Raw genomic sequence first — 230,686 nt, 5'->3', positions numbered from 1 at the left:
AAGCTATGGCAGGTGCCTTTAAAATTACAGGTAAATTAATTTATAAAATCTTTATGATACCGGTGTCAAAAGCTAAAAATTGCGTTATCATCTGCATCTAAAATTATAAAAACAGCACCTTTTTTGCATTTTTAGTTATACTATCGGCGTTTTATTTTAGTGTGAATAAGCAATTTTTATCGTTTTTATTTTATAAAAAGCATTTTTAAATCAATTGGTTGAAAAATTTAGAGGGTATTCTCATGTCTAACCGAACGCAACTAGCAAGTTGGCAAGCACTCGAACAAAGTGCAGCTAAGATGAAACAAACACATCTGAAAACGTTATTTGCACAAGATGACACGCGTTTTTCTCAGTTTTCTACTCAAGTACCTGGCGTATTATTCGACTATTCTAAGCAACTTATTGATAACGATGTTTTTGCTAACTTAATGTCGCTTGCTAAAGATTGCGATATTGCATCGTGGCGCGATAAAATGTTCAGTGGTGAAAAAATTAATATCACTGAAAATCGCTCAGTACTGCATACGGCACTTCGCAATCGTGCTCATACACCACTCATTGTTGATGGTGAAAACGTGACACAAGCAGTAGATAACGAATTAGCTAAAATTAAAGTGTTTGTTGAAAAAGTTCGTAGCGGAAAATGGCTAGGCTATACCGGCAAAGCGGTAAAAGATGTTGTAAGTATTGGTGTTGGTGGCTCTAACCTTGGTCCGCAAATGGCAACCGAGGCATTAAAAGCACTGGCAGATGATACATTGAATGTTCATTACGTATCTAATGCTGACGGTGTACAAATTTCGTCTGTTTTAAAAGCCATTGATCCTGAAACAACATTATTTGTTATTTCGTCAAAAACATTTACTACGTCAGAAACCATGACAAACGCTAAAACAGCCGTTGATTGGTTTTTACAAACAGCAAAAGATGAAAGTACAATTGCAAAGCATTTTGTTGCAGTAAGTACAAATTTAGAAAAAACGGCAGCCTTTGGTATCAGCGACGAAAACGTATTCACTATGTGGGATTGGGTTGGCGGTCGCTTTTCACTTTGGAGTGCGATAGGCTTACCCATTGCTTTATATTTAGGCTACGATGCCTTTGAAGCAATTTTAGAAGGTGCGTTTGAAATAGATGAACATTTTAAGTCTGCGCCGTTTGAGCAAAATATACCATTAATTATGGCATTGCTTAGTGTATGGAATACCAGCTTTTTGGGCTACACAGCGCAAGCTATATTACCGTACGACCAAGCTCTGCATATGTTACCAGCTTATTTACAGCAAGGCGAAATGGAAAGTAATGGTAAGCACGTTAACTTTGCGGGCGAAACGGTACCTTACACCACGGTTCCAATTATTTGGGGCATGACGGGTATTAATGGTCAGCATGCCTTTTATCAGTGCTTACACCAAGGTAATGTAATTGTACCTGCAGATTTTATTGCATCAGTTAAACCACAAGTGAATGTTGATAAACATCACGATATTTTATTATCGAACTTCTTTGCACAAACAGAAGCGATGATGAGTGGTGTAGATGCAGCGCAAGTTACAGCTGATTTAACCGCTAAGGGTAAATCGCAAGCAGAGATTGATGAGTTATTAAATCATAAAATTCATCAAGGCAATCGTCCTACAACATCTATGTTATTAGATACTGTAGATGCTAAAACAGTGGGTCGTTTAATTGCACTGTATGAACATAAGATATTCTGCCAAGGCATTATTTTAGAAATATGCTCGTTTGATCAATGGGGTGTAGAGCTAGGTAAAGGGTTAGCATCTAAAATTGAAAGTGAACTCACTGATGAAAGCGTAAAACACGCCCATGATAGTTCGACAAACGGCTTAATGGCGTACTACAAGCAAAACCGTACGCAGTAAAAAATTCGCTTACGTAAGTAAGTAAACCGAGTACCTTTGAACGGGTAGCGCTGGAGTGCTTAGGGTCTGTATTTTTGTGAGAGGAGATACAGGGCCCCTAAGGCTCATTTAATAAGCGCAAATGATAAAATAAATAATAATAAATCATCAATACAGAACAATTCAGCAGGCTTTTATTTAAATACAGTTATAAAAGCCATCTAATCTAGCAATAAATAGGCATATCCGCGCATTTATAAAATGTACTGGGTATCACAACGTAGAGAGTAACTATGCTTAATCCTTTTGATATTATAATTTTTGGGGGCGGTGGTGATCTTGCGTTACGCAAATTACTACCTGCAATGTACAGAGCATATCAAGAAGGTAATTTACCTGAAGGCTCACGTATCCTACCAACAGTGCGCGAAGAATCTAAACGTGCTGAATACGTAGAAACAGCGCATAAAGCATTACAAGAATTTTTAAGCAAAGGTGAGTTTAACGCTAAAGATTGGAAAGCGTTTTCTACTTTTTTAGTGCCAGTAGTAAGTAATGTTACAGAAGCGGATGATAATTGGGATGTGCTAAAAGGCATTCTAGATGAGCACGAAAGCACTAAATCGCGTGTGTTTTATTTATCTCTTCCGCCAGCTGTATACGGCACTTGCTGTGAAATACTTTCTACGAAAGGTTTAATTACCCCTACATCACGTGTTGTTGTTGAAAAACCAATTGGCTATTGCGGTGATTCTGCTGAAGCAATTAACGGAAAAATTGCAGAGTTTTTTAATGAAGAGCAAATTTTCCGAATTGATCATTACTTAGGTAAAGAAACAGTACAAAACTTAATGGCGCTGCGTTTTTCAAACTCATTGTTTGAAAATATGTGGGATGCTAAGTCTATTGATAACATCCAAATTAGCTTATCAGAAACGGTTGGCCTTGAAAGCCGCGCTGGTTTTTATGATAAAGCCGGTGCACTTCGTGACATGGTTCAAAACCACTTGTTACAGCTACTGTGTTTAGTTGCAATGGAAGCGCCCAATAAACTTAACGCCAGCAGTATCCGAAATGAAAAGCTAAAGGTATTAGAAGCACTTCGCCCACTGAATGGTAGCGATGTTGATGAAAATATTGTGCGCGGTCAATATGTGCCTGGTGACTTAAATGGTAAAATTGTACCCGGTTATCTTGAAGAACTAAAAGAAGGCTCTAGCAAAACAGAAACCTTTGTTGCGATTCGTGCACACATTGATAACTGGCGTTGGGCTGGTGTTCCGTTTTATCTTCGTACAGGTAAACGTATGGCTAAGCGCTGTGCAGAAATTGTGGTTGAATACAAAAAAGTATCTCATAATATTTACGAAGATAACGTAGGTAATATTGAGCCAAATCGCCTTGTTATTCGCTTGCAGCCAGAGGAAACAATTCAATTAACGCTTATGTCTAAGCGCCTCGATAATTTGGAAATGCAACTTGAACCAGTAACGATGAATATTGAGCTTTCACAAGCTTACAGTAACGGTTTTCACTCAGATGCATACAAGCGTTTAATGCTTGATGCGGCTGCCGATAACCCATCGTTATTTATTCATCGTGATGAAGTACGTCAAGCGTGGAAATGGATTGATCCAATTATTGACAGATGGCAAGAAAAAGGCAAACCGGCACTTTACCGTGCTGGTAGCTGGGGACCTGATGATGCTGATGAATTATTGGCAGAGAAGAGCCATGTATGGTTTAACACAGGCGATAAGGTATAAGCATGGCAACATTAGTTGAGAAATTTTTTGATAATAAAGATGCGTTGACGAAAGAGCTTTCTGCAACGCTTGAGCAATCATTACGTGATGGCATTAAAAACGATGGCCGTGCTGTATTAATGGTGTCGGGCGGCTCGTCTCCTGCGCCAGCTTATAAGCATTTATCAACACTTGATTTAGATTGGCAACATGTTGATGTTGCAATGGTTGATGAGCGTTGGGTAGACCCAAGCCATGAAAAAAGTAATGAAGCATTTATTAAAAGTACTTTATTACAAAATCATGGTAGTGCTGCCAACTTTATTACTATGAAGAACGCTGCAGCAACGGCCCAACAGGGCACACAAGAGTGTGAAACGGCTTATAGCGAACTAAAAATACCATATGATGTGACTATTTTAGGCATGGGCCCAGATGGCCATACAGCGTCGTTATTCCCAAATGCAAACGGTTTAGAGCATGGTTTAACAACCACACAATCAGTGTGTGCTATTAACGCGATTGAAAGTGAAGTAACCGGTAGTATTACTGAGAGAATGACACTAACTTTAAATGCCATTGCGCAATCTAAAGTAGTTAAGCTTTTAATTAGCGGTGAAGAAAAACTCGCTGTTTATAAGCAAGCAAAAGCGGGGGGCGATGTTAATGATATGCCACTTCGCGCTGTACTTAACCACCCAAGCATAAATATTGAAGTGTATTGGGCGCCTTAAATTAAAGTACCAATGTGATTTTTAAAGGCAGCTTATATAAGCTGCCTTTTTTATTTGCTCAAATTTAAGTCTAAACACTATAAATAAACGCACTCTGACTGTTAATCAATGTGAATGAGCATCCGTAACTTGTATTAAAAACAATCATTAAGTGTATTGTTTTTAATCTGATTTTATGTGTTTTGGTTGTGTGTTTTTTAGCAACGCTTGGATTTAGTTAAATTTTATTTTTTGATGACGACTGTCATAAAAGTTTCCCTTCCTTTTTGGTTTCAAAAGCATTAGCCTTAAGGTATTAAAAATGAAACACATAAACTAAAAATAAACGGAGCAGTAACATGGCGGAGCAACAAGTACAGCCTTTACACAACGAAAAACATGCCAACATTAAAATTAAAAATGGCATCAACGTAGAATTCATGAAAACTCAACATTTAGTGCCAGTAGTTGCACATGAGTTTGCACGTGTAGCAAACGAGTTTCCAATGTCATTCGTTAAAAATAACGAAAATGACACTTACCAAGCTGTCGCTATGTTTGGTCTTGAGCCAGGCGAAAACCTTTTTGTAGAAGATGGTAAATGGACAGCAGCATTTGCACCAATGGCATCTACTCGTTACCCACTGGGTCTAGTTAAGCACCCAGAGCAAGATCAATTCGGCATTGTAATTGATGAAGCAAGTGCGCTTGTTGGTGAAGATGAAGGCAACGCATTATTCGAAAATGGCGAAGAGACTGATTACCTAAAACGTCGTAAAGAAGCGCTTGTATCTTTTATTGAGTTTTCTCAAGTAACTGAAGCGTTCACTAAATTCCTTGCTGATAAAGAGCTACTAATTGCGCAAACGCTTACAGTAGACATTAAAGGCGAGAAAAAAGACATAAACGGTATTTACCTTATCGATGAGAAAAAGCTAAACGAGCTAAGCGATGCTGATTTCCTAGAGCTTCGTAAACGTGGTTACTTAGCACCAATTTATTCTTTCTTAACGTCTACTCATCAAGTAGCACGTTTAGCGCGTTTAAAAGCTCAACAAGCTTAATTATACCAATTGCATTAAATTAGTGTTCTATTATAGCGATAAGAAAATAGCTCAATAACAAGGCTAAAATTATGATACATAGTTGTTCTATATAAATAATTTTCAACGTAGTTAGTGAGCTATTTAATACGCTAGAATAATCATGTTTTTAATAAAATTGGTATTACAAACACGTTAAATTTTGAAAAAGCGCCTTAAGGCGCTTTTTTTATGTCATTAAACTCACTTTGGTTGAAATTAAGCCCGCAACCATTCACATTGGTTTATAACTTCCCCATAAAAGAATTCATTATGAAAACACCATTATTAGCATTTTTTGCGAGCAGCTTTTTTGCTTTAAGTAATAGCGTAGTAGCTGCAGAGACTCCTTTTGCCATTGCGATTCATGGTGGGGCAGGGACAATAGAAAAATCACGATTTACACCCGCTCAAGAAAAAGAGTATCGGGCAAAATTAACGCAAGCAGTAGAGACAGGTTATAAAGTATTACATCAAGGCGGCGAAAGCTTAGATGCAGTGACTGCAGCAATTGCCGTATTAGAGCAATCCCCTTATTTTAATGCAGGGCGTGGAGCGGTATACACTTACGATGGCGGACATGAGCTTGATGCATCAATAATGGATGGTCGAAACCGTGAAGCAGGCGCAGTTGCGGGTGTAAAGCATATTGAGAGCCCAATTAATTTAGCGCGTTTGGTAATGGATAACTCTGTACACGTAATGCTCAGTGGGCAAGGCGCTGAGGAGTTTGCTAAAGAGCAAGGTGTTGAACTTATCGAAAATAACTTGTTTGATACCGAATCTCGTTACAAAGCACTTTTAAAAGCAAAACAAAAATTAGATAAAGCTAAAGCAACCAGTAAAGAGTACCAAGCCGCGCACAAAGCATTACCTAACTCTTACAAAATGGGCACGGTTGGCGCAGTGGCGCTTGATAAAAATGGTAATTTAGCAGCAGGTACATCAACCGGTGGTATGACGGCAAAACGTTATGGCCGCGTGGGGGATGCGCCGGTAATTGGGGCCGGAACATTTGCTGAAAATGAATCGTGCGCAGTATCGGCAACAGGGCATGGTGAATATTTTATTCGCTATAACGTAGCGAGCGATATATGTGCGCGCGTTAAGTACCAAGGTAAAACCATAGCCGAAGCAGGGGATGAAGTTATAAACGGTGTGCTTAAGCCCATTGGTGGCACTGGCGGCGTCATTATTATTGATACTAAGGGTAATATTAGCTTGCCATTTAATACCTCTGGCATGTATCGAGCTAGTAAATCGAATACGCAAGCGACCTACGTGGGCATTTTTAACGACGAATAAGCCAACGTCATTTAATTTATTCAATGTAGTTAGCGCTGAAAATAACTGCTTAAAATAAATTTATTATTCACCGTTTAGTTCAATAACAGCGTTTATATAACAAACAACCCCGCGTTATGCATTTTGTAGGATTAACCCCAGCCGTTTAATTTGATACAATTACGGCTCTTTAACTAATTTTATAAGGTATGCGGGTGGTAAACCTAGGTCAGTTGTTTGGCGAGCTAAAAACGTGCTTAAAAAAGATCAATTCATTTTCAAAAAACGCTTACATGGCGTAAAAAAATAACCGATGAAAACAAGCATGCCAACGCGCTTGAAAAAATAGCGGCTGATATAACCCGTAGCCAAGAATTACGCGATAAGCGCTTAGCTGGCCTCCCTAAAGTGACTTACCCTGAGCAATTGCCAGTAAGTCAAAAAAAGGAATTAATTAAAGACGCCATTGTAAATAACCAAGTGGTTATTATTGCCGGTGAGACGGGCTCAGGTAAAACAACTCAAATACCTAAAATGTGTTTAGAGCTTGGTCGTGGTGTTGATGGTTTAATAGGGCATACGCAACCACGCCGATTAGCAGCGCGTACCGTAGCTAATCGTATTGCTGAAGAAATGAAGTGTGAACTTGGTCAGCAAGTTGGCTTTAAAATACGTTTTAGCGATCAGGTTTCTAATAATACGTATGTAAAACTGATGACTGACGGTATTTTACTGGCAGAAATTCAGCAAGACCGCTTTTTAAATCAATACGACACTATTATTATTGATGAAGCGCATGAGCGTAGTTTAAACATCGACTTTATTCTAGGCTACTTAAAAAACCTACTTCCAAAACGCCCTGATTTAAAAATAATAATTACTTCAGCGACTATTGATCCTGAGCGTTTTTCAAAGCATTTTGATGATGCGCCTATTATAGAAGTATTGGGTCGTACTTTCCCAGTTGATGTGCGCTACAACCCTATTACTGATATTAATAAAGATGATATGGAAGCGGAGGGCGATCAGCTACAAGGTATTTTTGATGCCGTTGATGAGCTGTGCGCTGAAGGTCCAGGCGATATTCTTATATTTTTAAATGGTGAGCGTGAAATACGCGATACCGCTGATGCACTTAGCAAGCGTAATTTAAAACACACCGATGTATTGCCACTTTATTCGCGTTTATCTAACGCAGAGCAAAACCGTATATTTGCGCCGCATTCTCGTCGCCATATTATTTTATCGACTAACGTAGCCGAAACATCGCTCACTGTGCCGGGTATTCGTTATGTAATAGACCCAGGTACTGCGCGTATAAGTCGCTATAGTTATCGTACAAAAGTACAGCGCTTACCAATAGAGCCTATATCACAAGCAAGCGCTAATCAGCGTATGGGTCGTTGTGGACGTATTGAAGCGGGTATTTGTATTAGGTTGTACTCTGAGGATGATTTTTTATCACGTCCAGAGTTTACCGACCCTGAAATACTGCGTACTAATCTTGCTTCAGTTATTTTGCAAATGTTGGCACTCGGGCTTGGTGATATGGCGCAATTTCCGTTTGTGCAAGCGCCAGATAGCCGTAATATAAGTGATGGTTTATCGTTATTAGAAGAACTACAAGCAGTAAAACCAGACAAACGTGATAACAAAACAAGTTTAACCGCTTCAGGTAGAGAGCTCAGCCGATTACCCGTTGACCCACGTTTAGCAAAAATGGTGCTAACAGCCCATAAACTTGGCGCATTGCGTGAAGTGATTATTATTGTAGCGGCGCTTTCTATTCAAGACCCACGTGAACGCCCACAGGAAAAACGTGCTGCGGCCAATGAAAAGCACGGTCGTTTTGACGACCCAGATTCAGATTTTATTGCTTTTTTAAACTTATGGAATTACCTAGAAGAGCAGCAAAGCGAGCTGACTAACGGCCAATTTAGAAAGCTGTGTCAAAAAGACTTTTTGGCCTATATGCGTCTGCGTGAATGGCAAGATATTGTTTATCAAATAAGTACTGTGTGTAACGAAATGGGCATGAAAGCAACCAGCCAAGCGGCTGATGGCGAGCTTGTGCACAAGGCGTTATTAAGCGGGATGCTAAGCCACATTGGCTTTAAAGATGAAAAACAAATATACAAAGGCGCACGTAATAGTCAGTTTCATATTTTTCCGGGTTCAGGTTTATTTAAAAAGAGCCCTAAATGGATCATGTCAGCAGAGCTGGTAGAAACCAGTAAATTATATGCCCGCACAAATGCAAAAATAGACATTAACTGGGTAGAGCCATTAGCACAACACCTAGTAAAACGTAGTTACACAGAACCTCATTGGGAGAAAAAGCCAGGTGCGGTAATTGCGTTTGAGCAGCAAACTTTGTACGGCCTACTCGTTGTAAACAAACGCCGCTGTGTTTATAGCAACATTGATCCTAAAGTGAGTCGAGAGCTTTTTGTACGCACTGCATTAGTTGAGCAAGAACTGGGCTTAAACGAGCGCTTTTTAGCATTTAACAGTGAGCTAATAGAAGATATTCAAGTTCTGGAAAATAAGTCACGTCGTCGTGATATTTTAGTTGATGAGCAAACGTTATTTGAATTTTACGATAAAAAAATACCCAAAGAAATTAATAACCGCGCTGCATTTTTAAAATGGTATAAAACACAAAAACAACAAAATAAGCATTACTTACACATGACTCGTGAAGAGTTAATGCAGCATGGTGCAAGTAATATAACCGAGTTTGACTACCCTGATACATGGCAGCAAGACAATATTATATTACCGCTTGCTTATCATTTTGATCCAGGCCAAGCAGTTGATGGCGTTGCGGTACAAATACCGGTCGCGCTGTTGAATCAAGTACAAGAAAGTGGTTTTGACTGGCACATACCAGCATTTAGGCATGAGCTAATAAGTGGACTTATAAAGTCATTGCCTAAATCGCTTCGTCGTAATTTTGTGCCAGCACCAAACTATGCTGATGCAGTGCTGGCAGCTATTGAGCCAATGCAAGGGAGCTTAATTGATGCATTAACGACGCGTTTATTGAGAATGACAGGTGTAAAAGTTGAACCAGAGGCATGGGATTTAACCGCGCTTGCACCGCATTTAAGATTGCAGTTTGAAGTACGTGATGAACACGATAAGTTACTTGCTCGTGGACTTGATTTAGCCAAACTTAAAGCAGAGCTGCAAGGTGAAGTAACCGAAACACTCTCTAAAGTAGCCGATAAAGGCATTGAAAAATCAGACCTAACACAATGGGATTTTGGTGAGCTGCCATCTTCATATGTTAAAAAACAAGGCCAATATGAGATAAAAGCATACCCTGCGCTGGTGGATAAAAAATCAGCTGCTGCTGTGGAGCTTTTTGATAGTGAAGCAAAAGCACAGCAAGCACATCAACAAGGTTTACGCCGTTTAGTCTTATTAAATGTGCCTTCACCTATTAAGTATTTACAACAAAATTTACCAAATAAAGCAAAGCTGGGTTTGTACTTTAACCCGTTTGGAAAAATAGCCGATTTAATCGATGACTGTATAGCCGCAGGCGTTGATAGCTTATTAGTAAAACACGGCGATATACGCGATGAAAAAGCATTTGAAACAGTAAAAGAGCAAATACGTGGTGAGCTCGGTGATGCTGTCGTATCGATTGCAACACAAGTTGAGCAAGTATTAAGTATTGCTCACGCGCTGCATAAAAAAATGAAAGGACGCGTTGATTTAACCATGATAACGGCGCACGGAGATATAAAATCACAGCTTGAGTCACTTATATTTAAAGGTTTTGTGAGCGCGCATGGCGCAGATAAAATAACGGATTTAATCCGTTACCTAAAAGCTATTCAAAAACGCTTAGAAAAATTACCAGTTGATCCAAACAGAGATAGGTTATGCGTACTTGAACTTGATAAAGTGGCAATTGAATATAAGAAATTAACTAATAAAACACCTAAAGGGTTGCCAATTCCGCAAGAAGTAACCGATATTTTTTGGATGCAGCAAGAACTAAGAGTCTCTTTGTTTGCCCAAACATTAGGAACTCCTTACCCTATTTCATCAAAACGCATTTTAAATGCAATAAAAGAAATAGAATAAAACTTGCATTTTCCATTAAGCTTAGTACCTTAATGGGAGGACTTATTTTTGCTTTGAGAAGGAAACGGCATACCCATGTCCTCATTGATCGAACCTAAAACACGACGGCTGCTAGTCGTCGACGACGAGTATTTTAATTATGAAATTCTTAAAGCAGCACTCACTGCTAAATTTGATGTGAGCTATGCTGATTCAGGTAAAAGTTGTTTAGCATCAGCGGTTGCTAATCCACCTGATATAATTTTACTTGATGTGTGCATGCCAGGACTTGATGGTTACGATACATGTCGTATGCTAAAACATACCCCGGAGACAAAAAATATACCTATTGTTATGGTATCTGGCCTTGAGTCGGAGTTGGAGAAAAAAGCCGGATTTGACGCAGGATGCGACGCTTATGTAGTAAAACCATTTTCAATGAGTGTATTGTTAGAGCAAATTAATACAATAGTGTAGAGGGATTTATGTTCACAGATGACAAACGAAACTTTAGACGTATGCAGGTAAATGCGACTGCAAATTTAACAACAGTGGAGCCAGTAGCTGGCTTGAATTATACGGCAGAGTGTGTTGATTTGAGCGCGACAGGGTTATCATTGCATTTGGATGATTTACTTGAGCCAGATACTATTTTAACAGTTGATATAGCGTCTACTCACCCTAGCATTGCACCGTTAAAAGCAACGGCTAAGGTAATACGTGCCAGCAAAGAAGATGATGGCACAATAACAGCAGGCCTTGAAATCATTCAGTTTAACTAATTAAATTGAATGATTAGATATTAAAAAACCTTACAAATTAAGCCTTTTAAGTAAAAGCCTTCAGGGTAGCTACCCGCAATTGGGTGATCGGCTGCTTGATTTAATCGTTCCATTATAAGTAGATCTTTGCCCGCATCAAGAGCCGCATCAGCAACAACTTTTTGAAATAGGTTTTGCTCCATTAAGCCAGAGCAAGAGAATGTCAGTAATGTTCCACCTGGTTTTAGTATTTGCATGGCAATCATGTTGATGTCTTTATAACCACGACACGCGCCCGTTAGCTGCGCTTTATTATCAGCAAACTTTGGTGGATCCATTACGATGGTATCAAACTGTCTGCCTTCGTCGCGGTATTGACGCAGTAACTTAAAGACATCTTGCTTCACAAAATCAACTTTATTTAAGTCTAAGTTATTATGCTCAACATTACGTTTAGCAGTATCTAACGCTGGTTGCGATACATCAACGTTAGTGACATGCTCACACCCGCCACGCAAAGCGTACAACGAAAATGTACCTGTGTAACTAAAACAGTTAAGTACCGTTTTGTCTTTTGAAAAACGCTCAAGTGCAGCACGGCTATCGCGTTGATCTAAGTAAAATCCGGTTTTATGACCTTCAATTATATCGACTTCAATTTTTAAGCCGTTTTCTTCAATAAGTACAGGTTGTGTTGGCTCATTACCCCAAAGAACACCTTTAATTGGCTCCAAACCTTCTTTTGTACGTACTTCTACGTCTGAGCGCTCGTATATGCTAGAACCTGGAAAAATAGCCATTAACGCGCCAACAATCTCGCCTTTATGACGCTCGGCACCCGCACTTAGTAACTGACAAACTAGTACATTATCAAATTTATCGATTGTAACGCCTGGTAAGTAATCAGACTCAGCTGCACATAATCTAAAGCCTGTTAATCCGCCTTCTTCTATTACTTGGCTCCGTGCTTCTAATGAGCGACGTAAACGGCGTTCAAAAAAGTTTTGATCGATGATTTCTTTTTCGTCAAAGCTCCAAACACGTGCACGAATTTGCGAATGAGGGCTATAAGCAGCAGTTGCTAAAAACTTACCTTCGCTATCGTGAATCGTTACTGTGTCGCCTAATCCAGGTTTACCTTTAATTTTTTTGATGGCTTTTGAAAATAACCAAGGGTGTTTTCTTTTTAATGATTTATCGCGACCAGCTTGTAGGTAAACGGCAGATGACATAAGGCTTCTCAGTAGTAATAAATAAGCGCTGTATTTTAGTCAAGCAGCGGGCAACATACAATGAATGTTTTGCAAGAGGGCTATAAAGCACGGTAAAGTACTAATAATTCACTTATTAATTAGCTTTTGGAACCTGAAAGTGCCTGACGCCGTTTTAAGCCCCGATTTACAAATACTTAATTCACAATGCAGAGAATTTATAACCTCTTTAGTGCATGCCGATGTGGCTCACGATATTACGCATATAGAGCGAGTGGTGCTCGTTGCAATAAAACTATGTAATGCAGAGCAGGCTAATATGTCAGTTGTATTACCTGCAGCGTGGATGCATGACTGTGTGGCGGTGGCTAAAAACCACCCTGATCGTGCAAAAGCCTCTACTATGGCAGCAGATAAGGCACTGGAATTTTTAAAATCGATTGATTATGACGAGTCACTTTTTGATGATATTCATCATGCTATTGCGGCTCATAGCTTTAGCGCAAATATAGAAATTAAAACAGTTGAGGCGCAAATAGTACAAGATGCTGACAGAATGGATGCACTAGGTGCGATTGGAGTGAGTCGATGTATGAAAGTTGGCGGCTCAATTTCTCGGTTATTGTATAACCCAGAAGACCCTTTTGTATTGAACGAGAAGCTGATGATAAAAAATATACACTTGATCATTTTTTTATAAAACTATTACATATTGCTCAAAGCATGAATACCCCATCAGCTAAAGCAGAAGCGAATAGGCGTACAGTTTACATGCATGAGTTTTTAGAGCAATTAAAGTCAGAAATTGGTGAGTAACGTGGATAATAAAAATATGCCTAAATTGTCAGGTATTGATCATTGCCATTTGAATGTTGAAAATTTATCGAATGCAGTTAAATGGTATGAGCGCGTTTTAGGTTTTAGTATAGTACCCGAACTTGCTTTTTGGAATGAGGACGAACGAGGACCTTTAACGCTCGAGGATGCTAGTTCAACGACTCGTTTAGCACTTTTTGAAGGTGAGGGGCGCAGTAAAGGAATTGCATTTTTGGCAACAGGGGAGCAATTTATACAGTGGCTTAGTCATCTTGAAAGTTTAAATATAAAAGCGGTTCTTGCTGATCATGGTGTAACGTTTTCAATGTATTTTAAAGATGACAGTGGTAATAGCCATGAGATCACATCTCATGATTACTCGTATATAAAACTTTACTATCCATCGGTTAACTTAGGTTCGCATTCATCTAAAAAAGCTAATGTAGTTAATCCTATAATTCCCATTATATGAATTTATGTGTAAGTTTTTATCATACTGCTATCACTTTGAATAATATCTAATTGGGGTTTATTCGCTGCTTTTTTGTTTCAAGTGAAACTGTATTTTTTAGCAATTATTTGTGCTTGTACAGTTAACATAAGTGCCAGACATGCGCTGTTTTTAGGATTCAACCTAAAGGTAATTTACGTTTTGTCGCTGCACAAATATAGGTGAAAATCGTGATCAGGACGCAGAAGCTTTGCTAGGTTTTTACTTTTTTTCACATGGATGTAAGTCAGTAAGGTAACGCATGAAAAGTTACCGACCCCACTAGGTGACACACCTCACGCAGCGATTAAATCGCTCTTAGATAAAATGAACTTTAATATTGTAAGGTCAGCAAGGCTTGGTCTTCTATTATCGTTTGAAGCAGTTAGATATAAAGTTTTCACTTAGTTATAGACCTGTTTTTTATTATTAATTAGATCCCATACTTAAGCCTATTGGTATAAAATATTAGAAATTTCGTGTTGGTTAAATGTGGTAGAACTGTTGTTTGAGTATCAATTAAAGCGAAGTGCCCGACGTAAGACTGTTGCTATTAAAGTGCACCAACGGTCAATAACCGTTTATGCGCCTCATTATGTTCCTAAAAAACAGTTGGATTTATGGTTGGTTGAGAAACGAGATTGGGTAAATAGCCAACTTGATAAACAGATTAATATTGCAGACTCAAAGCAATATCCACTCGAAACACATAAAATTCTAATTTTCTCAAATCTTATAGACATAACGTTTGAACACGCTTTGCATTCTCAAGTTATAGAGCATGAGAATACATTAAGCGTATTGTGTTCTTCTCGAGTGAGCCATAAAAAATTGAAGTATAAAACATTACTTGAGGCGTATTTAACTGAAAAATTAGGATTATATATTGATATGCGTCTTGCCCACTTTTGTAAACTAATGGAGGAACCTTTACCGAATGATTTACGAATACGTATCTATAAACGTAAATGGGGGAGTTGTAATAGTAAACGTGAGCTTACGTTTAACTTACTCTTGATTGGAGCCAAAAAATCAATTATAGACTACGTCATAGTCCACGAGTTGGCGCATTTACGTCACTTAGACCACAGTCGTGTATTTTGGCAACGTGTAGCTAAGTTTTATCCGGATCATAAGATAGCATCAGATTGGTTAAAGAATAATGGACAAAGTTTACAGTGGGAATTTTAAAAAATTATTGAAGTTTAAAATATAAGGTATTTTAGAAGAAAAGTGGTGGAGGGAGCTGGATTCGAACCAGCGAAGGCTGAGCCGTCAGATTTACAGTCTGATCCCTTTGGCCGCTCGGGAACCCCTCCACACTAATTTTGTTACACTTGGCCCCACTTAACTTAGCGGTAAGAAAAGTGGTGGAGGGAGCTGGATTCGAACCAGCGAAGGCTGAGCCGTCAGATTTACAGTCTGATCCCTTTGGCCGCTCGGGAACCCCTCCAGTGCAACGGCGCTGATAATAGCAAAACTTATATTTAAGTAAAGAAAAAAGCTAAAGAAAAATGAAATAAAGCCGATAAATATCTATTACCTACAATAATCGGCTAAAGTCTATGCAAATCGACGATTTGTTAATCACAGAGAGTCAACTAAGTACACGGTTGAATAAAAGTGTACACGAACAACGTCGAGGAGAGTTTTCTCTTTTATTGGCAATGTTATCCCACGATGCGCTTGATTTTAGTCAGTTCCATTTTCCAAAAACAGATATTGAAAACCCTATTGTTGAAGAAGAGACACTTCGTAAGCAATTTGGTTCGGGTCCGAAGCAGCCTTTAGCACCTGATGAATTTAATATGTTGATTGGGCAACACAACGCCGCTTTATTATCAAATGTGGGAGAGCATGCAGGTATGAGCGATATTAAGTTACGACACTGCTTAAACCCTGAACCACTTTCAATAAGAAATGATTTAGCTCATATTCCACTCAATGTGCTTGATAATTGTGAGCTAGCTGTGCGCAGACGTATTAAGAACAAAGAGACTCAGCTATCGCATCCGCAAATGGACGTAGCTTCATTCTATGATGGTCTTAATGATGAATCATTACATCAACCGCTTCACTTAGCTACAGCATAATATTGACCTACAAAATAATTTATCTATCTACGATTTCAAATCAGCTTATGTCAGGCCCAGTAAAACAAGCTTTAAATGGTCATTTTTATAATAATGATGGCTAAAAAGAGAGGCTTTGTAGCTATTTATAATGTTAATTGCCTAAAAATTGATTTAGTTTAAAAAAACCATCCAAAAATTTAATGCAATTGCTATAATGATGTCAAATGGTATGACATGAAATGCCGTTATCATTAAACCAAGGTAATTAGGAACGTAATGAAGAAAACATTCACGCTGAATCACGAGAAAATCAAATACCCTCGTATGGTCGATGCTGCAAAGCACGAAGTGAAAAAATATTTGAAAAGAGAACGTAATAAAACGCTACCTGAAGATGCTGATTACTGGGCATTTGACTGTAAGTTTGGTAATACAGCTGAAGATGCTCAAGTAGTGCACGTTGCAGAGATTAGCAATCATATCAGCGACATCGAAAAGCAAGATTTAAAGTCTTTCTACGTAGAGATTTTAGCAAAGCCGGCACAGCGTCAACAAGCTGATTTAGATGACGACGAGTAACTCTTAAATTTTAAGTACTCGTAAAGTAGAGATGGACCCAAGTGGTCCATTTTTGTTATGTGGGTTTTAATATCAATCTGAATAATACTAACCAACCAATCCGCAATCATGCTTAATCAGTTTGAGGGATTAAATCTGACGCTAACGGGGTTAAAAATTTCTGATATAGGACAATTAAATAACGATTTTTTGTCTTGTTATCGACACGACTCTGTTATCTAAAAATAGATCACTTAATTAAAAGAGTTGGTATAAGTATTTGAACAATATAAATTATCTCATAACCCTATAATACCAACCTGCATAAATCTTTGATCAATTTAACGAATTAAATTGCACTATAACGTCGTTAAAAATTTTTTATTTAGAACAACTAGATACAAAAACTTTTGCCTAGTTCTAGCGTAATTTTCTTAACGTTAAATAGACCCCATACATAAGCAGATTGGTATAAAAATTTTATTTAGAGACGCTGAGTTTTTTGGAAATAAATAACTTTTCGTGCGTATGCGCCACATTAAGTTAAATAATATGTACAAAACTAGAGTACATATTATTTAACTAATTAGTGTGTTTCAAAATACCTGATGCCTGGGTAAGTTGAGGTTTATAGGCTGTGGCACTTTTTATACTTTTTAGCACTGCCACATGGGCAATCATCGTTCCTGCCAATTTTTATATCTGCAACAGGTAATATAACGCCGTCAGAATATTTCCACTGATTTTTTTCTTTAATGAATTTTGATTGTTCGTGCAATTCACAGTATAAATTATCATAAAAGTAGTGCGCTTTAAATTCTACAAAACCCTGACTATCATCGTGGCCTGAATCTATAATTGTCAGTTTTATAAAGCGGCAACCATCTGCAAATTCTTTAATTTCTTTAACGGGGTTTTCGGGCTGTTTATCTGTTGTATATGTTTGATAAATATACTTAGCATTTTTGAGTGCATAAGCACTATAACGAGAGCGCATAAGTAGCTCTGGTGTTTGAGGATGCTGTATTGCCAAATGAAAAGGTTCGCAGCAGTCAACATAATTTTGTTGGCTGCCACAAAGACATAATGTTTTATTCAGTGAGGTCATAATTTTGGTGTAAAGCTAAAATGTTAGTTTAACAAGATTATTGAGCTAGTAATATCTCTGTGGTTTGTTTGTTTTTCGTGAAGCAATATAACTTTGTATTTGTTTTACTCATATCCAGAGATAAGCTAGTTAATAGCTGGTTATTAACTATATCAGTCCAAGTAATTACAGCTGCAAAATTACCGTTGTGTAAAGCCGAATTTAATACGTACTCTAGATTCACTAAGTGTTTTTGTCTAATAACGAGTAATTTACTCGTATCGATAGAGCACGAATCAAGTAGCGCTTTACTAGGGACGTGATCGGGTGCGATTAATAATGTCCAAGCATTTAAGCTATTGTATTGATGTAATACTTTTAATAGCTCAAATGTTGCCGAAATTTCATCTTCAATTTCAATTAAATTAACACAATCGCTTTTATTGTCTTGTTGGTAGCTTTTAACTGTTCGTACGGTAATTGGTTGTAACATATCGCTTCACTCACTGGGTTTTTATACAGTATTCACATACAGTAGTTTATACAGTGTTTGTGTGCAAGTGTTTTTTGCTATTTTTTTGTACGATAATTTAAGATTTAGACTTTTTTTAAATTGTCATTTTTTTAAGTTATTAATATTTAATGATTTAAATTTACCTTTATGTTGTTGTTTCCAACTGTGCATTATTGTGTTGAATACTGTATACACCTGTTGAAGGTTGATATGGCAGCTTTAAATAATGATTTCATGTGTAAATTACAGCATAGTTTCGTATGTGTAATTTACTCTTCGTTAGCGTTATTTGGTATTAGGTGAGAAAACTGCAATTGGTGAATTTGTTCATATAAACTTGCAGCGTAGCATTGGGCATCTTTAAAGCGTTTAGTTTCAATGTGTTTACGCAAGTCAGTTAATGCAGTAGTTGCTGGCTCGTGACCTTGACTACTTGATAAGCTTAGCCATGCAACTGCATGAAATACACTTTGCGGAACACCTTGGCCTTTTACAAAAAATAGTCCTAAGTAAAATTGTGCTCGAAGTTCTCCAGACATCGCAGCTAAACGCATCCACTTCGCAGCAAGTGCATTTTGATTGTTTTTTAAATAATACAGTGCTTTGTTCAGTGTATTTTGCTGACTATTTTCGTTAGTTGGCGTTGAGTTAGTGTCGCTAGGTTGCGTGACAAAGGACAGTATATTGTCTAACTGCTGCTCTAAATCTTGGCCTGTCGGTGTTGTTTTTATCATGCTCACTCATTCGTTATGTAACTAAGTCAATAGTTTAGTATATCGCAAGGTAAAATGTCCTGTAAAAGATGATTTTTATGTTAAAATATTGCCACTTTTTACAACCATAAGTCTATTATGCTCGAAGCTTTATTTAAAATTAGTGAGAATGGCTCATCAGTCCGCCGTGAATGCATTGCGGGTATTACTACATTTATCACAATGGTTTACATTGTATTTGTTAACCCTGCCATGTTAGCAGAGGCTGGAATGGATCAGGGAGCTGCTTTTGTAGCAACTTGTATTGCAGCTGCTATTGGTTGTTTTATTATGGGATTGTGGGCTAATTATCCTTTAGCATTAGCGCCTGGAATGGGGTTAAATGCATTTTTTACATATGGTGTTGTATTAGGGATGGGTTACACATGGCAGGCGGCATTAGGTGCTGTTTTTATGTCTGGGTGTATATTTTTACTTCTAAGCCTGTTTAAAGTTCGTGAGTGGATTATTAATGCCATTCCTTTGGTTTTAAAGCGGGCCATTGCAACGGGTATTGGCGCATTTTTAGCTTTAATTGCTCTTAAAAATGCGGGCATCATCGTTGCCAGCCCTGCAACGTTAGTACAATTAGGTGATATAACTTCAGCTGGCCCATTATTAGCTATTTTCAGCTTTTTTATTATTGCTGCGCTTTTATATCGTAACTTTAAAAGTGGTGTATTAATTAGTATTTTATTAGTGACCTGTATCGCACTGGCTTTAGGGCTTGTTGAATACCATGGAATTGTTGCTACGCCTCCTTCTATTTTACCTACTTTTATGCAGCTTGATTTTGGTGCTGCACTTGAATTATCTATGTTGAGCGTTATTTTCGCATTTTTGTTTGTGGATTTATTTGATACCTCGGGTACTTTAGTTGCAGTTACTCAAAAAGCAGGGCTTGCTGATGAAAAAGGAAATATGCCTCGGTTAGGAAGAGCGCTAAGTGCTGACAGTACAGCAACAATTGCAGGCGCTATGTTGGGCACTTCTACTACAACATCTTATATAGAGTCTGTTGCAGGTGTATCTGTAGGTGGGCGTACTGGTTTAACAGCAGTTGTGGTAGGTATTTGCTTTTTACTTATGATGTTTTTTGCACCACTTGCGCAAATGGTACCAGCTTACGCAACCGCTGGAGCCATTTTATATGTTGCAGTTTTAATGCTACAAAATCTGAAGTTTGTTAATTGGGATGATATGACCGATGCCATTCCCGTTACAGTCGTTTTACTGATGACGCCATTAACGTTTTCAATTGCTCATGGTATAGCACTTGGTTTTATATCTTATACTGTAGTAAAAGTGTTGTGTGGTAAGCAAGACGAAGTCACAATTAGCGTATGGATTTTAACGGCACTGTTTATTATTAAATTTGCATTTTTGTCTTAAATTGATACAGCTAGATAAAAAAGGCCATACAAATTTGTATGGCCTTTTTTAGTTATTTTTAACATTCAATAATATTAACAGCCAATCCACCGCGAGCGGTTTCTTTGTATTTGGTTTTCATATCGTTGCCGGTTTCAAGCATGGTTTTAATCACTTTATCAAGTGATACCTTTTGCTCGCCACTGCCACGAATAGCTAAACGTGAGGCATTAATTGCTTTAATCGCGCCCATTGCATTACGTTCAATACACGGTACTTGTACTAAGCCACCAACAGGGTCGCACGTGAGGCCTAAATTATGTTCCATACCAATTTCTGCTGCGTTTTCTACTTGCACAACATTGCCACCAACAATTTCTGTTAATGCGCCTGCTGCCATAGAGCACGCAACGCCAACTTCACCTTGGCAACCTACTTCAGCACCCGATATAGAGGCATTCTTTTTATATAAAATACCAATAGCAGCAGCCGTTAATAAATAACGTGTGGCTATATCGCGGTCTACTTCTTTCACAAATGTGTGATAGTACATAAGTACAGCTGGTAAAATCCCCGCAGCACCATTAGTTGGTGCGGTAACTACACGGCCACCTGCCGCATTTTCTTCGTTTACGGCAAGGGCAAATAAATCAACCCAGTCCATTGCACGAAGTGGGTCGTTACTGACCTCTATATTTAGTTTTAAGTATAGGCTTGGCGCACGGCGCTTTACTTTTAAGCCGCCAGGTAGGATACCTTCGGTACGCATACCACGGTCAATACAGGCCATCATTACTTTCCAGATATGAAACAGCGTGTCTTTTATTTCATCTTCAGTGCGCAGTGTTTTTTCGTTCTTCATCATCAAGCTTGAAACACTAAGCCCTGACTCTTTACACATCTCTAGTAGCTCTTTTGCGCTACTGAAAGGGAAAGGAGCTGGGTTTTCTTCTCTAATATCGAGGGCTGCTTGTTTTTCGTTTTCAAACTCTTCGTCAGTAACAATAAAGCCACCGCCAATAGAGTAATATACTTTGCTGTAAACTTTTTCGCCGTTGTTTGAGGCGATAATTTCCATTGCATTAGAGTGCTTAGGCAGCGTTTTGCGACGATGAAAAACAATAGCGCCTTGTTTTGGAAACTTAGCTTTGTGTGTTTTGTTTAAATAAATAACCTGATCTTGTTCGATGGTCGCTAAAATGTCGTCGACTAAATCGGCATCTATAGTTTCAGGGTCATAACCGGCTAAACCAAGAATTACGGCTTTACCCGAACCATGGCCAACACCTGTTTGACCCAAAGAGCCATAAAGCTCTACTTTAATATCGGTAACATTTGCTAATAATTGTTGTTCTTGTAGGTCATTAACAAATAAGCGTGATGCGCGCATTGGGCCAACGGTGTGTGATGACGAAGGGCCAATACCAATGCTAAACATATCAAATGCACTGATCATAATGTGTGTCTCTACTTTGTTTTATCAGCACGAAGCTGCTCTTTGAACGGTCGAGCATGATAACGTGGAATTGTGATTGTGTAACTATTAATAACGAAGATTTAAACTGGTAAGGCGAGTTGTTTTGTAAAGTTTTTTATAATGTTTGCAGTCGCACCCCAAAGTAAACCATGTGGCGTTTTAAAACCTTGCAAAATAACCGTTTTCCCAAATCGTTGAAAAGGTAAGGGTTGCCAATTAGCTTCGTTATTTAACTCAGTGACAGAGAGTAAAAAGCTCGCTTGTACTTCATTATAGTCATTTTCCCATTTGGTGTCTTTTTTGAGTAAACCCACATAGGGGCTAATACTAAAACCCGTTAATGTTGAATACTCAGGTAAGTGACCTAATACATTAACGTTATTTTGGGCAATATTTAGCTCTTCTTTTAGTTCGCGAAGGGCTGTGGTGCGAAGGGTAATGTCGCTTACTTCAAACTTACCCCCGGGCAAACAAATCTCCCCAGGGTGATGGTGTAAATAAGTAGGGCGTTTACACAGTAAAATGTGTGCATGGTTATCTATATCAATAATGGGCAGCATAACAGCGCTAGCGCGCTTTTTACGCGTGTCTTTTAACTGGTTTGGCGCAGCTGTAGGGCTTAACAAAAACCGCGCCATAATGTGTTCACTATTCAAAGCGACCTACTGTTTTAATAAAGGAAGGATTTTATTTACTTTATCGTAAGTTTCTTGATATTCCAATTCGACTTTAGAATCAGCGACTATTCCGCCACCTGCCCAGCAGTAAATTTGCGTTTTATGGCACACCAAGGTGCGAATAGTGATATTGGTGTCCATGTTTCCACACGCACTTAAATAACCAATCGAACCACAATAAATGCTGCGGCGATGTGGTTCTAGCTCTTCAATTATTTCCATCGCTCTAATTTTGGGCGCACCGGTAATTGAGCCCCCGGGAAAGCCGCTTTTAGCTGATCGACGGCTGTTTTACCTTCATCAAGTTCAGAGGTTACCGTGCTTACTAAATGATGCACTGCCGGAAAGCTTTCAATAGCAAAAAGAGAAGGGACGTGAACGCTGCCAGGTTTTGCCACTTTGCCTAAGTCGTTACGCAGTAAATCAACAATCATGACATTTTCAGCGCGATCTTTATCTGATGCTGCGAGTATTTGGGCTTGGCGTTGATCTTCCAGCGCATCCGCTTTTCGCGGCAGTGTGCCTTTAATAGGTTTGGTTTCTACAACGTTATTATTTACTGATATAAAGCGCTCAGGGGAAATTGATAAAATTGCCCCTTGAGGGTGATTTATAAAGCTCGAAAATGGCGCTTTATTTGCCTCACGCAGTTTAATATAAGCTGCCCAAGGGGAGCCTTCAAACTGAGCGTTAAAGCGCTGTGCTAAATTAATTTGGTAACAATCGCCACTTTTTAGATACTCCTCAATTTGGGCAAACTTTGCAGCGTACTCCGTTTCGCTCATATTTGATTGCCAGTCGCTGTTTAGGGCAAAGGACTGCGTATTAACTTGGGAGTTAGCGTGCGTATTTAAATATTGCTCATAAAGCGCTAATCGATCGGTGTTTGGCTGCGATATATAAAACCAGCTTTGTTGCTGTTTGTCGTAAATAAGGGCATCTAAGTAAAGGCCAATAGCCATTTGGGGAAGATTAATGTCTTCAATAGCATGAGTGGGGATGTTTTCAATTGTACGCCCTAAGTCGTAGCCAAAGTAGCCAAGCCAGCCGCCATTAAAGGGTAAATCGTAATCGGCTTTTGTTTTAGCAAGATGCGAAAGCTCATTATTCATAATTTCAAAGCAGTTATCACTACTTTCTATATTATTTAAAAAGCTTTTATTATTTTTTACTTCAAGGGTACTTTGCGGCTCAATAGCAACAATATCAAAACGGCTGTTTATATGATTACTATTTGCAGAATCTAATAGAATTGCGTAAGGCAAATGTGAAAAATGCGCAAAAACGTCAATGCAGTTTTGTGTTATGCCTAATTTAATACAATTTTTTTTATTGTTTAGCATTTACTGCCCCTTTAAGAACTGGCTCGAAACGGGCTGGGAGGGTATCATAAGTCAAATTTTTTGGCAGCACTAAGCTGCAAAAAACAGTGCAAACCACCGTCACCGGTTTGATTTAGATTACGCGACAACGCGTAACGGTAACTTAAGGAACCACTATGAGTACAATTTGTCAGCAAGACTTTATTGATAGCATTGAAGATGCATTGCAATATATTTCGTTCTATCACCCACTTGATTTTGTTCAAGCACTCGAAAAAGCGTACAACAAAGAACAAAGTAAAGCGGCTAAAGACGCCATTGCACAAATTTTAATTAACTCACGCATGTCGGCTGAAGGCAAGCGTCCACTTTGCCAAGACACCGGTATTATTACCTGTTTTGTTAAAGTAGGTATGGATGTTAAGTGGGATAAAACAGATTTAACCGTTCAACAAATGGTTGATGAAGGTACTCGTCGTGCATATTTAAATCCAGATAACCCTTTACGTGCATCTATTGTTGCAGACCCTGCTGGTACGCGTAAAAATACTAAAGATAATACGCCTTCGGTTGTGCATATTGATTTAGTAGCGGGTGGAAAAGTAGAAGTAATGGTTGCGGCAAAAGGCGGCGGCTCTGAAAACAAAAGTAAAATGGTTATGTTAAACCCGTCAGATGATGTTGCTGCATGGGTAGAAAAAACACTACCAACAATGGGTGCTGGTTGGTGTCCGCCAGGCATGCTAGGTATAGGTATTGGTGGTACGGCTGAAAAAGCAGCAGTAATGGCTAAAGAGTCGTTAATGGATCCGGTTGATATCCATGAACTAATGGAACGCGGCGCAGAGACAACTGAAGAAAAACTGCGTTTAGAAATTTTTGATCGTGCTAATAAATTAGGTATTGGCGCACAAGGCTTAGGCGGTTTAACAACGGTTGTTGATGTTAAAATTAAAACAGCACCAACGCATGCAGCTTCAAAACCTGTAGTAATGATCCCAAATTGTGCGGCAACTCGCCATGTACATTTTACGCTTGACGGTTCTGGCCCTGCTAATTTAAAAGCACCTAAACTAGAAGATTGGCCACAAGTAACATTTGAAGTAGGCGAAGGCACACGTCGTGTTGATTTAAATACACTGACTAAAAAAGATGTTCAAGAATGGAAAATGGGTGAAACCGTTTTACTTTCGGGTACTATTTTAACAGGTCGTGATGCAGCGCATAAACGTTTGCAAGATATGATCAATTCAGGTGAAGGTTTACCTGAGGGCGTAGACTTTGATAATAAATTTATTTATTACGTAGGCCCTGTGGATGCGGTACGCGATGAAGCAGTAGGTCCTGCTGGCCCTACAACAGCCACTCGCATGGATAAATTTACCGATATGATGCTAGAAAAAACAGGCATTGTAGGCATGATTGGCAAAGCTGAACGTGGCCCTGCAACGGTTGAGTCTATTAAAGAGCATAAATCTGTTTATTTGATGGCTGTAGGCGGCGCAGCTTACTTAGTATCTAAAGCGATTAAAAAAGCGCGTGTTGTAGCTTTTGAAGATTTAGGTATGGAAGCTATTTACGAATTTGAAGTAGAAGATATGCCAGTGACTGTTGCAGTAGACAGTGAAGGCGCCAATGCGCATACACAAGGCCCTGCTATCTGGAAAGCTAAAATTGAAGAGCTTGATAGCAAGCTAAAATAACGTACGTTTTGTATTTTTAAAAAGCGAGCCTAGTGCTCGCTTTTTTGTTTTTTAAATAGAGTTATTAGCAAGTTTACAGCTCTGACCAGTTTGCGAAAAAGCTTACTTTTTACTGGAAACCTATAGGCAGCGGTACGTAGCGGCCAGGTAGCACTTGTATATTAAACTTTACATGCAACAATTGTATTACGTTCACGTAAACGTAAGTCGGTGTGGTTCTTATATTTATAGTATTTAAAACTTAAAAATGACGGTTTTGTAAATTTTTTATCTATATAAAAGTTTTAATTAGGTTATTTAATTTAAGCTTAATGTTTTCATTGGTTTTATCATCTGTGAGTATAGCGAACACGTATATGAAGTGATAAAGTCTCGGCAATTTCCAGCGCGCATACCCTCTCACGGGTTAACTATTTCGGAGTATTTTAAGTGGCTGTGTTTAATCGAGTTGAATTTGATAACCATGAACAAGTGGTTTTTTGTTCTGATGAAGAGTCGGGTTTAAAAGCAATTATTGCTGTACATAATACCAACCTAGGTCCTGCAGTTGGCGGATGTAGAATGTGGGATTATGCAAACGACGAAGATGCTGTTTATGACGTGCTACGTTTATCAAAGGGCATGACTTATAAAAATGCAGTTGCGCGCTTACCCTTTGGTGGCGGTAAATCTGTAATTATAGGTAATGCGAAAAAAATTAAATCTGAGCAATTATTCCGTGCATTTGGCCGCCAGTTAGAGCGATTAAATGGCAGCTATTACTCAGCAGAAGATGTAAACATCACATGTGCTGATGTAGCTATCATGAATAAAGAAACTAATTACGTACTGGGTCTTGAAGGTAAAAGCGGTAACCCATCGCCATTTACAGCATACGGTACGTTTTTAGGAATTAAAGCAGCGCTACAGCATCAACGCGGTCATCAAAATTTTGCAGGTGTGAAAGTGGCTGTTCAAGGTTTAGGTGCTGTTGCTTATGGTTTATGTAAACATTTACATGATGCGGGCGCTGAGTTGTTTGTAACTGATATTAACCAAGCTGCCATTGACCGTGTAGTAAGTGATTTTGGTGCAACTGCGGTTGGCATTGATGACATTTACGACTTAGATGTTGATGTTTATGCACCTTGTGCATTAGGTGCAACCGTTAACGATTTAACGATACCGCGTTTAAAAGCGACTATTATTGCAGGCTGTGCTAACAATCAGCTGGCAGAATCTCGCCACGGTGAAGTTATTCGTGAAAAAGGCATTTTATATGCACCAGATTACGTAATTAACGCCGGTGGTATTATTAATGTTTATTATGAAACAGCGCCAGATGGTTACAGTGCAGCAGCGTCTAATAAACATGTTGAAGGTATTTTTAATACGTTAACTGAAATTTTTGCTCGCAGCGAAAAAGAGCAAAAATCAACGCATTTAATTGCTGACGAATTAGCCCAAGAGATCATTAAAAACGGTCTATAAATTTAAGCTAAAATGCAATAAAGGTGTGCAATTGCACACCTTTTGTTTATCTGTAAGTTAAGGGGTGTTGATCTTTGCGGATTTAACCTTGAAAGATCAACAGACCCTAATGCAATTATTACTGAACAGCGGTACACTTTATTTTTAATTTTGTGCGGCAAATTATGACTCCCTCAACTTCTCTCATGCAGCCCATCGATTTAGATAATTGGCCTAGAAAGCAACACTTTGAATTATTTAAACACTTTTCTCAGCCTTATTTTAATGTGTGTGTGCGTTTAGATGCTCAAGCGCTGTATGACTATTGCAAAACCAATCAATTTTCTTTTTTTCAAGCATATGTATATTGCACCTTAAAAGCGTGCCATGAGTACGATTCAATAATGCTACGTATAATAGATAATCAACCATGGTTACTTAATAGTGTTCGCGCAAGTGTGATTGAGTTGTCTGAAAACGATACGTTTGTTTTTAGTTATTTTAACAGCACAAGCGATTTTAAAGAGTTTGCAAATCATGCAAGTGACGTAAGCAAAAAAGCGAAATTACAGCCGTTATTTTCTGATGCATTTGCTCAAACAGAAGGGCAGGCAGATTTAATTCATATATCTGTTTTGCCGTGGCTGAATTTTAGTGCGTTTTCGCATGCATTTAGTGAAGGGCAGAGTTTAGGCATTCCTAAATTTGTATTTGGTCAGTTTGATAAACATACCGGTACAATGCCTTTAGCTATCGATGTACACCACTCATTAATGGATGGTTTGCACGTAGCGAAATTTATAAACACATTGCAGGGTACATTTGACTCCTTTTGCAAAGGTTAACTTTAAACACGTCATTTAACGGCAGTGCAAAGCAGTAAACAATTTATAAGTAATCTATAAGTAATCTATAAGTAATGCGATGTGAATTACTTTATATTCAAATACATAACCTTATATGCTTGAAAAGCACGTGCGCTGGACATATTTATATACCATATCTTAGCTCAGGAAATCCCCATGATAAATGGACTGTTAATTGTTGTTTTAATTCTTTTTGTGGTGATTTTCTGGCGCTGGCCATCAATTCAAAACCGATTATGGCGCAGTAAATATAAAGACTTTGCTTTAAATTCACAGCAAAAAGATATTTTACTGCGTTGTATGCCCATCTATAAAAAAATGACCGACGCTGACAGAGAAAAATTAGAGCGACATATTACGTGGTTTTTAAACGAAAAACGCTTTGTTGGTTGTGATGGTTTAAAATTGACACCCGCAATGAAGTTAATTGTAGCCGCTGATGCGTGTGTATTAGTACTTAATAAACCGTGGCCGTTATATAAAAATGTAAAAGAAATTTTATTATACCCAAGTGCTTATTACGCCCCGCAATCAACACGCGATAGTGCAGGGCTTGTGAGTTACCATAATGCAGTAAGGCTTGGTGAGTCTTGGCCTGGCGGCACACTAGTACTCAGTTGGCATGACGTGCTTGAAGGTAACCGCTTGCCAAGTGATGGACATAATTTAGTTTTTCATGAATTTGCGCATCAACTCGATCAAGAAACAGGAAAAACAACAGGCACGCCACTTTTAAAAAGCTCAGCAGATTACAAAGAGTGGGGCCGAGTATTTAGCCGCGCGTTTACGCAGTTGAAAAGTCATGTTGCTTATAGCATGCCACACGTTATTCACAGCTATGGTGCAACTAATGAAGCCGAATTTTTTGCTGTTATCACCGAAACCTTCCTCGAAAAACCCGCAGAGCTGCGCCGATACGATCCTGAAATTTATAGTATGCTCGTTAATTACTATCAATTTGACCCTATAGTTTGGCATTAAACTTATATAAACCGCGCTTTATCATATAACACTGGCAAGTTGTGCTTGTTTTTGTTGCAATTGTGTAAAATAGTTTTACAGCAACAAAAACAAGCGAGAAACGCATGAAAAAAATGCTTCATACAGTATTGGCATTGTCGGTGTCATTAGCGATAGGGCAAGTGAATGCCGCCGAAAAAGACGAACAAAAATGGCAAGTAGATTCACCTAAGGGGCAATTTGTTGACGCTGCAATTAGCGTTGAGCAAGGCACATGGATGAATGTAGATATTAGCCCTGATGGTAAAACCGTGGTGTTTGACTTACTTGGCGATATTTACACTATGCCAATGAGTGGTGGTACAGCTACAAAGCTCACCTCTGATATTGCATGGCAAATGCAACCACGCTTTAGTCCTAACGGCAAAAGTATTGCGTTTACCTCCGACCAAGGTGGTGGCGATAACATTTGGATAATGGACTTAAATGGCGAAAATCAACACGCTGTTACCGATGAAACCTTTAGATTACTAAATAGCCCTGCATGGAGTCCTGATGGCGACTACTTAGTTGCGCGTAAACACTTTACAGCTAGCCGCTCATTAGGTGCCGGTGAAGTGTGGTTGTATCATAAAGCGGGTGGCAAGGGTGTGCAGCTTACAAAACGCGAGAACGATCAAAAAGATTTAGGTGAGCCAATGTTTTCACCTGATGGTCGTTATGTATACTTCTCGCATGATGCAACACCCGGTAAAACCTTTCATTATTCAAAGGATTCTGTAGCGGGCATTTATAAAATTAAGCGCTACGACCGTGAAACGGGTGAAATTGAAACCATAATCGATACGATGGGCGGTGCCATTAGGCCTACACCGTCACCTGATGGTAAAAAACTGGCGTATATAAAGCGTGATGATTTTCAAACTAGTCTTTATTTATATGACTTAACCAGCGGTGAGCACACTAAGCTTTACGATAAGCTTGAGCGAGATATGCAAGAAACCTGGGCTATTCATGGTGTATACCCAACCATTGCATGGACACCCGATAATGAAGAACTGGTATTTTGGGCTGGTGGCACAATTCACAAGCTAGATGTTGCAGACAAATCTGTTAAAACCATACCTTTTAAAGTGCAAACAAGTAAAAAAATTCAAAAAGCGGTGCGCTTTACACAAAACTTAGATACTGATGAGTTTGATGTAAAAATGCTGCGTAATGTGCAAGTAAGCCCAGATGGCGAAACTGCAATTTTTGAAGCGCTTGGGCATATTTATAAACGTGATTTAGAGTCAGGTAAAATTAAGCGTTTAACAAAGCAAACTGATCATTACGAATTATTTCCACAGTACTCTCGCGATGGTAAAAAAATAGTTTACACCACATGGGATGATAACAAACAAGGGTCTGTAAGAGTTGTGTCTGCGCGTAGTGGTCGTGGCGATATAATTACTAAAGAGCCCGGGAAATATGTAGAGCCTACGTTTAGCCCAGATGGAAAGACGGTTGTTTATCGAAAAGCTACTGGCGGCAGTATTTTAAACCCTAAATGGTCACTTAATCCGGGGGTTTATAGCGTAAGCGCTAAAGGCGGTAAAAGTGAGCTTATTTCAAAAATTGGTTATCAGCCACAATTTGGAGATGCAAGCGATCGCGTTTTTATAATGAGTCCTTGGCCAAAACCAACGTTAAGTGTAGTAGAGCTTGAAAGTAAAAAAGTTAGCAAACTATACGAGTCAGAGCATGCGACAGAATTTAGAGTATCACCAGATGGCAAATATTTAGCGTTTGCAGAGCGATTTAAAGTATTTGTAACCCCGTTTGTACAAAGTGGTAAAACAATTAATATTGGGCCTAAAGACAGTCAATTTCCAATAGAGCAGTTATCGGTACGTGCTGGTGAAAACATTAGCTGGAGTGCTAAGAGCAACAAACTTTATTGGACATTAGGGCCTGAGCTTTATCATGCAAGCCTTGAGGGGATGTTTGCCATTAACAAAGCCGAAGATGCCGACTTTAAAGTGAAAAGTGGCGATAATATTGGTTTCAGTAAAAAAATGGCAGAGCCTAAAGGCATGATTGCGCTCACTGGTGCAAAAATTATAACGATGGACGGCGAAAAGGTTATTGAAAATGGTGTAATTATCACTGATGGCAAGCATATTAAAGCAATTGGTACAGCCAGTGAGATAAGCATCCCTAAAGGTGCTGAGGTTATTGATGTAACAGGCAAAACAATTATGCCTGGTATTGTTGATGCTCATGCACATGGCTCGCAAGCAAGTGACGAAATTATACCTGAGCAAAACTGGAAAAATTTTGCAGGTTTAGCGCTGGGTGTAACTACAATTCACGATCCATCAAACGATACCTCTGAAATATTTACCGCAAGCGAAATGCAAAAGGCAGGCATGATTGTTGGCCCGCGTATTTTCTCAACGGGTACTATTTTATATGGCGCAAATATGCCAGGTTATACGTCGCATATTGACTCGTTAGACGATGCAAAGTTTCATTTAGAGCGCCTTAAAAAAGTAGGGGCGTTTAGTGTTAAATCGTATAACCAGCCTCGCCGTGAGCAGCGCCAACAAGTTATTGAAGCAGGCCGGATGCTTGAAATGATGGTAGTACCTGAAGGCGGCTCATTATTACAACATAACTTAAGTATGATTGTAGATGGACACACAGGTATTGAGCATTCAATCCCTGTAGAGCACATATACGACGATATAAAGCAGTTATGGTCGCAAAGTGATGTTGGCTATACACCAACACTTGTAGTGGCTTATGGTGGCATTTGGGGTGAAAATTACTGGTACGATAAAACTGATGTGTGGAATCATCCACGTTTAAGTAAATTTGTGCCTAAAAATCAATTATTACCACGCTCTATGCGCCGCATTAAAGCGCCCGATCATCACTATAATCACTTTAATAACGCACGCGTTGCTGCTGAGCTGCAAGACCTAGGTGTATTAGTTAACTTAGGTGCTCACGGTCAGCGTGAAGGCTTAGGTGCACACTGGGAGATGTGGATGTTTGCACAAGGCGGAATGACACCGCTTGAGGCAATACGTGCATCGACACTCGATCCGGCTAAGTATTTAGGGCTTGATAAAAACGTAGGCTCGCTTGAAGTGGGTAAACTGGCTGATTTAATGGTTATAGATGGTGATCCGCTTAAAAATATTCGAGATTCGGATAAAGTAGATTACACCATGATCAATGGTCGACTATTCAATGCAGAGACAATGAATGAAGTGGGTAAAAAAGAACGCGAACTACTTTATTTTGAAAAACTGTAATTTATTTTGATCTTTTGGAAGCGGCTATTAGCCGCTTTTTTTAGCTTTGTGTTATGTGTTTTAGCAAAGTAATACTTGGCATAACGAGAGATTGGTTATGCATTACACGTGCTTGGCATATTAATCCCTCTTTGAGAGTAAGTAAGGTATGTGCAATTTCTAGCGCTTTAACTTTATTATTTTTGAGTTCGGGTGTAGCAAGTAATGCAGTTAAAATGATGTCTAATATGGTTTGTTTATGTTGCATACATTGCTTTGCTATAGGGTGTTGAGCATTAGGATACTCTGCTGCAGCATTTATAAAAAAACAGCCATTGAAATGCCCAAGCTTTGGTACTTGGTTGGCAAACCATAGTTTTAACCCAGTAAATAACGAAATAGCGACTTCAATAGCTAGTGGTTTATTACAGATCTCTTCAAACCAGCTATTAAACTGTGTATCTCTTTTGGCTAAGCACGCGCAAATTAACTCATCTTTACTGGCAAAATGATTATAAAGTGTTTTTTTTGCCACGTTAGATTCTGCTAGAATTTCATTAATGCCAACAGCATGTAAGCCTTTGGTGTAAAACAAAGTAAGTGCCGTATTTACAATATGTTCTTGTTTAGTCATTTAGTCTCCTCAAAAACAAAGGTTGACACAAGTAGACTGAATTGTCTACCCTACGTGTGTAGACAAGTCGGTCTACTTTTAATGTAAGAGATTAAAATGAATTTAAGTGATATCAAATTAGCCTGTGTTGCCGGTGTTTTTTCAGCGCTTGTGCTTGGATTTCTAGCGTGGTTGAACAACATGGGTGATTATGGGATATGGTTAATGGCACCCTTTGGTGCAACAGCAGTACTTGTATTTGGTATTCCAAATAGCCCATTAGCACAGCCAAAAAATGTGATTTTTGGTCATCTTTTAACTGCATTTGTGGGTATCGTTTTTGTAACTTATGTTGGCGATGGCAGTGCATCAATTGCATTGGCTGTTGGCATTGCAATTACACTAATGATGCTTACTAAAACAGTACATCCGGCGGCAGGTGCTAATCCTATTCTGATTATTGCATCAGGGCAGAGTTGGGACTTTTTGATTATGCCTGTATTAGCCGGGACGATGTTTATTGTTATTTGTGGCTTTGCTGCAAAATGGTTACTGGCTTTCTCGGTAAATAGCAGGCATAAAAAAACCGCTTAACGCGGTTTCTTTTAAAAATCATAAATGTTGATTAAACAACACCGCGCGGTAAGCGACAATCATGATCTTTACGAGCTAAAATTACAATCCAAAGCTCTTCCGCTGTGTAGCCTTCTTCATTTTCGGTAACAACAGTGAATGGGGCTTTTTTCTGTGCTTTTACAGGCGCAGCCGCTTTGGTTTTAGTTTTTTTAGCAGGCGCTTTGGGTGTCGTTTTACCAGAGCTTAATTCTTCAGTTAGCTCTACTAAATCAGCTAGGCGTAAGTTTTTACCGCCATCGATGCTGTACCAGCCAGGTTTAGTTGTGATTTCAGGTTTTTTACCATTGGCAGCTTCGTACGCTGATTCAAAGGCAGATAACACTTCTGTTTTGTCTAGTTTGCTCATCAGAGACCCTATACGTTGTGAACACAGATAAAGAAGACGTATTTATACCTATTTTGAATCAGTTTTTCAATTTTTTGCGATTTTCCTTTCATTTTTACGCCATAAACGCCAAAATTTGCACAAAATTCAGTGCTTAGTAAGGTAAGTTATATGCAACGTCGAGAATTTAACCAACTATTAAACGACATTTTGAAACCTCATACAATTAAAGATTTTTGCCCAAATGGTTTGCAAGTTGAAGGTAAAAATGAAATTAAAAAAATTGTGACGGGTGTAACCGCGAGTCAAGCATTAATAGATGCTGCTATTGAGCAACAAGCAGATGCTATTTTGGTTCACCATGGTTTTTTTGGAAGGGGGAATCCCAACCTATAACGGGAATGAAAAAGCGTCGTATAGGCGCGCTACTAGCTAATGATATTAATTTATTTGGCTATCACTTACCACTCGATATTCATCCGGCAATAGGCAATAACGCGCAACTGGCAAAGTTATTAGATATTGAAATAGTGGCTGGGCTTGAGCCAGTTACAAATAGCGTAGCAATGAAAGGACGTTTAAAAACGCCTCTAAATGGTGAAGATTTTGCAAATAAAATAGCAAAAGTACTTAATCGGGCCCCACTCACAAGCTTAGTACGCTCAGCTAAAATTGAAACTATTGCACTGTGCACCGGTGGAGGGCAAGGGTATATTGATTTAGCTGCAGAGCAAGGTATTGACGCGTATTTAACCGGTGAGGCATCAGAGCAAACAATTCATAGCTCTCGTGAGCAAAATATTGATTTTTTTGCAGCAGGGCATCATGCAACAGAGCGCTATGGTGTAAAAGCTTTGGGTGAGTTATTAGCGCAAGAGCATGGTTTTGATGTGATATTTATAGATATAGATAACCCAGTTTAACTAGGCTATCTATTAGCTAACCTGAACTTTGGTTGAAATAGATTTTATTGTCCAGAGTTCAGGTTAGGATTATATAAGTTACAGCGCCTCTGGATCTATCCAGCGGCGCAAACTTATCCATGTATTTCCTACTACTTCGTGACTATATTGCGTAACCACAAGTAAGGCTTGAGCATTTGGAATAAACAGCTTGCTCCACGGCAGCGCTGCAAAATTATGGTAATCAGTGGCTGCGGTTATGACTTTAATGCCTTGAGCATTAAATAAGTCTTTGGCACGGGGCATGTGCAGTACAGATGTTACTAGTGCAACTTTAAAGTCGACTAATTTTGATGCGAGTAACTTAGCTTCTTCACCGGTATCCATTGCTTTTGGGTTTTGGAATATACGGCTTTTATTAATTCCTAAACTCACCGCTGTTTGATACATAAGCCCGCTATTAGTGGTATTTTGATAGCCCCCGCCTGAAACTATAAGCTCTGCATTAGGGTAGTACTTGGCAAGTTTTACACCTTCGACTAAGCGCGTTAGCGCACAATTACCTAATTGATTATTTGAACTTAAAGCCGAATTTGGGTTTATGTCGCAACCTAGCACGACTATTTTGTCTATTTTAGGGTGCTTTAGGGCATTAAATGCAAGCGACGCAGGTTCATTATTTTGGATAATTAAATTGGCGATAAAGGGTGTACTCAATGCAAGTAATACAATTAAGCTTAAAGTAGATAAGAAGAGAGCTGATTTACGGCCTTTAAATGCGAGTAGGAGCATTAGACACGCAAATAAACCAAATAGAGGTAGTGGCATAAGTAAACCACCAATCATTTTTTTAATAATAAACATAATAAGCAACATAAAAACAAGAGTATTGCTTTATGTTACTCATTAGATTGCGATTTATCGACCGTTATTTAGCTTACAGGTATTTAAAAAATGGCGATAAACAGGGTTATCTTTCATATCTTTTTTCATTGCTAAGTACATCGGTCGAGTAAGCCCAAGCGCACCTAGCGGGATGGACTTTATTAAACCTTGGCTTTCATAAGGGGTAACTAGCCAATCAGGTAATGCAGCAACACCCATACCAGCACTCACTAATTGAAAAATAAGGAGTCCTTGATCAACTGTTTTTAAGGTGCCATCGAAACGTGCATTTTGAATAAAGTATTTAAAAATATCTTGGCGTTCGCGCGGGATAGGGTATGAAATAATGGTTTCGTTTTTCAAATCAAGTGCTGTTACATATGCTTTTTTAGCAAGTTCATGATCAGGCGCCACAATAAGCTTCAGTTTAAAATCAAACAAGTGCGCGTATTCTAATGTGTCGGGTTCACGTATATCAGACGTCAAAACTAAGTCGAGTTCATCGTTTAGTAGGTCAGGAATAGCGTCATAACTAAAACCACGCTCGTAATCAATTTTTATATCAGGCCAAAAGTTATTAAATTCTTTGATCGTAGGCAATAACCAATGAAAACATGCATGGCATTCCACACTTAAACGCAGTTGAGAAATAGGCTGGTTTAAGCTTTCTTTTAAACGGCATTTAGTCGCTTCCATTTTTGGTAATATTTCGTGAGCTAACTCAAGTAATAACATTCCTTGGGGCGTAAAGCGGACTGGCTGAGTTTTACGTTCGAATAATTGGCAATCTAATTTATTCTCTAAATCTTTGATTTGATGAGATAAAGCAGACTGTGTTAAAAATAATTCTCGTGCTGTATTAACCAAAGATCCTGTTTCTTTTAGGGTTGCTATGGTTTTTAAATGTTTAATACCAATCATCTTTAAAAATTCTCATGGAAAAAGTGAGTTTAGCTCAGATTAATTACATACTACGCCTATATAAAAAACGTTTCAACGTCTAGATGGCTAAAGCTTTGCTGTTTATTGTCATAAATTTATTAAAAATTTAAATTTCTAATGATAGAAGTCATTTAATACTGACTTTACAAGTTTTATATGAGTTTGCTTCATGTTGAATCAGAGGAAGGAAAAATAATATATATTTTAACTGGACGTGATTTTTAGCGTCGAAAATAACTGCTCGAGATAGATTTATTATCCATAGTTCAGGTTATCTAAGGATGATTTAATCATGGCGTGAAGTGTGTAGTGGGCTCGATAACTACTTCTGCGTTACTTTAGAGGCTTACATCCATGTAAGAATAAGTAAAACCGATTAACAAAGAGTAAAATCGGCTATATTATAGGGGGTTATTTATTAATAATATGGCTTCGTTTGCGCTGACAGGTTTTGATTTTAAAAACCCTTGCCCAAAATCGCATTGCGTCGATTGTAATATAGTTAGTTGTTCTACAGTTTCTATCCCTTCAGCTACGACAGCAAATTTTAATGATTGCGCCAGAGATAAAATAGCCTCAACCAACGGGTTAGTTGAATCTTGAAGGTGGTCAATAAAACTCTTATCAATTTTTAAAACATGAATCGGAAGTTGATGTAAATAGCCTAATGCAGAGTATCCGGTGCCAAAATCATCTAAACAGAGCTTAACTTTTAGAGGGGATAGGCCTTCTATAATTTGCGTTGCTAGATCTAAATTCTCTATTAAACCTGATTCTGTAATTTCTAGGCATAAAGAACCCAAAGGCAATTGATATTTGTTGTAAATAGCATGAATTTGCGCAACAAAATCAAGACTAGCAAAATGCCGAGATGATACATTAACTGTAATTTTTAAGAATCGATGACCTTGCTGGTGCCAGTCTGAAATTTGTTGGGCAGCTAAATCGAGCAAGTGCAAATCAAGGTTTATAATCTGCCCAGTGGTTTCAGCAATAGGAATAAAGTCATTCGGTGAAACAAAGCCTTTTTTAGGGTGATGCCAACGAACTAAGGCTTCAAAACCAATGACTTCACTTTCAGCGATGGTAAAAATTGGTTGAAAATAGAGTTCAAATTCGTTGTGCTCAATACCGTGTTGCAAATCGTTTTCGATATCAGCATGAGTCTTAAGCTTTTTACGCATGGTATTATTAAAAAACTTAACTTGCCCACGACCTGTCGATTTAGCCTCGTACATAGCGGCGTCAGCTTGTTGAAGTAATATATAAGCTTTATCATTTATATTATCACTATATGCAATACCGATACTGGTTGAAGCTTGTAATAAATGACCATCAACATCGATTGGTTTTGAAAGTACAGTTTGAATCCGTTTAAGCGCTTCGTTGACTTGGTTTCGATGCGTAATATTTTCCATGAAAATAGCAAACTCATCGCCACCTAAACGGGCAAAGGTATCGGTATTACGAACGGTGGCTTTAATTAAGTCACATATTCGAATTAAGAAGTGGTCACCAACTTCATGGCCTAGAGAATCATTAATACTCTTAAATCGGTCAAAATCTAAATATAACAACGCATGGCTGGTGCCTTTTTTGGCACGTGTTAGCCTTAATATAGCGTGCTTCGCACGTTCTATTAATAGTGAACGATTAGCTAGCCCAGTCAATTCATCGTGTAAAGCACGGTGTTCAAGCTCCTGGCGAGCAAGTTGCCTATCTATTGCCATGCTAATTTGACGGCTCACATACGTTAATAATGAGCTGTCATGCTCACTGTAATGTAAAGACTTATCATAACTTTGAACAACAATAACACCACTGATACGTTCATTTGCTTTAAATGGTACGCCCAACCAAGACTCGGATTGTCGGCCTATCATTTTGAAGTGGCCATCTGCTATTTGTTGTTTGTAATCTTTTTTTGTAAAAAGTAATGGCTGATCTTTTTGTAGTAAATAATATGAGGCAGTGTCTTTAAGTTGCTCTTTTGAAAATTTTTGATGGGTGCTTGTTTGAATACCCTCTTCAACAATGTAGACAATGTCGAGTATATCTACTTGTTTATCGTAAAGTGCAATAAAAAAATTATCTGCACGTAACAAGCTATTAATTATACCGTGAAGAGATTCAAAAAAAGTATCTAGGTCACTGGCTTTATAAGTTAAGTTAGCTATTTGTAAAAGACTATTTTCAAGTTTTTGCGCATTATTTAATTGCTCAACAGTTTGTTGTAAATTGTTGACAGTATTAACTTGGTTTATTTTGGCACTAAGTAAATGTGCGACAGTGGTGAGTATTTCAAGATGGGCATTAGTAAAATAGTTCTTAATGGGATGTTCACAATCAATTACCCCTAAAATTTGCTCTTTATATATAAGAGGAACACATAATTCTGACTGAGCAGGGCGTTCATCTGCTATATAGCGGCTATCAGTACTTACATCACCAAGCATCACTGCTTCACCGGTGCGTGCAACAAAGCCCGAAATTCCTTCACTAAACTGTATTACCTTTCGTTGCGCTCTATATTTGTAGCGTTGATGGGGATCCCCATAGATGCAACTTGGTTTAATATAGAAGCTGAGTCATCGGCAAGGTAGATAACACAATCAACAAAGCCAAGTCTATTAACGACTTGAGTTGTTACGTATTCTAGTAACTCATCTAGAGTATCAAGCTGTAATAAACTAGATGAAAACTGATTAATGATACTAAGCTGTTCAGTTTTTATTTCCAGAGCTTCATTGGTATCGACTTTGTTCGACATAGGCAGCTAATTTTATTCTTTATATTTATAAACACAGCGACTAAGTTAACGTAAACTTTATCTTTCTACAAAATAAAACGATGAATGCTTTTTATGAGCTGTAAAGTTTTATTTAATAGTGGAGCTGAGTCCATTATTTTTAATAAGGTCTTTACTCGAAAACCTCCTATGCCTATGATCGGATAAATTCAGCCGTGGAATAAAAAAATGATTAGTAAAACTAAAGATGCAATCACAACACTCACTATAACTCGACCAGATGACTGGCATGTTCACTTACGTGATGGCGATCAGCTAAAAGATACCGTTCGCGATATTAGTCGTTATATGGGTCGTGCGATTATTATGCCTAACTTGGTTCCTCCGGCAACATGTACTGATACAGCACTTGAATACCGTGCACGTATTATGGCGGCAGGTCCTCAAGGTGATTTTAAGCCATTAATGGTTTTGTATCTTACTGATAAAACAACACCTGAAGAAATTAAAAAAGCTAAAGAAACAGGTAAAATAGTTGCGGCTAAACTTTACCCTGCAGGCGCTACAACAAATTCTGACTCCGGTGTGACTTCCGTTAAAAATATTTACTCAGTACTAAAAGCAATGCAAGAAGTGGGGATGCTTTTATTGGTTCACGGTGAAGTTACTGATTCGTCGATAGATATTTTTGATCGAGAAAAGGTATTTTTAGATACAATTTTAGGTGATGTTGTTAGCGATTTCCCTGAACTTAAAATTGTACTAGAGCATATTACAACGAAAGATGCGGTAGAGTTCGTAGTAAATGCACCGGATAATGTAGCGGCTACTATTACAGCTCATCATTTACTTTATAATCGTAATCATATGTTAGCAGGGGGATACGTCCCCATTATTACTGTTTACCAATATTAAAACGTAATACACACCAACAAGCATTAATGGCTGCAGCAATAAGTGGCAATAAAAAATTCTTTTAGGAACTGATTCGGCTCCGCATTATAAAGACAAAAAAGAAGCTGCTTGCGGTTGTGCTGGGGCATACACAGCTCACGCTGCGATTGAATTATACGCCGAGGCATTTGAAGAAGCTGGTGCACTGGATAAATTAGAAGGTTTTGCTAGTCACTTTGGTCCTGATTTTTATGGTGTTATGCGTAATCAAGATACAATAACACTACAAAGAAATCCTTGGAGAGTTCCCGCTAGCTATTCGCTAGGTGATTCGCAAGTTGTTCCCATTAAAGCCGAAGACATGATTGAATGGGAAGTGAGTTAATCATTCAGTAAATCAGCTTAAATTTTATAAATTATTATGTGATTTTTACTTGCGCTGATCATTGTACAAATTTTGTTTTGATCAAATATTTCGCATTTAAAATACGCGACTGATTCTAAAAAGAGTAACCGAATAGTATTTTTTTGTATTAAAATTAGCCGTTTAGACATTATTTAATAAAAAAATATATTTTTAATAAATAATGTCTAATTAATAGAGCGAAATAAAAAATAATGTGTTAATCTTAACTTGCTTTGAGTTTTTGCGTATTGAATTTACGGATATTGTGCTGCGTTTAAGGTTACCGGTTAGGTTATTACTTCTTCCTGTACTATACCTCCATTTTGTGGGCATTGACTCGGGGAGGATATTGCCATAATAATATGGCTGAATTTTAATTATTGACTTACAGGAAAATTTAGTATGTCGGTTACTGGTAAAGTAAAGTTTTTCAACGAAGCTAAAGGCTTTGGTTTCATTGAACAAGAAAATGGTCCTGACGTGTTTGTACATTTCAGCGCAATCACTGGTTCTGGTTTTCGCACTCTTAGCGAAGGTCAAGCAGTGACATTCAGCATCAAGCAAGGTCAAAAAGGCCCTGAAGCTGAGAACGTAGAAGCAGCATAATTTATTATGTGAACCTTCGTTCAACGTGGTGAAACAGTTATCTGTTTCACCATAATTCCTTTGTTAATACTATTAAATCTTCCTCACTATCTCCTATAAAGCTATCAATTATTACACTGCATACTTAAATTAATTAATTTTAAAGCGCTGATATTTGTTAAATGCATCTTTATTGTTCAAGTAGCAATATTCTTTGAGCATTTGGTTGATCAAGTCGTCAAGCGAAATACCACGTGTATTAAATAACAGGATTATCTTTTTGCTATTAAAGTTTATTATTTTTCTGAGTTAAATTTTATTCTTAGAGATTTTTTTGCGACACGATTTTTTATCTAGTGCTCTCGTTAGCGGCTAAAGCCTTACATTCCTTATAGTCATATCGATCTACATAAGCACTTTATCAATTCAACGAATAAAATAACCATTTAACCTATTTGAAGTTTATTCTTTTTGTCGACACGATTTTCTTATATCAAAATAGATCACTTAATTAAGCGAATTGCTATTATGCAATTTTCTTGGCGTTAAATTGACCCCATTTCTAAGCAGACTTTTATCATAAATCGAACAAGTAAAGCTTCATGTCCTACTTTCAGCCCTTATCTATTTATACAACAAAGAGTCAATTACCTCTAGCAAGACCCTTTGAATAGAATGTATTTGGCATTTATGCATTGTTATCGCCTTTATGAGCACAACGGCACTACAGTAAGCATTGCTGTGTGTGATTGGGCTACGATATTAAAATTAAAAAATTAAACTTCAACAGCTTTTAGTTATTATAAGACTACCTTAAAGCATAGTAGCGAGCTATGTAACGAGGTGAAATGATATAGTTTTCACAGAGCCTACCATAAAAATTGTAATTGAATTAAATAGATCATATTCAAGATAGGTGACTAACGTTGATTGTAGTAACAACTTCAAGCTGCTCAGATTGGAGTATAGTATTTCATTGAAAGCTTGTTCCTAAAATTAGCCATCCCTGATACATGCCCAGCAAAAGATAAATTCAAATATTTGGACAACTTCTGAGAGTAATAAATTAATAACTAATTGCACACTGTGCATCATTTGGTTTGTAACCAACCACTTTACTCTCCATTAATATTGGGTAATGGAAATATTAATATGCGATATTCGAAGTGAATATTAATTCAATATAAAGGCATTTTGTGATGTTTTCTTGTGCGATAAACGGTTTGTTTTTTCAGATGAAGCGTTTAAAACCAGTTAAAAAGGCATAAAGTTGGCCAAAAAAAACTTATATGAGAAATAAGTATATTTTTTTTGTTTTTTTTCAGGGCGAATTCATTTTCAATTGAATGTTGCATTTTTGTTGTTTTTATAAGGGCGACACCCAATAAACATACCCCTTAAAAGGCTTTGATAGAAATATTAAGAATAAGACTGGTTACAATATTGTTAACATTTGGTATGCAGTCCTTTAGTGTAAGCTTTGAACCGGCTATTTATTTACTGAGATAAGCAAACATCAAGTTGACAGCGCTTATTGCATTTAGCATTATTGGAAGGTTGATATCTATTAAAAGATATCAGGGTTGTCTTCCTTATGGGTTGATAATTAAATTATAAAAGTAACATTACTTAATTGGTTGGGAACTATGTCTGTTAAAATCAGAAAGAGTCTTGTAGCAACTGCGTTGGTTGGCGCATTTGCATTTGCAAGCAGCAATGTGATTGCAGATCCTTTGAATGACGTGCAAAAAGCAGGTCAACAAATTCAAAAGGCTGCTGTTAAGTCTCAAACTAAAATTGACAATGTATATGGTCAAACTCAAGAGCTAATCGCTGAGTACCGTAGCATCGTTGATGAGACTGAACTTATGAAAGTGTATAACGATCATGTATCACGCTTGGTTGATAGCCAAAATGCGTCTATTGAATCGTTTGATCGTCAAATCGCTACTATTGATAACACTAAACAAAACGTTGTGCCTTTGATGTATCGCATGATCGATACGCTTGAGCAATTCATCAAAGCGGACGTTCCATTTAATCTTGAAACGCGTTTAGGACGTGTTGAAAGACTACGTGAAATCATGGTTTCTGCGTCTGTAACGACGTCTGAAAAATTCCGTCAAGTACTTGAAGCTTACACTATTGAAACAGCATACAGTTCACTTGTATCTGCTTCACAAGGTACATTAGAAGTTGATGGTAAGAGCATTAACGTTGATATCGGTCAATTAGGTCGTATCACGTACGTTGCTCAATCTTTTGACTTGAAACATGCTTGGGTGTGGGATAACAACACTAAACAGTGGAAAGAATTAGGTGAAGAATACCTAAAACCTGTTAAAGAAGTTATTCGTATGGCGCGTAAGCAAGCGACATTAGAACTTGTTAAACTACCTATCTTTGGCGCGGAGTAATCAATAATGAAGAAACTATTTAAAGGTTTTGCTGTTGCAGCAGTACTAACTGTTTCTGCAGGTACCGCGCTTAATGCACATGCAAATACTGGAGCTCTAGATAAAATCCTTGAGCAAGTAAAGCAAGAGCGTATCTCTGAAGGTAAAATTAATAAGCAACGTGAGCAAGAGTTCTTATCTGAACGTGCTGACAAGCAATCATTACTTAACAAAGCTAAAAGCCAACTTGCTTCTGAAAAAGCACGTGGCGTTAGTTTAGCTAAGCAATATGCACAAAATGAAAATACTTTAGCAGAGAAAGAGCAAGCTCTTCAAAGCGCACAAGGTACTTTAGGTGAAATGTTTGGTGTTGTACGTCGTGCAGCTCAAGACGCTATCGGCTCGATCGAAGCATCACTTGTTAGTGCTGAAAAGCCAGGTCGTGCTGAAATATTACGTTCATTAGCTGCTGCTAAAGAACTTCCAACTGTTCGTGAATTAGAAGAACTTTGGATTTCACTACAAACAGAAATGACTGAATCAGCTAAAGTTTCAACATTCGAAACTGAAGTTGCTGGCCTTGATGGTAACCCGTCAATGAAGAAAGTAACGCGTATCGGTAACTTTAACTTAGTTACAGACGATGGTTACTTAATTTATTCACCAGAGACTAAGTCTATCCAGCCTCTAGGTAAGCAACCAGATGGTTACATTTTAGACGGTATCACAGCGCTTGAAAATACATCTCCAGATAACTACGCTGGTGTTTATATTGACCCGACTCGTGGTGCTATCTTACGTATCAATACTCAAAAAGCGACCCTTATGGAATACTTCCATCAAGGTGGCGTAGTTGGTTATATCATCACAGCCTTACTAGGCCTAGGTATGCTAATTACTCTAATTCGCTTTGTTGACCTTACGCTTACTACTAGTAAGATTAAGAGCCAACTTAAAAATGTTGCTACACCGAATACAAATAACCCACTGGGTCGTATTCTTAAAGTGTACCATGACAACAAGAACCAAGATGTTGAAAACCTTGAGCTTAAACTTGATGAAGCGATTCTACGTGAAACGCCACGCATCGAAGCTGGTATCAATATAATCAAGATTCTTGCTGCAATAGCACCATTACTAGGTCTACTAGGTACTGTAATCGGTATGATCTTAACGTTCCAAACAATCACATTGTTCGGTACGGGTGATCCGAAGATCATGGCAGGTAACATCTCTCTAGCACTTGTAACTACAGCGCTAGGTCTAATTGCTGCATTACCACTAATTCTACTTCATGCTCTAGTAGCTGGTCGTAGTAAGTCGGTATTACACATCCTTGATGAGCAAAGCGCGGGTATCGTTGCTACTCACGCGGAGAAGGAGAAAGCCTAATGCTAGTCCTGATGGAGATATGGGAATCTATCAGGGATTTTGTTGGCACAGGCGGCCAGGTTTTATACGTGGTCGCGATAGCACTCTTTCTGATGTGGGTTTTAATGATTGAGCGCTATTGGTTCTTACTTGCAGAGTTTCCTCGCACAGCGAAAGAAATTGTAGCAAAGTGGGATGCCCGCCAAGACACTACGTCTTGGTACGCACACAGAATCCGTGAAGCATGGATTTCTGAAGCGTCTGAAAAATTAGATCAGCGTATGTTGTTGATTAAGACATTAGTAGCTGTTTGTCCTTTAATAGGCTTACTTGGTACTGTTACTGGTATGATCTCGGTTTTCGAAACCATGGCCAACCAGGGTACAGGTAACGCAAGATTAATGGCATCAGGTATTTCAATGGCAACAATCCCGACAATGGCTGGAATGGTTGCGGCACTATCTGGAGTATTTTTTAGCTCACGTCTTGAGACAAAAGCTAAAATGGTGAAAGCCAAACTTATTGATAGTATGCCTCATCACTAGAGAGAGAATTAAATATGGCACGTAAACAACGTTTTCGTGAAGAAGAAGAAGCAGCGGTTGATATGACGCCAATGCTTGACATCGTATTTATCATGCTTATTTTCTTTATCGTAACTACATCGTTCGTTAAAGAGGCTGGTATCGAGGTCAATAAACCAAAAGCTGCCCAAGCTACTAAGCAAAAAAATGCTAACATTTTTATTGCTATCCGTAGTAACGGCGAAATCTGGATTGATAAACAGCAGGTTGATGTTGAACGTATTTCAGCAAAAATCGAAAGTTTATTAGCAGAACAACCTACTGAAGTTGTGATTTTGCAAGCTGATAAAGAAGCAAAACATGGCGTAGTGGTTAAAGTTATGGACCAGATTAAAGCGACGGGTGATAACCTGAGAATTTCAATAGCTGGAGATCAGTAATGATTCGTTTTCTGTTTTCACTGATTGCAGGTGGGGCAGTTACTTTCGGCTTGTTCTACTTCATGGCTTTCCTCATCTCTGGTGGGGCTGACCGTAATACGGAACAAAAAGAGCAGATCATAGTCGAAATAATGACGAATCCGCCTGAATCTAAGGTGCAGGAGAGGAAGCGTGTACCGCCTCCGCCTCCTCCGCCGCCAAAGCAGCCGCCTAAACCGCAGCCGCCACAGCCGGAAAATAACAGTCCAACACCTGGTGCTATGTCATTTAATATGGGAAGCATTGATGTTGGTAGTTCGGCAGGTGGACTAAGTGGTCCTGGTGCATTTGGACGTGATGGTGATGCGACACCTATCGTTCGTATAGAACCAAAATATCCAACGCAAGCAGCACGTGATGGTAAAGAAGGTTGGGTTCAACTTTCGTTCACAATTGATGAGTTAGGTGGAGTAACTGACGTTGAAGTAATTGACGCCGATCCAAAACGTATCTTTGACCGTGAAGCTAAGCGCGCATTGCGTAAGTGGAAGTACCGTCCTAAGATCATTGACGGGAAACCTCAAATACAACCGGGTTTACAAGTTCAATTAGACTTTAAACTTAACCAAGGCAATTAAGGAGGCGAGTAATGAGAAATTTTTCTAAAGTAACTGCTCTTGCGATTCTTATGTCTGTGTCAGGTGCTACATTAACAGCATCTGTTTTAGCGGCGCCAGACTACGCAAAGATTGAAGAGCGTAAGAAAGCAAAAACTAAAATCATGGGCGAGCGTACTGGTAAAAAGGTAATTAAAGCGTTTGATTTGTACGGTGAAGAAAAAGTTGAAGAAGCAATTGTTCTGCTAAAAGATATTGATCCATCTAATGACTTTGATAAGGCGACTGTAAATCGTTACTTAGGTAGCATGTACGCGCAGGTAGAAAAGTATGATGAAGCGATTAAATATACTAAGCAGGCGGTTGCGCCAGATGTTTTAAACTTTGCTGATCAGGAACAATCCCTTAAGTTATTAGGCGATTTACTTATTGGTACTCAAAAGTATCAAGAAGCTAAAAAAGCATATTTAGCATGGATTGATTTTACGGGCGATGAAGATCCGAAAGTTTACACACGTATTGCGCAAGCTAACTACGAGTTGAAACAATTTCGTGATGTTTTCGGTCCAGCAGACAAAGCAATTTCGCTTCAAAAGGAGCCGAACAAAGCTCCTTACCAATTAAAGTTAGGCTCTTACTTCGAGCTTAAAGACTATAATAATATGGTCAAAGTTGGTGAAGAAATTGTTCGTGTTTGGCCTGATGATAAAAAAGCTTGGGTTAGTTTAGGTAAATATTACCTACAAACTGAAAACTACAAAAAAGGTCTTTCGACCATGGAAGTAGCATTCAACCAAGGTTTTTTTGAAGCTGAAGTCGATTACAAAGTATTGTCTAACTTCTATTCTTTAAATGAAATTCCTTTTAAAGCGGCTGTTACGCTTGAGAAGGCTATTAAAGAAAAGAATGTTAAACGTACTAAGCAAAACGTTAGCGCGATTGCGAGTAATTACCATCGTTCTAAAGATCTCGTTAAAGCTGCTAAGTATTATGAAGAAGCTGCTAAATTTGATGAAGACGCTGAGCTTTACCGCAAAGCAGGTTCATTACTTTTACAGTCTGAAAAATTTAGTGCTGCTGTTGTTCGTTTGAACAAAGCATTAGAGCTAGGCTCTGATAAAAAGGGCACTATTTACTCAGATTTAGCTGAAGCATATTATTACCAAGGCAAGTACAAGCAAGCTCATGCTGCTATTACTAAAGCCATGGATGACCCACGCACTCGCAAGTTTGCAAAGGGTTGGGCTACATACATTAAAGATAAAGCCGCTCGCAACGGTGTTAAAATTTAATTTTTATTAGCTAAAGCAACTTTTAAAAAGCCCCTCTGGGGCTTTTTTTATTGGAATTACTATGTATAAAAAGCTCTCTTTTTCATTACTACTGTGCCTATTTTTAGCCGCATGTTCAAAGCAGCCTCAACCTTATGAGTCATTTGAAGATGCACAAGTCGGTTTAAAAACTTTAAACATGGCGCTTGTACTATCAGGCGCTAATAAAACAGATAATATTACTAAAGGGCAATTGGTCTTTTCTGATGCATATTTAGCTAAACGCCATACTATTTATCAGAACTTAATGGGCATGGAGCTTAATCTCAATCAAATAGCACAAGTAAATTACTTGGTTATTGCCGAGCGTTTTCCTGAGCGCTATTTTAATTGGCCGGCTCAAGTAGATGTATTAAAGAACATGCTTGCTTTTGAAGGCACAAAAAACACACCGGATAATGTTATTACCTGGCTTAAGTTAACCCAAGAAACGTTAGACAGTGCTAAACAAAGCAATTTAAAACTGAATAAAGTTGAACTTGCATTGTTACAAAGTTATGTATTGAGTGCGATAGGCACTAACGACGTTCAACCAGCGCTTAAAAGCCATATAAGGGCTTTTAGCGATTATTTAGCTAGTTACAGGCCCAGGGGGAGTGTTGGTCTAAGAGGCCTGCCAAATGGAACCCAGTGGTATCAGAGCAAACTTAATTACTTTAGTGGCGAAGTACATTCACCATTAGAATGGGTTACTCTTTTAAATGAAAAAATAAAAGTATTAGATCGTGTTGCATTCGACAGTAAACAGCCAACTTCTCACCAGAAATCGTTTTTAGTTCAGTATTTATCTGATGAAAAATTAATAGAAGGCTTGGATTGGCAGGCTAACTATCAAGACTTACCTGCAATGGCGAGCAATATGGACATGTCTGATAAAGATAAAACATTGATGCTTGCGATGATGGAATCAGATATAGGTATTCACTATCATGCGTGGACTTTGCCTCAAGCAAAGGTGAACCTTGTAAAGCGCCTAAAAATGAGTCCAGAAGAGGCTCAGTATTTAGTTGAAGATATAATTCTCTACCCTGGGCAATCATTTAGTTTTATAAAGCAAATGATGTAATGATGTGAAAGTGCGCTTATGGTGCGCACTTTATACATCGTTGAGTTGCAGGGTCTTGCTCAAGTAACTTTGCTGATATTTTTTCTTCGCAGTCACAACAGTAACCATATTGGCCAATCTCTATTTGGCTAACGGCAGCTTCTAATTTAGTCATGCGACTAATTAAAATAGCATACTCCGGACCTAACTTTTCTGCCGCACAGTCTAACCATTCATTGTTGGCTTTATTATCTAAAATTTGTATTAAATGGTGATGTGCAGGGTAGGCTGATTTAGAAAGCATAGTTAATATATTTAATTTAACTTGCGCTATTTCATCGTTCAGTCTTTGTTGATGATGCATTATCAGTACAACCTTATTAAATTGGCTTTACGTTATACTGATATTATCTATAGGCTTTAAGTTAGCTGTTATGATTTGAATCAAGTTGCGGTGCTTTGGCGTATTTATTTAATACGCTTGCCACATCTTCTTTACTTTTTAAACGTCTGATTTCATCAAATAAATCGATAGCTTGTGGGTATTGGCGTTTTAGGTAACCAAGCCATTGTTTAGTACGTGACGCAAAATATTTTTCATCCTTTGCAGGGTCTTGATGGATAGCAGAGTGGATTAAGTGATAAATAATATGCTCCCACTCAAGTCCATCGTATTGTTCATTATTTACATGAGCTTTAATTTTTTTGCTAAATCAGGGTGCGAAAGGGCGCCACGACCAAGCATTAAATCAGTACATCCACTTCGTTTTTGGCAAAGCATTGCGTCTTCTACTTGCCAAATTTCACCATTGGCAACAACGGCAATATTTTTATCTTTTGTTATTGGTGGAATTTTTTCCCAATAAGCAGGCGGATTATAGCCATCACGTTTGGTGCGAGCATGTATTGCAATGCTATTTGCTCCAGCACTGACAACCGCATCTACAATTTCTTGGCTGTTACTATTATCATCAAATCCTAAGCGGATTTTTGCACTAACTTCATGCTGATCATCTACAGCGTCTCGGACTGCTTTAATAATCGTATACATGTGGTCAGGATCTTTAAGCAGCACAGCCCCGCCTCGACTACGGTTAACCGTTTTTGCTGGACAGCCAAAATTAAGATCAACACCGTGAGAACCTAATGCTATAGCTCTAATCGCATTTTCTGCTAAAGGGTTCGCTTCTTGTCCGAGTAGTTGGATACGCACAGGCGTTCCTGCTCGCGTAAAACCATTATTATGTAATTCAGGGCAATAGCGGTGAAAAACTTTATCGGGTAAACATGTTTCAACCACTCTTACAAACTCGGTAACGCATAAATCGAACCCACCGATGTCGGTGAGTAATTGACGCATTTTAAAATCGACAACACCTTCCATAGGCGCTAAAACAAGTTTCATAAGGTGATTATTTCTGAGAAAAACAGGACGCATAGTTTACCTGTAAATCTTACATTGATAAATCTGTAATTACCGACCATATTTAATGAAGTAAGTGCAAAAGCAAATATTATGAAAATAATTGAAAGTTTTTATTTTTGTGCGGGTCTACTTAAGCATACAAGCAATTTAAAAATACATTTATATTGCTGAGATTTACAATCCTTGATTAAAGAGAGTCATAAAATGAATACAGTTAGAAAAAATACAATCGCGTTAACTTTAGGTGCAGTAGTTGTTGGCTCTGCAAGTTTTGTATCTGCTGATGTACAAGCTAACCCATTTGAGTTTCAACAGTTAGTGACAGGTTATCAACTAGATGCTGCTGAAGGTAAATGTGGTGAAGGTAAATGTGGCGGCGATGCCAAAGGTAAAAAAGAAGGCAAGTGCGGCGAAGGCAAATGTGGCGGCGATGCTAAAGGCAAAAAAGAAGGCAAGTGCGGCGAAGGCAAATGTGGCGGCGATGCCAAAGGTAAAAAAGAAGGCAAGTGCGGCGAAGGTAAATGTGGCGGCGATGCAAAAGGTAAAAAAGAAGGCAAGTGCGGCGAAGGTAAATGTGGCGGCGACGCAAAAGGTAAAAAAGAAGGTAAGTGCGGCGAAGGTAAATGTGGTGGCCGTTAATATCTTATTTTAAATAAGGTATGCTAAAAGGGCCTTAAGGCCCTTTTTTGTTAAGTTAGAGGTAGTTATGACACAAACTAAAAGTATAGATTTCGGAATGGTTGGTCTTGGCCTCCGACGAGAAATGCTTAATGAACTGCTTGAACACGTACCTAATCAAGTAGATTTTTTAGAAGTTGCACCAGAGAATTGGCTAAAATTAGGTGGGCGCTTTAAGAAACAGTTTAAAACATTAACAGATGCAAATAATTTTGTGTGCCATGGATTGTCACTTTCTATCGGCTCGCCCGAGCCACTGGATGTTGAATTTGTTAAATCTTTAAAAGTTTTTTTAAAGAGCACAATATAAAATTTTTAGTGAGCACTTAAGTTACTGCTCTGGCGCGGGCCATATGTATGACTTAATGCCAATTCCGTTTACTCAAGATGCGATAGCACACGTTGTACCACGTATTAAGCAAGTTCAAGATATACTTGAGCAACAAATTGCGATAGAAAATGTTTCTTATTATGGTGCTCCTGGGCAGCAATTATCAGAGCTTGAATTTACGAATACTATTTTAGAGCAAGCTGACTGTAAGCTTTTACTCGATGTGAATAACATTTACGTTAATTCGATAAATCATGGCTATAACGCGCAAGCATTTTTAACAGGGTTACCTTCTGAGCGTATTGCTTATGGACACGTTGCAGGGCACTACAATGAGGCTGATGACTTAATAGTTGATACACATGGCGCAGATGTCATTGATCCTGTGTGGAAGCTACTTGATAAGGCGTACGAAGTACATGGTGTGTTTCCAACTTTGCTTGAGCGTGACTTTAATATCCCTACTATGAATGTGTTAACCAAAGAGTTGGATATAATTCATGGGCTGCAAGCTAAATACCTTAATTCAAGTGTTTCAAAACAACGAGCTTAATATAAGCCTTTATAAACATTAAAAGAGTGCCTAGTGATGAGCTTTATTGAAATACAAAACGAATTTATGGCGCATATTCGCGAGCCTAAAAAAATAAACGGCCCAGCGGTATTGAAGATAGACGTATGGCCATTTATCGCGATCTATTTTTTAATAATATTGAAGGTTTTGTATCATCAGGTTTTCCGGTGTTAAAAACCTTATACACAGACAAACAATGGCATTCCCTCGTACGTCAGTTCTTTAGCGAATATGATTGTCATTCGCCGTACTTTTTAGATATAGCAGGGGAGTTTATTAATTACTTATCAAGTGATTATAAAATGAAAAAACACGACCCCGTGTTTATGCTAGAGCTTGCTCATTACGAATGGGTAGAGCTAGATGTATCGATTGCACATGAAGATGAGCAAGCGCAAAAATTACAAACAACAGCACTCACTAGTTCTGCTTTGTATTTATCTAACGCTGCAAGAAATTTAAGTTATCAATTTCCGGTTCAAAATATCAGCACAGAGTTTATACCTAAAGAGCCATCAACTCAGCCTAATTACTTTGTTGTATATAGAGACGAAAATGATGATGTGCAGTTTTTAGCAACAAATGCGATGACAGCTTTGCTATTGTCAATCATAGAGGTAAGTGAAGGTGCGACATTTGACAACGTTTGCCAACAGGTATTAGCTCACGCTCCACAATTTAATGCAGAGCAAATTGCTCAAGGTGCGTTGGTTACCCTTAATGCAATGGTTGAACGCGGTGTCATTGTGACAAAAAATCAAGATTAAGGTCTTTATTGATAATTTTACATCGTCTATTATGACAGCCTTATTTGCCGTGCTTAATAAAAGGTTGTACCAATGTCAGATGATAAAGACTTTAAAGATCCGTTCAACGCTACTTACTTTCTTGCATTTTTAGCTATATTTGCAGGAATTGGTTGTTTAAATGCAATTTTAGGTTGGATCACTAGCTTAACCTAAAATGCATAGCGTTTATTAAGGCTGTTGTTTACTTCAGCCTTGAACCTCTTTATTTTTAATTACCCCGCTTAAACTATAATAACGTCAAACTCGCATTTAAAGGTCAGTTAAGGTTATAATCACCTGCTTTGTAATATAAATAATTGAGCAGTTAAAATTATGACTCAAGTAACACCAGCAATTATCAAAAACAGCATCACTACAATTGCTGATTATCCAAAAGCGGGCATTATGTTTCGCGATGTAACTACTTTAATGGCAAATCCAGAAGCCTTTAAAGCCACAATTGACGCTTTTATCGCTGAATATAAAGATCAAGGTTTTACTAAAATAATTGGCACAGAATCGCGTGGCTTTATTTTTGGTGCGCCGTTATCTTACGCGTTAGGCATTCCCTTTATTCCAGTACGTAAACCAGGTAAGTTGCCGCGCGAAGTTATTCGTCAAGATTACTTGCTAGAATACGGTGAAGATACATTAGAGCTGCATGTAGATGCAATTGTACCTGGCGATAAAGTATTGTTAGTGGATGATTTATTAGCTACTGGCGGTACAATTGAAGCCACTGCTAAATTAGTTCATAAACTAGGTGGCGAAGCTACAGATGCAGCATTTGTTGTGTCATTACCAGAACTAGGTGGCGAGCAGCGCATCAAGAAAATGGGTATTAAAATCCTAAAATTGGTTGAATTCGAAGGCGAGTAATCGATGAGTTATCAGGTTCTAGCGAGAAAATGGCGTCCTCAAACCTTTCATGAATTGGTTGGGCAGTCTCATGTTAAGCAAGCGCTTGTAAATGCGCTTACACAAAATAGACTGCATCACGCTTATTTATTCACTGGAACCCGCGGTGTGGGTAAAACGACCATTGCGCGTATTTTTGCTAAAAGCTTAAATTGCGACGAAGGTATATCTGCAAATCCGTGTGGTCAATGTAGCAGCTGTTTAGATATAGAAGCAGGACGCTATATTGACTTACTCGAAATAGATGCGGCTTCTCGAACTAAAGTAGAGGACACCCGCGAAATACTCGATAACGTTCAATATGCGCCAACGCGTGGACGTTATAAAGTATATCTAATCGATGAAGTTCACATGCTCTCAAAGCACAGTTTTAATGCACTTTTAAAAACGCTTGAAGAACCACCAGAGCATGTGAAATTTTTATTAGCGACGACCGATCCACAAAAGTTACCAGTTACTATTTTATCTCGTTGTTTACAATTTAACTTAAATGCCTTGTCGCAAAGTGAAATTAAAGCACAGCTTGAGCACGTACTTACTCAAGAACAGCTCAGCTATGACAATGATGCACTTAGTATTATTGCAAAAGCCGCTGACGGCAGTATGCGTGACTCACTGAGCTTAACCGATCAAGCTATAGCACAAACAAATGGTGATATTAATAATCAAGCAGTACAAACAATGCTTGGTTTGATGGATACACATTATAGCCAAAGCCTATTAGCTGCACTACTTGCCCAAGATGGCACAGCTTTAATGAGCGAAATAGCACACGTTGCGAGCAGAAACCCAAACTATATTGCCTTACTTGATGATTTAATTGCGTTAACACATTTAACTCAACTGACTCAATTAGTACCACAGGCAGCAGGGCTTGATGAAACGAACGCTGATTACATAACGCACGTTGCACAGCATACGAGTCCGCAACAAATACAAATTTATTACCAGTTACTTTTAAACGGTAAAAAAGATTTACAATGGGCACCAGAGCCTCGATTAGGTTTTGAAATGCTTATGCTAAGATTATTAGCATTTAAGCCTACAGATGCCCAACAAGTTGTACACACAGCCAACGAAGAGCCCGTCCAAAATAAACAAGGCCGAACAAATGTACTGCGAGATATATTAAATAAAAACAAAACATCGCAAGACACCGTAGCTAGCCAAAGCAGTGCTCCAGTAAATAATACTAAGCCAGTTAGCAATACAGAACAGCCTAGAGCCGTTGAGATAGAGCCTTTACCTAATGCTGCCGCTCAGACATCAAATAATGACGTCGTGCAAAGTAATAATGAGCCAGCCCAAGTTGCAGTAGTTCAACCAGTTCAACAAAGTGAAAACGCTTCAAAGCAACAGGCTTCAGCTAATGAGCCACCGCAAACCAATGTTGTTTCGGATGCTCAAACACAGCGTCAAAGTGAAGATGAAGCTTACATGCAACACAGTGATGTAGAGCAAACATTGGCCGCGCAGTTTGATGATGTGATGAGTAGCGCTGTTGATCAGGGGTTTAATCCACAAAAAGATATAAGTGCTAATCAGCAAAATCATTTGCCGGAACACTCAACAAGTATTGAAAAAAATAGTTTTGACCCGCAATCAGACTTGCAAAACCAGCAACAACACGATGAAAATGCTTCGATAGTTGAACGCGAGGCAAAAGCGCAATCGGCTATTGCGCGAATATTGCGTGATCGTAATATATCAGGCTCAGGAAAGCTTTCTGGGACAAACTTAAATACGGCAAAGGCTAGTTCATCAAACGTATCTAACAGTACTGTTACTAGCCGTACTCATAATGTCGGTGCAGTGCCAAAAAATGAAAATACAGTGGCTCAGTCAGCTGAGCGGCCAAATAGCGCTGTATCACAAAACCATAAGTCAGTACCTACACAGTCAGACAACCCGCCTTGGGCTACTGATACAGTAGGTGAAAGTGAAAAAAGCCACCGCTCCCAGTAACGGGGAGCCAAACACCGGCTAATAATCAAGGTTTTGACAAACCTGAAAAAATTGATTTTAAAGCAAAGCACCAAACAATTACTGAAAATCTAGCGCCAGAGCTGCTTGAGCAAATAAACCCTCAAAAAGTACCTGAAGCAGCGCCCGAGGAAATTAGCATTCCCGTGCCTGATGATTTTCAAAGTCCAATTAGTGAAATTAGGTTTGCACACCAACAAGATGAGTGGGCTTATTTAATTAAACGTATGGGACTGGGCGGTCGTATGCGCCAATTTGCGTTGCATTCAATATTTACCAAGCAAGGCAACAGTTTACATATAGATGTTGATGAATCTCAAAAGCATTTAGATACACCGATGCTTCGCCAAAGGTTAGATGCCGCATTGTCGAGTATTTATGAGCATAACGTGTCGTTAAGTATTAATTTTGCTAAGGGAGTTATTGATTCCCCTTATCTTATTCAGCAAAAAATTGATGCAGGTCGTCATCAACAAGCAATCGATGTGATCACATCGGATGAAAACATAGTACAATTTCAGCAAGTATTTAGCGCCGAAATTGACGAAAACAGTATTCAGGCATTGTAATTACTTACAATCGCCCTTATGTTCATGTTAATTAATGTATTAAAAGAAAGAGAGAAAGTTATGTTTAAAGGTGGAATGGGCAACATGATGAAGCAAGCGCAGCAAATGCAAGATCGCATGCAAAAAGCCCAAGACGAAATCGCAACTCTTGAAGTTGTTGGTGAAGCCGGTGCAGGTTTAGTTAAAGTAACTATGCTTGGTAACCACAATGTACGTCGTGTTCAGCTTGATGAGAGCTTGATGGAAGACGACAAAGACATGATTGAAGACTTACTTGCAGCAGCATGTAACGATGCTGTACGCCGTGTTGCAGAAGAAACACAAGAGCGAATGGGTAAAGTAACTGGCGGTATGCAATTACCACCAGGTATGAAAATGCCGTTTTAAGTAAATAATGCAACTTTCAGATAGTTTAAATCAGCTTATAGAAGCACTGCGCTGTCAACCGGGCATTGGTCCAAAGTCAGCGCAACGTATTGCTTTTCACCTGCTTGAGCGCGACCGAAAGGAGGCACTCAGCTTGGCAATGCATTGACTAAAGCAATGACCGCCATAGGGCATTGTCAGTCTTGTCGCACCTTTTGCGAACAAACGCAATGTGATATTTGTTTAAGTACAAAGCGCCAAGACAGCGGCATATTATGTGTTGTTGAATCGCCTACTGATGTGCTTGCTATTGAGCAAACTGGTCAGTACTTAGGGCTATATTTTGTCTTAATGGGTCATTTATCGCCAATTGACGGTATCGGCCCTAAAGAAATTGGCTTAGACGTTTTAGAGCAAAAACTTGCTCAAGGCGGTATTAATGAGGTTATTTTAGCGACTAACCCTACCGTTGAAGGTGAAACTACTGCTCATTATATTGCGCAGCTTTGTCATAAATATAAAGTAGATGCCTCGCGTATTGCTCACGGTATTCCTGTGGGAGGCGAGCTTGATTTGGTTGATGGTAGAACGCTGATGCATGCCTTTAGTGGCAGACGCGCTGTTACTCAAGACTAACTTAAAGTCACTATTTGAAAACATATTGTAAAAGCCTACATGATTAACTTATGTAGGCTTTTTTTTAAGGTAAGCTTAGAAGCAGTCTAATACCAATCCGCAATAATACTTAATCATTTTGCGGGCTAAACGTGTCGCTACCTGCATTAAAAGATTCTCAGTTAGACAACTAAATAGCGAATTTTTGCCTAGCTATCAACACGTTTTTCCGCCCTAAAAATAGATCATTTAATTAAACGAATTGGTATAATATATTTTTGGGCTATGTCTCTAATTAGTAAGGAATACAATGAAAGATAACCAACCCTATCAAGGTGCATTACTGGGTAGTAAGCGTTTTTTACCGCTTTTTATTACGCAGTTTTTCTCAGCAATAAACGATAACGTGTATAAGCAATCGGTGCTTATTTTATTGATATTTCAGGCTGCAACGCTTGCAGATGGCGCACTTTATTCTAATATTGCTGCGGGATTATTTATTCTACCTTTCTTTTTATTTTCAGGGATGGCGGGGCAGCTTGCTGAAAAAACAGAAAAGTCTAAGCTCATTAGAATCGTAAAGTTGTGTGAAATTCCTATTATGATTGTAGGTGCTGTCTCAATTTTAACGCAGTACGTTTGGCTGATGTTAGCCACCGTATTTTTAATGGGTGTGCAAAGTACGTTTTTTGGGCCATTAAAATACTCTATTTTACCTCAGCACGTTGCACCTAGCGAATTAACAAAAGCGAATGCCTTGGTTGAATCGGGCACGTTTGTAGCAATACTGATCGGTACAATTTTTGGCACTTACTACATTACTCAATCGCTAGGTCCTACGGCTATAAGTATTGCGGTATTAGTGCTGGCTGTTATGGGTTATGTAAGCAGTCGTTTTATACCCGTTAGTGAGGCGAACGAGCCAAACTTAAAATTTACCTATAATATATTTTCATCCACAAAAAACGTATTTACAGCACTTAATTCGCAAACAGAGTCGGTTGGTAAGTCAGTGCTTGGGATCAGTTGGTTTTGGTTAATTGGCGCCATCGTTTTAACGTCCCTACCAAATTATGTAAAACATGTAATGGGCGGCGATGAATTGGTGGTAACCAGTGCACTGGTTGTATTTTCATTGAGTATTGCTATTGGTTCATTACTGTGTGAAAAGTTATCTCGCTCTCGTATTGAGCTAGGCATTGTGCCCTTTGGCGCTATTTTAATTACCTTGTTTTTATATTTACTGAGCCAAGAGCCCGCTATCAGTACCTATACACCTCAACATACTGAATTATTAACGCTCGCACAGGTATTAAAAACAGGCGATATGATGTGGCATTTCATATGGATGGCAGGCATAGGCATTGGCGCCGGTTTTTACACTGTACCGCTATATGCGCTTATTCAACAACGGACTGAAGAAGCGAGTCGATCACGAGTTATAGCGGCTAACAATGTATTAAATGCCTTGTTTATGGTCGGTAGTGCTGTTTTAAGTATTGTCACGTTGTCTGTTTTTCAGTGGAGTATTTCAGAGCTATTATTGTTACTTGCGGGGCTAAATTTACTTATTTCTGTTTATATTTATACCAAAGTACCTGAATTCTTTTTACGCTTTGTTATTTATATTTTGGCCATTTGTATGTACCGCGTAAGAACAAAAGGCGAAGCTAACATTCCTAATGAAGGTGCCGCTGTTATTGTGTGCAACCACGTTAGTTTTGTTGATTGGATGTTTATTTTGGCAGCGTCACCAAGGCCTATTCGGTTTATGGTATTTGCGCCTATTTATTATTCGCCAGCTCTACATTGGTTATTTAAAATGGCTAAAGCTATTCCCATTGATAGTGAAAAAACGAACCCAGAGGCGTTTAAAAAAGCGTTTGATGAAGTGGCTGCTGCGCTTGAAAAAGGCGAGCTTGTTGGTATTTTCCCCGAAGGGAAGCTGACTAGTGACGGCTCTATCGATATTTTTCGCCGTGGAATAGAGCGTATTATTGCACGCTCTCCTGTGCCCGTTGTTCCTGTGCATTTAGGGGGCTTGTGGGGAAGTATGTTTAGCCGAAAAGCTAAGTGGCAATTACCGCGATTAAAATGGTCTTTGGTGTCGGTTGCAGTGGGTGGCCCGATTGCAGCTGACAAAGTAGTAGCAGACGATTTACGTGAGCATGTTTTAGTTTTGAAAGCGCTTCACTCTAAAGGTGTTGATTAATTTAATGATTAACTTAATGGCTAACTCAATATCGCATACACCTTCAGAACCACACATTATAGTTGATGACTTTGTAGCGCCTAAGTGCGACGAGTTTATTGAAATATTATATCAAGATGATGATATTTTATTGATTAATAAGCCCAGTGGACTATTGAGTTTGTCGGGTAAAAACCCACTTAATTGGGACTCAGTACATTATCGTTTGGTACATGGGCAGGAAGGGTTAACAGCCGCATTTACAGAGGCTAAGTTACCGCATCGGTTAGATTTGGGTACATCGGGCATTATGATTGTTGGATTAAACGCGATTGCGTCAAAGCATCTTAATAAACAGTTTCAGGCACGTACTATTCAAAAGTGTTATGTAGCGATGCTTGAAGGGTGCTTGGCTGTTAGTGAGGGGAAATTACTGCACCAATAGCAAAAGATAGGCTGCTTTTTCCGCGAGTTAAAATTTGCCAATCGACTGGCAAAACCGCAGTCAGTGAATATAAAGTACTGGAACGGCTAAAACAACCATACAGAACCTTAGTGCAATTTACGCCCGTTACTGGGCGTACTCATCAGTTACGAATACACAGCCAGTTTATAGGCCACCCTATTTTAGGTTGCGATTTATATAAAAGTGCGCAAAGTGAAAATATGGCTGGGCGCTTACAATTACATGCAAGCGATTTATATTTTGAGCACCCCGTCAGCGGCGAGAAAATTCATATTAATTGCCCGCACTCGTTTTAAATAAATTTATGGTTCTTTGTTTTCGTTTCACCTTTTTTAAATTTTTCCCTTGAAGTTCTAACACCTCACCCCATATTAAGTGGATAACGCAGACACTTTGCAAATTGGAGATATATAAATGACTGCAGCTCAAAAAGAAACATTAGGCTTTCAAACAGAAGTAAAACAATTATTAAACTTAATGATTCATTCTCTTTATTCTAATAAAGAAATATTTTTACGTGAACTTGTGTCAAACGCATCAGATGCGGCAGACAAGTTACGCTTTTTAGCACTATCTCAAGGCGATCTATACCAGGGTGATGCTGATTTACGTGTGCGTATTAGCGCAGATAAAGAAGCAAATACAATTACCATTTCAGATAATGGTATTGGTATGACGCGCGATGAAATCATTAGCTCATTAGGGACTATTGCTAAATCAGGCACTGCTGAGTTTTTCAAAAACTTAACAGGGGATCAAAGTAAAGATTCACAATTAATTGGTCAATTTGGTGTTGGTTTTTACTCAGCATTTATTGTTGCCGATTTAGTAACTGTTCGTACACGTAAAGCGGGTGAAACAACAGCTTACGAGTGGGAATCTCAAGGTGAAGGCGAATACACACTTCAAGAAATTGAAAAAGAAGGCCGTGGTACCGATATTATTTTACATCTTCGTGATGAAGAAAAAGAATTTGCTGACGATTACCGTCTACGTGGCATTGTTACTAAATACTCAGACCATATTTCAACGCCGGTACAAATGTTTAAAGCAGAAGTACCAGAGTCTGAAGGCGAAGACGGCGAAAAAATTCCAGCAGTACCAGGTGAGTGGGAAAGCATTAACCGTGCAACTGCATTGTGGACACGCGATAAATCAGAACTTTCTGATGATGAATACAAAGAGTTTTACAAGCATGTAAGCCATGATTGGGAAGAGCCACTTAGCTGGGCACATAATAAGGTTGAAGGTAAGACTGAATACACTAGCCTTTTATATATTCCTAAAAAAGCACCTTTCGACTTATGGAACCGTGAACGTCAAAGTGGTTTAAAACTTTACGTACAACGTGTTTTTGTAATGGATGATGCTGAGCAATTCATGCCAAGCTACCTTCGCTTTGTGAAAGGTTTACTAGATTCAAACGATTTACCACTGAACGTATCTCGTGAAATTCTACAAGACAACAAAGTAACGCAAGCTATTCGTAAAGGGTGTACATCGCGAATTATTAAAATGCTTGAGCGTATGGCTAAAAACAAAGCTGACGATTACCAAGTATTTTGGAACGAGTTTGGTCAAGTAATGAAGGAAGGCCCTGCTGAAGATGCGGCAAATAAAGAAGCCGTATGTAAGCTACTTCGTTTTTCTTCGACACACACTGATTCAGAAACACAAGATGTGTCGCTTGAGCAATACGTTGAGCGCATGAACGAAGGGCAAGACAAAATTTACTACGTAGTGGCTGATACATTTACTTCTGCGAAAAATTCTCCTCATTTAGAAATTTTCCGCAAAAAAGGCATTGAAGTATTGTTACTAAGTGACCGTGTTGACGAGTGGATGATGAGCCACTTAACTGAATTTGCTGATAAGCAACTACAGTCAATCACACGTGGTGATTTAGATTTAGGTAAGCTTGACGACGAAGAAACTAAAAAAGCACAAGAAGAGTCTGAAAAAGAAATGGCAGGCCTTGTTGAGCGTATTAAAACAGCACTTGGTGATGACGTTAAAGAAGTGCGCTTTACGCACCGTCTAACAGATTCTCCAGCATGTGTTGTAAGTGATGACAACGATATGAGCTCACAAATGCAAAAGCTAATGGAGTCTGTGGGCCAAGCAGCACCAGAAGCAAAACCTGTGTTTGAGCTAAACCCAGAGCATCAACTTGTTAAGCACTTAAATGACGAACAAGATGAAGATAAGTTTGCACAGTGGTCACATGTTTTACTAGACCAAGCATTACTTGCAGAGCGCGGTACACTTAAAGATCCAACAGGGTTTGTTACTCGCTTAAATAAACTAATGCTTGAACTAAGCAAATAGCTATTTACTCAGTCGATAAAGTATAAATTATGTACTTTAAATAAAAGGGAACGTGTGTTCCCTTTTTTAATGCGCTGTAAATACATCAACAACTCATCAATTAGTATAAGTTGCTTGAGTATCGGCGGCGCTTGTGGAAGAATTCAGGCTTTAAAATAAATATCCATACTAGGGGACAATAATATGCGCATTATTCTTTTGGGCGCGCCGGGTGCAGGTAAAGGTACTCAAGCTCAGTTTTTAATGGACAAATACGGTATTCCACAAATCTCTACTGGCGATATGTTACGTGCAGCAATTAAAGAAGGTACGCCATTAGGCCTAGAAGCAAAAAAAGTAATGGATGCTGGTCAACTAATTTCTGACGATATTATTATTGGTTTAGTAAAAGAGCGTATTACTAAAGCGGATTGTGAGAAAGGCTTTTTACTTGATGGCTTCCCGCGCACAATTCCTCAAGCCGATGCAATGAAAGAAAATGGCGTAGTGGTTGATCACGTTATTGAATTTGACGTGGCTGACGAAGTGATTGTTGAGCGTATGGGCGGACGTCGTGTTCATCCTGGTTCTGGTCGTGTTTACCATGTTGTTTATAATCCACCAAAAGTGGAAGGTAAAGATAACGAAACTGGGGATGACTTAATTGTTCGCGCAGACGATACTGAAGAAACAGTACGTAAACGTTTAGGTATTTACCACGAGCAAACTATGCCATTAGTTGATTACTACCAAGCAGAAGCGGCGGCTGGTAACACTCAATACCACAAACTAGATGGTACACAAGCTGTTGAAGCTGTAAGTTCACAACTTGGTGAGCTTTTAGGTTAAATTTAAAAGCCTATTAAAAAACCGCCAATTGGCGGTTTTTTGTTTTAAGTCTAGAATACTTAATCAATTTGAGAGATTAAATATGACGTTAACAGCGTTAAAAATTCTGATATACGACGGCATGGATGCCGAAAGTAGAGCAATGCAGGAGCAATTAGTGATAACAACTCAATAACGAATTTTTTGCCTTGTCATGGATACGATTTTCTTATCTAAAAATAGATCACTTAATTAAGCGAATGGGTATATTAACTTTACAGCGTTTTAAGCTTCTCAATTACGCTGTTGTATTCTGGTTCAGTTGAAAGGCTACTAACGAGTTGTTTATAAATAATGCTGTGGTTTTCGTCTAATATTATTACTGAGCGAGTTAGTAACCCCATATCTTTAATAATTAACCCATATTTTTGGCCAAAATCGCGCCAAACAGAATCAGATAATGTAGTTATTTTGTCTATGTTCTCAGCTTTGCAAAATCTTTTTGAGCGAATGGCAAATCGGCACTAATAGTAAGCATGACAACTGCAGGAAATTGCGTCGCAACTTTTTCGTTAAAGTGTTTTGTTTGTAGACTACAAATACCTGTGTCTAAACTTGGTACTACACTAATTAAAATAGCTCGGCCCTTATAATTATCCAGTGTGACAGGTGTAAAGTTTCCATCGACAACTTTAAAATTAGGTGCGTTATCACCAACTGATACACCTTTACCGAGTAAAGTAACCGTCTTACCCTGTGCAGAGACTTTACCTATATCGAGAGTGTTTTCTGGGATATCAGAAGCGAAAGCCATAGAACAAAAAATACTTAAGGCAAAAGTTAATGAGCGGAGCATAGGAGTTTCCTTTTTAAATTAACGCAATAGGCGTCAGTGTATTATACTGCGTTGGAGTAACCAAGGTATTATCTGTGTCTCTATAAAATTGGTAATGATTCAGTCATATAAAAAAACTGTAAATAGGCTATACTTTGGTTAACATGCAGTTACAAAAATATCTTCTATAATAAAAATGCGTGTATCACTTTTGGTATGTATAACTGGTTAAAAATAGAGAGATAGTATGTCAACATCTGTATTAATATGTGATGATTCAAAATTAGCGAGGCGTCAATTAGCCCGTTCTCTACCTGATGATTGGGATATTAAAGTTGAATTTGCGATAGATGGTGTTGATTGCATCAAACAAATAAAGTCAACTGAACCTGAAATCCTTTTCCTTGATTTAAACATGCCAGAAATGGATGGCTATGAAGTTTTAATGGCCATGAAAGAGCTTGGGCTCAATATACTTACAGTTGTAGTTTCAGGTGACATACAGCCTAATGCTCATCAAAGAGTGCTTGAACTGGGGGCTATCGATTTCATCCAAAAGCCATGTTCCCCTCAAAAATTAGCCGATATTATTGAACACCATGGCATTAAAGATAAAGCCATGCGTGAACGTCTTTCTCATTCTCTAGGTGAGCAAGTAGACCCAGATGTGCGAGATATATACCAAGAGCTAACTAATGTTGCTATGGGTCAAGCCGGTGATTTACTTGCGCGATTACTTAATGTGTTTGTTGAGCTGCCAATCCCAAATGTGAATATCTTAGAGGTTAGTGAACTCGATATGGCGCTACGCTCTATTGATAATAATGCAACCACTTCTGGAGTTTGTCAGGGATTTATTGGAGGAGGTGTATCTGGAGAAGCATTATTATTACTTAATGACTCTAGCTTTAAAGAGATAGCCTCACTGATGAATTACGATGGTGAGCTTAACGACAAAGTGGAACTTGAGTTACTTATGGATATAAGTAATATTTTAATCGGGGCTATTTTGACTGGTCTTTCAAAACAACTCGATATGTCGTTTAGCCAAGGTCATCCTATCGTACTTGGCCAGCACAGAGATGTATCTGAATTAGTGAAAGCGAATAAGTCGCGCTGGCAGCGTACGCTTGCTATAGAAATTAGCTATGGTATTGAAAATCACGATATTAACTGTGACCTTATGCTGTTATTTACTGAAGATTCACTTAAAACTTTGAAATACAAAGTTGCTTACCTATTAGAAGACTAAGTTATGGCTGCTGATTTAGATATGAATGAAATCCATTGGTTAATGGATATGTTTAACACCGTTGATGTAGGTTTAGTTGTACTCGACAGGGAGTATAAGGTGTGTGTGTGGAATGGTTTTATGGAAAACCATTCGGGGTTATTACCAAGTGCTGTAAAAAATAAAGATTTATTTGATTTATTTCCTGCTATAGATGAAAAGTGGTTTAGAAGTAAATCAGAGCCAGTATTTGTACTAAAAAATCGTTCGTTTACCATTTGGGAACAACAACCCTATATATTTCGCTTTAAAAACTATCGCCCAATTACTGGCAAAGCTGAGTATATGTATCAAAATGCGACATTTATACCGCTTACTAATATACGAGCAGAAGTTAGCCATATTTGTATCATTCTTTATGATGTAACTGATATTGCAGTTAACAAAAAAGAGTTAGAAGAGCTAAATAAAAGACTTGAGCAAGTAAGTCAAACCGATGCCTTAACGACGTTATACAATCGTGGTTATTGGGAAAGTATGCTTAAGCAAGAGTATTTACGAACAAAACGTAATGCAGGGTGTAGCTCTCTGTTAATGTTTGATATTGATCACTTTAAAAAGGTGAATGATAAGCATGGTCATAGTTGTGGTGATGAGGCGTTACGCCATATTGCAAAGTTATTACGTACCACATTACGTGAAACAGATATTGCTGGACGTTACGGTGGTGAAGAGTTTGTATTAACTCTACTTGATACCGATAAGCAAGGGGCTGAAATATTTGCTGAGCGCTTAAGGGTGTTGATTGAATCAAGCCCTGCCTTTTATAAAAATGTTGAAATCAAGATGACAATAAGTATCGGAGTTGCGTGCTTTAGTAATGAATTTAAAGATCATGAACGTTGGATTGAAGCCGCTGACAGGGCTCTTTACTTTTCTAAAAATAATGGACGCAATAAAGTCACTGTTTTTGATGATATAAAAAATGACGCTTAAGCATCATTTTTATTAATCACTCTTTATACCAATGCGCAATAATATTTAATTAATTTGAGTGATTAAATCTGACGTTAACTGCGTTAAAAACTTCTGATATACGACTGCATGGATGCAGAAGGTAGAGCAATGTAAGAGTAATTAGCGATAACAACTAAATAACGAATTCTTGCCTTGTTATTGATACGATTTTATTACCTCAAAATAAAGCACTTAATTAAGAAAATTGGTATTAAATTGAGTGGGGGTAAAATAAGTAAATCGGTTTTAAGTAAGCGCATTATTTTTTCTGCTGTGTTGCCAATAAGCTTTCCCTTAATACCCACGTTGCCTACTGAGCCAATAATCACTAACTCAGCATCAAGTTTTGCTGCCAAGCTTGGTATGACTTGCTCCGCTAAGCCCGCTTTAATGTGTAATTTATCACGCAAGTTGTATTCATTAATCAGATCACGTTGCAGTGCCGGTAATTTTTCGAATGCATTGAGTACTTGTTCATCTGAAAATACAATGCCTAAGTCTCTCAAAATAGGTGAGACGTGCACGGTATAACATGCATAAAATTCGCAGCCCTCTGAGTTAGCATAATCTAGGCCACAGTTAATAATAGCTTTATTTAACTGATGCTTAGATGCCTTTTCGCTGCCTAAATCAAGAGCAGCTAACACATTACAGTTATTTCTCCATTTATTATCTGCGGCCAAATAAAGTGGTATTGGTGAAAATCGAATAAGCTGCCAATCAAGTTCGCTAAATTGAGTTTGAGCATCAATATGCCTAGTTTTTATTGCCATATCATAATTAGTTGCGTTTATTTCGTTATTTAACCATTGCTCTGGTGATTCATGCCAAACCGTTTGAAATGTATACTCACAATCAGTTAGCTCTTTTTTTAATAGAGGTTCTAATGTTGCTCTGAGTAATGAAAGTTGTTTGTCTTGAATCGCAAGTACTTGCTCTGGTGATAATGAAAATAATATATTACCAGTGTCTTCATAGCTAAACGCAACAATATCAATATGTTTACTGTCTTGTAGTGCTTTTTGTTTTGCGTGTATTAATGCTGTTTTTGCACAATTTACTGAGTCGATCAGTACGAGAAGCTTTTTCTTATCCATTATATTCACTCTGTTGTATGACGAGTGTCATCTGTTGGACATTGACCAATAGTTGAAATCTCACCAGAATTAGACTCTTCTTCCAGTTTTACCTTAAAGCCCCATAGCCTGTAAAGGTGTTTTAGCACTTCTTCATGTGAGTTTGCCAATGGAATGCAATTATGAGGTACATAGCGAAGTGTAAGTGCTCTATCACCTCTAATATCAACATCATATACTTGAATGTTAGGTTCATGATTACTTAAATTATATTGCGCGGAGAGTACTTCTCTAACTGTTTTATAGCCGTTATCATCGTGTATCGCACCAATTTCTAAATGTGGATTGTTTTTATGATCGACAATAGTAAACAATTTAAAATCACGAATTAACTTAGGCGATAAAAACTGGCTAATAAAGCTTTCATCTTTAAAATTTTCCATGGCAAAGTGCAATGTATCTAGCCAATTACTGCCTGCATACTCAGGAAACCATTTTTTATCTTCTTCAGTTGGATGTTCACATATTCTGCGAATATCAACCATCATGTTAAAGCCTAAAGCATATGGATTAATGCCTGAATAATACTTACTGTTATAAGGTGGCTGATAAACTACGTTGGTATGACTTTGTAAAAACTCTAACATGAATGAGTCGGTGAGCTTCCCTTCATCATATAAGTGATTAAGGATGGTGTAGTGCCAAAATGTTGCCCAACCTTCGTTCATTACTTGAGTTTGTTTTTGCGGGTAAAAGTATTGCGATATTTTACGGACAATACGTATCACTTCACGCTGCCAAGAGTCGAGTAATGGGGCATTTTTTTCAATAAAATACAAAATATTTTCTTGAGGCTCAGTAGGAAAATGGCGTTCTTTCTTTTTAGTTTCGTGTTGCTGTTCGGGAATCGTACGCCACAATTCGTTTACTTGTGATTGTAAGTATTCTTCACGTTCTTGTTGGCGTTTTTGCTCTTCAAAGAGTGATATTTGCTGTGGACGTTTATAGCGATCGACCCCGTAGTTCATTAACGCATGACAAGAGTCGAGTAAGCTCTCTACCTGAGTAATACCATATTTTTCTTCACAGCGGCTTATGTAGTTTTTAGCAAATACTAAGTAATCAATAATTGAGCCAGCATCGGTCCAGGTTTTAAATAAGTAATTACCTTTAAAAAATGAGTTATGTCCGTAACATGCATGCGCCATTACAAGCGCTTGCATAGGTAGGGTATTTTCTTCCATTAAGTACGCAATACAAGGGTCTGAATTTATCACTATTTCGTAAGCGAGGCCCATTTGCCCGCGCTTATAATTTTGCTCTGTTTGGATAAACTTCTTACCGTAAGACCAATGACTGTAGCCAATAGGCATGCCAACGCTTGAATAAGCATCCATCATTTGCTCAGCCGTTATCACTTCAATTTGATTAGGGTAGGTGTCTAATCTGTAATGAGCAGCAACGCGAGCAATTTCATCTTGGTACTCATCTAATAAATCAAAGGTCCAATCTGGGCCATCACTCAATCGTTTATCATTCATAATGCTACCTCGCTTTTGGCTATGCAGAGTTTTGCTGTTGACGACCTTTTTTAAATAGCTCCCTAAAAATTGGGTAAATATCTTCAACGCTTTGAATATGCTGTATGGCGAAATTATTATGGCTGTGTGTTATAGATTCATATTCGCGCCATAGGCTTTGATGAGCACGAGTGGTTATTTCAATATAAGCAAAATAACGTACTGCGCTTAAGAGCTTATTACGCAAAATTTCACCGCATTGGGGCGTGTCGTCCGCCCAGTTATCGCCATCAGAGGCTTGTGCGGCGTATACATTCCACTCATCTGCGTGATAACGTTCTTTTATTATTTCATTCATTAATTTAAGAGCACTCGAAACAATAGTGCCGCCAGTTTCTTGGGAATAAAAAAACTCTTGTTCATCTACTTCTTTAGCTTGTGTGTGGTGACGTATATAAACAACTTCTATGTCTTTATAACTGCGCGTTAAAAACTGATAAAGTAAAATATAAAAACGCTTAGCCATGTCTTTTGTTGGCTGATCCATTGAGCCTGACACATCCATAATACAAAACATCACCGCTTTACTGGTGGGGTGAGGGCGCTTTTCGTAATTACGAAAACGTAAATCGTAGTTATCAATAAACGGGACCGATTTAATTTGTACTTTTAATGCTGCAATTTCTTTTTGTAATAAAGCAATCGCCGCATTATCGCTATGTTGCTCATCAAGCAACGCATCAAGTTGTTTTTCAAGCTCGACTAGTCGGCGTTTTTTACCTGCACTCATTGCCACACGGCGCGCAAGCGAGCCTTGAAGTGAGCGGACAATGTCAATATTACTTGGCATGCCGTCGCTACAAAATCCTGCGCGGTGGGTTTTCATTTGCACTAACTTATCAAGTTGGTTTTCTTGTAAGTTAGGAAGTTCTAAATCTTCAAACAGTAAATCAAGGTATTCATCTTTTGATATTGAAAATACAAACTCATCTTGTCCCTCGCCCGAATCGCTGGCGTCACCTTCACCGGCACCACCGCCTTGTCCGCCTTTAGGGCGCTCAATTTTATCACCTGTAGAAAACTGATCGTTACCAGGGTGAATTTGTTCTCTATTCCCGCCTTGCCCTTGATGAAATGTAGGTTCACTGATATCGCGTTGTGGAATAGAAATACTCTCACCAGAGCTTGAATCGGTAACGCTGCGTTTGTTAATCGCATCCGATACAGCTTCTTTAATTTGTTTTTTATAGCGCCTAATAAAGCGCTGGCGATTAAGCGTACTTTTATTTTTTCCGTTTAAACGCCTATCTATAAAATGCGCCATAATGACCTCCTATATACTACGACTATGAAGGTTATTGCGATTTTCTAACCCGTAAATACCACTCAGAAAGCAAGCGGACTTGTTTTTGTGTATAGCCTTTTTCGACCATACGGTTCACAAAGTCTTCGTGCTTTTGCTGATCCTCTGCAGACGTTTTGGTATTAAACGAAATAACGGGGAGTAAATCTTCGGTATTAGAGAACATTTTTTTCTCAATTACCGTGCGTAGTTTTTCGTAGCTTGTCCATAGTGGATTTTTACCGTTGTTATGCGCACGGGCACGCAGTACAAAGTTCACTATTTCATTACGAAAATCTTTAGGGTTAGAAATACCCGCTGGTTTCTCTATTTTTTCAAGCTCGGCATTGAGCGCGGCTCGGTCAAATAGTTGTCCCGTATCTGGGTCGCGATACTCTTGGTCTTGTATCCAAAAGTCAGCATAAATAACATAGCGGTCAAAAATGTTTTGTCCGTATTCTGAATACGATTCTAAATAGGCGGTTTGCAGTTCTTTACCTATAAAATCTACATATTGAGGAATTAAATAGCCTTTCAAAAAGCTTAAATAACGCTCTTCTATTTCACTTGAAAATTGCTCGCGCTCTATCTGTTGCTCAAGCACATAGAATAAATGCACCGGGTTTGCTGCAACCTCAGTGGTATCAAAGTTAAATACACGAGATAAAATTTTAAACGCAAAGCGAGTAGATAGCCCCGTCATGCCTTCATCAACACCTGCGTAATCACGATACTCTTGATACGATTTAGCTTTAGGGTCTGTGTCTTTAAGGGTTTCGCCATCGTATACCCGCATCTTTGAATAAATACTGGAATTTTCTGGCTCTTTTAAACGTGATAATGTTGTAAATTGCGCTAATGTTTTAAGTGTCCCAGGCGCACATGGCGCATTGTATAGCTCGCTGTGCTCAAGTAATTTGTCGTAAATTTTAACTTCTTCAGTTACACGTAAACAGTAAGGCACTTTAACAATATAAACACGGTCTAAAAATGCTTCATTGTTTTTATTGTTTTTAAAAGTTTGCCACTCAGATTCATTAGAATGTGCGAGGATCATGCCATTAAATGGAAGAGCACTAATACCTTCTGTGCCGTTATAGTTACCTTCTTGGGTGGCGGTAAGTAAAGGATGCAGCACTTTAATCGGTGCTTTAAACATTTCTACAAACTCCATCAGCCCTTGGTTAGCTAAACATAAAGAGCCAGAGTAGGCGTATGCATCAGGATCGTTTTGGGCAAAGTGCTCAAGCTGGCGAATATCGACTTTACCTACTAGCGCTGAAATATCTTGGTTGTTTTCATCCCCAGGCTCAGTTTTGGCAATGCCTATTTGGTTTAAAATAGAAGGGTAGCGTTTGACCACTTTAAACTGGCTAATATCACCATTGAACTCTTTTAAGCGTTTGCCAGCCCAAGGCGACATAATGGTTTTTAAGTAGCGCGGTTTAATACCATATTCTTTGCTGAGTACGTCTGCATCTTCGATAGGATCAAACAAGGACAGAGGATGGTCGTTTACAGGAGAACCTTTAATTGAATAAATAGGCATTTGTTGCATTAAATACTTTAGTTTTTCTGCAATGGATGATTTACCCCCACCTACAGGCCCGAGTAAATAGAGTACTTGTTTGCATTCTTCAAGCCCTTGGGCTGCGTGTTTTAAATAAGAGACTATTTGCTCAATGGCGTCTTCCATACCATAAAAGTCAGCAAAGGCAGGGTAGCGCGCAACCACTCTATTAGAAAATAACCGGCTTAGTCTTGCATCGGTTGCGGTGTCTACCATGTTTGGTTCGCCAATTGCCATAAGTAGACGTTCTGGTGCGCTGGCATAGGCAGACTTATCTGTTTTACAAATTTCAAGAAATTCAGCGATACTGTATTCTTCTTCCTGTGCCGCTTCGTATCGTGCTTGGTAATGCTCAAAAATCGTCATAATAACCTCCGAAACCCGCTGTAAAAAGGTGCTTACCTTTTAAAGTCTAGTCACGAATTGGTATTTTTGTGCAATAAAATTAAAAATTTAAGTGAAAAAAGATCATGTTGAACTAATGAACACAACAACACGTATAAACGAAAAAGTAAAAGAATAACATACAAAAAAAGACGCCTAAGCGTCTTTTTAAAATTAGCGTTTAAAGGCTAATTAAGCGAAGTTAGCGTTCGCGAATTCCCAGTTAACAAGCGACCAAAAACCTTTAAGGTAATCTGGACGAACGTTACGGTAATCAATGTAGTAAGCGTGTTCCCATAAATCCACAGTAAGGATTGCAGTAACGCCATCATCAGTTAATGGTGTAGCAGCGTTAGATGTATTAACGATGTCTAGTGAACCATCAGCAAGCTTAACTAACCACGTCCAGCTTGAACCAAAGTTATTTACTGCTTTATCGTTTAATGCCGCTTTAAACGCATCAAAAGAACCCCATTTAGCGTTGATTGCATCAGCAACTGCGCCAGTAGGCTCGCCGCCGCCGTTTGGAGATAAGCTGTTCCAGTAAAAAGTATGGTTCCAGATTTGTGCTGCGTTGTTAAATACGCCGCCTTCTGATGAACATACGATCTCTTCTAGAGATTTGTTTTCAAACTCAGTACCAGGGATTAAACCATTAAGCTTAACCACGTATGTGTTGTGGTGTTTGCCATGGTGAAACTCTAGCGTTTCTTTTGAAATATGTGGCTCAAGTGCGTCGATTTCATATGGTAGTGACGGTAGTTCAAATGCCATTTTTTTATCTCCATCTTCTTTGGTTGATAGTCCACTTGGTAATACGTAATGCCTGTTGAAACAGACCAGTTACCTATACCAAGCGGTAATATAGTGTTACTATAATTGTTGAGTATTTTACTCAAGTTTAAGCAAACAGCAATGCTATTGCGAAAGACTATTTCAATTGCGGCTTTATTTGCCCATTTTAAGTTATATATTTGTGGTCACGATGAGTTATTTTCAAGACCAAAATATATTTAGCTATCGTTACTTTGAGGTTGTAGATGGAAACCATTGATAAAATTAAACAGCAAATTTCAGAAAACCCAATAATCCTTTTTATGAAAGGGTCACCAAAATTACCAAATTGTGGTTTTTCTTCACAAGCATCGCAAGCGTTAATGTCATGTGGTGAACCATTTGCATACGTTGATATTTTACTTAATCCAGACATTCGTGCTGAGCTTCCAGCATATGCTAATTGGCCAACATTCCCACAACTTTGGGTAGATGGCGAATTAGTTGGTGGTTGTGACATTATTATCGAAATGTTCCAACGCGGTGAATTACAGCCGTTAATTACAGAAACTGCTGCTAAATACAAAGAAGCTGACGCAGAGTAATTTATTACTCAACCTGAACTCAGGTTATTAAGCTCTTTAAACACAAAGCTACTTTAAAAGTGGCTTTGTTGTTTTTAATTTGTGTGAATTTATAAATAAGGAAGGCTCACTTGCACGTTTAAGCCGCCCTCTATTTTGTTATGTAAGCTTATATGCCCTTGATGTGCTTCTGCGATTTCTCTGCATAAAGCTAGCCCTAAACCACTCCCCGTACTTTTTGTAGAATAGAAGGGCACTAAAGCATTTGCCATTACTTGCTCGCTCATTCCTTTGCCGCAGTCGCTTACATTTATAACACATGCTTGGGGTACAAACTCGACCTGAATATGTATTTCATTGGCGTTGGAGCCTGACTCGTGTGAATTTTTTAATAAGTTTATCAGCAGCTGCTCGAGTTGTGTTTGATCAGCTTGTAATTCATTGTGTGAATTTTTTATTTCGTAGCTAAATTGCCAGTGGTTTTTAAATTATTGAGTGTGTTTTGCCAGTTAACCCGCGTTTTTTGTGGCTGAGGTAGCTTAGCAAACTTGCCATAGCCTTGTACAAATTCAGTTAAATGACTAATTCGCTCATCAATAGTTGCAAATACACGGGCAAGGCGAGGCTCATCAACTTTATTTGCGAGCAATTGTGCGCTGTGTAGCATGGATGACATAGGGCCGAGTGAATTATTTAATTCGTGGCTAATAATGCGTATTACTTTTTTCCACACTGCAACTTCTTGGCGACTAAGTTCACGGGTTAACTGTTTAAATATATATAAATGATGCTTTTGATTATTAAGTAAAAACTCCCCAGTGGCTAAATGCCAAGTTTGTGAGTCTTGATTCTCTATTTCTATATTAAAGAGGCCATCAATACCGTGCTCTATAGCTGCTACTAATTGCAGAGGCGAATTTTCGAGTAACTTGCTTAGTTGCATACCTTCAAGGCGAGATGCGCTATTAAATAAGCTACGGCTAATTAAATTACTAAATACCACCGTATTATTATCATTGACCAGCAGTAGCGCTTGCGGCGAGCTTTGCAATACTTTATCAAGCATTAACTCGCGCTGGTAAATCCATTGTTTTTCTTGGCGAAGCTGTTTTGCGGTTTGATTATAAAGTTGGCATAGCTTTCCAAGTTCATCATTACTTTTATACGCAAGCAAACTGGAGAGCTCACCATCTTTAAAATTAAGTAATCCGGTTTCGAGCGATTGCATGCCAAGCTTTATTGGCTTGGTGATGGCTCTTGAAAGCAAGGTGCTAAATGTAAGCGTTAGTAATATTAAAAACAGAGTGTAGTACATATCAAAACCACTAAGTGCGGCAATAATAAAAACAGGCAGCGCGCTACAAAGCCCGCAAATTAATACAATCTTTTGGCTTAGGGTAAAGTTGCTAATAATGTTTGGCATTAATAATCAATACCCATTTTTTGTAACCGCCTGTAAAGTGCTTGTCGGCTTAAACCAAATTCACGGGCCACTTTGGCTATAACACCTTGATGAGTGCGCATTGCGTGTTCTATTTCCTGTTTGGTCGGCTCTGCTTTTTGTTGGGAAGAGACCGGTGACGAAAGAGCAAAGTCATCGACTGTAAGCGCACCTGTAGGTTTTAGTACCGCTACACGCTTACAAGCGTTTTCTAGCTCTCGAACGTTACCTGGCCATTTGTAGTGTTGAAGTGCTTGCTCTGTGTTTATAGTCAGCTCTCGGTGAGGTAAAAAGTGGCTAATAAGCGCTAAAACATCATCTTGTCTTTCGCACAGGGCAGGCACATTGAGCTCAATTACGTTAAGGCGATAATATAAGTCTTCCCTAAATCGACCTTGTTCAATTGCTTGTAGTAAGTTTTCGTTAGTGGCCGATATAACGCGCACATTTACTTTTCGTGTTTGTGTTGAGCCTAAACGTTCAAACTCGCCGGTTTGTAGTACGCGTAGTAATTTTATTTGTCCTGAAAGTGGTAAATTACCAATTTCATCTAAAAATAACGTACCGCCATCAGCTGCTTCAAATCGACCAATACGTTGTTTAGTTATCCCCGTATATGCGCCAGCTTCAGCGCCAAAAAGTTCGGCCTCTATAAGTTCTTGCGGTAATGCACCTGCGTTTACCTTAATAAAAGGTTGCGATACAAGTGGGGAGTTTTTTGAATAATATGCGCAATACATTCTTTGCCACTCCCATTAGGGCCTGTAATTAATGCAGATATATCAGATTTAGCCACTTGTAGCGCCATAGTAACCAGTCGTTCCATCGCAGTACTTTTAAATATTAGCCCAGCAAGGTCTGCATTTTTAAATGTACCTTCACGTTCTTGTTGATGGCGATTATGTGTCGCCACTATTTTTTTAGCACTGCCTAGCTCTATTAAGTTACCGATACAAACTAGTAGTTTTGCATCATCCCAGGGTTTTGGTAAGTAATCAGCAGCACCTGCTTTTACAAGCTCAATGGCGGTGGCAAGTTCGGTCCAGGCTGTAATAAGTATAATAGGTAAGTGTGGGTTTATTTCTCGTAGTTCATAAAACAACGCTTTACCTTCTTCGCCAGAGGTCGTGTCACTGGTAAAGTTCATGTCTTGAATTACAAGCTCAATGCGTTGATAGCGAACTATTTGCAGAGCATCAAACGGATTTGTTGCAGTGACTACCGAAAAGTCGTGTATCTCGAGCAACAATGAAAGTGCGTCGAGTACTGCTTGGTTATCATCAACAATGAGTATTTTATGAGTCATAGGTTATTTTTATAATTTTTTGATGGCTACACTGCCTTACTAAGCAGTGTAGCATAGTGATTTAAATATAATTAAATAGTGCGAGTTGCGATACTGGGCGAAATATTGGCAGCGCGTTTAGCTGGCGCTAATACTGCAAGTAAACTCATTAATAATACGGCAATGGCGGTAACGGCTATATAACTTGGCGGTAGTGCGGCTACAGAAAAATACTGCATTAACATTTTCCCAAGTAGTATTGCTGTTACTACACCTAAGGCTAAACCTAGGCTACAAATTAATGCATTTTCTACTAAAAAGTAGCTAACAATAGCTGACTTTCTTGCGCCAAGTGCTCTGCGTGTACCAATTTGCTTAGTACGTTTGCTAATATTAAATAAGGTTAAGCCAAAAATACCGAGAGCGGTTATAAGCACTAAAATAGTGATTAATACTATGAGCATGCGCATCATAAGGCGATCTTGAGCGGTGTACTCATTTTTTAGTTCATCAAGCCCTTTAATGTTATTAATAACGCGCTTACTGTAATTTGCAAGCATGGCATTTTCTATTTCTTTCATTACAGTTGCTCGCTGACCTGGCTCTGTACGAACGGCAACTTGTGTATAACTTTCTGCTTTAATATAAGGAATAAACGCAAAATTATCGGGTTTACTGTCTTTGAGCCACGGGCCTTTCATTTTTCCGATCACGCCAATAACTTTAAGTGGTAGGTCACCAAAATAAACTATTTTCCCTAAACCATCTCCATCAGGATAGAGCTCATCAAGTAGGGCTTTAGTGACTATAGTGACGTTGGTGCGCTTTTGTGTAATTTCGTTTGTAACGAGCACTTCATCTTCGGTAAAGTTTCGCCCTGCAATTAAGTTAACGCCGTAGGTATTAATAGCATGATCGTCTATAAAAATATAAGCGGCCCTGACACTTAGGCCTTCTTGTGGGGCAGGTTTTAAATTAAAGCTCGAAGCGCTGCCACTCCCTGATAGTGGAATACTACTGCTTAATGCGGCATCGACCACGCCTGGCATTTTTCTAAGCATGCTTTCATCAAGCTCAAACTGCTGACTTAAGTTAATATCAGTACCAAAGGTCATTACATTAAACTTAAATATATCTTGTTCAGGGTAGCCCGTTTCTTGGTTTAAATAACTAATTCTATCTTGAATGATAAATGCAGCATTACTGACTATGGCTGTGGTAATTGCAATTTGAATTAGCAGTAATAAAGCGCCCACCTTTGAGCGGCATAAGGCGTTAAATATAGGTTTTATTTCTAACATTGTGACATTCCTTATTGGCTCTTAAGATAAATAGCAGGGTTGGTTTTACACACTAGCCAAGCAGGGTACAAACCAGCCAAAATGCAGGTTGTAATTGCAATCAATGGGGCGCTCAATAGCATGGTTAAATCCATTGTCGCTAAATTTTCATAGTAGTCATAGCTTTGCCCTACGCCCATTAAGCCAAGTTGTGCTAGTACAATTCCTAGCATGCCACCTATAAAGCCAAGCATGGCGACCTCAACTAAGTGCTGTAAAAATATTTGCCTTTTACTCGCACCTAATGCGCGTCTTACACCTACTTCTGGCGCTCTGCGTAAAAACTTGGCTAAAAGTAAACCTAAAATATTGGCTAAGCAGACACCTAAAAACATAAAGCTCAGGCCCACTAAAATTTTATTGTCTTCGGTGACGACGTTATTGTATTGCATCCATTGGTTTACATCGCGAAGTTTATACTCAAGTTCTTTACGATTAAATCGCCCACGTTTTTGTTGTTCCTGCATATAGGCTAATAAGTAATTTTGATAGGCTTGTTTTTGTTCAAGCGTATTTAGCTCTGCCCAAAACTGGATCCATACTTGCTCAGATTGCAGTTTATCTGCAAAGGTTGGTGTGTTTTCGTGCTTCCATCCATTGCTATTGCCCCAACTTACGAGCTCTTTTGCCTTTATTAAGCTAAAGGGCATAAATAACTCTTCTACTTGATTAAATGCACCGTTATTTAAATCATAATATTTAATATTGAGAGGCCAATGGTTAATAACACCAGCTACTTGGTAGCTTGCATCATCTAAGTAAATCAGTTCTCCGACAGAGTTTTTTCCTGCAAATAGTTTATCGTTTATCTCTTGGGTAATAACAACCACAGGTGCAGCTGAGTTTTCTTGCTCTTTGCTCCAAGCCCCACCGTACAAAAATGACAAATCAAACATGCTAAAAAAGTCAGGCGTTGTCATCCGTGCACTGCCAATAAAGGGTTTTATTTTATCTGAATCTAAATAAACTGAAAAGCCGGTACGCATCATAGCCACTTTTTTCTCTGACGTGGGCGCGTTTAATAAGTTCTCAGCATCTTGATAGGTCAGTTGCAGTGGCATGTTATCTTCTGTCCACCACGTACTACCATCGTCCATTGTTTGTAATTGCACACTGTAAAGTTGGCTGCTTTTTTCTGGGATAGGATCGGCCGACATCATATGATAAACACTAAGGCTGGTCATTGTTATGCCTATACCTATCGCAATGGCAAGTACCATTAAAAAGCTAACCAGTGGGGTGCGCTTGAAGCTGCGCCAACTTAAATCTAAATAATGAATAAACATTAGTTAAACCCCCGATGCTGTTTTTATAGTTTGCGCGCCCTGATAAAGCGTAAAGTCGGCAAGCTGCCCATCAACTACTTGAATATTACGCGGAGCACGGCGGGCTAATTCGCTATCATGCGTTACCATTACAATAGTGGCACCGTCGCGATTGATTTGCTCAAGTAACTCCATAACTTGGCGAGCCATTAAGCTGTCAAGGTTACCTGTTGGCTCATCGGCTAGTAAAAAACGAGGTTCACCAGCAAGCGCACGGGCTATTGCCACACGTTGTTGCTGGCCACCAGAGAGTTGTTGAGGTAAGTGTTTAGCGCGAGATGCTAAACCAACTTGTTCAAGGCATTGCTCAATTCGACGTTTTCGCTCATTTGCTTTAATCCCTCTATAGCGAAGAGGAACTTCTATGTTTTCATATAAATTTAAATCAGGGATTAAATTAAAGCCTTGGAATATAAAGCCAATTTTTTGATTACGTAAATCAGCACGTTGGTTGTCGTTTAAGCTGCCAACATTAACACCATCCAACAGGTACTCACCTTCGTTAAAAGGCTCGAGCATACCTGCAATATTTAAAAAGGTTGTTTTTCCTGAGCCGCTAGGACCGGTAACAGCAATAAATTCGCCTTCGTTTACTTGCAGGTTAAAGTCTCGAAGTGCATGGGTTTGTACCATTTCTGTTTGGTATACTTTACTTACATTGTTCATTTGTAACATGGGTGTTCCTAATTATTTTTAGCGTTGGTTGAGAACGTCTGTTTAATTTAATAAAATCGTGTCGGCTTGTTTAAAGTCGCTGTAGCTTGAAATAATAATTTCATCGTTTTCTTTAACACCGCTTAAAAATTCAACCGCGTTAATGCTTGTGGCGCCTATAGTAATAGGTATGCGTTTTGCAATATTGCCTTCTACCTTATAAGCAACAATTCCGCCTTGCTGCATAAATGCACCGCGCTTTACTTGCATTACACCTTCTCGGTTGTCGAGTAAAATACGTGCAGTTAAGCGTTGGTTCTGACGAATGTTGTTAGTAACGCCTTTAAATCGGACGCGTGCTGTTACTTCACGGTTATTAACTTCTGGTGATATGGCGGATAAATTCCCTATCACTGTTTCATTGCCTAACTTAAGCTCTACTTCCATACCGAGTCCTAATTCGTTTGCGTAACTTTCAGGTACTTGGAGCTCTGCTTCGAAATTACTTAAGTCGACGAGTGTCATAAGAGGTTGGCTTTGTGTCACTGCGGCTTTTTGTTGCACAAGTAGGTTACCCACGATCCCAGTAACGGTAGCTTTAATAGATAGGTTGCTTACTTTTCTGATTAAATCATCAACAATAAGTTGCTGGCGGGTTACATCACTTTTAGCTGCTTGTAGTTCAAAGGCGAGCGTGTCTTTTGCAAGTAATACCTCTTGTTGTGCATGCTTATATGTGAGCTTTGCACGTGATAAATCATCAACTGCTTTTTCAAGATCAATTTGGCTAATTAAGTGCTTTTGTATTGATAACTGCGCCCGGCGATTTTCGCGCTCAGCGGCGTTAAGCTCAACTTGTGCCATATCAAGTGTTTTATTTAAAGTGAGTGTTTGGCGTCTTGCTTGCAAATGCTGCCTTTGCTGCTCGCCTTGTAGTCGTTTAAGTACAGACTCCTGTTGCTTTAATTCGTTAGTTAACTCAGGGCTTTGCAGCAGAGCAAGTGTGCCCCCTTGCTTTACTGTATCGCCAGCCTTTACTTTTAAATCTATAAAACCACGTTCTGGGCTGTATATTTTAGGAGCATTAGCAGCAACAATTTTACCACTGGCGGCAATGTCTCGAATGAGCGCTTTAACGTGTACTTTGGCAACCTGTATTTTTGAGCGGCTAATAGAGCTTTTAGCGCTATGACTTGTTAAAAAAATATAAGCAATTGTAGAGACTGCAATGAAAATAACCGCAGTGATGATCGCGTATTTTTTATAGTTTATAGGTGCCTTTACTTGTACGTCTTGTGCGCTGGTATCTTTCATCATTAGGCTCTCCTACACGGCTTTTATATATTTTTCACACAGTAGAAAAAAACTGCGGTGCAAATAGCGACAATAGGAGATATCAAAAATAAACTAAGCATAAACATAATTATTCCACTTAACGAATGTGTATAGCTCTATACGATTAGCATGCCAAAGCGTAACTTACTGTAATTAGATGATTAAATTTTATTTTATGTGTTTTTTATATGTCCGCGGACATAAAAGTGTCCGCAGTGGACGCATTAGTAAATAAAAATTCACTATTAAGAGATTAAAAATGCCACAAATATTAATAACTATACTAATGACCAGTAAAAAGAAGAGAGGTTAAGCCTCAAAATTACGGAAATAGCACAAAACTATCTAAATGTTAACTAACTTTATCGGTGTATGTTGAATATTTATTCACTGAATGAGGGCTTTACGTTTACGTAAGCTGTAGCTTTTTACTTGGTTGTTTTTACAAAATGTTAAACTTGACACCAGTGTCATGAAAAAATAACGCCTAATATACGACTAAATGTTAAAAATAATGATGAAAAAGAAATCTTGCTATGAAGTGAGAAATATTCAAGAATGTGAATATGTATTCAAAATGCTATTGACTCTATTTACGATAGAGGCTAGTTTTGTCCGTCTGTTAGCAAATCGTCGAGCAGTTCATCCACGCTAACAGTGCAGCAAGGGAGGGGTCTATGTTATACGACTCAAAATTAGAAAAAGAAAATTGTGGCTTTGGCTTAATAGCCCAAGTTAATGGTCAAGCTAGTCATAGGCTTATTCGTACTGCTATTACGGGGCTTGATCGCATGCAGCATCGTGGCGGTATATCTGCCGATGGTAAAACAGGCGATGGCTGTGGTTTATTATTACAAAAACCAGATAGCTTTTTTCGTGCTATTGCGGCTGAGAACAATTGGCACTTAGGTAAAAATTATGCCGTAGGTATGATTTTTTTAAATTCAGATCCTGTTTTAGCACAAGCTGCAAAACAAATACTTAGCGAAGAATTAGAAAAAGAAACGCTAAATATTTTAGGTTGGCGCGTAGTGCCAACCGACCCATCAATGTTAGGTCCTATAGCAGTACAACAATTACCTGGGTTTGAACAAATTTTTGTTAGTGCGCCAGAAGGTTGGCGTTCTAAAGATTTAGAGCGACGCTTATATGTAGCGCGTCGTCGTGCTGAAAAGCGTATTGTTGATGATGAAGCTTTTTATATTGCAAGCTTATCTGGATTAGTTACTATCTATAAAGGCCTTATGATGCCTGCAGATTTACCTAACTTTTACCTAGATTTAGCTGATATTCGTATGACCAGTGCGATTTGTGTTTTTCATCAACGCTTTTCTACTAATACTCAGCCGCGTTGGCCTCTTGCTCAACCTTTTCGTTATTTAGCACACAATGGTGAAATTAATACCATTGAAGGTAACCGCCAATGGGCACGTGCGCGTTCTTATAAGTTTGCGTCACCACTTATTCCTGATTTACAAACAGCGGCACCGTTTGTAAACGAAACTGGTTCTGATTCATCCAGCCTAGATAATATGCTTGAGCTATTTTTAGCTGGCGGCATGGATTTATTCCGTGCGATGCGCATGCTTGTGCCACCTGCATGGCAAAAAAACCGTGCAATGGACGATGATCTACGTGCATTTTACGACTTTAACTCTATGCATATGGAACCATGGGATGGTCCGGCAGGTATTGTAATGTCGGATGGTCGTTTTGCGGCGTGTAACCTTGACCGTAATGGACTTCGCCCTGCGCGTTATGTAATTACACAAGATGGCTTTATTACGCTTGCATCAGAGGTGGGTATTTGGGATTACACTGCTGATGAAGTGGTTGAAAAAGGTCGTGTTGGTCCAGGTGAATTATTAGTTATTGATACTAAGCTTGGCAAAATTTGGCATTCGGATGAAATCGATCAAGATTTAAAATCTCGCCATCCATACAAGTCATGGCTTGAAGAAAATGTTAAACGTTTAGTTCCATTTGAAGAACTTACTGAGCAAGATGCCGGTAATCGTTCTTTTGATAATGAAACGCTAGCTAAATATCAAAAAATGTTTGGTTATACCAACGAAGAGCTTGATAGCGTTATTCGTGTAATGGGTGAAAACGGCCAAGAAGCAACAGGCTCAATGGGTGATGACACACCATTTGCTGTGCTCAGTGAAGGGCATCGTTCACTTTATGATTACTTCCGCCAAAAATTTGCGCAAGTAACAAACCCACCTATCGATCCACTGCGTGAAAATCATGTAATGTCACTTGCGACATGTATTGGTAGTGAGCAAAATGTATTTAACGAAACAACAGGCCACGCTAAGCGCCTACAGTTTGATACGCCAATTTTAATGTACGCAGACATGCAGCAATTATTAAATGCTGATGAAGCACATTACAGCTACTGTAAAATTGATATTACGTATACAGTTGAAGAAGGATTGGAAAAAGCAGTATCGCGAATTTGTGATATTGCGCAGAAAAAAGCAGCATCGGGCTGTATTATGCTTGTTCTAACAGACCGCAACTTTGATGAAACGAATTTACCTATTCCAGCAGCTATGGCTGTGGGCGCGGTGCAAAATCGTCTTGTTGATAATAATCTTCGTTGTGAATCGAATATTATTATTGAAACCGGTAGTGTGCGCGATGCACACCAATTTGCAGTTTTATTAGGTTTTGGTGCAACTGCCATTTATCCATACCTTGCGTATGAATCGTTAGTTGCAATGAGCGACAATAAAATTATTGATAAGTCGTATTGCGAAGTAACGCTTGCTTATCGTAAAGCCATTAACAAGGGCTTATATAAAATTATGTCTAAAATGGGCATAAGTACGGTTGCGTCATATCGTTGCTCAATGTTGTTTGAAGCGGTTGGTTTATCTGATGCTATTGTACAAATGTGTTTTAAAGGAGTGGCAAGTCGCATACAGGGTGCCTGTTTTACCGATTTTGATGACGATCAACAGAGCCTACATAAACTTGCTTTAAGTAAACGTAAATTATTAAGCCACGGCGGTTTGTTTAAGTATGTTCATGGTGGCGAATATCATGCTTATAATCCGGATGTAATCCAAACCCTACAAAAAGCAGTTCGTTCTGGTGAATACACCGATTACAGTGAGTATGCAAAACTCGTTAATAATCGTCCGATTGCTACGCTACGTGACATGCTTTCGCTTAAATTGCCTGAAACCGGCATTAGCATTGATGATGTCGAGCCTGCAGAAAATCTTTATAAACGATTTGATTCGGCCGCAATGAGTATTGGTGCTTTATCGCCAGAAGCGCATGAGGCGCTAGCAATTGCGATGAACCGCTTGGGTGGGTGTTCAAACTCGGGTGAAGGCGGCGAAGATAAGCTGCGTTACGGTACCGAGAAAAATTCACGTATTAAGCAAGTCGCTTCAGGTCGATTTGGCGTAACGCCGCATTACTTACGTAGTGCTGATGTTATTCAAATTAAAGTAGCGCAAGGTGCAAAACCAGGTGAAGGCGGGCAATTACCGGGTGAAAAAGTAACCCCATATATTGCTAAACTTCGTTATTCGGTGCCAGGTGTTACGTTAATTTCGCCACCACCACATCACGATATTTACTCAATTGAAGATTTAGCACAGCTAATTTTTGATTTAAAACAAGTAAACCCTAAAGCACTTATTTCTGTAAAACTGGTTTCAGAACCAGGCGTAGGAACCATTGCGACAGGTGTTGCTAAAGCCTATGCCGATTTAATTACTATTTCTGGCTATGATGGCGGTACAGGTGCAAGCCCACTTACTTCAGTTAAATATGCCGGTAGCCCATGGGAGCTAGGCCTTGCTGAAACACAGCAAGCACTTGTTGAAAATGGCCTTCGTCATCGCATTCGCCTGCAAACAGATGGTGGCTTAAAAACAGGTTTAGATATTATTAAAGCAGCAATTCTAGGTGCTGAAAGCTTTGGCTTTGGTACTGGCCCAATGGTTGCCCTTGGTTGTAAATACTTGCGTATTTGCCACTTAAATAACTGTGCGACCGGTGTTGCAACACAAGACGAAACACTTCGCCAAAAGCATTATCACGGCCTACCAGAAATGGCGATGAACTACTTTAAGTTTATAGCGCAAGAAGCCCGTGAAATTATGGCAAGCTTGGGTGTTGTAAACTTAACTGACTTAATTGGTCGTTTAGATTTGCTTGAAGCAATTGAAGGCAAAACAGCAAAACAGAAGAAAATTGATTTATCTTCTGTAGTTGCTCAGCCTAATAACCCAACTGGTGAAACACTTTATTGTAGTGCGCCTAATAGTTCACATTATTTAGGAAAGCTTAATGAGAGCCTACTTGCGAAGGCGCAAGAAGCAATTGACGCTTCTTGCGGTATTTCACTAGTAAGTCGTATTTGTAATACAGACAGATCGGTTGGTGCAATGCTTTCTGGCTATATTGCTGATAAATATGGTAACCAAGGTATGGCTGCGGACCCAGTCGTAATTGAACTACACGGTACTGCGGGTCAATCATTTGGCGTGTGGAATGCAGGTGGCCTTGAAATGACATTGGTTGGCGATGCTAACGATTACGTAGGGAAGGGCATGGCTGGTGGCAAGCTAGTTATTCGTCCACCACTTGGCTCGTCGTTCGAAAGTCATAAAGCTACAATTGCAGGCAACACATGCTTATACGGTGCGACAGGCGGTAAATTGTTTGCAGCTGGATGTGCCGGAGAGCGTTTTGCAGTTCGTAACTCAGGTGTACAAGCCGTTGTTGAAGGCGTAGGTGATAACGGTTGTGAATACATGACTGGCGGCGTTGTATGTGTACTGGGCAACGTAGGCGTTAACTTTGGTGCAGGTATGACAGGTGGTTTCGCTTATATTTTAGATGAGCGAAATGATTTTGAAAAGCGCATTAATCCCGAGCTAGTAGAAGTGGTTACACTTGAAGAATTAACATCGCATCAAGAACATTTACGCGGCTTAATTGCTGAGCATTTAGAGCTTACGGGTTCATGCAGAGCAGAAAGTATTCTAGCTAACTTTGAATTGTACTTACCTATGTTCAAATTAGTAAAACCAATATCAAGCGACGTAAAAAGTTTACTCGGGCATCGCGCTCGCAGTAGTGCCGAACTACGTGTTCAGGCGCAATAAGGGGGCAGTATGAGCGAAAATGTATATCAATTTATAGACGTGCAGCGTGTAGACCCACGCAAAAAACCAATCTCGTCACGTAAAAAATCTTTCGTAGAAATTTACGAGCCCTTTTCAGAAAATCAGGTTAACTCACAAGCTGACCGTTGTTTAGATTGTGGTAACCCATACTGTGAGTGGAAATGCCCTGTACATAACTACATTCCACAATGGTTAAAGTTAATACGCACGGGCCGTATTATAGAGGCGGCTGAGCTTTCTCATCGTACCAATAGTTTACCAGAAGTGTGTGGCCGCGTTTGTCCACAAGACCGCTTGTGTGAGGGCTCGTGTACGCTAGATGAAGAGTTTGGTGCGGTTACAATTGGTAATATTGAAAAGTACATTACTGATGAGGCATTTAAAATGGGCTGGAAGCCTGATATGTCTTATGTAACATGGACCGACAAAAAAGTAGCCATTATTGGTGCTGGCCCTGCAGGTTTAGGATGTGCTGATATTTTAGTACGAAATGGCGTTAAGCCAGTGGTGTTTGATCGTCACCCAGAAATAGGTGGACTACTCACATTTGGTATTCCTTCTTTTAAACTTGAAAAATCAGTAATGCAAAAGCGCCGTGAAATTTTCACTGAAATGGGCGTAGAATTTAAGTTAAATGTTGAGGTAGGTGTTGATATTACACTTGATCAAATTTTAGCTGATTACGACGCTGTGTTTTTAGGGGTTGGTACGTATCAGAGTATGCGTGCAGGTCTTGAAAATGAAGATGCACCGGGTGTTCACGATGCATTACCGTTTTTGATTGGTAACACGAACCGTGTAATGGGCTACGACGAGACAAAACAACCGTGTATTGATATGGCTAATCAAAAAGTAGTTGTACTCGGCGGTGGTGATACAGCCATGGATTGTGTGCGTACGTCTATTCGACAAAATGCTGCAAAAGTAACGTGTGCTTATCGTCGTGATAAAGAAAATATGCCAGGCTCTAAACGTGAAGTTAAAAATGCGAAAGAAGAAGGCGTTATATTTACGTATAACGTTCAGCCTAAAGGCATTGTATTGAACGATAAAGGTAAAGTAACCGGCGTTAAAATGGTTAAAACTAAATTAGGCGAACCTGACGCAAAAGGCAGAAGCCGTGCTGAAGAAGTACCTGGTTCAGAACATGTTATTGAAGCAGACCAAGTTATTATGGCGTTTGGTTTCCAGCCTCACAAAATGGATTGGTTAGAAAAATACGATGTAGAAATAAACAACTGGGGCGGTATTAACGCACCAGAACAAGGTGAGTTTACACATCAAACTACTAACCCTAAAATATTTGCTGGTGGCGACATTGTACGTGGTTCAGATTTAGTGGTAACTGCTATTTTTGAAGGACGTAATGCCGCAGAAGGTATTATGGACTACCTTAAAGTATAACTATTTTTTGGTTACTTTAAATATACGTTAAAGCAAGCTTTCGAGCTTGCTTTTTTTATACGTAATGATGCCTTAGACCAACCTGCATAAATCTTTGAGAAATTTAACGAATTAAATTGCACTGTAACGTCATTAAGGATTTTTTATTTAGAACAACTAGGGTATGTTGATCTTTCAGGATTAAAGTTTGTTCAATCTAGGGGCGATTTAATCGCGGAGCGGGGTTTGTAACCTAGTGGGATTGTTGGTAACTGCTCCTGCGTTAGCCAACTGGCTTATATTCATTTAAGAATAAAAAAATTGAGCAAATCTTCCGCGTCCTGCTAATGCACCTTACCTAAATCTATTTAGGTAACAAAGACTTAATCGTCCTTAGAAAGAATCCAAAGGGCAGCGCATATTTGGCATTTATGCAACGTCATCCAAATTTATGGGGAATAATCACACTACATTTGCCTAAATACCAAACATACGGCTGAAAAATTAATCACGAAAAGTCAACACGCCCTAATTATTTATTCTTTATATAAATAATGTAGGCAATTAGGTCTAATATTAGAGAGTGCTTAACCGTGAAGGTAGGGAGAAAGAATCTAATTCTACTTTTTCCGTATTTTAGTATGGTATTAAGTGTTGATTAATTAACTAAATAAATACAAAATACGCGGCTTATTTACTATTTGCTTACTTTGCGTTCTGGGTTGGCGTCATTTACGAAAAGAAAACTGATAAATTATGCACAAATACTTCGATAAAACAGAAAGAGAATTAATAGTAAGGTTTTTCTCATCAATAGGCTTTATATCCACATTTTTGATGTCGTGTATTGCATTTACTAATAGCGAATATTTTCTTTTTGTGACACTTGTCGGTTCGTCACTTATCTATATTTGGGCATTTAATGTTTACAAAGAGGTAGAAAAGTCTGCAAATGCGATTTTATATAATCTTTATGGATTGATGCTTTACTTAGTTGTTACTGGCGGCGCTGAAGGTACAGGGCCAATTTGGATATTTATTGTATCACCAGTAACATATTCTATTCGAGGATTAAAGCGAGGGACATTTGATATATTCATATTTTTGCTAGCGATAATGTTAGGCTTTTATTGCGCAGACATGTTTAATATTTATGAATATAAACCAGCACAATTTCCTTATAGAATTGTATTTTCGTTTATTATTGTCGCTTTACTCACAGGTTTTTATGAACAATCAAGAGAGAAGTACAGCAATAAAATAATAGCTTTAAGTCAAAGAAATGAACGATTAGCAACAATCGATCCATTAACTGAGCTTCCTAACCGTCGTCATGCAATGAATAAGTTAAGTGAATTCAAAAAGGAACATGCTTACAAAGGCATACCTTTTGTATTGCTACTAGCTGATGTTGATAACTTCAAAAAAATTAATGATAAATATGGACATAACTTTGGCGATGAGGCACTTATTCATTTAGCTAATATTTTTAAGAAAAATATTCCACAAAATGCTGTTGCTTCTCGTTGGGGGGAGAGGAGTTCTTAATAGCAATACCTAATGTTAGTGTTACAGAAGGGGTAAATGTAGCAGATAAAATCCATGATTCACTTAAAAAGGCAGCGGTAAGTTTACGTACTAATACTGTAAACTTAACAATTAGTATTGGTGTTGTTCAAAGTGAAGAAAACAGATCAATTGATCTTGATATTAAACATGCTGATCAGCAACTCTACAAAGCAAAAGAGCAAGGTAAAAATAGAACTTGCTCAGCTTAGTAACCATCTATATTTGCTAATCCATAGAGAAGGAGTCAAGAGAAGGTTTCGTTTTGGCTTTTCTTCGTTTTACACTCATGTAGCAAAAGAAATTACAGGTAATTTGGAGCGCAATAAGTATCGTGTAACTCCCTTTTAAGTATTGTGAGTCTCTGTCAAACTCAACAGCTAAATATAAACCTGCGAATAACAATTGAAACACTAAAACTATATTTAGAAAGCGTAATAAACGTTGTTTAAATTGAGTATGTTTAAATCGACTTAAAAGCATTAAGAGCACACATACTATTATTAAAAGCCAACTAAAACCTATACACATATAAATGACACTATTTTGCATTATATTTATCTCTTAGCAATTTGATACATGTTGATTTGTTATAAATCGGTAGTTAAATAACATTAGGCATGTGCCATTATCAGTTCTTTTGCGTTAGCTTTAGCCGTCTTACTTACGTTGTCTCCAGCTAATAAGCGAGCTATTTCATTAACTCGTCCATCTTTATTTAAAGGCAGCATATGAGTAAATGTTTCACCTTGAGCAATTTCTTTAGCTACAAAGAATTGTTGATGCGCACTGCTAGCGACTTGCGGTAAATGCGTTACACAAATTACTTGAGTTGATTTACCTAACTGACGTAATAGTTTTCCAACTGCCGATGCGGTAGGGCCTGATATACCTACGTCAACTTCATCAAAAATAAGTGTTGGGGTTGTTACTTTTTGTGCAATAATAACTTGAATTGCTAAGCTAATACGCGAAAGCTCCCCCAGATGCTACTTTAGCAAGCGGTTGTAGTGGCTGTCCTGGGTTAGTTGAAACTAAAAATGATACATTGTCGTACCCTAAACTGTTGGGTGCACGCTCAACTTCTTGAGTTAATGCTATTTCAAATACACCATTTTCCATTGACAGGTTAGCCATACTCTCACTGATCAAAGTGTTTAGTGTATTTGCGTACTCTTTACGACTTTTGCTTAACTGATCGCTTGCCTGTTGGTATGTCACTCGCGCATTTTCTATTTCGGATTCTAGTTGTTCTAATCGAGCACTATTAGTACTAATTGACTCCAGTTCCTGTGAAATAGATTGATGAAACTCAACTAGGGCTTGTGGTTTTATATGGTGTTTGCGAGCTAAGTCCATTGCACCACTTAGTCTATTTTCTACTTCAACTAAGCGAGCTGGGTCTAAATCTGCTTGTTCAGTGTAATCACGCACTTCGCGACTCGCTTCTTCAACTTGTACAGCGGCTTCGCTAAGCATAGCAGCTACGCTTACTAAACTTTCGTCATATTGAGCCAGTTCGGTAAATTGCTGAGCACTATGTTGTAACAACGAGCACGCATTTTGTTCATCGCTTTCGTAAAGGTGCTGTAGCTCTCGTTGGCAGGCTTCTAAAATGGTTTGGCTATTACTGAGTTTATAATGCTCAGCCTCTATTTGTTCAAATTCATTTTCTTGCAAAGCAAATTCATCTAGTTCTGCAACTTGATATTCTAAAAGTTGTTTTTGAGCCGCTTGCTGTAATTGTTGCTGCTCTAGGTGCTTAAATTCTTTTTGTAAGTTAGCGAACAGCTTATAGTTTTGGCTCACGCCGTTAACTAAATCATTGTGACCGGCATAGGCATCAAGTAATTGCAATTGATGCTCAGCTTTCAAAAGATGCTGATGGGCATGTTGCCCATGAATAGAAATTAAGTATTGACCAAGTTCTTTTAGCTGTGCGGCGGTTACCGCACTACCATTAATATAACTTTTACTGCGGCCATTTTTACATACCACCCGACGTAATAAGCACTCGTTATCGGCATTTGCTAACATGTGTCGTTCTAAAAAAGCGTTAGCTAGTGGAAGTGCACTTAAATCAAATTGTGCACATACTTCTGCCTTATCCGTGTTAGGGCGAACCGCTGAGGCTTCTGCTCGTTCACCTAAACACAGTGAAAGCGCATCAATGGCTATAGACTTACCTGCACCCGTTTCACCGGTGATGGCGGTCATACCGTTTTGCCATTCGGTACTTAAATTACTTACTATTGCAAAATTTTTAACTTCTAAACCAATTAACATACTGTTTATCCATCCAGTCAATTAACTGTTAATTTATACAGTGTTTTGGTTTTTTGCAAATTAATTTTTTAGTATTTAAGCAACACTTGCCTCTTCGTTAATAGGAGAGTCATTAGTTTCTTGTTGCAAAAATTCAACTTCTTCTTTTTTATCAATGTGTTGATGGATGTCTTCTGTTTGGATAGTAAATATTAACGAAGGTAGTTGAGTGTCATAAAAAGCTTTGTTATATAAAATACCTTGATGAGGTAGCTCAGCTATAAAGTGCTGTAAGTTATCAATTAAACTTTTAGCCGAATTAGTTTGATAAGTTTTATTTAATTCGTTAGATAAAGTGCTGACGAGTAAATCAGTTACATCTTCTAATTTTTGTAAATTGTCATCATTATATGCTTGTACTACAAAAAAATTACTAACAATTGCCTGGACTCTAGGAACGTGTTTCGGGCGTATTACCTTAACATCCAACAATTCATTTAGTTTGCTTTTCAAACGTGTACTAATTTTTGAAACTCGATCATTAAAAATTCTCTTCTTGGTTTCGCTTGCTATACGACGATTATTTTCAACTATTAAATAGCTACCTAGTAGCGTAATTAATAACAAAAGTGAAAAAATACAACATACGTCATTTGCTATAGTTCCTAATAATATTATTTTTTATTTTGCGATATTTTGCTCTAAAGTCTTACACTTGGCAATAAAATTAGTATAAACGACTACCCCAATTTAATTTAGTACGTAAAACGTTGTAGTAAGAATAATTTTTTGGATGAATTAAACGCAGTTTTTTATCTGCTTTCTTAATGACAACCTCATCGCCAGGTAAAACAGCAAGCACAACATGGCTGTCGCAACTTACCTGTAGGCTATCTGTATTTTCTAGGCTTAGCTTCAAGCGTACTTCGTTATCAGCATCAACGACTAATGGTCTGCTCGATAATGTATGTGGGAACATAGGTACTAACGAAATAGCATTAAGCTCTGGTGTCAAAATAGGTCCGCCACCTGAAAGTGAATACGCCGTTGAGCCTGTTGGTGTTGATACAATTAAGCCATCCGAGCGCTGTGAAAATACAAAATCTTTATTAATAAAGGCTTCAAACTCAATCATATGTGCAACTTTATCGGCATGAAGCACGGCTTCATTGACCGCAGAATTAGCGCTTTTTAATTCGTTGTGGCGGTATACCTCTACTTCAAGTAAAAAGCGATTTTCTTCAATAAAATCACCACTTAAAACTTGTTCTAAACTTGGTTCAAAACCTTCAGGGTTTAAATCAGTTAAGAACCCAAGGTTCCCCCTGTTAACACCGATTACTGCTACGTTGAAACGAGCTAAAACACGTGCTGCGCCCAACATGTTACCGTCACCTCCAACGACAATAGCCAAATCAGCCAGCTCCCCTAAGTCGACTAACTTAACTAGTTTATCTGTGGGTACATCAACTAACTGGCCACCAGTGCGTTTTTCTACGATAACCTCAAAACCAAGTGCAAGTAAAAATGTATGCAGACGTTGTAGTGTTGCGGCTGCACCAGGGTGGTTTGGTTTACCAATAAGGCCAATGGTTTTAAAAGGAGAATCCATAATGTGTACACTATAAGTTTGAATGTTTGTAGAGTAACCCAAAAGAGAAGTGTTTGAAAATACAGATCTTAGCTTAAATTGGTATGATTAACTTACCTAGGTAATTAATTTAGTTTTATTAGCTACCAGCATACTATGTGACTTGAAATAACTGTAAATGCCCCGATATATCAGACATGCAACAAGATGTAGATAACATGAAATTAAATCCACGAGATCAGCAAATTTTTTCAGCTGTTATGAACATGTACTGTAATGGTGAGGGGTTACCCGTCCCATCAACAAAAATTGCTAAGCTTAAAGGCATGGCTGTGTGTTCGGCTACGGTACGTAATGCGATGGCTCGCTTAGAAAAAGTGGGCTTATTGTATTCACCTCATACATCTGCAGGCCGTGTGCCTACAAATGAGGGGTTTGATTATTGGTTTGACGAGTTCTTTCCACTCGCTGATATTGCTAATTATTGGCAACCAGAGCAATCACAACTCGTTGAACTTGCTCATGGTTTGAGCCAAAAATATCAGGTGTGTTGTTGTGTGGGTTTGCCACAAGCCAGCTCGCAGCAAGTATTTAGAGTAGAGGTACTTGATTTTGATTCTACCGACTGGCTTATTTTATTAATAGACAGAGCAGGGCAGAGCCATAATATTTGTATTGATAAGCCTCATGATTCGTCAGACTCTGTTCGTTATCAGTTTGCAACGTGGTTAAACACCGTCTTTAGTCAACAAACCTTGATGGAAGGTTTATACCGTATGCAAGCTATGGCTAATACCGCGCCTCGAAATTGTCACGATTCGCTTAATCAATGGACGCGACAACTAAGCCAAAAATTAGGCTCAGATAACAGTATTGTTGTTGGCGAAAATTACCTTTACAAACAAATTGATTGTGAACAAAGCTTAAATATTGGTGTCTCATTTTTAAATTATGTAGAAGATAAGCTCGCTTTTAAAAATGGGTTATCAGTACTTAATAGCGAAAAATTACCTTTTACTGAGTGCGATGAATTGATTGTAATAAGCGTGCCGTACTTTCAAAATCAAGAATACCAAAGCCGCTTTTGTATAATTTGCCCTAAATCAGCGCAAATTGAAGAAATAATCCAAGAATTTAAATTAATTGAGACATCTAACTCTTGAATCTTTTTATTCAATCCCCATAATTACCGCAGTTGAAAAGAATTGGAGCACGTATTTTATGTCTGAGCAGACACAAAACCCTGAGCAAGAAGTAGAATTAAACGAAGAAATTTCTAAAATGCAGGCTGATGTAGAAGCAGCAGTAGAAGCCGCTGAACAACATGCAGAACAAGAGCAAAGCCCTGAAGCAGAAATTGCTATGTTATATGCAGAGCTTGAAGCTGCAAAGCAAACAATTGCGGATCAAAAAGATGGTGTTGTTCGCGCAGCAGCAGACGTAGATAATATTCGTCGTCGTGCAGCACAAGATGTAGAAAAAGCGCATAAATTTGCACTAGAAAAATTTGCTAACGAATTACTACCTGTAATTGATAATCTTGAGCGTGCTATTGAATTTTCTGATAAAGAAAATGAGACTTTAAAGCCGTTGCTTGAAGGTATCGATATGACGGTTAAGAGCTTCAATGACGCTGTTTCTAAATTTGGTGTTGAAATCGTAAACCCACAAGGTGAGATGTTTAATCCAGATTTTCATCAAGCAATGTCAATTCAACCAAGTAACGATGTAACACCTAATACAGTACTTGCTGTTATGCAAAAAGGTTACACATTGAATGGTCGTTTATTACGCCCTGCAATGGTTATGGTTTCTAAAGCTGCTGATGCTTAATTGAATTATTAGTTTTAAAAAATGCCTCATATTGAGGCATTTTTTTTGTCTTTTTTATAGTGAATTAACTGTACGAGCATAGTGAGTAATACAGCGCTAAACATTAAGCTTGAAAATGGCACTGCGCTTTTTGCATGCATAATAGCGAGTAGTGGGCCAACTAATGCGCCACTACCAAAACGAAGAGTGCCAATTACGGCGGTTGCCGTGCCTGTGTTTTTTTCAAACTTCATTAAAATTAGCGAGTCAGCATTACTTGCCGTGACGCCTAAACTCATCATTAATGGCGCAATAGCAGCCACAATATAATAAAGTGATAAATGCAATAAGCTAAATGTTAATAGCGCAAGCCCCGATACAAACCCACATACAAGCCCAATATAGAGCATCTTTCGAGAGCCCAGTCTTGGTACAATTCGCGTATTTAAAAAGTTACCAAACATAAGCGCCATTACATTAAACGCAAATAACACACCAAATAACTGTTCTGACACCTCATATAAATCTAAATATATAAAAGGTACAGAGGTTAAAAAGCAAAAAAATCCAAACGATACAAACATAGAACTGAGTATATCCGCACGTGCATCTTTATTACTCAGTACAGTTTTATAGCTGTCAAAAAACAGAGCGAGGCCTTTTTTATCATTTTTATGAATAGGTATATCTATTAAATACACTTGCACAAACGCCAATATTAAAAAGCTATATCCAGCAAGCACCAAAAATATGGTTGACCAAACAGAAAACCCTAAAATAAACGAACCAACAGAGGGGGCAACCAACGGTGCTACCATCATGATCATCGATACATACGACATTCCTTTAGCTGTGTTTTGCTGATAAATATGGCGAATAATACCCGGTACTACTACCGTTGCTGCAGCTCCCGTAAATGCTTGCACTGCTCGAAGAGTCCAAAAGGCATGGATTTCGGTGGTAAATGCAAGTGCAAGTGAGCTTGCGCCAAATAGGGTTAAGCCAATACGTGCGAGCTTACGGCGGCCAATTTGATCGGCAATCGGGCCAAAAAATAACATCCCCAATGAATAACCCGCTAAGTAAATACTCAACGATATTTGTACATTTGGCATATTAGTGTGTAAATCGTTTGCAATTACCAGCATGGCGGGCAAATACATATCAATAGCCAATGGCGTAATCGCCACAATACTGGCTAATAAAGGCAATAAAATACGGGTATTAAAAGACGAGGCTGAGGCGTCCATGTGTAAACTCAACAATCACTAAAAACAAGGACTCTAGTGTAACAGGGCATTGTATTTGGATAAACTTAGTTCGCCTGCTAAGTTTATCGTCTTATCGCATCTTGTTAATATAACGCTATATAAAGCAAATATTTTAAATTGGTACTGTGTTTGCTATTCTACAAGCAATAAAAAATTAATTGCTTAAGAGAATTACCATGAAAAAACTAGTACTTGCAGTATTAGCGACAGCCGTTTTGGCTGGTTGTAAAACGTCGCCAACAGGACGCACACAAATAGCGCTTTATTCAGACCAACAAATGAGTGAAATGGGTACTGCTAGTTTTGCTGATATGAAAAAAAACCAACCAATTAATAAAGATGCAAAAACAAATGCATATGTAAATTGCATTGCTGAAAAAGTAGTGGCTGTATTACCAAAAGAATACGCTTCGCAAAATTGGGAAGTGGTTGTATTTGAAGATGAATCTGCTAATGCTTTTGCACTACCAGGTGGTTACATTGGCGTTCATACTGGCTTATTAAAAATTGCTACTAATCAAGACCAATTAGCAACAGTACTAGGGCACGAAGTAGGGCACGTAATTGCTGAGCATTCAAATGAGCGTGTTTCACAAAGCTCTATTTTAGATACCGGTATGCAACTTGGTAGTGCAGCACTTGAAATGGGTAACATTCAATACCGTAATGAAATTATGCAGGGTCTAGGTTTGGGCGCACAGTATGGTGTTGTTTTACCATTTAGCCGCTCGCACGAATCAGAAGCTGATGAAATTGGCTTAGATTTAATGGCTGAGGCTGGCTTTAATCCACAAGAATCAGTAACTCTTTGGCAAAATATGAGTGCAGCAGGTAGTGGTAAAACACCTGAGTTTTTATCAACTCACCCTGCGCCAAGCAGTCGTATTAAAGACTTGCAAGCACAAATGAGTAAAGCACTTAGTGAGCAAAGTACTGCTAAAGCACAGGGTAAAAACCCACAATGCACACTGTAGTTAAGCGCTTTACTATTTGAAGTAGTGTACGTTTAGTATTAATGCGTAATTAAAATAAAACCCCTGTAAGTATTTTACCTACAGGGGTTTTATTTTAGTTCTTAAGCGTGGTTATTCAGCAGAAAGTGCTTGTTTAAATATATTTTTAAAGCGTTCGAAATCTTCAATGTGCGGCAGATGCCCTAAGTTATCCAGCTCGAATAATTGTGCGTTAGGGATAAGTGTTGCAGCGTGTTTGCCTAATTTATCATATCGACCAAGCTCGTAATTAACACCCTCTTTTTTCCAGTTACGGCCAGGGCCGGTTCTATCGCGTGTACCAATAATTAATTTAACAGGCACGGCAAAGTCCTTAAATTCAGTAATTACCGGTTGAGTGAAAATCATATCGTATGTTTTAGCGTTAACCCATGCCATTTGTTCTTTATCTGGGCCTTGTATTTGCCCTGTTATGAAGTCAGTTAAGGCTGAATATGTGGCATTCCACTTACCATCGTAGTAATTTTTTTGTTGATATTTTCTTACGCCTTCCGGCGTTTTTGAAAACTCATTTTTATAGAAAAAATTTGTATCTTTGTAATCAACATACTGCAAGTAGTTTTCAAGCCCAATAGGGTTTAATAAAATTAGCTTTTTAGTTGTATTTGGATACATTAATGCAAAACGACTCGCTAGCATTCCACCCATTGAGTGCCCTAATACAATCGACTCTTTTATATCAAGTGAGTCCATTAACGCATGAGTATGATGAGCAAGAGCCGCAAATGAATACTGGTAATTAGTTGGCTTAGACGACTTACCAAAACCAATTTGATCTGGAATTAATACCCCATAACCTAAAGATTGCAGATATTGCGCAGTGGTAGTCCAGTAATCTGCATTAAAGTTTTTGCCATGCATAAGTGTAACTGTTGGCATGTCGGATTTGGTTGGCTTTAAGTAAATATAGGCCATTTTTAATGATTGTTTTTGCGACTCAAGTGCAAAGTAATTTACTTTAAAATCGTATTCGTAATTAGTTAAAAGTGCATCATAAGAAAGGGCCGATGTATCTTGAGAAGTGCCAGCTAAGGCATTGTTTGTTAGTACTAATAAAGTAGAGAAACAAATAACTTTAATCGACGACATTCAGTTACTCCTATTAAAGGCGAGCGCTTGGCTTAAAAGAAGTACAACAATAACTAAGTATTTAAACCTGTTCAATTAAATGTTTTACGTGGACGAAAAGAAGCGAAGCTAAAATAAAGCTTCGCTTATTAATTACTGAGTAAAGAGCTGATTGTTAAAGCTTAAAACGTCCACTCAATATGGATTTGTGGTACCGATTCAGTGACTTCAGTACCTAGTTTATTGTGCCAGTATTGTAATTCCATACCCAACAGGAGTGTGTTTTCTTTCATTTGAAGAGCGTGGCCCATATCCCACACTAAAATAGGCTGTGCGAGTATCCAAGCTTGTACATCGTTACCAAATTCATCTTCACGTTCAGCAATGTATTCAGCGTGGCCTTTAAAGCTAAACTTTTGTGAGCCAATAGAGAAAGGATACTCAAAAGCTACATCAAGCATCCAGCTATTAGTTTCAATAGGTGCACCGCCTTTTGCTACACCTTCACTATCGTCAATGTAAGCTGTGAACAACGTTTGAAAAAAGTTAAAACCAGGTACATCCCAGCTTAATTTAACACCTGGTAGGTATTTCATTACTTTTGCATCACCAGCAACGTTAATACCGCCCGTAAGGCCAACATCTAATAATGCACCAGAGCCAATTTTTTCGCCGCTAATGGCCGATAAGCTTACCGTTGAGTACCATTCACCATAAAAATCAGCATCTTGGTAACCATCATCTATATCGTCTTTACTGTAATCGATAAAGAAGAAGTTATCGCCGTAGTCATAGCCCGATGCATGTTGAACCGAGTAAACGGTAGTATCGGACTCTTGTTTAGAAAATGGATTTTTTTGACTGCCATTATTAATGTGTAGTGCTGTACTGCTCCAATTAGCAGCAAAAGCCGACGATGATAAAGCAAGAGAAGTAAAAGTAATAAAAGGGAGTAATTTTTTAAATTTCATAACTGTTTAATAACTATAATTTTAGTGACACGCGGAAGCAGAGATTATAGCAGAAGAGATTGATTTGTTGATCGCTAATTTAACACATGTTGCAGCTTACTTTATAAGCTGCAACATGTGGAGACGCAATTTATTACGCTTTATTGCGGCGTAAGCAAATGATAGTTATTGCCGTAAATGCTAGGATAAAACAATAATAGGAAGAGGTTGATACTTCCCAAGGGCTTATTTTAAACGTAGCGCCAAGTAACAATGCTTGTGCGCCGTATGGTAAAGAACCCTGCGTTACACAAGCAAAAATATCTAGCAAACTTGCAGAGCGTTTACCGCTTATTTCACCATCATCAGCAAGCTTTTTAGCAATAGGGCCGGCCACAATAATAGATACGGTGTTATTGGCAATACAGACATTACTTGTTAAAACTAACGCAGCGATACCTAATTGATCTGCCACTTTACGGTGCCATTTTGCAATGATTTTAGTAATTGCTTGAATTTTTTGAGCAATGTAATCAAGGCCACCATTAATACGAATAAATTCAGATAAGCCACCAATAAACATTGATAGTAAAAATATTTCCTGCATATCGGTAAAGCCTTTGTAAATGTCTTTTACAAAGCTTGCGCCTTCATAACTTCCTGTAAAGCCCATTAATGCGGCAAAAATAATACCGCTAAACAACACTACAAAGACGTTCAAGCCAGCAACTGCTAGCACTAAAATAAAGGCATACGGAAGCACTAACCAAATATCGTAATCCTTGGTTTCAACAACTTGAGCAGCAGGTGTTAAATAAAACAATAAGCCAATAGTCAGTATTGCAGCAGGCACAGCAATTTTAAGATTCTCTTTAAACTTGTCTTTCATTTCACAGCCCTGCGTGCGCGTAGCTGCAATAGTGGTGTCTGAAATAATAGATAAGTTATCGCCAAACATAGCGCCAGATACAATCGTACCGGCCATTAATGCTGGATCTATACCTGTTTTAATTGATACCGCATAAGCGATAGGGCCAATGGCGCCAATCGTACCCATTGACGTACCCATTGCTGTTGATACAACCGCTGCAATTAAAAATAAACCAGGGAGTAACAACGAAGGTGGAATAAGCGATAAGCCTGCATTTACTACCGCATCTACACCACCGGTTGCACTGGCAACGGCAGAAAAAGCACCCGCAAGTAAGTATATTAAACACATGGTAATAATATTGTTGTGTCCGGCACCTTTAATAAAGGTTTCTACACATTGGTTTACCGTGCCTTTATTTAAAATAAACGCAAGCATGATGGCGGGCAATATAGCAACAGGTGCGGGTAGTTGGTAAAAAGCATAATCAACCCCTTGCGATTGCAAATACAAACCTGAGCCTAAAAATAGCGCTACAAAGGTAAGTAGGGGAAGTAAAGAAAGTATTGCTTTATTTTTGTTAAATGATGGCTGCATCATAATCCTCATAACCAGTAAAATTTATCACAGCCAAAACTCCTCTTTTAGCTGAATTTAGCAGTACAACTTTTTAAAAAAGTTGTTAGCCGCAGCGTCCGCAAGCCAAAGACCAAATCGACGCGAAAGAGAAGTTTAAATGTATAGATGGCTAAAGTAAACTGGTATTGTTATTATTATTAAATTAAAAGGTCACCTGACTATTGCATGACTTTTAGATAATATCTATAAAACAACGCGATTTTCAGCGATTAATATTTATCCAACTGCATAAAAATACCCACCTGCGTATTTTGTAATGCCCGGATATATGGCTAATAAACGGATTCAAATTAAATTAGGTAAAAACCATGACTACAAATCGAATAGGTGTTTTTGGTGCTAACGGTAGAATGGGCTTAGCTCTATTAGAAGCCGCGACAATTAAAGAACAAACACAACTTACAGGTGCATATGTTCGAAGCAGTTCATCGCTATTAGGCATTAATGTAAATCAAGTAAACAGCGCAGCCGACAGCAGTGTTAGCTTTAGCGACGAAAGTACAATAGATGATGTAGATGTTTTAATCGACTTTACGCTTCCCGCTGGTATGAAAAACCATTTAAAAACCGCTGTAGCACAAAAAATTCCTATGGTTATTGGTACAACAGGTTTAACAAATGATGATATGGCGCTATTACACGATGCCGCTAAACATATCCCTATTGTATTTGCGCGAAATTACAGCGTAGGTGTCAATGTATTACTCAACCTTGTGCAAACTGCAGCGACTAAGTTTGGTGACGATTTAGATATCGAAATATTTGAAGCGCACCACCGTCATAAAATAGATGCACCATCGGGTACCGCACTGGCAATAGGTGAGTCAATCGCGCAAGCGAAAGGCTGGGATCACGACGAGGTTGCGGTATATGACCGAAGCCAAGTAGAAACAGCTAAATCTCAAAATGAGATTGGTTATTCTGTCCTAAGAGGGGGCGATATAGTAGGTGAACATACCGCATACTTCGCTACAATGGGCGAAAGGCTTGAATTAACACATAAAGCAAGTTCGAGAATGACGTTCGCTCTAGGTGCTATAAGGGCTGCAAGCTGGTTGAAAAACAAACCTGCTGGACTTTATGATATGCAAGATGTGCTAGATCTTAAGTAGTTTAGTTACTATTTTAACTGTTTGGGTCTAATTTCACCTACAGTGACTTATTTGTAACAATTAACCAAATAATGTTAGACCTAAATAGCAACTTCATGTAATATGCAGCCAATTTGCCAAAAATTACTAAATGCGTGTTTCCAATTATACCCAAGTGGCTAGTAAATCCAGGGTTTCAGTGGGAATGAAAATAGTTTTAGGCAAGAAAAATGATTGAAGGTTGAATGCTTTACATCTGCATCATTTAAGACTGCGTAAAACAATTTAAGCTCACAAAAATCTGGTTTTGACGATCCCTCTGGGTATTGGCGGGGTGTTAAGCAATTGCTTACTCCCGTTTTTTACTGTTAGGAGGTTTAACTTGACTAAATCCGCTCTGTTAGTCCTAGAAGACGGCACAGTGTTTCGCGGTACTGCAATCGGCGCTGACGGCATGTCAGTCGGTGAAGTGGTATTCAATACGTCTATGACTGGTTATCAAGAAATTTTGACTGATCCATCATACGCGGAACAAATCGTAACTTTGACGTACCCACATATCGGTAATACGGGTACCAACAGCGAAGACGAAGAAGCGAATCAAATTTGGGCTAAAGGCCTAGTGATCCGTGATTTGCCACTGCTAGCAAGTAACTTTCGTAACGAGCAATCGTTAGATGATTACTTAAAAGAACGTAATATTTTAGGTATTGCGGACATCGACACCAGAAAGCTAACTCGAATTTTGCGTGATAAAGGCGCACAAAACGGGTGTATTGTTGCCGGTGACGAGCTAGACGAAAATAAAGCGTTACAAGCCGCGCAAGCCTTCCCAGGTTTAAAAGGCATGGATTTAGCAAAAGTTGTCTCAACCAAGGAAAATTTTGAGTGGCGCGAATCAAGCTGGACATTAGGTGAAGGATTTAAAACCCTTGACGCTGCTGATGAAAAGTTTCATGTTGTTGCCTACGACTTCGGTGTAAAACGTAATATCTTACGTATGCTTGTAGACCGTGGTTGTAAACTTACAGTAGTACCAGCGCAAACTTCAGCCGCTGACGTACTTGCTTTAAACCCTGATGGTATCTTCCTATCTAATGGCCCTGGTGACCCTGAGCCATGTACTTACGCTATTGATGCAATTAAAACCTTTTTAGAAACCGACACACCTATTTTTGGTATCTGTTTAGGTCATCAGTTATTAGCCCTTGCCTCAGGTGCTAAAACAGAAAAAATGAAATTTGGCCACCACGGCGCTAACCACCCAGTTAAAGACCTAGACCGCGATGTAGTTATGATCACAGCTCAAAACCATGGTTTTGCAGCTCAAGAATCAAGCCTACCAAGTACGCTTCGTGCCACGCATAAATCGTTATTTGATGGAACGCTTCAAGGTATTCATCGTACAGATAAACCTGCGTTTAGCTTCCAGGGTCACCCTGAAGCAAGTCCAGGTCCACACGATGCAGCACCATTATTTGACCACTTCATCGATTTGATGCAAGCGCGTAAACACTAATTTAACTGGAGTAATAATGCCAAAACGTACCGACATAAAAAGCATTCTTATCTTAGGCGCAGGCCCAATTGTAATTGGTCAAGCTTGTGAATTTGACTACTCTGGTGCTCAAGCGTGTAAAGCACTTAGAGAAGAAGGCTATAGAGTTATATTAGTTAACTCAAACCCTGCAACTATCATGACCGACCCTGAAATGGCTGATGCTACCTACATCGAACCAATTCACTGGGAAGTGGTAGAAAAAATTATTGAAAAAGAAAAGCCTGATGCAGTACTGCCTACAATGGGTGGTCAAACAGCATTAAACTGTGCACTTGATTTAGACAAGCACGGTGTATTGGCTAAGCATGGCGTTGAGCTAATTGGCGCAACGGCTGATGCAATCGACAAAGCAGAAAACCGTGAACGCTTTGACGTAGCAATGAAAAACATTGGTCTTGAATGTCCACGTGCTGAGATTGCTCACACAATGGAAGAAGCAAAAGATACAATGACCCGCATTGGCTTGCCGTGTATCATTCGTCCTTCTTTCACCATGGGTGGCACCGGTGGCGGTGTTGCTTACAACATGGAAGAGTTTGAAGAAATTTGTGAGCGCGGTTTAGACTTATCGCCAACAAACGAATTATTGATTGATGAATCACTGATTGGTTGGAAAGAGTACGAAACAGAAGTTGTACGTGATAAAAACGATAACTGTATTATTGTTTGTACCATTGAAAACTTTGACCCTATGGGTGTTCACACTGGCGATTCAATCACCGTTGCACCAGCGCAAACGTTAACCGACAAAGAATACCAAATTATGCGTAACGCCTCTATGGCGGTATTACGTGAAATTGGTGTAGAAACTGGCGGTTCTAACGTGCAGTTTGGTATTAATCCTGAAGATGGCCGTATGGTTATCATTGAGATGAACCCACGCGTATCACGCTCATCTGCACTTGCATCAAAAGCAACGGGTTTCCCAATTGCTAAAATTGCTGCAAAGCTAGCAGTAGGTTATACGCTTGATGAACTTCAAAACGACATTACTGGCGGTAAAACTCCAGCGTCTTTTGAGCCTTCAATCGATTACGTTGTAACAAAAATTCCTCGCTTTAACTTTGAAAAATTTGCCGGTGCTAACGACCGCTTAACTACGCAAATGAAATCTGTTGGCGAAGTAATGGCGATTGGTCGTAACCAACAAGAATCATTACACAAAGCATTACGTGGTCTTGAAGTGGGCGCAACAGGTTTTAACCCAATAGTTGCACTTGATGACCCTAAAGCGAAAGAAAAAATCATCCGCGAATTACGCGAGCCAGGTGCTGAGCGTATCTGGTACATTGCCGATGCAATGCGCCATGGTATGAGCGTTGATGATGTTTACGAGCTGACTAAAGTTAATCGCTGGTTCTTAGTACAAATAGAAGATATTTTAAAAGACGAAGCAAAAATTGGTGAAGTAGGTATGGCTGGTTTAAATGCCGACTTCTTACGTAAACTTAAACGCAAAGGTTTCGCAGATCCACGTATAGCTGAAATTGCTGGTGTATCTGAAGCTGAAATTCGTAAAAAACGTCACTTATTAAACATCGTGCCAGTATACAAGCGTGTTGATACGTGCGCCGCAGAATTTAGCTCAGACACAGCTTACATGTACTCATCTTACGATGAAGAGTGTGAAGCAAACCCAACAGATAAAGACAAAATCATGGTTATTGGTGGCGGGCCTAACCGTATCGGCCAAGGTATTGAATTTGATTACTGTTGTGTACATGCCTCGCTTGCGCTTCGCGAAGACGGCTATGAAACCATTATGGTTAACTGTAACCCTGAAACAGTATCTACCGATTACGATACATCAGACAGATTATACTTCGAACCAATTACACTTGAAGACGTACTTGAAATTGTACGTGTTGAAAAGCCTAAAGGCGTTATCGTGCAGTACGGTGGTCAAACACCACTTAAATTAGCACGTGAGCTTGAAGCTAATGGTGTGCCAGTAATAGGTACTTCACCAGATGCGATTGACCGTGCAGAGGACCGCGAACGCTTCCAACAACTTGTTGAGCGTTTAAATTTACTTCAGCCAGAAAACGCAACAGTAACTTCAACTGAAGAAGCACTACTTAAATCAGTTGAGATTGGCTTCCCATTAGTTGTACGCCCGTCGTATGTACTAGGCGGTCGTGCAATGGAAATTGTATACGACGAAGATGATTTACGTCGCTACATGACCGAAGCGGTACAAGCATCAAACGAAGCACCTGTATTACTGGACCGTTTCTTAGATAATGCGATTGAAGTTGACGTTGACGCAATTTGCGACGGCGAGCAAGTAATCATCGGCGGTATCATGGAGCACATTGAGCAAGCGGGTGTTCACTCGGGTGACTCAGCCTGTTCATTACCTGCGCATTCTTTATCACAAGAAGTGCAAGACGTAATGCGCAAGCAAGTAACCGACATGGCGCTTGAGCTTGGTGTTGTAGGTTTGATGAATACACAGTTTGCCGTAAAAGATGGCAAAGTGTACTTAATTGAAGTCAACCCGCGTGCCGCACGTACGGTACCGTTTGTATCTAAAGCTACCGGTGTGGCGCTTGCAAAAGTAGCTGCTCGTTGTATGGCGGGTCAGTCTTTAGCAAGCCAAGGTATTACTAAAGAAGTGATCCCTCCTTACTACAGCGTCAAAGAAGTTGTTTTACCATTTGCTAAGTTTCAGGGTGTGGATCCAATCCGTGGTCCTGAGATGCGTTCAACAGGCGAAGTGATGGGTGTTGGTGATACTTTCGCCGAAGCATTCGCAAAAGCACAATTAGGTGCAAGCAACACTTTACCACGCGGTGGTCGCGCGCTATTATCTGTTCGTAATAGCGATAAGCCACGTATTGTTGAATTAGCCAAAATCATGACCGACTTAGGTTTTGAACTTGACGCAACTGGTGGCACGGCACACGCTCTTGAAGAAGCTGGCATTGAAGTACGACGTGTAAACAAAGTATATGAAGGCCGCCCGCATATTCTTGATTATATCAAGAATAAAGAGTACAGCTATATCGTTAATACCACCGAAGGTCGCCAAGCGATCGAAGATTCGAAGGTGTTACGTCGTGGTGCATTGCAAAATAAAACCAACTATACGACAACCTTGAACGCGGCTTTTGCTAACTGTACTGCTAACAAAGCAGATGACCGTAGTAAAGTAACGTCAGTTCAAGAGCTACACCTGCGATTGAACTAAGGAAATGTGCCAAGGCCAACTAGGGCCTTGGTGTTAAGTGAGAAAAGTATGCAATCAATTCCGATGACAGTTCGTGGCGCAGATTTACTGCGCAAAGAGCTTAACGAATTAAAAACAGTTACCCGTCCAAAAATTATCGCCGACATTGCTGTTGCGCGTGAACACGGTGACTTAAAAGAAAACGCTGAGTACCACGCTGCACGTGAGCAACAGGGTTTTTGTGAAGGTCGTATTCAAGAAATTGAAGCTAAACTTTCAAATGTTCAGATAATCGACGTAACTAAAATGCCAAATACGGGCAAAGTTATTTTTGGTACTACCGTAACTATAGTAAATGTAGATACGGATACTGAAGTAAAATACCGTATTGTAGGCGATGATGAAGCAGATATTAAAAACAACTTAATTTCTGTTAATTCACCGATTGCACGTGGCTTAATTGGTAAACAAGTAGACGATGCAGTGTCTATCCAAACGCCAAAAGGTATCGTTGAGTACGAAATCATTGAAGTTGAGTATCTTTAACGCATAACTCACTTTAACGTTTTAAATAAAAACCGATGTATTTACATCGGTTTTTTTATGCCTTAAATAAATCACTATACTGATAAGGGTGTTCATATTGCATAAAGAGTGAGCATGATGATATAGGTACATAATCACTTCATTAAAAGGAACACTCAATGGCTAATATACTTTACCCAGCGCCTTTGAAAGTAGGCTCTAAAATTGCTATTTGCTCGCTTTCATCTGGGCTAAAAGAAAAGTATCACGGACGCTTAGATATTGTTATAAATGGACTAAAACAACGAGGGTATGATGTTGTTGAAGGCGAGTTTTTACGTCAAAACAAACCACGCGAACAGCTTAATGCTAAAGCGCATGCTAAGCAGCTAATGGGTTTTTTATTAGATGATGAAATAGATGCGATTATGCCGCCAATGGGTGGTGAGCTGGCAATGGAAATACTGCCACTACTTGATTTTAACGCCATTAAAGAAGCAAAGCCTAAGTGGTTAGTTGGTTTTTCTGATGTGAGTACTATTGCATGTGCACTCACTGCTAAGTGCCAATGGGCAACCCTTCACAGCGCCAATCTTATGCAGTTACACCCAGATGAAAAAAATCCGTATAGCTTACAAATATTTGAAACTCTGACCTACGAAGCCGGTAGTAAATTTGAGCAAGGTCCTTCTTCTTTATACCAAAAAAATAAGCCTAATTACGCGCAAAACCCGAACGAATTACTCAGCCCGAGTGAGCCTACAAACTGGCAATGTTTAAACTACACAGATAAACGTACCATAGAAATGTCTGGTCGGTTATTTGGTGGGTGTTTAGATACCGTAGGTTTATTGCTTGACTCGCCATTTTTAGCGCTGCATGAGTTTAAGACGCACAGTGCGCCCGAAGGGCTTATTTTATACCTCGAAAACTCAGAACTTACACCAACAACCGTTGCACGATTTTTACTGTCATTAAAATTAGCCGGAATATTTGATGATATCAATGGCTTGGTTTTAGGGCGAAGTGAAATAACACAAGGTCATTACGATGCCTTTGATTATCGCCATGCGTTAGATGTAGCGCTAGGTGGGTGTTTATTTCCTGTAATTTTTGATGCCGATATAGGGCACGTTCAACCTAACTTAAATTTGGTCAATGGTGCTACCTGTACGCTAGTTGCTGATATAAACGAAGGTATAGTAGATCGCGCATCGTTAAATATTCAACTTTCGTAGTTTTTATTGTATTTAGTTTTGAAAAACAAATAAATACAAGCGTATAATATGCCTACACTAAGTGCTAATGCTTACTGTAAATTCTCAGGGCGGGGTGAAATTCCCCACCGGCGGTATGTTTAATGTTTTTTATGACTTAAACGAGCCCGCGAGCGCTTTATTTAACTTATTTTAGGTTAAGTAAAGGTCAAGCAGATCTGGTGAGATGCCAGAGCCGACGGTTACAGTCCGGATGAAAGAGAATATGGCTTATTGTACTAATACCAATTTTATTAAAGACACGATCATTGTATCGCGTTAAGTGAGCTGTTTTTTTGCGCTATAATTAATCACTAATTTAATGCAGTTGGTATAACACTGTGCGCTGCATTTTGCTGCGTGCTTTTTGTTATTCTATTTAAGCTATTTTGGTAGTGTTCGCTTTAAATTTAAGTGATGTATTACTGATCCTTTCACAGTCCTGAATCTATTATTTTTAATTGGAATATAATGATGATTCAGTCTCTACTTACTCAATTCGGCGAAAGCCATACCCGCGTACAAAGCGCAATCACTGCACTACAGCAAGGCCAAGGCGTACTTGTTGTTGATGATGAAAACCGTGAAAATGAAGGCGACTTTGTTTTTTCAGCTGAGCATTTAACGACTTCTCAAATGGCCGAGATGATCCGCGAAGGCAGCGGCATTGTTTGCTTATGCATGGGGGAGGAGCGCATTAAACAGCTCGATTTACCGCAAATGGTAGCTAACAATACGAGTCAAAATAACACCGCTTATACAGTCACTATTGAAGCTAAACATGGCGTTACAACAGGTGTGTCTGCTGCTGATAGAGTAACTACTATAAAAGCAGCGACAGCCGATAATGCAAAACCAAGTGATTTATCGCGCCCAGGGCATGTGTTTGGTTTAAAAGCACAAACGGGTGGCGTATTAGTGCGTCGCGGTCATACCGAAGCATCAGTTGATTTAATGCAACTTGCCGGCTTAAAACCATTTGGCGTAATTTGCGAACTTACTAATCCCGATGGTTCAATGGCGCGCTTACCTGAAGTGAGTGATTATGCTAATAAGCATAATATGACCGTGGTTTCTATTGAAGATCTCGTGCAATACATTCAAGCTGCGCAGCTTAAAGTAGGTTAAATTACTATTTTATCAGCCTTAGATATATTAAAAGCACGCACCTGTTGCGTGTTTTTATGGGCCTAACTTGCTCTTAAAATATAATAATCACTTGTTTTTATTTACGTTATTTAAGAAGCTTAGCGAAGGAATTGCACTTTCTGTAGCCGCTACATACAGTACTCTATAAGGAATTACCCCATTAAAATAGATTATTCTAACTATACACTTGAAGAATTGTTCGATGTAAAAGCTAATATAGATAAAGATAAATACACTGAGAATTTCAATGCATTAATGGCTGAATTTTTAAAAAGAGAAAACGAATTAAAACACTATAATGATGCGATAGAAAAAGAGGCTGAGGCTAAAAAAATATTACGAATGACCAGCTGCTCTAATAAAAGAATAGCGGGTGTGTTTTTATTTGGTTTGTGTATCAGTTTACCCTTATTGTTGTTCGCTGAACTGTCGATTTTAAGCACGATTAATCAATTTTACAGCGTGGTACTTTTACTTATGGTGGGGTTACCTTTATTGCATTCTTTTCGTTATGGCTGGACACTATCTAAATACGGTATAGTGACTGTAACCGACGATGTGTTTTCCTTCACTGTAATGCAATTTTTTTATAGCTGTACTTTTTGTTCAATACTTTTGCTTACCATATTAAGGTGGCCTTAACAGTTACTGCAGCACATTAGTACAGAGTAATATGCTTGGATCCTTTACTGAATATGAGTTGTATTTATAAATGTATAAGCGAAAAAATAGCAGCTGATATAAACCAGCTGCTTGGTTTGAAAAATTATAAAACTTGAATAACTTGCTCTTTAGCTAAACGTGATTTAGGTAATTTGGCATTATAATCTTCTGCGTCATCATGGTAGCCAAGCACTAAAGCTACATCACAAATGTAACCATCTATCTCTTTTTCAAAAACTTCGCCAATCAGCTCGGCATCTACGCCTTCCATTGGAGTTGAATCAATCCCTAAGCGTTCTGCTGTATGCATTGTATTACCAAGCGCTATGTAAGTTTGTGCTTTAGTCCACCTCGAATAATTGTTATTTTTTAAGAAAACTTCCAGACTTTATTTGAGAGGCTAATTAAAGTGTGTGACATTACATGTTAACTGTCAGTGCTAACGTTATAGTATAAGTGAAAGATAGTACGGCTTATTTTGCTTTTGTAAGCGAGTTAATGCCATGCTATATTGACGTTAACTTATATAAAAGGAATTAATAATATGATCGTTAAATTTAATAAACTTTGGTCTAATCATCCATATCCTGACGCACCTTGTGATAAATCTCTGTTTGGAAATCAATGCGCTATTCGCATGGGGGTTGCGCTAGAAAAGTCAGGAATAGATACTTCGTCTTTTGATAGTATGTATCCTCAACGCCGGTGCTACCCTGGTTTAAAGCATAGTCCTAGACATATCTTGGCAGCTCAGGAGCTTGCAAATTGGATTGACTCTCCTCGTAGCACTGCATTTGGTACTAAAAAAGTAATTAAAGGGGGCGCTTTATCCAAGTTGAAAGATAAAAAAGGAATTATATTTATAATGAATGGCTGGGGTAATACTGATCACATTGACTTGTGGGATGGGGAGTACCTAAAGGGTGGTAACACAGATTGGCTGAATTTAGGTGATGAGATCTGGTTTTGGGAAATTTTAGTATGAGAAATAAATTAACATTTAGCTCTATGTTACTTTTATTTTCTTGTTCAAATATAAACGCTGGCATACTTTTAGATGCTGAAATTTGCGAAGTTTCAATGGACAATAATAGTGAAAAACTACAGTTGTCACCTCCATGCTCATTAGTCAAAACTGAAAATGGCAAGAAAAATTTTTTTCAATTTAATGAAAGTAAAATTTATATTATTTCTGGAGCCCCGGCTAAATTAGAGAAATTAAAAAGATGGTCAGTAAAAGAGAGTGATAGATGTTCACTGGAATATCAGGCTGTTATAGTCGTTAGTAATAAATTTTCTCTATCTAAACTGAAAGATAAAGGTTTAGTGTGTCCTGATATTGGTTTAGATGAAAAGTTTTATCAACAATTTGTCCAATATTAATCTATGAAAGAGTAGTACAGTTTTCTCGCTTACTCCATATACCTTACGGATTATAAAAAACCACTTATTATAATAAGTGGTTTAATTGAAAACTGTTATTAATATAGTATTACTTATAAAACCTGAATAACTTGCTCTTTAGCCAAGCGAGATTTAGGTAGCTTAGCATTATAATCTTCAGCGCTATCGTGATAGCCAAGTACTAATGCGACGTCGCATACGTAACCATCAAGTTCTTTTTCAAAGACTTCGCCAATCAGCTCGGCATCTACGCCTTCCATTGGAGTTGAATCAATGCCTAAACGTGCAGCGGCATGCATAGTGTTACCCAGTGCAATGTAAGTTTGTGCTTTAGTCCACTCTTCATTAACGCCTTGCTCATCAGTATTCATATCAACAAACGCATAAGCACCAAAAGCTTGTTCGCGATTTTCTGCTTTAGTACGGCCATTTTTAATATCTGCATCAATAACTTGTGCGTAGTCATCGCGGGTATATTTAGGATTGTGAGCGAATAATATTATATGCGAAGCTGTTTTAATATGTGGCTGGTTAAACGCAAATTTATTAGTAAATGTACTATGCATACGCTCTTTAGCCTCATCTGATTCAATTACGATGAATTTCCAAGGCTGCGAGTTAATAGATGATGGAGATAGGCGCATAGCTTCGTAAATAACGGCTAAATCGTCTTGAGATACACGTTTCGTTGCATCGTAACGTTTTGCTGTGTAACGCTTTTCTAAGTCATTAATAATAGGGTGAGTCATTAGTTTCTCCATTGAATAGGTGTTTTACCAGTATTTACTATGTTGAGTCAGTTTTAGTAAAAACAAACCCTTTTAAAAATTTATTACAAAAATAATATCGTGTTTTTAAATCACTCTACTTATTTAATTCAATTGATATCTACGTAAAGTAAGGCCTATCAATATAGCTAGGTACGGATAGTAGTGGGTTATTACAATATGATAAACAGGTATATGGTTGAATCATTATCAAATATTATTAGGTAATAGTTTCTTTAATAAATATAAATACAGCCATAGCCACCCCGAAATATTGGCTGAAGACACCAATTACATTGGTGCCTTCAATTAATTCAGGCAGCGCGTATTTAGTATTTATGGAATTAAAAATCTTCCAACACTATTTTTCCAATAGAGCGACCTTCTTCAAGTTCTGCGTGTGCAATACGCAGGTTAGCCGCATTTATAACGCCTAAATTTTTACCAATCGTTGTTTGAATATGGCCCTGATCAATTAACTCAGCAACATGATTTAATAACTTGCTTTGCTCAATTAAATCTTTGGCATTAAACATTGAGCGGGCAAACATAAATTCCCAATGTAGCGATAAGCTCTTCATTTTTAATTTACTAACATCTAATGACTCAGGATCGTCAATCATTGCAATTTTACCAAAGGGTGCAAGTACCTCTGTATACGCTTCAAAATAAGTATCAGTACTGTGCAGACTTGCTACATGTGTTACCGAGCCAATGTTTAATGCATCAATTTGAGCGGGTAATGGTTTTGTATGATCAACAACATAATCTGCGCCTAGTTTTTTAACCCATGCTTGTGAGCTTTCACGCGATGCAGTGGCAATCACAGTTGCGCCAGTAATCGCTTTAGCAAGCTGGATAAAAATAGAACCAACGCCGCCTGCGGCACCTGTTACTAAAATAACTTCGTCTGATTTTGTTGTTGAATCAGCTGCTTGTTTTACAATGTTTAAATGCTCAAATAATAATTCGTACGCTGTTATTGCAGTAAGGGGTAATGCAGCAGCTTCAGCATCGTTTAAGCTTTGTGGTTTGAACCCTACAATGCGCTCATCCACTAATTGAAATTCTGCATTACTACCTGGGCGGGTAATATCACCTGCGTAGTAAACAGCATCGCCAGGTTTAAATGCCGTTACAGCATCGCCGGTGGCAACAACTTCACCAACGGCATCCCAACCAATAACTTTTACTTCACCATCAGCAGGGGGCATAGATGCACGCACTTTGTAATCTGCTGGGTTAACTGCAATAGCTTTAACTTTAATTAATAAATCGCGACCTGTTGCAACTGGCTGTGGTAATTCAACATCAATTAACGATTCAGGATTAGAAACAGGAAGAGATTTTTTATAACCAATGGCTTTCATAATAAGTGTCCTAATTTGTTTACATATAAGGTGCAAGCCATGCTTTGGCTAGCTGATGGATATATAGTAGACCTTGCTTTAATATAGATAAACCGCATAATTGTTGAATCATTATCAAATATAAATAGATAATATGAACATAGAAGATTTAAAACTTATTTTAAAAGTAGCTGAGTTTAGAAGTATTACGCTCGCAGCTGCTAAGTTAGATATGCGTACAGCCACAGCAAGCGCTGCTATTAAACGTGTTGAGGCAGCCCTTGGTAGCGAGCTGTTTGTTCGTACAACACGTCATTTAAGGTTGTCGGCTGCTGGGGAGCGCTACATACCACAATGTGAGCAGGCTTTAGCTGTACTTGAGCTTGCAAAGCAAAATCTAAAAGGTGAGCACGACGAAATAGAAGGGGAGTTACGCGTTGCCCTTTCATCTGATTTAGGCCGTAACTTAGTGATCCCATGGATTGATGAACTCATGGACACTTATCCAAAGCTAAGTTTAAGAACGCATATAAGTGATAGTAATATCGACTTTTACCGTGACTCAGTTGATATAGCGCTTCGTTATGGCTCGCCTAATGATGCTAGCGTTTATGGATTCAAAATTTGTAACGTACCGCGCTTGTTATGTGCAACTGACGAATATCTCTTACAAAACGGGGCTCCCATGCATCCCGATGATTTAGCGTCGCATCAAGGTTTGTTTTATCAATTGCAGGATATTATAAATAATACGTGGGAATTCACCGATGGTGAGTCAAAATATAAAGTTAAAATGAATGGCAGGCGCGCCTCAAACGATGGCGATTTAGTAAGGCGCTGGTGCGTTGCGGGTAAAGGCTTGGCTGTAAAATCAGCCCTTGATATAGCCGATGATTTACTCAATGACAGGGTGGTTACTGTAATGCAAGATTATCAACATGTTAATGGTGAACTTTGGCTTATTTGCCCAAGTAGGCAGTCAATAACCCCAGCGGTGCGTTTACTACGTGATGCATGCAGAGCAAAATCCCAAGCTATTTTGCAGCAGTTGGTCAATAAAGGAATTATTGATAAAAGCGTACTGAGCTAATTAGTCTACTTAATAATGCCACCGGCTTAGAGCTGGTGGCATTTATCGTATTCGTTAACTTAGCTTTTTATTAAAAAACTCAACGGTACGTTGCCATGCAAGCTCGGCATTGTCTTTATCATATCGACCTGTAGAGTCGTTATGAAAACCATGATTTGCCCCTTTATACATATGCATAGTGTATTCAACATTATTAGCTTTTAAATCTTGTTCGTACTGTGGCCACGACGCGTTTACACGTTTATCCAGCTCGCCTAATTGAATCATTAACGGTGCTTTAATATTTTTACGTAAACTTTCACTGGCGGGAGTGCCGTAAAAAGGCACGCCAGCGCTGATTAAATTACTATCTACTGCCGCTAAATAATTAACAATGTAGCCACCAAAACAAAAACCGACAGCGCCTAACTTACCGTTACTGTTAGCATGTGATTTTAAAAAGTGCGCTGCGGCAACAAAATCGTTTTGAATTTTAGCGCGATCCATGGTTTTTTGCATAGCGCGTCCTTCATCATCATTACCAGGGTAACCACCCAGAGGAAAAAGCGCATCGGGTGCAAATGCAATAAAGCCTACCTTCGCTAAGCGTCTTGCTACATCCTTTACGTACGGGTTCAAACCACGGTTTTCGTGTATCACGAGTACAACAGGGAGCTTACCTTCTATGTTTTTAGGGGTTGCTAAGTAACCTTTGCCTTTACCGTGCCCGTCTGGCGAATCGAATTCTTCGTACGTTGCTGTTATATCGACGTCATTAAACGACACTTGTTCAGCCAATGCGTAATTAGGTAATAATGCTGATGTAAGTACAGCCATCGAAAAGCCAAGAGCAGCAAGGCCACCGAGTTTCTTCATAAAAGTACGTCGGTCCATTAAACCGTGGGCGTATTCGTCATACCAATCAAAGGCTTCTTGAGGAATGTGATCAGAGGGAGATGTATTCATGGCTGTTCCTTAACTTTATTATGTCTATTTATTATTTAAATACCATAACGTATTAGGGATAAAAAACGAGCAATATTTCTCTCAATTATTAGGATTGTTAATAAATCCTGCTTGTTAAACAATGGGTAGTAGAGACAGTCTTAGCAAATAGGCGAGTATTACCTTTAAGCTAAAAATAAAAAGCTCGGCATAATATGCCGAGCTTTTTTGGTTGGGATGTTACTTAATTTAGCTATTTGTAGGCACTGGTTGGGCATCTACTAGTGGCGGCTTGCCACGCATTTTACGTACTAATCGTTTAGCATCTTCTAGTGCAACATACTGGCACGGTATAAGTATCAGTGTAATTACTGTGGCAAATAACACACCAAAAGCAAGTGATACAGCCATTGGGATAACAATTTTAGCTTGTAAACTCGTTTCAAAAATAATTGGCATTACACCAATAAAGGTAGTGATTGAGGTGAGTAGTATTGCTCTAAAGCGACGAGCACCGGCTTGTACTACTGCATCTTTAATTGCAACACCTTCGGCGCGGGCTTTGTTTACAAAATCAACCATAACGAGGGAGTCATTTACGACCACACCCGCTACAGCAATAATGCCAAACATAGATAAGCTGCTCATAGTCATACCTAAAATCATATGCCCAAACATCGCGCCCACTACACCAAACGGAATAACCGACATTATAATAAGTGGCTGCGAGTAAGAGCGAAGCGGAATGGCTAACAAGGCAAATATAATCATCATTGATATACCAAAATCACGAAGCTGCTCTGAAGCGCTATCCATCTCTTCTTGAATGCGCCCAGCTACATCACTTGTAACGCCAGGGTAGCTCTTAAGTAATGTTGGTAAGTATTCATCACGAATTTCCTCAGCTATCGCAAATGGTTCGGCTTTGTCGGTATTTACCGCAGCCCATACGTTTACAGTGCGTTTAGAGTTTTCTCGGCGAATACGGTTTACACCGTCAACCAGCTTAACTTCGGCTACTTCACTTAGCGGTACTTCAGCGCCAGAAGGTGTAATAATACGCACACTTGCTATGTCACTTATTGAGTTACGTTCGTCTTCTGGATAGCGGATCATGACTTTAATTTCTTCGCCTTCACGCAATATTCGCTGCGCTTCTAAGCCGTAGTAACTAAAGCTAACTTGCGACGCTACATCAGCAAGCGTTAAACCCATGCTGTAAGCGAGTGGTTTTAAATCAAGTTGCACTTCGTCGGTAGCGCTTTGCATTGAATCGTTTACGTCGCCAACGCCTTCCATTGTTTGTAATTTGGCTTTTAATTTACCAGCCACTTCTTTTAGCTCGTCAGCATTTTTGCCTTCAAGTTTAAAGCTAACGTCGCCATCATCTCGACCGCCATTCATTATACTGTCTTGAATGGTCATGGTTTTAATGCCGGGTAGAGCGGGCATTTGCTCACGCCATAATGCACTTAGGGCAAAGGTATCGATAGGGCGTAAATCAGGCTCTACCAAAATGGCCATAATATTTGCTTGCGTTCGCCCGCGCAGACTTACTGATAAATCGCGGATCATCGGTTTACCGTATTGCTCTTGTAGTTGCTGATCGACCTGTAACAACACGCTTTCTATTTTACGTGCGGTTTCAAGCGTTGCTTGCTCAGATGAGGCAAGGTTCATTTCTATATCAATACGCGGAAAGTCGTGCGGTATTTTAGGGTTTGGTACAAACTTAACTAAACCACCTGCAAACATACCTGCGCTTACAATAAGCAAACACATAAAGCCGACAATCACTGTATAGCGATAATGAATACAGCGGCCAACAAAAGGAAGGTAGTAGTTATTCACAAAGCTTTTTAAGCTGCTATCAATCACCATACGTAAGCGGTGTAATAGGTTTTTAGGATTTGGTTTACGTGGGTTCATTGCTGCAATATGTGCAGGCAAAATAAGTTTTGATTCAATGAGTGAAAAAATCAAACATAAAATAATAACGCCACCAATTGCCTTAGAAAAAGCAGCGCCAGGGCCGGTTGCGAGTGTTTGAGGTAAAAATGCCGCAATAGTCGTTAGTACACCAAAGGTTGCTGGCATCGCAACGCGTTTTACACCGCGTACAACGTTATCAAGTGTGTGACCGTATTTTTCTATTTCGGCACTGGCTGACTCGCCCACAACTATGGCGTCATCAACAACAATCCCGAGTACAAGTATAAAGGCGAAAAGAGAGGCTAGGTTAATTGTTACATCTAAAAAGCCAATAGGCATAAACAAAAAGGCGCCCAGAAAAGACACCGGTAAGCCCATCATTACCCAAAATGCTAAGCGTAGCGGTAAAAATAGTGCCAGCACTATCATTACTAACAAGCCACCCCAAATCATGTTATCGACCATCATATCGAGTCGACCTTCAAGGTAGTAAGTTAAATCAACAATAGGAGAGAGCTTAACACCTGCTGGTAAAAGTGGCTCTTTAGTTGCCATGTAACTTTTAAGGACTTTTGCTACATCGGTAATATCTTGATCTTTTGATGCGTTAACTTCAAACGAGAGTGAATTTTTACCATTATATTTTGAATATTGTAGACCTTCTTCAAAGCCATCATTAATAGTTGCAACATCGCCTAAATAAATTTGTGCACCATCAGCAAGGGTAATAAGGGGAGTTTTTCAAACTCAAAGCCACGGTAGGCTTGTTTTTCAACACGCATCGAAATATAACCATTTTCAGAGCGTATTTGCCCCGCCGACATATTGGCCGAAAAGTTTTGTACAGCCCCTGCAATATCTCTAAATGTTAAGCCATATTCGCGCAGTTTATCGGGGCTGACTTCTATACCAATTTCGTATTCTAAGCCGCCGTTAAAATTAACAAGATTCACGTGAGGCAGTGCTTGTAGCTCGTCTTTTATATCGTTACCAAGCTCTTTTAACTGGTAGTTACTCATGTCGCCGTAAAGCGCGAGTATCATTACTTCTTGCTCAAACTTATCGCGGCGAACAACAGGGCGTTCCATCCCTGCAGGAAAGGTGTTTATTGAATCAACTTGTACTTTAATTTCATCAAGTACTTCTTGTGGGTTGTATTGTTCTTCTATTTCAATCCAGGCTTGTGAAAAACCACGGTTAGAGTAAGTAATTAGGCGTTTAATGCCTTCAATGCCTTCGAGGTTTTCCTCAACTTTTATGGTTATGCCTTCTTCAACCTCTTGCGGGGCTGCACCTGGGTAAACTGCTTGTACGCTTATCCAGTTGCTTTCAAACTGTGGGAACATTTGTTTGCGAATAGTCATCGCCATTAAAACACCGCCCACTAATATAAATATCATTAGTAGGTTGGCTGCAACGGGATTTCGGGCAAACCATGCTATTAACCCTGTTTCACGAGTGTTCATGATTATTCCTCTTTCAGCGCAAGTTGAGTTACATCAGTTTTATCAGGCGCGATATCTTCAACTTTTACTGCCATACCTTCAGCTGGGTATTCAAGCGCTGAGGTAACAATTTGCTCGCCATTGTTTAACCCTTGGCTGGCTATAATCATGCCGTTTTGCTCGCGTATAATATTGAGGGTTTTAAACGACAATGTTAAATCGTCATTTAAAATGACAATTTTATTATCTTTAACTAAGTGGTGCGCAACAATAATTGCGTTATCAAGCGGGCGACCTTCAATGGTAGCATTAATGTACGAACCAAAACGAAGAGGGCGTGTTTTGTCGCCATAAGGTGTTGCAAGTTGTGCAACCAAATAGCTCATACGGCTTGTTTGATCAACCACACCTTCGGTGCGAATTACTTTGGCTTGCCACATTGTTTGTTTACCTGCGTATTCTGCGTTAAATGTAACATTTGAGCCTACGCCGCCATTTTTTAAATATTGCAGTTCTTGATCGGCAACCGGTAAACGTACCTCTGCAACTGAGGTTGCGCTTAGTGCGCCAAAACTATTACCTGGGTTTACTACTGACCCCAAGCTAATTGTGCGCTCATTAATAATGGCATCATAAGGGGCTTTAATATAAGTACGTTCAAGATTGCGGCTAGCACGTTTAACACTTGCTTGAGCAGAGCGGTAACGCGCTAGTTTTTCGGCCAGTTGTGGTTTACGTAAATAAAGTTCTGAGGCAATAGCGTCGCTTGAGTCTGACTTAATACGCTCCCACTCAGCTTTCGCTACATGTGCTTGTGCGCGTTCTATTTCAAGTGCTGAGCTTGCTTGTGCTAAACCTGCTTGCGCTTCAATAAAGTCTGCCTCGTAATCATTTGCATCAATTCGTGCTAAAATATCGCCTTGCTTTACAAACGCGCCTTCAACAAATTGATCCGATACCGAAATAACTTGCCCGCTAACTTGTGCTATTAGCTCGGTACGATACTTGGGTTTAACAATGCCGTACGATTTAACATCGAGCGTTATAGAATCTAAAAGTACGCTTTGTGTTGCTACTAAAGGACGTAAATCTTGCTCTGGCTTTTCTTCAGGTGGCTGTTTCATCATCTTAAAGGCTATAGCTAGCGCAATGCCGCCTGCTAAAACAGCGATTGGGAGTATTATTTGTTTTGTAGTAGCCACAAGGCATTCCTTCATAATTGGTGGTGACAGAGCAATAATACGCAATAAAGTGTTTACAAGCTGTTTTAAGATGTAACAAAGCATTACATATGTGTGTTACAACTCGCTATGCGACTAATTAAGTTCCTAAAAAGAAATTAAAGTAAGTGTTTTTTATTCAGAGGAAATTATGAAAACCGAATCTATTAGTTGCAGACTAGGCTGCGGCGCATGTTGTATTGCGCCAAGTATTAGTTCGCCTATTCCAGGTATGCCAAATGGTAAAAAAGCCGGAGAGCGCTGTATTCAGCTGGACGAACGTAATTTATGTAAGTTATTTGGTGATGAAAGTCGGCCTAAAGTGTGTAGCGATTTTAGCGCCACGTTTGATGTGTGCGGGTCAACAAACGCGCAAGCCCTAGCGCTTATTACAGAGCTCGAAGAGCTCACTTAATCCTCATTTTTAATACACATCTATTTACACTTATCTATTAGTGAGTATTTATTTTAAGTAATTAAAGCTGCGCTTTTCACGCGAGCAAGCTCTGCGTCTACCGCCAAAGTGTAGGTTTGTGTCTGTTTTTGCAGACGTAAAGCTTGCTTACGTTACGGGCATTGCCTGTCAATAAGGTTCACAAAGACGGTAAAAGTCGCTGGACTCTAAATAATTAAAAGCTGCGCTTTTCACGCGAGCAAGCTCTGCGTCTACTGCCAAAGTGGAGGTTTGTGTCTGTTTTTGCAGACGTAAAGCTTGCTTACGTAACGGGCATTGCCCGTCAATAAGGTTCACAAAGACGGTAAAAGTCGCTGGAATCTAAGTAATTAAAAGCTGCGCTTTTCACGCGAGCAAGCTCTGCGTCTACTGCCAAAGTGGAGGTTTGTGTCTGTTTTTGCAGACGTAAAGCTTGCTTACGTAACGGGCATTGCCCGTCAATAAGGTTCACAAAGACGGTAAAAGTCGCTGGAATCTAAGTAATTAAAGCTGCGCTTTTCACGCGAGCAAGCTCTGCGTCTACTGCCAAAGTGGAGGTTTGTGTCTGTTTTTGCAGACGTAAAGCTTGCTTACGTAACGGGCATTGCCTGTCAATAAGGTTCACAAAGACGGTAAAAGTCGCTGGACTCTAAATAATTAAAAGCTGCGCTTTTCACGCGAGCAAGCTCTGCGTCTACTGCCAAAGTGGAGGTTTGTGTCTGTTTTTGCAGACGTAAAGCTTGCTTACGTAACGGGCATTGCCCGTCAATAAGGTTCACAAAGACGGTAAAAGTCGCTGGACTCTAAATAATTAAAAGCTGCGCTTTTCACGCGAGCAAGCTCTACGTCTACCGCCAAGGTGTAGGTTTGTGGTTGTTTTGTAGACGTGAAGCTTGCTTACGTTAATGGTTACCAACTATACGTTGCGCTTAACGTATATTGCTCACCGCGCCCAGGTGTACCTGGTATTTCTTCAAACGACTCATCCCATAAGTTATCTGCTGCTAAGGTGATAAATAAATTACTCAACTGTGGCGGCGTTATTTTAAGCGTTAGCTGGGTAAATAACGCGTTGTCATTGCCGTTTCTAAGTGCATTTTTGTGTTGTGTACGCCATTCGTTATCTATTCTAAATTCTAAAATATCAGTTGGGTTGTAAACAGCGCCAAGTGTTAAACGGTGATCAGGAAAGTTTAACGCGTAAAAACTGGCATCAATATCGGCTACGCCGTAGTTTTCTGATTTATGTAAATAGGTGTAGCTTGCTATAAGTTTTGCTGTATCAAAGTGCTTAGTCGCTAAAAATTCAACCCCTGCAGTATCAATATCAACTGGGTTTGCAAAGCGCGCTGAAGTTGAATCAAAGTTAAAGGTCCAATCGGTTAAGTTATTATCTTTGCGATAAAAAATAGCCGAGTTTAACTGCCAGCTTTGTTCTTCAAGTAATAAACCTAGCTCCAAGTTTGAAGTGGTTTCGCGCTTAAGGTTGTAATTACTTCTAAATAATCCACCAGAATCACTGCCGCCAATGGCGGTATAGCCTGCAACTTGGCTTGCTTGTGCATAAGATAAATAAAACGTGCGCTCAAAACCTTCGCTGTTTTGTGTATTTAGCGTTACATCACCAATGAGTGACAGTTCAGAGTCGTCTCTATTTGTATCGTCAAACGCAGCACCTAAACGAAATGTAAGTTGTTTATTATCCTCAAGCACCATTTGGTATTCAGGCAATACGCTTAATTTATAATACTTTCGTGAGGTAAAGTTGTTTTCAAGTGTTGTTGATTCAATCGAGTCATCAATAAATTGTGCTGAGTAATTTATTGCCAGTGCATCGCTTTGTGCATGGCGACCCGAAAGTCCAAGCGATTTAACGTCGCTTTTATGAAAAGCTTCAAATGCACTAGGATTTTCGCGCGAGTAAATATAGTGATCGTCATGGGTACGATAATACGCCGATACTTCAAAGTTACTGTTATCAGCGTAGCTTTGCTTGTGATTAAGCATCCAAAGGCGGGTTTCTAAATCTTCAGTTTCGTTAACGCCAAAAGGGGTGTACAAGTTAGGCCAGCCAAAAAACTTATCTTGCGAGCCATAAAATAAATCGGTTTGGCTGTCCTCGCTTGCTAATTGCACGCGAGCTGAGGCGCGCGAAAAGTCATGGTCACCATTATCAATGGTTCCATCACTTTGCGAGTGAGAATACTCACCTTCAAAGCCCAGAGTATAGTTAGTTAAACTATCAAGTTGTGTGTTTTTAGCAGCATGAATGCTTTGAAGATTAAAGTCATTTGTGCCAGTACCAAGCGATATACTGCCGCCTGTAATAATTGGTTTCCAACCAAATGAAACCGTACCTACAGAGCTATTCATACCGTAAAGTGCGTTATCGGCACCGGTTAAAACATCTGGGCCGCTTAGCATTTGCGGTGCAATGGGGATTTCAGCAAAATAATGACCAGATTGCGGGTCAAGCAGGGTAGCGCTTCCTACTCTAAAACCGGTGTTTTCGAAAATACCGCCGCGTATAGTTACATCAGCCTGCGCCTCAGCCATATTACGCGATTGAAGGTCAACACGAGGGTCATATTCTAAATTAGAAATAGGCGAGTCGAATGTACCTACAGGCAACTTATTTGCAGTGGGTGAGGCCTCAACCGTTATTTTCTCGATTGCCGACTCATCAGATAGCGTATTAGCATTAGCAAATGCAGTAACGCTGCATAATATTGCAGGTATTATAATGTGTGGTGTGCGATTCATGTGTTTCTCATCATTTTTATTTGTAGCTGCGGTTACAATTAATTTCAAAGCTTATATTTGAGCATGATAAAATAACTAAATGTAACAGCAGTCATTTTGTGCGCGATTGTACACTAATTTGCTAATAACTGCATTTGATAACCATTTACGTAATACCGACTTTATTAAAAACATGGTCATTCTATCGTATTAAATAGCGCACTCACTGCGTTAAAAATTATTTATATAGAACAACTATATGTCATAATTTTCGCCTTGTTATTGCGCTATTTTCTTGGCGCTATAATAGAACACTATTTTAATGCAATCGGTATAATTACTTATTAGGTAACATTTATAATGGATACTAAAGAATATAATACTATTTACTTTGCTGGTGGCTGCCTGTGGGGCGTACAAGAGTTTTTAAAGCACTTACCAGGCGTAATAAGTACTGAAGCAGGGCGCGCTAATGGTACAAGCAAAACCACTGACGGCGAATACGATGGTTATGCCGAATGCGTAAAGGTCATTTTTGATTTAAAAGTCGTTAGCCTAAATAAGCTGTATGACTACTTTTTTGAAATTATTGACCCGTATAGCATTAATAAACAAGGGGATGGCGTAGGCCCTAAATACCGCACTGCTATTTACAGCAAAAACCAAAGCCATTTAGATGCAGCAAGCAATTATATAAACAAGCGCAGTGATGCCGATAAAATTGTGGTAGGGGTAGAGCTGTTAACTAACTACGTGCCAAGCGATCCTGAGCATCAAGACCGACTAACTAATCACCCTGATGACTATTGCCATATACCGCTTGAGTTATTGCATAAGTATAAATCGTAAATTTAACGCGGTGTTTTTTGTAGACGTGTAGCTTGTTGACGTAACGAGCGCAGCTCGTAATTTAAGATGGAATATAGCGCTATAAAGTAATTAGAAGCTACCGCTTCTCGCGCAAGCAAGCTTAGCGCCTACAGGTAAAGTTTGACACGGTGTTTTTTTGTAGACGTGCAGCTTGCTGACGTGACGAGCGCAGCTCGTAATTTAAGATGGAATACAGCGCTATAAAAAGTAAGTAATTAGAAGCTATCGCTTCTCGCGCAGGCAAGCTTAGCGTCTACAGGTAAAGTTTGACACGGTGTTTTTTTGTAGACGTGCAGCTTGCTGACGTGACGGGCGCAGCTCGTAATTTAAGATGGAATATAGCGCTATAAATATAAGTAATTAGAAGCTATCGCTTCTCGCGCAAGCAAGCTTAGCGCCTACAGGTAAAATAAAGCTCAGCGTTTACAGGTAAAGATTAATCGGTGTTTTTGTAGACGTGCAGCTTGCTGACGTGACGAGCGTAGCTCGTAATTACTTAAGTCTGTAAGCCCAAAAATACACACCTACAAAAAAGCTCACGTACTGTGAGCTTTTTTTAAAATTTACTTATAGCTAATTTTAATTTACAGCTGTTTTTGCGGCGGGAAGTTACTTAAAATTTCGCTGACTGTTTTATTAATTGATGCTTCACGTTGTTCTGGCGATTGGTTTTTCTTTAATCGACCTTCTTTTGCGCCGCGCCATACTAGCTGGTTAGATTCACGGTCTACAATATCAATAATCAGTGTACCCACTTCGTATTCACGCGCAGTTGTATCGCGTTGAAAACCAGTACCCCAATAACCCCAATGCGGGCGGTAGTTTATATTGAAGTTATCTACTTCAAGTTCTTTGTCTACCGATGCATGATAGTTAACAAGTACATCAGCATTTGCTGCATCAACTAATCTCATACCTAGTGTTTGGCTCAGCTCAGCGTTAACGGCAGTGCGAACACGTTTTTCCATTAGGCCATTAATTTGATAGTTATTTGTGTCTTTAGTTAGGCTGGCGTTTTCTACCCAAGCAAATGTTTTAAAATTACTAAAGTTGGCTGATTTATCGTAATCCCAATCTGGGGTTTGTGTACAGGCTGTAAGAAGTGCTAGCGCTGCAACAATAAGTATATTTTTCATTACGTTTGCTCCAATAAAATGCATTAATTTAAAATAACACATATTGTTTGAATGTGTATTATTTAAACGTCCTAAATATTAGTCTAAACAAGAGGGCTGAACGACTAATTAACCTATGTTAATTAGTCGTTGTTTATTAGCTAATGTTCAACTTCAATCCAATCTTTTTCATCTACCCAGTTTTGTGCACCGTCTTTTACCGAGCGAATAGGCACAATGTAGTCACAACTTATTTGTGGCTTAACTGAGGCAAATATAGGCACAAAACCAAAGCTTAGTGCGGTTTCTATGATTGCTTTTTGATTTTGTGGGTCAATGTCGGCCGCTTCATCTATATAAATAGGTATACGGTATAGGTTTTGTTCCTGGTCACTCAATAAGTAACGAATAAACAACATGCCACACAATAACTTAATCGTAATACGTGTGCCGTTTGAACCCGCCGAATCTATTTTTTCAAAGTGCTCTGTTTCACCTGCGCGGTTAACCACTTCAAATCGAATATCAAATAAATCGGTAAGTGTTAAACCCGCTTTATCTGAGGCGAGTTTAATTAAGTGATCTTTCGCTTCGTTTACCGCATTTTCGCTGTACGGTTCTTGGCTAAGTAAATCAAGCGTGTCACCTTGCTCAAACTGATGCGACGTACTGATAATGGTATCTATACTATCAACCAGCATTTTGCGCGGTATGACGTTAATTTTAAACGCTTGCAGGTTTGAAATTCGGTGCTGGCTTATGCCTTTATTAAAGCTGTTCATTTCACGGCGAAGGCGGTCTAAATCTTCTCGCAAGCCTTTAATAGTTGCGGCCACTTCGGTAAGTGCAACACGCGCTTGGCGTTCAACAGCATCGCGTTCGTTATCAATATTATGAAAGGCGCTTATTAGCTTTTGGTATTTAGTATATTCGTCGTTTTCGTTGTCGAATTTAGTAATACCCGCGTTATATACATGCAAATAGGTGTTACGCACGTTTATGTCAAAATTACGCAGCTCTTGGCAGTCTTTATTAAAATGATGAACAAGATCGCTTAAGTTATCAAAGTCGACCGTAATATCAATCATATACGGGGTTACTTTGCCGCTGTATAAGTCAAGGGTGTGGTCAATTCGCTCGCTTTTAACTTGGCGCAGGCGCTCAGTTTGGCGATTAATTTGCTCTTGTTTCGATTTAATTAACGAGCGGCGATCGGCAATTGAACCACTATTTTTTTGAATATCTTGTAGGTAGTCGTCAACTTGTTCGCGCTCAGCTAATAACTGCTCTTTTAGCATGGCTTGCGCTTCAACCGACTGCTGCATTACCTCAAACTGCTCTAAGCGTTTTAGCGCGCTCTCTGCGCTCATAAGCTCATCGTATAACGCGTCTTTTTCTTTTTGCTTGTCGGCAACGTTTGCAGCAACATCGCGTTGTTGCTTAAACTCTTTAAGTGAATGCTCAAGTGCACTGAGCTGAGCGGTTAATTGCTCTTTGTTTTCGCCGCTTTGCATTTGCACAGGCGAGAGCTTTTTAAGCTTAATGCTCGCACCTGGTAGCGTTAATACGCCGCCTTTAACGTTTTCACTTAATAGCGATAAAAACTCACCAAAGGCGTCTTCGTCATCAATGGTTATATCGCCATTAGTGGTGGTCGCAAACGAGAGAATATCAGGATTTAAAATCCGCGATATTTCCTCTACTTCTTTTAAAGAGAGGTCTTCGCGCATGCGGGTAAACAAATTAAACTCAAGATTTTTAAGTTGCAGCTTTAAGCTCTTAATTTGTTTTTGTGTTTCGCTAATGCGGTAGTCAAGCGTGTGTAGGCTTTGCCCTTGTGCGCTGGTTATAGAGTGCGAAAGCGACTCGTAATCTTGCTTTAACTGAGTCAGGCTGGTTTTAAGCGTGGCTTTATTTACTAGTTCAAACTCGCTTTTAAGCGCATCGTAATCTAAAAACCACTGCTCAATTTGAGTTTGTCTACGCTCTATGTCGCGCGATTGCTGTACGTATAGGCTTTGCTTTTGCTCAAACTCGTGTTTTTCGTGCTCTATATCTTCAAGCGCTATACCCAGCTCATTAAGTTGCGATTCTTGATAGGTATCAAAATCAATCAGTGCTTGGTCAATTTTAGGTGCGTATGCGGCTAATTTACCTTTAAGCACGGTTTGGTTTTCAAGCATTGATTCAAGCGCTGCTATTGGCTCTTGCATTGACTCAAGGGCTTTTAATTCGCGTTTTGAGCGATTTACTTTATCAAACGAGCGACGCCATACTTCATAAAAGTCGACTTTAGAGTTCGACATATGACGTTCAAACACGCGTAACATAAAGCGTTTTACGTCGCTTGCGCCTAATTTGTGTAAGTTAAGAATACGTCTAAATATTTCTTTATAAATAGAGGAGTCTTGCACATTATTAAGCGGGATCATTTTTAAGTTAATGTCGCCGTCAAATGGGGTTGCGCCGCCAGTAAGTAGCGCGTTTAGCTCTTGTGCTTTTAACTCAATAGGGTTGTAGTTAAGCGATTTTAAATGGTTGAACAGCTTGGTAAATTTAATAATAGTTTTACCTTGCGTGTACTGCTCTAAATCAAGCTTTCCTTGATAACAAAAGTACTGATGCGCGTAACCGGCAATTTTACCAAGTCCCGCAACGCCTATTACTACCGAGCCATGAGGCAAGTTAGCTTCTAGTAAAATGTACGACTGATCTGATGAAAAATAAAACTTACGGGTTTCATCTAAATCGTGTCCGTCCCATTCGGTTAAGCGCAAATCGTTAATAAGCGGAAACTGCAGAGCGTTAATAACCGAGCTTTTACCTGTGTTATTGGGCGCGCAAATAGAGCTGCTTTTATCAAGCGGGATCACACATTTTGCATAGCCTGCGGTGTTAAGTAGGGCGAGTTTACTCAGTCCGTATAGATTTTTCATTCCTCGTCCTCTGTAATATAGGTTTCTTCGTTTACTTCCATTAATGCATCTATATAGCGGTGAATTGGCGCTTGTAGCATAAAGCCGCCTTCTACTTCACGGGCTAAACCTAGGCGCACCATGCGCAGGTAAACGTCTTTGCGCAAATCAGATCCCGAAAATATCTCAAGCTGATCAAACAAATGTTTGTTAATTTGCACCAGCGTTTGCATAAGCTCTAAATCGTTTACGTCGTCAAACAATGCGCGCATTGGGTCTTTACCCGTATTGGCGTAGTGCTCAATTAAAATGTAAATAGTGAGCGCGATAGCGCGAGATATTTTGCCCATATTGGGTGTACTTTCGTCGCTACCAAAGTAATAAAAGCCACGACTGTCGTGTTTTAAATCGTTACCCAGGGCGGTAAATAGGGCGGTGTAGTTTTCTATGTGTTGGTCAAGCTCTTGCCACATTACGTTGTCTTGCTCGCAAATGTGATAACCCGCTACTAATTTTTTATTAATGGCTTGTAGATGGGTTAGCTCGTCTAAGTTTATGTGTGTCATGGTTTATTTACCTGCCTTTGGATCTGGCTGAGGCTCTGAATTAAATGGATATAAAGAAAAGTGCTGACCGGCAATTTTTACGCGGGCTTTTTCATCGCTTTGAATTATTTTAATATCGCTGTCGCTGACTAATTTTTGATACAAAAATAGCATTTCGTCGGCATCGAGATCTGGGTAGCTTTCGTCTAAAAATTGCAGCAAGGGCTGTGGCTTTTTGCGTTTTTTATTAAAGCGCTTAGCAAAGCTGGTTTTAACATCGTTGTAGTCAGGAATATTAGGCGTAACAAATGCAGGCACGTTTTGTTGATCTGGCAATTGGTATTCTTCGTGTTCAAATTCAACCAAGCTTGCCATATAAGCCACAATATGGCGTTGCTGACCAAGCGAATATCGCTGTGCGTCGCTCACAAAATGTGGCTGCACCGCACTTAGCATGTTGTCTACGCCATTTTTGCGCACAAGCCCAAGTACTTTGGCTGCTTGGCGAGTAATTAAGTTATTACGGCGTAACTCTTCGCGCAGCGGCATAAGCATGTCGGCACTTTTACGCAAGCTTTCTCTACCTACTAAATGCATTTCGAGTATACGGGTACGTAATTGCTCCAGCATACGTTTGTCGTTGTACGCTTTACCTGAGCGCTCAATGTGCAGTATTTGCTTACTTATTTGCTCTTCAATGAGGGTAAAACACGCATGAAATTCACCACGAATATCAATCATTTCAAGCATGGGCTCTATGTATTCGTCAAACGCTTCTATTACCGCTTTATAACGCTTTTGCAGCGATTGCACCGCATTATTAGATTTAGCTTGTTCAACAATATTTAAAATAGCGTTTTCGTTGTGCGTATAGAGCTTCATTATTTTACGCACCCGATCATCCATAATGCGGCTGTAGCGGCGTAAGTCGTCAAAGTCTTCTATTTCGCCAGCGTTATCTAGGCGGTTGCCTAAACGAGCTAGGTCGTCGACTAATACGCTAATTTCTTGCGCTAAACCTAAATGCTCTTCTTGCAGTAAAAAAGTAGCAAAGTCGGCAATAGCACGATTTATTTCAAGTTGAGAAGATTTAGCCAGCGGAATTAAAATATCTTGGTTTAACAAACGATTTGTTTCTTTATAAATGCGTTCGTTTGACCACGTAGGCTGCTTTTGCTTAATCGCGTTTTGTACGTCTTTTAGGCTAAAGTCAGCCATTTTAAAACGTTTAAATAATAGCGCTAATACACCCCAATGTTCGGTTATGGTGTTTAGCAGCTTTTTAGCTGGGATCATAAGGGGTTACAACATCCTAGTATTTTATTATTGAGTTCTTTTAAAAGACTCATTATTACGTATTTTTAATTAACCTTGTCTGTATATAGTATTCGTTTTTAAGACCATTTAATAATAGTTTTTGCATAGAGGCAGTGCTAAAATTCGCGCCGAAAATAGGCACATGAAATGGAATGTTATTTGTGTGTTCTTTAAAACTATATCAAAGGTTGTTTAACTACCATGGTTTCCTCGATTATTCTAACCCTGATAGCGATTGCATTTTTACTGATCGTTATAGAAGATATAATCCATGTCAATAAAGCTAAAACCACGCTGTTTTTTGGTACGCTTTGCTGGATTCTTCTTTTTATATACCCTTTACACGGGCAAAGCCCCGATACGATTCAACACCTTTTAAACGAAAATATTTTAGAAATTGCTTCGCTATGGCTGTTTTTAATGGCTGCAATGACCTTTGTAGCGTACTTAAATTCAAAGGGGTTTATAGAAAATATTGTGCACCGCGTTATGCCAAAAAGTATTAGCGAAAAAAAGCTCATGTTTTTGGTGGGTGGTTTTGCATTTTTGTTTTCGTCGATTTCAGATAACGTAACAGCGACGCTTATATCGCTCGCGGTTGTTATGTCGTTAAAACTTGAACCTAAAAAACTCATTAAATACGCCACGCTTATTGTGTTTGGGGTTAACTCAGGTGGGGTATCGCTAATAACAGGTGACGTAACCACACTAATGATATTTTTAGATGGCAAAGTAACCATTGCTCATTTATTACTACTTATAGCGCCAGCACTTGCAAGCGTTATGTTGCTAGCCGCGTTACTGTCTATAGGTATGAAAGGGCGTGTTGGGTTTGCTGGTGCAGGTAAAACCCGCATTGAAAAAACCGACATTACCATCGCTGTTATATTTTTATCTACCGTAGTGAGCACACTTACGCTGAGTGTAATTTACAGCGTACCGCCTCTATTAACCTTTTTGTTTGGCTTATCAGTGATGTTTTTAGTGGCGCAATTTTTAATGCGCAAAAAAGACATAAACAAAGACATAATCGATTTTGTTCGCGATATAGAATACGACACATTATTGTTTTTTGTAGGTGTACTGCTGCTTGTTGGCGCACTTAAAGAAATAGGTATGTTGAGTAAATTTACCGACTTATACACGGTAATGGCACCAGAATACGCAAACTACTTAATGGGCATATTATCAGCAGGGGTCGATAACGTACCGCTTACTGCTGCATTATTAAAAGCCGATATAGTAATGAGCCAACAACATTGGTTGTCGTTTACGTATGCAACGGGCGTGGGCGGTTCAATGCTTATTATTGGTTCGGCTGCGGGCATTATTGCCATGAGCAAAGTTAAAGCACTTACCTTTATGAGCTACTTGCGTTTATCGCTGCATTTATTAATTTGTTACACGGTTGGATATGCGGGCTCGTATTACATGGGCAGTTTTATTTAACTCATAAATTATTAAATGCTTGACAGCTAGACGTCTAAACGATAACTTTCAAAGCCCCGCTACTTAGTGGGGTTTTGTTTTATTAGCCACTGGTTAATAAAGCATTCAGAAGAGGTGCGATACTTAGGTACTTAATGTTAGGCGACGAAAGCCGATGATCATTAAGGAGGGAAGTACTCGCCGAGGAAAATAATGGTACGTCGTCATTGTTTTTCGGTTTATGGGGCTGAATCCTCAAAACTGTCACCAATATAGGTGGAGAGCTTCTGGCAGTGGACTTATCTTCAAGCATTCCTTTGCCAAGTTCTTCTTGTTTTATTGCGATTTGGATATCGCGAAAGGAGACTAAATGACTACCCAATCAGCGCCACAAACAGTGCCTAAAACAGAGTTAAGCGCAAAATCAGATTACATCGTTGCCAAATTTGGCGGAACCAGTGTTGCAAACTTTGAAGCGATGAATCGCTGTAGCGAAATTATTGTTGCAGATAAAAGCGTACGTATTGTTGCTGTGAGCGCGAGTGCCGGCGTAACTAACCACTTAGTTGCACTGTGTAAATCAAGTATTACTTCAAGTGAGCGCCAAGAACACATAAACGGCGTGCTTGCTATTCAACAAACTATTTTAGATGAGTTATCGCTAGATGCCGATTTAGCGGTTGGCTTTAACGAAACCCTAAAAGCATTTCAAACATTGGCTCAAGAGTCACTAACAACCGTTCAGCAACACGACGAGCTACTTAGCTTTGGTGAGCGTTTATCGTCGTATTTGTTTGCACAGGTACTTCGTTTACAAGGTTTAAATGCCGATCGTTTTGATGTGCGCAAGGTGCTTAAAACCGACAGCCAATTTGGTAAAGCAACGCCAAATGTTGCAGCCACAGCGCAAGCCGCTAAAGAACATTTAATCCCGTTATTAGACGCTCAAGTAATTGTGACTCAGGGCTTTATTGGCAGTGACGAATATGGTCAAACCACAACGCTAGGACGTGGTGGTTCAGATTACAGCGCTGCATTATTAGCTGAAGCGATTAACGCTAAAAGTGTGCATATTTGGACCGACGTAGTGGGCATTTTTAGCACCGACCCGCGTTTGTGCGCAAAAGCGACGCCTATTGCACGTTTAAGTTTTGACGAAGCCGCTGAAATGGCGACCTTTGGCGCAAAAGTATTACACCCAGCAACTATTTTACCAGCGAGCCGTAGCCACATTAACGTATTTGTAGGCTCTAGCCGCGAGCCTGAGCGTGGCGGTACATGGATTGAGCGCGAAAAATCGCAGCAACCAGGTATACGCGCAGTAACGCAACGTAAAAACCAAATATTGCTTACGCTTAAAAGCCCAGAAATGCTACTAGCAAGCGGCTTTTTAGCACGCGTATTTACACTATTAAGTGAATACAATATATCGGTAGATCTGGTAACCACATCAGAAATCAGCGTAGCTATAACCCTTGATAACGCGCAAAACGCCTCGCGCCCAGAACTCGACCAAGAATGCCTAGATAAGCTTGCAGAGTTTTGCCATGTTTCGGTAGAAAACAACCTAACATTGGTGGCACTTATTGGCTCTGAGATTCAATTACGCCAACACGAAATGAACTTAATGAGTGTACTAAAAGACTTTAACATTCGATTAATTTGCCACGGTGCTAGTAAGCACAACCTGTGCTTTTTAGTAGAGCAAACTGAGTCAGATAACGTAGTACAGTCTATTCATAGCCGTTTATTAGAAAATGATTTTGCTGCGTAAGTAATCGTTATTCAGGAAAATCACCTAGTAAAATTACCTAGTAAAGTTACTTAACAAAATTAATTAACAAAATCATTTAATAAAAAGCATCGCCAGTCGATGCTTTTTTTATGCACCACACTTACATCAAAACAAACATTGCTGTCACTGCTATCAGCTACAGTAATGCTATTACTGCTAGCACTCAGCTTTGCACTATGTAATTCGTCAAACACATTGGGGCTAAGTAACTTTGCAATAGGGCGGCTGGTGGCTTTAGCAAGTGACTCTTTTAATGTCCAAATTCTAAAAAACGTATCTGCTTGGGCTTGGGTATTAGTAGGCACAGTGATAAGTGTAATTTCATCATTATGATAAAAATGCTTAGCGAGCTTTTCAAACGGGCGCTTTAGGCTTACTTTTTCAATATCAAACCCAAACTCACTTTTATCAAAATTTAGCGCTACGCCAACCAAACCATGCGAGTGCGAAATACAGGTATTAATAACATCACCATTTACGCGTATTTGCAGCTTTGAGCTTGCCTCGTCAAATTCGGTACTCATTTTATTAAGGGCTACGTGCGCATGTTGCGGCTGCGTTACTTTAATAAGATGTTTTAACAATAACCGCGTAGCTAAATACTCTTGCTTAGCTGGCGGGCTTTTACGGCGGTTTATAATAGTTAATTCAAATGGGCTTAAGCAGTCGGGCAAATTAAAGTCACTAAGCTCAAGTGTTTTAGCATTAAATAATAAAATGCTGTTACTCGCTAAAGACAAATTTGCCAATTGAGTTGAAGTAATACTCAAGGCGTTTTTAAAATAGTGTTCAGTCATAAAAGCCCTAAAGCAAAAGAAGTCGCTGATATTGTGAGCGGTTAGTGCCACTAATAAAGGCTGGGTACAATTTTATTACTCAGCTGGCATGAAATATGGTTTAATTCACAATAATCAAAATAATAACAGATTTGTAGATGTATGGCACAAGTGCGTGATGGGTTTCAAAGCCGACTTGGTTTTGTTTTAGCCGCTGCTGGCGCAGCAGTGGGTTTAGGTAATATTTGGGGTTTTCCTACGCAAGCGGCCAACCATGGTGGCGGTGCATTTTTACTGGTTTACTTTATTGTTATATTTTTACTTGCGCTTCCTGCGCTGTATACCGAACTTTATTTAGGTCACAAAGCACAAGCTAATCCTGTAAAAGCATTGGGCGATGCATGGCAAAACACTAACCGTAAGGTTGGTGCTGCGGCAGGTTATATAGGCCTTGCGGGCGCAGTTGTTATGCTCAGTTTTTACTCAATAGTAGCTGGGTGGATGCTCTCATACGCTATTGAACCCATAACCACCTTTTTTGGGTTTACAGGCGCAAGCGAGTTTTTACATAGCGACTCAGTGTTGCGTAATTTTGTATTTACGCCGCTTATGCTTATTTTAACTGCCAGTATTATTTTAAAAGGTGTTAAATCGGGAATCGAAACCTGGTCGCGCCGTTTAATGCCACTGCTACTCGTATTGCTTGTTGGTTTGATTGCCTACATTGCAACACTCGATGGCGCAAGCGAAGGCTTTGCTGCGTATTTAATTCCTGATTTTAGCCAAATACTCGACCCTAATTTAATTATTGCCGCAATGGGGCAAGCGTTCTTTTCGCTCTCGTTAGGTGTAGGCTGTATGATGATTTACGGCTCGTACTTACAACCAGATGCTAATTTACCAAAGCTCACCGCAGGTGTTGCTTTACTCGATACCAGTGTCGCGTTTTTAGCGGGCTTACTTATTATTCCTGCTATTTATGTGGCGCAGCACAACGGTGTAGAGGTATTTAGTGGTGGTAAACTGATTGGCGAAGGGCAACTTATTTTTGCTATTTTACCTGAGCTATTTAGCACCATGGGCGAAATTGGCTTATTAGTTGGTTTATTGTTTTTTGTATTAATGTCTATCGCATCGGTTACGTCAACAATATCGACCACCGAAATACCGGTAGCGTTTTTAGTCGAAAATCACAACGTTAGCCGCACCAAAGCAACATGGGCAGTAAGCGCCGTTGTACTTGTGTGTGCAAGCGCAATTATACTAAATTTTGATTGGTTATTTGGCTTAGTTATTATGCTATTTACCCAATACCAATTACCGCTTATGGGCTTGTTTTACTTTATTACGGTAGGTTGGATGTGGCAGCGTGGTAATAAATTACATCAAGCAACAACCGGCGTACATTACTGGTTTGCTCAGTATATTCGTTTTGTTTGCCCAATATTAATGACCTTAGTATTTGCAAACGTTGCCTTTGGTTAAGCTCTATTTAAAGTGAATTTTTAAACAAAAAAGCGAATAGGGCTCACCTTATTCGCTTTTTTTGTACCGGATATTTAGGTAAAGCCTAGGTCTTTATAATACCTCATTAGTTAAAGGTTTACCTTCATTTACTTCAAGCGCGTTAAGTAGGGTTGTGTTTGCTATCTCGGTGAGTGCCTCTTGGGTAAAAAAGCCCTGATGGCCTGTTACTAAAACATTTTTAAAGCTCACTAAGCGCGAGAATATATCGTCTTGGTTTATTTCGTCACTGTGGTTTTTAAAAAATAGCTCCGACTCTTGCTCGTAAACGTCGAGCCCCAAGTAGCCTAATTTTTTAGTTTTAAGTGCGTTTATACACGCTTTGCTGTTAAGCAGTGCACCGCGAGAGGTGTTAATAAGCATTACACCGGTTTTCATTTTACTAAATGCCTCGTCATCTATTAAATGATGAGTTTGCTCCGTTAAAGGGCAATGTAAAGAAATCACATCGCTTTGGCTAAGTAAGGTGTCTATATCGGTAATTGTATAATTGCCAGGTTGTGCGTAGGGGTCGCACACTAATACTTTAGCGCCAAAGCCATTTAAAATGTTGCACAGCGCAAGGCCAATTTTACCGCAACCTACAATACCCACGGTTTTATTGTTCAAGTTAAAACCAAGCAATCCGTTTAAATCAAAATTGTCTTCGCGTACGCGGTTATACGCTTTATGGGTTTTACGGCTAAGCGTTAGCATAAGTGCAATACAATGCTCGGCTACGGCCTCAGGGCTGTAAGCAGGAACACGTAATACTTTAATTTCATGTGCTTTTGCTGCAGGTAAATCAACGTTATTAAATCCTGCACAACGTAGCAAAATAGTATTTATGCCTTGGCTTGCCAGTTGTTCAATAACCGTGGCGTTTACGGTGTCGTTAACAAATACGCATATGGCATCAAACCCGTTTGCTAAAATAGCCGTTTGTTCGCTCAGAGCTTGCTCAAAATACGTTATTTTTATAGCAAGGTGATCGCGTGTACTTTGTTCGAAAAAAGGCAGTTCGTACTTTTGAGTACTAAAAAAAGCAATGTTCATTGTAATAGCTCCGACGCTTAATAAGTATCAATACAATAAACTACTTTATAAAAACGTGCCTAATTAGTTCTCCTGTTACTAATTTAAGCTTTAAGCGAAGTAAATATAGGTGCTTTTGGCGATATTCTTTTATCACTTTTTGCTGTGTTTACCTTTGCTGCTTGCAGTAGGTTGCTTTCTATTACTTGTTTAAGTGTTTCGGGCTTAGTGCGCGGCGCATAGCGAGCAACCTGCTGACCTTGCGAGTTAATTAAAAATTTAGTGAAGTTCCACTTAATAGCACGATTTTGTGAAATACCCCGAGTATGTGATTTCAAATAATTAAACAGCGGGTGAGTTTCTGGCCCATTTACCATTACTTTACCAAATATCTCAAACGACACATTAAACTGGGCTTGGTAAAAGTCTCTAATGGCTAAATTATCAAGTGGCTCATTTTGACCAAACTGATTACACGGAAATGCCAATATTGTAAATCCGCTACTTTTATATTCTTGATATAGCTTTTCAAGCGCACTTAATTGCACCGAAAAATTACATTTACTCGCTGTATTAACAATCAGTATGGTTTTTCCCTGTAGCTTACTAAGAGGAAAGTTTTCGCTGTTGTAAAGTGGTGCATTAAATTGATAAATACTATCCATAGGTTACCTACTTACATTTCCGATTAAGGAAATTTTATAAAGATTTTCATTCGCTTTTTTACCAGTCGATTGACATAATCGAAGCCTAGTTTCTAAGTTATCAGTTAAATAGGTCATTTTTATGTCAATGAAAGTCGCATTTATAGGTTTAGGCGTAATGGGTTACCCAATGGCGGGGCATTTAGCAAAAGCAGGGCACAGCGTATGCGTTTATAACCGCACTCAAGCTAAAGCACAAGCGTGGACTGCAGAACATTCAGGAAGCTTTGCACCAACTCCGCGCGAAGCTGCCAGCAATGCTGACATCGTATTTATGTGTGTTGGTAACGATGACGATTTACGCTCAGTAGTGTATGGCGAAGACGGCGTGTTAGCGGGCATGTTGCCACACACTGTTTTGGTTGATCACACCACAACCTCAGCGGAAGTAGCACGCGAAGTGGCTGCTAAAGCGGCTCTGCAAAATATCGACTTTATAGATGCGCCAGTATCGGGCGGACAAGCTGGCGCCGAAAACGGCGTATTAACGGTTATGGCAGGTGGCAGTGAAGCCGTATTTGCTAAAGTGCAGCCAGTTATGGCGGCGTTCAGCCGTTTTAGCCAATTACTAGGCGGCGTTGGCTCGGGTCAACTTTGTAAAATGGTTAATCAAATTTGTATTGCGGGCGCAGTACAAGGGTTAGCCGAAGGCTTACATTTTGCCAAACAAGCAGGACTCGATGGTGAAAAAGTTATAGAAACCATTTCTAAAGGTGCAGCCGGTTCGTGGCAAATGGAAAACCGCTACAAAACAATGTGGGCGGGTGAATACGAGTTTGGTTTTGCCGTCGATTGGATGCGCAAAGATTTAGGCATTGCACTTGATGAAGCTAAAAACAACGGCGCTACTTTACCAATGACCGCAACGGTCGATCAATATTACGCCGACGTACAAGCACTTGGTGGCGGTAGATACGACACCTCAAGCTTACTAGCACGTATTGAAGCGCTGCATAAAAAGTAACGCTGTATACGCAAAGCTTGCTTGCGTATAAAAACGTAGTTTTTAAAAAGGTAAAGGTATTAAAAGCTACGCTTTTCACGTGAGCAAGCTCGACGTCTACCGCCAAAGTGTAGCTGTGAGTTTTACTTGTAGACGCAAAGCTTGCTTGCGTATAAAAACGGAGTTTTTAAAAAGGTAAAGGTATTAAAAGCTACGCTTTTCACGTGAGCAAGCTCAACGTCTACCGCCAAAGTGCAGCGGTGAGTTTTACTTGTAGACGCGAAGCTTGCTTGCGTATAAAAACACAGTTTTTAAAATGACAAAGATATTAAAAGCTGCGCCTTTCACGTGAGCAAGCTCTACGTCTACACTCAAAGTGTAGATATGCGTCTACACCGAATTACATGCTTTGAGCGTAGTTATATAGCGCCTTTAAAATTGTAAGATTTTTTCGCTGTCGTCATGTTCATGCGCTAGGTTTTCAAGGGTGATCATAAAATCTTGCGCGTTAATCGACGGTTGATCTTCCCCGTGCATTAGCTTGTTTTGGCAATACTGGCGCCATTGATCAAGTTCTTGCTGGTTTAGCGTTTCAGGCCAGTTACGGGCGCGGTATCTAAACAACAACGTATTAAACTTTTTATCTTCAAAGTCTAACTTCAACCCAGCTAATTCATCTGGTTTTGCATCACGAATAATCGCAAACTTAGCTTTATCGGCATGGCTTGTAAAACCATCGTAAAGTAAGTAGTCAACGTTAGTAGTTGCGCTGTAATCGCCTTGTTCGTTAAACACTTCGGTTACTTTATCGCGAAGGTCGGTATTGGCTTTTAAAATAGCTAAGTTAGCTAAGCATTGCTCGCGGTCAATCCCAAGACGGCCGGCGTTTTCAGGCAATAATGTTTTAGCTGGGGCTAAAATAGGGCACTTGTTTAAATGCACTAGTTTTAAGCCAACAGGTAAATCGTCTTCGGCTAAATCTACACGTTTGGTGTATAAACGTTTGCGTAACTCTTCTACGTTTAAATCAATGAGTACTTGCGGGTTTTGGGTTAAATCAAAACAAATAACCGCGTTTTTATTTACCGGATGAAAGCTCATTGGTGCAACCCAGCTTGTACAGCCTTGTGTTGCAGGTATGCGCGACGTGGTATGCACCAGCGGCGTCATGTTAAATACATCAACCAATTCAGCGAGCGCTTTTTTGCCACGCAAACCAAAAAAGAAGTTATATAGCTTTGGCTGTTTTTCTTTTATTAGCTTAGCCAATGCAATAGTGGCGGTTACGTCGCTTAGCGCATCGTGCGCTGCAGCGTGTTCAATACCATTAGCTACCGTTAAATGTTCTAGCTTAAAGCTTGGGCTACCGTCTTCTTTTAACGGCCATTCAATGCCTTCAGGGCGCAGCGCGTAACAAGCGCGTACTAAATCAATAATATCCCAGCGACTATTATTATTTTTGTATTCACGCTCGTATGGGTCGTAAAAGTTACGGTAAAAGCTATAACGGCTTACTTCGTCATCAAACCGAATACTGTTATAACCGGCAACACAGGTGTTTGGCACGCTAAATTCGGCATGAATTTTTGCTATAAACTCAGCTTCAACTAAGCCTTTTTTCATCGCCACTTGTGGCGTAATACCCGTAATTAAACACGCCTCAGGGTGAGGCAAGTAATCCGCTTGCGGCTTACAATATTCAATAAGCGGTTCGCCAATAATATTTAAATCAAGATCGGTACGAACACCCGCAAATTGGCTCGGCTTATCCTTTTGAGGGCTTGCCCCCAAGTCTCGTAGTCGTGCCAATAGATTGTTGCTTGATTTTGCTCTTGATATGCCATGCTGAAAACCCTGAGTAGTTAACTTTAAAGCGCCTAAATACGTGCCAAGTTACTAAAATAATGAATTATTTAGATTATGGCATATGGGCGAGGGAGTTTATAGGTTTGTCTGATAAATGAGGTGTTAGTTAGATATTTTGAATTTTGAGGGCTAGAGCTTACCTATACTTAATTAAGTAATTCAAAAGTGGGCTTTATTGCTGCAAATAAAATTAACTGTTACATTTGTAACTAAATTATATGAAAGGACTCTGTAAAAATGAAACTCAATCAAGTTTTATCAATTGTTAACCAAGTCGAAAAATCTAAATTTATTTCATGTCTCGACCGCCTTTGTTCTGATGCTGCTAAGAATAATAAAAAACTAGCTAAAACAATAGACAATATTGACGGTCAAATTAAAAATGCGTCTGGTAGCGAAATTACCCAATTATTCCATACCGTCAGAGATTTTTTAAATGCTCTGTAAAAGATCAAATATTAATGAGTACAGCACAACTCAACTTGCTAGTTAATATTTTGAGCCGTGACGGGAATGGAGTTGCTCGAATTAGCTGGATTGAATCGCTTTATGAGAAAGAGTGGGCTGAGTTATCAAGGCTCTCAAAAGAGCTTAAAGATTATATCCAACAAAATTCAGCTGAAAGTATTTTAGAAAGAAATCGCGCCTTGAAAATTTATCATGCGTGCATGAAAGAAGCATACTTTAATGATGAAAAGAATAATCGCGATGCTAAAGTAACTGACGATGAGCGCAGCATTCTGAATGTGCTTGCAGATGAGTTGAATTTAACAACAGATGAATGCGCTGCTGTAGAGCATTTAGTCGATGTTATTCCTAAAAATGGAGTGCTGGATGCTTTAAATAGCCTGAGGGATATGGGGTTATTGTTTATAAGTAAAAAACGCCAAGAAGTGTTCATTCCAGATGAAATAGTAACTTTACTTAATGAAATTCAAGGGAAAGATTTAGCCGATAAATATATATTAAGAATCCTCAGAACTCTTACTGACGCTGAGCTTTCAAATGCACTTAAAGCGCATGGTCGTAAAATAAGAGGCGTAAGCCGAACTGATAAGATTCAAACAATTATTCATTCAGGACTTAGCGCAGCTAGATTACTATCAGATGATATCCACAGTCTTGAAGATAATCAAAATCAACGTAAAGAGCGCTTAAAACAGTTAATTCAAGACTTAGAAATTGACACTGAAAAACTTGGCACTACTTTAGATGAGCGTATTAGTTTAATACTATCATCGCTATCAGGTGCAACAGAAAAGGAGTTTGATTCCCTCAGCGCTAGTGGATTTAAGCAGCTTCTAAAAACATTAGAAGAACATTTTCCAACAATGCAAGTAGTGCTTAAAGAAGCATTTGAGCTTGAAGCTAATGAAATAATAGATACTGAAAAATTACGTGCCTTGAGTATCACACCTCATGATATTTTATATTTACTTTCAAATGATGAAGTAAGAGAAGTTCGAGATAGTATGGGGCTATCTAAACGTGGTAATGCGCGTTTTGCTATTTTAGAAAGCTTTGCTAATGCGACCGATAAACTAATTGAAAATTACGACGCATTAGCGCGTCGTGATATCAATACTCTTAGGGAAGTTGGTGCAGATGTAACAGAAGCTGATATTGGTGTTAAGTTTGAAGAAGTCACAAAAGCAATTTTTGAACTACTAGAGCTAAATATCGACGAAGACCTTCGTAAAGATTTAAATACTGCTAAAGATAAAGCAGATATCGTAATTTCACTAAGTGATAACGACATAATTATAGGTGAAGCAAAAACCTGTAAAAATGGAGATTTCGCCAAATATTCAACAACGTCGCGGCAAGTAAAAGCCTATGTAACTCGCGCAGAAAACCAGGGTAAACGAGTTGCACAAGTGTTGATAATCGCGCCCAGCTTTTCAGATGATTTTATTGAGTCCGCCGAAATGGATACTGAAGTAAATATCTCATTGCTAGAAGCGCATGGTCTTAAGTTAATACTTGATGCTTACAAATCTAAACGTAACCCAAGTTTCGCTCCTAAGTTACTTACTAAAGGTGGTTTGCTGAAAGCAGAGTTAATAGCCAAGAATATCTAAGGCAGATACTAAAGGCATGTACTAACTTAAAAAATCAGTTAATTTAATAAAAGAAAGATCTACCTAATACAATGAAATTAAAGTTAAAAATAACATTACTCTACTCACTTTTCATATCTACTAGCGCTTTAGCTGGACTGGCTAAAGTTCAATTAAATGGCTTTGACGTTGAATACGAGCTAGCTGGTAAAGGTAAACATACTATTTTACTTGAGGCGGGCGGCTCTGCTGGTTTAAGTGATTGGGAACCGGTTTTTGAATCCCTAATTCAACACGCTAGAGTTATACGGTATTCTCGTATTGGTAATGGCGGCTCTGCACAAATAAAGAAAAATTATAGCTCTGAGGAATATGCAGCTGAGGCTTTGTTACTTCTTCAAGTACTAAAAATAAAAGAGCCTGTTGTGTATGTTGCGCACTCTTATGGTGCTTATATTGCGCGTGTATTTGCTGCAACATACCCTAATCAGGTTAAAGCGTTGATGTTGATTGAGCCTGGATCAGAACACGATGTAGATATTATGCGCGGGATTGATTTGTCACGCGCTGAAAAAGAAATTGCAGCAATAAAGCTCGACGATATGAAAAATGGAATGTCGAATCAGTATTTAGATTTTTGGGCAAAACGCCCGCTACCAGATTATCCACAAATTGCTGATATACCAGTAACTGTTATAGCCTCAGTTAAAAAATATAAAAGTCCATCGGTATTATTTTTTACCGACAAAGCACGTGAAATGTGGGGCGACTTACATTCAAAGTGGGCTAATGCCTTTCCTCGAGGTGAAATAGTAATAACGAATAAGAGCTATCACTACCCGCAAAATGATGAGCCAGAAATGGTTGTAGCCCAAGTAGTGAAGTTGCTTGAACGCACTCAATAAGTTTAAGTTTCGTTGGTTGTTTTTATAAATATCAATTTTCATAAATTAGTAATTTGGCATTAGACTAAAGTCTATAGGTTAGATTTATTCACTTATTAGGTTTGTTTTAATCGTTTGTCGGTTTTGTGTTAATTCTCTAAAGTTTAGTTGTCGGCAACAAGTACGGCTTAACCAACAGGACTACGACCATGAAACTTACTCTTATCAAAACTATCGCTCTTAGCTCACTACTTACATGTTCAGCTGCTGCAATGGCTGAGCAAAGTGATTACAAATTAATGGTTATTGAAACTGCAACAGCGCCACAGCCACTTGAGCAATCATTTAATAGCTGTGCACTGAATGTTAAGTCAAAAAATTATGCAGAAGCTGAAACAATTTGTACACAAGCAATCGCGCTTTTAAAAGACGCAGATGGCCCTAAATTTAAAGTACGCCAACTTACATCGTTTGCATTAAGCAATCGTGGTGTTGCACGTTTAAAAGCGAACAACGACACTGCTGCACTTGCTGATTTATATGAAGCATCAAAATTATCTAACAGCACAATGGTATCGCACAACTTATCTCGCGCTAAAGAAGATCTTTCATTATAAGATTTATTAATAAAGTGCTTACTAAAGCATGATATAAAATAGCGACAGTACAAAAAAGCCATGTTAGGTTTACTCCTAACATGGCTTTTTTGCGTTTTAACAACACAAGTTTACGGACTTACTAAATAATAACTAATTTAATATTACGGATTAATAAAAATGGAACTTACAAGCAGCTTAACCATATTTGAAATTGGCGCGATATTTTTATCAATTACCGCGTTACTCACCTATGTAAACCATCGCTTTATTGGCTTGCCAACAACCATTGGCGTTATGGTTATTTCGATGCTTTTGTCTATCGGCGCTATATTTTTGGGCTTTTTAGGGTTTGATGATCTTATAGATTACGAAGTGAGCTTGCTCGATCAGTTAGATTTTACTGAAGTTTTGCTCGATGGCATGCTCTCTATGCTGCTGTTTGCTGGGGCGCTGCACGTAAATGTTAGCGATTTAAGGCGCTATAAATTGCCAATAGGCATTTTAGCCTGTGTGGGTACGTTGCTATCAACGGTTATTATTGCTGGCGCGCTTTATTTAGTACTTCCTTTGTTTGGTTTTGATTTAGCGTTTATTTGGTGTTTACTGTTTGGTGCATTAATTTCGCCAACCGATCCTATTGCGGTAATGGGAATTTTACAATCTGCGGGTGCGCCTAAAAGTATTGAAACCGTGATTGCGGGTGAATCGTTATTTAACGATGGTATTGGCGTGGTTATTTTTGTGCTTTTATTGGGTGTTTTATCAAGTGGTGATATTCCTACAACCTATTATGTAGCGCACACGCTGGCGGTTGAAGCGGGTGGCGGTATTGTTTTTGGTTTGGTATTAGGTGGTATTTTATATTACTTACTCAAAAGTATTGATAGTTATCAAGAAGAAGTACTACTTACTTTAGCGGGCGTTATTGGTGGCTATGCACTGGCAAGCCATTGGCATTTGTCGGGCCCACTTGCAATGGTAATGATGGGGTTAATGGTGGGTAATCATGGTCGTAGTATGGCTATGAGCGACAAAACACGCCATTACGTTGATTTATTTTGGGAGCTGATTGACGAAATTTTAAATGCCATTTTATTTGTACTCATAGGGCTTGAAGTCGTCATGATTGCATTTTCGAGTAATTTATTTATTGCTGGTGGCTTAACAATTTTAATCGCCTTACTCGCACGTTTAATCGTTGTGGGTATAATAACCACTACATTTAATAAGCAATTAGAGTTGCCATCTGGCGCATGGAAAGTTTTAACCTGGGGTGGCTTGCGTGGTGGTATTTCTGTTGCATTGGTATTGCAATTACCTGATGGGAACGAGCGCGATATTTTATTAGCTCTCACTTATGCGGTTGTGGTATTTTCTATTTTAATTCAGGGTTTGAGTATTGGTAAAGTAGCCAAAACTATCCGTTAAATATAATTTTTTAAAAGCGTGTGAAATAGCTGTATTTCACACGCTTTTTATTTCCTCTTATAAAAACAAAAAAGGGAAGTGTGTGTTTCAAAACAGTTAATTCATTAATGATGAAAAGTTACTAGAGTCGAAATTATAAATACATGACTTAGTATTGTATGTGATTAAATGTATAAATTTTTTGATTGTTATTCAATTACGCTAAGGCAAGATGCTTAAAATAAAACGGACCAAATAAAAGCATAAATAATTATATACGTTCTAAAATGCAAGATAGCTATTTCAGACACAAGGGTTGGTGCGTAAGCTACTTAAATATATAGAAAAATGCTAACCGTATTAGACTAAGGTCTATAGGTTAATTTTCTTCACTTATTAGGTTTGTTTTAATCGTTTGTCGTTTTTGTGGTAATTCACTAAAGTTCAGTTGTCGGCAACAAGCACGGCTTAACCAACAGGACTACGACCATGAAACTTACACTTATCAAAACTATCGCTCTTAGCTCACTACTTACATGTTCAGCTGCTGCAGTAGCTGATGCAAGTGATTACAAATTAATGGTTATTGAAACTGCGACAGCGCCACAGCCACTTGAGCAATCATTTAACAACTGTGCACTGAATGTTAAGTCAAAAAATTATGCGCAAGCTGAAGCAATTTGTACTAAAGCAATCGCGCTTTTAAAAGACGCAGATGGCCCTAGATTTAAAGTTCGCCAACTTACGTCATTCGCATTAAGCAACCGTGGTGTTGCACGTTTAAAAGCGAATAATGACACTGCTGCACTTGCTGATTTATATGAAGCATCAAAATTATCTAACAGCACAATGGTATCGCACAACTTAACTCGTGCTAAAGAAGAATTATCTCTATAAGGTCTTTTTATAAAGTGCTTATTAAAAGCATGATATAGATAGCGAGAGTAAAAAAGCCCATAATAGGTTAGCGCCTAATATGGGCTTTTTTGTGTTTTTTGGTTTATCGTACGAGATTGAATGATGCCTAAGTTAGAGTGGTTATATAATGAATGTGCTAGATAAATCAGATTATACAGAAGATTGCTGGTTTATAAGATAGGATAAACTATATTCACGAAGGTAGAAAATAATGAGAAGCCCCACAAAACCCGTGATGATTTATGAACAGTGGGTACAATTTTTTGAAACCATATTGGAAAATATTAAAATTACGTAAAGCCTGACTTAAGCTCAGGCTTTACGTGTCAGTAATGACCAGAGAAAACGTTAAAGACAATAATTAAAAATTACCTTCACATAAGATGAGTTGGCCTCCGCGAGAGCATGTTTGCATCATAGGCGGGTAAACTGTAGTTGATGTTTCTGTTACATTGCCATCGTTATCAGTTACTTTTAATTTAACTTCAGAGGCTGATGTAATATCAACATGACTTTTGGTTGTACTTTGGCCATTTACCCATTTCTCTACTTTTTGAACCTCGCCATCTCTATCGCTAAATGTAAATTGAGCAACTATAACCCCTGCAGCATAGTATGTGGTATCTGTTCTGCTATCGTAACTTTCTTCTACATAATGTCGGTTGATACTTGCTTTTGGAGTATATTGACAGGATTCATTTGATATTGTTTCGTATGCAGAATTAGGCAAGTTACTACTACAACGGTAGTTTTTCCATGAACCATTATCATATTTGTCCTGAATTATTGTATACCATTGGCTATAACTTTTAGAAACATATTCACTCAAAAAATGACCATCAAATGTACTACAACTTGCTAATCCGTAATAGTATTCTAATTGATTTGTTGTTGTTTCACATTTTACTTTTTTATCACCAGCAGCAGATGCCAAAAATGGCAATGCGAACAATAAAGACATAGTTGTTGAAGTTAAAAATTTCATAGTTACGTACCTGTATAGAAAACAAGCCTTTATGTTATCGAATTGTTTATTTTTTGTAAAGTGGGTGGCGCATTAATTTGAGGCTAAATTTTTAACTATATTAAATCGATTTTTGCATATAAGAGCACGATGTAGTTATTATCCGCTCGATTGATTTGTCACGCGCTGAAAAAGAAATTGCAGCAATAAAGCTCGACGATATGAAAAATGGAATGTCGAATCAGTATTTAGATTTTTGGGCAAAACGCCCGCTACCAGATTATCCACAAATTGCTGATATACCAGTAACTGTTATAGCCTCAGTTAAAAAATATAAAAGTCCATCGGTATTATTTTTTACCGACAAAGCACGTGAAATGTGGGGCGACTTACATTCAAAGTGGGCTAATGCCTTTCCTCGAGGTGAAATAGTAATAACGAATAAGAGCTATCACTACCCGCAAAATGACGAGCCAGAAATGGTTGTAGCCCAAATAGTTAAGTTACTAGAACGCACTCAATAAGTTTAAGTTTCGTTGGTTGTTTTTATAAATATCAATTGTCGTAAATTAGTAATTTGGCATTAGACTAAAGTCTATAAGTTAGTTTTATTCACTTATTAGGTTTGTTTTAATCGTTTGTCGGTTTTGTGTTAATTCACTAAAGTTCAGTTGTCGGCAACAAGCACGGCTAACTAATACCAATTTTATTAAAACATGACCATTTTAGCGAATTAAATAACTCACTAACTGCGTTAAAAATTACTTATATAGAACGACTATATTTCATAATTTTTGCCTTGTTATTAAGCTATTTACCTGACGCTAAAAAAGCTCACTAATTTAAACAATTGGCATAACAGGAATATAATCATGAAAACACTTATCAAAACTATCGCTCTTAGCTCACTATTAACATGTTCAGCTGCTGCAGTAGCTGATGCAAGTGATTACAAATTAATGGTTATTGAAACTGCAACAGCGCCACAGCCACTTGAGCAATCATTTAACAGCTGTGCACTGAATGTTAAGTCAAAAAATTATGCGCAAGCTGAAACAATTTGTACACAAGCAATCGCGCTTTTAAAAGACGCAGATGGCCCTAAATTTAAAGTACGTCAACTTACGTCATTCGCATTAAGCAATCGTGGTGTTGCACGTTTAAAAGCGAACAACGACACTGCTGCACTTGCTGATTTATACGAAGCATCAAAATTATCTAACAGCACAATGGTATCGCACAACTTATCTCGTGCTAAAGAAGAGCTTGCTCTTTAATAATAACTTTATAGCCATTGATGGGCTGTTACGTTTTCGAGAATAACAAAACCCCACGTTAGGTAGTACTTAATGTGGGGTTTTGCATTTAAAACACATTCGTTTACAAAAACCACCTACTATGCAAACCTCTAACTTTAGGTACATATAGCCTGAATTAGAAAGTAACAGCTCCTTCTAGTTGTGCTTAATTAATCTGAACTCTGGATAGTAAATCTATCTCGAGCAGCTATTTTCAGCGCTAACTGCGTTGAATTTACTTGCAATAGGCCAGCTATTGAAGCGTAAATTCGTCTTGTTTCCACTGAGAATTTCTGGCTAGAGAAAAAGCTTAAATATCATTATAATTCAATTCCTTAGTGAATATATTAACCAGGGTTTAGGTTAATTAACAAATATAAGTGCTTAAATTAACATTCCATGTAATGATATAGGTACAGGGCATGTTAACTTGTTGCCATCCCCCCATAAAAACTCAATAAATTTCTGTTGTTTAAATTTATACCAATCTGCATAAATCTTTGAGCTACATTGCACTATAACGTCGTTAAAAATTTTTTATTTAGAACAACTAGATAAAAATTTTTTGCCTCGTTCTAGCGTGATTTTCTTAACGTTAAATAGATCTCATATATAAGCAGATTGGTATTACTTATTTTTTATAAAAATAATTCATTTAATTTATAACAATATGATTTTTAATAATAATTAAAGTACAAAAAAGGAAGTCTTTGTATGTTTTTTAAAAAAGTCAGTTAGCTATTTCATTAGCGTTTACGCTAGGCCTTGTTGGATGTGGCGGCGATGATAAAGCGAGCGTTGCAGAGCCCGTTGCAGAGTCTGTAGTAGTCAATGCAGACCCCGTGAAGGTAGACCCAGTAGAAGTTAACACCATCTCTCTTACTGGAAAGGTTATTGATGGCTATGTATCTGGTGCAATAGTATGGCTAGATATTGATGGCGATGGTATTTTTGACGAGCAAACAGAACCTTCTGTAGTCTCTGAAGAATCGGGTAATTATAGTTTTAATTTTACAGAAGAGCAGGCGCTGTGTGTGCCGTATTCAACTATGTATGTAGATGTACCTGTTGGCGCAATTGACGAGGATTTAGGAGAGGTGACACAAGCGTATCAAATGTCATTTCCGCCCTCAATTGAGGCTTTGACTGATGAAGATATTCGAAATATATCCCCTTTAACAACCGTTATTTGGGAGCAGTTGAGCCTTCAATTACAAAAAAGTGGTAACAATAATTTAAGTTGTGATGCACTTAAGGAAAATATTGAGCTACTTGCAAGCCTTCAAAGCGAAATAACAAATGTAATGCAAAACTTGGTTGCGCATTATAATTTGTCGACGGAACAAATTTACTCAGATTTTATCGCTACTAACGACAGCGACGCTTACGACAGAGCACAAGCAATTGTTAAGGGGTTAAAAGCGGCCTATAAATTCAAGCAAGAGCTAGATGCTCAGTTTCCTGATGCAGAAGAAGTAAGAGCAGTGATTTACCAAGACACAGCAAAAGATGCAGAGTATGGGTTTGAAAATGCATGGTACCGCGACAAAGTTATTTTTGCGGGCACTGAGTTTTTTCATGAGCAAGTAAAGCTTAAAAATACAGACGAACTCGATAAAATTGATTTTATTTTAACTCAACTTCAATCAATAGATACGCCTTGGGGCGAAGAGTCGTTAAATGGAAAATTAAGAGTTAGAGATGATGTATACATTAACGTCGATCGTACTTACCGATGCTCTAGTATTGAGAACGTTAGTTTTGAGAAAAGTAATGTGCGTTACAGCGTTGATAATACAAGCCCGTCGGTTAACTTCCCAACAGCGGATGAATGCGTTAGTTCTAATTTAGATACACCGTTCGAGCGAGGTTTTAGCATTAGCTATACTGAGTCGGGATCGTTTTACCAAACTGACTTTGCCTTTAGAGAGGAAAATGCCGACTTTCAAACATTATCTGATTGGGTAAATGTTAAAGACAAAGCTGCTGATTTAGACACTCAAGATTTAGTTACTGTACTCGCTGCTATGCCCTATAAGTTTGATGACGAAACATCTATTGATGCTAGCTTTTGGCGTAAATACAAAACCACAGACAACGTACGTATTATTAAAACAATTGAAGGGCAATGGTTTAGAGAGACTCGTCGAGAAGATGGAACAACGCTGTATGAATGCGGTGAAAACGGTGTTGATTGGGGGCCATGCGAATAGTTTCTCCTTAAAGTATGAATGTTAATTATTTATGCTAATTAACCTGAACTCTGGATAATAAATCTATCTCAAGCGGCTATTTTCAGCGCTTTGGATAAAACGACAAAATGTTCAACATTAAAAACCACGTTAGGTTAATACCTACCGTGGTTTTTTGCTTTTAACTAAAGGTCTTTATAAATCATTTGGTTATGTGGTTTTAATCTCAGCTGTAACGCATGTAATATTGGTGTAATAGTAAGATTTTATCCCGTACGCTAAAGTATTTTAGAAGGAACATATTTAAAAATACTTAAATGATCCGTGTTTAAGTTTTTAAGGTGTTCGGGGTATTAATATCTAGGAGAAAACTACAATGCAGCAAGAAGCAATAACTAAACTTAAAAACCGTAACATTAGTCACCTCAAAGCCGATTTAGCGTGCGTAAAAGCAATAGCTCAAGCTGCTATAAATGTTGAGCTTTTCACTATTCCGATTTATATGGTATCGCTTTATTCTATAAAGGGAATGCATCAAATTAACAGTGCCGGAAGTAAACTTTACACTGGGCGCTGGTGGCCAGGCTCTGGTGCAACGGCCGCAACTAAGGAAAAACCACTAACAACCAATGAAAATGTGTTTAATAAGGTATACAGCGTTTTTATTGAAGAGATGTTGCATCTACAGTTAGCTTCTAATATGGCTAGCACGATAGGTGTCACGCCTATTTTTACAAGTAAAGCATTACAAAGCGACGATTATGGTTGGCATTGTTATAAAGCAAATTCAACATTAATACCGCATATCTTAGATTTTACAGACTGGAAGGGCAAAGATCCTGATTTAAGTAAGTTAACAGTAGAGCTGAGGGCAATGAATGAGGCGCAGGTCGATCTTTTTTTAGCGATTGAAGAAAAAGCTGAGCGTGGACATGAGATGTTATTTAACCCTCCAGTAAAGCGGAAAAACGGCGATGTGGGAACGAAGTATTTTGAATCAGCGCCATTTAATTGGTTTACACCGAGTATGGGAGAAACTGATTTACCATTATTTGGCTCTATTGGTCATATGTACTTGTGTTATTGGGATTACTTAGAGATTACTTATTCCGATGGTAGTCATTTACTATCGCACTTAATTTCACCTGCAAAAGACAATGGCTTACAGCGAGATCAATTTAATAATACCCCACCGAGAGAAGCTAAGCAGTATCCAGGTATTAAAACTGAAATAGAATGTACAACTCAAGATTTGAATAACGTAAAACTACAGCTCATCAATAATATTAATGCTATTACTGACCAAGGTGAAGGTGATGATGTGGTTAAAACGATTATAGAGCGTTGGGTAACCGAGCCTTGGGCGGTTTCGTTTGAGAAAGCTCAAACAAAAAAAGCGGGTATGCTCAGTAGCGTGCAATCTAAGTTTCAGCCGAGTAAAGAGGGCTTAATTAAAGATTACCCAGGGTATGATGATCAAGGTAATCCTACAGCGGCTGCATCAGGCTCTGCTCAAGCGCGCTTTGATAATGGGGGGAAAGATCATTTTGAACTATTCGACGAAGTTAAAAGCTTAATAGCTAAAGATGATTATATTACCTGGGATGTATGGCATGAAAATAACCCAGATAAACCTTGGAATGATGCAATGCTAGGTATTGATGGTGCACCTCACCTACCTAAAACATCCGATATTGCAGCGGCTTTAAATCGATTAGGTTCACCAGCAGAAATAGATAATACGTTTACTATTTTTAGCTCTTCTGCTGTTGGTACCATTAAAGGAATTACAACATCACTGAACAAATATTGGGCTGATCCTAAGTCACAATTTCCTTCGCCTGCGATGGGTGGCTCTGGAGATCGTGTTTCTATTTGTTGGGCTGTTACGGGCCGTTGTCCTGATCTAGTTACAGGCATTGAAAATCAAACAAAACAACAGTTGTATCATGCGTGTCAAGGTATGGCGATAGATGAAAGTAGTGGTGATGATAAGAATGTGTGTGCTGATAAATTGGCGTATCACAGCTGTAAAGGGTCGAACGAGTGTAAGACACAAGGTGGTTGTGGCTTTGTGCAAAGCGCAACGGGTGGCGGTAATTGCGGTAGTTCTGCGGCAGCAGGATTAAAAAGCGCGCCAGCAGATAATTTATGTGGCAGTTTGGGAGGTTGCGCTGTGCCTATTTCAGCATCACAACTTTACCCTGCACAAAGTGATGCTAATTATGAAATGCAGTTATATAAATTTGGTGAAGCCCCACACTTTCATGCACAAGAAATACAATGGCCAGAATTAGTTGCAAGAGATATGTTACCTCCTACTGTTGTTGAAAAAAACTCTATGCCTTATCACCAAGGTGAAGCTGTTTACGATGTTGCATGGCGCAGCTACTGTGCTGCAAAAGGTTTGGTGAAAGTGCAAGGTAGTGGCCATAATAAATCCATTCATATTCCTTCATCGCCGGCACCATCTGATATTCGTTTGGTATTACCGCCTTCAACTTAAGCGATTTTTTCAATAGCAAAATTAGTGTAATCAATTCAGTGCACCATTACACAGCTATAAACCGTAAGGCTCCTTTATGGGGGCTTTACTCATTTATAAGGACCAACATTTTGACGAAAAATATGCTTAATTTAGAGCCATTGGGATTTGGGGTTGGATTAAGAACACAGCATTTCCCTTATCTCATGAATGAAAAAGACTGGGGGATTGATTGGTTTGAAATAATTAGTGAAAATTTTATTGATAATTATGGCTATGCTCGTCACGTATTAGAAGAAGTCCGTGCAAAAAAACCGATTGTAATGCACGGTGTGTCAATGAACATTGGCAGTACAGATCCCTTAAATCAGGTATACCTTGAAAAGCTAAAAAAACTTGCTCATGAAATCGAACCTGAATGGATTTCAGATCACCTTTGTTGGACAGGTACAATGGGTGTTAATAGTCACGATCTTTTACCTATGCCACTAACTAAGGAAAGTTTTCAGCATGTGGTTTCAAGAATTCATTATGTGCAAGATTTGTTACAACGCCCATTAATACTTGAAAACCCTTCTAGTTACTTAGAATTTCAACAAAATACTTTTACTGAATGGGACTTTTTATCAGAACTAGTTAATCAAACTGGCTGCGGACTGTTGCTAGATGTAAATAATGTTTATGTGTCATCTTATAATCATGGTTATGACCCTGAAACATTTATTAAAAATCTCCCTCATGATCACATTGTGCAGATACACCTAGCAGGATCCACATTAATGGGGGACTGCCTTATTGATACGCATGACAGACCCGTGCCTGAAAAAGTGTGGTATTTATATCGACTGGCTCAGTCACTTGCTGGCGGTAATATTGCTACTTTATTAGAATGGGATGCCAATATACCTGACTTTCCTACGTTAGTGACTGAATTGAATAAAGCGCGTTCAGTTCTTAGAGGTGTCATGCCAAGCACAGATAATATTTTTAGTACAATGAATGACACAATAGCACTCTCTACTCCAATAGTCCGTTAAATAACATATGGTTAGATTAAAGTATGAATGAAGTAACGCTGAAGAAAACACAAGAATGGATGATGACGATGTTAGTTGTACGTGGCGATCTTAGAGAAAAAGTGATGCAAGCTTCCGCACATACTGATTTATCTTGGGAGTTATTAACCGAAGGTAAAGAAAGATCAACATTTTTTCGCCGCTTAAACATATATGCTGCAGGGTATGTTATGCGCTTAGTTGAATGCTTAAAATCTGAATATCCAACTCTTGAGAGCTTTATGGGGGAAACAGTTTTTGCAGATTTTGCAAAAGCATACATTGTTACTCTTCCCTCGGAAAAGCCAAGCATGTATGACTTAGGTGCTGGATTTTCACTGTTTCTTCAAAGTACTCGCCCAGAAGGTAATTATAGCTCTGAGGAGGAAGCCTTTTTTCTTTGCCGGCTGAAATTTCTCGTGTTGAGCGAGCGCAGGCGGAGGTATCATTAGCTAAAGGATTTGAAGGAGAGCAAGATGAACTCGCTGTATTAGATTTTTTCGATACTACAACAAAAGCTTACTGTAAAAACACCTCCTTGTTTACGTTTAGTTGAATTAGCTTACCCAATTATACCATTGATGGAAAAGCTCCAATTACATGATGGATATGATATGCCTGTAGCAAAATTAAATTTTGTCGCTTTGTCTCGTATTAATTATAAATTAAGTACATTAGCGCTTGAATCTTGGCAGTTTGAATTTTTAAAAGTGTGTGAGCAAGAGCCTCTTTTATCAAATTGTATTGAAATTACGTCAAAAGTCACTGGTTTAGATAAAGGTGATTTATTAGCGCGTTTATTGTTCTGGCTGCCCAACGCTACTGTGCATGGATTACTTAAAGTAACTTATTAATATAATCAAAAATATCACTTTATTCCGGCTTTTAAATTACAGCTTAAACTCTATTTTATTTATTAAACACTTTTTAATCTGTTTTTTACCTAGCATTACTGTAAAATTATCGGCTTAACATTTGTATAGCAATGTTTACAATTGTTATTGCTCGTTAAGTATTTAAACTAATTTAAGTAGAGCTTATGATTTTTTACATTATAGGGTTAAGTTTACTTGTTATTATTTTATGCGTTGCGCTTTATGTAATTTACAGCAATATAAATAAAAGTCGAGTAAGAAAATCCAAGGAATACAACGTACTGTTTGATAAAGACACGATAGTGGATGATTTAATCACTCAACTAACAGAAAAAAATCAAACACAAGAAAACCAAGATAAAACAGCTAAAGGTAAAGAAGAAATCCTTGCAACATTTGTTGAGTTACATCGCTCTGGTAGCTTTTGCGCACATTTGAGTGAACAGGAAATTATTTACTTTGTTAAAAAGAAATTAAACATGGAGAGTAATAAAAATGGATAGCGAAAAAGCAGTCCCAGCAGTAAAAAGTGACTCATTTATGAGTCGATTTGGTCGTCGTAATGTAATTATAGTGTCATCAATTGTTGTTGTACTAGCGGTAATTGCAACGCTTACATCGCAAGTTGTTTCGTGGAATGAAGCTGATGAGCGTTTAGTACATCAATCGGCTTTTACAGGTAACTTAACCGTAATAAATCAAGCAGGCCCATACTTAAAAGCGTTTGGTAGTACATCAGCTTATAAAAAAGTAATTTCGATTAATTTTACGGGCGATGCCGGTGCAACAGCAAGCGCAATTGTGCCGTTAATACCAATTCGATTTTTAGATACCACAACGGGCGGCGCACGCGGTGTATCGCGTTTTAGGTTACCAGGTAATGTACCAGCAGCTGAGTCGGGTGCTCTACGTGGTTTACTTAAAATCCACGAAGAGTTTGGTTCACAAGAAACATTAATATCTAATTTATTGATGCGTGCAACTACAGAAAACGTAAAAGCATCGGCGCGTATGATGTCGGTAGAGCAACACTACTCTGGTGGTAATGGTCAATTAAGCCAAGATTTTGCTGATCAATTAACTAACGGTATTTTTGTTACCGAACAAATTATTAGTACGGGTGAGCGTGATAAATCTGATGATTTAGGTAATTTAAGTAAACAGCAGCGTGTCACTATTAATATTAAAATGGACGATGAAGGTAATTCGCTACGCAACGCTCCTATTTTAGGCGCATATGGTATTACAGTCGTTGATGCCAGCATTATTGATATTGATTATGAGAGCAAAGTAAATGCTCGCCTTGAAGCCCAAAAGCAAGCAGCTGCTGATGAAGCACTAGCGCGTCAAAACCTTAAAAAAGCTGAGCAACAAGCACGTACTGAAGTGGCTTTAGGTGAACAAGCAATTGCTAAGCAACGTGCTGAATCTGAAAAGCTAAAAATTAAAGAGCAAATTGATGCTGAACGAATTAAGGCAAATGCCATTATTTCTGCGCAGCAACGAGTGGCTGTAAAAGCGGAGCTTGCAAAAGAGCAAGAAGAGATTTTAAAGCAACAACGTTTAGAAGCATTAGGTATGGATGTTTTAGCTGAGGCTCGTTTAAGAGCTAAGTCTGCTGCACTTGATCCAAAGTATGTATTTGATGAAACGCTAAAAGCAGAGGTTAAAATTCAAACTGCTTTATTTACAAGCTTAGGTAATAGCCGTTTAGTGCCTGAAATTGTAATAGGCGCAGGCCAAGGTGAGCAAAGCAATGGATCTGAGTTTATGCGCTTATTAGCCGCCGATGCAGCATTGAGTCTTAAAAAGCGTTTAGAAAAAGAGAAAAAATAAACGATTAGTTAAGTATTGCACAAACAATAAAAACGTTGGCTGATTTGCATTGGCCAGCGTTTTTTATTGCGTAAATTTTGTTATTGTATGGCGCGGCTTAGCTTGTGAAAACAAGCTTTTTAAATTATGAAATAAAAGAGTGAGCAGTACTTATGGATTCCAGTAATCAATTTATTTTAGATTTAGGGCAAGAGCATATTACCATTCAGCGACGATATGAAGCGCTGGGAGCGTTTAACGATTTTTTGATTGCTGTGTGGTTTTTAATTGGCAGTTTTTTCTTTTTAAATGACTCACTAATAGAAAGTGGCACATGGCTGTTTATAGCGGGCAGTGCTCAATTACTTATCAAACCTGTTTTGAAGTTGATCAGCTTAGTACATGTTAGTCGGGTGTTTCATTCAAATAAAACACCATAAATATGACTCATGATGAGTTCAGTTAATATAACTAATAATTTACCTGTATAAGTTATTTAAATATCAAGGATAGAGCATTGAAAGCACTTAAGTGGATTGCAATTGGAATAGCTACTTTATTAATTATAGGCTTGCTAATTCCCGAAAAAATAATGATTCCGGTACAAGGTGCCACAAGTAAAGATTGGAACCATAACACGTTTTGGTACGAGCCTTGGGGTAGGTCGGGTGTGCACAAAGGAATTGATATTTTTGGCACAAAAAATACCCCCGTAGTTGCCTCAACAAGCGGTGTTGTTATATTTGCAGGTGAGCTAACCCGAGGTGGTAAAGCGGTTGCAGTACTTGGGCCTAAATGGCGTATACATTATTTTGCGCATTTAAATGACTACTCGGTAAGTACAGGTGATGTGGTAAGCATAAACAGTCAAATTGGTTTACTGGGCGATACTGGAAATGCCGCAGGGAAACAGCCTCATGTGCATTATTCTATTTTATCGTTAGTGCCCATGCCGTGGCTTTTTACAACGCAAAATCAAGGGTGGAAAAAGATGTTTTTTTGAGCCCACATAAAAAATTAACGATTAAGTGACCATTGTATTTACTATAAAATGACCTTTTAAATTTAGCTGTTAATCCCGTATAAAATGGGCTTAACAGCTTCAAAGTAATAAATTTTAATTGTTAATACTGATTTTTCGTTTACTGCATTGCTACTGCGAGCTGGTGGTATAAACCAATACCAACAATCACATTAAACGGAAAAGTTACACCGAGAGAGCTCAGCATAGCAAGACCAATATCGGCTTTAGGAATTGCCGCTTTTATTGAAGCGGGCGCGGCTATGTAAGAGGCGCTGGCTACTAAGCTGCCCAATATAACTACCGAGCCTAATTTTAAATTTAAAAGTGTGCCGACTGCTGTGCCAATTGTGCCTAAAAATAGCGGGGTCACAATAGCAAATACCGCTAGTTTCCAATGTTTCCAAGGGATAGGGCGTAGAGTTTGCGCGGCTACTAAACCCATTTCTAGTAAAAATAATGCAAGTACAACTTTAAAGCTACTGGTTAAAAGACTCGTTACTTGGCTGCCTTGCGCCGTGCCGTACATCATACCTATAACGACACCACCAACGAGCAAAATTACGCTTTTGTTCGTGAGAGTTTCGTGCCAAAGCGCTTTTAACGACAGCTCATTATTTTGGCCGTTTTCTTTATCAAGCTTTCGGTAAAGCAATAAACCAACAATGATTGCTGGGAGTTCTAGCATCACTAAATAAAGGGTTACTTCTGCGCCTACTACTAATTTAGCCGACTCGGCATAGGCGAGCGCAACAGCAAATGTACCAGCACTCACTGAGCCGTAATGTGCGGCAATGCTGGCGCTATTAGCAACAGAGAGTTTAATAACGTATTTTAAAATAGGGTAAAGCATAAGGGGTATAAGTGCACCAAGGAGCATAACCGATCCCATTTCGGGCAGTAGCTGCCAGCTTAAGTTACCGTGCAGCACCATACCGCCTTTTAAGCCAATAGTTAACATGAGCAATAAGCTTAGTGTGTCGTAGGTGGCTTTTGGAATGGCCAAATCAGAGCGTAAAATACCCGCTACTAATCCTAAAATAAAAAACATAACAACAATATCTGGCACTGGCTTTCCTTACTAGGTGGTAAATTAAGTAGCGCTATTGTAGATAAAACTTTGTATAGTAAATAATAAAATAAATACGAGTTAGTTATAGATTTTTATCTATGAGTTGCTTATTAGGTAACTATTATTAGGTACATTATGAGGTAGGTATGGATTTACGGCATATATCGTTTAGGTTGCTTGAAGTATTTATGAGCGTGGTTAAAACGGGTTCAATAAGCGAAACCGCAAGGCGCTTACACTTAACACAGCCTACGGTATCGCTACAAATAAAGCGATTACAAGAAGCGGTAGGCGAGCCACTACTTCTTATACAACAGCAAAAGCTACACGTGACCGATGCAGGGCTTGAGCTATTTAAAACATGCCAACAGGTATTTGGACATTTTGAAGACTACCAAGATTTTTTAACCGAGCTTAATGGTGGTTCGCGCGGCCGCTGTAAAATTGCCATGGTTAATACAGCGCAATATATTTTACCAAAATTGCTTGGCCCCTATAGTAATTTACATCCCCATGTTGAGCTTCCTCTTGAGATTGGTAACAGGGCAGAGGTGCTAGATAGATTTGAGCGAGGAGAGGACGATATTTATGTATTTAGCCACCCGCCGTCGCTTGAACACGCACAAGCTGCGCGTTTTTTGCATAATCCACTGGAATTTATAGTGCCGCTAAACCACCCTTTAGCTCATGTAAAAGCCGTTAAATTAACTGATTTAATGCAGTATCGCTTTTTACTGAGAGAAAATGGCTCAGCAACACGTATGTTATTTGAAAGCGAGTTACAAAGCCGAGGGTTAGTGCTGAGCGATAGCGTGCAAATGGCGAGTAATGAAGCAATACGCGTCGCGGTTGCATCGGGGATGGGCATTGCGGTTTTATCACGCCATGTACTTGCAACAGACGATACTAGTTTTAAAATTTTAAACGTAACCGATGCCCATTTAGCGAGTCATTGGTATTTTGTAATGCGAACAGATAGGCACATATCGCATGCTGCACGTAACTTTTTAAAGTTTGCGAAGCAGCACGTAGAGCAATATTTAGATACGCAGTGGGTGCGTAATGAGTTACATAACTTAGATTTAAACTAGATTTAAATTAGGTTTAAAGTTAATTAATGTCCGGTGTTGAGTCTCTTAAAATAAGCTTTGGCTGAAACACGTGCTTTACTGTTATGCCGTTTTTTTTATAAATGTCTTTAAGTACTAAGTTAGCCGCAGCTCGGCCCATTTCGGGAACTGGGTTATCTATTGTAGTCAGTGTTGGGTAGAGGTAATTGGTAAAAATTACGTTATCGAACCCAATAATGGCTAAATCTTTTGGCAGGTTAAAACCGTGTTCGCGGGCGTATTTCATGGCACCCGATGCCATTTCGTCATTGGCACACACAAGGGCGGTTATTTGCGCTTTATTTTGAATAAAATGCCTTAAGCCCTCGCTGCCGCCGGTTTCTTTAAAGTCGCCTATGTAAAATAGGTTTTCGTCAAAGGTTAGGTTGTACTCTGCTAGGGCTTGTTTGTGACCTTTTAAACGATTTGACGCGTCTTCTTTAAACTGTGGGCCTGCTATGTACGCAATGTTTTTATGGCCTTTGTTGATCATGGCTTTAGTGGCTAAGTAGCCGCCCATTACGTTGTCGAGGCTAATGCAGTTTTCTTCAATTTCTTTAACGTAGCGGCTCATTAAGTAAATAGGGGTTTTGCCTTTACTTAACTCAATTAGGTACTCGTTTGATACCGCTTCTACGTGGGCAATAATAGCGTCGCAATTACGGCCTATTAAAAATTCAAAGCCGCTTTTTTCTTTTTTCTCGTCACTGTGTCCAGGGGTAATAATCACGTGTTTACCCGCAATACGAAGGTGCTCTTCAATGGCTGACATCATTTGACCAAAAAACGGACCATCCAACTCAGAAACTAAAATACCGACGCTGTTTGTAGTGCTAGATGCCAAAGAGCGTGCAATAGAACTTGGCTGATAGCCTAGCTCTTTCATTGCTTCTAATACCTTTTTTAGTTTTTTTGCTTACGTAATCGTTGTCGTTAAGTACCCTTGAAACAGTTGATAAAGACACACCTGCCATTTCTGATACTTGATAAATTGTCGCCATTGATGTCCTAGCTTATATGTGTTTTTACTCGCGCTTTATAAAAATATAAAGCGCGAAGGGTCATTAAAAGTTAATTTACACATTACTGCGTCTAATTGCTAAGTCTTCTGTTATTTTTTGCGTCATCGCTGAAGTAAGCGGATAAATAAGCATCAATGCGGCACCTAAAAAAGCAAATGCGGCAGGTATCCAGCTCATAAGTAACTGCATACCAGGTAGGGCTTGCGTAATTGTTAGCTCATCCATACCGTTATAGCCGTAGCCTGCAAGTACCACTAATACTAATGCACCGGCAAAACCACCACCGGTTTTTTGCACAAATGTACCCGCAGAATAAATAAGGCCTGTAGCGCGGCGTTTGTTTTTCCACTCTGAATAATCGGCTGAATCACCAAGCATACTAAAAAATAATGTTGGCATCATCGCGGCAAAAAATTCAGCGGCGCAACCAAAGGTAAATACAGCAACCAGATTATCGCTAGGCACCCAGTAAAATGCAGTAGTGAGTATGCCGCTTAGCATTAATGATGTAATAAATAGGTTTCGTTTACCCATAATTTCGGCCAGTTTACCTGTGGCAAGTGCGCCTAATATAGATACAACCAACAAGGCGATAAAGTATTGCCCAGCCATGAGTTCATTGGCTACGTGGTACTTAAAGTAGTACGCAATTACACCGTATTTTATGCCATTAAACATCATGGTTAAAAAACCAATGCCGAGTAACACCAACCAAGGTTTGTTGGTCAGAAGATCAACCATGTCGCGCTGTGATCCCGTTAAGCTGTGCTTATCTTTATTGAGTAATTTTTTAATAACGAATGTCATTGCGGCCATAACAAGGGCAAAAAATACGCCGCTGTATAAATCGCGGTAATAAAAAAACAAGGTAGTAGCAAGCAAAGGTAGGATTATAAATGGCAGGCTTTTGGTTAAATCAAACAACTCTGATTTTAAATTCCCTTCATTTGAGGTGTGCGGTGTTACACGCTCTTTAGTGGTCGCAAACGTTATAATCATTAAAATAATAAGTAAGCTGGCAAATAAGTACATAGTAAGCTGATAGCCTTTGGCGTTGTCGCCGCCACCAAAAAATGCCACTAGCTCAGGTAAAAAACCCATAACCAATAAGCCACCAGTAAACGCACCTGCAAACCTAAAACCAGAGAGCTTTGTGCGCTCTGTATCGTCTGGTGTCATTACGCCCATAAGTGCCGAGTAGGGCACGTTACTTACGGTGTAAGCAAGCGTTAAACCTATATAAGTTACGTAGGCATAAATAAGTTTGTTGGTGGTGCTAAAGTCGGGTGTAGTAAAACACAACACCATAAACAAGCCCAAAAACGGTGCCGAGTAGAGTATCCACGGGCGAAATTTACCAAAGCGCGACTGCGTTCTGTCGGCAATCATACCCATAATAATGTCGGTTACGCCATCTGATAGCCTTACCACCAAAAACAACATGGCAGCGGCGGCTGCCGATATGCCAAATGTATCGGTGTAAAACACTGCTAAATAAGCAAGCGCGCCGCGCCATACTAAGTTAGCGCCGGCATCGCCCATGGCGTAACCGACTTTTTCGTATAAAGGGAGTTTGTTCACAGTGTGTGTTCTTATTGTTATAAGCCGATAAATTATCGGCTAGTTATTAGGTTACTGTACGCTTTACCGCTGGCTTTAACAGTTCGTTTTTGTGTGTTGTAGTCTACGTGTACTATTCCAAAGCGCTTTAAATATCCTTCTGCCCATTCAAAGTTATCCATTAGGCTCCACGCAAAGTAACCATCTACTTTAACGCCTTGCTCGGTTGCGTTATGTAGGGCATTTAAATGCTCGTGGTAATATTCAATACGGTCGTTATCTCTCACTTCACCGTCTGTAAATTCGTCAGCCATAGCTGCACCGTTTTCGGTAATATAAATAGGTGGTAGGGTGTATTTTTCGTTTAACGATACAAGTAATTCTGTAAGCGCTTTAGGATAAATTTCCCAGCCTATATCGGTCATTGGCGCTTTATGTGGCAGCTCATGGTAAAAGTCGGTATCGCTTGCTTGATAATGCATGCGGGTATAAAAGTTAACCCCTAAATAATCCAGCGGTTGAGCAATTATTTCCATGTCGCCATCTAAAATATCAGGGCGGTGGGCTTTAGGTAATTGCTTAATAATATCAGGGTATTTACCTTGCATTACAGGCTGCATGTACCATTGGTTTATATAGTCATCAGCAAATGCAGTGGCTTTTAAATCGTCTTCACTTTGAGTAACGGAGTAACAAGGCGTAAAGTTAAGTACAATACCGTTTAGTGTATTTGGGCTATTTTTAGCAAGTACTTGCATAGCCAAACCGTGACCCAGTAATAAGTGGTGCGCGGCTTTGCGACCAAATTCGCGGCCTACTATGCCAGGCGCATGTACGCCTATTTCGTAACCTAAGTAAGAGCTGCAAAACGGTTCGTTTAAGGTGGCGTAAGAGTGCACACGTTCCCCAAATGCTTTGGTAATTAAATCTGCGTAATGGGCAAATTCGTAAGCGGTGTTACGGTTTAGCCAGCCACCTTCGTCTTCAATGTGTTGTGGTAAATCCCAGTGGTATAGCGTTACAAAAGCTTTAATGTTACGGCGTTTTAATTCATCTAAAATGTCGGTATAAAACTTAACGCCTGTCGGGTTTAAGTGACCGCTTTTAGTCATTACGCGCGGCCACGAAATTGAGAGTCTGTAAGCATCTACACCTAATGACTCAATTAGGTTTATATCGTCTTTCCAGCGAGTGTAGTGCTCGCAGGCTACGTCGCCATTTGAATTGTCGACTATTTTGCCTTCTTTACTGCAAAAGGTATCCCAAATACATGGCAAGCGATCAGCTGCGCCGCCTTCAATTTGAAATGAGGCCGTAGCTACACCATAAGTAAAATTTTTGGCTAAAAGTGGTGAGCCACTAGGTAAAGATAATTGTTTCATTAAGAGAAAACCTCTGCTTCTTTTTGGTAAAGTTTGCTTTGTATAGAGCGTATATTAAATTCATCATTGGAAGCGCTTCCATATTTAATTTGATTAATCACTAAGTATGGTATTTAATAACTTTAAGGAAGCGCTTCCATATTTAGGTTAGTGGCTATTGTTAAACAGGTCAATAGTTAAATTTAAATAACAAATAGGCGCTCACAAAATCACACTGACACAACACAGGGCTATAAAAATGAAAAAAGCTTAAACACTAACAGGTTACACATGCTCCCTATTTTAATAGGAGGATTGTGCGTTTTAAGTGGGTGTAATAAACAAGAGATTAACGCAAATAATAGCCAAAGCGCCGTAGTCAAAAAGGCTGAGCATGAGCAAGGTTATTTATCACTTTGGCCAACGCTTAAAAGCAAAGTAGTTAAAACGCCTGAAATTGAAAATACGATTGCACAGTACTTAAAAACAATGACGCTTGAGCAAAAAGTAGCGCAGATGATCCAACCTGAAATTCGCGATATTAGTGTTGAAGATATGCGCAAATATGGTTTTGGCTCGTATTTAAATGGCGGTGGCTCGTTCCCAAATGCTAATAAGCATGCAACGCCTGCAGATTGGATAACACTTGCTGAGAGCATGTATCAGGCCTCGGTTGATGACTCAATTGATGGCAGTAAAATTCCGACCATGTGGGGCACCGATGCCGTACATGGCCATAATAATGTGATTGGGGCGACGTTATTCCCGCACAATATTGGTTTAGGTGCAGCTAATAACCCCGCATTAATTGAGCGCATTGCAGCAGCTACTGCAATAGAGGTAATGGCAACAGGCATAGATTGGGTGTTTGCACCGACTGTTGCGGTTGTGCGCGATGACCGATGGGGCAGAACGTACGAAGGCTACTCAGAAGACCCTGCAATTGTACGTGAGTATTCAGCCGCAATTGTAAACGGATTGCAAGGTAGAGCCGATGAGGACTTTTTAAGTGATAAACGCGTAATTAGTACTGTTAAGCATTTTTTAGGCGATGGCGGCACTGTAGATGGTGACGATCAAGGCGATAACATTGATAGCGAAGAGGTGTTATATAACATTCATGCGCAAGGTTATATTGGCGGCCTAACCGCAGGTAGTCAGTCGGTTATGGCATCGTTTAATAGCTGGAATGGTAAAAAAATCACGGCAATAAATACCTACTTACCGATGTATTAAAAACAAAAATGGGTTTTGATGGCTTTGTTGTAGGAGATTGGAACGGACACGGACAAGTTGCAGGCTGTACAAATGAAAGTTGCCCGCAGGCTGTTAATGCGGGGCTTGATATTTTTATGGTGCCAACGGGTGCATGGAAACCACTTTATGAAAATACAATTAAACAAGTAAAAGCGGGCACAATAACAATGGCGCGAATAGATGACGCCGTAGCACGTATTTTACGCGTTAAATTACGCGCGGGTTTATTTGATAAACCAAGCCCCGCAAATCGAAAATATTCAGGTAAATTAGAACTAATAGGTGCGCCAGCACATCGCGATATTGCCCGCCAAGCGGTACAAGAGTCGTTAGTACTGCTTAAAAACAACAACCATTTATTACCGCTTAACCCATCAAGCAACGTACTTATAGCGGGCGATGCGGCCGACAACATAGGCAAGCAATCGGGCGGTTGGAGTATTACGTGGCAGGGAACTAATAATCAAAATGCAGATTTTCCCGAAGCAACGTCTGTTTATGCGGGGCTAAAAACACAAATAGAGGCTGCTGGCGGTAACGCTATTTTAAGCCCAACGGGTGAATTTAATACTAAACCCGATGTAGCCATTGTTGTATTTGGTGAAGAACCATACGCAGAGGGGCATGGCGATAAAGACAACCTTGAGTTTGAACGTAATAATAAACGCTCTCTTAAAATATTAAAAACATTAAAGCAGCAAAATATACCCGTTGTTTCTGTGTTTATATCGGGCAGACCAATGTGGGTTAACAGCGAGCTAAACGCGTCAGATGCATTTGTAGCAGCATGGCTTCCTGGCACTGAAGGGCAAGGCATTGCAGATGTTTTACTAGCGGATGCAAATGGGCAGGTACAGTATGACTTTAAAGGTAAGTTGTCGTTCTCGTGGCCTAAAGCGCCACTACAAACCGCAGTAAATAAGGGCGATGCTGATTACTCGCCATTATTACCCTATGGCTTTGGCTTAACGTATAAAGATGAAAGTACGCTTGGCAATAATCTAAATGAAGACTCAGGTGTTGATATTAGTAACCTTGCGCCGTTATCTATATTTAATGGCAGCTTTAAAACACCGTGGCGTTTGTTTTTAAATTCAAACCGCGAGCAGCACCAAGTAGCAAGTAACAGTGTAAAGCTTGGCAGCATTACTTATCGCACTGAAGACAAAGCGATTCAAGAAGATGCGATGCAATTTAATTTTGATGGCACTGCAGCCAGCTATATCGAAATTAATAGTAACTTTACTGAAGACAAAGTGGCCTACAGTGAAGCAAATTCAGCCCTTAGCTTTAGCTATAAAGTAAACCAAATACCTAGCTCAGAAACATACCTTGCAATGAAGTGCGAACAAGGCTGTGGCGGCGAGCTTAATATTACCCGTGAGCTTGAAAATGCTACTTTAAATACATGGCAAACCATGAGTATAGATTTAACGTGTTTTGCTAAAAAGGGCGTTGATTTTGCCAGAGTAACCAGCCCTTTTATTATTAAAACGGCAGGAGAGCTTAGCGTTTCAGTTGCAGATATTAGCTTTGAACCACAAGGCGCTAAAAGCGCCGTGGTTAAGTGTGAAGAGTAAAACGTAAAAGTTGTTGTGTGTACCCAAAGCCCTGAGGGCGTGTTGATCTTTGTGGATTGAAATTTGTTCAATCTAGGGGCAATTTAATCGCGGCGAGAGGTTTGTAACCTAGTGGGCTAAGTAAAAACCGATCAACAAAGAGTAAATTGCCCCTAGGCAGAACCCTACGGGCTGACGAATCCCCAAAACGTGACAGGCACAGCAATTTATGATCTTATGTAAATCACCACAACCCACATAAGTCACAACTGCTATGCCTGACACATCAGTTTGCCATAAGTACTTTAAACATGCATTAGCGCCATTCAATAATGCCAGAGTAAAAACATTACTAAGCTGCAGTAATGCATTAATTTCGGGCAATAAACTTACCTTAACTGAAATCGGCAGAAATTTGTCTGGCGCTGTGGATGTAAAACATAAAATAAAACGCGTTGATCGCTTCTTAAAAAATACTCACCTCTACAATGAAAGGGTCGCTATCTATAAAGCATTAGCTCATCCTATTATCGACTCTTTACCAATGCTTGCAATTGCCGTTGACTGGAGCGGTGCCTGTGGTCACGACTATCACTTACTGCGAGCAAGCTTACTTGTGGATGGGCGCTCTATCGTGATTTATAACATGATTGTTGAGCAGAAGAATTTTGATAGCCCAGCAACCAACAGCCTGTTTTTAGATGAACTTTATGAAGTGCTTGGACGACATCCTAGTGTCTATATTGTAACAGACGGCGGCTTTCTTACGCCTTGGTATAGTAAAGTACGCGAACTTGGTTGGCATATGATAGGTCGATTAAGAGGCTCAATGAAGTGTAAACTAGCCATGCAATCACAATGGCATACATTAAAACAACTTAGGGCTGGTGCCAGCGATATACCAAAGGCGTTAGGTCAAGCAAGACTAACTCAGTCCAGCCCGACAGCATGCGATGCATTTTTACACGTATATCATGGAAAAAATAAAGGAAGAAAAGGAAAAAGCAGATTTACGAAAGATACAAAAATGTATCAAAACTTAGCGAAAGAGCCATGGTTACTCGCGACATCAGACAATACAATGACGAGTAAGCGAGTAGTTGGTTTATATAGTAAAAGAATGCAAATAGAGCAAAATTTCCGCGATGACAAAAGTTTGAGATATGGTTTTTCGTGGCGTTTTAGTAAAAGCACCGGCATAAATAGAATAGGAATATTATGCTTGATAGCCACAATAGCGAGCACTGCGTTATGGTTTATAGGGTGTGAAGCAGAAAAAAGAAAGTGGCATATAAAATTTCAAGCAAATAGTGTTAAGAATCGCCGAGTTCTTTCATTTTTAACCTTAGCCAAGCAAGTCATAAAGCTATGTAAGAGACGTATTACACAAAGCTATATAGAAAAAAGTTTAAAAAACTTTATTTCTAATTATCAAAAAGAGGCCGCTGGATAAAGTGGGGATCCCTCAGCCCTACGGGCAGCGCATGTTTGGCATTTATGCTACGTTATCGCCTATTTATGGGGAATAACCACACTACATAGGCTCTGCCTTGCCTAAAAACCAAACATACTGCTGCAAATTCAACCACCAAAGAACAACACGCCCTAATAAGGGCTTTTTTATGCTGGGCAATACTGTTTTAAAAATTCATGATGAGGCGGTAATTGGCTGACGCGTTGCTCTATTTGTTGCTTAATACCGTGTAAAAAACGGGTGAGTTCTTCGTCGCTCATCATGCTGGCTATTAAGTGATGTTGATTAGGCTCAATACCTTGGCCAAGCATAACTTGCACCCACGAATCGACTCTAAAAATGTCGCCATCGTCTAAAAATACACGGCCGGTTTGTTTAAACAAATCAATTTTATGCTGAAGTGTTTTTGGCACTTCCATGGCACTACAGTGCTGCCAAAACTCACTGTCATCGCGATTAGTTACTTTGTAGTGCAGCACAATAAAGTCGCGAATATTTTCAATTTCGCTTTTAAGTTGTTTGTTGTATTCGTCAATTGCGTGATTGGTAATGCCATTAAACGGAAATAAACGCATAAAGCGAATAATACCCGACATAATTAAGTGAATGCTGGTGGACTCAAGTGGCTCTACAAAGCCGCTAGCAAGGCCAAGCGCTAGGCAGTTTTTGTTCCAGCCTTTTAAGCGGCGCCCTGTTTTAAATTTAATAATACGTGGCTCTGTAAGCGGCTCGCCCTCAATGTTATTTAATAAGAGCGCTTTGGCTTGTTCGTCATCCATATATTGGCTGCAATAAACTAATCCGTTGCCGACACGGTTTTGCAGTGGTATACGCCATTGCCAACCGCTTTTATGGGCAATAGAGCGGGTAAGTGGCAATACGGTATCGCTGGTTGATTTTGTTTGCACCGCAATGGCGCTGTTACACGGTAGTAAATGCGACCAGTCTTCGTAGCCAGTATGCAATGCTTGCTCTATTAATAAGCCTCTAAAGCCGGTGCAATCAATAAAAAAGTCGCCGTTAATGTGCTCGCCATTATTTAAAATCAATGATTCTATATGGCCCGTTTTAGGTTTTTTTACTACTTTTTGTATTTTACCTTCAATGCGGGTTACACCTAATGGCTCTGAAAATTCACGTAAAAACTGTGCGTAACGCGTGGCATCCATATGGTAGGCATAGTTAATAGGGTTTTGCTGATTAAACGCAAATTTACCGGCTTTAGCCGCTTGCAGCTCGTAGCAGTAATCGCCAAATGGGTTGTTTATCCCAAGTGCTTTGCCTTGCAGCCAAAAGTGATGAAATTCACCCGCCCAACATTCTTTGCCCGTTGCGCCAAATGAGTGAATATAATGCGTGTTTTCATCGCCCCAGTTTTCAAAGCTAATACCTAGTTTAAAACTGGCTTGAGTGGCTTTCATAAATGCTTGCTCGTTTATACCCAGCAATTTATGAAATGTTCGAATAGGCGGAATTGTTGCTTCGCCAACACCTACAGTGCCAATATCGTCAGATTCAACAAGGGTTATGTTTATATTGTTGCCAACTAGTTTAGCAAGTGCCGCTGCGGCCATCCAACCTGCAGTGCCGCCTCCAGTAATTACTACGTTTTTAACAGCATTTGTTTTAGTCATTATGTGGCTGCCCATTATTTGATAAAAGGTGATTTAAAAGCGCGCGATTACTTGGCAGTCCATTTAAGCACTGCGCTATTTTTTCGCGATTTTGCTGATAATAGTAATCCCCAGCACGTGGGTCGTTAAATGTATTTTGTGCAGAGACTGTTTGTGTATCAAAGCCCATGCCATATAAAACGTATTGATAACTGCTTGATGAAAATACTTCTTCGTTTTCAATAAAATCAAAGCGGCTAGGGGCTGAAATTGCCAAAGTTTAAGTAAGTTTTGCAGGCGCTCGGGCGCGGTATTTAAACTACTAATATTTTGCCAATAGGGAGTGTCGTCGCGCTCGCTTAGCACATAATGAAGTTTTAAAAACTCAATAACGCGCTGCCAACGAGTGCTAAAACGCTCATTAAATCGTATGGCAAGTTGGCTCATGTGTGTGCGGTTTTGCGGTAGTTGCTCGCTTATCATGCTAATTGAAAGCTCAACCATGGCAAGTGCTGACGCTTCAAGTGGCTCTAAAAAGCCAGCAGACATACCCACGGCAACACAGTTTTTAATCCAAAATTTTTGCCTGTAACCAGGGCTGAATTTTAATACACGGTAGTTAAGTTGCTCAGCTTGTTGCTCACTGGTACTTTTAGCTATGTAGCTTTTTAGAGTATTTGTTGCGCTTTCATCACTTTGATATTTACTACTAAATACATAACCTGTGCCACGGCGTGTTGGCAGGGCTATGTCCCAAATCCAACCGTTACTTTGCGCTGTAGATAGCGTAGCAGAGGCAATTGGCTGATCGGCGTGTGCATTAGGTATTTGCGCCGCAACAGCGCTGTTATTAAATAAAATATGATCTTGCGCTATAAACTCACTATTAAAATGATCACCAATTAAACGAGCGCAAGAGCCTGAGCAATCTATAAATAAATCACCTGTTATATCGCCATTGTTATTTGTTTTTAATGACGCAATATAGCCATGATCGTCGTTAATAACCTCGGTTACATCGTCAATAATATGTGTAACGTTTAGGTTTTTAACGCAGTGATTTTTTAAAAGTTCAGCAAATTTACCCGCATCTAAATGATAGCCATAGTTGGTGACCGCTGCATATTCGGGAGTTTGTAATTGTTTTGGTGCAAGTGCGGCTTGGCATACAAAGCTTTGCATATTAACAACGTCGGCAAACTTTTGGTTAGGTGCAATACGTTGCCAACTGGCGTGTAAATTAGTGTGATCGTAGCCTTGTGGATTCATAAAAGGGTGGTAGTAGTTTTCTCCCTCGCTGAGGTTACGCCAATTTATAAATTTAGAACCTTGCTTAAATGATGCGTCGCACTGGGTTATAAAATCACTTTCTTTAATGCCAATGCGCTGTAGCGTATTACGCATTGACGGCCATGTACCTTCGCCCACACCCAATATAGGCACATTTGCCGACTCCACTAACGTTACATTAAGGTGCGGGTGTTCGGCGGCTAATAAGCCTGCGCTTAGCCAGCCGGCAGTACCACCACCTAAAACGACTATTTTTGTTATTGGTTTGGTCATGAGTTAACACCCTAAAGTTGATAACAATTAAACTAGCATTAATACTGTTTTAAATACAAAAAAGCCGCTAGTAAAAACTAACGGCTTTACTTTGTATTACCTTTAGAAGTTGTAACGCATACCAATATTGTAACGTGCACCTAGCTGTTGTAGGTTCCACAATTGAACTGAAGTACGGCCATGTTCGCGGCTGTTTTGTTCAGTAATATTAAGGCCTTCAACAAAAAACGATAGTTGTTCGCTGTAGTTGTACGCAACATTAAAGTCGATTTGATAATATTCTTCAGTAAAGCCTGGCTCGTTTACGTATCGAGCTGCGCTATTTAAAAACTTATCACGCCAGTTGTAAGCAATACGTGCCTGAAAATCATCGTTTTCGTACATTGCTATAAAGTTAGCTGTATCGCTTAAACCCACTAATGCAAATTGTGTTGTAGTAGGGTCAGCGTTTACATCAAAGTCTATGTCGCCATTAACTGTGGTGTAGTTTGCTTGCACACCAAAGCCGCTTTCACCAAAAAGTGCTGAAAGGCAATTTCGAAACCATCAATAGTGGCATTTTTATTGTTGGTAGGTACTTGCGCTGTAAATTCTAGTAATGGGTCATCGCTGTTAGCAATTACATCGTAAGCGGCTTCAAACTCTTCGTAAGTCATAGAGTCAAAATCAACGCCATTTTCTGTTGCGGCAACCATTTGAAATAAGTTTGAATCGGTTAGAGCAAGTCCGCGAGATTCTAGCTCAGCAATGGCAGCTTGAGCGCGAGGACCCGCTGTTGCATCGCGTAATCCGTAGTAGTTTTGCGTCATGGGTGTTAAACCAATAAAGTTTTCGATGTCTTTAGTGTAATAACCTACCGACACATAACTTGTTTCTGCAAAGTACCACTCAGCCGATACATCAATATTATCTGATTCAAGCGGCACTAAACCAGGATTACCCGTTGACGCAGTAGCTGGTGAAGAACCCGCTAAAAGAGTAGGGGCACCTGGTACACCAACAGTCGCTGCTGAACTTAAGTTGTCGTAAGTTGGGCGAGCAATTGTTGTGCTATAAGAAAAACGCGCTTTTACGTTTTCAATTACTTCTATGTCAAAGTCAAAGCTTGGTAAAAAGTGATCGTAGCTAGATTTAAGCGTGAAATCTTCTTTAGCTGAGCCAAAACGAACATTAAAGTCGTTATTACCTTCCCACGCTACTGCGTTAGGTAAATCGATATTAGCCGTTGAAGTAATGTCGGTAGACTCTTGGCGCGCGCCAATTACAATGTTGTATGGCATATCGCCAATGTAGCCGTTGTAAGTAAATTGCACAAACGCAGCGGTTATGTCTTCTTCAATGGTGCGGTTTGTTGCAAATGCGCCATCGGCTGCAAAGTTAAAGCCATATTCTTCACCCGCCCAGTAACCAATTTGCGATGCGCTGCCGGTATAACCTTGGTTGAACGAGCCCGATGTATCGTAGTCGTCAAACTCAGCTAAAAAGTTTGTTGGGTTAAGGTAGCCATCAGGTAGTTCGCCTGGGTTTTCTATACCCCAGTTACCCATTGTATTACGTGTAAGTGATTGCAGTGAATGGCTTTCCATAGAGCGAGACTCTATACCAAAGTCAATTGCGCCGTTTTCAATTTCGTATTTACCATGGATTCTAAATTCTGTGATTTCAGACTCTTGGCGAGCAAAGTTAGAATCTAAAATAGACGTACCCACATCAGAGGCATCTAACGTGTTATTACAATTTAGGTTGTCTCGGCGGCAATCATCAAAATCGATACTCATTGATGGCAGTTCGCGGCTAAAATCAACTTCTTGTGCGTTAACTACGTTTGCGCCCAAGCCTGCGTTTACCCAGCTGCCGTAAGGTGCATCTGGTTTGCTAGTGGCTTTTGAATTGTGCGCATCAAACATAAAGCTCAATTCTGAATTAAAATAGTATTCAACGTTTAAACCAATAGAGTCGTTTTGATTAACTTGGTTTAGCTCTTGAAACGCTAAGCCTAAATCGCGTGTTTGCTGATCGCGACGTTCTTCTCGGTAGTAAATAGGGGTTTTTACCGTGTTGTCGTCAAATGTTAGCGCGCTTTTGTAGTTATCCATCCATATTGATTGCTCAGCACGGGCTTCGAATAAATCTTGCTTAGAATATGTGTAATCAAGCGTGGCTGTTAAATCGTCAATTGGGCTGTACTGCAGCGTTAATTGTGCGTTTGTACGAGTGCGTTCTCTGTCGGCAATGGTGTAGCGCAAATCTGATGGCATTGAATAAAGCTGGCCAACAGCGGGTGCATTAGTTAAAACAATATCGTCTGCAGCTTGTGGGATTGTGCCGTCAAAAGCTGATGTATTCCATTGATTTACAAATGCACCTGTTGATGAGCTATCGCGCTGTTGCATGCTTGCAGTTAACGAGGCACCAAATTTAGCTTCACTGTCGGTCCAGCTAATTAAGCCCGAAAGCTCTGGTGTTATGTCATCACCAACGCGGTTTGTTGAGTCGTGTAATGCTTTTACGCCAATGCTTGAAACAAAGCCTGGATTGTCGAGTGGGCGAGCGGTATTAATATTAATTGTTGCGCCAATACCACCTGATGCAATGCTTGCTTTACCCGTTTTATATACTTCAACCGATTTAACGCTGTCAGACGCTAAGTTTGCAAAATCAAAAGCACGAGAGCTGGGTGTACCGCCGCCTGAAGGCAATGAAGCTGCCGGCATAGTACGTCCGTTTAGGGTTACCATATTGTAGTCGGGGCCAAAACCACGAACCGTTACTTTAGAGCCTTCACCATTTGAGCGATCAATCGACACACCCGTAATACGCTGTAGCGACTCTGCTAAGTTGGTATCTGGAAATTTACCAATATCTTCAGCTGATATAGCATCTACAACGCCAGCGGCGTCGCGTTTTAAACGGGTAGACTCTTTAATACTACTTTTAAAACCAGTAACTTGAATTACTTCAACATCTGTATTTGCTTCTTGTGCATATACAGGTAAAGAGATTGATGCGCCTAAAATCAGAGATAGGCTGGTCGCTATCTTTGTTTTTCTTACAATATGGTTGGACATTCGGTTTCCCTCGCACTTTTATCATTATTATTAACAGCTGTATGGGGCTGTTATTGTGTAATTATAAACATTGTCAAATGTATGGAAGCGCTTCCAGAAAAGCCTATTTAATTTAGCTTTGTGGAAGCGCTTCCAGAAATGCTAGTTTATATTTTGAATAGGGTCAACTATTGTTTTAATAAAATGAGACTAAATTGTTTTTAAAATGTATTTTTTTGGATTTAATTTTATTTAAATTATAAATTACAATTGGTTATAAAAAATCGTTTGAAATAGTGCGGTAACAACATTTTATTATAAGAAAACCAATTATTGATTAATTTAGTTATTTACACACTTTTATAAGGTGTTTAAATCAGCTTTTAATACTAGCTAAAATTAATAAATTGGCCGTTGGTCACTCAACAAAAAATAGGTACATTTGCTAACTTAGCGAAAATGCCGATGTAGTGATTATGTAAAACGCAATTGATGAAAAGGCATCAAGCGGCGGTTCTATTTCACTTTATGAATAGGTTATTAAAAAACCAACAATTGTTTAAAAAATCGTTAAATAAATCACTAAAAAGTAATGTAGTTTTTGCAGAATATGGTTTAAGCATAAACTTATAAAGTATTACGCATAAGGGAGTTGCGAGTCGCTAGTTTTATCGCTATTTTAAAGGTTCTCTCATAGATGGATTTTTTATGCGCAATAAATTTTTAGCGAGCTTTTATTCTTTTTTCTTATTAGTACTATTTGGGTGTGATGATCACATTTCGTCTTCGCAGAAAAAAGCCCATTTAGAGGATTTAGTAAAACCATCTTCAGATTCAAAACAACAAGAACAATTTACTAACGTTGAGGATCCAGTGTTAGTACTAGGGCTAGTTGCAACACATTGTAAAATGAATGAAACCGCTTATATAAACGCTAAGATGCAAAAAGTGCTGCGTAATCCAAGTGAAGATATTGCTTATAAACTTGAGCCTACTGATAACGTACTTTCTATTTGTGTTGCTAAAGACGACTCATCATTGAGCTATCGATTTGGTCGAATTAATGACATAGGGCTTGAAAAAGAAGCTACACCAAGTGCACCATTTGGTAGTTACTACAGGCAAGTAGGGCGTATTGGCGAGAGTATTTTATTTTTTAGTAATGGCGAGTATCATTATTATATTATTAACTCAGGCGGCATGGGCAGTGGTGTAACCGTTAATGTTTATAAAAATAAAACGCTAATAACTGAGCTTTTTTCAGGTAACGATCCTTATGATGACTTTGTTATAGCAACTGATTTAAATTTACCAAAAAAGCTGGTCAGTGAAAGGCGACCTTTTAATAAGAAAATGCAGTAAATAATGACTCCACAACAGCAAAAGGTGATTGAACAAGGACACTGGTTTAAAAACCGCAGCCCTTATTTAAAAAGCTTTTTATTAACGCAAGGCAAAACGCTCACGCTAAAAGCCCAGCAATCATTATTTTTGCGAGGTGATAAGCACGATGGAATTTATGCCGTACTTAGCGGCGTGGTACGTATTAGTGGCGTAAGTAACGAAGGCAAAGAAGCCGTATTGAGTTTTGTAGATACGTCACTTTGGTTTGGCGAAGTCACCTTGTTTGATGGCGGCCTGCGCACTCACGATGTGTACGCACAAACCGATGTTGTGCTTTTTTACGTACCCCAACGCGCGCTTGAACAGCTTTTAAATGAACAACCACAATATTGGCAAGAGTTTGGTTTATTACTGGCGCAAAAATTACGCCTAATGTTTACCTCAATGGAAGATCAAGCGTTATTAAGCGCTGAGCAAAAAGTATGTAATCGGCTTTTTAATGTTGAGTGAACACACAGAGCATTTAACACCGCTTGTTTTATCTCAGCAGCAACTTGCTGATATGACCTACCTAACGCGCCAAACTATTAATCAAATACTGCAACAACTTGTTAGCCTACAAGCTATTAGCTTGGGGTATCAACGTATTACTATTATAGATAAACAAAAGTTACAGGCCTGTGCTGCACAAGCTTAAATAGGCTGGGTATTTTTAGTTGGAACCAAAATTGCTAAAGATAATGTAATACAACAATGGATTTGAGCTAATGACAACAATAACCTTTAAAAATCAATATAGTAACTATAACTCATCGAGTATAACTAAAGCGGCAAGCCCGAGCGAAGTTACGGCAACTAATGTCCTCCCTAATGAAAAAACAAGTGAAGTTAAAGGCATAAGCTCAGGCCCTCAAGAGCAAACATTTTTAGAAAGCGCGCAAGAAGCGCTGGTTTATCAGCGCTTAGGTGTAAATAAAGACAAGATAGACGAGCTAAAAGCGGCAATAGAAGAACTCACTAAAGAGCTACAAGGTGAGGGCGCAGACCCTGACGCAATTGCTGATAAAATTGAGGAACTTCAAAAAATGATCGATCAAGAGTATCAACAAGGGCGCGAGCGAATTGATATGCAAGGTGAGCATGAGCCGGGTAAAATAATTTCTGCATTTGCTTAATTTACACAATGTCGGGTACCTGACATTGTTGTTGTGTCTACTTTTGCTAAAGTAAGTTTTACACATAAAATAAAGGCAATAAAATGAAAACACTTCAACAGCAACTTGGTAAATATGGTTTGTATCATCGTTCTAAGCGTAATGTACTAACGCACTTTATTGGTATTCCGCTCATTGTATTTGCAGCGTTGTGTTTACTAGCGCGTATTCAAATACCCCTTGGTAGCTTTGTAATTGATGGCGCACAACTTTTTGTATTAGCGTCGGTTGTTTATTATTTTATGCTGAGCTTTTCGCTTGGCTTTATTATGGCCGTGATATTCACTTTACTCCTTGTTGGTGCTCAGCCTATTGCGGCAATGGCGTTTTGGCCTTGGTTGAGTATTGGCGTAGGTGTGTTTGTATTTGGCTGGGTGTTGCAGTTTATTGGGCACTATTACGAAGGTAAAAAACCGGCGTTTGTAGATGACCTAATTGGTTTAATTATTGGCCCTTTGTACGTAACTGTTGAACTACTATTTTTAATGGGTTTTTACAAAACATTAGAAGATGAAGTAAACGCGATAGCAGGCCCTACAAAGGCGTAAAATACTTTACTAAGTACCTTTATAAAACCTAATAAATAACAATAAAAGGGCAGATAACGCATGCAATATAATAATAAAACCGTGTGGATCACCGGCGCATCATCAGGTATTGGTAAAGAGCTTGCTATACAATTTGCCCAACTAGGCGCGCGCGTTATTTTATCGGCGCGCAATGTAGATAAACTAAACGATTTAAAAGCAACGCTTAAAGGCGAAGGGCACTTAGTTATACCGCTGGACTTAGGACAGCCAGAGCATGTACTGAGCACAATTACAGCGAAAATGAGCGAGCTTCCTGCAATTGATATTTTAATTAATAACGGCGGCGTATCGCAGCGCAGTTTATTTTTAGAAAACGACTTTAACGTGTACCGCCAATTAATGGAGGTTAATTACTTTGGCTTAATTGCACTTACTAAAGCTATATTGCCTTCTATGGTGGCAAGGCGCAGTGGCTCAATTGTGTCTATTAGTAGTGTGGCGGGTAAAGTTGGTTCAAAATTTAGAACAGGTTATTCGGGTTCTAAATATGCGGTGGTTGGTTTTATGGATTGCCTACGTGCAGAAGTTGCACAACATAATATTCATTGTTTAACAATTTGCCCAGGCTCTATTAAAACAGCAATTGCGCATAACTCACTAAACGAGCAAGGTATAGCGCAAAATAAACCAGAAGAGTCGATAGAAAATGGCATGGATGTAAGCGTAGCGGCTTCAAAAATGATTCGTGCCATTAGTAATAAAAAAGACGAAGTGATTATTGGCAAAGGTTTAAGTGGTTGGGCGCCTACAATTAAACGCTTTTTCCTACTTTGTTTAATCGCATTACAGCAAAAACAAACTATAGGTAGCGTCGTTTATTTCAAAGGCGTAAAATGCCGTAAATTTGATCAATTTAGAAAAGGATTCTAAATGAAGTATTTATGGCTGAGCCTGTTCTTTATTGTATTAATTTGGTCTGGTATTAACCCAAAAGATCAATTTACATGGCTGCTTGAAGTTATCCCCGCAATTATTGGTTTAGTGCTGCTAGCAAGTACCTATAGCCACTTTAAACTTACCCCTATTTTATATACATTTATTTTAGCGCATTGCATAGTGCTGATGATTGGCGGGCATTACACCTACGCCGAAGTCCCTTTTTTCGATAACCTATTTGGTATCGAGCGTAATAACTACGACAAAGTAGGGCACTTTTTTCAAGGGTTTGTACCTGCACTACTAGCACGCGAAATTTTACTGCGCAAAAAAGTAGTAAATGGTCGAGGCTGGTTAATCACCTTTGTTATTTCGGTATGTTTAGCATTTAGCGCCTTTTACGAATTAATAGAGTGGTGGGTTGCAGTGTTAAGCGGCGAAAACGCAGAAGCGTTTTTAGGCACGCAAGGTTACGTGTGGGATACCCAATCAGATATGGGACTGGCGTTATTTGGGGCTATTTGCTCATTGTTAGTACTTTCAAAAGTACACGACAAACAGCTAAAAAACGTTAAAGATTATTTATAGAAAAAGTTATATAAACGCTTATAAAAGCATTGGTAAAAAAGACTACTAACGTATGACCGCAAACACTAGTGATTACTCAATTAGCACAGACAAAAGCAAACTTAACTTTAACGTTATTTATAACTTTATTGCTAATAGCTATTGGGCCAAAGGCATTCCTAAAAGCGTGATGCAATCGGCTATTGATAACTCAATGTGCTTTGGTGTTTACAACGCTCATAACGAACAAGTTGGCTTTGCCCGAGTAGTGACCGATAAAGCAACCTTTGCCTATTTAGCCGATGTATTTATTGCCCCGCACTTGCAAGGTAATGGGCTGAGTAAGTTACTTATTAAAACGATAGTAGAGCACCCTGAGCTACAAGGGCTCAGGCGCTTTTTATTAGCGACTTCTGATGCGCATGGTCTTTATGCACAATACGGGTTTAAACCGATAGACAACCCCGCACTACTAATGCAAATAAATCCTGAGAATGTGTATGATCAAAACAATCGTGAGACGTAATAAACGGGGGCGAAGAGCAAATTCCGTCTAATGTTCTTGTTAGTTTTCAGATATCACTTCAGGCATATAAAAAGCCATAGATGGTTCTAGTTGCTTCTCAACAAAGCTTGAAATATGCACAAACAAAAACCATATAGATAATTCAAATGTTTCTTGATCATTAGATCCGGGCCAGTCAGTAGGTACCGAAGCAATAAAATCATCTATTTTATGATTAAGTCCCTTATTAGAAATATTATGTGCGATTAGATTTCGAATATTATTCAATTTTTCTGCTGCAACCCAAAAACGCTTATCTATTTCTATTGGAAGTAATGCTTGAGCCAATAATATTTTTTGAAAGCAAGTAAGCTTAGTAGCCTTTAAAGCCTTTGGATTTTGTACATTATTATCAATAACAAGGTTAATTTGTTCTTCGATTAAAAGGTGAGCTTTTAAAATAACCAGATCGAGTTCCTTTCAATGAGGAAGCACCTCTAAAAATTTATGAAATGCGTTTACTTGTCTATGATTTGGCTCCATACCTATCCCTGAAAACTAACAGCTTTACCAGAGGACACTTTCCTCTGTTTGTGAGCAGCGTATGTCCTCTTAATTATTTTTAATAGTAATAACAAATCCTGTAACACATTGCGAGTATTAAACTTTAAGTTGGGCTGTTCTTTTAATAATATGCAGAAAAGAGGAAAACGTCCTCATTTTTTGACTTAGGAGGAAAAACGCCAGCGCGGTACATAAATGCAGCAATTAAATATTTAAAATGAAAACCAAATCCGATTTCAAATCATTTAATAGTCACTAAAAAACGGTGGCGATAATGCAAGTAACCGCTTTTAGCACACTTGTTTGTGTAAGCATATTATAAAAGGTGGTTTAGGGATGGTGGAAGCTGTAAAGCGAGGTCATGAACTATTTACTAAACGCGTTTTCCTTCTTTTAAAATTTAGGATGGGTATCTTGCTAATTTTCTCGAAGAACCTTGTTAGTTTACAATTACGCCAATACTAGTGAAAAAGCAGTTAGCCAAAGTAATTGAAAACCATATGAAATACGCTGATGGATACCAGGATTGCTTTGAGATTTTACAGCTTTAGCCATTGCGAAAAGATAATAAACAGCGGCAACAACAGAAACCAATGAAAAAATACGGAAATATAATGGGATAATTTCAGTTGTTGGACTTATAGCAATTAATATTGGTGCTACAACTAATGAAAGTAACATGATAAAACCTGCCCAAGAATGCACCTTACAATTAAAAGTTGGATTTTTAGTAAATGGATCGGCGTCCATTGGGAAGTAACCAGCAACCCATGTACCAACACCATGAGCTATAACCAACCAACCCGCAGCATTGACTAAGGCTGAAACATCTGAAAGTTGTGCTAGATACCAACCGAAAAAGCAAAATAGAAAACCAAGAGGATAATTATTAATTAAAGGAGACAACTTTTCAGTCGGACTGCCAGTTGCACCTAACTCACTACAAAATTGCTTAGAATGACTGTAACCAGCGTAAAATCTACTTGCTACATAAATACCAATAAAAATCCAGATTGTTGCTATTAATCCTGAATAGATCGCAATACTCTCAAACACCGCCAAACTCCTTTTGTAAACTAACGAGCCTGTAGATTAACTCGTTTTTTATTTATTTTTATTGATAAATAGACCATAGCTGAGTTCCTATTTTGGTTCAATTAATTACTGTGTTTTTACGCAGAATATAAATAGCTGGTTTGGTATTGTTTTAATTGACGTTTTTGAAGAGATTACGGGGGTTGAGTGGCTTTATTGAGGTTAAAAGGCCTTCCCTCATCAATGCATCGTGTTTTGCAGCTTTTCTATATTATGAACAACAAAATTTAGGATGGGTGTCACTATAATATGTTTTCAAAGCCATATCGATATTAATGGTGGAAACTAGCATTATGACTAGAGAAGTAAAGGAGAAAAAGCAGCCTAAAATAGCCCCTAAAATAAATTTAAACACTCGCTCTCCTAAATATATAACGAGCCTGTAGATTAACTCGTTTTTTATTTGTTTTTATTGATTGTATTAACCATAGCTGAGTTTCTATTTTGGTTCAATTAATTACTGTGTTTTTACGCAGAATATAAAGAAGTGTTTGATATTGTTTTAATTGACGTTTTGGACGGGATTACGGGTGGTTGAGTAGCTTTAATTTAGGTTAAAAGGGCTTACCCTGCTTAATGCATTGTGTTTTGCAGCTTTTCTATATTATGAACAAGGTAATACAATTACCGCAGCGTGAAGTAGGGCATTCACTTTCATTTGACCTCGTAAGGTCAATTTATTCATGCCTTTATTCACTGTCATGCCTTTATTCACTGTAATGTTCCGCTTTTTATTTAAAGGTAAGCAGGCTCGGTAAAGCCAAGTTGTTTAGCATTGCTTAATAAAAATTGTTGTCGTCTATCGAGCTATCTATTTCTACTTTCATCTTGTGAATGTAGTTCAGCTTTTACGTGATTCATTTTCATTAATTAAACTTAACTCACTGCTATTATTGATAATTTACGTAAAAGTTAGAATGGGTGTCATCCTAACTTGACTGCAAATAAATCCTGAGAATGTGTATGAGGTAAATAATAGTGAGGTCTATTAAGCGAGGGGAAGAGCAATGTTCCTGTTTATTTGCTTGTTAGGTATACTTTTCACCAAAGCTCTCGTAACACTTTGGAAAGTAACCCCAAATCCTGATTGTTGATTCAGTTTTTTCGAACTCGAATCCAATACTACTCACTAGAGATAAGGCATTATCTGTTAATTCAATATCAATCCACTCAACACAAAGTAGTGGGAACGGTAAGTGATAATACCATTCGCTATCCCAACCTGATATGTAACCATTAACTACCTTAGTTCGGTAGCAAGGTGGATTGGGTAGTTCTCGCATTTCCGAGATGAGTTTATTCCATTTTGTGTTGTTGGCAGCACCAACTAATTGCTTTTCAGCAATAATCCTTTTAGCTTGCTTCACGTCCTTTTCATCGGACACTGCATCAGCCATTGGCAGAAGACTCATGTGTATACCTAACGAGTCTGTAGATTAACTCGTTTTTTATTTATTTTTATTGATAAATAGACCATAGCTGAGTTCCTATTTTGGTTCAATTAATTACTGTGTTTTTACGCAGAATATAAATAGCTGGTTTGGTATTGTTTTAATTGACGTTTTTGAAGAGATTACGGGGGTTGAGTGGCTTTATTGAGGTTAAAAGGCCTTCCCTCATCAATGCATTGTGTTTTGCAGCTTTTCTATATTATGAACAACAAAATTTAGGATGGGTGTCACTATAATATGTTTTTTTCCTTTTCCTCGTAGTCCATGCCTAACGCATTGAACATTTTAACCCTTGATAGATGATCGTGTAGATTCATCAATTGCCAACGAGCATTCCACTCTTCACTTGAGCACTTATCACTACACAGGTAATAAAAAGTAAGATAACACTCAATAAGATCTCTAATTAAAGATGCAACAGAACTATAATCCCAGTGAGCAACCTTACCAATCCGGTGGGGTTTTGGAGCCTAGCGACCAATGGAGTGAGCGCAATTACATAACTTCGTAAACAATAGCGAAGCATAAAAATGAGAACTGGTTGGTGATGGTATTCCAGCACACTCTTGAGACAGCTTTGTACATTCTAAAAGCGCAGACTCATACTTTTTAAAAGAATCGTGATAATTTTCCATTGAATCACTTTAAACAGTTGGTTAGGGCTACACTTGGTTAATTATTTACAAAGAATATTGATAACACAAAGACAATAAAAAGTGAGATACGTAACCTACGACACCATTTAAACTTTGACCACTCATTTTCAAGAATGTGTTTTGTGCAACAATTTCCTTTTGTAAATGCCTCGTATGCTTCAGTTAAACGAAAATTTGTTATACCGATTTCCTTATTGTCTCTAGCTAATCGTGCAGCGAAGCCCATGTAAAAATAAGTCTCAATAAATCCTACAACTAAAGCGCAAATGATAATTCCTATCTGGAATAGCATATTTGAGTAACCCCAACGAGCTTGTAGATTAACTCGTTTTCTTATTTATTTTTATTTATAAACAAACCATAGCTGAGTTCCTATTTTGATTCAATCGATTACTGAAAGATTAAACTAGACAGCCACTCCGAAAAAATAAAGTCAATCTAGGCTAGGCTCACTTTTTAGGTTAAGAATTTATCTTTTATTACTCGGTTACTTACTTTTTATCCATAAAATAACTCATTATCACACTTAAACCCAGGGCAAGATCATACTTAACTTGATTATTACTTCGAATCTGTGATCAAATCGCCTTTTTCTCAAAGGCGATTAACATGTCATTCATCAACCATTTCAACGACATTCAAGATACTCGTTCACACATCAACAAAAAACATGAATTGCTGGATGTTATATTCCTTACAGTCACTGCGATTATTTCAGGTGCTGAAGGGTGGAAGGATATTAAGCAATTCGGTGACAGTAAACTGACTTGGTTACGTAAGTTTCGTTCATTTGAAAATGGTATTCCTGTCGATGATACGATTGCTCGTATCATTAGCTCACTGGCCCCTGAAGCTTTATTAGCTTGTTTTGTTTCTTGGGTTAATGAGCTTAGAGATGCGAATAATCAAAGCGTCATTGCCTTTGACGGTAAAACACTTCGCCATTCTTATGATGGTGATAAAAAACAGCTATTCACAGTGTTTCAGCTTATGCAGTTGAACAGGGCCTAGTACTAGCACAATGCAAATCAAAAAGTAAGAAGAATGAAGTATCAACAGTGATGGCACTTATTGAATTACTTGAGCTTAAAGGCAATATCATCACAGCAGACGCGATGCATTGTTTAAAGAAAGTGACGAAAGCCGTCAGCAAGAAAGACGGAGACTATTTGCTGCAAGTGAAGAATAACCAAGGAAAATTGAACAAAGAAATTCAAGCCTACTATCACAAAGTCAGACGAGAGCAGCCATCACTCATCCAGCAAAATAGCCATGAAACAGTAAATGATGGGCATGGTCGAATAGAGCAGCGCACTTACACTCAACTGTTGGTGACAGATTGGCTTGAGCAGCGCCACGGTTGGGTCAATTTCAACTCCATAGTCGAGGTAGTACGACAGCGTTATGTTGGTGATAGTCATACAATGGAAACGAGTTATTACATCAGCTCGCTAGGGATAAACCCAGAGCAAGTAGCCAAGTCTATTCGCCAGCATTGGGGAATAGAAAACTCAGCACACTGGGTATTAGATATGACATTTAAAGAAGACGATTCACGTATTCGTCGAGGTGATGCCCCCGAGAATATGGCGACCTTTAGACGATTTGCGATGAACTTAGCGAAATTAAGCGCGATAAAAGACAGTATGAAAGGTAAGTTGAAACAGGCTGCTTGGTCAGATGAGGTAAGAGAGCAGCTTATTTTAGGATAAATAACGCTCAAGTATGATTTTGCCCTGCACTTAAACCTAAATTACAGGCATCGTAATAACTGCATGATGCAGTTGTGATTTATTACTGAATAGTTTTACTGAGTAGTTTAAATTTTATGCCAGTAGCTTTTCGCAGTTACTGATATTCGCTCGCCGCTTTCGCTTTAAGTTTTCACAATACCCGTTTAACGTCTCAGATTTTGCAGCCCTTATCGGGATCGATTGGGCTGACCGTAAACACGATATTTGTGAAATAAATCGTGACACAAATACACAACATTTAAGTGTGATTTCCTCTGAGCCTAAGTCAATTAATGCATGGGCGCTTGAGTTAAAACAACGCTACAACGGCAGATCTGTTGCTGTCGCGTGTGAGCTAAAAAAAGGCCCACTTATATATGCACTCAGTAAATTTAAGCACATTGTATTATTTGTGATTAACCCATCAAGTGTTGCTAAATACCGTGCAGCATTTACGCACAGCGGAGCTAAAGATGATCCTACTGATGCGATTATTCAAGTTGAAATTTTACAACTTCATATGGATAAATTAACAGTTATCAGACCTGATTCAGAGGACGTTAGGTGTCTTGCGCAGCTTGTCGAATACAGACGTAAACTAGTACAAGATCGTGTTAATTTAACCAATAAAATAGCCACAACGCTAAAAAATTATTATCCCCACGTGATTGATTGGTTTAAAGAAAAAGACACTCAAATATTCTGTGACTTCTTACTGCGTTGGCCCTCTCTTACTCACGCTAAAAAAGCGAGAAAACAAACACTACTCGACTTCTTTAATCAACATAATTCCCGCTACCCACTCGTTAATGAAAAGCGGATAAAAGAAATAAAGGATGCTGAAATTCTTACCGATGATATGGCGGTGATCACGCCAAACTTATTGCTTATTGAATGCCTCGTTCCTCAACTAAAACAGCTCATGCTGGCAATAACACGATTTGATGACGAAATTAAAACGCTTTATAAGCAACATAAAGATCGCGCTATTTTTGATAGTTTACCAGGTGCAGGCCCACAATTAGCACCTCGATTATTAGCCGCTATGGGGTCAAATCGTGACCGCTATAAGTGCGCCGCTGACATACAAAAATACGCAGGCATTGCTCCAGTAACCGAACGCAGTGGCAAAAAGGAATGGATACACTGGCGATACTCGTGCACTAAATTTTTAAGGCAAACATTTGTGGAATGGGCTGGATTATCTGTGCGTTATTCATTTTGGGCTAAAGCATATTATCGGCAGCAAGGAGCCAAAGGAAAACCTCATAATACCATCATCAGATCATTGGCATTTAAGTGGATAAGAATCCTATTTAGGTGCTGGAAAACACATACGCCCTACGATGAATCAACTTACTTAACGGCATTGAAAAGTAAGGGATCACCGCTGTTAAAATTTGCGGTGGAAAGTGAGCTTTAGCGCTTGCTGTCCACCTCAGGGCGTGTTGTTATAAGCGGCCTAAGATGCGCTCGACCTGACTTTTTTTGACCTTATAGTTAGTGCCCTTAGAAATTTCTGTTTTTGTAATTTTAGAATTTGGCCCAATTAATACAGAGTCGACTACTCGTGAAAAAGGTATAGTTACAAAGCTTGACTGCTTCGTTTGTGTATACCCTAAAGCCTGACGCAATTTATTTTTACGGTCTGTATATTCAGTGAGAAAAGCATCAGATATCGCTGTTGAATCTTCGGCGGAAAATAGCCCCCATTTAGCTAATTGACTGCACAAAAATAAAAATAGTGAATAATTGTCAGAAACTACAAACCTAAACTCTTTTTCTTTCTCGTATGGTTCAGGTAATTTTGTGAAGTTTTTCCAATATTCAAGAAAGAAAAACCAAATTAAAAGCGCAGCATTATTTAACTTTGAATCTACAGCCTTTACAACTGGAAGTAGCATCTCCAAAAATTGGTTAAGCCATGCATTGTCGTATGATACAAAACAACATTTAAAATAATCTGGGAGTAAATCAAAGTCATCAATTGTTTCTTCGAGAAATGCAATGTATTTGGCAGTTGAAATACGAAGGCAAATTCCTTGCCCTTTGTTACCGTAATTTTCCCACAAATAAGAGTTTTGACTCGTCGGTGTGTTTGATTGAATAAAAACATGATCATCAGACAATGCAGTATTTAGCATGCCAGCAAAGTCATGTTTTTCAAAAGTGTCGTTGTTAGTTATATGAGCTTTAACCTGATTTTCAATATCTAACGGAAGCTTACGTTCCAGTCTGTCTTCAAAGTTACTAATTGTGAACATACGAATGGTATCTGACTCAACCATCGAATAGAAGTTTTCAACTGAGGTATAATGATACACATAGTCAGGAAGTTTAATATTGAACTGACTATCAATACCCTTTAAGAAACCAAAAAATAAATTTCTAGCTCCAATAAGTTGATCTTGAACTTCCTTAGTCATACTACCTCTAGTTAAATGTTCATCTAAGCTTATAGACATAATGACTCCCACACGGTGTTAGCCTCCGCTTTTCGTGGGTTAGCTTAATTCAAAGCCAGAGCCATAATTAGTTTGTCAATTAACTAAACAGCAGAGGCTAACATGAATAAACATAGCATACTTTTTATCGGTCTTGATACACATAAAGAATTCAATGAAGTCGCCTATATTGAAGAACATAGAGGTGCGAAACCCGTTCATCTTGGCCGAGTTTCGTCTTCCAAAGTGGCTGTTCAAAAGCTTGTTCGTCAGTTTGAATCCAAATACCCTGGCGCAACACTTCATTTTGTTTATGAAGCTGGCCCATGTGGTTATTGGATTTACAGATTAATTACCAGTCTCGGCCATTGCTGTTATGTGGTTGCACCCTCTCTTATTCCCAAAAAGCCAGGTGAGAAGATTAAAACCGATAAACGTGATGCCCTTAAGCTCGCTAAATTACTTAAATCTGAAGATTTAACACCTATTTATGTTCCCGAGCCTGAAGATGAAGCCGTACGTGATTTATCTCGCGCACGCGAAGTGGCAATGAAGGATTTAAAAGATGCTAAATATCAATTAAAGGCACTGCTGCTTCGCAATAATATTAATTACAGAGGCACTGCAAATTGGTCACAAAAACATTTACGTTGGCTCACTGAGCTTGTGTTGCCACATCCCGCGCAGCACATCGTCTTACAAGAGTTTTTACACACAATTAATGAACGAATAAGCCGACTTGAACGGCTAGACAATGAACTAACACACCATGTTCACCAGTGGCGTTATTATCCTGTAGTAAAAGCAATACAAGCTATGCGTGGCGTTCGTTTGTTGGTCGCCACCGGCGTTGTTGCTGAGCTTGGCGATTTATCGCGCTTCGACCACCCCCGCAAATTAATGAGTTATCTTGGTCTTGTACCTAGTGAGCACTCGAGTGGTGGCAAACGCCATATTGGCGCCATCACAAAATGCGGAAACGGCCGAGCGAGGCGCCTTCTCGTTGAAGGCGCACACACTTATCGGTATGCGGCAAATATATCGACAGATATGCAAAAACGACAAGAGGGTTTACCAAAGGACATTATTGATATTGCGTGGAAAGCACAACTTAGGCTCTGCAAGCGCTATAAAAAAATGATAGCCAAAGGGAAACATTACAACCTGGTTGTCACCGCCATTGCTCGAGAAATGATTGCATACATATGGGCAATTGCAAAAGAAGTGGTGCTAACGCCAGTAAATACAAAACTTAGATTGGCAAGAGTACCTGCATGATAAACGAATTAGAGTTAATGCATAGGATCAAGCATCGGGAGTGGCACAACCACCGACGGCGTTAGGATGGCAATGTAGCTAACGCTTCATTGAACCACGAACATAGACTGAAAACAGGTGCCATCGGTGACCGCCACAGGACGCAATAAGTAAGGTCTGCTCTGTTACTAGAAATAGTAATAACCAACGAATATCAGCAAGATAACCGACGACATTACTTGCTTCATCCTATGTATTAACTCGCTCTAATTCGAGCTAAAGTAATTATGGCTTAAAAAAGTTAGGCAGGGATCAGTGCGTTTAACTTGACAGTGGGTGATGAGATGGACGCTCCCCAAAACGGCGTCAATGCGCCAAACTGGTTATAACTCACATTCAGTTAAAGGGAACGTCCACCATGAAAATTAGCACATTATCAATTGATTTGGCAAAAAATGTATTCCAAGTCGCTGGCTTTAATTCTAACCATAAAAGAGAATGCAATAAACGCTTAAACAGACCTAAACTCAACGCCTTCATTGCAAATACACCACCGTGCCGCGTCGTGATGGAAGCCTGCTATTCTTCCCACTATTGGGGGAGAGTATTTACGTCTTACGGTCATACCGTTGACCTTATTCCAGCACAACACGTTACTCCTTTTGTTCGCGGTAATAAAAACGATAGTAACGATGCCCTTGCTATCTACGAAGCAAGCTTACGCCCTAATATTAAATTCGTTCCTATTAAAACCGAAGCTCAGCAAGAAATACTCACGCTTCATAAAATACGCGAGCGGCTTCTGCAAAACAGGATTGCTGCAACCAACCAGTTACGCGGTTTATTGGTCGATTTTGGGTATGTATTTCCTGTCGGTATGAAGGTATTTGAGCAAGGCCTCATTGCGTTAGAAAGTGATTCTGAGCTTCGCCCAATACTGCGCACAATGGTGAGTGATATTTACACTGAGTACAAAACCCTTGTTAAACGCATTAAAGCCATTGAAGCGATGCTTACTGCACACGTTGAACGGGATACAAACGCTAAAATACTTCACTCCATTCCTGGCGTAGGTGTACTCAATGCCTCAGCCTATGCGGCATCAATCGGGAACGGTCAGGCATTTAAGAATGCAAAAGAACTCGGGGTGTGGCTAGGATTAACACCTAAACAATACGCGTCAGGCGATAAAAGTAAAATGTCAGGCATTACTAAGCGCGGTAACAGTTACTTACGAAAACAACTTATTCACGGTGCTCGCGCCATTATCGCCAGAAGTCACCATAAGACAGATGCGCTAAGCCAATGGGTAAATCAATTACGCGAGAAAAAACACTTTAATTGTGTGGTGGTTGCCACCGCGCACAGATTGGCGCGACTGATGTGGGTATTGCTGACCAAGCAAACCCTCTATTCACCTCAGTATGTGCAAAATACACGCAAGGATGCTTAATTATGCGTATTTTACACGCCAATCACACCCGAGTTTACGACTTAAGACAGCCTGATTATGACATAGGTTTTAAAACCTGAGTGGGTGTTTGGGCACTTAAGTCGTAACATACGCTTATCCTGTATGTACTTCACTTATAATGAAATAAAAAGCGCACGCTAACCAAGGTTAACCAGATAAAGACACGAGATTCAATCTCGTTTGGGTGAATATTTTTTAGGTCCCTTGGTACGAAGCTCATTAGGAGCATGGCGCATGATAATCATGACACCATAGCTCGAATATATGTCAGTACCTTTGCTTTTTAGCAAGCTTGTGACGCATCATTACTGCGAAATGGAATACATGATAATGAATAAAAGCACCAACTTAGATGTTTATACATCGGCTCGTCTTGACTTCAAGGGAGCGTCCATATAAGTCATACCAACGCCGTTTTAAGCGGCAAATTGCAGTTGGCTAAAATAAGTGAGGCACGAACAAAAAGCCAACTGTAATTTGTCCGACTTGAAAACCCTTGTGTACGCCCGACATGGGCATTGACTTATGAGGTGAAAGTCCTCTGTAGGAAGATCACCGTTTAAATAACATACTGTTATTAAACGATAGACACTCGCAAATGGCAAGGGCTAAATCGTGAGAGATAGTCTAGAGGAAGCCGCTAGCAAATCTGCGAGCTGATGAACAAAAACATCATATGAGGCGTAGGCTGGAGACGAGCTAGCACAAGATAGCGAAGTCATGTGATCTAACGGCCACCGTAAATGATGCAGTTGTGCAGAGAAAGTCGATGCACCTTATTCGGGGAGATCTGATAAACACGCATCCGCGCTAACGCTTGGACATTACCAGTTAGGGACTGGTTTTTCAACCCTTGGCGCTTTGGTTGCTGCGACCTACAGCGAGCGAAATAGCAGTAAACAAGCGTTAGTTTAGACGCGCTTTATCGAGTAATCGCTAGAGTGATTTATCAGAAGTCAGCAGACGGCATAGTAGCCCAACACTTATCGTAATGGATAAGACATGGTGAAGGCCTGAACATCTTAACCAGAGGAGATACTACAATTGAACTTGAATTCACATAGATCACCGTGTTGTGATAGTGATGAACAGCGTTCTGCTGTGAATAATACCTCAAATGAATATAACCAAACAAATCATGACCTGATGGCAAGTGTACTGAGCAACCACAATATTGGCACGGCATGGCAACATGTTAAGCGAAATAAAGGGGCTGCGGGTATTGATAATATGAGTATTGAAGAATTTAATCACTTCGCTAAGTTACATTGGCTGGGTATTAAACACCAATTACTTAACGGCACTTATCAACCCTTGCCAGTCAAACGCGTGATAATACCCAAACCCGATGGCGGTGAGCGAATGCTTGGGATCCCCTCTGTTATCGACAGAGTGATCCAACAAGCTATTGCTCAAGTGATTAGCCCTTACTTTGAGCCTCTATTTTCACCACATAGTTATGGTTATCGCCCTCATAAAAGAGCCAGCCAAGCAGTAAATCATGTTCAATCTTGTGTTAAACAAGGTTATAAAACAGCAGTTGATATTGACTTGTCTAAGTTCTTTGATGAAGTAAACCATGACATGCTGATGAATCGTGTTGCTCGTAAAATCAAAGACAAAGCACTCATGCGCCTACTCGGTAAATACCTCCGAGCAGGGGTAGCAGAACGCGAAACAGGTCTGTGGTTTGAGTCAACCAAAGGAGTCCCTCAAGGTGGGCCATTATCCCCTTTGCTTTCCAACATTTTACTCGATGAATTAGATAAGAAGCTAACCTACAAACACCTTAAGTTTGCACGTTATGCTGATGACATAATCATTTTAGTAAAAACGAAAAGTGAAGGGCTCATAATCCAACGGGACATTACTGCGTTTATCACTAACCGATTAAAACTCAAAGTGAATGAATCGAAAAGTCGAGTCGGTCCCGTATCAGGCTCGAAATTTCTTGGGTTTACCTTCCGTTACGCTCAAGTGCAGATCCACGAACAGGCGCTAAAGAAATTTAAAGCAAATGTAAGAGAACTCACTAACCGCAACTGGGGGATCTCAATGACCCTACAAATTCATAAACTCACGCAGTATTTACGTGGCTGGGGACACTATTACCTAATAGCCAACGCTTATCAGCTAACGGTGGATTTAGATCATTGGATCCGCCGTAGGATAAGAATGTGCTACTGGCGGCAGTGGCGAAAACCTCGTACCAAAGTACGCAGTTTAATGAAATTAGGTGTTAGCGAACGACTCGCCATAGCCTGTGGTATCACCAGTAAAGGCCCTTGTCGAAGCTCAAAAACAAAAGGAATTAACATTGCGCTAGGCAATGATTACTTAGCGTCACAAGGTTTAGTGTCATTGAGAGATATTTGGATCAATATTCATTACGGGAGATGAACCGCCCATTGCGGACCCGCATGATGGGTGGTGTGGGGGCTGGAGGTTAGAGACCTCCGGCTACCCGATTAGCAGTACTGTTCTCCCCAGACCCTTGGTACTCCTAGACTCTTAGCCTTTTGGTATGCAAAACGGGAATATTCGATGCTAGCGCCAGATCCCAGAGTAGATAGTTGTATAGGGAAGCCTTCTTTAGTTGTTCGGGGGATGGCACAAAAGCCAGACACATATGAATGCTGGGTTATTTTAACTATTGAGTAATTAATCTTAGGTTTTTCTTCTAATGCAGAATTACGATCCTTGCCGCACCACACAACATAATCCCCAGGGTTCAATCTCATTTCATCACTTAAAAAACCATTCGATTTTAGTGATTGACTATCCATATTGTGATCGCCTATGAGATAAATTTCATCCCCGTCATCCTTTGCATGCCAAAAATCTACAACATCCAATTCCTGATTAAAAGGCGAGTTATACCGAAAAAACACTATAAATTCATCCGAATGTATGTGCCATTTCATATGTTTTTTATCGAGGTTAGTTGTTTTTTCATTCCACGTTTCTAAACTATTCTCTAATTTAGAAATCCTTTCAATTACACTAATTGCGCGTTCTGTTGGTAAATTAAAGAACTCTCTTCGATCATTTGAACGATATTTTTCCAAATATATATGTACTAATTTTTCTATCACTTCACAATCAAATACATGTTTCTTGTAAGCAACAACAAATTCATTTGGCATTCCAGTCGTTCGTGATAATTCTTTAGCTCTCACCTCAGGAGTACGCGTAGTCAAACCAATTTTAATTAAGTTATCTCGAAAGGAAGGGTTTACTAATATATATACATAGCCAGTGCTCAATTGAAACTCCTTGTACTTCTAACACTTTAGTATTTATGCGACACGCAGTTTGTGTTGCATAATCGCTTGTTGGACTGAGGCGCTACCTGCTCGGTGTGTCAGAGTTGGCGTTGTTTATGCTATGGGAATTTGCTTTTTAGAGGCTCTAGCTAAATCAGCTAATTTAATAAGCTTACCTATTATAATTTAAGCTTTCCCTGCATTGCTCAGCGTTTATTATCTATTCATTAAACCGAATGTTTAACCGTTAAGCAAGGATATTTTTCGCTCGCACAGTCGCTATTAGCCTGAGCAATTAAGCAGGTTAACTTATTAATTTGATGCAGCAAGCAAGGCTGCTAACTCGTTCGCGCTATTTTATTTGTCGCCTCATCTAAATTCATCACACCAATAAATCGTAAGGTACCCGTCTTGCATGACTGGCAAGGCCAATGGGGTATTAATCGCTCTTGCTCTACCTTCGGCTTCACCGCTTTGCATGGGGTTGCTGATACTTGAGCCTTTATTAACCCTAACTTTCGCTTGCGACACGCATTAGCTAAAAATCCATAGTGGCGAATGCGCATAAACCCTTTGGGCAATACATGTTGTAAGTAGCGCCGTAAAAATTCATCACAACTCAGAGTCATGACTTTATCGCGGTTGTTATCTGCATAATCGCGGTATTTAAAGCTCACTGTTTCTTCAGTCGCTGACACTAATCGCGATTCTGACATTACGCCTTTTCGGGTATAGCGAGCAAGGTAGCTAACTAAATTTTCACTGTACGTTAAACAGGCTTTGCTATAAACACATCATTTGGTTGGCATGTTTATCTTCGTAAATGAACTATCGCATTCATTTAACGCCGCCAGCATTTTACCTCTAAAGACTGTTGATAACGCTTTCACGGGGTATAAATAGCCTTTTTCTATTTCATGCCAGTGCGTTTTTTCAAGTGCACCTGCGGGTATCAAACAATGCAAGTGGATATGCTGACTTAAGTTTTGCCCCCATGTATGCAGTACGCTTGTCATGCCTAACTGACCATGCCTCTTTCGTTTCGCGAATTTGTTCAGCGTTTGCCATGCGGCTTTAAATAAACATTGATATAACGCGTTTGGGTTGCAGTGCGCAATGATATTTAACTCATGCGGGAGCGTAAAAACAAGGTGGAAATACCGACACGGTAATAAATCCTCTTGCTGCCTTTGCACCCATTTAGCCGTAGCCATCCCTTGGCAACGTGGGCAATGACGGTCGCGACAACTACACCCGATTTGTTGTACTTCACTACAGTTATCACATTGCCATGCTTGATAACCGAGCTGACCTGTTCTGCATGATTGAAGGTGTTGGCAGACTCGTAACTGCTGATAACTCATTATGTGGTGCTGCCGATAATTCCCAAGGCCAGAATTTAAAATATCAGCGAGATGCAAGCCGCTCATTGGTTTCCCCAACTTGCGAGTAAATCAATGCCGCCATGCCCTAATTCAGGTAACCAGTGTAAGTAACTTTGCGTGGTTCTAATGTCACTGTGACCAAGCTGATGTTGAAGTTGATGAAGCGGCATCCCTAACTCAAGTTGATGTGTTGCATAAGCATGGCGTAATACATGTGGATTACAGTGCTTTAAACCACACATTTGTGCATGTTTTTTCAATGCCTTTCTGAAGCTTGAAGGTGACATAGGTTTATCCATTAACCATCGAGAATAAAACATCCAGCCCGTTGGGTGATACATTTTCCAATAGCAACGTAATTGATTTAGCACACTATCTGATACAACAACATAGCGTGACTTATCTCCTTTACCATGTTCAATTAAAATAGTTTTACGTTGTCCATCGATGTCTTGCACTTTAATGCGCAGCAGTTCGCCAATACGCAAACCACATCCATAACACACCACTATCAATGTTTTTAAGCGCATATCCGTGCAACTTTCTATAAGTCGTCGAATATCATCACGCGATAAATAAGTAGGTGCCCGAGGTTTTGCTTTAGGCAAGGCTATGTCTAAGTTCAGTGGGCGGTGTAAAATATTCTTAAACAAAAACCAAATACTGTTTATTTGTATTTTTTGACTCGCTCTGGAGAGCTTGCGAATGGCGGGATCTTTAAAAAAGATATTCAGCTCATCATCAGTAATTAAATCGAGTGGTTTATTAAAATAATGGCTGAGTTTAAGTAAATGCTCGCAGTAACTTTTACAGGTACTTTGTGAATAACCACGGTAGGCTATTTCAGTTTTGACTTGTTCAATGAGTGTATTCATGACTTACCTCCAAATATGGGATAACCCCAAGGTAAGTGTGGCTCAAATGGTCAGAATAGGATCTCCGCGTAGCGGCTTAGTTCAACAGCTTTATCAGAGGACACTTTCCTCTTTTTATGAGCAATGTATGTCCTCTTAATTATTTTTAATATTAATAACAAATCCTGTAACACATTGCGAGTATTAAACTTTAAGTCGGGCTGTTCTTTTAATAATATGCAAAAAAGAGGAAAACGTCCTCATTTTTAGACTTATGAGGAAAAGCTCCAGCGCGGTATATAAATGCAGCAATTAAGTATTTAAAATGAAAACCAAATCCGATTGTAAATCATTTAATATTCACTAAAAAACGCCAGCGATAACGTAAGTAACCGCTTTAAGTGCACTTGTTTGTGTAAGCATATTATAAAAGGTGATTTGTGGATGGTGGAAGCTGTAAAAAACGAGGTCATAAATTATTTACTAAACGCGTCTTCCTTCTTTTAAAACAGGGCAGACACGATGTTTATACCAATCGACTTAAATATTTAGCCTTTCTAGCGTGCTAAATAAAGCGTTAACGGCGTTATAAATTTCTCATGTAGAACAACTACATGTCGAAATTTATGCCTTGTTATCACTCTATTTATCCGTCGCTATATATGTCTAATAACTTAATACGATTGGTATTATTTGGCTTTTTTAGCCTCTAGAGTTTCTATTTCACTCCAGATTTTTTCGGCTTCTGCACTTAACATGGCGAAGCTTTTAATGTCGCCTTTTCTTTGTGCCTGCATGCCTTGCTCTAGTTTTACGTCGTATTCTTTACGCAGTTTTTTTACGGGGTCAGGCTTTAAAAATGAAAACATTAGTATTCTCTTACTTTATTAAATTATATGTAATTAGTGTACGCATTAATGGGCTTAATAGTTCTTTGTTTGGTGAAAATGTTTACTTTGCGCTTTTAAAGCGCAAAGTAAACACGGTGTAATTATTAACGTACTGTGTGCTAGTTCTGGTTCTAGTGCTAATGTTTACGTTTCTGGCTCCAGGCGTTTAATACCTTGCCCATCAATACCTAAATAAATAAAACCATCGCTGCCTTGGGCTAAGCTGCGTACTCTGCCTATTCCATCGAGTATTTTATATTGCTTAACAACCTTACCTTTTGAGAGCTCTAGTGCGCTAATGAATGCAAATTTCATTGATGCTAGTAATAGCTTACCTTTAAGCTTTGGGTATTTATCACTCGTTACATACAACATATCGGAAGGGGCAATTGAAGGGGTCCAATGTAATACCGGCGATTGCATGCCGTCTTTTTCTTTAAGGTCTGTAAACTTGGTACCGCTGTAGTTAACGCCATAGCTTACTAAAGGCCATCCGTAGTTACCGCCTTTTTTTATAATATTAAGCTCATCGCCGCCGCGTGGTCCGTGTTCGTGAGACCATAAAATATTATTTTGATTATCAAACCACATGCCCTGTGGATTACGGTGCCCATAAGACCATGCTGCATGTTTTGCATTTTTTTGTTCAACAAACGGATTATCACTTGGGATATTACCATTTTCGTGTAAGCGATAAATTTTACCGCCATCGCGAGTGAGATCTTGCGGGTTTATGTCGCGCGAGCCGCGATCGCCAATTGAAAAATAAACATAACCTTCATTATCAAACACAATACGGCTGCCGTAGTGTTGGCCTTTGGTACTATTATGCTCGCCTTTGTATAGCAATTGCTGATCAGACAACTGTGTATGATCGCTATTTAGCTTGGCGCGCATTAGGGCGGTGTTACTTCCGCTTCCTTTGCCCTCACTACTTGAGTAACTAAAGTACAGTCATTGGTTTTGCTTACTATCGGTGTGTAGTGATAAATCAAGTAATCCACCTTGGCCATTAGCGTCAATGTTGGGCAGCCCTGAGACCTTAGTTAGCGTAGTGGTATTTTTAGGTAATAAAAATAACGTTCCACTGCGCTCAGATATCAATAAATCACCATTAGCTAAAGGCTCAATAGCCCATGGTATAACCACTCCTTCTGCCGCTGTTACTGCGTTAACGCTAAGCGATAAAGTATCGAGCTGCTTATAGCTTTTTACGTAATCGCTTTTTGCATGCGCGGGTGCGTTAGTAGCAAATATAGCAACGGCTAAGCTTGCACTTATTAGTTTAGGGAGTGTGTTATTTGACCTTAAATTTATCATTATGGCTTCCAAAATTAATCCAATCTTACATAACCTTAACATGGCATAAATGAATTTGTTAAGCGTTGAGTTGAATGAAAAACACACACTTATATATTTTAAAATTACCTCTTCCCAGGAAATTGTTTTAGCAATTAGCGCTAATAAAAAAATTGAATAATTACTCTATTGGGGTTGAAAACTTAAAACTTCAGCGTACACTTGTGCGCTGAAGTTTGGGCGTGCACGTGTAAGTTCAAAATAATTAAGATTTGATAGAGATTTAACCATGATGACTCAAGTATTAAACCAATTTTCAAAATGGTTTTTACACCATCAAAGTTTTGCAGGCTACATAGAGCCCGTAATGCAGGTGTTTAAACCTGCGTGGCGTGCAGGGCAGTTTAGAGCGCAAGTAGTTAGTACCGCTGTGCTTGATGGCGGTTTTTTAAGTGTGCAACTTAAGCCAAGCAAACAATGGCAGGCGCATACATCAGGGCAGCATATAAGTTTAACGCTTGAAATTAATGGGCGATTATTAACACGCGTTTTTACCGTGGCTTCAAGCGCTCAGCAATTTAAAAATACAGGTTTGGTGCGTTTACTAATCAAAACAAATGCGCAAGGGCGCTTTACAGGCTTACTTAGCAGTGCATTAAAAGCGGGGTTATGGTGCAATATTTCTGCGCCAAGTGGCGACTTTGTATTTAAAAACACACACACGCCAGCCACTTTTATTGCCGGTGGGTCGGGTATAACACCTATGCTGGCTATGCTTGATGATTACTTAAGCCAAACTACGCAAAAAGTGTCGTTGGTGTATTACGCAAAAGCCACTGAGCATCAATGTGTTGATGAGCTAAGTGAGTTTGCGGCGCAATTTGAGCATTTTTCGTTTTTATTATTAACGCGCGAGCAATCAAGCGATATAACCAGCAATATTAAGCCGTGGGAAAACCCAGACATTTACTGCTGTGGCCCTGCAGCATTTATGCAAACGGTGAGCGATTTTGCTAAAACGCATAAGCTAAATTACTACCAAGAAGCCTTTGGTTTAGCGCTGCCTAGCTTAAACGACGACAGCCAATTTAATGTAAAAATTAACGCCAGTGCCCATGTTGTATCTGGCAACGATGTTTTACTGACTCAGTTTGAAGAAAAAAGCTACCCGTTAAACGCGGTTGCGGTATTGGTATTTGCCATCAATGCCAATGTATTAAAAAGTCAGGCGTGGTACGTAATTTAAAAACAGGTGAATTGAGTGACAATGGCGAGCAGTTAATCCAACTTTGCGTAAGCCAACCTGTTAGTGATTTGGAGTTACAATTATGAAAAACATTAACTATGACATGCTCGCAAGCGAGCTAGATGCCATTAAAATGGACACCCTTGGCAAAGTTGGCCAACAAGATGCTGACTATATTCGCTCTGTTGTGCGCAAACAGCGAGTGTGTGAATGGAGCGGGCGAATTTTGTTAATGCTTGGTTTTATTCAGCCATTATTGTGGGTTGCAGGCGTGCTGCTATTAGCGCTTGCTAAAATTTTAGACAATATGGAAATTGGCCACAATGTAATGCATGGTCAATACGATTGGATGAACGACAAGCAACTTAACTCACAACATTATGAGTGGGACATAGCGTGCGATGGGCAAAGTTGGCACCGTATTCATAATTTTGAGCACCATACTTATACTAATATTATTGGTAAAGACAGAGACTTTGGCTATGGATTATTACGCCTGAGCGACGATTTTAAGTGGCGTTTAAAAAATGTATGGCAGTTTATTACGTATATTAATTTAAGTGTGTTATTTCAGTGGGGCGTGTCATATCACGAGTTGGCTGCAGAGCGTGTTTTTATTGGTAAAAAGAAAGAAAACCGCGAAGGGCTTGTTTCACACTCTACATTAAAGCATCGCTTTTTTAGTAAAGGCGCTCGCCAGTTAATTAAAGATTATGTGATATTTCCGTTACTTGCAGGGCCTTTATTTTTATGGGTATTGGCGGGTAATTTAGTAGCAAACTTAATCCGTAATTTATGGACGTCGACCATAATATTTTGTGGACACTTTACTGAAGAAACGCAAACTTTTAAGCAAGAAGACTGCGTAAACGAAACGCAAGGGCAGTGGTATTATCGCCAAGTACTGGGCTCGTCTAATATTAAAGGGTCGCATTGGTTTCATGTTTTAACGGGGCATTTGAGCTGCCAAATAGAGCATCACTTATTTCCTGATATGCCGTCTTCGCGCTATCAAGAAGTTGCACCTCAAGTACAAGCCGTTTTGAAAAAACACGGCATTGATTACCATACAGGTAGCTTTTTTAAACAGTATACCTCGGTGTTAAAACGTATTATTAGGTATTCGTTCAAGTAAATTATTTACCTTTAAGAATCGGCTAGTGCAACTGCATTAGCCGATTTTTTTGTTTATAGCACCCAATGCGGTTGATTAGTAAACAGCACTTGCAAAAATTTCTTATAGTTAGTTAAAAAAGCCTTACTTTAGCTATGGTTAAATGGCGGGTGATTGTCATACAATGGAGGAAAATAGACCACACAAGAGAGATTAAAATGGCCGCATTTGGTACCGTGTTTATGCCGCAGATGATTCAAGCTCGTTTTTCTGATAATAAATGGAGCGAGAGCTCAATTGTCCCTTCCGATAAACTTGAACTTCATGCTGGTGCGCACGTTCTTCATTATTCAAGTACATGTTTTGAAGGCTTAAAAGCCTTTCGCCACGAAGATGGTTCTGTTTATCTTTTTAGAATGGATGCAAATATTGCACGCATGCAACAAAGCTCAGCGCTATTAAGCTTACCGAGTTTTGACAGTGATATGCTAAAAACGATGATTATCGATATTATGCGCGAATACGCAGATGAAACGCCATTACCGCCGGGCTCTATGTATATTCGCCCAACGCACATTGGTACTGAGGCTGCAATTGGTAAAGCAGCAGCGCCATCAATGAGCTCGCTTTTGTACACGTTACTATCGCCAGTAGGTGATTACTTTGCCGGTGGTGCAACTGCACTGCGTGTACTGCTCGAAGAAGATGGCATGCGCTGCGCCCCGCACATGGGTATGGTAAAAAGTGGTGGTAACTACGCCAGTGCTTTAGCACCTATTAGTGCTGCACGAACTAAGTATCAAGCAGATCAAATTTTATTTTGCCCAGGTGGCGACGTACAAGAAACCGGTGCTGCTAACTTTATTTTAATTGATGGCAACGAAATTATTACTAAAGCGCTTGATAGCACGTTTTTACATGGTGTAACGCGTAATAGTATTTTAACCATAGCCAAAGATTTAGGTATGACGGTAAGCGAGCGTAACTTTAGCGTTACTGAGCTACTAGAACGTGCTGCTAAACCAGGTACTGAAGCGGCGCTTTCGGGCACTGCAGCTGTACTAACTGCTGTGGGGACGTTTATTCATAACGATAAAGAATACAAAGTAGGTACTGGCGAGCCAGGCCCAACGACTGCACGCCTTCGCCAAGCATTGAACGATATTCAATGGGGTAAAAGTGAAGACAAACACGGTTGGTTAACTAAAATCTAATTATAGATTTAATAGCAACTCGCATTAAAAAGCCACCTAATCGGTGGCTTTTGTGTGTTTGGTTACTTTAAGCTGTGCTTATTAAAACTTCATTTCTATTTTACCGTACACGTAGCGTCCGTTAAATCCATACGCTGAGAAGCTAGAGTAAGCAAATAAACGCGAGAAGGTTGTTAAATCGTCAACATTTTCACGGGTTGCGTCTGGGTAAACATCAAAAATATTATTAGCACCTACGCTCAGTGATACGTTGCTAGTAAGCGAATAGGCTACATCTAAGTCGGTTATCCATTTAGGCTTTAACACTTCGTTACGTTCTGGGTTATCTGAAGGGTCTTGAGTTTCTCCGTAACGTGTTGTTCTAAGCGTGGTACGAATATCATCGTTAGTCCATGTTGCACTTAAATTGTATTTATTACGCGGTGTACTTACTTCAAAACGACGTAGTTCGTTACCAGAGAATAAGTTGTCTTGATCGAACCCAGCACCTTGCAGAGCTGCTGGTGGGTCAATAATATTTGTTACTTCATTTTTGCCGTAGTTATAACCTAGGTTAAAGGCTAAATCGCCGTAACCATCGGTTGGTACATTATAAGAAGCTACAACATCAACACCGCGCGTTTTACTGTCAATTGCGTTTAAGAAAAAACGACCTTGGTTAGCGCCTGTGCCTTCAAGAAGTTGCTCAATAGCAGCGCCCGATAAGTTGTTTGATAGCACAATGCGGTCATCAATTAATATTTGGTAGTAATCAACCGATAAGCTGAAATTAAAGTCGGTAGACCATGTAAAACCAACGCCGTAGTTTGTGGCTTCTTCAGCATCTAGACCCGGCGAGCCCAGTGCTTTTGCTACATCGCTGCTTGGTGCAAAGGTACCGGTTTCGGTTGGTTCGCCATCAACAAATACAGTGGCCACTGAGGTAAAGTATTGTTGCTGCAAAGAGGGAGCTCTAAAACCAGTAGATACAGAAGCACGCAGTGCTAAGTCTTCAGTTAATGAATAACGAGTCGCAACTTTACCGTTAAGTGTATCGCCAAAGTCTGAGTAATCTTCATAACGGGCGGCAACCGCTAAATTCCAATCGTCGGTTAGGTAGGTTTCAAGGTCTATATACAAGCTCACGTTATGGCGGCTATTGTCGCCCTCAGATTCGGGTGTAAATCCAGGAAATACTTGTGCGCCCGCTGCGCCAAATGGGCCATCAACAGGGTCGGTTACTGCGCCGCCTGGGCCAAATGTGCCTTGTGCGTATGAGGCTTCTTCGCCTGCATCTATTTGGTAACCTTCGCGGCGATACTCAGCACCTACAGCTACGTTTACAGAGCTTTCTAAAAAGCTGACGTCTACTTCACGGCTAAAATCAACGTTTAAGGTAAGTTGATCGTAAGTAAGTGTTCCGGCATCAAAACTTGTTTGGCTAGTTGGGCCGTATGAAGTATTTAAGCTGTTGGTAACACCAAATTCAAATGCATCTTGACCATATACGGCCGATACATCGTAATTCCATTCACTTACAAAACCTTTAGCGCCAAGTGCCAGTGAAAAGTCATCTATATCTGAGGTAATAACCGGTAAAAAGCCATCAGGATAAACTTCTTCTATATTACGGCTATCGCTTGCACGGCGATAAAAACCGCCGCCTTCGCCTTCGCGTTTGCTGTAAGAGCCAAACGAATATAAATCTACTTCGTTTGTTAATTGATACCCCGCGTTATAAAACACTGAAAAGTCTTCTACATCGCCATTACCAAAGTTATGGTTATATCGATTTACGTTAAGTTCACGTGGGTCGAGGGAGCCATCATCTAATCGTGCGTAGTTTTCGCGTTGGTCGTAGTCTGAGCGGTTAGTTGAATGGCGGTCGCGATATTCTGTTGAAATGTTTAAAAAGCCATTATCGCCAAGTTCAAAACCCATATTACCTTGCAGGGTTAATGTTTGGCCGTCTGTTAAAGAGCGATCGCTACCCTCGGTAAAGGCTAAATCACCATCACTGCCTTCAGATACAGATTCAAGCTGTGGTACACCATCCATTTCAGTAACGTTAGCGCCATATATAGCTGCCACTGAGCCACCGCTGCTGGCACTTTTAAGCACAATATTAATAACACCGGCTATAGCATCAGAGCCATATTGCGCTGCTGCACCATCACGTAACACTTCAATGCGGTCGATAGCATTTGCTGGAATTGCATTTAAATCAACCGATGATGAACCACGACCCGTTGAGCCATTTAAGTTAAGTAATGCGTTGCTATGGCGACGTTTACCATTAACAAGCACTAAAGTGTGATCAGGTGCTAAACCACGAAGTTGAGCAGGGCGAACATGGTCACTACCATCAGTAAGTGATGCTTGCGGAAAGTTAAAGCTAGGTAATAAACTGCTAAGCAGGGCATTCGTTTCAGTAAAGCCTGAATTTTTAAGTGCATCTGCACCAATTATATCAATAGGCACTGAACTATCTTCTACTGTACGACCTAATCGGCGAGAGCCAATTACGCTTATTTGTTCGATGTTTTCTTCTGCTTTAGTGTCTTGCTCTGCAGCATTTACTGAGAGCGAACCAAGTAGTGCAGCTGATGCGCTCATGGCGAGTAATATTTGTGGTACCGATGTCTGTAATTGAAATAATGGCTTTTTATTCATGTTCTATTTCCCTCATTCGAAACCCATTGAATTATTCTATTTTTTTATACAAAAAAGTGGGTAAACCTCTTTGTTACTTTGAACATATACTTAATTAACAAAGTCAGTCAATTGAATAACATTCAATTAATCTAGGGATTTTTATAATTACATTTGGTTGTTTTTTATAATGACCATTGTTTTAGTTATATAGCTAAGGTGATTGCTAAGTAATTGATGAATAATGAATTATATTTAAAAGTTAAATTTAACGTTTAGTTAACTGGTAAGATGAGGTTGATGGCTTTAATTAATTGAGAGTAGGAAGCCGTTTTTATTGGGCTGGCAATAAACAGCTGTTGAGCTATAAATATTTTTAAAAAATGTAAAATACAAAACCACCCATTAAATGTTAACTAAATTAACATTTAATGGGTGGTTTATAAATTATGTACTACTTATTAGAACCTATACTCTAAAGCATGAAGTAATTTTGTTTTTATAAGTAATTGGTATAAAAAAGAGTGCTAAAAATAGTGTTAAAATTTAATTTTTCCTACAAGCATATCTTTAAACATTACCCAATCTCCCCACAAACTGTAAAAAGGGTGTTTAAAAGTAGCAGGGCGGTTTTTTTCAAAAAAGAAATGCCCGACCCACGCAAACCCATATCCAATAACAGGTAATAGCCATAATAAACTGTATTGTTGTTTTATTAATGCTATTGCGCTTACAGCAAGAACCAGTGTACTTCCTATAAAATGTAAGCGGCGGCAAATAACGTTGCGGTGCTCTTTTAAATAATAAGGGTAGAAGGCTTTAAAACTTTTAAATGTGGGGTTTGTACTTTGCATTGCGTGCTCTTTTATTGTTTTTTATTTTATGAAGATTGTGGGCTATTAAAGCGCACCTTTACATTTGTTTACAACGACAAATAGCATTGAACGCATCTTAATAGACAAAAGGATTAAAAGTTAATAACTTCTTATGCTATTAATAATAAATAAGAACCGAACTCACCATGTTTAAGCAAACTTTAACATGTGCTGTACTTATGGCACTTAGCGGTTGTTCAGAGCCAACTAATACAGTAACTCAAGAAGAAGTAAAAGTATCAATGAAACAAGTAAATACAATTGTGTACCCAGAGACTAAAAAAGGTGAAGTGGTAGACACTTACTTTGAAGAATCGGTGACGGATCCATATCGTTGGCTTGAAGATGATATGAGCGGCGAAACTGCTGATTGGGTTAAAGCGCAAAACAATTTAACGTTTTCTTATTTAGAACAAATACCTTATCGCGATAAGTTAAAGCAGCGCCTTGAAAAACTAATGAACTACGAAAAAATAGGCCCTCCTTTTACTGAAGGCGATTACACCTATTTTTATAAAAACGATGGTCTGCAAAATCAATATGTTTTGTACCGCATTAAAGATGGCGGCGACGTAGAAGTATTTTTAGATCCAAACAAGTTTAGTGAAGATGGTACGACGTCTATGTCGGGTTTATCGTTTTCCAAAGATGGCTCGTTGCTCGCATATCAAATATCTGAAGGTGGTAGCGACTGGCGTAAAATTATAGTTATTGATGCACATACTAAAGAACAAGTTGAAGAAGCGCTTGTTGACGTTAAATTTAGTGGCATAGAGTGGCTTGGCAACGAAGGTTTTTATTATTCAAGTTACGAGAAACCTAAAGGCAGTGAGCTTTCGGCTAAAACAGATCAGCATAAAGCGTATTACCATAAGCTAGGTACTGCTCAATCTGCTGATAGTGTTGTATTTGGTGAAACTGATGAGCAAAAACATCGCTATGTAGGCGCTGATGTAACTCATGACGGCCGCTACTTACTTATTTCAGCTAGTACGTCAACCTCAGGCAATAAGCTGTTTGTAAAAGACTTAACAAAGCAAAACAGTGAGTTTGTAACGGTTGTAGGAAATACTGATTCAGATACATCAGTTATTGATAACGAAGGCAGCAAGCTGTTTTTAGTTACTAACCTTAATGCACCAAACAAAAAAGTAGTGACGGTTGATGCAAGTAACCCAAGCCCAGAAAATTGGGTTGATTTAATTCCTGAAACCAAAAACGTACTAAATCTTACAAAAGGCGGCGATACCTTTTTTGCCAACTACATGGTTGACGCGATTTCGCAGGTAAAACAGTACAACAAAAAAGGCGAGCTAATTCGCGAAATTACATTGCCTGGCGTGGGTACAGCACGTGGTTTTGGCGGTAAAAAAGATCAAACAACGCTTTATTATTCGTTCACTAACTACAAAACACCAGGTACTACTTATACGTTTGATGTAACTACGGGTGAATCGGGTGTTTATCGTAAGTCGGCTATTGATTTTAATAGTGATGATTACACGTCTGAGCAGGTGTTTTACACATCAAAAGACGGTACTAAAATACCGATGGTAATTACCTATAAAACAGGCATTAAGCTTGATGGTTCAAACCCTACAATTTTATACGGTTACGGTGGTTTTAATATTAGTTTAACGCCAAGCTTTAGCCCCGTTAATGCAGTATGGCTTGAGCAAGGTGGAGTGTACGCCGTTGCTAATATTCGCGGTGGTGGTGAGTACGGTAAAGACTGGCACAATGCAGGCACTAAATTGCAAAAGCAAAATGTGTTTGACGACTTTATTGCCGCAGCTGAGTACTTAAAAGATAAAAAGTACACATCTAAAAAGCGTTTAGCACTTCGCGGTGGATCTAATGGTGGTTTGTTAGTTGGCGCAGTGATGACGCAGCGCCCTGACTTATTTCAGGTGGCTCTACCTGCTGTAGGTGTACTTGATATGCTGCGCTACCATACATTTACAGCAGGCGCTGGTTGGGCATACGACTACGGTACCAGTGAGCAAAGCAAGGAAATGTTTGAATACATTAAAGGTTATTCACCACTTCATAATGTAAAAGCAGGTGTTGAGTACCCAGCGACTATGATCACAACCGGCGATCATGATGACCGCGTTGTCCCTTCGCATTCGTTTAAGTTTGCCGCTGAGCTTCAAGTAAAGCAAACAGGTAATAATCCAACGCTTATTCGCATAGAAACAAATGCGGGGCATGGTGCAGGTACACCAACGAGTAAAACAATTGAGCAGTACGCTGATATATTTGGTTTTACGCTATATAACATGGGCGTAGAGTCGTTATAAAAGCGCTTTAACAAAATAGCTAACTTTAATAGCTGAGCAAAAAAGGCCGAGTAAATTAAACTTACTCGGCCTTTTCAATGTTAGCAGTTAGCAGTTAGCTACTGCATAGGTGAAAACAATCTTTGATAGGTTTTATAAGCGTATTCGTCGGTCATTCCGCTTAAGTAATCGCAAATTATACGCATCCCTTGGTTTTGTTTTTGCGCTTCTATGTATTGTGCTTGTGTTGTTTCGGGCAATAAGCGCAGCGGATCGCTAGCAAAGGCGGTAAATAACTCTATTAGTAAGTTTTGACCTTTGAACTCTATTTGCTGCATTTCGGGGTCGCGTATTAAACGTTGAAACACAAAATGTTTAAGTATTTGCAATACACTGTCGTATTGGGCATCTAATTTAGCGGTGTACTTTAAAATAGGGCATTCAAAGTCATCGTTTTGAATATCCAAATGTATATGAATTATAAAGGTATTGACCAGCTCGCCTATGGCATCTTTTCGCTCATAATCATTTTTTGAAAACAAACGCTTCGTGAGCGACTCAAGCATGGTGTTTAACCATTCAAAGTTTAGTGCTTTTAAATGGGGCAGAGCATGGGTTTGCCAATCGTCTAATGTGAGTACGTGGGTTGCAATGGCATCCTCTAAGTCATGTACCGCGTATGCTATATCGTCGGCGTGTTCCATTATGGCGCTATCGAGCGATTTATATATTGTTTTAGCGCGGTACTTATCAATAGCGGCATGGTTACCTAACAATGTTTTATCGTTATGACTCAATGGTTCTACTATCCAATTGAATATGGCTGCATCGTCGTTGTATAACCCTTTGGCAGGTCGCCAATCATCCGCTTTTATAAATGCACGACCGGTTGTGGCATCGGGAATGGTATGCCAAAGCGTATTAATAAACGCGGGGTATTTTATAAAACCTAATAAAGTACGACGAGTTAGGTTCATACCGTGCCCATTACTATAGGGCTCAAGTTTTGCAACTATGCGCAGTGTTTGTGCGTTACCTTCAAAACCACCGTGATCGCGCATCATGTAATTTAGCGCTATTTCGCCACCATGGCCGAAGGGTGGATGGCCAATATCGTGCGCCAAACACAATGTTTCGAGCAGTCCAGTTGATGGAAAGTGCGTAAAGTCGCTATGTTGCGCTTTTAAATGGCGCAATATGCCGGTACCAATTTGCGATACTTCTAAAGAGTGGGTAAGGCGAGTGCGGTAAAAGTCGTTTAGGCCAATGCCCATAATTTGGGTTTTAGCTTGCAAACGCCTAAATGCAGCGGCATGAATAATACGCGAACGATCGACCTGCCACGGCGAGCGGTTATCGTTAGGGCGATGTTTATATTGCTCTATTATTCGGCTTTGCCATTGTTTATCCATACTGCTTACTCACACATAGTTAATATTATTAAACTTTGCTCAGTATACCCATGGACTTATAAATTGCGAATGAACAAATGCACTACATAGGCTCTGTTTTATCTAAAACCCAAATACACTGCTGAAAATTCAACCGTAAAAGGTCATCAAACCCCAGTTATTCGCGTTTATAAAGTGGCTTAGGTATAATGCGCCTTCGTATGCTTGTGTATTAACCATGCATAGTTGTTGTTTCAAAGAGAGAATACATGTTAAAAACGATTTTTAAGCTTTTACTAACCGTGTTTTTTGTATGGGCGCTTGCATATCCGTTTATACAAAATGATGATGTTGAACTAGATGAACAAACGTCAGAACAACCAAAAAAAGTGAAGAAAAAAGAAAAACCATTACATAATGTAAAACTGCCAAAGTTTTCAGAATTTAGTGATGTTAAAGAAAAAAACATGCATTTTTTAGCTTTATTCGTCCGCACGTTGAAGCCGAAAACAAAAAAATATTACAGCAACGCGCTAAGCTTGAAATAGCACGCATGATGCTTGAGGGTAACGAGCCACTGCAATCTAAACAAAGCAAAGATATTGTTAAAATTTTAAAGTCGTACGGTTTACCAACCACCATTGATACGCTAATACTTACGCAAGCACTACGCCGTGTTGATATAATTCCTAAAGAATTAGCGCTTATGCAAGCTGCAAATGAATCTGCGTGGGGCACATCGCGTTTTGCACGTATTGGCCTTAACTTTTTTGGTCAGTGGTGTTATTCAAAAGGTTGTGGCATGGTGCCAAGACGCCGTAATACAGGTGCTGTGCATGAAGTGGCTGCGTTTAAGTCGGTAAGAGCGGCTATAAATTCTTACTTTAAAAATATCAACACACATCCTGCTTATAAAGATTTACGCGCGATTCGCGAAAATTTACGCCTTGAACAAAAGCAGATCAAGGCGACAAAACTAACGCAGGGTTTAATGTCATATTCTGAACGTGGTGAAGCGTACATTGAAGAATTGAACACCATGATCAACCAAAATAGAGCTTACTTTGATGAATAAACGTATTCTAAATTGCGTGAGTGTTATCTCGTTGTTGTTGCTTAGTACGACGGTATTTAACGCCAATGCGAGAGAATTTGTGATGTCGTACGACGGTTTTTACGATCGCTTAAAGGTAGTTAACAAAGGCGATTTTCAATATGCGCGAGTTAACTTTTATATAAGTGATATAGCAACTAACGAAGCGTGCGCAATAAAAAGCGGTACTATTTTAACCGAAAAAAACGAGTATCCGCTCAACTTTACCGATAAAGCACAGCTACTATTACCGTTCGATAAGCAACTTGATAGCGATAAAGCGGTGATTGTTGTTCAGCCACAAAACCCTGAACATGATTGCCAATTAAAGTTACAAATAGAAGCAAATGAACTTGAAGGTTTAGCGCTTTCAAAGCAGTCGTTATATGCCATTAACGAAGAACTTGATGAGCTGTTAACTGATCTGTCGGGCTTTTTTGTAAGTAAATTAATGTGGTTTTTATTACCAGAGCAAAAGGGCGTAGCAGTTACATTTAAAAGCCCAATGCAATTTGATAATAAGAGCATAACGTGCGAAAAGTCTGTGTGTTATTTTGCAGTTGAAGATAACTGGGAAGATGATACCGCAGCACTTGGCGATATATCGCAGGTTATTAAAGTAACGCCTTGGATTGTTAAGTAGCTCACATACAAAAGCGGCATTTAGCTTAATGCCAGTCAGTTAAACTGACTGGCGTTTTTCTTTTATGGGGATACTTAGACGGTTTTGGCTTAACCCATCGGGGATATCTTCTATCCTCTCGTCTAGCTGGAAGCTTAAATAAGACCAGTGTATTGAGTAAGTGCCGCCAGTGTATTGGAATATTCCCTGGACTCATTATAGATACTGACGAGAAATACTGAATGACAGCCATCGAACTGCTAGAGAAACTAAGCTGGTTAGGCCATATCCCTGTAACTGTCGCCGCCATCGTCATTATTCTTCGTATTAAATTATAGGCGAGTAACACGCCCCATAGCTCCTGACGCACCATGTCTGGACGTTTACTTCTCAAATGATATGCGCTATCAAGCATGGTTTGTTTGATTTCTCTAAACCCAAGTTCTATCTCCCAACGATGACAATATAATTCAACTATTTCATTACCTGGATAACGCAATCTATCCGTCATCGAGGTTAGTATACGGTAGCTTTTACCCTTTATTGTTTTACTGATTAATCTCGCTTTAATCGTTTCAGGAACATTGGGAAAGTTTTTTTGTGCATGCTTTGTTTTCAATTCAATGACATGGTCATTTTTACCCGCGCTGGAAATGATTTCATACTGTAAGTCGGGCCTTGCTGGTATCAGCCAGTGCCTCATCTTCCCAGTTTGGTGCCAACGGTTTAACAGGCCTAAAGAATAATATCCTTTATCAAATATAGTCAGTGAATTATCTGGTGTACGTTCAATTAAACGCTCAGCTAATTTCATCTCGTTGGTTTTATAGTTATCAAACTCGCTACAGAGCAGTTGATGGCTGGTCAATTCCATATGACAGACCATGCGTATTTGAGGAAAGGCTGTATCACCGTATTGGTTGCTACCTGAAGAGAAGGCTTTACGATTATCAGGCGTGTCGGCTGTTCGCCAAACAACACCGTCAACAGCTAATAGGTTCAAACCATTCCATGTTTCGAATGACTGTTGCTTATACATTGATTGAGCAGATTTATTGGAAACGTGTTTAACGGAATCATCACCTAACCTTTGTCTCGCCTGTACCATCGCACTTGGAGCAACGAGTTGGTTCTTGCCAGGTAACATGATATCTAGCTTATTAGCGATATTCCAAACCGATTCTTTTCGAAACAATGCCATGCCAATAACTGACCACAAAACGGCCTCAAGCGGTAATCTTCGCTTACGAACGGTTGCAATCCCTGCTTGTTGAAAGCCTTGTTCAATGATTTCAGGGTCAAGAATTTCTGATAATTTTTCAAAGGTATGGTATCGGCTGCTTTCTTCAAGTGTTGCTTGCAGTGCTTGTTCTATATTCACAAAAAAATCCGTAGTTAGTTTCCTATTACGGATTTTGCATGATCGTTTGGATCGGTCAACCGATCATTTTCTTAACTGATCGGCATTAGGCTTAATAGCCTCTTAAAAAATAGTATTAAAAACTTAAAACTAAGCGAGTAAACCCGCTTTTGTTTCAGGCATTGCTATAAAACCATCAAGTTTACGTACATTGTTTAACCATCTTAAAATATTTGGGTATTGTTCAAGTGATACGCCACCCTCTGGTGCGTGCGCTATGTACGAAAAATTGGCAATGTCGGCAATAGTAGGCTGAGTGCCTACTAAGTACTCGCGATTTTGTAAGTACGCATCCATTGTTTTAAATAATGTGTGGGCAATGTTTATCGCGTTTTGATGATCAAGCCCTGCACCAAATACCGAAACTAACCGCGCTGCACACGGGCCAGAAGCCACAAGCCCTGCAGCAACGCTCAACCAGCGCTGAATGTGCGCTTGCACCGTAATATCTTCTGGGTACCAGGTTCTTTTAGCATCAAACTTTTGTGCCAAGTACAGTAAAATAGCGTTTGAATCGTTAATAATGTCATCGTTATGTTTAAGTACCGGTACTTGTCCAAAAATATTTATTTTTAGAAAGTCAGCGTGTTTTTGTGCGTCGTTTTGCAGTGCAACATCAACCATATTTACATCAAGCTTTAAAAGCGATGTAAACAGCTCTGCACGATGTGAATGACCAGATAAAGTAAAACGGTATAGCGCTAGGTTGCTCATGGGTTGTCCTGTTTTTTAATTTGAATAGTGATTTTTAATAACGCTATTCTTTCACTATTAACAGTTTTGAAAAACCGAGCTAGTAAGGAATAAATGTCAATGCTATATTGACAATCATGGATACTATTATTGGCATTAAAACAATCATAGCGGTTGTTGAAACAGGCTCTTTTACAGCCGCAGGCGACAGGCTAGGGCTTTCAAAGGCACTGGTCAGTAAGTACGTGGGCATTGTAGAGCAAGACTTAGGGGTTAGATTATTTAACCGCTCCACGCGCAGAATTTCGATTACCGAAGCGGGGCAAAGTTATTACACAAGCGTAGTGCCTGTAATTGAAAGCTACAGTGAAATGCTCGATAACTTATCGGGTCAAACAGCGCTTGCCAGCGGCAAACTTAGAGTGAGTGCGCCGGTGTCGTTTGGTGAATCAAACCTTGCGCCGTTAATGCCTGAGTTACTGAGCCGATACCCCGATTTAAGTATTGATTTAGTGCTTTCAGACAAAACAATTGACTTGTTAGAAGAGGGGGTTGATTTAGCAATAAGAATTGGCAGTGTGTCTGACTCTAATTTAATCGCGAGGCAAATTACCAGTTACCCTTTAATTTTATGTGCATCAGCCGAATATATTCAGCGCTTTGGCGCACCAGCGAGTGTTGATGAGCTTGAACAACACGCCACAGTGATTGATAGCAACTTTAAAATAGGTCGCCATTGGCCACTTGTTTCACCTACTGGTGAGGCATTAACGGCAAGCGTAAACTCGCGTGTTTCGGTTAATAATCCACAAGCTGTAAAAGAGGTGGTTGTAGCGGGTGGCGGTATTGGCTTAATCCCTGAAATAGTGGTGAGAGACGATATTGCATCGGGTAAGCTTGTACAGGTTATGCGGGACTATAAAACCTTTGAGTTTGGTTTATTTGCTATTTACCCGCATAGAAAGTTTGTGGCTCAAAAGGTTACGTCGTTTATTCAGTTTTTATTTGAAAAGTTTGAAGCTAAAAAATAAAGCTTACTTTAAAACTAAAAGTCAAACCAAGCTAAAAACAAAAACGCCTAAAATCAGTTAAGTGATTTTAGGCTTTTTAGAATGGAATATTAAAATATTATTTTAAAATAACCACAGGCACATCGCTGTTCTCGAGCATTTTAATGGTGTTACTGCCCACAAAAAACTGCCTTAATTTAGAGTGCCCAAACGCACCCATTACAATTAACTCTACATTATTTTGCTCTTTATATTGCATTAACGAGTCAAAAATATTGCCCTCTAAAAAGCTTGCCGACACTTCAAAGTCCATACTGATAAGCTTGTGCTGTGCATTAACAAATTTTTCTTCAAGGTCTTTTTCGTTATTTTTAATACTCACTAAATGGCAATGCAAACCATGTAAAAAGCCGCCATCAATCACTTGTTGTAGCGCTTTGTCGGCTGTTTCGCGGCCGTCATACGCAATCATAAATGATTTAGGTTGTTTAAATGTTTCTGGAATAAGCAAAATAGGTTGTGTTGCATTGCGTACTAAGGTTTCTATATGTGAGCCCAGCACCGCAAAACTATTACTATGTCCAGCACCATTTTGGCCAATAACAATAAGGCGTGTGTCGTCTTTTAAGTTTATAACGGTATCGAGCAAATCACCGTGGCGTTTAATTAACTCAAAATTAGTAATACCTGCCGATTTAGCATGCTCACTTACTGAGTTTAATAATTCGTCAGCCATTTTTAAACTTACTTTGCAGCGTTGTTCGTCAAGCTTAGTCATTTCATCAAGAAGTGTTGACTGTGCACCAAGCCCAATACTACCAGAGTAGTCACCAACATTTGTTTGCTGCGTTTTTTCAATTGTATGCACAAAGCTAATTGGTTTATTTAACTTTTGTGAAGCCCAAATAGCAGCATCGGTTACATTTTTTGTAATGGCTGAGCCATCTACATAGGTAATTATTTTAGTCATTGCATTCTCCTTAATGTCCGCCAAGTAGTTTTTCGACTTCTTCAGGGTTGTTATGCACACCAAATTTATCAATTACAGTTTCGGTTGCGCTATTCATACCAATAATATTAACCGTTGCGCCTTCACGTCTAAATTTAATAACCACCTTGTCGAGTGACGATACACCGGTTATATCCCAAAAATGTGCATGGGTTAAATCAACTACGACGTTAGAAACCGCATTTTTAAAATCGAACGATGCAATAAATTGCTCAGCTGAGGCAAAAAATACTTGGCCAACGACTTCATAGGTTATTTTATCGTTGCTTTCATCATGCTTGGTTTTAACCACCATAAAGCGACCAATTTTATTGGCAAAAAACAACGTAGCTAACAACACACCAACTAAAACGCCAATGGCTAGGTTATGCGTGGCAACAACCACAATAACGGTGGAAATCATCACTACGTTTGATGAAAGCGGGTTCTTTTTTAAATCCTTAACAGAGGTCCAAGAGAATGTACCAATCGATACCATAATCATTACGGCAACTAGGGCTGCCATAGGAATTAAACGCAGCCACTCATCTAAAAACACCACCATTATGATTAAAAATGTGCCTGCAATAAAGGTAGAAAGCCTGCCGCGCCCCCCGATTTAACGTTAATAATTGATTGCCCAATCATAGCGCAACCCGCCATACCACCAAATAAACCTGCGCCAATATTGGCAATACCTTGACCTTTACACTCTTTATTACGATCGCTTGTGGTATCGGTTAAGTCATCAACAATAGTGGCGGTCATCATTGATTCAAGTAAGCCCACAACCGCAAGACCAATCGAATACGGTAAAACAATTTGCAGCGTTTCGAGTGTTAGCGGTACATCGGGCCATAAAAATATAGGCAGGGTGTCTGGCAGTTCGCCCATGTCGCCAACGGTTCTTATATCAAGCCCTAAATAAATACACAAAAGCGTTATTACAACAATACACACTAAAGGAGAGGGAAGTATTTTGCCAATAGTTGGAATGTACGGAAATAAGTAAATAATACCTAAGCCCGCTGCGGTCATCGCATAAACATGCCAAGTAACATTGGTAAGCTCAGGTAACTGCGCCATAAATATTAAAATAGCCAGTGCGTTTACAAACCCAGTAACAACAGAGCGCGATACAAAGCGCATTAATTCACCGAGCTTTAAAAAGCCTGCCAATATTTGTAGTACACCGGTAAGCAAGGTAGCAACCAGTAAGTATTCCAAACCATGATCTTTAACTAGCGTCACCATTAACAGTGCCATTGCACCGGTGGCCGCCGATATCATGCCAGGACGTCCGCCTACAAAGGCAATAATAACGGCGATACAAAATGAGGCGTATAAACCTACTTTTGGATCAACACCGGCAATAATAGAAAAGGCAATCGCTTCAGGTATTAGGGCAAGCGCCACAACAATACCAGCAAGCACATCGCCACGAACATTAGAGAGCCAATCTCTTTTTACGTGATCAAACATGTAAATAACCTAATGAGTTAGTTTCCCAAAGTATAAGGGAATATTTTATTTAAATAACAGTGATTCTCGCACACCTAATAAAGCTTACAGATAAAGCGCTGACAAACAAGGAAGATAGATTACCTAAGGGCATTTTAATTTTAAAAAGCACCTATGGTTAGATAAAAAGTTAATATCTTGGTATTTATAGAGTTCATAAGCTAGCTGGTTTATTTGCGATACTAATAATTTTAACACCTCTCATACTTAGAACTTTTTCCGTCATATCTATTTTATAAACACGGTATTAATTCGCATAATGCAAATTAATAGAGTTGCAACATGCATTGAAATCGCTCTATTTTATTTTTTTATAAAGAATTCAATGTACTAAATTTTGGAATGAAGTCTGCACTGATTTATTTACTTAATAAATAAGGGCAACTAATTATGAAATTAACCCAATTATCCACAGCACTTTTATCACTAGTTCCGTGTGCTGTTTTAAGTCAGCCATTTGATGAATGTCCAAGTCAGGCTTTTTTAATGCAAAACTCAAAAGCACAACTGTATGGAATAGATTTAGTGTCTGCTAAACCTACCGTTTTAACGACAGAGCTGACATTTGCAAATGAGGCTAATAATGAAAGTGTTAACGCAATAGGCTTTAATTATAAAGATCAATATTTATACGGGTTTAGTAAGCAATTACCAAGTAGTGTTGTGCAAATCGATGATGATTTTGAAATGAAACGCTTAGATGTTGTTGGTCTTCCTGCAACAAATTTTTACGTTGGTGATATCCAAGTCATTGAAGATGAAGGAACTCAGAGCGCTTCATATTATGTTTATACTCCAAATTTTGGTCTTTATTCTATCAACCTAGATGGTGATTTAGATGCCTCTATTACAGCCACACTTCTACCTGATTCAGATACATGGAAGCTAGGTATATTTGATTTCGCTTTTCACCCAAAGAGTAATTTATTATACGCTGTAGAATCTAATGGTGACTTGCATGAAATAGACATAGCAGCTAATACCGCTCGATTTATTACTCAAGTAGACATTGGTGATGATACAGGGGCTTTTGGAGCTGCATACTTTGATATTAATGGGCAATTTTATTTCAGTAATAACAAAAGCGGTAAAATTCATAAGGTTGATTTAAGCATTAGCCCAGTTGTTGACTATACGCCGGTTGCTAACGTATTTACATCAGGCCCTAAATCAAGCCAAAACGATGGGGCACGTTGTGCCATAGCTGAAGTTAAAGTCACCGATAGCTCAATTGATTTTGGTGATGCACCAGCACCGTATAACACGAGTCTTGAAAAAAGTGGCGCTAGGCATCTGTTTGATCCTAATAGCACTGGCAGTGAGTTAATTTATCTAGGAGATTCTGTTGATGGCGAAAATATAAATACAGAAGCTGATTTAGCCAATTTTCCGATTGATGGATCGGATGATGGGGTTAGTTTTGTAACTGCTATATCTGCAGGTCAAGATAGCCAAATCATAGTTAGGGCATCAGCGACTAGCTTTTTATATGCATGGTTTGATTGGGATCAAAACGGAGCATTTAGTGAAGATGAACGAACGGTCACCAAATTTCAGCTTAATGAGGGTGATAACAGTATTCTTGTCAGTGTTCCTAGTAATACAAAGTCAGGCCAAACATGGGCTCGATTTAGAGTAACTGATGGTACCGAAGCCTCGCTTATCACCGCAACAGGGGGAGTACTTGGCGGCGAAGTTGAAGATTACGAAGTAACTACATTTGCCAGTGCTGTGTATCCAGGTGAGAGTGATTGGGTAACGCTTGCTTACGAAGACAAATGGCCGTTTGCAGGTGATTACGATTTTAATGATGTCGTACTTAATTACAGAACGACTCAGCTAATAGAAGGAGCAGTGTAGTTGGCTACAAAATAGATGGTCAACTTATAGGTATTGGTGCGACCTATCATAATGGCTTTGCTGTGAGGCTAAAGGAAACGGTAAATGGTAATCCACTCTCAATTTTAAGAAATGAAGTTGATGAGAGTGCTATTTCTTTGGTTATTGATGGGCAATTGCAAAATGGCCGTTATTTAGAAGAAAACCGCGATGAAGCTATTCTAATTTTTATGCAAGATACGTGGGAGTACGTTTCTAAACAGTCCGGTTGTGAATACTTTAGAACAGAAAATAACTGTGATGATAACGTTAAAGTCACATTTAGCATGACCATTCCATTAAAATTACCAAAAGCAATCACAGCCTCTCCAGGTACACTTCTTGACCCCTTTATTTTTGCAACAGATGGTTTTTATCATGGAGACTTTTTGGTAGGAAAAGAATCCAGAAGCTGGGAAGTGCATATCAAAAATCAAACGCCGACTGAAGCGTTTGACTCCTCATTTTATAACTATGTTGGCTCTGATGATGTGAGCGATCAGAGTAAAGGTTTGTATTTCCTTAGTGAAAGTGGCTTACCTTGGGCAATGGAAGTTGGTATGCAATGGCTTCATCCACTTGAGGGTGTTGATATAACTGATGCCTATGGCAGCTTTGCCGAATTTGCAGAGTCATCGGGTGCGCAAAAAACAAAATGGTTTAATGATTACAGTATTAATAATGTTGTAAAAGGGGATCAATAATGAATAACGCTATTATAATTTCAATGTTATCACTAGGTTTAATTGCATGTGGCGGCTCGGGTTCAGAAGAATCAAAAGCTCCTGAGGCAGCGGTATCTCCACCTTTGGAAAGTTCAAATGAACCTGCAGGAATAGCAGCTTTACAAATTGATGAACAATTTAACCTTTCCACTAAATACTCACTTAATCTTGATGTTGATCTTGGACTGGGAGATGTTAGAGCGTATTTAAATGTATGCCAAAAGAAAATATCAGCACAGCGGGCAGATTATAATAACTGCGTTTATAGAGGGCCATTGGCCAATAGTATGCTTGAAAAACAGCTTACACTGAGTCGTGAAGATATTGAGTTAATAGCCGAAATTTGGTTTTACGACAGCTCTACTCAGCCACTTTCATATTCATGGAAATATAATTCAGGCGAAAAACAACAGTTATTTATAATGCGATAACCTTTGAAAGTTTTCACTCGCGGGGTCAAAAATTTATGTTTAGAGCCTTAGGTATTAATAATCCGCAACGATTTTTTTGCGGATTATTCTTTTGTTAGCCGCATTGTTATTTATTGCACTTGCGTATAATCCTTTAGATCATTTTTATGCAGATGTGTTTGTGTCTCTGCGCTTACAATTATTGTCAGCTGCGTTAGTGTGTGCGCTGCTATTAATTACCCTCAAACTATTTAAATTAGGAGCCGCATTACTACTTGTGTGTATTGTAGGGGTTACCCCTGTGTTATTTAATCTATCTAGCTCAACATCCTACAGTGGGCCGGTATTATCTGTTAAGCAAATAAACTTAAACTATAGTAATAAATATATAGAAACTCATTTAGCAACGTTGTTGCAAAAAAATGGGATGTGTTGATTTTACAAGAATTCAGCGACAAAAATCGTAATTTACTGAATCAATTTTTAAGTACAACTGATATGTTTGGCTATGAAGAGATAGAAGGAATTCCCTATGGCATAGTTGTTTTATCACGAATACCTATGGTGTATAAGCATCAAGTTAAACTGGATGCTGATAGATTAGGTTACATTAAATTGAAGTTTTTATTTATAGATCGCATTGTCACGGTTTTTGTAGCTCATCCTCCTTCCCCACGGTCAAGACAACATTGGCAAAATAGAAATACGTTATTAGCAGCACTAAACACGGCAGCACATAATGAAAAGGGCGTTTGGGTAATCGCTGGTGACTTAAATATTGTCCCTTGGTCTCAATACTTTAATTGGGATGATAGTAAAACGTGTTACGGAGAAAGTGAGCGGTATGTGAGCTTTATGCCTTTTGAACGTGGGCGATCTATTTTTACAGGCTTAGCCATAGATCATTGTATAATGAGTGAAGGCATTAATTTGCAAAGATTAACAGTGAGTGACTTTAAAGGCAGTGATCATAGAATGCTTAGTTATGATTTAATTATTGATTAACCTTAAATGTATTAGTTCAGACAAGATCTGACAATTCAACTTGAAAAAGTGAGAGTTACCCGTTTTGATAAAGGTGTCGAATCTTTAAATCAAAACAAACAAAAAGGTAACTCTCATGTTGCATACTAACAATCCAATCATAAAACACAAAGCTGGTTTACTTAACCTTGCCGAAGAACTAGGCAATGTATCAAGAGCCTGTAAAGTCATGGGCGTATCACGAGATACATTTTATCGTTATCAAGAACTCGTTAATGAAGGTGGTATTGATGCATTAATCGAAAAGAACCGCCGTACACCAAATATAAAGAATCGCGTTGACGAAGAAACAGAGCAAGCCGTCATTAACTATGCAGTTGACTATCCTGCTCACGGTCAACATAGAACCAGCAATGAGCTTCGTAAGTTAGGCGTGTTTGTCTCAGGTAGTGGTGTTCGTTCAATCTGGTTGCGTCACGATTTAGAAAACTTCAAAAAACGATTGAAAGCATTGGAAAACAAAGTCGCTAATGAAGGCATTATTTTATCTGACGCTCAAGTTGCTGCGCTAGAAAAGAAAAAACATGACGATGAAGCCTGTGGTGAAATTGAAACAGCGCATCCCGGTTATCTTGGCTCACAAGACACATTTTATGTTGGTAACCTTAAAGGTGTTGGTCGTATCTATCAACAAACCTTTGTGGATACCTACAGTAAAGTCGCCTTTGCGAAGCTCTACACAACGAAAACGCCAATTACAGCGGCTGACATGCTCAATGATAAAGTATTGCCTTATTTCGAAGGTCACAAATTGCCTATGCTTAGAATATTAACTGACCGAGGAACTGAGTATTGCGGGCGAGTTGAGCATCATGATTATCAGCTATATTTGGCAATTAACGACATCGACCATACAAAAACGAAAGCAATGTCCCCGCAAACAAATGGTATCTGTGAGCGTTTCCATAAGACGATTTTGAACGAGTTCTATCAAATCACATTCCGCAAAAAGTTGTACGATTCAATGGAAAAACTACAAAAAGATCTGGACGAATGGATGGATTACTACAACAATGATCGGACTCATCAAGGAAAAGTATGTTGCGGTCGAACACCACTTGAAACATTACTGGATGGAAAAACGGTTTGGGCAGAAAAGAATTTAGCTCAAATCTAAACTAACAGTCACCATTAGAAAAATGGGTAACTGTCAGATCAAGTCTGAGCTAGTACACCTTAAAGGCTCAGGATTTTATGCTGAGCCTTTAAAAGTCGGTTTGCGTAAGCTATTTAATGGGCTTAGGTATATAAAAATTGCTCACGATGGCTTAATCGTCTGTTTTATATCATGTAATAGGTGCTGAAAATTTCGTTTGTGAGGAAATAACATAAAAGCAGCCGCAGTAATACGTAAGGCTTTAAATTTAAGCCCGATTTCCCTGTAGTACTCACCATAACACTCTAACATTCTCGCTTTAGCTTTAAGCTTTGTATCAAATCCAGTATCGTTTTTACATCGAGAAATGATTACTTTCATTGCATTAAGTCTATTTTTTCTATTTGCTGTGATTGAGTCTGCCCTCATTAAATAGCCCATTGATGTTTGAAGTGAAAATGCAACATCACCAATTCGAGCTAATTTTAACCAGCAATCCCAATCACTTGCGCTATTGAGTGAAGTATCAAATTTTCCAACGAAGCTGATTGCTGATTTTTTTACCATCACAGAAGACGTGCCTATCACATTAGCAAATAGGAGTAAGTCCATAGGTGATTTAAGATTTTGATACCCTGTGCTATTTTTATCTATAAATTTTGAGAACTCCGGCCAATAAGAGAAACAATCAATAATTGGTTCATATTTTTCATTTACATGCATGTAATTAGTAAAACTTAAAACACAGTCACTATTTTGTTTCATATAGTTAATTTGATTGGATAACTTGTCGTCTGTCCAGTAATCATCGGCATCTAAAAAGGCAATGTAATCGCCTTTAGCCTCAGATATTGCTCTGTTTCTCGCTTTTACAACCCCTGTATTTGGTTGTGCAATGACTCTAATTTCAGGCAGTGTTTTTTGAAGATTTTCTAACCATTCGACACTGCCGTCAGTTGAACCATCATCGACGACGAGTATTTCGTAGCTAATATTCTCTTGTCTAACAATGCTTGATATTGCCTTTGCTAAATAGGGTTTACAGTTGTAATTAGGAATAATAACGCTTACTTCAATGCTCATATTAAGTAACCTTCATTTTCTCAGGTAGTTAGACTACGCAAGATAAGCGCCAACGATTTTAATACGCTTCGGGGCGATTTTTTGTTTAATGGTTTGCATATTGCGATTTATCTTCGCATATTGATTTTTTAATGCTCATTTAAGCCGTTTTTTGCAGGGCATAGTTCTTGCGAAGTAACATTAAGTTTATCTGGAGTTTTTAAAATGAAACATATTGGTATTGTTGTCCCCAGCTTTCACATTCCATCAGAAACGTTTGTCGTTACTGAAATCAATGCTTTAGTTAAAGCAGGACATAAAGTAAGTGTGCTGACGTTCGAAAACTTGAATGAGTGCATCAATTTAGATAATAGCGTTCGTATTATTGTTATAAAAAAATCGACTCAGTCTGCTATTAGTTTTGCATTACAACACCCTGTTATGGCACTTAAAAGTAGCATATTGGCCAGTAAATTTAGCGCTATCTCTCTTGTATCGCTAATGGGTTATGGACTGAATATTGCTGAGATAATTCATTCTCGTAAAATCTCTCATATCCATTGCCATTTCATGCATGCCCCGCTCACATATTCAATAGTTGCCAGTAAAATTGCAGGTGTTAGCGTGTCCTCAATAGGGCACGGTCACGATGTTTACGTGAACGATTCTGATTTAAAACTTAAATTATCACTGTGTGATTTCTCAGTTGCGGTATGTAAAGACATGCAGATAAAGCTAAATAATTACAGCGCAGGTAAGGTTCAATTACTGCACTGTGGTATCGATTTAAGTATGTTTAACGCCAAACCAAGTCGTCTAAATGAGTCAGTAAAGCTCTTATTTGTAGGGCGATTAGTTGAAAAAAAGGTCTGCAATTTCTATTACCAGCAATACAAAAGTTAAATAAAAAATACTCTATTTCGCTAGATATTGTAGGGGAAGGGCCTTTATTAAATGATCTAATTTATTTATGTGAAGAACTTAATATTGTTACTGAAGTTAAGTTTTTAGGTGTAAAAAGCCCCACATGGCTAGCAAAAAACACCAGTGATTACTCTGCCTTAGTGGCTCCTTTTTGTGTGTCTAGTAATGGTGACCGCGATACCGGTCCTGTGGTTTTAAAAGAGGCGATGGCCAGTGGCATTCCTGTATTAACGACAGAACTGATGGGAGCAAAAGAAATTGTTAATGACTCCGTTGGGTTTAAATGTGAGCCTTCTAGTATTGGCGGTCTCGAAAGAATTTTAACTGAGTTTTGTGATCTTAGTCCGTATGAAAGATACGCAAAAGGACTAAATGCTAAAAAGTTAGTGACTAAAAAGTTTGATGCAAATTCGCAAGCTAAAAAGCTATCTAACTGGATTCAAACTGTGTAGGTGAAACTATGAATGGAATTAAGCAAATTGCATATTTTGGTTTATCTACCTTATCACTTAAAGTGCTGGGGTTTGCTTTATTACCTATTTCTACACGTATTTTGAGTCAAACTGAGTTTGGTGAGCTAACTTTTTTAGTGTCAATATCAGCGGTTATGTCGTTACTTTTATGTTTAGGCTTACCGGAATTACTTTTAAGCAACAAATAAACAACCCTCAAAAAAGCGTGCATTATTTAGAGATGCATTTATTTTATGTGGTTTTTTCAGCAGTATCTTTGTGTGTGTATGTGTTTACTTTGCAGAGCCGTTTAGCGCGTTACTGCCTGTTTCATTAACTTTGATAGATATAAAACTGTTGGCTGTTAATTTAGCACTATCATCGCTGCTTTCAATTTTATTTGTTACTTTAGATACTACGAGATGGCTAAGCAGTTTTGTATTTTAGCTATACTACAGGGCATTGTTCAAACTGTGTGTACGCTTGTATTGCTTTATTTAGGCTATGGGGTAACCGGTGTGATGGTGTCGGGTGTTGTATCGAGTGCTTGTGTATTATTTATAGCATTATCGGTTGTTTTTCAGCAGATTAGCATCGGCTTTAAATATATTCCTTGGAATATTAGCTATAAAAATAGTCTGTTTTTATTAAGCATTATTATCTCTTCATTGTTTGTATACGCAAATAACGGTGCTGAAAACTGGTTTATTGTAGCAAGTGTAGGTAAAGAAAAACTAGCTCAATACTACGTTGCAGTGCAGTTTGCATTAATGGCGTCGTTTACTTTTGAACCGATTAGAATGTGGTGGTTTTCTCGTCGTTTTAATGAGTTAGCACAAGATCGTACTCGTTATGTGTTTTTATGCGAACTTAGTTTGGATATTGGCATATTACTTTGTGCGTCTATGACGATAGTGGCGCCTCATCTTTTAGTCGTAGTATTACCCGATAGCTATCAATTAAATATATGGCTGTTACCGAGTTTAATTGTGATTGTGGTACTAAGACACCACAGTGATTTATTAAATATTGGTTGTTATACCAAATTCAACGGTTTTTTTGTCACTGTAGTGAATGTTATTAGTGCTTTAACAGCACTGATACTGCTTTTCTTTTGGTGTCTGAATTAGCTGTACTGGGTGCTGTTATTGCTTTAATGGCAGCCCAGTTATTAAAAGCAATACTTTTTTTGTTATAAGTCAAAAGCTTGAATATTTGTCGTTTAGTGTAAAAAACCTTGTGCCGAGCTGGGGATGTTTTTTAGTCATTTATATGATGAGTGCTTTTGACTTTCCACAATATGTAATCTGCCAACTCATCACATTTATCTGTTTTTTAATGATCCTTTGTCATAAATATAATCAAATAATTAGCAATGTCATTCATCACATATTGAAGGGCAGAGTGCATGATTAATTGGTATAAAAAACATTGTTTAATTATAAATGGGATGCTTATTACAGCGCTAACGCTTGTGCTGTATATTTTATTTGGTCCTATTGCTGCATTTGCATTATTACTGCTGCCATTTGCAGGATACTTAGCGGTTAAGATAAGTACTGTATTTATTATTTTTTTATTCTATTTAGTTATTTTAGATTACACGAAGCCTTTGTTTTTTTAATGCCCCTCAAAATACCTAAAATGTTGGCGCTCGCCTCGCTGTTAGGAATTACATGGCATTTGTTTATTTCAAAAACCTTAAAGCCACATTGGAGCTCAACACATCTGATTTTTGTTATTTGGTTTGCTTGGCTTACGGTGTGTGTGTTTAGTGCAACAAACAAAGGGCTGGCAATAGAGTATTGGATAGGGGTACTGGTTAAGGTATTTATTATGGTGTTTGCTATCAGCTGGTGGCTAACACGGTTCTCTCATTTTAGTTTTGTTCGCATGGGGATCATGATCTCTGGTGTTGCTGTTGCATTGGTTGCTTTAAACAACAAAATTAATGGCATTGGTCTAATTGAAGGTACTCGGGTGACTATTTCTCGTGAGTATCGCTCACAACTGGGTGATCCAAACGATTTATCTTTAGTGTTAATGTTTCCCGTTTCTTTTTTAGCCGCTGAGTTATTCAATTCACAAGTTAATAAATACCGTCGAATATTTGCAGCAATCGGTTTAATTTTTACTATTTCTGGTGTTATTGCTACGCAAAGTCGCGGTGGGGTATTAGGAATTGCGGCTATCTTAAGCTTCTTTTTATATCAAAAAGTAAAAAATCCTGTCGTTGTTGCAATGTGTGCAGGTGTTGCGATGTTAGCTATGATGGTTTTTGCTGGTATAAGCGACAGGCAAAGCGGTGGAGCTGCAGAAGATGGGGTTGATGAATCTGCAATGGGTCGAATATACGCGTGGCAAGCGGCAATTAATATGGCGCTGTCGAACCCCTTAACAGGCGTTGGTGTAGATAACTTTTTTGTAAATTATTACTTTTACAGTCCTCATTGGGATGGCAAGAATCATGCAGTACATAGCACCTGGTTTCAGGTTTTAGGTGAAACAGGTTTTGTTGGAATATGTATATTCCTGGTTTTAATTGCCAGTATTTACCGAAGTCTTTCGAGAGTTTATTGCATTAATAAACTTAACTACAACCACCAAGTTGTTGTTAATGCTAATGCATTAAAGGCTGGCATTATTGGGTTTATGGTTGCTGGTACATTCCTAACACAAGCATTTACTTGGCCTTTATATATTATTCTGGCACTAACAATTGCGCTAGAAAAGCTCACAATACAAAGCAATAAGGAATCGTCGTATGTTAATACATTTTAAATACTGGCTTAAGAATAGCCCTCATCCTGTTGCGAAATCGCTGTTTTATTTTGCAACTTATCTTCGCAATCCACAAATGGTGGTTATTCCGTTATTTCACTCTGGATTCTATTACCTACATCAATTTTTAAAAACATTTTCCCATGAATTACTAAGAATACTTTATTACACCCCACTGTTTAAAAGTCAGATAAAAGGGAGTAAAAAACAGTTGTTTCTTTACTCAGGTATGCCACAAGTTTTAGGGGAGCTTAAAATTGAGTGCAGCGATAATGTACGGATGTCGGGTATCACAACTTTTTGTGGGCGGATGGGTAGCGTTAACACGCCAACTTTAGTTATTGGTAATAATGTAGATATAGGTTGGCAGAATGCATTTTCGGTAGGTCGAAATATTACGTTAGAGGATGATGTGCGGCTCGCGGGACGTATTTTTTTAGCTGGTTTTCCTGGCCATCCAGTTAATTGTGAACGAAGAGCACTTGGGGAGAGTGATGATGAGTCTCAAATTGGCGACATTACTATTAAACGTGGTGCGTGGCTTGGTACTGGAGTGACTGTTCTTGCTGGCGTTACTATAGGCGAGGGGGCAATTATAGGCGCAGGAAGCGTTGTTACGAAAAACATTCCGCCTTTTACTATTGCAGCAGGTAATCCAGCTAAAGTGGTCAAACACATCAAGGAATAATAATATGAAATTTATCGTTTTTGGCGAAGATTGGGCAAGTCACCCGAGTAGTACGCAACATTTATTTTATCAATTGGCTAAAAATCATGAAATACATTGGGTTAACTCAATAGGTATGCGAAAACCTCGCTTTAAATTACACGATATAAAACGAGTTTGGGGAAAGTTTAAGCAGCTTTTTAGTAAACCTGAAAACACGGTAATTAAAACACCTTCGACGATGCAAGTTTACCGATTACCAGTCTTGCCATGGCACGATAATCGCTTTGTGAGGCGTTATAATAGGTGGGTTTTTTCTTTTTATTTTAAAGATATTCAAAGTAATGGCCCGTTAACGTATTGGTTAAGTGTGCCTACCGCAGAATACTTTTTCACTAAAAAAGCACAAGACACCCTTATTTACTACTGTGGTGACGATTTTAATGCATTGGCAGGTGTCGATCCTAATTTAGTGTCATCCTTTGAGAAAAATTTAATTAAGAAAGCCGACCTAATTTATGTTGTGAGTGATTTTTTAAACAATAAAATGCCGGCTCATAAAACAAAGCTACTTCCCCATGGTGTGAGTTATGATTTATTTACGTCTGATGTAAAGAGAGCCCCAGAAATAGATGTTTTAAATGGACCAGTAATTGGGTTTTATGGAAGTATTAATCAGTGGTTAGATATCAGTTTATTAACAGCGCTTGTTGCGGAGCGACCAAATTATCAACTGCTTTTGGTCGGAGATATTGTTGCTTGCACATCTGAGCTAATGCAGTTTAAAAACGTTACACATGTGCCAGCTGTTGATCACGAGCGTTTAGTGGAGTTTTCGGCACATTGGGATGTGTCTATTTTACCATTTGTAAATAATGAGCAAATTAGAGCATGTGATCCGTTAAAGTTAAAAGAGTATTTAGCCGCAGGAAGCCCGATTGTTGCCACGGACTTTCCAGCCGTAACACGTTATAAGTCGAATATTTACATAGCAAAAAATCAATTCGATTTTATAAATAAAATAGATCAGGCAATTGCCTTAGATAAAGAACAGTTAAGCTCTCTTAAATCAGCGCAACAGGACATCGCTAAAGATCATAGTTGGGAGTCAAAAGCATTGCTCGTTCAACATGATATTTTAATGTTAAATAAAGCGCCTTAGGCAGTAAACGATAATCTTGGCGCAGCCTGTGCAACTACCTTCTTAAAGTACGCTATTTGCAGCTTAAATTTTTATTATGCAAATAGCAGCTAAATTTCGCATAGCAATATGCAAATGTATAGGTAGGGTTTATGTTAGTAAGAGAGCAAATAAAAAGGTTACTTTATTTAACCTTGTATAGTGTTTATACAAGGGCAAAGCTATTCATTTTACCACTTTTGATTGTTCCTTCAGTCGTGATTATCTTGGCTGTGACTGCGCAAAAGCAATACACAAACCATGCAACTATTTTAATAGAAGAGTCTTCGTTACTTAATCCATACCTGGATGATTTATCTTTTCTTTCGATTTATCAAATCGAATGGCGGCACTTAGAACACTTGTAATTAGCCGAAAAGTACTAATAGCTGTAGCAAAAGAAACAGGCTTAATTTCTGAAACGGCTACCTCAGCTGAGATAGAAAAAATCCACCAAGAGCTTTCTCAAGCACTTTCTTTATCACTTGTTGGCGATGAACTTGTTCGTGTGAACTTCATATGGCATGACCAGACAAAAATGAAGATGGTGTTGGAGAAAGTGGTCGAAAAATTTATTGAAAGTTTATTAGCCCCAACAAGAGCATCACTTGATACATCGGAACAGTTTTTTTATCAGCAACTAGTCAGTCTTCGGGATGAGCTTGAGGTATCGGAAGAATCACTGGCTATGTTCAAAACTAAAAATAGTAACACTCTGCCTGCCGTTTTACACAGTAACCGACAAACATTCGATAAGTTATTGAGTGACCAACAGCAAAAATCTATCGTTTTATCGGGTGCGCAAGCCAAACTTAAAGCGTTGACAACAAAAATGGGACAAGCCAATCCAATCCTAGGACGTATTGAAGAAAAAATTATTGCAGTAGAGTCTGAACTTAGCTTTTTAAAAACACGTTATACAGAAAAGCACAGTAAGGTAATTTCAAAAAAAGAGAGATGCAAAGTATAAGAAATCGTCAACAGTCATTAATTGAAAGTAGCAAAGAGCTTGACCTTACTAACCTTGATCAGCTTTGGCAGATGGCCAATACCTTACCCAGTGGCGGGGATAACGAAAGCAGTGTACTTGTCTCTCAAATTCTTAATTTAGAAGAAGCAAAAAACTCAGTTACTCAGCACCAGCAAGAATACAGCATGCTCGAACAGCAAGTTAATACAGTAAGCGAAAGACTTTTAGTGACAAGTGATATTGAAAAGCAATTAAGAAAATTAGAACGTGATTACGATGTTAAGCAATCATTATATAAAGATATGTTAAGCCGTTACGAAATGGCGAAGGTAACAGGAAAGTTAGTTAAATATGAAGGCCCAGATAAAGTAAAAAACATCGAGCGTGCATATAGCCCGACACAACCTATCAACACATCTTTTGCCGTATCAATTATTGTAGGCATCATTTTAGGTATCTTTACAAGTAGCACAATAGTGTTTGTTGCGACTTTATTCGATAGCCACCTTAAGGATATTCAAACCATAGAGAAGCTCTCAGCTCTTGAGGTCGTGACTATTTTACCCATTGTTAGAAATACTCCTGTGGATTTGGTTTTCAATTCATCAGTGAACTCTATTGATCAGAGGAAATAACATGAATGTATTACATTTGGTTCAACATTTCAAAATAGGTGGCCTTGAGAAAATGGCCGCGACACTAATGCAAAAAAGTCAATTTTCTGATACGAGTGTTTTTGTTTCACTCGAAGGAAGTTTTAGTGAAGCAGTTAGAGACTGGCCGCAGCTAGCTGCGTTTGAGCACAGATTAATTTGCCTAAATAAGGCTGAAAAATTTGATCTAAATACAGTTCCGAAAACTGTCAGCTCTTTTAAAAAAACACAATATAGATGTCATCCATAGCCATCATATAGGGCCAATGCTTTATGCAAGTATTGTAAGTTTAAAAAATCGCCAGATAAAGCACGTTTCGACTATCCATGACGCGTGGTATTTAAAAAGTTTTAAGCAACGTTTAATAACTAAATTATTAAATAAGCTAACAAAAATACACTGGGTCGCGGATGCACAAGTTGTGGCGAAGGATTTTTATAACGAAACAGCAATTAGAACCGATAGAACAATCCTAAATGGAGTCGATTTTAAACAGTTTTTTAGTACCAATGAGTTGGACGCTCGGCATGAATTAAATTTACCTAAAAAGGTGAGTTTGATTGGTTGTTCTGCTCGTTTAGAGCTAGGAAAGGGCATTTTCCGCTTATAAGGGTTTTATCTTCATTGCCAGCAAACATCGAATTAGTGTTTGCTGGCAGTGGTAGCTTACGCAGCAAACTTGTTGATTATGCTAGCTCATTGGGTGTTTCAGAGCGAGTGCATTTTTTAGGCAATGTACAAAGCATGCAATTATTTTACTCTGCAATCAATGTAATGTGTCTTTACTCACAAAGAGAGGGGTTACCGCTATCAATTTTGGAATCTATGGCGTGTGGTAAAGCTATTGTTGCCACTGATGTTGGGGGGATCAGCGAAGTATTAACCCATAAGCAAGGTGTATTGGTTAAACCAGGCGATGAAATGGGGCTTAAACTTGCGGTTATTAAAGCGATTAATATGAAACAGGGAGAATGTATAAGGGAGCATATTTTTTCAATCGCTGATGCTAATAAAATGAGTGAAGAGTACGACCATTTTTATAATGGCTTACCATCGTAAGGGGAAAATCATGACTTATTTAATAATTGTTCTCATGGTGTTGATTGTAACCGTTGTGTACCATCACGTTGGCTATTTAGCGCTGTTAAAGTTGGTTAGTCGACGGGCTCATAAACGTATATTCCCAGAGGGGAATACAAGAAAAAATAATCGATTTGGTATTTTGGTGTGTGCTTTTAATGAGCAAGAACACATTAAAGAAAAATTACATAACCTCGGCGCTATGCTCTATAACACTGAGCTTTATGCCATTCATGTTTATTTAGATGGATGTACAGATAACACATACGAAGAAGCGATGTTAGCTCAATCACATCTTGCTCAGCAAAACGTAGTGTGCCACTTGCATTAT

The 230,686-nt window shown here is 39.0% G+C and carries 160 protein-coding genes, 2 tRNA genes, 37 pseudogenes and 2 riboswitches (1 of these 201 cut by a window edge); of the genes and pseudogenes, 123 read left to right on the top strand and 76 right to left on the bottom strand.

Features of this window, described 5'->3' with window-relative positions:
- The first annotated feature begins 242 nt into the window (after positions 1-242).
- The 8 genes and pseudogenes from pgi (at position 243) to P4S71_RS20285 (ending at position 11,554) form a co-directional block, all read left to right on the top strand.
- The gene (gene pgi, locus P4S71_RS20320; RefSeq protein ID WP_007375909.1) at positions 243-1,889 is read left to right on the top strand and encodes a glucose-6-phosphate isomerase; all 1,647 of its coding nucleotides are present in this window, start codon (positions 243-245) and stop codon (positions 1,887-1,889) included.
- A gap of 272 nt (positions 1,890-2,161) precedes the next feature.
- Positions 2,162-3,634, top strand: a complete 1,473-nt coding sequence (gene zwf / locus P4S71_RS20315) for a glucose-6-phosphate dehydrogenase (protein ID WP_337151395.1) — start codon at positions 2,162-2,164, stop codon at positions 3,632-3,634.
- A 2-nt stretch (positions 3,635-3,636) separates the two neighbouring features.
- Positions 3,637-4,347, top strand: a complete 711-nt coding sequence (gene pgl / locus P4S71_RS20310; RefSeq protein WP_337151394.1) for a 6-phosphogluconolactonase — start codon at positions 3,637-3,639, stop codon at positions 4,345-4,347.
- 338 nt (positions 4,348-4,685) lie between these two features.
- A complete protein-coding gene (locus P4S71_RS20305; protein ID WP_007375906.1) occupies positions 4,686-5,390 on the top strand; it encodes a SapC family protein in 705 nt (234 codons plus the stop codon).
- 291 nt (positions 5,391-5,681) lie between these two features.
- Positions 5,682-6,713 (top strand): isoaspartyl peptidase/L-asparaginase family protein, encoded by a 1,032-nt coding sequence (locus P4S71_RS20300; protein WP_337151393.1) that lies wholly within the window; start codon positions 5,682-5,684, stop codon positions 6,711-6,713.
- Between the two features lie 194 nt (positions 6,714-6,907).
- Positions 6,908-10,793: pseudogene (gene hrpA, locus P4S71_RS20295) on the top strand (ATP-dependent RNA helicase HrpA).
- Positions 10,794-10,868: 75 nt separating this feature from the next.
- A complete protein-coding gene (locus P4S71_RS20290) occupies positions 10,869-11,249 on the top strand; it encodes a response regulator (protein ID WP_007375903.1) in 381 nt (126 codons plus the stop codon).
- Between the two features lie 8 nt (positions 11,250-11,257).
- On the top strand, positions 11,258-11,554 hold the full coding sequence (locus tag P4S71_RS20285; protein ID WP_008135574.1) for a PilZ domain-containing protein: 297 nt from the start codon (positions 11,258-11,260) through the stop codon (positions 11,552-11,554).
- 20 nt (positions 11,555-11,574) lie between these two features.
- Here the strand turns inward: P4S71_RS20285 and P4S71_RS20280 are convergent, their stop codons facing one another.
- The gene (locus P4S71_RS20280) at positions 11,575-12,765 is read right to left on the bottom strand and encodes a class I SAM-dependent methyltransferase (RefSeq protein WP_007375901.1); all 1,191 of its coding nucleotides are present in this window, start codon (positions 12,763-12,765) and stop codon (positions 11,575-11,577) included.
- Positions 12,766-12,829: 64 nt separating this feature from the next.
- Here P4S71_RS20280 and P4S71_RS20275 point away from each other — a divergent pair.
- The 3 genes and pseudogenes from P4S71_RS20275 (at position 12,830) to P4S71_RS20265 (ending at position 15,241) form a co-directional block, all read left to right on the top strand.
- Positions 12,830-13,560: pseudogene (locus P4S71_RS20275) on the top strand (HD domain-containing protein).
- 16 nt (positions 13,561-13,576) lie between these two features.
- A complete protein-coding gene (locus P4S71_RS20270) occupies positions 13,577-14,032 on the top strand; it encodes a VOC family protein (protein WP_442961725.1) in 456 nt (151 codons plus the stop codon).
- A 510-nt stretch (positions 14,033-14,542) separates the two neighbouring features.
- Entirely contained in the window at positions 14,543-15,241 is a 699-nt protein-coding gene (locus P4S71_RS20265) for a M48 family metallopeptidase (protein WP_007375898.1), read from the top strand.
- 43 nt (positions 15,242-15,284) lie between these two features.
- On the opposite strand, the gene P4S71_RS20260 is transcribed toward P4S71_RS20265, so the two are convergent.
- Positions 15,285-15,369, bottom strand: a tRNA-Tyr gene (locus tag P4S71_RS20260).
- Between the two features lie 49 nt (positions 15,370-15,418).
- A tRNA-Tyr gene (locus P4S71_RS20255) sits at positions 15,419-15,503 on the bottom strand.
- Positions 15,504-15,615: 112 nt separating this feature from the next.
- On the opposite strand from P4S71_RS20255, the gene P4S71_RS20250 reads away from it, so the two are divergent.
- A complete protein-coding gene (locus P4S71_RS20250; RefSeq protein ID WP_033023203.1) occupies positions 15,616-16,143 on the top strand; it encodes a VC2046/SO_2500 family protein in 528 nt (175 codons plus the stop codon).
- A gap of 258 nt (positions 16,144-16,401) precedes the next feature.
- Positions 16,402-16,704 (top strand): DUF6172 family protein, encoded by a 303-nt coding sequence (locus tag P4S71_RS20245; RefSeq protein ID WP_007375896.1) that lies wholly within the window; start codon positions 16,402-16,404, stop codon positions 16,702-16,704.
- A 607-nt stretch (positions 16,705-17,311) separates the two neighbouring features.
- Here the strand turns inward: P4S71_RS20245 and P4S71_RS20240 are convergent.
- From P4S71_RS20240 to P4S71_RS20230, 3 genes are all read right to left on the bottom strand, one after another.
- Entirely contained in the window at positions 17,312-17,791 is a 480-nt protein-coding gene (locus P4S71_RS20240; RefSeq protein WP_149605166.1) for a YchJ family protein, read from the bottom strand.
- A 37-nt stretch (positions 17,792-17,828) separates the two neighbouring features.
- Positions 17,829-18,263 (bottom strand): SulA-like leucine-rich domain-containing protein, encoded by a 435-nt coding sequence (locus P4S71_RS20235; RefSeq protein ID WP_007375894.1) that lies wholly within the window; start codon positions 18,261-18,263, stop codon positions 17,829-17,831.
- Between the two features lie 290 nt (positions 18,264-18,553).
- On the bottom strand, positions 18,554-19,018 hold the full coding sequence (locus P4S71_RS20230; RefSeq protein ID WP_007375893.1) for a tetratricopeptide repeat protein: 465 nt from the start codon (positions 19,016-19,018) through the stop codon (positions 18,554-18,556).
- Positions 19,019-19,135: 117 nt separating this feature from the next.
- Between P4S71_RS20230 and P4S71_RS20225 the strand changes: the two genes are divergently transcribed.
- Positions 19,136-20,428 (top strand): NCS2 family permease, encoded by a 1,293-nt coding sequence (locus P4S71_RS20225; protein ID WP_045984411.1) that lies wholly within the window; start codon positions 19,136-19,138, stop codon positions 20,426-20,428.
- 58 nt (positions 20,429-20,486) lie between these two features.
- Here P4S71_RS20225 and P4S71_RS20220 read toward each other — a convergent pair whose 3' ends face one another.
- The 3 genes and pseudogenes from P4S71_RS20220 to pabB all read right to left on the bottom strand — a co-directional run bounded on the left by P4S71_RS20220 (position 20,487) and on the right by pabB (position 23,904).
- Positions 20,487-21,863 (bottom strand): L-serine ammonia-lyase, encoded by a 1,377-nt coding sequence (locus tag P4S71_RS20220; RefSeq protein WP_182696431.1) that lies wholly within the window; start codon positions 21,861-21,863, stop codon positions 20,487-20,489.
- Positions 21,864-21,964: 101 nt separating this feature from the next.
- Entirely contained in the window at positions 21,965-22,540 is a 576-nt protein-coding gene (locus P4S71_RS20215) for an NUDIX hydrolase (RefSeq protein WP_337151391.1), read from the bottom strand.
- A 6-nt stretch (positions 22,541-22,546) separates the two neighbouring features.
- Positions 22,547-23,904: pseudogene (gene pabB, locus P4S71_RS20210) on the bottom strand (aminodeoxychorismate synthase component I).
- Between the two features lie 155 nt (positions 23,905-24,059).
- Here pabB and P4S71_RS20205 point away from each other — a divergent pair.
- The 5 genes from P4S71_RS20205 to P4S71_RS20185 all read left to right on the top strand — a co-directional run bounded on the left by P4S71_RS20205 (position 24,060) and on the right by P4S71_RS20185 (position 32,166).
- Positions 24,060-25,586: a fumarate hydratase gene (locus P4S71_RS20205; RefSeq protein WP_007375888.1), complete on the top strand. Its 1,527-nt coding sequence runs from the start codon at positions 24,060-24,062 to the stop codon at positions 25,584-25,586.
- Between the two features lie 429 nt (positions 25,587-26,015).
- Positions 26,016-27,056 carry a Leu/Phe/Val dehydrogenase gene (locus P4S71_RS20200; RefSeq protein WP_337120151.1) on the top strand — a complete coding sequence of 347 codons (1,041 nt, stop codon included), beginning with the start codon at positions 26,016-26,018 and terminating at the stop codon, positions 27,054-27,056.
- 185 nt (positions 27,057-27,241) lie between these two features.
- Entirely contained in the window at positions 27,242-27,880 is a 639-nt protein-coding gene (locus P4S71_RS20195) for a chloramphenicol acetyltransferase (RefSeq protein ID WP_337151657.1), read from the top strand.
- 177 nt (positions 27,881-28,057) lie between these two features.
- Entirely contained in the window at positions 28,058-28,882 is an 825-nt protein-coding gene (locus tag P4S71_RS20190; RefSeq protein WP_008138451.1) for a M90 family metallopeptidase, read from the top strand.
- Between the two features lie 104 nt (positions 28,883-28,986).
- The gene (locus P4S71_RS20185; RefSeq protein ID WP_337151390.1) at positions 28,987-32,166 is read left to right on the top strand and encodes an amidohydrolase family protein; all 3,180 of its coding nucleotides are present in this window, start codon (positions 28,987-28,989) and stop codon (positions 32,164-32,166) included.
- A 40-nt stretch (positions 32,167-32,206) separates the two neighbouring features.
- Here P4S71_RS20185 and P4S71_RS20180 read toward each other — a convergent pair whose 3' ends face one another.
- Positions 32,207-32,779, bottom strand: a complete 573-nt coding sequence (locus P4S71_RS20180) for a TetR/AcrR family transcriptional regulator (protein WP_337151389.1) — start codon at positions 32,777-32,779, stop codon at positions 32,207-32,209.
- Positions 32,780-32,875: 96 nt separating this feature from the next.
- On the opposite strand from P4S71_RS20180, the gene P4S71_RS20175 reads away from it, so the two are divergent.
- Positions 32,876-33,352: an HPP family protein gene (locus P4S71_RS20175; protein WP_007375881.1), complete on the top strand. Its 477-nt coding sequence runs from the start codon at positions 32,876-32,878 to the stop codon at positions 33,350-33,352.
- A 31-nt stretch (positions 33,353-33,383) separates the two neighbouring features.
- Here P4S71_RS20175 and P4S71_RS20170 read toward each other — a convergent pair whose 3' ends face one another.
- The gene (locus P4S71_RS20170; protein WP_007375880.1) at positions 33,384-33,740 is read right to left on the bottom strand and encodes a hypothetical protein; all 357 of its coding nucleotides are present in this window, start codon (positions 33,738-33,740) and stop codon (positions 33,384-33,386) included.
- Between the two features lie 150 nt (positions 33,741-33,890).
- Here P4S71_RS20170 and P4S71_RS20165 point away from each other — a divergent pair.
- A pseudogene (locus tag P4S71_RS20165) lies at positions 33,891-34,642 on the top strand (Nif3-like dinuclear metal center hexameric protein).
- 78 nt (positions 34,643-34,720) lie between these two features.
- Here P4S71_RS20165 and P4S71_RS20160 read toward each other — a convergent pair.
- The 3 genes and pseudogenes from P4S71_RS20160 to P4S71_RS20150 form a co-directional block, all read right to left on the bottom strand.
- On the bottom strand, positions 34,721-35,485 hold the full coding sequence (locus P4S71_RS20160) for a YdcF family protein (protein WP_337120154.1): 765 nt from the start codon (positions 35,483-35,485) through the stop codon (positions 34,721-34,723).
- A gap of 54 nt (positions 35,486-35,539) precedes the next feature.
- A complete protein-coding gene (locus P4S71_RS20155) occupies positions 35,540-36,427 on the bottom strand; it encodes a LysR family transcriptional regulator (protein ID WP_007375877.1) in 888 nt (295 codons plus the stop codon).
- A 422-nt stretch (positions 36,428-36,849) separates the two neighbouring features.
- Positions 36,850-39,218 (bottom strand): annotated as a pseudogene (locus P4S71_RS20150) (bifunctional diguanylate cyclase/phosphodiesterase).
- 207 nt (positions 39,219-39,425) lie between these two features.
- Between P4S71_RS20150 and pyrC the strand changes: the two are divergent.
- The 9 genes and pseudogenes from pyrC (at position 39,426) to P4S71_RS20105 (ending at position 48,806) form a co-directional block, all read left to right on the top strand.
- Positions 39,426-40,476: pseudogene (gene pyrC, locus P4S71_RS20145) on the top strand (dihydroorotase).
- A gap of 423 nt (positions 40,477-40,899) precedes the next feature.
- On the top strand, positions 40,900-41,103 hold the full coding sequence (locus P4S71_RS20140) for a cold-shock protein (RefSeq protein ID WP_002961702.1): 204 nt from the start codon (positions 40,900-40,902) through the stop codon (positions 41,101-41,103).
- A 1,625-nt stretch (positions 41,104-42,728) separates the two neighbouring features.
- Entirely contained in the window at positions 42,729-43,499 is a 771-nt protein-coding gene (locus P4S71_RS20135; protein ID WP_033016274.1) for a DUF3450 domain-containing protein, read from the top strand.
- Positions 43,500-43,505: 6 nt separating this feature from the next.
- Positions 43,506-44,870 (top strand): MotA/TolQ/ExbB proton channel family protein, encoded by a 1,365-nt coding sequence (locus P4S71_RS20130; RefSeq protein WP_033037762.1) that lies wholly within the window; start codon positions 43,506-43,508, stop codon positions 44,868-44,870.
- Positions 44,870-45,394, top strand: a complete 525-nt coding sequence (locus P4S71_RS20125; RefSeq protein WP_002961709.1) for a MotA/TolQ/ExbB proton channel family protein — start codon at positions 44,870-44,872, stop codon at positions 45,392-45,394. The genes P4S71_RS20130 and P4S71_RS20125 overlap by 1 nt, the downstream gene beginning before the upstream one ends.
- A 14-nt stretch (positions 45,395-45,408) precedes the next feature.
- Complete coding sequence (locus P4S71_RS20120; RefSeq protein WP_002961710.1) at positions 45,409-45,813, top strand: ExbD/TolR family protein; 405 nt, start codon at positions 45,409-45,411, stop codon at positions 45,811-45,813.
- The gene (locus P4S71_RS20115; protein ID WP_033016273.1) at positions 45,813-46,430 is read left to right on the top strand and encodes an energy transducer TonB; all 618 of its coding nucleotides are present in this window, start codon (positions 45,813-45,815) and stop codon (positions 46,428-46,430) included. The genes P4S71_RS20120 and P4S71_RS20115 overlap by 1 nt, the downstream gene beginning before the upstream one ends.
- 11 nt (positions 46,431-46,441) lie before the next feature.
- Positions 46,442-47,701 carry a tetratricopeptide repeat protein gene (locus P4S71_RS20110; RefSeq protein ID WP_007375869.1) on the top strand — a complete coding sequence of 420 codons (1,260 nt, stop codon included), beginning with the start codon at positions 46,442-46,444 and terminating at the stop codon, positions 47,699-47,701.
- 61 nt (positions 47,702-47,762) lie between these two features.
- Entirely contained in the window at positions 47,763-48,806 is a 1,044-nt protein-coding gene (locus tag P4S71_RS20105; protein ID WP_337151388.1) for a hypothetical protein, read from the top strand.
- A 16-nt stretch (positions 48,807-48,822) separates the two neighbouring features.
- Here the strand turns inward: P4S71_RS20105 and P4S71_RS20100 are convergent, their stop codons facing one another.
- Both P4S71_RS20100 and P4S71_RS20095 read right to left on the bottom strand, forming a co-directional pair.
- Complete coding sequence (locus P4S71_RS20100; protein WP_007375867.1) at positions 48,823-49,149, bottom strand: TraR/DksA family transcriptional regulator; 327 nt, start codon at positions 49,147-49,149, stop codon at positions 48,823-48,825.
- A 61-nt stretch (positions 49,150-49,210) separates the two neighbouring features.
- A pseudogene (locus P4S71_RS20095) lies at positions 49,211-50,190 on the bottom strand (tRNA-dihydrouridine synthase).
- 225 nt (positions 50,191-50,415) lie between these two features.
- Between P4S71_RS20095 and P4S71_RS20090 the strand changes: the two are divergent.
- The 13 genes and pseudogenes from P4S71_RS20090 to adk all read left to right on the top strand — a co-directional run bounded on the left by P4S71_RS20090 (position 50,416) and on the right by adk (position 62,846).
- On the top strand, positions 50,416-50,850 hold the full coding sequence (locus P4S71_RS20090; protein ID WP_007375865.1) for an HvfA family oxazolone/thioamide-modified RiPP metallophore: 435 nt from the start codon (positions 50,416-50,418) through the stop codon (positions 50,848-50,850).
- 67 nt (positions 50,851-50,917) lie between these two features.
- Positions 50,918-51,773, top strand: a pseudogene (locus P4S71_RS20085) (HvfB family MNIO-type RiPP peptide maturase).
- Positions 51,774-51,809: 36 nt separating this feature from the next.
- A pseudogene (locus tag P4S71_RS20080) lies at positions 51,810-52,561 on the top strand (HvfC family RiPP maturation protein).
- Between the two features lie 72 nt (positions 52,562-52,633).
- The gene (locus P4S71_RS20075) at positions 52,634-52,756 is read left to right on the top strand and encodes a hypothetical protein (protein WP_007375862.1); all 123 of its coding nucleotides are present in this window, start codon (positions 52,634-52,636) and stop codon (positions 52,754-52,756) included.
- 159 nt (positions 52,757-52,915) lie between these two features.
- The gene (gene apt / locus P4S71_RS20070) at positions 52,916-53,461 is read left to right on the top strand and encodes an adenine phosphoribosyltransferase (protein ID WP_007375861.1); all 546 of its coding nucleotides are present in this window, start codon (positions 52,916-52,918) and stop codon (positions 53,459-53,461) included.
- A 3-nt stretch (positions 53,462-53,464) separates the two neighbouring features.
- Positions 53,465-55,465, top strand: coding sequence for a DNA polymerase III subunit gamma/tau (gene dnaX, locus P4S71_RS20065; protein WP_442961700.1), 2,001 nt, complete (start codon positions 53,465-53,467; stop codon positions 55,463-55,465).
- Positions 55,466-55,629: 164 nt separating this feature from the next.
- On the top strand, positions 55,630-56,052 hold the full coding sequence (locus P4S71_RS23210; protein WP_442961699.1) for a DNA polymerase III subunit gamma/tau C-terminal domain-containing protein: 423 nt from the start codon (positions 55,630-55,632) through the stop codon (positions 56,050-56,052).
- A 60-nt stretch (positions 56,053-56,112) separates the two neighbouring features.
- Positions 56,113-56,439, top strand: a complete 327-nt coding sequence (locus P4S71_RS20060) for a YbaB/EbfC family nucleoid-associated protein (RefSeq protein WP_002962306.1) — start codon at positions 56,113-56,115, stop codon at positions 56,437-56,439.
- 7 nt (positions 56,440-56,446) lie between these two features.
- Positions 56,447-57,054 (top strand): annotated as a pseudogene (gene recR / locus P4S71_RS20055) (recombination mediator RecR).
- A gap of 289 nt (positions 57,055-57,343) precedes the next feature.
- Positions 57,344-59,245, top strand: a complete 1,902-nt coding sequence (locus P4S71_RS20050) for an MFS transporter (protein ID WP_337151387.1) — start codon at positions 57,344-57,346, stop codon at positions 59,243-59,245.
- Between the two features lie 4 nt (positions 59,246-59,249).
- A pseudogene (locus P4S71_RS20045) lies at positions 59,250-59,986 on the top strand (RluA family pseudouridine synthase).
- Positions 59,987-60,104: 118 nt separating this feature from the next.
- Positions 60,105-62,018, top strand: a complete 1,914-nt coding sequence (htpG, locus tag P4S71_RS20040; protein ID WP_337151386.1) for a molecular chaperone HtpG — start codon at positions 60,105-60,107, stop codon at positions 62,016-62,018.
- Positions 62,019-62,201: 183 nt separating this feature from the next.
- Positions 62,202-62,846 (top strand): adenylate kinase, encoded by a 645-nt coding sequence (adk, locus tag P4S71_RS20035; protein WP_007375855.1) that lies wholly within the window; start codon positions 62,202-62,204, stop codon positions 62,844-62,846.
- 254 nt (positions 62,847-63,100) lie between these two features.
- On the opposite strand, the pseudogene tpx reads toward adk, so the two are convergent.
- Positions 63,101-63,681: pseudogene (tpx, locus tag P4S71_RS20030) on the bottom strand (thiol peroxidase).
- Between the two features lie 226 nt (positions 63,682-63,907).
- On the opposite strand from tpx, the gene P4S71_RS20025 reads away from it, so the two are divergent.
- Both P4S71_RS20025 and P4S71_RS20020 read left to right on the top strand, forming a co-directional pair.
- Entirely contained in the window at positions 63,908-64,912 is a 1,005-nt protein-coding gene (locus P4S71_RS20025; protein ID WP_007375853.1) for a response regulator, read from the top strand.
- Between the two features lie 3 nt (positions 64,913-64,915).
- Entirely contained in the window at positions 64,916-65,887 is a 972-nt protein-coding gene (locus P4S71_RS20020; RefSeq protein WP_007375852.1) for a sensor domain-containing diguanylate cyclase, read from the top strand.
- Between the two features lie 194 nt (positions 65,888-66,081).
- Here the strand turns inward: P4S71_RS20020 and P4S71_RS20015 are convergent, their stop codons facing one another.
- From P4S71_RS20015 to P4S71_RS19995, 5 genes are all read right to left on the bottom strand, one after another.
- Complete coding sequence (locus tag P4S71_RS20015; RefSeq protein WP_337151385.1) at positions 66,082-67,005, bottom strand: universal stress protein; 924 nt, start codon at positions 67,003-67,005, stop codon at positions 66,082-66,084.
- Between the two features lie 5 nt (positions 67,006-67,010).
- Entirely contained in the window at positions 67,011-68,525 is a 1,515-nt protein-coding gene (locus tag P4S71_RS20010; RefSeq protein WP_337151384.1) for a SpoVR family protein, read from the bottom strand.
- 19 nt (positions 68,526-68,544) lie between these two features.
- Positions 68,545-69,828, bottom strand: coding sequence for a YeaH/YhbH family protein (locus tag P4S71_RS20005; RefSeq protein WP_337151383.1), 1,284 nt, complete (start codon positions 69,826-69,828; stop codon positions 68,545-68,547).
- A gap of 31 nt (positions 69,829-69,859) precedes the next feature.
- Entirely contained in the window at positions 69,860-71,782 is a 1,923-nt protein-coding gene (locus tag P4S71_RS20000; RefSeq protein WP_337151382.1) for a PrkA family serine protein kinase, read from the bottom strand.
- A 210-nt stretch (positions 71,783-71,992) separates the two neighbouring features.
- Positions 71,993-72,574, bottom strand: coding sequence for a superoxide dismutase (locus P4S71_RS19995; protein WP_337151381.1), 582 nt, complete (start codon positions 72,572-72,574; stop codon positions 71,993-71,995).
- Between the two features lie 266 nt (positions 72,575-72,840).
- Here P4S71_RS19995 and P4S71_RS19990 point away from each other — a divergent pair, with 266 nt between their 5' ends.
- The gene (locus P4S71_RS19990; RefSeq protein ID WP_004335359.1) at positions 72,841-73,179 is read left to right on the top strand and encodes a Grx4 family monothiol glutaredoxin; all 339 of its coding nucleotides are present in this window, start codon (positions 72,841-72,843) and stop codon (positions 73,177-73,179) included.
- Positions 73,180-73,268: 89 nt separating this feature from the next.
- Here the strand turns inward: P4S71_RS19990 and P4S71_RS19985 are convergent.
- The 6 genes and pseudogenes from P4S71_RS19985 to P4S71_RS19960 all read right to left on the bottom strand — a co-directional run bounded on the left by P4S71_RS19985 (position 73,269) and on the right by P4S71_RS19960 (position 80,520).
- Positions 73,269-74,581: pseudogene (locus tag P4S71_RS19985) on the bottom strand (sensor histidine kinase).
- A pseudogene (locus tag P4S71_RS19980) lies at positions 74,581-75,905 on the bottom strand (sigma-54-dependent transcriptional regulator). The pseudogenes P4S71_RS19985 and P4S71_RS19980 overlap by 1 nt, the downstream one beginning before the upstream one ends.
- Positions 75,906-75,976: 71 nt before the next feature.
- Positions 75,977-77,185: an ABC transporter permease gene (locus tag P4S71_RS19975; protein ID WP_337151380.1), complete on the bottom strand. Its 1,209-nt coding sequence runs from the start codon at positions 77,183-77,185 to the stop codon at positions 75,977-75,979.
- Between the two features lie 11 nt (positions 77,186-77,196).
- On the bottom strand, positions 77,197-78,510 hold the full coding sequence (locus P4S71_RS19970; RefSeq protein WP_007375842.1) for an ABC transporter permease: 1,314 nt from the start codon (positions 78,508-78,510) through the stop codon (positions 77,197-77,199).
- A 3-nt stretch (positions 78,511-78,513) separates the two neighbouring features.
- A complete protein-coding gene (locus P4S71_RS19965; protein WP_004335374.1) occupies positions 78,514-79,224 on the bottom strand; it encodes an ABC transporter ATP-binding protein in 711 nt (236 codons plus the stop codon).
- Positions 79,225-79,266: 42 nt separating this feature from the next.
- The gene (locus tag P4S71_RS19960; RefSeq protein ID WP_337151379.1) at positions 79,267-80,520 is read right to left on the bottom strand and encodes an efflux RND transporter periplasmic adaptor subunit; all 1,254 of its coding nucleotides are present in this window, start codon (positions 80,518-80,520) and stop codon (positions 79,267-79,269) included.
- Between the two features lie 695 nt (positions 80,521-81,215).
- On the opposite strand from P4S71_RS19960, the gene gltB reads away from it, so the two are divergent.
- The 3 genes and pseudogenes from gltB (at position 81,216) to P4S71_RS19945 (ending at position 88,855) form a co-directional block, all read left to right on the top strand.
- Positions 81,216-85,673, top strand: coding sequence for a glutamate synthase large subunit (gltB, locus tag P4S71_RS19955; RefSeq protein WP_337151378.1), 4,458 nt, complete (start codon positions 81,216-81,218; stop codon positions 85,671-85,673).
- A 9-nt stretch (positions 85,674-85,682) separates the two neighbouring features.
- The gene (locus P4S71_RS19950) at positions 85,683-87,098 is read left to right on the top strand and encodes an FAD-dependent oxidoreductase (RefSeq protein ID WP_007375839.1); all 1,416 of its coding nucleotides are present in this window, start codon (positions 85,683-85,685) and stop codon (positions 87,096-87,098) included.
- Between the two features lie 735 nt (positions 87,099-87,833).
- A pseudogene (locus P4S71_RS19945) lies at positions 87,834-88,855 on the top strand (GGDEF domain-containing protein).
- A 402-nt stretch (positions 88,856-89,257) separates the two neighbouring features.
- Here the strand turns inward: P4S71_RS19945 and recN are convergent.
- The 3 genes and pseudogenes from recN to nadK all read right to left on the bottom strand — a co-directional run bounded on the left by recN (position 89,258) and on the right by nadK (position 92,520).
- Positions 89,258-90,929, bottom strand: a pseudogene (gene recN, locus P4S71_RS19935) (DNA repair protein RecN).
- Between the two features lie 75 nt (positions 90,930-91,004).
- Positions 91,005-91,561: pseudogene (locus tag P4S71_RS19930) on the bottom strand (hypothetical protein).
- A 74-nt stretch (positions 91,562-91,635) separates the two neighbouring features.
- Entirely contained in the window at positions 91,636-92,520 is an 885-nt protein-coding gene (gene nadK, locus P4S71_RS19925) for an NAD(+) kinase (RefSeq protein WP_007375835.1), read from the bottom strand.
- Between the two features lie 176 nt (positions 92,521-92,696).
- Between nadK and P4S71_RS19920 the strand changes: the two genes are divergently transcribed.
- Positions 92,697-93,662 carry a hypothetical protein gene (locus P4S71_RS19920; protein WP_007375834.1) on the top strand — a complete coding sequence of 322 codons (966 nt, stop codon included), beginning with the start codon at positions 92,697-92,699 and terminating at the stop codon, positions 93,660-93,662.
- Positions 93,663-93,720: 58 nt separating this feature from the next.
- Positions 93,721-94,332, top strand: coding sequence for a nucleotide exchange factor GrpE (gene grpE / locus P4S71_RS19915; RefSeq protein WP_096792856.1), 612 nt, complete (start codon positions 93,721-93,723; stop codon positions 94,330-94,332).
- 26 nt (positions 94,333-94,358) lie between these two features.
- Here the strand turns inward: grpE and P4S71_RS19910 are convergent, their stop codons facing one another.
- Positions 94,359-95,561 carry a Bcr/CflA family efflux MFS transporter gene (locus tag P4S71_RS19910; protein ID WP_337151374.1) on the bottom strand — a complete coding sequence of 401 codons (1,203 nt, stop codon included), beginning with the start codon at positions 95,559-95,561 and terminating at the stop codon, positions 94,359-94,361.
- 197 nt (positions 95,562-95,758) lie between these two features.
- On the opposite strand from P4S71_RS19910, the gene P4S71_RS19905 reads away from it, so the two are divergent.
- Positions 95,759-96,556, top strand: coding sequence for a M48 family metallopeptidase (locus tag P4S71_RS19905; protein WP_337151373.1), 798 nt, complete (start codon positions 95,759-95,761; stop codon positions 96,554-96,556).
- 111 nt (positions 96,557-96,667) lie between these two features.
- On the opposite strand, the gene P4S71_RS19900 is transcribed toward P4S71_RS19905, so the two are convergent.
- From P4S71_RS19900 to P4S71_RS19890, 3 genes are all read right to left on the bottom strand, one after another.
- Positions 96,668-97,684 (bottom strand): alpha/beta fold hydrolase, encoded by a 1,017-nt coding sequence (locus P4S71_RS19900; RefSeq protein ID WP_337151372.1) that lies wholly within the window; start codon positions 97,682-97,684, stop codon positions 96,668-96,670.
- A 161-nt stretch (positions 97,685-97,845) separates the two neighbouring features.
- Positions 97,846-98,634 (bottom strand): nucleoside-binding outer membrane protein, encoded by a 789-nt coding sequence (locus P4S71_RS19895; protein ID WP_033028723.1) that lies wholly within the window; start codon positions 98,632-98,634, stop codon positions 97,846-97,848.
- Positions 98,635-98,767: 133 nt separating this feature from the next.
- A complete protein-coding gene (locus P4S71_RS19890; RefSeq protein ID WP_008134735.1) occupies positions 98,768-100,081 on the bottom strand; it encodes a Na+/H+ antiporter NhaC family protein in 1,314 nt (437 codons plus the stop codon).
- A 350-nt stretch (positions 100,082-100,431) separates the two neighbouring features.
- Between P4S71_RS19890 and dapB the strand changes: the two genes are divergently transcribed.
- The 7 genes from dapB (at position 100,432) to P4S71_RS19855 (ending at position 109,519) form a co-directional block, all read left to right on the top strand.
- Positions 100,432-101,235 (top strand): 4-hydroxy-tetrahydrodipicolinate reductase, encoded by an 804-nt coding sequence (gene dapB, locus P4S71_RS19885; RefSeq protein ID WP_337151371.1) that lies wholly within the window; start codon positions 100,432-100,434, stop codon positions 101,233-101,235.
- A 361-nt stretch (positions 101,236-101,596) separates the two neighbouring features.
- Positions 101,597-102,733, top strand: coding sequence for a glutamine-hydrolyzing carbamoyl-phosphate synthase small subunit (gene carA / locus P4S71_RS19880; protein ID WP_096792860.1), 1,137 nt, complete (start codon positions 101,597-101,599; stop codon positions 102,731-102,733).
- A 16-nt stretch (positions 102,734-102,749) separates the two neighbouring features.
- Complete coding sequence (carB, locus tag P4S71_RS19875; protein WP_033037722.1) at positions 102,750-105,968, top strand: carbamoyl-phosphate synthase large subunit; 3,219 nt, start codon at positions 102,750-102,752, stop codon at positions 105,966-105,968.
- Between the two features lie 48 nt (positions 105,969-106,016).
- Complete coding sequence (greA, locus tag P4S71_RS19870; protein ID WP_337151370.1) at positions 106,017-106,493, top strand: transcription elongation factor GreA; 477 nt, start codon at positions 106,017-106,019, stop codon at positions 106,491-106,493.
- A gap of 158 nt (positions 106,494-106,651) precedes the next feature.
- Entirely contained in the window at positions 106,652-107,710 is a 1,059-nt protein-coding gene (locus P4S71_RS19865; protein ID WP_337151369.1) for a S66 family peptidase, read from the top strand.
- Between the two features lie 76 nt (positions 107,711-107,786).
- Positions 107,787-107,958, top strand: a riboswitch (FMN riboswitch).
- Between the two features lie 244 nt (positions 107,959-108,202).
- On the top strand, positions 108,203-108,856 hold the full coding sequence (gene ribB / locus P4S71_RS19860) for a 3,4-dihydroxy-2-butanone-4-phosphate synthase (protein WP_096792862.1): 654 nt from the start codon (positions 108,203-108,205) through the stop codon (positions 108,854-108,856).
- A gap of 216 nt (positions 108,857-109,072) precedes the next feature.
- Complete coding sequence (locus P4S71_RS19855) at positions 109,073-109,519, top strand: hypothetical protein (protein WP_337151368.1); 447 nt, start codon at positions 109,073-109,075, stop codon at positions 109,517-109,519.
- Positions 109,520-109,643: 124 nt separating this feature from the next.
- Here the strand turns inward: P4S71_RS19855 and P4S71_RS19850 are convergent.
- Positions 109,644-109,895 (bottom strand): annotated as a pseudogene (locus P4S71_RS19850) (NAD(P)H-dependent oxidoreductase); the annotation flags it as partial.
- 189 nt (positions 109,896-110,084) lie between these two features.
- On the opposite strand from P4S71_RS19850, the gene P4S71_RS19845 reads away from it, so the two are divergent.
- Positions 110,085-110,525 (top strand): T6SS effector amidase Tae4 family protein, encoded by a 441-nt coding sequence (locus P4S71_RS19845; protein WP_232525520.1) that lies wholly within the window; start codon positions 110,085-110,087, stop codon positions 110,523-110,525.
- Positions 110,522-110,923 carry a hypothetical protein gene (locus tag P4S71_RS19840; RefSeq protein ID WP_096792864.1) on the top strand — a complete coding sequence of 134 codons (402 nt, stop codon included), beginning with the start codon at positions 110,522-110,524 and terminating at the stop codon, positions 110,921-110,923. The genes P4S71_RS19845 and P4S71_RS19840 overlap by 4 nt, the downstream gene beginning before the upstream one ends.
- Before the next feature lie 113 nt (positions 110,924-111,036).
- On the opposite strand, the gene P4S71_RS19835 is transcribed toward P4S71_RS19840, so the two are convergent.
- Positions 111,037-111,693, bottom strand: coding sequence for a nitroreductase family protein (locus tag P4S71_RS19835; RefSeq protein ID WP_337151367.1), 657 nt, complete (start codon positions 111,691-111,693; stop codon positions 111,037-111,039).
- Between the two features lie 362 nt (positions 111,694-112,055).
- Positions 112,056-113,081, bottom strand: coding sequence for a zinc-binding alcohol dehydrogenase family protein (locus P4S71_RS19830; RefSeq protein ID WP_182780816.1), 1,026 nt, complete (start codon positions 113,079-113,081; stop codon positions 112,056-112,058).
- A 133-nt stretch (positions 113,082-113,214) separates the two neighbouring features.
- Here P4S71_RS19830 and P4S71_RS19825 point away from each other — a divergent pair, with 133 nt between their 5' ends.
- The gene (locus P4S71_RS19825; protein ID WP_138489302.1) at positions 113,215-114,150 is read left to right on the top strand and encodes a LysR family transcriptional regulator; all 936 of its coding nucleotides are present in this window, start codon (positions 113,215-113,217) and stop codon (positions 114,148-114,150) included.
- A 54-nt stretch (positions 114,151-114,204) separates the two neighbouring features.
- Here P4S71_RS19825 and P4S71_RS19820 read toward each other — a convergent pair whose 3' ends face one another.
- The 3 genes and pseudogenes from P4S71_RS19820 to P4S71_RS19810 all read right to left on the bottom strand — a co-directional run bounded on the left by P4S71_RS19820 (position 114,205) and on the right by P4S71_RS19810 (position 119,653).
- Positions 114,205-115,095 (bottom strand): dienelactone hydrolase family protein, encoded by an 891-nt coding sequence (locus P4S71_RS19820; RefSeq protein ID WP_182673502.1) that lies wholly within the window; start codon positions 115,093-115,095, stop codon positions 114,205-114,207.
- A gap of 228 nt (positions 115,096-115,323) precedes the next feature.
- Positions 115,324-118,472, bottom strand: a pseudogene (locus P4S71_RS19815) (efflux RND transporter permease subunit).
- A 2-nt stretch (positions 118,473-118,474) separates the two neighbouring features.
- Positions 118,475-119,653 carry an efflux RND transporter periplasmic adaptor subunit gene (locus P4S71_RS19810; protein ID WP_337151366.1) on the bottom strand — a complete coding sequence of 393 codons (1,179 nt, stop codon included), beginning with the start codon at positions 119,651-119,653 and terminating at the stop codon, positions 118,475-118,477.
- 169 nt (positions 119,654-119,822) lie between these two features.
- Between P4S71_RS19810 and P4S71_RS19805 the strand changes: the two genes are divergently transcribed.
- On the top strand, positions 119,823-120,086 hold the full coding sequence (locus P4S71_RS19805; RefSeq protein WP_306724560.1) for a YkgJ family cysteine cluster protein: 264 nt from the start codon (positions 119,823-119,825) through the stop codon (positions 120,084-120,086).
- A gap of 927 nt (positions 120,087-121,013) precedes the next feature.
- Here P4S71_RS19805 and P4S71_RS19800 read toward each other — a convergent pair.
- The gene (locus P4S71_RS19800) at positions 121,014-122,867 is read right to left on the bottom strand and encodes a TonB-dependent receptor plug domain-containing protein (protein ID WP_337151365.1); all 1,854 of its coding nucleotides are present in this window, start codon (positions 122,865-122,867) and stop codon (positions 121,014-121,016) included.
- 339 nt (positions 122,868-123,206) lie between these two features.
- On the opposite strand from P4S71_RS19800, the gene P4S71_RS19795 reads away from it, so the two are divergent.
- Entirely contained in the window at positions 123,207-123,695 is a 489-nt protein-coding gene (locus P4S71_RS19795) for a peptide-methionine (S)-S-oxide reductase (RefSeq protein WP_337151364.1), read from the top strand.
- Positions 123,696-124,300: 605 nt separating this feature from the next.
- Here P4S71_RS19795 and P4S71_RS19790 read toward each other — a convergent pair.
- From P4S71_RS19790 to P4S71_RS19775, 4 genes are all read right to left on the bottom strand, one after another.
- The gene (locus P4S71_RS19790) at positions 124,301-124,852 is read right to left on the bottom strand and encodes a DUF4136 domain-containing protein (protein ID WP_337151363.1); all 552 of its coding nucleotides are present in this window, start codon (positions 124,850-124,852) and stop codon (positions 124,301-124,303) included.
- 140 nt (positions 124,853-124,992) lie between these two features.
- Entirely contained in the window at positions 124,993-127,767 is a 2,775-nt protein-coding gene (locus P4S71_RS19785) for an ATPase (protein ID WP_337151362.1), read from the bottom strand.
- Entirely contained in the window at positions 127,764-128,312 is a 549-nt protein-coding gene (locus tag P4S71_RS19780) for a condensin complex protein MksE (RefSeq protein WP_337151361.1), read from the bottom strand. Before P4S71_RS19780 ends, P4S71_RS19785 begins: the two co-directional genes overlap by 4 nt.
- A gap of 3 nt (positions 128,313-128,315) precedes the next feature.
- Positions 128,316-129,587, bottom strand: a complete 1,272-nt coding sequence (locus tag P4S71_RS19775) for a hypothetical protein (RefSeq protein ID WP_337151360.1) — start codon at positions 129,585-129,587, stop codon at positions 128,316-128,318.
- Between the two features lie 222 nt (positions 129,588-129,809).
- On the opposite strand from P4S71_RS19775, the gene nhaD reads away from it, so the two are divergent.
- Together nhaD and lysC are read left to right on the top strand one after the other, a co-directional pair.
- Positions 129,810-131,057, top strand: a complete 1,248-nt coding sequence (nhaD, locus tag P4S71_RS19770; protein WP_337151359.1) for a sodium:proton antiporter NhaD — start codon at positions 129,810-129,812, stop codon at positions 131,055-131,057.
- A 101-nt stretch (positions 131,058-131,158) separates the two neighbouring features.
- Positions 131,159-131,331, top strand: a riboswitch (Lysine riboswitch).
- 75 nt (positions 131,332-131,406) lie between these two features.
- Complete coding sequence (lysC, locus tag P4S71_RS19765) at positions 131,407-132,810, top strand: lysine-sensitive aspartokinase 3 (protein ID WP_337151358.1); 1,404 nt, start codon at positions 131,407-131,409, stop codon at positions 132,808-132,810.
- A gap of 59 nt (positions 132,811-132,869) precedes the next feature.
- Here the strand turns inward: lysC and P4S71_RS19760 are convergent, their stop codons facing one another.
- Positions 132,870-133,628, bottom strand: coding sequence for a 4'-phosphopantetheinyl transferase family protein (locus P4S71_RS19760; RefSeq protein ID WP_337151357.1), 759 nt, complete (start codon positions 133,626-133,628; stop codon positions 132,870-132,872).
- 141 nt (positions 133,629-133,769) lie between these two features.
- Between P4S71_RS19760 and P4S71_RS19755 the strand changes: the two genes are divergently transcribed.
- Positions 133,770-135,092 carry a sodium-dependent transporter gene (locus tag P4S71_RS19755; protein WP_169060330.1) on the top strand — a complete coding sequence of 441 codons (1,323 nt, stop codon included), beginning with the start codon at positions 133,770-133,772 and terminating at the stop codon, positions 135,090-135,092.
- A 93-nt stretch (positions 135,093-135,185) separates the two neighbouring features.
- Here P4S71_RS19755 and P4S71_RS19750 read toward each other — a convergent pair whose 3' ends face one another.
- Positions 135,186-136,166 (bottom strand): 2-hydroxyacid dehydrogenase, encoded by a 981-nt coding sequence (locus P4S71_RS19750; protein ID WP_337151356.1) that lies wholly within the window; start codon positions 136,164-136,166, stop codon positions 135,186-135,188.
- Positions 136,167-136,249: 83 nt separating this feature from the next.
- Complete coding sequence (locus tag P4S71_RS19745; RefSeq protein WP_337151355.1) at positions 136,250-136,810, bottom strand: glutathione peroxidase; 561 nt, start codon at positions 136,808-136,810, stop codon at positions 136,250-136,252.
- Between the two features lie 121 nt (positions 136,811-136,931).
- On the opposite strand from P4S71_RS19745, the gene P4S71_RS19740 reads away from it, so the two are divergent.
- Entirely contained in the window at positions 136,932-137,813 is an 882-nt protein-coding gene (locus P4S71_RS19740; protein WP_033028744.1) for an NAD(P)-dependent oxidoreductase, read from the top strand.
- 379 nt (positions 137,814-138,192) lie between these two features.
- On the opposite strand, the pseudogene sbcB reads toward P4S71_RS19740, so the two are convergent.
- Positions 138,193-139,636: pseudogene (gene sbcB / locus P4S71_RS19735) on the bottom strand (exodeoxyribonuclease I).
- Positions 139,637-139,895: 259 nt separating this feature from the next.
- Between sbcB and P4S71_RS19730 the strand changes: the two are divergent.
- The 6 genes from P4S71_RS19730 to P4S71_RS19705 all read left to right on the top strand — a co-directional run bounded on the left by P4S71_RS19730 (position 139,896) and on the right by P4S71_RS19705 (position 145,505).
- Positions 139,896-140,105 carry a hypothetical protein gene (locus P4S71_RS19730; protein WP_337151354.1) on the top strand — a complete coding sequence of 70 codons (210 nt, stop codon included), beginning with the start codon at positions 139,896-139,898 and terminating at the stop codon, positions 140,103-140,105.
- A gap of 14 nt (positions 140,106-140,119) precedes the next feature.
- Complete coding sequence (locus tag P4S71_RS19725; RefSeq protein ID WP_337151353.1) at positions 140,120-141,739, top strand: hypothetical protein; 1,620 nt, start codon at positions 140,120-140,122, stop codon at positions 141,737-141,739.
- Between the two features lie 71 nt (positions 141,740-141,810).
- Positions 141,811-142,623, top strand: coding sequence for an alpha/beta fold hydrolase (locus P4S71_RS19720; protein ID WP_337151352.1), 813 nt, complete (start codon positions 141,811-141,813; stop codon positions 142,621-142,623).
- A 188-nt stretch (positions 142,624-142,811) separates the two neighbouring features.
- On the top strand, positions 142,812-143,219 hold the full coding sequence (locus tag P4S71_RS19715; RefSeq protein WP_096792882.1) for a hypothetical protein: 408 nt from the start codon (positions 142,812-142,814) through the stop codon (positions 143,217-143,219).
- Between the two features lie 159 nt (positions 143,220-143,378).
- Positions 143,379-144,629, top strand: a complete 1,251-nt coding sequence (locus P4S71_RS19710) for a cation:proton antiporter (protein ID WP_337151351.1) — start codon at positions 143,379-143,381, stop codon at positions 144,627-144,629.
- A 468-nt stretch (positions 144,630-145,097) separates the two neighbouring features.
- The gene (locus P4S71_RS19705; RefSeq protein WP_337151350.1) at positions 145,098-145,505 is read left to right on the top strand and encodes a hypothetical protein; all 408 of its coding nucleotides are present in this window, start codon (positions 145,098-145,100) and stop codon (positions 145,503-145,505) included.
- 382 nt (positions 145,506-145,887) lie between these two features.
- Here P4S71_RS19705 and P4S71_RS19700 read toward each other — a convergent pair whose 3' ends face one another.
- Positions 145,888-146,487, bottom strand: a complete 600-nt coding sequence (locus tag P4S71_RS19700; RefSeq protein WP_149604853.1) for a hypothetical protein — start codon at positions 146,485-146,487, stop codon at positions 145,888-145,890.
- 146 nt (positions 146,488-146,633) lie between these two features.
- Here P4S71_RS19700 and P4S71_RS19695 point away from each other — a divergent pair.
- From P4S71_RS19695 to P4S71_RS19645, 11 genes and pseudogenes are all read left to right on the top strand, one after another.
- Positions 146,634-147,014: pseudogene (locus tag P4S71_RS19695) on the top strand (alpha/beta fold hydrolase); the annotation flags it as partial.
- 348 nt (positions 147,015-147,362) lie between these two features.
- Positions 147,363-147,767: a hypothetical protein gene (locus P4S71_RS19690; protein ID WP_337151349.1), complete on the top strand. Its 405-nt coding sequence runs from the start codon at positions 147,363-147,365 to the stop codon at positions 147,765-147,767.
- A gap of 761 nt (positions 147,768-148,528) precedes the next feature.
- Positions 148,529-150,001, top strand: a complete 1,473-nt coding sequence (locus P4S71_RS19685) for a hypothetical protein (RefSeq protein WP_337151656.1) — start codon at positions 148,529-148,531, stop codon at positions 149,999-150,001.
- 355 nt (positions 150,002-150,356) lie between these two features.
- Positions 150,357-152,486, top strand: coding sequence for a ferritin-like domain-containing protein (locus P4S71_RS19680; protein ID WP_096792887.1), 2,130 nt, complete (start codon positions 150,357-150,359; stop codon positions 152,484-152,486).
- Positions 152,487-152,596: 110 nt separating this feature from the next.
- On the top strand, positions 152,597-153,502 hold the full coding sequence (gene bufB / locus P4S71_RS19675; RefSeq protein ID WP_337151348.1) for an MNIO family bufferin maturase: 906 nt from the start codon (positions 152,597-152,599) through the stop codon (positions 153,500-153,502).
- A gap of 23 nt (positions 153,503-153,525) precedes the next feature.
- Complete coding sequence (locus P4S71_RS19670) at positions 153,526-153,972, top strand: HvfC/BufC N-terminal domain-containing protein (RefSeq protein ID WP_337151347.1); 447 nt, start codon at positions 153,526-153,528, stop codon at positions 153,970-153,972.
- Between the two features lie 162 nt (positions 153,973-154,134).
- Entirely contained in the window at positions 154,135-154,374 is a 240-nt protein-coding gene (locus P4S71_RS19665; RefSeq protein WP_337120226.1) for a hypothetical protein, read from the top strand.
- 185 nt (positions 154,375-154,559) lie between these two features.
- Positions 154,560-154,898: a hypothetical protein gene (locus P4S71_RS19660; RefSeq protein WP_007375493.1), complete on the top strand. Its 339-nt coding sequence runs from the start codon at positions 154,560-154,562 to the stop codon at positions 154,896-154,898.
- The gene (locus P4S71_RS19655; RefSeq protein ID WP_182755567.1) at positions 154,891-156,231 is read left to right on the top strand and encodes an SPFH domain-containing protein; all 1,341 of its coding nucleotides are present in this window, start codon (positions 154,891-154,893) and stop codon (positions 156,229-156,231) included. The genes P4S71_RS19660 and P4S71_RS19655 overlap by 8 nt, the downstream gene beginning before the upstream one ends.
- A gap of 152 nt (positions 156,232-156,383) precedes the next feature.
- On the top strand, positions 156,384-156,650 hold the full coding sequence (locus tag P4S71_RS19650) for a YrhK family protein (protein WP_007375491.1): 267 nt from the start codon (positions 156,384-156,386) through the stop codon (positions 156,648-156,650).
- Positions 156,651-156,727: 77 nt separating this feature from the next.
- Positions 156,728-157,242 (top strand): annotated as a pseudogene (locus tag P4S71_RS19645) (M23 family metallopeptidase).
- A gap of 110 nt (positions 157,243-157,352) precedes the next feature.
- Here the strand turns inward: P4S71_RS19645 and P4S71_RS19640 are convergent.
- Positions 157,353-158,300 (bottom strand): sodium-dependent bicarbonate transport family permease, encoded by a 948-nt coding sequence (locus P4S71_RS19640; RefSeq protein ID WP_337151346.1) that lies wholly within the window; start codon positions 158,298-158,300, stop codon positions 157,353-157,355.
- A 149-nt stretch (positions 158,301-158,449) separates the two neighbouring features.
- Here P4S71_RS19640 and P4S71_RS19635 point away from each other — a divergent pair, with 149 nt between their 5' ends.
- Positions 158,450-159,394: a LysR family transcriptional regulator gene (locus P4S71_RS19635; protein ID WP_007375488.1), complete on the top strand. Its 945-nt coding sequence runs from the start codon at positions 158,450-158,452 to the stop codon at positions 159,392-159,394.
- Between the two features lie 19 nt (positions 159,395-159,413).
- On the opposite strand, the pseudogene P4S71_RS19630 reads toward P4S71_RS19635, so the two are convergent.
- From P4S71_RS19630 to P4S71_RS19620, 3 genes and pseudogenes are all read right to left on the bottom strand, one after another.
- A pseudogene (locus tag P4S71_RS19630) lies at positions 159,414-160,413 on the bottom strand (LacI family DNA-binding transcriptional regulator).
- Between the two features lie 75 nt (positions 160,414-160,488).
- Positions 160,489-162,015, bottom strand: coding sequence for an MFS transporter (locus P4S71_RS19625; protein WP_337151345.1), 1,527 nt, complete (start codon positions 162,013-162,015; stop codon positions 160,489-160,491).
- A gap of 32 nt (positions 162,016-162,047) precedes the next feature.
- Entirely contained in the window at positions 162,048-163,376 is a 1,329-nt protein-coding gene (locus P4S71_RS19620) for a GH1 family beta-glucosidase (RefSeq protein ID WP_337151344.1), read from the bottom strand.
- A 270-nt stretch (positions 163,377-163,646) separates the two neighbouring features.
- On the opposite strand from P4S71_RS19620, the pseudogene P4S71_RS19615 reads away from it, so the two are divergent.
- A pseudogene (locus P4S71_RS19615) lies at positions 163,647-166,192 on the top strand (glycoside hydrolase family 3 protein).
- Between the two features lie 253 nt (positions 166,193-166,445).
- Positions 166,446-167,624, top strand: coding sequence for an IS4 family transposase (locus P4S71_RS19610; protein WP_050484169.1), 1,179 nt, complete (start codon positions 166,446-166,448; stop codon positions 167,622-167,624).
- A 167-nt stretch (positions 167,625-167,791) separates the two neighbouring features.
- On the opposite strand, the gene P4S71_RS19605 is transcribed toward P4S71_RS19610, so the two are convergent.
- From P4S71_RS19605 to P4S71_RS19595, 3 genes and pseudogenes are all read right to left on the bottom strand, one after another.
- Positions 167,792-169,279: a tryptophan halogenase family protein gene (locus P4S71_RS19605; protein ID WP_337151343.1), complete on the bottom strand. Its 1,488-nt coding sequence runs from the start codon at positions 169,277-169,279 to the stop codon at positions 167,792-167,794.
- Positions 169,272-170,821: pseudogene (locus tag P4S71_RS19600) on the bottom strand (tryptophan halogenase family protein). Before P4S71_RS19600 ends, P4S71_RS19605 begins: the two are co-directional and overlap by 8 nt.
- 102 nt (positions 170,822-170,923) lie before the next feature.
- Positions 170,924-173,889, bottom strand: a pseudogene (locus tag P4S71_RS19595) (TonB-dependent receptor).
- Between the two features lie 687 nt (positions 173,890-174,576).
- Here P4S71_RS19595 and P4S71_RS19590 point away from each other — a divergent pair.
- The 7 genes and pseudogenes from P4S71_RS19590 to P4S71_RS19560 all read left to right on the top strand — a co-directional run bounded on the left by P4S71_RS19590 (position 174,577) and on the right by P4S71_RS19560 (position 178,985).
- Positions 174,577-175,230, top strand: coding sequence for a hypothetical protein (locus P4S71_RS19590; RefSeq protein WP_096792898.1), 654 nt, complete (start codon positions 174,577-174,579; stop codon positions 175,228-175,230).
- Between the two features lie 3 nt (positions 175,231-175,233).
- Positions 175,234-175,909, top strand: a pseudogene (locus P4S71_RS19585) (Crp/Fnr family transcriptional regulator).
- Positions 175,910-175,979: 70 nt separating this feature from the next.
- A complete protein-coding gene (locus P4S71_RS19580; protein ID WP_096792900.1) occupies positions 175,980-176,387 on the top strand; it encodes a hypothetical protein in 408 nt (135 codons plus the stop codon).
- An 83-nt stretch (positions 176,388-176,470) separates the two neighbouring features.
- Positions 176,471-176,974: an Mpo1 family 2-hydroxy fatty acid dioxygenase gene (locus P4S71_RS19575; RefSeq protein ID WP_002961846.1), complete on the top strand. Its 504-nt coding sequence runs from the start codon at positions 176,471-176,473 to the stop codon at positions 176,972-176,974.
- A 60-nt stretch (positions 176,975-177,034) separates the two neighbouring features.
- Positions 177,035-177,825, top strand: a pseudogene (locus tag P4S71_RS19570) (SDR family oxidoreductase).
- 61 nt (positions 177,826-177,886) lie between these two features.
- Positions 177,887-178,480 (top strand): DUF2238 domain-containing protein, encoded by a 594-nt coding sequence (locus P4S71_RS19565; RefSeq protein ID WP_337151342.1) that lies wholly within the window; start codon positions 177,887-177,889, stop codon positions 178,478-178,480.
- A 52-nt stretch (positions 178,481-178,532) separates the two neighbouring features.
- Positions 178,533-178,985, top strand: a complete 453-nt coding sequence (locus P4S71_RS19560; protein WP_337151341.1) for a GNAT family N-acetyltransferase — start codon at positions 178,533-178,535, stop codon at positions 178,983-178,985.
- A gap of 39 nt (positions 178,986-179,024) precedes the next feature.
- Here the strand turns inward: P4S71_RS19560 and P4S71_RS19555 are convergent, their stop codons facing one another.
- The 4 genes from P4S71_RS19555 to P4S71_RS23205 form a co-directional block, all read right to left on the bottom strand.
- Positions 179,025-179,312, bottom strand: coding sequence for a hypothetical protein (locus P4S71_RS19555; protein ID WP_337151340.1), 288 nt, complete (start codon positions 179,310-179,312; stop codon positions 179,025-179,027).
- A 666-nt stretch (positions 179,313-179,978) separates the two neighbouring features.
- Positions 179,979-180,584 (bottom strand): DUF998 domain-containing protein, encoded by a 606-nt coding sequence (locus P4S71_RS19550; protein ID WP_337151339.1) that lies wholly within the window; start codon positions 180,582-180,584, stop codon positions 179,979-179,981.
- A 1,067-nt stretch (positions 180,585-181,651) separates the two neighbouring features.
- Complete coding sequence (locus P4S71_RS19545; protein WP_337151338.1) at positions 181,652-182,008, bottom strand: DUF6678 family protein; 357 nt, start codon at positions 182,006-182,008, stop codon at positions 181,652-181,654.
- Positions 182,009-182,304: 296 nt separating this feature from the next.
- The gene (locus P4S71_RS23205) at positions 182,305-182,526 is read right to left on the bottom strand and encodes a DUF5677 domain-containing protein (protein WP_442961724.1); all 222 of its coding nucleotides are present in this window, start codon (positions 182,524-182,526) and stop codon (positions 182,305-182,307) included.
- Between the two features lie 813 nt (positions 182,527-183,339).
- On the opposite strand from P4S71_RS23205, the pseudogene P4S71_RS19540 reads away from it, so the two are divergent.
- Positions 183,340-184,442 (top strand): annotated as a pseudogene (locus P4S71_RS19540) (ISAs1 family transposase).
- Positions 184,443-184,653: 211 nt separating this feature from the next.
- On the top strand, positions 184,654-185,886 hold the full coding sequence (locus tag P4S71_RS19535; RefSeq protein WP_442961723.1) for an IS110 family transposase: 1,233 nt from the start codon (positions 184,654-184,656) through the stop codon (positions 185,884-185,886).
- Positions 185,887-185,914: 28 nt separating this feature from the next.
- Here P4S71_RS19535 and P4S71_RS19530 read toward each other — a convergent pair whose 3' ends face one another.
- Entirely contained in the window at positions 185,915-186,928 is a 1,014-nt protein-coding gene (locus P4S71_RS19530; RefSeq protein WP_337151337.1) for a DUF2971 domain-containing protein, read from the bottom strand.
- A 102-nt stretch (positions 186,929-187,030) separates the two neighbouring features.
- On the opposite strand from P4S71_RS19530, the gene P4S71_RS19525 reads away from it, so the two are divergent.
- The 3 genes from P4S71_RS19525 to ltrA all read left to right on the top strand — a co-directional run bounded on the left by P4S71_RS19525 (position 187,031) and on the right by ltrA (position 192,038).
- Complete coding sequence (locus tag P4S71_RS19525) at positions 187,031-188,185, top strand: IS110 family transposase (protein WP_033040661.1); 1,155 nt, start codon at positions 187,031-187,033, stop codon at positions 188,183-188,185.
- A 397-nt stretch (positions 188,186-188,582) separates the two neighbouring features.
- Positions 188,583-189,617 (top strand): IS110 family transposase, encoded by a 1,035-nt coding sequence (locus P4S71_RS19520; protein ID WP_337119313.1) that lies wholly within the window; start codon positions 188,583-188,585, stop codon positions 189,615-189,617.
- Positions 189,618-190,682: 1,065 nt separating this feature from the next.
- Positions 190,683-192,038, top strand: coding sequence for a group II intron reverse transcriptase/maturase (ltrA, locus tag P4S71_RS19515; RefSeq protein WP_337149882.1), 1,356 nt, complete (start codon positions 190,683-190,685; stop codon positions 192,036-192,038).
- Positions 192,039-192,106: 68 nt separating this feature from the next.
- Here the strand turns inward: ltrA and P4S71_RS19510 are convergent, their stop codons facing one another.
- From P4S71_RS19510 to P4S71_RS19490, 5 genes and pseudogenes are all read right to left on the bottom strand, one after another.
- Positions 192,107-192,904: a GIY-YIG nuclease family protein gene (locus P4S71_RS19510; protein WP_337151336.1), complete on the bottom strand. Its 798-nt coding sequence runs from the start codon at positions 192,902-192,904 to the stop codon at positions 192,107-192,109.
- 338 nt (positions 192,905-193,242) lie between these two features.
- A pseudogene (locus P4S71_RS19505) lies at positions 193,243-194,334 on the bottom strand (IS91 family transposase).
- On the bottom strand, positions 194,331-195,164 hold the full coding sequence (locus P4S71_RS19500) for a tyrosine-type recombinase/integrase (RefSeq protein ID WP_165723097.1): 834 nt from the start codon (positions 195,162-195,164) through the stop codon (positions 194,331-194,333). The pseudogene P4S71_RS19505 and the gene P4S71_RS19500 overlap by 4 nt, the downstream one beginning before the upstream one ends.
- Before the next feature lie 668 nt (positions 195,165-195,832).
- The gene (locus tag P4S71_RS19495) at positions 195,833-196,012 is read right to left on the bottom strand and encodes a DUF6435 family protein (RefSeq protein ID WP_007375469.1); all 180 of its coding nucleotides are present in this window, start codon (positions 196,010-196,012) and stop codon (positions 195,833-195,835) included.
- Positions 196,013-196,177: 165 nt separating this feature from the next.
- Positions 196,178-197,353: pseudogene (locus P4S71_RS19490) on the bottom strand (PQQ-dependent sugar dehydrogenase).
- A gap of 268 nt (positions 197,354-197,621) precedes the next feature.
- On the opposite strand from P4S71_RS19490, the pseudogene P4S71_RS19485 reads away from it, so the two are divergent.
- From P4S71_RS19485 to P4S71_RS19475, 3 genes and pseudogenes are all read left to right on the top strand, one after another.
- Positions 197,622-198,664 (top strand): annotated as a pseudogene (locus P4S71_RS19485) (flavin reductase family protein).
- Complete coding sequence (locus P4S71_RS19480) at positions 198,661-199,713, top strand: fatty acid desaturase family protein (RefSeq protein WP_337151335.1); 1,053 nt, start codon at positions 198,661-198,663, stop codon at positions 199,711-199,713. The pseudogene P4S71_RS19485 and the gene P4S71_RS19480 overlap by 4 nt, the downstream one beginning before the upstream one ends.
- A gap of 134 nt (positions 199,714-199,847) precedes the next feature.
- Positions 199,848-200,906 carry a branched-chain amino acid aminotransferase gene (locus tag P4S71_RS19475; protein WP_225913198.1) on the top strand — a complete coding sequence of 353 codons (1,059 nt, stop codon included), beginning with the start codon at positions 199,848-199,850 and terminating at the stop codon, positions 200,904-200,906.
- A gap of 81 nt (positions 200,907-200,987) precedes the next feature.
- On the opposite strand, the gene P4S71_RS19470 is transcribed toward P4S71_RS19475, so the two are convergent.
- Positions 200,988-203,558, bottom strand: a complete 2,571-nt coding sequence (locus tag P4S71_RS19470) for a TonB-dependent receptor plug domain-containing protein (protein WP_337151334.1) — start codon at positions 203,556-203,558, stop codon at positions 200,988-200,990.
- A 518-nt stretch (positions 203,559-204,076) separates the two neighbouring features.
- Positions 204,077-204,391, bottom strand: a complete 315-nt coding sequence (locus P4S71_RS19465) for a DUF962 domain-containing protein (protein WP_007375463.1) — start codon at positions 204,389-204,391, stop codon at positions 204,077-204,079.
- A 167-nt stretch (positions 204,392-204,558) separates the two neighbouring features.
- Between P4S71_RS19465 and P4S71_RS19460 the strand changes: the two genes are divergently transcribed.
- Complete coding sequence (locus P4S71_RS19460) at positions 204,559-206,715, top strand: prolyl oligopeptidase family serine peptidase (RefSeq protein WP_337151333.1); 2,157 nt, start codon at positions 204,559-204,561, stop codon at positions 206,713-206,715.
- A gap of 98 nt (positions 206,716-206,813) precedes the next feature.
- Here the strand turns inward: P4S71_RS19460 and P4S71_RS19455 are convergent, their stop codons facing one another.
- Positions 206,814-208,106 carry an anti-phage deoxyguanosine triphosphatase gene (locus tag P4S71_RS19455; RefSeq protein ID WP_337151332.1) on the bottom strand — a complete coding sequence of 431 codons (1,293 nt, stop codon included), beginning with the start codon at positions 208,104-208,106 and terminating at the stop codon, positions 206,814-206,816.
- Between the two features lie 248 nt (positions 208,107-208,354).
- Between P4S71_RS19455 and P4S71_RS19450 the strand changes: the two are divergent.
- Together P4S71_RS19450 and P4S71_RS19445 are read left to right on the top strand one after the other, a co-directional pair.
- Positions 208,355-209,160 (top strand): annotated as a pseudogene (locus tag P4S71_RS19450) (glucosaminidase domain-containing protein).
- Positions 209,153-209,821 carry a DUF2987 domain-containing protein gene (locus P4S71_RS19445; protein WP_337151331.1) on the top strand — a complete coding sequence of 223 codons (669 nt, stop codon included), beginning with the start codon at positions 209,153-209,155 and terminating at the stop codon, positions 209,819-209,821. The pseudogene P4S71_RS19450 and the gene P4S71_RS19445 overlap by 8 nt, the downstream one beginning before the upstream one ends.
- A gap of 25 nt (positions 209,822-209,846) precedes the next feature.
- Here P4S71_RS19445 and P4S71_RS19440 read toward each other — a convergent pair whose 3' ends face one another.
- Positions 209,847-211,181: an IS4 family transposase gene (locus P4S71_RS19440; RefSeq protein ID WP_442961697.1), complete on the bottom strand. Its 1,335-nt coding sequence runs from the start codon at positions 211,179-211,181 to the stop codon at positions 209,847-209,849.
- Between the two features lie 129 nt (positions 211,182-211,310).
- Positions 211,311-211,934, bottom strand: a complete 624-nt coding sequence (locus P4S71_RS19435; protein ID WP_337151330.1) for a glutathione S-transferase — start codon at positions 211,932-211,934, stop codon at positions 211,311-211,313.
- A 116-nt stretch (positions 211,935-212,050) separates the two neighbouring features.
- On the opposite strand from P4S71_RS19435, the gene P4S71_RS19430 reads away from it, so the two are divergent.
- Positions 212,051-212,944 (top strand): LysR family transcriptional regulator, encoded by an 894-nt coding sequence (locus P4S71_RS19430; protein WP_337151329.1) that lies wholly within the window; start codon positions 212,051-212,053, stop codon positions 212,942-212,944.
- 97 nt (positions 212,945-213,041) lie between these two features.
- Here the strand turns inward: P4S71_RS19430 and P4S71_RS19425 are convergent, their stop codons facing one another.
- Together P4S71_RS19425 and P4S71_RS19420 are read right to left on the bottom strand one after the other, a co-directional pair.
- Positions 213,042-213,893 (bottom strand): universal stress protein, encoded by an 852-nt coding sequence (locus P4S71_RS19425; RefSeq protein ID WP_337151328.1) that lies wholly within the window; start codon positions 213,891-213,893, stop codon positions 213,042-213,044.
- A 10-nt stretch (positions 213,894-213,903) separates the two neighbouring features.
- Positions 213,904-215,393 (bottom strand): annotated as a pseudogene (locus P4S71_RS19420) (SulP family inorganic anion transporter).
- Positions 215,394-215,822: 429 nt separating this feature from the next.
- On the opposite strand from P4S71_RS19420, the pseudogene P4S71_RS19415 reads away from it, so the two are divergent.
- From P4S71_RS19415 to P4S71_RS19400, 4 genes and pseudogenes are all read left to right on the top strand, one after another.
- Positions 215,823-218,014: pseudogene (locus P4S71_RS19415) on the top strand (LruC domain-containing protein).
- On the top strand, positions 218,014-218,466 hold the full coding sequence (locus P4S71_RS19410; RefSeq protein WP_337151327.1) for a hypothetical protein: 453 nt from the start codon (positions 218,014-218,016) through the stop codon (positions 218,464-218,466). The pseudogene P4S71_RS19415 and the gene P4S71_RS19410 overlap by 1 nt, the downstream one beginning before the upstream one ends.
- A 411-nt stretch (positions 218,467-218,877) precedes the next feature.
- A complete protein-coding gene (locus P4S71_RS19405) occupies positions 218,878-219,450 on the top strand; it encodes an endonuclease/exonuclease/phosphatase family protein (RefSeq protein WP_337151326.1) in 573 nt (190 codons plus the stop codon).
- A 115-nt stretch (positions 219,451-219,565) separates the two neighbouring features.
- A complete protein-coding gene (locus P4S71_RS19400) occupies positions 219,566-220,606 on the top strand; it encodes an IS481 family transposase (protein WP_337149778.1) in 1,041 nt (346 codons plus the stop codon).
- Between the two features lie 141 nt (positions 220,607-220,747).
- Here P4S71_RS19400 and P4S71_RS19395 read toward each other — a convergent pair whose 3' ends face one another.
- Positions 220,748-221,668: a glycosyltransferase family 2 protein gene (locus P4S71_RS19395; protein WP_337151325.1), complete on the bottom strand. Its 921-nt coding sequence runs from the start codon at positions 221,666-221,668 to the stop codon at positions 220,748-220,750.
- A gap of 204 nt (positions 221,669-221,872) precedes the next feature.
- Between P4S71_RS19395 and P4S71_RS19390 the strand changes: the two genes are divergently transcribed.
- The 12 genes and pseudogenes from P4S71_RS19390 to P4S71_RS19335 form a co-directional block, all read left to right on the top strand.
- Complete coding sequence (locus tag P4S71_RS19390) at positions 221,873-222,550, top strand: hypothetical protein (RefSeq protein WP_337151324.1); 678 nt, start codon at positions 221,873-221,875, stop codon at positions 222,548-222,550.
- Positions 222,517-223,023, top strand: a complete 507-nt coding sequence (locus P4S71_RS19385; RefSeq protein ID WP_337151653.1) for a glycosyltransferase — start codon at positions 222,517-222,519, stop codon at positions 223,021-223,023. The genes P4S71_RS19390 and P4S71_RS19385 overlap by 34 nt, the downstream gene beginning before the upstream one ends.
- Before the next feature lie 8 nt (positions 223,024-223,031).
- Positions 223,032-223,232: an oligosaccharide flippase family protein gene (locus P4S71_RS19380; protein ID WP_337151323.1), complete on the top strand. Its 201-nt coding sequence runs from the start codon at positions 223,032-223,034 to the stop codon at positions 223,230-223,232.
- Positions 223,233-223,445: 213 nt separating this feature from the next.
- Complete coding sequence (locus P4S71_RS19375) at positions 223,446-224,153, top strand: hypothetical protein (RefSeq protein WP_337151322.1); 708 nt, start codon at positions 223,446-223,448, stop codon at positions 224,151-224,153.
- Positions 224,154-224,431: 278 nt separating this feature from the next.
- A pseudogene (locus P4S71_RS19370) lies at positions 224,432-225,804 on the top strand (O-antigen ligase family protein).
- Positions 225,788-226,492 carry an acyltransferase gene (locus tag P4S71_RS19365; protein WP_337151321.1) on the top strand — a complete coding sequence of 235 codons (705 nt, stop codon included), beginning with the start codon at positions 225,788-225,790 and terminating at the stop codon, positions 226,490-226,492. The pseudogene P4S71_RS19370 and the gene P4S71_RS19365 overlap by 17 nt, the downstream one beginning before the upstream one ends.
- A 4-nt stretch (positions 226,493-226,496) precedes the next feature.
- On the top strand, positions 226,497-227,633 hold the full coding sequence (locus P4S71_RS19360; RefSeq protein WP_337151320.1) for a glycosyltransferase: 1,137 nt from the start codon (positions 226,497-226,499) through the stop codon (positions 227,631-227,633).
- A gap of 131 nt (positions 227,634-227,764) precedes the next feature.
- Positions 227,765-229,256, top strand: a pseudogene (locus P4S71_RS19355) (GumC family protein).
- Between the two features lies 1 nt (position 229,257).
- Positions 229,258-229,524, top strand: a complete 267-nt coding sequence (locus P4S71_RS19350) for a hypothetical protein (RefSeq protein ID WP_337151319.1) — start codon at positions 229,258-229,260, stop codon at positions 229,522-229,524.
- Positions 229,466-229,885, top strand: coding sequence for a glycosyltransferase (locus P4S71_RS19345; protein WP_337151652.1), 420 nt, complete (start codon positions 229,466-229,468; stop codon positions 229,883-229,885). Before P4S71_RS19350 ends, P4S71_RS19345 begins: the two co-directional genes overlap by 59 nt.
- Positions 229,886-229,899: 14 nt before the next feature.
- Complete coding sequence (locus tag P4S71_RS19340) at positions 229,900-230,334, top strand: glycosyltransferase (RefSeq protein WP_337151318.1); 435 nt, start codon at positions 229,900-229,902, stop codon at positions 230,332-230,334.
- Positions 230,335-230,344: 10 nt separating this feature from the next.
- On the top strand, positions 230,345-230,686 hold the 5' end (the start) of the coding sequence (locus P4S71_RS19335) for a sugar transferase (RefSeq protein ID WP_337151317.1). It continues 1,464 nt past the right edge of the window; 342 of the gene's 1,806 nt are visible here — the first part of the coding sequence; it begins with the start codon at positions 230,345-230,347; its stop codon lies off the right edge, out of view.

This window comes from Pseudoalteromonas sp. B62, assembly GCF_037162565.1.
Taxonomy (GTDB): Bacteria; Pseudomonadota; Gammaproteobacteria; order Enterobacterales; family Alteromonadaceae; genus Pseudoalteromonas; species Pseudoalteromonas fuliginea.
The sequence above is the reverse complement of the archived record's forward strand: the minus strand, read 5'-3'. Positions and strand labels throughout refer to the sequence as shown.

Excerpts from the sequence above, each read along its gene's own strand:
- pgi (WP_007375909.1), top strand. The coding sequence starts at position 243 with ATGTCTAACCGAACGCAACTAGCAAGTTGGCAAGCACTCGAACAAAGT.
- zwf (WP_337151395.1), top strand. The coding sequence starts at position 2,162 with ATGCTTAATCCTTTTGATATTATAATTTTTGGGGGCGGTGGTGATCTT.
- pgl (WP_337151394.1), top strand. The coding sequence starts at position 3,637 with ATGGCAACATTAGTTGAGAAATTTTTTGATAATAAAGATGCGTTGACG.
- P4S71_RS20305 (WP_007375906.1), top strand. The coding sequence starts at position 4,686 with ATGGCGGAGCAACAAGTACAGCCTTTACACAACGAAAAACATGCCAAC.
- P4S71_RS20300 (WP_337151393.1), top strand. The coding sequence starts at position 5,682 with ATGAAAACACCATTATTAGCATTTTTTGCGAGCAGCTTTTTTGCTTTA.
- P4S71_RS20290 (WP_007375903.1), top strand. The coding sequence starts at position 10,869 with ATGTCCTCATTGATCGAACCTAAAACACGACGGCTGCTAGTCGTCGAC.
- P4S71_RS20285 (WP_008135574.1), top strand. The coding sequence starts at position 11,258 with ATGTTCACAGATGACAAACGAAACTTTAGACGTATGCAGGTAAATGCG.
- P4S71_RS20280 (WP_007375901.1), bottom strand. The coding sequence starts at position 12,765 with ATGTCATCTGCCGTTTACCTACAAGCTGGTCGCGATAAATCATTAAAA.
- P4S71_RS20270 (WP_442961725.1), top strand. The coding sequence starts at position 13,577 with ATGCCTAAATTGTCAGGTATTGATCATTGCCATTTGAATGTTGAAAAT.
- P4S71_RS20250 (WP_033023203.1), top strand. The coding sequence starts at position 15,616 with ATGCAAATCGACGATTTGTTAATCACAGAGAGTCAACTAAGTACACGG.
- P4S71_RS20245 (WP_007375896.1), top strand. The coding sequence starts at position 16,402 with ATGAAGAAAACATTCACGCTGAATCACGAGAAAATCAAATACCCTCGT.
- P4S71_RS20240 (WP_149605166.1), bottom strand. The coding sequence starts at position 17,791 with ATGACCTCACTGAATAAAACATTATGTCTTTGTGGCAGCCAACAAAAT.
- P4S71_RS20235 (WP_007375894.1), bottom strand. The coding sequence starts at position 18,263 with ATGTTACAACCAATTACCGTACGAACAGTTAAAAGCTACCAACAAGAC.
- P4S71_RS20230 (WP_007375893.1), bottom strand. The coding sequence starts at position 19,018 with ATGATAAAAACAACACCGACAGGCCAAGATTTAGAGCAGCAGTTAGAC.
- P4S71_RS20225 (WP_045984411.1), top strand. The coding sequence starts at position 19,136 with ATGCTCGAAGCTTTATTTAAAATTAGTGAGAATGGCTCATCAGTCCGC.
- P4S71_RS20220 (WP_182696431.1), bottom strand. The coding sequence starts at position 21,863 with ATGATCAGTGCATTTGATATGTTTAGCATTGGTATTGGCCCTTCGTCA.
- P4S71_RS20205 (WP_007375888.1), top strand. The coding sequence starts at position 24,060 with ATGAGTACAATTTGTCAGCAAGACTTTATTGATAGCATTGAAGATGCA.
- P4S71_RS20195 (WP_337151657.1), top strand. The coding sequence starts at position 27,242 with ATGCAGCCCATCGATTTAGATAATTGGCCTAGAAAGCAACACTTTGAA.
- P4S71_RS20190 (WP_008138451.1), top strand. The coding sequence starts at position 28,058 with ATGATAAATGGACTGTTAATTGTTGTTTTAATTCTTTTTGTGGTGATT.
- P4S71_RS20185 (WP_337151390.1), top strand. The coding sequence starts at position 28,987 with ATGAAAAAAATGCTTCATACAGTATTGGCATTGTCGGTGTCATTAGCG.
- P4S71_RS20180 (WP_337151389.1), bottom strand. The coding sequence starts at position 32,779 with ATGACTAAACAAGAACATATTGTAAATACGGCACTTACTTTGTTTTAC.
- P4S71_RS20175 (WP_007375881.1), top strand. The coding sequence starts at position 32,876 with ATGAATTTAAGTGATATCAAATTAGCCTGTGTTGCCGGTGTTTTTTCA.
- P4S71_RS20170 (WP_007375880.1), bottom strand. The coding sequence starts at position 33,740 with ATGAGCAAACTAGACAAAACAGAAGTGTTATCTGCCTTTGAATCAGCG.
- P4S71_RS20160 (WP_337120154.1), bottom strand. The coding sequence starts at position 35,485 with ATGTTTATTATTAAAAAAATGATTGGTGGTTTACTTATGCCACTACCT.
- P4S71_RS20155 (WP_007375877.1), bottom strand. The coding sequence starts at position 36,427 with ATGATTGGTATTAAACATTTAAAAACCATAGCAACCCTAAAAGAAACA.
- P4S71_RS20140 (WP_002961702.1), top strand. The coding sequence starts at position 40,900 with ATGTCGGTTACTGGTAAAGTAAAGTTTTTCAACGAAGCTAAAGGCTTT.
- P4S71_RS20135 (WP_033016274.1), top strand. The coding sequence starts at position 42,729 with ATGTCTGTTAAAATCAGAAAGAGTCTTGTAGCAACTGCGTTGGTTGGC.
- P4S71_RS20130 (WP_033037762.1), top strand. The coding sequence starts at position 43,506 with ATGAAGAAACTATTTAAAGGTTTTGCTGTTGCAGCAGTACTAACTGTT.
- P4S71_RS20125 (WP_002961709.1), top strand. The coding sequence starts at position 44,870 with ATGCTAGTCCTGATGGAGATATGGGAATCTATCAGGGATTTTGTTGGC.
- P4S71_RS20120 (WP_002961710.1), top strand. The coding sequence starts at position 45,409 with ATGGCACGTAAACAACGTTTTCGTGAAGAAGAAGAAGCAGCGGTTGAT.
- P4S71_RS20115 (WP_033016273.1), top strand. The coding sequence starts at position 45,813 with ATGATTCGTTTTCTGTTTTCACTGATTGCAGGTGGGGCAGTTACTTTC.
- P4S71_RS20110 (WP_007375869.1), top strand. The coding sequence starts at position 46,442 with ATGAGAAATTTTTCTAAAGTAACTGCTCTTGCGATTCTTATGTCTGTG.
- P4S71_RS20105 (WP_337151388.1), top strand. The coding sequence starts at position 47,763 with ATGTATAAAAAGCTCTCTTTTTCATTACTACTGTGCCTATTTTTAGCC.
- P4S71_RS20100 (WP_007375867.1), bottom strand. The coding sequence starts at position 49,149 with ATGCATCATCAACAAAGACTGAACGATGAAATAGCGCAAGTTAAATTA.
- P4S71_RS20090 (WP_007375865.1), top strand. The coding sequence starts at position 50,416 with ATGAATACAGTTAGAAAAAATACAATCGCGTTAACTTTAGGTGCAGTA.
- P4S71_RS20075 (WP_007375862.1), top strand. The coding sequence starts at position 52,634 with ATGTCAGATGATAAAGACTTTAAAGATCCGTTCAACGCTACTTACTTT.
- apt (WP_007375861.1), top strand. The coding sequence starts at position 52,916 with ATGACTCAAGTAACACCAGCAATTATCAAAAACAGCATCACTACAATT.
- dnaX (WP_442961700.1), top strand. The coding sequence starts at position 53,465 with ATGAGTTATCAGGTTCTAGCGAGAAAATGGCGTCCTCAAACCTTTCAT.
- P4S71_RS20060 (WP_002962306.1), top strand. The coding sequence starts at position 56,113 with ATGTTTAAAGGTGGAATGGGCAACATGATGAAGCAAGCGCAGCAAATG.
- P4S71_RS20050 (WP_337151387.1), top strand. The coding sequence starts at position 57,344 with ATGAAAGATAACCAACCCTATCAAGGTGCATTACTGGGTAGTAAGCGT.
- htpG (WP_337151386.1), top strand. The coding sequence starts at position 60,105 with ATGACTGCAGCTCAAAAAGAAACATTAGGCTTTCAAACAGAAGTAAAA.
- adk (WP_007375855.1), top strand. The coding sequence starts at position 62,202 with ATGCGCATTATTCTTTTGGGCGCGCCGGGTGCAGGTAAAGGTACTCAA.
- P4S71_RS20025 (WP_007375853.1), top strand. The coding sequence starts at position 63,908 with ATGTCAACATCTGTATTAATATGTGATGATTCAAAATTAGCGAGGCGT.
- P4S71_RS20020 (WP_007375852.1), top strand. The coding sequence starts at position 64,916 with ATGGCTGCTGATTTAGATATGAATGAAATCCATTGGTTAATGGATATG.
- P4S71_RS20015 (WP_337151385.1), bottom strand. The coding sequence starts at position 67,005 with ATGGATAAGAAAAAGCTTCTCGTACTGATCGACTCAGTAAATTGTGCA.
- P4S71_RS20010 (WP_337151384.1), bottom strand. The coding sequence starts at position 68,525 with ATGAATGATAAACGATTGAGTGATGGCCCAGATTGGACCTTTGATTTA.
- P4S71_RS20005 (WP_337151383.1), bottom strand. The coding sequence starts at position 69,828 with ATGGCGCATTTTATAGATAGGCGTTTAAACGGAAAAAATAAAAGTACG.
- P4S71_RS20000 (WP_337151382.1), bottom strand. The coding sequence starts at position 71,782 with ATGACGATTTTTGAGCATTACCAAGCACGATACGAAGCGGCACAGGAA.
- P4S71_RS19995 (WP_337151381.1), bottom strand. The coding sequence starts at position 72,574 with ATGGCATTTGAACTACCGTCACTACCATATGAAATCGACGCACTTGAG.
- P4S71_RS19990 (WP_004335359.1), top strand. The coding sequence starts at position 72,841 with ATGGAAACCATTGATAAAATTAAACAGCAAATTTCAGAAAACCCAATA.
- P4S71_RS19975 (WP_337151380.1), bottom strand. The coding sequence starts at position 77,185 with ATGTTAGAAATAAAACCTATATTTAACGCCTTATGCCGCTCAAAGGTG.
- P4S71_RS19970 (WP_007375842.1), bottom strand. The coding sequence starts at position 78,510 with ATGTTTATTCATTATTTAGATTTAAGTTGGCGCAGCTTCAAGCGCACC.
- P4S71_RS19965 (WP_004335374.1), bottom strand. The coding sequence starts at position 79,224 with ATGTTACAAATGAACAATGTAAGTAAAGTATACCAAACAGAAATGGTA.
- P4S71_RS19960 (WP_337151379.1), bottom strand. The coding sequence starts at position 80,520 with ATGATGAAAGATACCAGCGCACAAGACGTACAAGTAAAGGCACCTATA.
- gltB (WP_337151378.1), top strand. The coding sequence starts at position 81,216 with ATGTTATACGACTCAAAATTAGAAAAAGAAAATTGTGGCTTTGGCTTA.
- P4S71_RS19950 (WP_007375839.1), top strand. The coding sequence starts at position 85,683 with ATGAGCGAAAATGTATATCAATTTATAGACGTGCAGCGTGTAGACCCA.
- nadK (WP_007375835.1), bottom strand. The coding sequence starts at position 92,520 with ATGGATTCTCCTTTTAAAACCATTGGCCTTATTGGTAAACCAAACCAC.
- P4S71_RS19920 (WP_007375834.1), top strand. The coding sequence starts at position 92,697 with ATGCAACAAGATGTAGATAACATGAAATTAAATCCACGAGATCAGCAA.
- grpE (WP_096792856.1), top strand. The coding sequence starts at position 93,721 with ATGTCTGAGCAGACACAAAACCCTGAGCAAGAAGTAGAATTAAACGAA.
- P4S71_RS19910 (WP_337151374.1), bottom strand. The coding sequence starts at position 95,561 with ATGGACGCCTCAGCCTCGTCTTTTAATACCCGTATTTTATTGCCTTTA.
- P4S71_RS19905 (WP_337151373.1), top strand. The coding sequence starts at position 95,759 with ATGAAAAAACTAGTACTTGCAGTATTAGCGACAGCCGTTTTGGCTGGT.
- P4S71_RS19900 (WP_337151372.1), bottom strand. The coding sequence starts at position 97,684 with ATGTCGTCGATTAAAGTTATTTGTTTCTCTACTTTATTAGTACTAACA.
- P4S71_RS19895 (WP_033028723.1), bottom strand. The coding sequence starts at position 98,634 with ATGAAATTTAAAAAATTACTCCCTTTTATTACTTTTACTTCTCTTGCT.
- P4S71_RS19890 (WP_008134735.1), bottom strand. The coding sequence starts at position 100,081 with ATGCAGCCATCATTTAACAAAAATAAAGCAATACTTTCTTTACTTCCC.
- dapB (WP_337151371.1), top strand. The coding sequence starts at position 100,432 with ATGACTACAAATCGAATAGGTGTTTTTGGTGCTAACGGTAGAATGGGC.
- carB (WP_033037722.1), top strand. The coding sequence starts at position 102,750 with ATGCCAAAACGTACCGACATAAAAAGCATTCTTATCTTAGGCGCAGGC.
- greA (WP_337151370.1), top strand. The coding sequence starts at position 106,017 with ATGCAATCAATTCCGATGACAGTTCGTGGCGCAGATTTACTGCGCAAA.
- P4S71_RS19865 (WP_337151369.1), top strand. The coding sequence starts at position 106,652 with ATGGCTAATATACTTTACCCAGCGCCTTTGAAAGTAGGCTCTAAAATT.
- ribB (WP_096792862.1), top strand. The coding sequence starts at position 108,203 with ATGATTCAGTCTCTACTTACTCAATTCGGCGAAAGCCATACCCGCGTA.
- P4S71_RS19845 (WP_232525520.1), top strand. The coding sequence starts at position 110,085 with ATGATCGTTAAATTTAATAAACTTTGGTCTAATCATCCATATCCTGAC.
- P4S71_RS19840 (WP_096792864.1), top strand. The coding sequence starts at position 110,522 with ATGAGAAATAAATTAACATTTAGCTCTATGTTACTTTTATTTTCTTGT.
- P4S71_RS19835 (WP_337151367.1), bottom strand. The coding sequence starts at position 111,693 with ATGACTCACCCTATTATTAATGACTTAGAAAAGCGTTACACAGCAAAA.
- P4S71_RS19830 (WP_182780816.1), bottom strand. The coding sequence starts at position 113,081 with ATGAAAGCCATTGGTTATAAAAAATCTCTTCCTGTTTCTAATCCTGAA.
- P4S71_RS19825 (WP_138489302.1), top strand. The coding sequence starts at position 113,215 with ATGAACATAGAAGATTTAAAACTTATTTTAAAAGTAGCTGAGTTTAGA.
- P4S71_RS19820 (WP_182673502.1), bottom strand. The coding sequence starts at position 115,095 with ATGAATACATCTCCCTCTGATCACATTCCTCAAGAAGCCTTTGATTGG.
- P4S71_RS19805 (WP_306724560.1), top strand. The coding sequence starts at position 119,823 with ATGAAAACCGAATCTATTAGTTGCAGACTAGGCTGCGGCGCATGTTGT.
- P4S71_RS19800 (WP_337151365.1), bottom strand. The coding sequence starts at position 122,867 with ATGAATCGCACACCACACATTATAATACCTGCAATATTATGCAGCGTT.
- P4S71_RS19795 (WP_337151364.1), top strand. The coding sequence starts at position 123,207 with ATGGATACTAAAGAATATAATACTATTTACTTTGCTGGTGGCTGCCTG.
- P4S71_RS19790 (WP_337151363.1), bottom strand. The coding sequence starts at position 124,852 with ATGAAAAATATACTTATTGTTGCAGCGCTAGCACTTCTTACAGCCTGT.
- P4S71_RS19785 (WP_337151362.1), bottom strand. The coding sequence starts at position 127,767 with ATGAAAAATCTATACGGACTGAGTAAACTCGCCCTACTTAACACCGCA.
- P4S71_RS19780 (WP_337151361.1), bottom strand. The coding sequence starts at position 128,312 with ATGACACACATAAACTTAGACGAGCTAACCCATCTACAAGCCATTAAT.
- P4S71_RS19775 (WP_337151360.1), bottom strand. The coding sequence starts at position 129,587 with ATGATCCCAGCTAAAAAGCTGCTAAACACCATAACCGAACATTGGGGT.
- nhaD (WP_337151359.1), top strand. The coding sequence starts at position 129,810 with ATGGTTTCCTCGATTATTCTAACCCTGATAGCGATTGCATTTTTACTG.
- lysC (WP_337151358.1), top strand. The coding sequence starts at position 131,407 with ATGACTACCCAATCAGCGCCACAAACAGTGCCTAAAACAGAGTTAAGC.
- P4S71_RS19760 (WP_337151357.1), bottom strand. The coding sequence starts at position 133,628 with ATGACTGAACACTATTTTAAAAACGCCTTGAGTATTACTTCAACTCAA.
- P4S71_RS19755 (WP_169060330.1), top strand. The coding sequence starts at position 133,770 with ATGGCACAAGTGCGTGATGGGTTTCAAAGCCGACTTGGTTTTGTTTTA.
- P4S71_RS19750 (WP_337151356.1), bottom strand. The coding sequence starts at position 136,166 with ATGAACATTGCTTTTTTTAGTACTCAAAAGTACGAACTGCCTTTTTTC.
- P4S71_RS19745 (WP_337151355.1), bottom strand. The coding sequence starts at position 136,810 with ATGGATAGTATTTATCAATTTAATGCACCACTTTACAACAGCGAAAAC.
- P4S71_RS19740 (WP_033028744.1), top strand. The coding sequence starts at position 136,932 with ATGTCAATGAAAGTCGCATTTATAGGTTTAGGCGTAATGGGTTACCCA.
- P4S71_RS19730 (WP_337151354.1), top strand. The coding sequence starts at position 139,896 with ATGAAACTCAATCAAGTTTTATCAATTGTTAACCAAGTCGAAAAATCT.
- P4S71_RS19725 (WP_337151353.1), top strand. The coding sequence starts at position 140,120 with ATGAGTACAGCACAACTCAACTTGCTAGTTAATATTTTGAGCCGTGAC.
- P4S71_RS19720 (WP_337151352.1), top strand. The coding sequence starts at position 141,811 with ATGAAATTAAAGTTAAAAATAACATTACTCTACTCACTTTTCATATCT.
- P4S71_RS19715 (WP_096792882.1), top strand. The coding sequence starts at position 142,812 with ATGAAACTTACTCTTATCAAAACTATCGCTCTTAGCTCACTACTTACA.
- P4S71_RS19710 (WP_337151351.1), top strand. The coding sequence starts at position 143,379 with ATGGAACTTACAAGCAGCTTAACCATATTTGAAATTGGCGCGATATTT.
- P4S71_RS19705 (WP_337151350.1), top strand. The coding sequence starts at position 145,098 with ATGAAACTTACACTTATCAAAACTATCGCTCTTAGCTCACTACTTACA.
- P4S71_RS19700 (WP_149604853.1), bottom strand. The coding sequence starts at position 146,487 with ATGTCTTTATTGTTCGCATTGCCATTTTTGGCATCTGCTGCTGGTGAT.
- P4S71_RS19690 (WP_337151349.1), top strand. The coding sequence starts at position 147,363 with ATGAAAACACTTATCAAAACTATCGCTCTTAGCTCACTATTAACATGT.
- P4S71_RS19680 (WP_096792887.1), top strand. The coding sequence starts at position 150,357 with ATGCAGCAAGAAGCAATAACTAAACTTAAAAACCGTAACATTAGTCAC.
- P4S71_RS19670 (WP_337151347.1), top strand. The coding sequence starts at position 153,526 with ATGAATGAAGTAACGCTGAAGAAAACACAAGAATGGATGATGACGATG.
- P4S71_RS19665 (WP_337120226.1), top strand. The coding sequence starts at position 154,135 with ATGCCTGTAGCAAAATTAAATTTTGTCGCTTTGTCTCGTATTAATTAT.
- P4S71_RS19660 (WP_007375493.1), top strand. The coding sequence starts at position 154,560 with ATGATTTTTTACATTATAGGGTTAAGTTTACTTGTTATTATTTTATGC.
- P4S71_RS19655 (WP_182755567.1), top strand. The coding sequence starts at position 154,891 with ATGGATAGCGAAAAAGCAGTCCCAGCAGTAAAAAGTGACTCATTTATG.
- P4S71_RS19650 (WP_007375491.1), top strand. The coding sequence starts at position 156,384 with ATGGATTCCAGTAATCAATTTATTTTAGATTTAGGGCAAGAGCATATT.
- P4S71_RS19635 (WP_007375488.1), top strand. The coding sequence starts at position 158,450 with ATGGATTTACGGCATATATCGTTTAGGTTGCTTGAAGTATTTATGAGC.
- P4S71_RS19620 (WP_337151344.1), bottom strand. The coding sequence starts at position 163,376 with ATGAAACAATTATCTTTACCTAGTGGCTCACCACTTTTAGCCAAAAAT.
- P4S71_RS19610 (WP_050484169.1), top strand. The coding sequence starts at position 166,446 with ATGCCTGACACATCAGTTTGCCATAAGTACTTTAAACATGCATTAGCG.
- P4S71_RS19605 (WP_337151343.1), bottom strand. The coding sequence starts at position 169,279 with ATGACTAAAACAAATGCTGTTAAAAACGTAGTAATTACTGGAGGCGGC.
- P4S71_RS19590 (WP_096792898.1), top strand. The coding sequence starts at position 174,577 with ATGCGCAATAAATTTTTAGCGAGCTTTTATTCTTTTTTCTTATTAGTA.
- P4S71_RS19580 (WP_096792900.1), top strand. The coding sequence starts at position 175,980 with ATGACAACAATAACCTTTAAAAATCAATATAGTAACTATAACTCATCG.
- P4S71_RS19575 (WP_002961846.1), top strand. The coding sequence starts at position 176,471 with ATGAAAACACTTCAACAGCAACTTGGTAAATATGGTTTGTATCATCGT.
- P4S71_RS19565 (WP_337151342.1), top strand. The coding sequence starts at position 177,887 with ATGAAGTATTTATGGCTGAGCCTGTTCTTTATTGTATTAATTTGGTCT.
- P4S71_RS19560 (WP_337151341.1), top strand. The coding sequence starts at position 178,533 with ATGACCGCAAACACTAGTGATTACTCAATTAGCACAGACAAAAGCAAA.
- P4S71_RS19530 (WP_337151337.1), bottom strand. The coding sequence starts at position 186,928 with ATGTCTATAAGCTTAGATGAACATTTAACTAGAGGTAGTATGACTAAG.
- P4S71_RS19525 (WP_033040661.1), top strand. The coding sequence starts at position 187,031 with ATGAATAAACATAGCATACTTTTTATCGGTCTTGATACACATAAAGAA.
- P4S71_RS19520 (WP_337119313.1), top strand. The coding sequence starts at position 188,583 with ATGAAAATTAGCACATTATCAATTGATTTGGCAAAAAATGTATTCCAA.
- P4S71_RS19500 (WP_165723097.1), bottom strand. The coding sequence starts at position 195,164 with ATGAATACACTCATTGAACAAGTCAAAACTGAAATAGCCTACCGTGGT.
- P4S71_RS19495 (WP_007375469.1), bottom strand. The coding sequence starts at position 196,012 with ATGTTTTCATTTTTAAAGCCTGACCCCGTAAAAAAACTGCGTAAAGAA.
- P4S71_RS19480 (WP_337151335.1), top strand. The coding sequence starts at position 198,661 with ATGAAAAACATTAACTATGACATGCTCGCAAGCGAGCTAGATGCCATT.
- P4S71_RS19475 (WP_225913198.1), top strand. The coding sequence starts at position 199,848 with ATGGTTAAATGGCGGGTGATTGTCATACAATGGAGGAAAATAGACCAC.
- P4S71_RS19470 (WP_337151334.1), bottom strand. The coding sequence starts at position 203,558 with ATGAATAAAAAGCCATTATTTCAATTACAGACATCGGTACCACAAATA.
- P4S71_RS19465 (WP_007375463.1), bottom strand. The coding sequence starts at position 204,391 with ATGCAAAGTACAAACCCCACATTTAAAAGTTTTAAAGCCTTCTACCCT.
- P4S71_RS19460 (WP_337151333.1), top strand. The coding sequence starts at position 204,559 with ATGTTTAAGCAAACTTTAACATGTGCTGTACTTATGGCACTTAGCGGT.
- P4S71_RS19455 (WP_337151332.1), bottom strand. The coding sequence starts at position 208,106 with ATGGATAAACAATGGCAAAGCCGAATAATAGAGCAATATAAACATCGC.
- P4S71_RS19445 (WP_337151331.1), top strand. The coding sequence starts at position 209,153 with ATGAATAAACGTATTCTAAATTGCGTGAGTGTTATCTCGTTGTTGTTG.
- P4S71_RS19435 (WP_337151330.1), bottom strand. The coding sequence starts at position 211,934 with ATGAGCAACCTAGCGCTATACCGTTTTACTTTATCTGGTCATTCACAT.
- P4S71_RS19430 (WP_337151329.1), top strand. The coding sequence starts at position 212,051 with ATGGATACTATTATTGGCATTAAAACAATCATAGCGGTTGTTGAAACA.
- P4S71_RS19425 (WP_337151328.1), bottom strand. The coding sequence starts at position 213,893 with ATGACTAAAATAATTACCTATGTAGATGGCTCAGCCATTACAAAAAAT.
- P4S71_RS19410 (WP_337151327.1), top strand. The coding sequence starts at position 218,014 with ATGAATAACGCTATTATAATTTCAATGTTATCACTAGGTTTAATTGCA.
- P4S71_RS19400 (WP_337149778.1), top strand. The coding sequence starts at position 219,566 with ATGTTGCATACTAACAATCCAATCATAAAACACAAAGCTGGTTTACTT.
- P4S71_RS19395 (WP_337151325.1), bottom strand. The coding sequence starts at position 221,668 with ATGAGCATTGAAGTAAGCGTTATTATTCCTAATTACAACTGTAAACCC.
- P4S71_RS19390 (WP_337151324.1), top strand. The coding sequence starts at position 221,873 with ATGAAACATATTGGTATTGTTGTCCCCAGCTTTCACATTCCATCAGAA.
- P4S71_RS19380 (WP_337151323.1), top strand. The coding sequence starts at position 223,032 with ATGAATGGAATTAAGCAAATTGCATATTTTGGTTTATCTACCTTATCA.
- P4S71_RS19375 (WP_337151322.1), top strand. The coding sequence starts at position 223,446 with ATGGCTAAGCAGTTTTGTATTTTAGCTATACTACAGGGCATTGTTCAA.
- P4S71_RS19365 (WP_337151321.1), top strand. The coding sequence starts at position 225,788 with ATGTTAATACATTTTAAATACTGGCTTAAGAATAGCCCTCATCCTGTT.
- P4S71_RS19360 (WP_337151320.1), top strand. The coding sequence starts at position 226,497 with ATGAAATTTATCGTTTTTGGCGAAGATTGGGCAAGTCACCCGAGTAGT.
- P4S71_RS19350 (WP_337151319.1), top strand. The coding sequence starts at position 229,258 with ATGAATGTATTACATTTGGTTCAACATTTCAAAATAGGTGGCCTTGAG.